The 230686-nt window shown below is 65.6% G+C and carries 203 protein-coding genes and 2 pseudogenes (2 of these 205 running past the window's edge); 139 read left to right on the top strand and 66 right to left on the bottom strand.

Annotated elements, in window-relative coordinates; all coding sequences use genetic code 11:
* Window positions 1–211 carry the 3' portion of a nuclear transport factor 2 family protein gene (locus ACEF39_RS10600; protein ID WP_500287929.1) on the top strand. Its footprint begins 173 nt before the window's first position, so 211 of the gene's 384 nt are visible here — the last part of the coding sequence; its start codon lies off the left edge, out of view; the stop codon is at window positions 209–211.
* Between the two features lie 15 nt (window positions 212–226).
* Here ACEF39_RS10600 and ACEF39_RS10595 read toward each other — a convergent pair.
* Window positions 227–974, bottom strand: a pseudogene (locus ACEF39_RS10595) (ABC transporter six-transmembrane domain-containing protein).
* Between the two features lie 430 nt (window positions 975–1404).
* On the opposite strand from ACEF39_RS10595, the gene ACEF39_RS10590 reads away from it, so the two are divergent.
* On the top strand, window positions 1405–2019 hold the full coding sequence (locus ACEF39_RS10590; RefSeq protein ID WP_500287928.1) for a hypothetical protein: 615 nt from the start codon (window positions 1405–1407) through the stop codon (window positions 2017–2019).
* Between the two features lie 308 nt (window positions 2020–2327).
* Window positions 2328–3149 (top strand): S1 family peptidase, encoded by an 822-nt coding sequence (locus tag ACEF39_RS10585; RefSeq protein ID WP_500287927.1) that lies wholly within the window; start codon window positions 2328–2330, stop codon window positions 3147–3149.
* A gap of 54 nt (window positions 3150–3203) precedes the next feature.
* Here the strand turns inward: ACEF39_RS10585 and ACEF39_RS10580 are convergent, their stop codons facing one another.
* The 3 genes from ACEF39_RS10580 to ACEF39_RS10570 form a co-directional block, all read right to left on the bottom strand.
* A complete protein-coding gene (locus tag ACEF39_RS10580) occupies window positions 3204–4205 on the bottom strand; it encodes an NADP-dependent oxidoreductase (RefSeq protein WP_500287926.1) in 1002 nt (333 codons plus the stop codon).
* On the bottom strand, window positions 4202–4984 hold the full coding sequence (locus ACEF39_RS10575) for an SDR family NAD(P)-dependent oxidoreductase (RefSeq protein WP_500287925.1): 783 nt from the start codon (window positions 4982–4984) through the stop codon (window positions 4202–4204). Before ACEF39_RS10575 ends, ACEF39_RS10580 begins: the two co-directional genes overlap by 4 nt.
* 61 nt (window positions 4985–5045) lie before the next feature.
* A complete protein-coding gene (locus ACEF39_RS10570; protein ID WP_500287924.1) occupies window positions 5046–6143 on the bottom strand; it encodes an alkene reductase in 1098 nt (365 codons plus the stop codon).
* Window positions 6144–6277: 134 nt separating this feature from the next.
* On the opposite strand from ACEF39_RS10570, the gene ACEF39_RS10565 reads away from it, so the two are divergent.
* The gene (locus ACEF39_RS10565) at window positions 6278–6859 is read left to right on the top strand and encodes a TetR/AcrR family transcriptional regulator (protein WP_500287923.1); all 582 of its coding nucleotides are present in this window, start codon (window positions 6278–6280) and stop codon (window positions 6857–6859) included.
* Window positions 6860–6920: 61 nt separating this feature from the next.
* On the opposite strand, the gene ACEF39_RS10560 is transcribed toward ACEF39_RS10565, so the two are convergent.
* Window positions 6921–7814 (bottom strand): LysR family transcriptional regulator, encoded by an 894-nt coding sequence (locus tag ACEF39_RS10560; RefSeq protein ID WP_500287922.1) that lies wholly within the window; start codon window positions 7812–7814, stop codon window positions 6921–6923.
* A 109-nt stretch (window positions 7815–7923) separates the two neighbouring features.
* On the opposite strand from ACEF39_RS10560, the gene ACEF39_RS10555 reads away from it, so the two are divergent.
* From ACEF39_RS10555 to ACEF39_RS10545, 3 genes are all read left to right on the top strand, one after another.
* Window positions 7924–8982 (top strand): alpha/beta hydrolase, encoded by a 1059-nt coding sequence (locus ACEF39_RS10555; protein WP_500287921.1) that lies wholly within the window; start codon window positions 7924–7926, stop codon window positions 8980–8982.
* Entirely contained in the window at window positions 8979–10187 is a 1209-nt protein-coding gene (locus ACEF39_RS10550; RefSeq protein WP_500287920.1) for an MFS transporter, read from the top strand. Before ACEF39_RS10555 ends, ACEF39_RS10550 begins: the two co-directional genes overlap by 4 nt.
* A gap of 137 nt (window positions 10188–10324) precedes the next feature.
* On the top strand, window positions 10325–10672 hold the full coding sequence (locus ACEF39_RS10545; RefSeq protein WP_500287919.1) for a cyclophilin-like fold protein: 348 nt from the start codon (window positions 10325–10327) through the stop codon (window positions 10670–10672).
* A 140-nt stretch (window positions 10673–10812) separates the two neighbouring features.
* Here the strand turns inward: ACEF39_RS10545 and ACEF39_RS10540 are convergent, their stop codons facing one another.
* Complete coding sequence (locus ACEF39_RS10540; protein WP_500287918.1) at window positions 10813–12132, bottom strand: outer membrane protein transport protein; 1320 nt, start codon at window positions 12130–12132, stop codon at window positions 10813–10815.
* A 260-nt stretch (window positions 12133–12392) separates the two neighbouring features.
* Between ACEF39_RS10540 and ACEF39_RS10535 the strand changes: the two genes are divergently transcribed.
* From ACEF39_RS10535 to ACEF39_RS10510, 6 genes are all read left to right on the top strand, one after another.
* Window positions 12393–13022, top strand: a complete 630-nt coding sequence (locus ACEF39_RS10535) for a TetR/AcrR family transcriptional regulator (protein WP_500287917.1) — start codon at window positions 12393–12395, stop codon at window positions 13020–13022.
* Window positions 13023–13084: 62 nt separating this feature from the next.
* Window positions 13085–14197: an efflux RND transporter periplasmic adaptor subunit gene (locus tag ACEF39_RS10530; protein WP_500287916.1), complete on the top strand. Its 1113-nt coding sequence runs from the start codon at window positions 13085–13087 to the stop codon at window positions 14195–14197.
* Window positions 14194–17259, top strand: coding sequence for an efflux RND transporter permease subunit (locus tag ACEF39_RS10525; protein WP_500287915.1), 3066 nt, complete (start codon window positions 14194–14196; stop codon window positions 17257–17259). The genes ACEF39_RS10530 and ACEF39_RS10525 overlap by 4 nt, the downstream gene beginning before the upstream one ends.
* 36 nt (window positions 17260–17295) lie before the next feature.
* The gene (gene fabF, locus ACEF39_RS10520; protein WP_500287914.1) at window positions 17296–18573 is read left to right on the top strand and encodes a beta-ketoacyl-ACP synthase II; all 1278 of its coding nucleotides are present in this window, start codon (window positions 17296–17298) and stop codon (window positions 18571–18573) included.
* A gap of 131 nt (window positions 18574–18704) precedes the next feature.
* Window positions 18705–19205, top strand: a complete 501-nt coding sequence (locus ACEF39_RS10515) for a TetR/AcrR family transcriptional regulator (protein ID WP_500287913.1) — start codon at window positions 18705–18707, stop codon at window positions 19203–19205.
* Entirely contained in the window at window positions 19202–19741 is a 540-nt protein-coding gene (locus ACEF39_RS10510) for an NADPH-dependent FMN reductase (RefSeq protein ID WP_500287912.1), read from the top strand. Before ACEF39_RS10515 ends, ACEF39_RS10510 begins: the two co-directional genes overlap by 4 nt.
* A gap of 84 nt (window positions 19742–19825) precedes the next feature.
* Here ACEF39_RS10510 and ACEF39_RS10505 read toward each other — a convergent pair whose 3' ends face one another.
* Window positions 19826–20281: a hypothetical protein gene (locus ACEF39_RS10505; RefSeq protein WP_500287911.1), complete on the bottom strand. Its 456-nt coding sequence runs from the start codon at window positions 20279–20281 to the stop codon at window positions 19826–19828.
* 58 nt (window positions 20282–20339) lie between these two features.
* On the opposite strand from ACEF39_RS10505, the gene ACEF39_RS10500 reads away from it, so the two are divergent.
* Window positions 20340–21338 (top strand): GlxA family transcriptional regulator, encoded by a 999-nt coding sequence (locus ACEF39_RS10500; protein WP_500287910.1) that lies wholly within the window; start codon window positions 20340–20342, stop codon window positions 21336–21338.
* A gap of 94 nt (window positions 21339–21432) precedes the next feature.
* Here ACEF39_RS10500 and chrA read toward each other — a convergent pair whose 3' ends face one another.
* Entirely contained in the window at window positions 21433–22671 is a 1239-nt protein-coding gene (gene chrA, locus ACEF39_RS10495; RefSeq protein ID WP_500287909.1) for a chromate efflux transporter, read from the bottom strand.
* Between the two features lie 171 nt (window positions 22672–22842).
* Between chrA and ACEF39_RS10490 the strand changes: the two genes are divergently transcribed.
* Window positions 22843–23190, top strand: a complete 348-nt coding sequence (locus tag ACEF39_RS10490) for an RcnB family protein (protein WP_500287908.1) — start codon at window positions 22843–22845, stop codon at window positions 23188–23190.
* Window positions 23191–23269: 79 nt separating this feature from the next.
* Here the strand turns inward: ACEF39_RS10490 and ACEF39_RS10485 are convergent, their stop codons facing one another.
* A complete protein-coding gene (locus tag ACEF39_RS10485; protein WP_500287907.1) occupies window positions 23270–23587 on the bottom strand; it encodes a hypothetical protein in 318 nt (105 codons plus the stop codon).
* Between the two features lie 39 nt (window positions 23588–23626).
* Here ACEF39_RS10485 and arsN2 point away from each other — a divergent pair, with 39 nt between their 5' ends.
* Entirely contained in the window at window positions 23627–24181 is a 555-nt protein-coding gene (gene arsN2 / locus ACEF39_RS10480; RefSeq protein ID WP_500287906.1) for an arsenic resistance N-acetyltransferase ArsN2, read from the top strand.
* A 25-nt stretch (window positions 24182–24206) separates the two neighbouring features.
* Here arsN2 and ACEF39_RS10475 read toward each other — a convergent pair whose 3' ends face one another.
* A complete protein-coding gene (locus ACEF39_RS10475) occupies window positions 24207–25244 on the bottom strand; it encodes a LacI family DNA-binding transcriptional regulator (RefSeq protein ID WP_500287905.1) in 1038 nt (345 codons plus the stop codon).
* A 405-nt stretch (window positions 25245–25649) separates the two neighbouring features.
* On the opposite strand from ACEF39_RS10475, the gene ACEF39_RS10470 reads away from it, so the two are divergent.
* The 8 genes from ACEF39_RS10470 (at window position 25650) to ACEF39_RS10435 (ending at window position 39129) form a co-directional block, all read left to right on the top strand.
* Window positions 25650–28781 carry a TonB-dependent receptor gene (locus ACEF39_RS10470; RefSeq protein ID WP_500287904.1) on the top strand — a complete coding sequence of 1044 codons (3132 nt, stop codon included), beginning with the start codon at window positions 25650–25652 and terminating at the stop codon, window positions 28779–28781.
* A gap of 65 nt (window positions 28782–28846) precedes the next feature.
* Window positions 28847–29605: a SapC family protein gene (locus ACEF39_RS10465; RefSeq protein WP_500287903.1), complete on the top strand. Its 759-nt coding sequence runs from the start codon at window positions 28847–28849 to the stop codon at window positions 29603–29605.
* Window positions 29606–29608: 3 nt separating this feature from the next.
* Window positions 29609–30628: a cupin-like domain-containing protein gene (locus tag ACEF39_RS10460; RefSeq protein ID WP_500287902.1), complete on the top strand. Its 1020-nt coding sequence runs from the start codon at window positions 29609–29611 to the stop codon at window positions 30626–30628.
* A 14-nt stretch (window positions 30629–30642) separates the two neighbouring features.
* The gene (locus tag ACEF39_RS10455; protein WP_500287901.1) at window positions 30643–32172 is read left to right on the top strand and encodes a tryptophan halogenase family protein; all 1530 of its coding nucleotides are present in this window, start codon (window positions 30643–30645) and stop codon (window positions 32170–32172) included.
* Between the two features lie 64 nt (window positions 32173–32236).
* The gene (gene xylB / locus ACEF39_RS10450) at window positions 32237–33730 is read left to right on the top strand and encodes a xylulokinase (RefSeq protein ID WP_500287900.1); all 1494 of its coding nucleotides are present in this window, start codon (window positions 32237–32239) and stop codon (window positions 33728–33730) included.
* A gap of 46 nt (window positions 33731–33776) precedes the next feature.
* On the top strand, window positions 33777–35111 hold the full coding sequence (xylA, locus tag ACEF39_RS10445) for a xylose isomerase (protein ID WP_500287899.1): 1335 nt from the start codon (window positions 33777–33779) through the stop codon (window positions 35109–35111).
* A 47-nt stretch (window positions 35112–35158) separates the two neighbouring features.
* Window positions 35159–36568 (top strand): sugar porter family MFS transporter, encoded by a 1410-nt coding sequence (locus tag ACEF39_RS10440; RefSeq protein WP_500287898.1) that lies wholly within the window; start codon window positions 35159–35161, stop codon window positions 36566–36568.
* Window positions 36565–39129, top strand: coding sequence for a glycoside hydrolase family 3 N-terminal domain-containing protein (locus ACEF39_RS10435; protein ID WP_500287897.1), 2565 nt, complete (start codon window positions 36565–36567; stop codon window positions 39127–39129). Before ACEF39_RS10440 ends, ACEF39_RS10435 begins: the two co-directional genes overlap by 4 nt.
* A gap of 20 nt (window positions 39130–39149) precedes the next feature.
* Here the strand turns inward: ACEF39_RS10435 and ACEF39_RS10430 are convergent, their stop codons facing one another.
* A complete protein-coding gene (locus ACEF39_RS10430; protein ID WP_500287896.1) occupies window positions 39150–40208 on the bottom strand; it encodes a LacI family DNA-binding transcriptional regulator in 1059 nt (352 codons plus the stop codon).
* 111 nt (window positions 40209–40319) lie between these two features.
* On the opposite strand from ACEF39_RS10430, the gene ACEF39_RS10425 reads away from it, so the two are divergent.
* The 8 genes and pseudogenes from ACEF39_RS10425 (at window position 40320) to ACEF39_RS10390 (ending at window position 53655) form a co-directional block, all read left to right on the top strand.
* Window positions 40320–42464, top strand: a complete 2145-nt coding sequence (locus ACEF39_RS10425) for an alpha-glucuronidase family glycosyl hydrolase (RefSeq protein ID WP_500287895.1) — start codon at window positions 40320–40322, stop codon at window positions 42462–42464.
* Window positions 42461–44443: a sialate O-acetylesterase gene (locus ACEF39_RS10420; RefSeq protein WP_500287894.1), complete on the top strand. Its 1983-nt coding sequence runs from the start codon at window positions 42461–42463 to the stop codon at window positions 44441–44443. The genes ACEF39_RS10425 and ACEF39_RS10420 overlap by 4 nt, the downstream gene beginning before the upstream one ends.
* The gene (locus ACEF39_RS10415; RefSeq protein ID WP_500287893.1) at window positions 44443–46134 is read left to right on the top strand and encodes a glycoside hydrolase family 43 protein; all 1692 of its coding nucleotides are present in this window, start codon (window positions 44443–44445) and stop codon (window positions 46132–46134) included. The genes ACEF39_RS10420 and ACEF39_RS10415 overlap by 1 nt, the downstream gene beginning before the upstream one ends.
* On the top strand, window positions 46134–48803 hold the full coding sequence (locus ACEF39_RS10410; RefSeq protein WP_500287892.1) for a glycoside hydrolase family 3 protein: 2670 nt from the start codon (window positions 46134–46136) through the stop codon (window positions 48801–48803). The genes ACEF39_RS10415 and ACEF39_RS10410 overlap by 1 nt, the downstream gene beginning before the upstream one ends.
* Window positions 48804–48813: 10 nt before the next feature.
* Window positions 48814–50301, top strand: a pseudogene (locus ACEF39_RS10405) (MFS transporter); the annotation flags it as partial.
* Window positions 50287–51276 carry a glycoside hydrolase family 43 protein gene (locus tag ACEF39_RS10400; protein WP_500288006.1) on the top strand — a complete coding sequence of 330 codons (990 nt, stop codon included), beginning with the start codon at window positions 50287–50289 and terminating at the stop codon, window positions 51274–51276. The pseudogene ACEF39_RS10405 and the gene ACEF39_RS10400, both read left to right, overlap by 15 nt.
* Complete coding sequence (locus ACEF39_RS10395) at window positions 51266–52132, top strand: aldose epimerase family protein (protein ID WP_500287891.1); 867 nt, start codon at window positions 51266–51268, stop codon at window positions 52130–52132. The genes ACEF39_RS10400 and ACEF39_RS10395 overlap by 11 nt, the downstream gene beginning before the upstream one ends.
* Before the next feature lie 173 nt (window positions 52133–52305).
* Window positions 52306–53655, top strand: a complete 1350-nt coding sequence (locus ACEF39_RS10390) for a chloride channel protein (protein ID WP_500287890.1) — start codon at window positions 52306–52308, stop codon at window positions 53653–53655.
* Window positions 53656–53679: 24 nt separating this feature from the next.
* Here the strand turns inward: ACEF39_RS10390 and ACEF39_RS10385 are convergent, their stop codons facing one another.
* The 7 genes from ACEF39_RS10385 to ACEF39_RS10355 all read right to left on the bottom strand — a co-directional run bounded on the left by ACEF39_RS10385 (window position 53680) and on the right by ACEF39_RS10355 (window position 57951).
* The gene (locus ACEF39_RS10385) at window positions 53680–54927 is read right to left on the bottom strand and encodes an arsenic transporter (protein ID WP_500287889.1); all 1248 of its coding nucleotides are present in this window, start codon (window positions 54925–54927) and stop codon (window positions 53680–53682) included.
* A 176-nt stretch (window positions 54928–55103) separates the two neighbouring features.
* The gene (locus tag ACEF39_RS10380) at window positions 55104–55418 is read right to left on the bottom strand and encodes a hypothetical protein (RefSeq protein WP_500287888.1); all 315 of its coding nucleotides are present in this window, start codon (window positions 55416–55418) and stop codon (window positions 55104–55106) included.
* Window positions 55419–55514: 96 nt separating this feature from the next.
* Entirely contained in the window at window positions 55515–55727 is a 213-nt protein-coding gene (locus ACEF39_RS10375; protein WP_500287887.1) for a hypothetical protein, read from the bottom strand.
* Window positions 55728–55809: 82 nt separating this feature from the next.
* Window positions 55810–56418, bottom strand: a complete 609-nt coding sequence (locus tag ACEF39_RS10370; RefSeq protein WP_088099949.1) for a mechanosensitive ion channel domain-containing protein — start codon at window positions 56416–56418, stop codon at window positions 55810–55812.
* 3 nt (window positions 56419–56421) lie between these two features.
* Window positions 56422–57288, bottom strand: a complete 867-nt coding sequence (locus tag ACEF39_RS10365; RefSeq protein WP_088099948.1) for a glucose 1-dehydrogenase — start codon at window positions 57286–57288, stop codon at window positions 56422–56424.
* A 103-nt stretch (window positions 57289–57391) separates the two neighbouring features.
* A complete protein-coding gene (locus tag ACEF39_RS10360; RefSeq protein WP_088099947.1) occupies window positions 57392–57775 on the bottom strand; it encodes a sensory rhodopsin transducer in 384 nt (127 codons plus the stop codon).
* Entirely contained in the window at window positions 57772–57951 is a 180-nt protein-coding gene (locus ACEF39_RS10355) for a hypothetical protein (protein WP_500288072.1), read from the bottom strand. Before ACEF39_RS10355 ends, ACEF39_RS10360 begins: the two co-directional genes overlap by 4 nt.
* On the opposite strand from ACEF39_RS10355, the gene ACEF39_RS10350 reads away from it, so the two are divergent.
* Window positions 57892–58821: a TIGR03885 family FMN-dependent LLM class oxidoreductase gene (locus ACEF39_RS10350; RefSeq protein WP_500288005.1), complete on the top strand. Its 930-nt coding sequence runs from the start codon at window positions 57892–57894 to the stop codon at window positions 58819–58821. The two genes, ACEF39_RS10355 and ACEF39_RS10350, sit on opposite strands and share 60 nt — an antisense overlap.
* Here ACEF39_RS10350 and ACEF39_RS10345 read toward each other — a convergent pair.
* Window positions 58791–60383: an alpha-amylase family glycosyl hydrolase gene (locus ACEF39_RS10345; protein ID WP_500287886.1), complete on the bottom strand. Its 1593-nt coding sequence runs from the start codon at window positions 60381–60383 to the stop codon at window positions 58791–58793. The two genes, ACEF39_RS10350 and ACEF39_RS10345, sit on opposite strands and share 31 nt — an antisense overlap.
* A 304-nt stretch (window positions 60384–60687) precedes the next feature.
* On the opposite strand from ACEF39_RS10345, the gene ACEF39_RS10340 reads away from it, so the two are divergent.
* Complete coding sequence (locus ACEF39_RS10340) at window positions 60688–61500, top strand: PIG-L deacetylase family protein (RefSeq protein ID WP_500287885.1); 813 nt, start codon at window positions 60688–60690, stop codon at window positions 61498–61500.
* Window positions 61501–61540: 40 nt separating this feature from the next.
* Here the strand turns inward: ACEF39_RS10340 and ACEF39_RS10335 are convergent, their stop codons facing one another.
* A complete protein-coding gene (locus ACEF39_RS10335) occupies window positions 61541–62179 on the bottom strand; it encodes a DUF6766 family protein (protein ID WP_088099945.1) in 639 nt (212 codons plus the stop codon).
* A 210-nt stretch (window positions 62180–62389) separates the two neighbouring features.
* On the opposite strand from ACEF39_RS10335, the gene ACEF39_RS10330 reads away from it, so the two are divergent.
* From ACEF39_RS10330 to ACEF39_RS10305, 6 genes are all read left to right on the top strand, one after another.
* Window positions 62390–63553 carry a zinc-dependent alcohol dehydrogenase gene (locus ACEF39_RS10330; RefSeq protein WP_164280155.1) on the top strand — a complete coding sequence of 388 codons (1164 nt, stop codon included), beginning with the start codon at window positions 62390–62392 and terminating at the stop codon, window positions 63551–63553.
* A gap of 8 nt (window positions 63554–63561) precedes the next feature.
* Window positions 63562–64050: a hypothetical protein gene (locus tag ACEF39_RS10325; RefSeq protein WP_500287884.1), complete on the top strand. Its 489-nt coding sequence runs from the start codon at window positions 63562–63564 to the stop codon at window positions 64048–64050.
* Window positions 64051–64865: 815 nt separating this feature from the next.
* On the top strand, window positions 64866–65393 hold the full coding sequence (locus ACEF39_RS10320; RefSeq protein WP_500287883.1) for a BLUF domain-containing protein: 528 nt from the start codon (window positions 64866–64868) through the stop codon (window positions 65391–65393).
* A gap of 186 nt (window positions 65394–65579) precedes the next feature.
* Window positions 65580–66104, top strand: a complete 525-nt coding sequence (locus ACEF39_RS10315; RefSeq protein WP_500287882.1) for a ferritin-like domain-containing protein — start codon at window positions 65580–65582, stop codon at window positions 66102–66104.
* A 37-nt stretch (window positions 66105–66141) separates the two neighbouring features.
* Window positions 66142–67044, top strand: coding sequence for a manganese catalase family protein (locus tag ACEF39_RS10310; protein ID WP_500287881.1), 903 nt, complete (start codon window positions 66142–66144; stop codon window positions 67042–67044).
* Window positions 67045–67137: 93 nt separating this feature from the next.
* Window positions 67138–68634, top strand: a complete 1497-nt coding sequence (locus tag ACEF39_RS10305) for an FAD-dependent oxidoreductase (protein WP_500287880.1) — start codon at window positions 67138–67140, stop codon at window positions 68632–68634.
* Window positions 68635–68743: 109 nt separating this feature from the next.
* Here ACEF39_RS10305 and ACEF39_RS10300 read toward each other — a convergent pair whose 3' ends face one another.
* From ACEF39_RS10300 to ACEF39_RS10285, 4 genes are all read right to left on the bottom strand, one after another.
* The gene (locus ACEF39_RS10300) at window positions 68744–69046 is read right to left on the bottom strand and encodes a KGG domain-containing protein (protein ID WP_088099940.1); all 303 of its coding nucleotides are present in this window, start codon (window positions 69044–69046) and stop codon (window positions 68744–68746) included.
* A gap of 281 nt (window positions 69047–69327) precedes the next feature.
* The gene (locus ACEF39_RS10295) at window positions 69328–69897 is read right to left on the bottom strand and encodes a cysteine hydrolase family protein (RefSeq protein ID WP_088099939.1); all 570 of its coding nucleotides are present in this window, start codon (window positions 69895–69897) and stop codon (window positions 69328–69330) included.
* 21 nt (window positions 69898–69918) lie between these two features.
* Window positions 69919–70278 carry a low affinity iron permease family protein gene (locus ACEF39_RS10290; RefSeq protein WP_500287879.1) on the bottom strand — a complete coding sequence of 120 codons (360 nt, stop codon included), beginning with the start codon at window positions 70276–70278 and terminating at the stop codon, window positions 69919–69921.
* A 132-nt stretch (window positions 70279–70410) separates the two neighbouring features.
* Window positions 70411–70989, bottom strand: a complete 579-nt coding sequence (locus tag ACEF39_RS10285) for a DUF4142 domain-containing protein (RefSeq protein ID WP_500287878.1) — start codon at window positions 70987–70989, stop codon at window positions 70411–70413.
* 166 nt (window positions 70990–71155) lie between these two features.
* On the opposite strand from ACEF39_RS10285, the gene ACEF39_RS10280 reads away from it, so the two are divergent.
* Window positions 71156–72136 (top strand): NAD(P)/FAD-dependent oxidoreductase, encoded by a 981-nt coding sequence (locus ACEF39_RS10280; protein WP_500287877.1) that lies wholly within the window; start codon window positions 71156–71158, stop codon window positions 72134–72136.
* 22 nt (window positions 72137–72158) lie between these two features.
* Here the strand turns inward: ACEF39_RS10280 and ACEF39_RS10275 are convergent, their stop codons facing one another.
* Together ACEF39_RS10275 and ACEF39_RS10270 are read right to left on the bottom strand one after the other, a co-directional pair.
* Entirely contained in the window at window positions 72159–72794 is a 636-nt protein-coding gene (locus tag ACEF39_RS10275) for a DUF2971 domain-containing protein (protein WP_500287876.1), read from the bottom strand.
* Between the two features lie 17 nt (window positions 72795–72811).
* Window positions 72812–73081: a hypothetical protein gene (locus ACEF39_RS10270; protein WP_088100324.1), complete on the bottom strand. Its 270-nt coding sequence runs from the start codon at window positions 73079–73081 to the stop codon at window positions 72812–72814.
* Between the two features lie 177 nt (window positions 73082–73258).
* On the opposite strand from ACEF39_RS10270, the gene ACEF39_RS10265 reads away from it, so the two are divergent.
* Window positions 73259–73708: a BLUF domain-containing protein gene (locus tag ACEF39_RS10265; RefSeq protein WP_500287875.1), complete on the top strand. Its 450-nt coding sequence runs from the start codon at window positions 73259–73261 to the stop codon at window positions 73706–73708.
* Window positions 73709–73845: 137 nt separating this feature from the next.
* A complete protein-coding gene (locus ACEF39_RS10260) occupies window positions 73846–74742 on the top strand; it encodes a LysR substrate-binding domain-containing protein (protein WP_500287874.1) in 897 nt (298 codons plus the stop codon).
* A 4-nt stretch (window positions 74743–74746) separates the two neighbouring features.
* Here the strand turns inward: ACEF39_RS10260 and phnX are convergent, their stop codons facing one another.
* Genes phnX through ACEF39_RS10230 form a run of 6 tightly spaced genes read right to left on the bottom strand, consistent with a single transcriptional unit; the run spans window position 74747 to window position 80434 of the window.
* Window positions 74747–75556, bottom strand: a complete 810-nt coding sequence (gene phnX, locus ACEF39_RS10255; RefSeq protein WP_500287873.1) for a phosphonoacetaldehyde hydrolase — start codon at window positions 75554–75556, stop codon at window positions 74747–74749.
* Window positions 75553–76668, bottom strand: coding sequence for a phosphonoacetaldehyde reductase (locus ACEF39_RS10250; protein WP_500287872.1), 1116 nt, complete (start codon window positions 76666–76668; stop codon window positions 75553–75555). Before ACEF39_RS10250 ends, phnX begins: the two co-directional genes overlap by 4 nt.
* Before the next feature lie 15 nt (window positions 76669–76683).
* On the bottom strand, window positions 76684–77487 hold the full coding sequence (phnE, locus tag ACEF39_RS10245; protein WP_500287871.1) for a phosphonate ABC transporter, permease protein PhnE: 804 nt from the start codon (window positions 77485–77487) through the stop codon (window positions 76684–76686).
* The gene (gene phnC / locus ACEF39_RS10240) at window positions 77484–78305 is read right to left on the bottom strand and encodes a phosphonate ABC transporter ATP-binding protein (protein WP_500287870.1); all 822 of its coding nucleotides are present in this window, start codon (window positions 78303–78305) and stop codon (window positions 77484–77486) included. The genes phnE and phnC overlap by 4 nt, the downstream gene beginning before the upstream one ends.
* 52 nt (window positions 78306–78357) lie before the next feature.
* On the bottom strand, window positions 78358–79275 hold the full coding sequence (gene phnD, locus ACEF39_RS10235; protein ID WP_500287869.1) for a phosphonate ABC transporter substrate-binding protein: 918 nt from the start codon (window positions 79273–79275) through the stop codon (window positions 78358–78360).
* Window positions 79276–79330: 55 nt separating this feature from the next.
* Window positions 79331–80434, bottom strand: coding sequence for an OprO/OprP family phosphate-selective porin (locus tag ACEF39_RS10230; RefSeq protein ID WP_500287868.1), 1104 nt, complete (start codon window positions 80432–80434; stop codon window positions 79331–79333).
* 232 nt (window positions 80435–80666) lie between these two features.
* Here ACEF39_RS10230 and ACEF39_RS10225 point away from each other — a divergent pair, with 232 nt between their 5' ends.
* The 3 genes from ACEF39_RS10225 to ACEF39_RS10215 all read left to right on the top strand — a co-directional run bounded on the left by ACEF39_RS10225 (window position 80667) and on the right by ACEF39_RS10215 (window position 87090).
* Window positions 80667–82100, top strand: coding sequence for a PAN domain-containing protein (locus tag ACEF39_RS10225; RefSeq protein WP_500287867.1), 1434 nt, complete (start codon window positions 80667–80669; stop codon window positions 82098–82100).
* Between the two features lie 335 nt (window positions 82101–82435).
* A complete protein-coding gene (locus ACEF39_RS10220; RefSeq protein WP_500287866.1) occupies window positions 82436–86161 on the top strand; it encodes an autotransporter domain-containing protein in 3726 nt (1241 codons plus the stop codon).
* A gap of 161 nt (window positions 86162–86322) precedes the next feature.
* Window positions 86323–87090, top strand: a complete 768-nt coding sequence (locus ACEF39_RS10215) for a DUF3011 domain-containing protein (RefSeq protein ID WP_500287865.1) — start codon at window positions 86323–86325, stop codon at window positions 87088–87090.
* Between the two features lie 257 nt (window positions 87091–87347).
* On the opposite strand, the gene ACEF39_RS10210 is transcribed toward ACEF39_RS10215, so the two are convergent.
* On the bottom strand, window positions 87348–87638 hold the full coding sequence (locus ACEF39_RS10210; RefSeq protein WP_318263542.1) for a winged helix-turn-helix transcriptional regulator: 291 nt from the start codon (window positions 87636–87638) through the stop codon (window positions 87348–87350).
* A gap of 165 nt (window positions 87639–87803) precedes the next feature.
* Between ACEF39_RS10210 and ACEF39_RS10205 the strand changes: the two genes are divergently transcribed.
* Window positions 87804–88787 (top strand): NADPH:quinone reductase, encoded by a 984-nt coding sequence (locus ACEF39_RS10205; RefSeq protein WP_500287864.1) that lies wholly within the window; start codon window positions 87804–87806, stop codon window positions 88785–88787.
* Window positions 88788–88954: 167 nt separating this feature from the next.
* Window positions 88955–91606: an excinuclease ABC subunit UvrA gene (locus tag ACEF39_RS10200; protein WP_500287863.1), complete on the top strand. Its 2652-nt coding sequence runs from the start codon at window positions 88955–88957 to the stop codon at window positions 91604–91606.
* Between the two features lie 27 nt (window positions 91607–91633).
* On the opposite strand, the gene ACEF39_RS10195 is transcribed toward ACEF39_RS10200, so the two are convergent.
* Both ACEF39_RS10195 and ACEF39_RS10190 read right to left on the bottom strand, forming a co-directional pair.
* Window positions 91634–92110 carry a hypothetical protein gene (locus ACEF39_RS10195; protein WP_500287862.1) on the bottom strand — a complete coding sequence of 159 codons (477 nt, stop codon included), beginning with the start codon at window positions 92108–92110 and terminating at the stop codon, window positions 91634–91636.
* Between the two features lie 24 nt (window positions 92111–92134).
* Window positions 92135–92485 carry a hypothetical protein gene (locus ACEF39_RS10190; RefSeq protein WP_500287861.1) on the bottom strand — a complete coding sequence of 117 codons (351 nt, stop codon included), beginning with the start codon at window positions 92483–92485 and terminating at the stop codon, window positions 92135–92137.
* A gap of 565 nt (window positions 92486–93050) precedes the next feature.
* On the opposite strand from ACEF39_RS10190, the gene ACEF39_RS10185 reads away from it, so the two are divergent.
* Window positions 93051–93782 carry a hypothetical protein gene (locus ACEF39_RS10185; RefSeq protein WP_500287860.1) on the top strand — a complete coding sequence of 244 codons (732 nt, stop codon included), beginning with the start codon at window positions 93051–93053 and terminating at the stop codon, window positions 93780–93782.
* Between the two features lie 547 nt (window positions 93783–94329).
* On the opposite strand, the gene ACEF39_RS10180 is transcribed toward ACEF39_RS10185, so the two are convergent.
* Window positions 94330–95574: a hypothetical protein gene (locus ACEF39_RS10180; RefSeq protein WP_500287859.1), complete on the bottom strand. Its 1245-nt coding sequence runs from the start codon at window positions 95572–95574 to the stop codon at window positions 94330–94332.
* Between the two features lie 1062 nt (window positions 95575–96636).
* Between ACEF39_RS10180 and ACEF39_RS10175 the strand changes: the two genes are divergently transcribed.
* Together ACEF39_RS10175 and ACEF39_RS10170 are read left to right on the top strand one after the other, a co-directional pair.
* Window positions 96637–97329, top strand: coding sequence for a response regulator (locus ACEF39_RS10175; protein WP_500287858.1), 693 nt, complete (start codon window positions 96637–96639; stop codon window positions 97327–97329).
* Window positions 97326–99653, top strand: coding sequence for an ATP-binding protein (locus ACEF39_RS10170; protein ID WP_500287857.1), 2328 nt, complete (start codon window positions 97326–97328; stop codon window positions 99651–99653). The genes ACEF39_RS10175 and ACEF39_RS10170 overlap by 4 nt, the downstream gene beginning before the upstream one ends.
* Before the next feature lies 1 nt (window position 99654).
* Here the strand turns inward: ACEF39_RS10170 and ACEF39_RS10165 are convergent, their stop codons facing one another.
* The 4 genes from ACEF39_RS10165 to ACEF39_RS10150 form a co-directional block, all read right to left on the bottom strand.
* Window positions 99655–100410 (bottom strand): SapC family protein, encoded by a 756-nt coding sequence (locus tag ACEF39_RS10165; RefSeq protein WP_500288004.1) that lies wholly within the window; start codon window positions 100408–100410, stop codon window positions 99655–99657.
* Window positions 100411–100521: 111 nt separating this feature from the next.
* On the bottom strand, window positions 100522–100794 hold the full coding sequence (locus ACEF39_RS10160) for a hypothetical protein (RefSeq protein ID WP_025877210.1): 273 nt from the start codon (window positions 100792–100794) through the stop codon (window positions 100522–100524).
* A 237-nt stretch (window positions 100795–101031) separates the two neighbouring features.
* Window positions 101032–103068, bottom strand: a complete 2037-nt coding sequence (gene fusA, locus ACEF39_RS10155; protein WP_500287856.1) for an elongation factor G — start codon at window positions 103066–103068, stop codon at window positions 101032–101034.
* A gap of 404 nt (window positions 103069–103472) precedes the next feature.
* Window positions 103473–103601, bottom strand: a complete 129-nt coding sequence (locus ACEF39_RS10150) for a hypothetical protein (protein ID WP_500287855.1) — start codon at window positions 103599–103601, stop codon at window positions 103473–103475.
* Between the two features lie 276 nt (window positions 103602–103877).
* Between ACEF39_RS10150 and ACEF39_RS10145 the strand changes: the two genes are divergently transcribed.
* Window positions 103878–104747 carry a lysozyme inhibitor LprI family protein gene (locus tag ACEF39_RS10145; RefSeq protein WP_500287854.1) on the top strand — a complete coding sequence of 290 codons (870 nt, stop codon included), beginning with the start codon at window positions 103878–103880 and terminating at the stop codon, window positions 104745–104747.
* Between the two features lie 187 nt (window positions 104748–104934).
* On the opposite strand, the gene ACEF39_RS10140 is transcribed toward ACEF39_RS10145, so the two are convergent.
* From ACEF39_RS10140 to ACEF39_RS10115, 6 genes are all read right to left on the bottom strand, one after another.
* The gene (locus ACEF39_RS10140; RefSeq protein ID WP_500287853.1) at window positions 104935–105684 is read right to left on the bottom strand and encodes a hypothetical protein; all 750 of its coding nucleotides are present in this window, start codon (window positions 105682–105684) and stop codon (window positions 104935–104937) included.
* 68 nt (window positions 105685–105752) lie between these two features.
* Window positions 105753–106514: a heme ABC transporter ATP-binding protein gene (locus tag ACEF39_RS10135; RefSeq protein WP_100552510.1), complete on the bottom strand. Its 762-nt coding sequence runs from the start codon at window positions 106512–106514 to the stop codon at window positions 105753–105755.
* Entirely contained in the window at window positions 106511–107554 is a 1044-nt protein-coding gene (locus ACEF39_RS10130) for a FecCD family ABC transporter permease (protein WP_500287852.1), read from the bottom strand. The genes ACEF39_RS10135 and ACEF39_RS10130 overlap by 4 nt, the downstream gene beginning before the upstream one ends.
* Entirely contained in the window at window positions 107551–108597 is a 1047-nt protein-coding gene (locus ACEF39_RS10125) for a heme/hemin ABC transporter substrate-binding protein (RefSeq protein ID WP_500287851.1), read from the bottom strand. The genes ACEF39_RS10130 and ACEF39_RS10125 overlap by 4 nt, the downstream gene beginning before the upstream one ends.
* Before the next feature lie 50 nt (window positions 108598–108647).
* The gene (locus tag ACEF39_RS10120) at window positions 108648–110027 is read right to left on the bottom strand and encodes a YncE family protein (RefSeq protein WP_500287850.1); all 1380 of its coding nucleotides are present in this window, start codon (window positions 110025–110027) and stop codon (window positions 108648–108650) included.
* Between the two features lie 121 nt (window positions 110028–110148).
* Window positions 110149–111177, bottom strand: a complete 1029-nt coding sequence (locus ACEF39_RS10115) for an alpha/beta hydrolase (RefSeq protein WP_500287849.1) — start codon at window positions 111175–111177, stop codon at window positions 110149–110151.
* Window positions 111178–111458: 281 nt separating this feature from the next.
* Between ACEF39_RS10115 and ACEF39_RS10110 the strand changes: the two genes are divergently transcribed.
* Window positions 111459–111833 carry a hypothetical protein gene (locus tag ACEF39_RS10110; RefSeq protein ID WP_500287848.1) on the top strand — a complete coding sequence of 125 codons (375 nt, stop codon included), beginning with the start codon at window positions 111459–111461 and terminating at the stop codon, window positions 111831–111833.
* Window positions 111834–111916: 83 nt separating this feature from the next.
* On the opposite strand, the gene ACEF39_RS10105 is transcribed toward ACEF39_RS10110, so the two are convergent.
* The 5 genes from ACEF39_RS10105 to ACEF39_RS10085 form a co-directional block, all read right to left on the bottom strand.
* A complete protein-coding gene (locus ACEF39_RS10105; protein WP_180167028.1) occupies window positions 111917–112318 on the bottom strand; it encodes a DUF805 domain-containing protein in 402 nt (133 codons plus the stop codon).
* An 87-nt stretch (window positions 112319–112405) separates the two neighbouring features.
* A complete protein-coding gene (locus ACEF39_RS10100; protein ID WP_500287847.1) occupies window positions 112406–113704 on the bottom strand; it encodes a replication-associated recombination protein A in 1299 nt (432 codons plus the stop codon).
* Window positions 113705–113950: 246 nt separating this feature from the next.
* Window positions 113951–114589, bottom strand: a complete 639-nt coding sequence (gene lolA, locus ACEF39_RS10095) for an outer membrane lipoprotein periplasmic chaperone LolA (protein WP_176020732.1) — start codon at window positions 114587–114589, stop codon at window positions 113951–113953.
* A gap of 110 nt (window positions 114590–114699) precedes the next feature.
* Window positions 114700–116640, bottom strand: a complete 1941-nt coding sequence (locus tag ACEF39_RS10090) for a DUF3857 domain-containing protein (RefSeq protein WP_500287846.1) — start codon at window positions 116638–116640, stop codon at window positions 114700–114702.
* 41 nt (window positions 116641–116681) lie between these two features.
* Window positions 116682–119045, bottom strand: coding sequence for a DNA translocase FtsK (locus ACEF39_RS10085; RefSeq protein ID WP_500287845.1), 2364 nt, complete (start codon window positions 119043–119045; stop codon window positions 116682–116684).
* 232 nt (window positions 119046–119277) lie between these two features.
* Between ACEF39_RS10085 and trxB the strand changes: the two genes are divergently transcribed.
* Window positions 119278–120249, top strand: a complete 972-nt coding sequence (gene trxB / locus ACEF39_RS10080) for a thioredoxin-disulfide reductase (protein WP_025877237.1) — start codon at window positions 119278–119280, stop codon at window positions 120247–120249.
* 70 nt (window positions 120250–120319) lie between these two features.
* On the opposite strand, the gene ACEF39_RS10075 is transcribed toward trxB, so the two are convergent.
* Window positions 120320–121702 carry an N-acetylmuramoyl-L-alanine amidase family protein gene (locus ACEF39_RS10075; protein WP_500287844.1) on the bottom strand — a complete coding sequence of 461 codons (1383 nt, stop codon included), beginning with the start codon at window positions 121700–121702 and terminating at the stop codon, window positions 120320–120322.
* Between the two features lie 345 nt (window positions 121703–122047).
* Here ACEF39_RS10075 and ACEF39_RS10070 point away from each other — a divergent pair, with 345 nt between their 5' ends.
* Entirely contained in the window at window positions 122048–123172 is a 1125-nt protein-coding gene (locus ACEF39_RS10070; RefSeq protein WP_500287843.1) for a GNAT family N-acetyltransferase, read from the top strand.
* A gap of 61 nt (window positions 123173–123233) precedes the next feature.
* Here ACEF39_RS10070 and ACEF39_RS10065 read toward each other — a convergent pair whose 3' ends face one another.
* Window positions 123234–124502, bottom strand: coding sequence for a hypothetical protein (locus ACEF39_RS10065; protein ID WP_500287842.1), 1269 nt, complete (start codon window positions 124500–124502; stop codon window positions 123234–123236).
* 71 nt (window positions 124503–124573) lie between these two features.
* Between ACEF39_RS10065 and aat the strand changes: the two genes are divergently transcribed.
* The 3 genes from aat to ACEF39_RS10050 all read left to right on the top strand — a co-directional run bounded on the left by aat (window position 124574) and on the right by ACEF39_RS10050 (window position 126217).
* On the top strand, window positions 124574–125314 hold the full coding sequence (gene aat / locus ACEF39_RS10060) for a leucyl/phenylalanyl-tRNA--protein transferase (protein WP_500288003.1): 741 nt from the start codon (window positions 124574–124576) through the stop codon (window positions 125312–125314).
* 86 nt (window positions 125315–125400) lie between these two features.
* Window positions 125401–125619, top strand: a complete 219-nt coding sequence (gene infA, locus ACEF39_RS10055; RefSeq protein WP_005409596.1) for a translation initiation factor IF-1 — start codon at window positions 125401–125403, stop codon at window positions 125617–125619.
* Window positions 125620–125821: 202 nt separating this feature from the next.
* A complete protein-coding gene (locus ACEF39_RS10050; RefSeq protein ID WP_500287841.1) occupies window positions 125822–126217 on the top strand; it encodes a hypothetical protein in 396 nt (131 codons plus the stop codon).
* A 79-nt stretch (window positions 126218–126296) separates the two neighbouring features.
* On the opposite strand, the gene clpA is transcribed toward ACEF39_RS10050, so the two are convergent.
* Window positions 126297–128579, bottom strand: coding sequence for an ATP-dependent Clp protease ATP-binding subunit ClpA (gene clpA / locus ACEF39_RS10045; RefSeq protein ID WP_500287840.1), 2283 nt, complete (start codon window positions 128577–128579; stop codon window positions 126297–126299).
* Window positions 128580–128717: 138 nt separating this feature from the next.
* On the opposite strand from clpA, the gene ACEF39_RS10040 reads away from it, so the two are divergent.
* Window positions 128718–129530, top strand: a complete 813-nt coding sequence (locus ACEF39_RS10040) for an APH(6) family putative aminoglycoside O-phosphotransferase (protein WP_500287839.1) — start codon at window positions 128718–128720, stop codon at window positions 129528–129530.
* A 45-nt stretch (window positions 129531–129575) separates the two neighbouring features.
* On the opposite strand, the gene clpS is transcribed toward ACEF39_RS10040, so the two are convergent.
* On the bottom strand, window positions 129576–129902 hold the full coding sequence (gene clpS, locus ACEF39_RS10035) for an ATP-dependent Clp protease adapter ClpS (protein ID WP_025879127.1): 327 nt from the start codon (window positions 129900–129902) through the stop codon (window positions 129576–129578).
* A gap of 113 nt (window positions 129903–130015) precedes the next feature.
* On the opposite strand from clpS, the gene ACEF39_RS10030 reads away from it, so the two are divergent.
* The 7 genes from ACEF39_RS10030 to ACEF39_RS10000 all read left to right on the top strand — a co-directional run bounded on the left by ACEF39_RS10030 (window position 130016) and on the right by ACEF39_RS10000 (window position 134967).
* Window positions 130016–130525, top strand: coding sequence for a hypothetical protein (locus ACEF39_RS10030; RefSeq protein ID WP_500287838.1), 510 nt, complete (start codon window positions 130016–130018; stop codon window positions 130523–130525).
* Window position 130526: 1 nt separating this feature from the next.
* The gene (locus ACEF39_RS10025; protein WP_500287837.1) at window positions 130527–130988 is read left to right on the top strand and encodes an NUDIX hydrolase; all 462 of its coding nucleotides are present in this window, start codon (window positions 130527–130529) and stop codon (window positions 130986–130988) included.
* Window positions 130985–132127, top strand: a complete 1143-nt coding sequence (mnmA, locus tag ACEF39_RS10020; protein WP_500287836.1) for a tRNA 2-thiouridine(34) synthase MnmA — start codon at window positions 130985–130987, stop codon at window positions 132125–132127. Before ACEF39_RS10025 ends, mnmA begins: the two co-directional genes overlap by 4 nt.
* On the top strand, window positions 132124–132738 hold the full coding sequence (gene hflD, locus ACEF39_RS10015) for a high frequency lysogenization protein HflD (protein WP_025879123.1): 615 nt from the start codon (window positions 132124–132126) through the stop codon (window positions 132736–132738). The genes mnmA and hflD overlap by 4 nt, the downstream gene beginning before the upstream one ends.
* 129 nt (window positions 132739–132867) lie before the next feature.
* Window positions 132868–134058, top strand: a complete 1191-nt coding sequence (locus ACEF39_RS10010; RefSeq protein WP_100552494.1) for a methyl-accepting chemotaxis protein — start codon at window positions 132868–132870, stop codon at window positions 134056–134058.
* A 98-nt stretch (window positions 134059–134156) separates the two neighbouring features.
* The gene (locus ACEF39_RS10005) at window positions 134157–134372 is read left to right on the top strand and encodes a hypothetical protein (protein WP_500287835.1); all 216 of its coding nucleotides are present in this window, start codon (window positions 134157–134159) and stop codon (window positions 134370–134372) included.
* 67 nt (window positions 134373–134439) lie between these two features.
* Window positions 134440–134967 (top strand): hypothetical protein, encoded by a 528-nt coding sequence (locus tag ACEF39_RS10000; protein ID WP_500287834.1) that lies wholly within the window; start codon window positions 134440–134442, stop codon window positions 134965–134967.
* 510 nt (window positions 134968–135477) lie between these two features.
* On the opposite strand, the gene ACEF39_RS09995 is transcribed toward ACEF39_RS10000, so the two are convergent.
* Window positions 135478–138237, bottom strand: a complete 2760-nt coding sequence (locus ACEF39_RS09995; protein ID WP_500287833.1) for a bifunctional diguanylate cyclase/phosphodiesterase — start codon at window positions 138235–138237, stop codon at window positions 135478–135480.
* A 143-nt stretch (window positions 138238–138380) separates the two neighbouring features.
* Here ACEF39_RS09995 and ACEF39_RS09990 point away from each other — a divergent pair, with 143 nt between their 5' ends.
* A complete protein-coding gene (locus tag ACEF39_RS09990) occupies window positions 138381–140483 on the top strand; it encodes a PAS domain-containing sensor histidine kinase (protein WP_500287832.1) in 2103 nt (700 codons plus the stop codon).
* Between the two features lie 4 nt (window positions 140484–140487).
* Window positions 140488–142263 carry an EAL domain-containing protein gene (locus tag ACEF39_RS09985; RefSeq protein ID WP_500287831.1) on the top strand — a complete coding sequence of 592 codons (1776 nt, stop codon included), beginning with the start codon at window positions 140488–140490 and terminating at the stop codon, window positions 142261–142263.
* Window positions 142264–142358: 95 nt separating this feature from the next.
* On the opposite strand, the gene ACEF39_RS09980 is transcribed toward ACEF39_RS09985, so the two are convergent.
* From ACEF39_RS09980 to flgA, 4 genes are all read right to left on the bottom strand, one after another.
* Window positions 142359–143576 carry an ATP-binding protein gene (locus tag ACEF39_RS09980; RefSeq protein ID WP_500287830.1) on the bottom strand — a complete coding sequence of 406 codons (1218 nt, stop codon included), beginning with the start codon at window positions 143574–143576 and terminating at the stop codon, window positions 142359–142361.
* 92 nt (window positions 143577–143668) lie between these two features.
* Window positions 143669–144007 (bottom strand): flagella protein, encoded by a 339-nt coding sequence (locus tag ACEF39_RS09975; protein ID WP_025879114.1) that lies wholly within the window; start codon window positions 144005–144007, stop codon window positions 143669–143671.
* Window positions 144004–144309 (bottom strand): flagellar biosynthesis anti-sigma factor FlgM, encoded by a 306-nt coding sequence (flgM, locus tag ACEF39_RS09970; RefSeq protein WP_025879113.1) that lies wholly within the window; start codon window positions 144307–144309, stop codon window positions 144004–144006. The genes ACEF39_RS09975 and flgM overlap by 4 nt, the downstream gene beginning before the upstream one ends.
* 75 nt (window positions 144310–144384) lie before the next feature.
* On the bottom strand, window positions 144385–145041 hold the full coding sequence (gene flgA, locus ACEF39_RS09965; RefSeq protein WP_500287829.1) for a flagellar basal body P-ring formation chaperone FlgA: 657 nt from the start codon (window positions 145039–145041) through the stop codon (window positions 144385–144387).
* A 132-nt stretch (window positions 145042–145173) separates the two neighbouring features.
* Between flgA and ACEF39_RS09960 the strand changes: the two genes are divergently transcribed.
* The 12 genes from ACEF39_RS09960 (at window position 145174) to flgL (ending at window position 156936) form a co-directional block, all read left to right on the top strand.
* Window positions 145174–146118 (top strand): chemotaxis protein, encoded by a 945-nt coding sequence (locus ACEF39_RS09960; protein WP_089241055.1) that lies wholly within the window; start codon window positions 145174–145176, stop codon window positions 146116–146118.
* Window positions 146119–146268: 150 nt separating this feature from the next.
* Window positions 146269–146664, top strand: a complete 396-nt coding sequence (flgB, locus tag ACEF39_RS09955; protein ID WP_025879110.1) for a flagellar basal body rod protein FlgB — start codon at window positions 146269–146271, stop codon at window positions 146662–146664.
* A gap of 3 nt (window positions 146665–146667) precedes the next feature.
* Window positions 146668–147075: a flagellar basal body rod protein FlgC gene (gene flgC, locus ACEF39_RS09950; RefSeq protein ID WP_025879109.1), complete on the top strand. Its 408-nt coding sequence runs from the start codon at window positions 146668–146670 to the stop codon at window positions 147073–147075.
* Window positions 147076–147098: 23 nt separating this feature from the next.
* Entirely contained in the window at window positions 147099–147782 is a 684-nt protein-coding gene (locus tag ACEF39_RS09945) for a flagellar hook assembly protein FlgD (RefSeq protein ID WP_500287828.1), read from the top strand.
* Window positions 147783–147814: 32 nt separating this feature from the next.
* Complete coding sequence (gene flgE / locus ACEF39_RS09940) at window positions 147815–149038, top strand: flagellar hook protein FlgE (protein ID WP_500287827.1); 1224 nt, start codon at window positions 147815–147817, stop codon at window positions 149036–149038.
* Between the two features lie 32 nt (window positions 149039–149070).
* Complete coding sequence (locus ACEF39_RS09935; RefSeq protein WP_025879106.1) at window positions 149071–149820, top strand: flagellar basal body rod protein FlgF; 750 nt, start codon at window positions 149071–149073, stop codon at window positions 149818–149820.
* Window positions 149821–149923: 103 nt separating this feature from the next.
* On the top strand, window positions 149924–150709 hold the full coding sequence (flgG, locus tag ACEF39_RS09930; RefSeq protein WP_025879105.1) for a flagellar basal-body rod protein FlgG: 786 nt from the start codon (window positions 149924–149926) through the stop codon (window positions 150707–150709).
* A 22-nt stretch (window positions 150710–150731) separates the two neighbouring features.
* The gene (flgH, locus tag ACEF39_RS09925) at window positions 150732–151424 is read left to right on the top strand and encodes a flagellar basal body L-ring protein FlgH (protein WP_500287826.1); all 693 of its coding nucleotides are present in this window, start codon (window positions 150732–150734) and stop codon (window positions 151422–151424) included.
* A 155-nt stretch (window positions 151425–151579) separates the two neighbouring features.
* Window positions 151580–152653: a flagellar basal body P-ring protein FlgI gene (locus ACEF39_RS09920; RefSeq protein WP_500287825.1), complete on the top strand. Its 1074-nt coding sequence runs from the start codon at window positions 151580–151582 to the stop codon at window positions 152651–152653.
* Between the two features lies 1 nt (window position 152654).
* A complete protein-coding gene (gene flgJ, locus ACEF39_RS09915; RefSeq protein ID WP_500287824.1) occupies window positions 152655–153848 on the top strand; it encodes a flagellar assembly peptidoglycan hydrolase FlgJ in 1194 nt (397 codons plus the stop codon).
* A gap of 8 nt (window positions 153849–153856) precedes the next feature.
* Window positions 153857–155737 carry a flagellar hook-associated protein FlgK gene (flgK, locus tag ACEF39_RS09910; protein WP_500287823.1) on the top strand — a complete coding sequence of 627 codons (1881 nt, stop codon included), beginning with the start codon at window positions 153857–153859 and terminating at the stop codon, window positions 155735–155737.
* Window positions 155734–156936: a flagellar hook-associated protein FlgL gene (gene flgL, locus ACEF39_RS09905; protein WP_500287822.1), complete on the top strand. Its 1203-nt coding sequence runs from the start codon at window positions 155734–155736 to the stop codon at window positions 156934–156936. Before flgK ends, flgL begins: the two co-directional genes overlap by 4 nt.
* A gap of 162 nt (window positions 156937–157098) precedes the next feature.
* Here flgL and ACEF39_RS09900 read toward each other — a convergent pair whose 3' ends face one another.
* Window positions 157099–157272 (bottom strand): hypothetical protein, encoded by a 174-nt coding sequence (locus ACEF39_RS09900; RefSeq protein ID WP_500287821.1) that lies wholly within the window; start codon window positions 157270–157272, stop codon window positions 157099–157101.
* A gap of 31 nt (window positions 157273–157303) precedes the next feature.
* On the opposite strand from ACEF39_RS09900, the gene ACEF39_RS09895 reads away from it, so the two are divergent.
* The 52 genes from ACEF39_RS09895 (at window position 157304) to ACEF39_RS09640 (ending at window position 214689) form a co-directional block, all read left to right on the top strand.
* Window positions 157304–158524: a flagellin gene (locus tag ACEF39_RS09895; protein ID WP_500287820.1), complete on the top strand. Its 1221-nt coding sequence runs from the start codon at window positions 157304–157306 to the stop codon at window positions 158522–158524.
* A gap of 72 nt (window positions 158525–158596) precedes the next feature.
* Window positions 158597–159793 (top strand): flagellin, encoded by a 1197-nt coding sequence (locus ACEF39_RS09890; protein ID WP_500287819.1) that lies wholly within the window; start codon window positions 158597–158599, stop codon window positions 159791–159793.
* 86 nt (window positions 159794–159879) lie between these two features.
* Window positions 159880–161097: a flagellin gene (locus ACEF39_RS09885; protein WP_500287818.1), complete on the top strand. Its 1218-nt coding sequence runs from the start codon at window positions 159880–159882 to the stop codon at window positions 161095–161097.
* A 441-nt stretch (window positions 161098–161538) separates the two neighbouring features.
* Window positions 161539–162957, top strand: coding sequence for a flagellar filament capping protein FliD (gene fliD, locus ACEF39_RS09880; protein WP_500287817.1), 1419 nt, complete (start codon window positions 161539–161541; stop codon window positions 162955–162957).
* Window positions 162958–163086: 129 nt separating this feature from the next.
* Window positions 163087–163503: a flagellar export chaperone FliS gene (fliS, locus tag ACEF39_RS09875; protein ID WP_500287816.1), complete on the top strand. Its 417-nt coding sequence runs from the start codon at window positions 163087–163089 to the stop codon at window positions 163501–163503.
* The gene (locus ACEF39_RS09870; RefSeq protein WP_500287815.1) at window positions 163500–163793 is read left to right on the top strand and encodes a hypothetical protein; all 294 of its coding nucleotides are present in this window, start codon (window positions 163500–163502) and stop codon (window positions 163791–163793) included. The genes fliS and ACEF39_RS09870 overlap by 4 nt, the downstream gene beginning before the upstream one ends.
* Window positions 163790–164368, top strand: a complete 579-nt coding sequence (locus tag ACEF39_RS09865; RefSeq protein ID WP_500287814.1) for a PilZ domain-containing protein — start codon at window positions 163790–163792, stop codon at window positions 164366–164368. The genes ACEF39_RS09870 and ACEF39_RS09865 overlap by 4 nt, the downstream gene beginning before the upstream one ends.
* A gap of 91 nt (window positions 164369–164459) precedes the next feature.
* On the top strand, window positions 164460–165092 hold the full coding sequence (locus ACEF39_RS09860) for a response regulator (RefSeq protein ID WP_089241023.1): 633 nt from the start codon (window positions 164460–164462) through the stop codon (window positions 165090–165092).
* Between the two features lie 300 nt (window positions 165093–165392).
* Window positions 165393–166802 carry an RNA polymerase factor sigma-54 gene (gene rpoN / locus ACEF39_RS09855; protein WP_500287813.1) on the top strand — a complete coding sequence of 470 codons (1410 nt, stop codon included), beginning with the start codon at window positions 165393–165395 and terminating at the stop codon, window positions 166800–166802.
* Between the two features lie 14 nt (window positions 166803–166816).
* Window positions 166817–167194 carry a response regulator gene (locus ACEF39_RS09850; protein ID WP_049460600.1) on the top strand — a complete coding sequence of 126 codons (378 nt, stop codon included), beginning with the start codon at window positions 166817–166819 and terminating at the stop codon, window positions 167192–167194.
* Window positions 167191–168696, top strand: coding sequence for a sigma-54 dependent transcriptional regulator (locus tag ACEF39_RS09845; protein WP_500287812.1), 1506 nt, complete (start codon window positions 167191–167193; stop codon window positions 168694–168696). Before ACEF39_RS09850 ends, ACEF39_RS09845 begins: the two co-directional genes overlap by 4 nt.
* An 809-nt stretch (window positions 168697–169505) precedes the next feature.
* Complete coding sequence (fliE, locus tag ACEF39_RS09840) at window positions 169506–169871, top strand: flagellar hook-basal body complex protein FliE (RefSeq protein ID WP_025878997.1); 366 nt, start codon at window positions 169506–169508, stop codon at window positions 169869–169871.
* 12 nt (window positions 169872–169883) lie between these two features.
* Window positions 169884–171530: a flagellar basal-body MS-ring/collar protein FliF gene (fliF, locus tag ACEF39_RS09835; protein WP_500287811.1), complete on the top strand. Its 1647-nt coding sequence runs from the start codon at window positions 169884–169886 to the stop codon at window positions 171528–171530.
* 10 nt (window positions 171531–171540) lie between these two features.
* Entirely contained in the window at window positions 171541–172527 is a 987-nt protein-coding gene (gene fliG, locus ACEF39_RS09830) for a flagellar motor switch protein FliG (RefSeq protein ID WP_099818764.1), read from the top strand.
* Entirely contained in the window at window positions 172524–173165 is a 642-nt protein-coding gene (locus ACEF39_RS09825) for a FliH/SctL family protein (protein ID WP_500287810.1), read from the top strand. Before fliG ends, ACEF39_RS09825 begins: the two co-directional genes overlap by 4 nt.
* Window positions 173162–174562 carry a flagellar protein export ATPase FliI gene (gene fliI, locus ACEF39_RS09820; protein ID WP_500287809.1) on the top strand — a complete coding sequence of 467 codons (1401 nt, stop codon included), beginning with the start codon at window positions 173162–173164 and terminating at the stop codon, window positions 174560–174562. Before ACEF39_RS09825 ends, fliI begins: the two co-directional genes overlap by 4 nt.
* Window positions 174559–175041 (top strand): flagellar export protein FliJ, encoded by a 483-nt coding sequence (gene fliJ, locus ACEF39_RS09815; protein WP_500287808.1) that lies wholly within the window; start codon window positions 174559–174561, stop codon window positions 175039–175041. Before fliI ends, fliJ begins: the two co-directional genes overlap by 4 nt.
* On the top strand, window positions 175041–176204 hold the full coding sequence (locus tag ACEF39_RS09810) for a flagellar hook-length control protein FliK (RefSeq protein ID WP_500287807.1): 1164 nt from the start codon (window positions 175041–175043) through the stop codon (window positions 176202–176204). Before fliJ ends, ACEF39_RS09810 begins: the two co-directional genes overlap by 1 nt.
* A gap of 144 nt (window positions 176205–176348) precedes the next feature.
* Complete coding sequence (locus ACEF39_RS09805; RefSeq protein ID WP_500287806.1) at window positions 176349–176864, top strand: flagellar basal body-associated FliL family protein; 516 nt, start codon at window positions 176349–176351, stop codon at window positions 176862–176864.
* A 10-nt stretch (window positions 176865–176874) separates the two neighbouring features.
* Window positions 176875–177879 (top strand): flagellar motor switch protein FliM, encoded by a 1005-nt coding sequence (fliM, locus tag ACEF39_RS09800; RefSeq protein ID WP_025878989.1) that lies wholly within the window; start codon window positions 176875–176877, stop codon window positions 177877–177879.
* Window positions 177876–178211, top strand: coding sequence for a flagellar motor switch protein FliN (fliN, locus tag ACEF39_RS09795; RefSeq protein WP_165377068.1), 336 nt, complete (start codon window positions 177876–177878; stop codon window positions 178209–178211). Before fliM ends, fliN begins: the two co-directional genes overlap by 4 nt.
* On the top strand, window positions 178208–178615 hold the full coding sequence (fliO, locus tag ACEF39_RS09790) for a flagellar biosynthetic protein FliO (protein ID WP_180167000.1): 408 nt from the start codon (window positions 178208–178210) through the stop codon (window positions 178613–178615). The genes fliN and fliO overlap by 4 nt, the downstream gene beginning before the upstream one ends.
* Window position 178616: 1 nt before the next feature.
* Window positions 178617–179396, top strand: coding sequence for a flagellar type III secretion system pore protein FliP (gene fliP, locus ACEF39_RS09785; RefSeq protein WP_500287805.1), 780 nt, complete (start codon window positions 178617–178619; stop codon window positions 179394–179396).
* 68 nt (window positions 179397–179464) lie between these two features.
* Entirely contained in the window at window positions 179465–179734 is a 270-nt protein-coding gene (locus tag ACEF39_RS09780) for a flagellar biosynthetic protein FliQ (RefSeq protein ID WP_005413254.1), read from the top strand.
* Between the two features lie 16 nt (window positions 179735–179750).
* Complete coding sequence (gene fliR, locus ACEF39_RS09775; protein ID WP_500287804.1) at window positions 179751–180542, top strand: flagellar biosynthetic protein FliR; 792 nt, start codon at window positions 179751–179753, stop codon at window positions 180540–180542.
* Window positions 180543–180704: 162 nt separating this feature from the next.
* Window positions 180705–182825 carry a putative bifunctional diguanylate cyclase/phosphodiesterase gene (locus ACEF39_RS09770; RefSeq protein ID WP_500287803.1) on the top strand — a complete coding sequence of 707 codons (2121 nt, stop codon included), beginning with the start codon at window positions 180705–180707 and terminating at the stop codon, window positions 182823–182825.
* 85 nt (window positions 182826–182910) lie between these two features.
* The gene (flhB, locus tag ACEF39_RS09765; protein ID WP_033831035.1) at window positions 182911–184041 is read left to right on the top strand and encodes a flagellar biosynthesis protein FlhB; all 1131 of its coding nucleotides are present in this window, start codon (window positions 182911–182913) and stop codon (window positions 184039–184041) included.
* Complete coding sequence (flhA, locus tag ACEF39_RS09760; RefSeq protein WP_500287802.1) at window positions 184038–186140, top strand: flagellar biosynthesis protein FlhA; 2103 nt, start codon at window positions 184038–184040, stop codon at window positions 186138–186140. Before flhB ends, flhA begins: the two co-directional genes overlap by 4 nt.
* Window positions 186141–186285: 145 nt before the next feature.
* Window positions 186286–187905, top strand: coding sequence for a flagellar biosynthesis GTPase FlhF (gene flhF, locus ACEF39_RS09755; protein ID WP_500287801.1), 1620 nt, complete (start codon window positions 186286–186288; stop codon window positions 187903–187905).
* Complete coding sequence (locus tag ACEF39_RS09750) at window positions 187892–188779, top strand: MinD/ParA family ATP-binding protein (protein WP_025878980.1); 888 nt, start codon at window positions 187892–187894, stop codon at window positions 188777–188779. Before flhF ends, ACEF39_RS09750 begins: the two co-directional genes overlap by 14 nt.
* The gene (locus tag ACEF39_RS09745) at window positions 188776–189519 is read left to right on the top strand and encodes an RNA polymerase sigma factor FliA (protein WP_025878979.1); all 744 of its coding nucleotides are present in this window, start codon (window positions 188776–188778) and stop codon (window positions 189517–189519) included. Before ACEF39_RS09750 ends, ACEF39_RS09745 begins: the two co-directional genes overlap by 4 nt.
* Before the next feature lie 19 nt (window positions 189520–189538).
* Window positions 189539–189931, top strand: coding sequence for a chemotaxis response regulator CheY (cheY, locus tag ACEF39_RS09740; protein ID WP_005413247.1), 393 nt, complete (start codon window positions 189539–189541; stop codon window positions 189929–189931).
* Entirely contained in the window at window positions 189931–190536 is a 606-nt protein-coding gene (locus ACEF39_RS09735) for a protein phosphatase CheZ (protein WP_025878978.1), read from the top strand. Before cheY ends, ACEF39_RS09735 begins: the two co-directional genes overlap by 1 nt.
* A gap of 2 nt (window positions 190537–190538) precedes the next feature.
* Window positions 190539–192371 carry a chemotaxis protein CheA gene (locus ACEF39_RS09730; protein WP_500287800.1) on the top strand — a complete coding sequence of 611 codons (1833 nt, stop codon included), beginning with the start codon at window positions 190539–190541 and terminating at the stop codon, window positions 192369–192371.
* A gap of 146 nt (window positions 192372–192517) precedes the next feature.
* The gene (locus tag ACEF39_RS09725) at window positions 192518–193258 is read left to right on the top strand and encodes a flagellar motor protein (RefSeq protein ID WP_025878976.1); all 741 of its coding nucleotides are present in this window, start codon (window positions 192518–192520) and stop codon (window positions 193256–193258) included.
* A 1-nt stretch (window position 193259) separates the two neighbouring features.
* On the top strand, window positions 193260–194273 hold the full coding sequence (gene motD, locus ACEF39_RS09720; protein WP_500287799.1) for a flagellar motor protein MotD: 1014 nt from the start codon (window positions 193260–193262) through the stop codon (window positions 194271–194273).
* 4 nt (window positions 194274–194277) lie between these two features.
* On the top strand, window positions 194278–195060 hold the full coding sequence (locus ACEF39_RS09715; RefSeq protein WP_500287798.1) for a ParA family protein: 783 nt from the start codon (window positions 194278–194280) through the stop codon (window positions 195058–195060).
* A complete protein-coding gene (locus ACEF39_RS09710) occupies window positions 195057–196286 on the top strand; it encodes a chemotaxis protein CheW (protein ID WP_500287797.1) in 1230 nt (409 codons plus the stop codon). The genes ACEF39_RS09715 and ACEF39_RS09710 overlap by 4 nt, the downstream gene beginning before the upstream one ends.
* Before the next feature lie 97 nt (window positions 196287–196383).
* Entirely contained in the window at window positions 196384–196692 is a 309-nt protein-coding gene (locus tag ACEF39_RS09705; RefSeq protein ID WP_059064119.1) for an STAS domain-containing protein, read from the top strand.
* Window positions 196689–197054, top strand: coding sequence for a response regulator (locus ACEF39_RS09700; RefSeq protein WP_025878971.1), 366 nt, complete (start codon window positions 196689–196691; stop codon window positions 197052–197054). The genes ACEF39_RS09705 and ACEF39_RS09700 overlap by 4 nt, the downstream gene beginning before the upstream one ends.
* Window positions 197055–197099: 45 nt before the next feature.
* On the top strand, window positions 197100–199076 hold the full coding sequence (locus ACEF39_RS09695; protein WP_500287796.1) for a chemotaxis protein CheA: 1977 nt from the start codon (window positions 197100–197102) through the stop codon (window positions 199074–199076).
* 383 nt (window positions 199077–199459) lie between these two features.
* Window positions 199460–201706, top strand: coding sequence for a methyl-accepting chemotaxis protein (locus ACEF39_RS09690; RefSeq protein WP_500287795.1), 2247 nt, complete (start codon window positions 199460–199462; stop codon window positions 201704–201706).
* A 212-nt stretch (window positions 201707–201918) separates the two neighbouring features.
* Window positions 201919–202692 (top strand): flagellar brake protein, encoded by a 774-nt coding sequence (locus ACEF39_RS09685; RefSeq protein WP_500287794.1) that lies wholly within the window; start codon window positions 201919–201921, stop codon window positions 202690–202692.
* Window positions 202693–202928: 236 nt separating this feature from the next.
* A complete protein-coding gene (locus ACEF39_RS09680; RefSeq protein WP_099818377.1) occupies window positions 202929–203420 on the top strand; it encodes a chemotaxis protein CheW in 492 nt (163 codons plus the stop codon).
* Between the two features lie 137 nt (window positions 203421–203557).
* Window positions 203558–203941, top strand: a complete 384-nt coding sequence (locus tag ACEF39_RS09675; RefSeq protein ID WP_025878966.1) for a hypothetical protein — start codon at window positions 203558–203560, stop codon at window positions 203939–203941.
* A 98-nt stretch (window positions 203942–204039) separates the two neighbouring features.
* On the top strand, window positions 204040–206409 hold the full coding sequence (locus ACEF39_RS09670; protein WP_500287793.1) for a methyl-accepting chemotaxis protein: 2370 nt from the start codon (window positions 204040–204042) through the stop codon (window positions 206407–206409).
* 743 nt (window positions 206410–207152) lie between these two features.
* Window positions 207153–209417, top strand: coding sequence for a methyl-accepting chemotaxis protein (locus ACEF39_RS09665; protein WP_500287792.1), 2265 nt, complete (start codon window positions 207153–207155; stop codon window positions 209415–209417).
* 32 nt (window positions 209418–209449) lie between these two features.
* Window positions 209450–210319, top strand: coding sequence for a CheR family methyltransferase (locus ACEF39_RS09660; RefSeq protein WP_032975462.1), 870 nt, complete (start codon window positions 209450–209452; stop codon window positions 210317–210319).
* Window positions 210316–210912: a chemoreceptor glutamine deamidase CheD gene (cheD, locus tag ACEF39_RS09655; RefSeq protein ID WP_025878962.1), complete on the top strand. Its 597-nt coding sequence runs from the start codon at window positions 210316–210318 to the stop codon at window positions 210910–210912. Before ACEF39_RS09660 ends, cheD begins: the two co-directional genes overlap by 4 nt.
* Entirely contained in the window at window positions 210909–211982 is a 1074-nt protein-coding gene (locus tag ACEF39_RS09650; protein ID WP_500287791.1) for a protein-glutamate methylesterase/protein-glutamine glutaminase, read from the top strand. Before cheD ends, ACEF39_RS09650 begins: the two co-directional genes overlap by 4 nt.
* A gap of 92 nt (window positions 211983–212074) precedes the next feature.
* A complete protein-coding gene (locus ACEF39_RS09645) occupies window positions 212075–213658 on the top strand; it encodes a hypothetical protein (RefSeq protein WP_500287790.1) in 1584 nt (527 codons plus the stop codon).
* A gap of 44 nt (window positions 213659–213702) precedes the next feature.
* On the top strand, window positions 213703–214689 hold the full coding sequence (locus ACEF39_RS09640; protein WP_500287789.1) for a hypothetical protein: 987 nt from the start codon (window positions 213703–213705) through the stop codon (window positions 214687–214689).
* A gap of 122 nt (window positions 214690–214811) precedes the next feature.
* On the opposite strand, the gene acnB is transcribed toward ACEF39_RS09640, so the two are convergent.
* From acnB to ACEF39_RS09625, 3 genes are read right to left on the bottom strand one after another with little or no spacing between them, the layout of a single operon-like run.
* Entirely contained in the window at window positions 214812–217403 is a 2592-nt protein-coding gene (gene acnB / locus ACEF39_RS09635) for a bifunctional aconitate hydratase 2/2-methylisocitrate dehydratase (RefSeq protein ID WP_500287788.1), read from the bottom strand.
* A 41-nt stretch (window positions 217404–217444) separates the two neighbouring features.
* Complete coding sequence (locus tag ACEF39_RS09630) at window positions 217445–217846, bottom strand: type II toxin-antitoxin system VapC family toxin (protein ID WP_089240966.1); 402 nt, start codon at window positions 217844–217846, stop codon at window positions 217445–217447.
* A 6-nt stretch (window positions 217847–217852) separates the two neighbouring features.
* A complete protein-coding gene (locus ACEF39_RS09625) occupies window positions 217853–218077 on the bottom strand; it encodes an AbrB/MazE/SpoVT family DNA-binding domain-containing protein (RefSeq protein ID WP_025878955.1) in 225 nt (74 codons plus the stop codon).
* 191 nt (window positions 218078–218268) lie between these two features.
* Between ACEF39_RS09625 and bamE the strand changes: the two genes are divergently transcribed.
* Both bamE and acnA read left to right on the top strand, forming a co-directional pair.
* Window positions 218269–218649, top strand: a complete 381-nt coding sequence (bamE, locus tag ACEF39_RS09620) for an outer membrane protein assembly factor BamE domain-containing protein (protein WP_089240964.1) — start codon at window positions 218269–218271, stop codon at window positions 218647–218649.
* 257 nt (window positions 218650–218906) lie between these two features.
* Window positions 218907–221660, top strand: coding sequence for an aconitate hydratase AcnA (gene acnA, locus ACEF39_RS09615; RefSeq protein ID WP_500287787.1), 2754 nt, complete (start codon window positions 218907–218909; stop codon window positions 221658–221660).
* Window positions 221661–221761: 101 nt separating this feature from the next.
* Here acnA and ACEF39_RS09610 read toward each other — a convergent pair whose 3' ends face one another.
* Together ACEF39_RS09610 and ACEF39_RS09605 are read right to left on the bottom strand one after the other, a co-directional pair.
* Complete coding sequence (locus tag ACEF39_RS09610) at window positions 221762–222205, bottom strand: hypothetical protein (RefSeq protein ID WP_500287786.1); 444 nt, start codon at window positions 222203–222205, stop codon at window positions 221762–221764.
* Between the two features lie 92 nt (window positions 222206–222297).
* The gene (locus ACEF39_RS09605; protein WP_500287785.1) at window positions 222298–223848 is read right to left on the bottom strand and encodes a BCCT family transporter; all 1551 of its coding nucleotides are present in this window, start codon (window positions 223846–223848) and stop codon (window positions 222298–222300) included.
* A gap of 170 nt (window positions 223849–224018) precedes the next feature.
* Here ACEF39_RS09605 and betI point away from each other — a divergent pair, with 170 nt between their 5' ends.
* From betI to ACEF39_RS09580, 5 genes are all read left to right on the top strand, one after another.
* Window positions 224019–224609, top strand: a complete 591-nt coding sequence (gene betI, locus ACEF39_RS09600; RefSeq protein ID WP_500287784.1) for a transcriptional regulator BetI — start codon at window positions 224019–224021, stop codon at window positions 224607–224609.
* Between the two features lie 41 nt (window positions 224610–224650).
* Window positions 224651–226123, top strand: coding sequence for a betaine-aldehyde dehydrogenase (betB, locus tag ACEF39_RS09595; protein ID WP_500287783.1), 1473 nt, complete (start codon window positions 224651–224653; stop codon window positions 226121–226123).
* Between the two features lie 101 nt (window positions 226124–226224).
* The gene (betA, locus tag ACEF39_RS09590; RefSeq protein ID WP_500287782.1) at window positions 226225–227907 is read left to right on the top strand and encodes a choline dehydrogenase; all 1683 of its coding nucleotides are present in this window, start codon (window positions 226225–226227) and stop codon (window positions 227905–227907) included.
* A gap of 222 nt (window positions 227908–228129) precedes the next feature.
* Complete coding sequence (locus ACEF39_RS09585) at window positions 228130–229806, top strand: long-chain fatty acid--CoA ligase (RefSeq protein ID WP_500287781.1); 1677 nt, start codon at window positions 228130–228132, stop codon at window positions 229804–229806.
* Between the two features lie 161 nt (window positions 229807–229967).
* Window positions 229968–230686: the 5' portion of a crotonase/enoyl-CoA hydratase family protein gene (locus tag ACEF39_RS09580; RefSeq protein WP_500287780.1), read on the top strand. It continues 154 nt past the right edge of the window; 719 of the gene's 873 nt are visible here — the first part of the coding sequence; the start codon lies at window positions 229968–229970; its stop codon lies beyond the right edge, outside the window.

The raw sequence follows: 230686 nt of genomic DNA, 5'->3' as shown, positions 1-230686 counted from the left end.
GAGCATGGCCGAGTGGCAATCGGTGGAAGTCGCCCTGCATGATCAGACGGCTGTTGCGCTCACCACGGCAGAACTGATCGGAACCTTCGACGGAGCAGCCTTCTCCGGCCGCTTCAGGTACTGCCGCTTCTGGGGGAAAACGGCCGGCGTCTGGCAGGTGCTGGGCGGCTCGGTTGTCGCTCTGCCCGCGGCAATGGAGGCAATCGCCTAGACAGGTGACGGCGGCTCATGGCCCAGGACAGGCGTTGTTCTCCGCATCCTCCATCCCTGGACTGACGCGGCGGCCGATGTCCTTCAGCCTGGCCAGCTGGTCGACCATCGACGGCGCATCGTCCAGGCTGCCGACGAAGGCCCACAGGTAGGTCATCACCGCGTATACATGCCCCGGGGTCACGCCACCAGCGCTGGCCAGGTGGGCAATGGTCAAGGCAAACAGCACCGCTGCCAGCCATGCCCACCACCACGAAGGCACCGGCCTCGCGATCGGACAGCAGGATGCGCAGTCGCGACAACGTGCTGTAGTGGTGGCGCAGCACCGATGGGCTGACCCGGTCCAGCAGACGGATTTCATGCTCCAGCCGGTTGTTCAAACGTCCATGCAGCTGTTCATTGCGTCGCGCGGAGGTGGCCTGGCCCAGGCGTCGCTGCGCGTGGACCACGTTCACCGCCAGATCGGCATGGATGCGGGTGAACGTGCGCGTATCCACTGCGCGATGGGCGGCACCCACAAGCCAGAACAACAGCACCACACCGGCGTAGGAGATGGCATGGCCGACGTTGCCACGGATGATCGCATCCACCGCGAAACCGGCGAACAGCGGATAGGCAAGCAGCAGCGCATTCTCCAGCGCCACCAGCGAGAAGGTGCCGGTGAGCTGCCAGGGATAGGTGCGCAGGATGGCTTTCAACGTGGCGGCCGCATTCTGCTGGCCGATGCTGCCGGCTGCAGCAACCGGATCGTGTGGGTGCTTCATGGGAACCTGGGTGGATCGAGGATGAGGCAGGGATGGATGCCTGGCATCCTCCTGGTTGCCTGCCAGTATCTGCAGCCCTGAGGAAGGGGCATGGAGGATCGATGGAGATTGCGTGGAGATGCTGGCGACGTTCAGCGACCAGAGCGCGGCAGCCAGCGGATTTCGATCACGAACCGGGTTCGGTATCCATTGGGCCCCGGTCATCGGCTATCTTAAGAACCCTTTCCCCACCTCCCTTCAAGCCCCCACGCATGCACGGGACTCTGATGGCTGTTCGAAACAGGCGATGGCTCGGCAGCTTGGTCATATCCGTGGCGTTGTTGGCGGCAGGCTGCGCCAGGGAGAAAGCTGCGACAAAGGATCTGGGTGCGGAGATCGATGATGTTGCCGCAATGCTGGTCCAGCAGCCGTTGCTTCACTGGACCTCGCAGTGTTTGCACTTGCCAGGCAGGAGCATTTCGCGTTGATCACCCGTGCGTTGAACAAGGTTCTGTTGCTCACAAGCCTGGGACTTGCCATGGCGGCCACCGCGACAGCAGCAGAATCGATACGCAGGACCGCCCCCAAACAGGAAGACATTGATCGAGCACTGGCACTTGTGGCGTGCAAGTCCGATCGCACCGCATTCCGGACCTTGGCCTATCAGCTGCGTGACATCGCAACCAGCGGGAAGCCCTCGGCTGGCTGGCGGCCAATCGCCGACAAAGGTGGGGCTTACGGCAACGCACTGGGTGGCATGCCCGGTGTTGTCGCGGAAATGCAGCTTCCAGCACCGGTGCTTGTCTTTGGGCATCCGTCCACGCGCTTGATACTGTCGCGCGGCTCTGTGCTGGCCGTCTTCGATGGTGCCCTTGCCACCGACCTCGCCAGCGCCCTGTCCCTCGACACGCCGGGGACGCAGGGCTCACCTGGAGGAATGCGGGTGGTCCAGTCAGCACCGGAAGCCCAGGGCGATGGCATCGAGGTGATGGCACTGGTGGCCCAGCGCATCGAGGCCGACCCGGCACCGATCGCCGTAGCCGGGTGCCTGTACTTCACACGGTGAGGTCCGGCACCTTTCCGGAGCCAAGCAGGTCAGGTAGCCATTCCCGACCCTGTTCCACACTGTCTGCACCAGGAATCAGCAAGACGCAGGCGTGGCCGTCCAATCCAGAAATCCTGCGCACGTACGATCTGTTGGATCCGGGGGAATGTCCGGTTCGCCGTGTGCGGCGAGCAATGGACGTTGGAGCATTTCTGGGCTTCAGGCGTCGTTTCCGTTCTTTCATCAGTCCCCACCGGCTTTGGTCGCGCATCCATCGCCGGTGTTGATGCGTTCGGCTAGGCTTGCGCGGATGACCACAAGGATGAACGATGAACCGCTGGCTCATTCTGCTGTTTGCCGCACTCCCGCTCGCCGCCGGGGCGGTCGTCATTCGTGATGATGTTGACGATGCCAGGTATCGGATCGAAGGGTCCGCGTTTCCGGCATTGGCGGACATGCCCGGCGAGGGCCATGGCGTGCTCATCGCCCCACGCTGGGTGGTGACCGCGGCGCATGCCACTCCGATGGAGGGGATGGGCGCAACGATCACCATCAATGGGAGCGCGTACGGCGTCGAGCGCGTGTTCCTGCATCCCGGCTACAGGAGCATGCCCGAGGCCTTGGGCCGGGAAGCCCTGGCGACGGGAAATCCCTCCGGAATCCATGCTTTCCTGGCTGCGTCGGATGACATCGCACTGATCAGGCTTGCGACGCCGGTGGATGGTGTCAGGCCGGTAGCGCTCTATCGCGGTGCGGCGGAGGTCACTCAGGTGGTTGCATTGATAGGGAAGGGCGCCACTGGCAATGGTGCAGCAGGGCAGTGGCCGGATGGCCCGCACCGCACATCCCTACGGCGTGCCTACAATGCAGTTACCGGCGGTAACGAGCGCTACATCTGGTACCGGTTCGATCCACCGCCGCACGGGCTGCCCCTTGAGGGTGTGCTTGGCAGTGGCGACAGCGGTGGTCCGCTTGTGGTCAACGACCATGGAACCTGGCAGCTGGTGGGGCTTGGGTCCTGGATCACGGCCGTTCCCGAGCATGCTCTTGAAGCGGGCTTTTACGGCCAGATGGTCCACAACGTACGCGTGTCCCGCTACGTCGACTGGATCGAAAGCGTCCTGGGCTCGATCGACGATACGCCACGTTGAACGTTCAGCGGTATCGAACGCCCACCCACGCCCGTTGCCTGCATCGCTCAAAGCCTACGGCAGCTCGACAACAACCTTGCCCTTGGCTCGGCCGCTCTCCACATGGGCCAGCGCACCCTGGGTGTCCTGGAACGGAAATACCCGGTCAATGACCGGACGGATTGCACCGGACTCGGCCAGCGACGTGATCTCGCTCAACTGCTTTCCGTCGGCCCGCATGAACACGAAGGTGTACGACACGCCCTTCTGCTTGGCTTTGCTGCGGATGCCATGGCTGAGCAGGCGCAGGACCTGCTTGAGCGGCCAGGCGAGCCCGCGCGCGATGGCAAACGCCGGCGTCGGTGGCCCGGAGATGGAGATGAGATGGCCGCCCGGCTTGAGGATCTGCAGCGAGCGCTCCAGTTCGTCCTTGCCCAGGCTGTTGAGCACCACATCGTAGTCACGGAGTTCCGAGGCGAAGTCCTGCTGCTTGTAATCGATGACGACATCCGCGCCCAGCTCCTTCACCCACGCGACGTTGGCCGTGCTGGTCGTGGTCGCCACGAAGGCTCCCAGATGTTTGGCCAGTTGGATGGCCACGGTGCCGACGCCGCCGGATCCGGCTTGGATGAAGACCCTCTGTCCTGGCTTCAGTTGCGCGGTTTCCACAAGCGCCTGCCATGCGGTGAGCGCGACCAGCGGCAGCGAGGCGGCCTCCACCATGGTGAGGTTGTGGGGTTTGAGTGCCACGGATGCGGCGCTGACGGCGATGAACTCGGCGAACGTGCCGATGCGATCATCGTCGGGGCGCGCATACACCTCATCGCCCGGTTTGAACCAGGAAACCCCCGCGCCTACACGCTCCACCGTACCGGCCAGGTCGTTGCCCAGAATCAGCGGCAGGCGATACGGCAGGATCACCTTGAATTCGCCACGCCGGATCTTGGGGTCCAGCGCGTTGACGCTGGCCGCGTGCACGCGGATGAGTACATCGTCATCGCGCAGCGCTGGCGTTGGCACGTCATCGATGTGGCCCGTTTCCTTCTTGCCATACCGGTCGATGAGGAAGGCTTTCATTGGCGATAGCGCTCTGCAGCCTGCGCCTGCCGGATGTCCGAGAGCAGGCCCTGGCGCGCTGCGTCCAGCGTGTCCCAGCGTTCGGCCACATGCAGCGGCGGAATGGTCACCGGTTCGCGGCGATCAAAGCCGACCAGAGCCGCATCGACCAGCTCGCCAACGTCCATCACTTCGGGCAGCGTGTTGATGTCGATGCCGGCGCGCTCCCAGATCTCGGTGCGCGTGGCCGCCGGCAGGACGGCCTGCACGTAGACACCCTTGGGCGACAGTTCCAGGCTGAGGCCCTGCGACAGGAACAGGGCGAAGGCCTTGGTAGCGCCGTAGACCGACATGCCAAGTTCCGGTGCCAGGCCGACTACCGAGCCGATGTTTACGATCGCGCCTTCGCCGGCGGTGGCCAGTCGCGGTGCGACGGCCGCGGCCAAGCGCGTCAGCGCGAGGGTGTTCAGCACCACCAGCTGTTCGATGTTGTCGGCCGATTGCGCGGTGAAGCCACCGGACTGGGCGATGCCTGCGTTGTTGATCAGGATGCCGATACGGGCATCGTCACGCAGGCGGGTTTCAATGGCGGCCAGGTCTGCACGCTGGGTAAGATCGGCGGGTACCACGTCAACCGAAACGCCGGTGTCCTGGCGCAGACGCGCGGCCAGCGTCTGCAGTCGCGCTTTGTCGCGGGCGACCAGCACCAGGTCGTGGCCGCGGCGTGCGAAGCGTTCGGCGTAAACGGTGCCGATGCCGCTGGAGGCGCCGGTGATGAGGACGGTGGGAAGCTGGCTCATGGTGTGTCTCTTGGAATTGGAAGGGGCGAACGGGGTGTGCAGCGCGGCGCTGTCGAACGGGTTACTGCGGCGCCGTATCGGTCAATTCGGGGTAGTCGGTGTAGCCCTCCGCACCGCCGCCGTACAACGTCGCCGGATTCAACGCGTTCAACGGCGCGCCGGTTTTCAGGCGCTCGACCAGATCGGGATTGCTGATGAAGGCGCGGCCAAACGCGACCAGGTCTGCCTTGCCAGCGGCAAGCTGCGCGTTGGCCAGTTCGAGGTCGTAGCCATTGTTGGCCAGGTAGGTGCCGGTGAAGCGCCGGCGCAGGCCATCGAAGTCGAAGGGCGCCACGTCACGTGGGCCGCCCGTAGCGCCTTCAACCACGTGCAGGTAAACGATGCCCAGCGCGCTGAGCTGGTCGACGATGTAGTCGTACTGCGGCTGCGGGTCGCTGACCGTGGCAATGGCATTGGCCGGCGAGACCGGCGAGATGCGCACGCCGGTGCGATCCGCGCCGATCTCTTCGGCCACGGCAGCGGTGACCTCCAGCAGCAGGCGCGCGCGGTTCTCGACCGAGCCGCCGTAGGCGTCGGTGCGCTGGTTGGCGCCGTCCTTGATGAACTGTTCCAGCAGGTAGCCGTTCGCACCGTGGATTTCGACCCCGTCGAAGCCGGCGGCGATGGCATTGGCGGCGGCCTGGCGGAAGTCGTTGACGATGGCCGGCAGCTCGTCAATTTCCAATGCGCGCGGTTCGGACACATCGACAAAGCCGTTGTGCACGAAGGTCTTGGTCTGCGCACGAATGGCCGAAGCGGAGACAGGCGCGGCGTTACCCGGCTGAAGGTCCACGTGCGAGATGCGGCCCACGTGCCACAGCTGCACGAAGATGCGCCCGCCCCGGGCATGCACGGCGTCGGTGACTTGGCGCCAGCCGTCGATCTGGTCCTGCGTGTAAAGCCCCGGCGTGTCCTGGTAGCCCTGGGCCTGGGCCGAGATCTGCGTGGCCTCGGTGATGATCAGGCCGGCCGAGGCGCGCTGGGCGTAGTAGGTGGCGGCCAGCCGGCTGGGCACCAGGCCGGCATCGGCGCGGTTGCGCGTCAGCGGCGCCATCACGATGCGGTTGGCCAGGGTCAGCGGGCCAAGGGGGTAGGGCTGGAAGAGTGTCGTGGTCGTCATCTGATGTGGGGCTGGTGGTCGTTGCCGCAATGATGATGACCGTAATCCATGATGTCAATAGTTTGATGATGAACGTAATCAATATGTGCTAGACTGCCATCCTTCCGTAGCACAGCTCCCTCGGGCATGGCGTCATGAAGGTCACCAAGGCACAAGCGCAGGCCAACCGGGCGCACATTGTCGAAACCGCATCCACGCTCTTCAGGGAGCGCGGCTACGACGGTGTGGGTGTTGCGGACCTGATGGCGGCTGCGGGATTTACTCACGGCGGCTTCTACAAGCATTTCGCTTCGAAGACCGACCTGATGGCCGAAGCCTCCATCTGCGGGCTGGCGCAATCTGCAGACGCTGCAGCGGGGATGGATCTCGCGGACTTTCTTGGCTACTACATTTCCCGGGAACATCGGGATGACCTCGGGCACGGCTGCACGATGGCCGCGTTGAGCGCGGACGCCGCGCGCCAGCCGGCCACGGTCAAGGCAGCCTTTGCCGCCGGCATTGAAGCCCAGGTGGGACGCCCTGCCGGCGAGGATGATCCGTCGGGCGAGCACGCCAACCCGGACGCGCGCGCGCGTCGGATAGCCCTGATGGCCATGGCCGTGGGCGCGGTGGTGCTGTCCAGGTCCTGTCCGGATGATTCGCCGCTGGCGGACGAAATCCTGGATGCGTGCCGGTCGGCTGTCCTGGCGCGCCTGTCGGGCGCCCCCGATCCCTGAGTCGCGCCTGCGCGCGATGCAGGCCGCCGTGCTTCGGTCCGACCTGGCGCCGCCGCCGACCTTAAGCGTCCCGCTTCAGCCAGGCCACCAGCGCCGAAAATGCCGGCGAGGGCTGCCGGCGGTTCGGGTAGTACAGGTGATAGCCGGGGAAGGGCACGCACCACTTGTCCAGCACGGCAACCAGCCGCCCCTCGGCAATGTGATCGGCCACCATCGGCTCAGGCACGTACGCCAGGCCCAGGCCGTCCAGTGCGGCATTGATCACGTGGATCATGCTGTTGAACACCAGTGGCCCGTCGCCGCGCACGGTGAACTCCTTGCCTTTCTCCTCGAACTCCCACGCGTAGATGGCGCCATTCGGGCGATGCCGGATGTGTACGCAGCGATGGTGCGTGATATCGGCGGGCTTCCTTGGCTTGGCATGCTTCTGGAAGTAGTCGGGAGATCCAACCACCACCAGGCGCCAATCCGGTCCGACCCTGACCGCGATCATGTCCTTGCTGAGCGCCTCACCCAGCCGGATACCGGCGTCGAAGCGCTGTTCCACCACATTGGTGAAGCCGTAATCGACGTAGAACTCCAGTGTGATGTCCGGATACTCGGCGAGGAACCCGGCAAGGCGAGGGCGGATGATGGTCTCCATCGAATCGTCCGTGCAGGAGATCCGCAGGGTTCCGGCCGGGCGATCGCGCAGATCCCCCAATGCCTCGACACTGGCGCTGATGGCCTCGAAGTGCGGTGCGATGGAGCGCATCAGGCGCTCGCCCGCCTCGGTCGGGGAGACGTTCCGCGTGGTCCGGGCCAGCAGGCGGATGCCCAGGCGCTCCTCCAGCAGCCGCATGGAATGGCTGAGCGCCGAGGGTGTCACCCCCAGGCGAACAGCCGCCTTGGTGAAGCTCTGCTCCTGTGCCACAACCAGGAAAGCTTGCAGGTCGTTGGTCTTCACACTGCTCATGGGGCAATTGTGAGCTCAGCTCAGTAATGCATCAACTTTCAGCCAGCTTATCGCGGTAGCAGGCGCCGCCTATCGTGGCGACCTGAGTCCCCACTGAGGCCGTCCGCACATGAAACCCACCACGCTGCTGCTGGCACTGATCGCCAGCCATTTCGTTCCGCAGTCGGCCGTGGCCGCCGAGGCACCGGTCGCCGCAAGAACCGCCGGCGCCGACAATTTCTACAGAAGCGCCAGCGTAAAAGGCGAGCGGGTCAGCTTCCGCAACCAGTACCAGATGGAGGTGGCGGGCACGCTGTACCGTCCTCAGGACCAGGTGCGGGGTGGCCGCGCGCCAGCCGTGGTGGTCGGTCATCCGATGGGCGCAGTGAAGGAGCAGAGTTCACAGCTGTACGCGCAGAAGCTGGCTGAGCAGGGCTTCGTTACGCTGGCGATCGACCTGTCCTTCTGGGGTGAAAGCGCCGGTACGCCTCGGCACCTGGTGTCGCCGGAAATCTATTCGGATGACATCAGCGCGGCGGTGGACTTCCTGAGCACGCAGTCGTTCGTGGACCCGGAACGAATTGGCGGCTTGGGTATCTGTGGCAGTGGCAGTTTCGTGATCAGCGCTGCGAAGATCGATCCACGCATCAAGGCAATCGCGACGGTCAGCATGTATGACATGGGCGCCGCTGTGCGCCAGGGGTTGAACAACACGCAGTCGCTTCAACAGCGCAGAGAGATGATCAAGGCCGCAACGGATCAGCGCCTGGTTGAGTTCAAGGGTGGGCCGGCAGTCCATGTGCCTGGCACAGTGAACACACTCGAGGCCGATACGTCCGACGTGCAGCGTGAGTTCTTCGATTTCTACCGCACGCCGCGCGGCGCTTACGCGGCCGAAGGCGAGCGGGCCGAACTGACCACCCAGCCACTGTTCAGCAGTCTGGTCAAGTTCGTCAATTTTTATCCTTTCAACGATATCGAGACCATCTCGCCACGGCCGATGTTGTTCATCTCGGGCGACCACGCACACTCGCGTGAGTTCAGCGAGGATGCGTACCGCAGGGCAGGGCATCCAAAGGAACTCTACTGGGTGAAAGATGCCGGTCATGTAGACCTGTATGACCGCACCGACCTGATTCCCTTCGCCAGGTTGGCGACGTTCTTCCAGCAAGGCCTGGCTGGGAAATGAGCAGCAACGACGCAACGGCTGACCGGGCCAACTGGGGCGGTGTGCTGGCGATGACGCTGTGCGTGTTCGCACTGATCGCCTCTGAGTTCATGCCGGTGAGCCTGCTCACGCCCTTGGCGGCTGACCTCGGTGTGTCCGAAGGGCTGGCCGGGTATGGAATTGCCATCTCTGGTGCTTTCGCAGTGCTGACCAGCCTGGCGATCTCCCGGTTGGCCGGAAGCATCAACCGGAAGACAGTGCTGCTGACGCTCACCGCATTGATGGCGATATCCGGCGTGGTGGTGGCGTTGGCTCCCAGCTACCCGGTCTACATGATGGGCCGGGCACTGATCGGCGTGGTGATCGGCGGCTTCTGGTCGTTGTCTGCGGCAACGGCCATGCGGCTGGTACCTGCAGCGCAGGTGCCGCGGGCATTGGCCATCTTCAACGGTGGCAACGCGCTGGCGACGGTAGTGGCTGCACCCTTGGGCAGTTACCTTGGCGGCGTGATCGGATGGCGTGGGGCGTTCCTGTGCCTTCTGCCTGTGGCCGCCATCGCGCTGGCATGGCAGTGGCGGTGTCTTCCTTCCATGGCCGCAGAAGGAAGGCCTTCCCACGGCGGGCTGCTGGTCCTGTTGCGGCGGCGGCTGGTGATGCTGGGCATGGCGGCGTGCGGCTTCTTCTTCATGGGGCAGTTTGCCTTGTTCACCTATGTCCGCCCGTTCCTGGAAAAGGTCACGGGTGCAGGGGAATCCGCGGTTCCGCTGGTGCTGCTGGCCATTGGTGCAAGCGGCTTTGTGGGCACGCTCGCGATCGGGGCATTCATCAGGCGTGGTCTCTATCGCACACTGGTGGCCGTCCCGACCCTGATGGCAGTGATTGCCGCAGCGCTCGTGGCGCTGGGTCCTCAGCTCTGGCCGACGGCCGCACTGTTTTCGGTATGGGGCCTGCTGGCCACGGCTGCGCCGGTGGGTTGGTGGAGCTGGCTGGCACGCACGTCCACCCACAACGCTGAAGCGGGCGGCGGGCTGATGGTAGCGGTGGTGCAGTGCTCGATCGCGCTGGGTTCCAGCCTTGGCGGCCTGCTGCTGGACAGTGTTGGTTTCGCCGGTACATTCCTGGCCGGTGCTGGCCTGCTGTTGCTCGCGGCGTTGCTTGCCCATGTCACAGCCGCCGATGCTGCGTCCGCGTCCGGCTCGGCAGTCACCGCAGAGGCGCGAGGCTGATGAGGCGCGCGACGAGGATCATTGGGCAGCTGCTTTCGCTTTGCCTTGCCTCCGCGGCGGTGTCTGCATGTTCTGCCGAACAGAATCAACACGCCGTTGCGCTCATGAAAACCGCACCCAACCCGAAGGTCCCTGCAATGAAGATCCGGCTGATCATCGGCGACCAGACGCTGTCGGCCACGTTGGAGGACAGCGTTCCCGCACGCGAGTTCGCCGCCCAGTTGCCGATTACCCTTCAGCTTGAGGACTATGCTGCTACAGAGAAGATTGCGCAGCTCCCGCACCGCCTCAGCATTGCCGGCGAACCGGACGGGATCGCGCCAGTGGCCGGCGATATCGCCTTCTACGCGCCGTGGGGGAATCTGGCGATCTTCCACAGACCGTTCGGCTACTCGAAGGGGCTGGTGCTGCTGGGACGTATCGAGGGAGGTCTGCAGGCCCTTCGTGCCGAGGGGCCGCTGGTGGTTCGCTTGGAAGTCGAGTAGCGGTTCTGCTGCCGCGCTCACTCCGAATCGTTTCTCTGTTGGCGACAGGGCCTGGCATCCGCCCGTGTGATCGGGATACCAGGGCGGCTGGCGGCCGGCGCCGCCAGCCTACGGACGCGGGAGGGGACCCGCCTGGTGCTTCAAAAGTAGTAGGCAGCTGAAAAAGCCACGATGTCTGAGCCGACGTCGTACTTGCCCTGCAGGCTGCTGCCCGTAGCCGAGGTCACCGACACTTCCGGCCTGTCCAGGAAGAGATGCGTGTAGCCGACGCTGTACTCAGCCGACTCAGAGGCTCGATACGTAGCGCCCAGGGAGAGCCACTTGCGGTTGCTGTCTGGCACGCGGACATCACGGATATCGTCTGTCACAGGGCTCTGATCGGTCGCGATACCCGCGCGGAGCGTTAGCTTCTGGTTGTAGCGATACTCCGTGCCGATGGAAGCAAACGTTGTGTCCCGGTAGCTGAAGTCCAGAGCCCGGGTGGGCTGAGCGGAGTGGAAGTCCAGCCTGATTTCGGCGAACTTGGACCACGCCGTGCGTGTTACATCGGCCATGACCGTCCAGCGGTCATTGACCTGGTGGCTGATGCTGCCGGTCAGCGTGGCGGGAAGATTGAGCGCAGTGCTTGCTTTGGTGTCGACAAACCAACCAGGACGCGCCGCTGCCAACAATGGTGCGGCGGCCGCTGGAACCCCGAAGCGTACTTCCGCGTCGTTGAGCTTGTGTTCCACCCTGGACCGATATGCGATGCCGATATTGGTTCCCTCTACAGGGGTGAAGAGCCCGCCGAGGGTGAAGCCAAGCGCGTCATCCTTGGCGTCAATGCGCGTATAGCCATCTGCGCTTCCCGGAGAAAAGCCGGGCGCCCGTGCACCGGCGAGCACAGCGCCGAAATCGACCGCATCATGAAGCTCAGCTTCCACACGCTCGACAAAGACAGAGGCGCCGAAGGAGACATAGGGGTTCACGTCGTAAGAAAGCGACAAACCAAGGTCAACCGATTTGATCTCTGTCTTGATCCCGCTGTAGCGACCGACCCAGTCGCTCTCGTACTCAGTCTTGAAGCCAAATGGCGCCGTCAATGAAAGCCCCAGGTGGGCCTTCTCACCCAATGGGGTGTGGAAATAAAGGGCAGGGATGGGGCTGGTGTCACCCGCGTCCCCACCATCACCTCCAGGGAGCGGACGTCCCAGGGCATCGCGGCCTTCGCCTTTGAAGTCCACGGTGTAGTTCACAACACTTGCATCGGCTTGAAACAGCCGCCCATCGAGGAGACGCATGGCAGCCGGATTGTCCGCTATCACCGAAGCGTCGCCTGGCGCACTGATCGACCCCGCAAAGGCGCGGCCCAGGCCCTTTGCACTTTTCTCCTTCAACTGGAATGCAGCAGCCTGCGCAGTGCCAGTCGCGCCTGCCAATGCACCAAGCAGGGCCAGCGCAAGTATCGGTTTTGTGGTCATTGCTTGCCCTCCACAGGCAACTGTCGATGCGGCGATTCGGATGGGGAGATGCTTGATTCAGAAGGCGCTCCTCACGGCGTGAGACGGCTCGGCCTTGGTGCGCAGCGCGCATCCCGGTTGCGGAGTCATCGCCCAGCTGAGCCGGTCCGAGTATTGGACATGTGACCAACGCAGTCAACGGTCACCATGGGGCCGGTAGTGGACCGATACCCGATCGGTCACCATTTGCCCGCGTTACCACGCGGCGCTACCCTTGCCCGATGTCTACTTCAACCTCTGCAGCACTCGACGCCGGGCGCGGCCCCGCCGAGCACGACGTGCGCACCCAGATCATCGAGGCTGCCACCACGCATTTCAGCCACTACGGCTATGACAAGACCACCGTGTCCGACTTGGCCAAGGCCATCGGCTTCTCGAAGGCCTACGTCTACAAGTTCTTTTCCTCCAAGCAGGCCATTGGCGAGGTGATCTGCGCCAATTGCCTCAGTCAGATCGAAAGCGAGGTACTTCAGGCCCTGCAGGGCGTGCAAGCGCCTGCCGAGAGGCTGCGGTTGTTGTTCACCGTCATTGTGGAGGCCGGTCTTCGCCTGTTTCTGCAGGATCGGCGTCTGTATGAAATTGCCGTTGCGGCCGCGACGGATCAATGGCCATCCGCGCAGGCTTATGAAGGGCGCATCAGGCAGCTTGTTGAAGACATCATCAGGGATGGACGCGCTTCCGGGGCATTTGAGAGCACGACGCCGCTCGAGGACACCAGCCGTGCGGTCTACCAGGCCCTGCTTCCTTATCTGAATCCGGTGACGCTGCCGCACGTGGCGCCCCTGCACGAAGAAGCGCCCAGCGCCTTGCAGGAGCTGGTCCTTCGGAGCCTCGAGTCACGCCCTTTGTGACTATTGACTATATTGGTCACTGGTAGCACAATTCTTCCGGATACCCCACTCCGGAAGGCCGCATGCGTCGCCGTTTTGTACTCACAGCCATCTCTTGTGTTGTTCCGTTGTTCCTTGTGGCCTGTGGAAAGTCGGATGACATCGACCCTCGGACCGCTCCGCCCATCGTCCGGGTCGCCCACGTGCAACCGGGTGCGGGAAACGCGCGCACGTTCACGGGCACCATCGCCGCACGGGTGCAGAGCGATCTGGCCTTCCGGGTGGGCGGCAAGGTCACTGAGCGCCTGGTTGAAACCGGCCAGACAGTCAAACGCGGCGATGTGCTCTACCGGATCGATCCCAACGACCTGAACCTCGCTGCGGCGTCCCAGCAGCAGGCCGTCATTGCGGCCCGTGCGCAGAGCGTGCAGGCCACCGCTGATGAAGCGCGGTATCGCGATCTGGCGGCGAAGGGGGTGGTGTCACGATCGTCTTACGACCAGATCAAAGCGGCGGCCGACGCGGCGGCTGCAACACTCAAAGCGGCCGAATCCCAAGCCCGGGTTGCACGCAATGCCAGCCACTACACGGCGCTCGTCGCCGATGCCGACGGGGTGGTCATGACCATCTCTGCTGAGCCCGGTCAGGTTGTGGCGGCCGGGCAGATCGTCGCCCGGCTTGCCCGTGCCGGCAGTCGAGAGGCAGTGGTCCAGCTGCCCGAGACGCTTCGTCCCCAGATCGGCTCCGTGGCCTCAGCGTCCCCGTTTGGGGCAAGCGGCAAGATCCCCGCACGGTTGCGCGTGCTCTCTGAATCGGCCGACCCCACCACCCGCACCTTCGAAGCCCGCTACACCCTGGAAGAGGGCAGCACGGCGCTGCCGCTGGGTTCCACAGTGACGGTCGAGCTTGCAGGCGCAGCAGCTGCCGGTGCGTCGGCAGGCGTGGAGGTTCCGTTGGGCGCCCTGTTCGATCCTGGCATCGGTCCCGGTGTATGGGTGATCGAGGGTGAGCCGCTCAAGGCCCGTTGGACGCCGGTAGTCGTCAAGCAGCTGGGCGATGACGAGGCGTTGGTCGAGGGGGCTTTCAAGGCATCGGATCGCGTGGCCGCCCTCGGTGCACATCTGCTCCGCGAAGGGCAGGTGGTTCGCCTGGCCGACACGGCCAAGCGTGCAGTGGCAACCGGAGCCCAGCGGTGAGTGGGTTCAATCTGTCGGCGCTTGCCGTGCGCGAGCGCGCCATCACCGTCTTTCTGATCTTCCTGATCTCGGTTGCCGGTATCGTGTCGTTCTTCCAGCTTGGCCGGGCAGAGGACCCCGCGTTCACCGTGAAGGTCATGACGGTGGTCACGGCCTGGCCGGGCGCCACGCCAACGGAAATGCAGGACCAGGTGGCCGAGAAGCTGGAAAAGCGTCTGCAGGAGTTGCGCTGGTACGACCGCAGCGAAACCTACACCCGGCCTGGGTTGTCCTTCACCACGCTGACATTGCAGGACGGCACGCCTCCGTCGCAGGTGCAGGAAGAGTTCTACCAGGCGCGCAAGAAGATGACGGACGAGGCGGCAAACCTGCCCGCAGGCGTGATCGGCCCGATGGTCAACGACGAATACGCCGATGTCACGTTTGCTCTCTTCGCACTGAAAGCGAAGGGTGAACCGTTCCGCCTGCTTGCGCGTGATGCCGAGACGCTGCGTCAGCGATTGCTGCACGTTCCTGGCGTGAAGAAGGTCAACATCATTGGTGAGCAATCCGAGCGCATCTATGTGGAGCTGTCGCACGAACGCCTGTCGAACCTCGGCATCACGCCGCAGGAGGTGTTCGGGGCGCTGAATGGACAGAACGCGTTGACCCCTGCAGGCTCGGTCGAGGCCAAGGGCCCGCAGATCTTCATTCGCCTGGACGGCGCGCTGGATCAGCTCGAAAAGATCCGCGATACGCCCATCGTCGCGCAGGGCAAGACCCTGAAACTGCAGGACATCGCCACCGTCAAGCGCGGCTATGAAGATCCCTCGACCTTCATGATCCGCAACGGTGGCGAGCCTGCCATGTTGTTGGGCATCGTCATGCGGGACGGCTGGAACGGCCTGGATCTTGGCGCCTCACTTGACGCGGAGGTCAAGAAGATCAACGACGGACTTCCCGTCGGGATGGCGCTGGACAAAGTCACCGACCAGGCCGTGAACATCAGTTCGTCGGTCGACGAGTTCATGATGAAATTCTTCGCCGCGCTGCTGGTGGTGATGCTGGTGTGCTTCGTCAGCATGGGCTGGCGAGTCGGCATCGTGGTGGCCGCGGCGGTGCCGCTGACGTTGGCTGCCGTGTTCATGGTGATGGCCGCAACCGGCAAGAACTTCGACCGCATCACCCTCGGCTCGCTGATCCTGGCGCTTGGCCTTCTCGTTGACGACGCCATCATCGCCATCGAAATGATGGTGGTGAAGATGGAAGAGGGGTATGGCCGGGTCAAGGCATCGGCCTACGCGTGGAGCCATACGGCAGCGCCCATGCTGGCCGGCACCCTGGTCACGGCTGTGGGCTTCATGCCCAATGGCTTTGCCCGGTCAACCGCCGGTGAATACACCAGCAACATGTTCTGGATCGTCGGTATCGCGCTGATCGTGTCATGGGTCGTCGCTGTGTTCTTCACGCCCTATCTTGGTGTGAAGCTGTTGCCTGAACTCAAAGCGGTGGAAGGCGGTCACAGTGGTCTCTACGATACGCCACGCTACAACCGGTTCCGATCGATCCTGGGGCGCGTGATTGCACGAAAGTGGCTTGCTGCAGGTTCGGTGGTCGGCCTGTTGGTGCTCTCGGTGGTGGGTATGGGAGTGGTGAAGAAACAGTTCTTCCCGATCTCCGATCGCCCGGAGGTACTGGTCGAAGTGCAGATGCCTTACGGCACGGCCATCGGACAGACCAGCCTGGCTGTCCAAAGGGTCGAGAAATGGCTTTTGGAGCAGGAAGAGTCGAAGATCGTCACGGCTTACATCGGCCAGGGTGCGCCGCGCTTCTACCTCGCCATTTCGCCGGAGTTGCCGGATCCCGCGTTTGCCAAGATCGTTGTCCGTACTGACAGCCAGGAACAGCGCGACGCCCTGAAGGCGAGGCTTCGCCAAGCCGTGGCAGAGGGTTTGGCACCCGAAGCCCGTGTGCGCGTGACGCAGTTGGTATTTGGTCCTTACTCGCCCTATCCGGTGGCGTATCGGGTCAGTGGCCCGGATCCGGATGTCATCCGTGGTATTGCCGCCAAGGTCGAGCAGACCCTGCACGCCAGCCCGATGATGCGGACCGTGAACACCGACTGGGGTGTGCGCACGCCAACGTTGCACTTCACGCTGGACCAGGACCGCCTGCAGGCGATGGGCATGACCTCCGCGTCGGTCTCGCAGCAGTTGCAGTTCTTCCTCAGCGGGGTGCCGGTCACTGCCGTGCGCGAGGACATCCGCACCGTTGAGGTTGTCGCGCGCTCAGGCGGCGAGACACGCCTGGATCCTGCGCGGATAGCGGACTTCACCCTGGTCGGTGCTGCTGGCCAGCGCGTGCCGCTGTCCCAGATCGGCTCGGTCGAGGTCCGGATGGAAGAGCCGGTACTGCGCCGGCGCGATCGCGTGCCCACCATCACCGTGCGCGGTGACATTGACGATGCGTTGCAGCCACCGGACGTATCGGCCGCGATCAGCAAGAAGCTTGAGCCACTCATTGCCTCGCTGCCGGAGGGCTACGCCATCGCCCAGGCCGGTTCCATCGAGGAATCGGGCAAGGCAATGAGCGCCATGCTGCCGCTGTTCCCGATCATGCTGGCAGTGACCCTGCTGATCATCATCCTGCAGGTGCGCTCCATCCCGGCAATGATCATGGTGTTCATGACCAGTCCGTTGGGACTGATCGGCGTGGTGCCGACCCTGCTGCTGTTCCATCAGCCATTCGGCATCAACGCACTGGTCGGGCTCATTGCGCTGTCCGGAATCCTGATGCGCAACACGCTGATCCTCATCGGTCAGATCCATGAGAACGAGAAGGCAGGCATGGAGACCTTCCACGCCATCATCGAGGCGACTGTCCAGCGAGCACGCCCGGTGATCCTGACCTCCCTGGCAGCAGTGCTGGCCTTCATTCCGCTGACCCATTCGGTGTTCTGGGGAACGCTTGCCTACACGCTGATCGGCGGCACCATCGCCGGCACCGTAATGACGCTGGTGTTCCTGCCGGCGATGTATGCCATCTGGTTCAAGGTCCAAGCGGACAAGACCCGCGTTGCCTGAAAGTGGCCTGGATCTCTTTTACATGGGAAGTGAGTCATGAGCATTGCCGACAAAGATCGCATCGTAGTGACCGGAATGGGCGTGGTGAGCCCGCTGGGGTGCGGCGTGGAAACGGTGTGGTCCCGCCTGCTGGCGGGACGTTCCGGGATCGGCCCGTTGGGCGAGGCGCTTTCTGCCGGAACGGGGTGCAACGTAGGTGGCCGCGTGCCCGACCGGGTGCAGGATCCTGAGGCGGGCTTCGATTCCAGCGACGTCATCGCGCCGAAAGATCTGAAGAAGATGGACCGGTTTGTCGAGTTTGCGCTGGTCGCCGCCCACGAAGCGCTTGCGCAGGCCGGGTGGCGTGAGGCCGATGAGCGTAGCCTGCTGCGAACGGCGACCGTGATTGCAACGGGGATCGGTGGGTTTGGATCCATCGTCAATGCGGTGCACACCACCGAAAGCCGTGGGCCTGGCCGGTTGTCGCCTTTCACTGCGCCTACTTTCCTGGCCAACATGGCGGCGGGGCAGGCGTCCATCCGCTACGGATTCAAGGGACCCCAGGGCGCGCCCGTCACCGCCTGCGCAGCGGGTGTCCAAGCGATCGGCGATGCGGCGCGCCTCATTCGATCCGGTGAGGCGGACATTGCATTGTGTGGTGGTGCAGAGGCAGCGATGCACCGGGTCAGCCTCGGCGGCTTCGCCGCTGCCAAGGCACTGAGCACCTCGTTCAACGACACGCCACAGGCATCGTCCCGCCCCTTTGATGAGCAGCGCGACGGCTTCGTCATGTCCGAAGGGGCAGGGCTGTTGGTGATCGAGCGCCTCGATCACGCGCTTTCGCGTGGTGCCACCCCGTTGGCCGAGCTGGTTGGCTACGGCACCACCTCGGATGCCTATCATTTGACCGCGGGACCCGACGACGGCAGTGGAGCACGCAGGGCGATGGAGATAGCGCTGGCGCAGGCGGGCATTTCCGCTGAGCAGGTCGATCACATCAATGCGCACGCAACCTCGACCCAAGTGGGAGATCGGGCAGAGCTGGCGGCCATGCGTGCCTTGTTCGGTGCCCGTCCAGATCTTCTGATCTCTGCCACCAAGTCCAGCACCGGGCACCTGCTTGGGGCAGCTGGCGGCATCGAAGCCATCTTTACCGTGCTTGCTTTGCGCGATCAGGTCGCGCCAGCGACGCTCAACCTCGGCCGCCCGGATCCATTGGCAGAAGGGCTTTCGATCGTCGCCGGCACGCCGCGCAAGGCAGATTTCGAATTCGCGTTGACCAATGGATTTGGCTTTGGCGGCGTGAATGCCAGTGCATTGTTCAGGCGCATGTGAGCATGGCTGCCCCCAGCGGCTTCCGGAGCAGAACCGCCTTGCGCTGGGAAGGTGCACGGGCGTTGAGCCGACGTTGGATACTGGATGCAGCCGGAACCGTGTTTGCGGAGGAGGGGTTTGAGAACGCAACGATGAAGCGCATCGCCGAGGTCTGTGGCGTTACCAAGGTCACGGTCTATGCGCACTATCGTGACAAGGCGCAGCTCTACAAGGCGGTCATGGACGGCCATCTGGCGTCGATACCGGATGCCCGGCTCGACGCGCACGAAGCATTGGTTCTTGGCGATGCGCTGATGCGCATCGCCGATGGCATCGGACGATTGGCAGCGGATCCTGCATGCCAGGCCTTCTGCCGGGCACTGTCGCGTTCCGATCATGCCCGTGACGTCTACATGGGACACTGGAGCACGGTGCTGGAGCCGTATCTCGCTCTTGCGACACAGGCGATGGCGAACGCTTCAGTCCGTTCGAGCCACCCCGGTGACGGTGAAAAGTTCCTCAGGCTCGTTCTCACAGAACATGGCTTGCCTCATGGGGCGATGCCGGTGTCCGGAAGTGATGCAACGGTCGCGCTGTTCATGCGTGCCTATGGGATGCTGTGCCCGGATGCCTGTGATAGCGTGCCGGGATGAAGATTCTTGCCATATCCGGTAGCGCGCGCCGGCTGTCAACCAACACCGCATTGCTGAGGGCGCTGGAAGAAATATCGCCGCCGGATATCGCGCTGAGCACCTACGCCGACCTCAGCGGACTGCCCGTTTTCTCTCCCGATCTTGAAGATCTGCCCTTGCCTGACAGCGTTGTGCACCTCAAACGCTGTATTGAAGCCAGCGATGGCATTCTGATTTCAAGCCCCGAGTACGCAAGAGGCATTCCAGGCGGCTTGAAGAACGCCATGGATTGGCTCGTTTCGGGTGATCTTGTGATTGCAAAGCCCATCGCCCTGGTGCACGCGTCGCATCGCGGCGATGACATGCTCGCCTCTCTCCGGCTTGTGCTGTCGACAATCAGTTCCCGCTTCAACGAAGAACTACTCCTGCGCTTCCCTTTCATGAAGATGGAGCCGGAGGCCGTTGCAGCTGCCGTGAGGCAACCGGTCAATCGCAGGCCGGCTGAGGCCTTTCTTCAGGAGTTCGCCCGCTACTGCGGGCGACCAGAGGGTGATTGAAGATGATCACTGAGGCAGCCGGCTGACAGGGGCCCTCCGGACGCGCACCGCGGGTCCGGACGCCCGAGCGATGCGCGTTCGGCGTCAGCGGTTCACAGGCGCTCGCAGATGGGAATACCCAGCGGCCTCCACGAACTGCGGCAGTGTCCACAGCTGGCCATTGGGCCCCCACGTGCCGTCGCTGACATCGCTCACCATGATCGAAGCGGCCAGCCGCTGCGTATCCGGCAAGGCCAGCGATTCCAGAATAGCCTGGTGCACAACCGCCGCGTAACGGGATCGGTGCTGTTCGTCGAGTACGCCGGCAGGTGCGAGGACGTGGACCAGGCACGGAATGAAGTGGAGGAAATCGGTACTGCCACCACAGCGCCAGTAGCCGGCCGGTATCTCCTCGGCAATCACCCAGCACAGGCTGCGTTGGCGAGGATCAGGCCCCAGGCCGCTGCATTCAGTTGCAGCAGCGTTCACGGCGGCAATCATCCGCTCACGCTGAAGGGCAGACAGTGCTTCGGCGGGTGTCTTGATGAGGATGGTGGGCATGGATAGCGCTCGTCGGTGAGGGAGCACCCATTCAACCGCGCGACGGTGCGGACCTGAAGTGGCCGATTTGCCAATAATCACGCACAATCGGCCAATGCATGATTTCGTCCTGGTGGTGCCGCAGGCCCCCTTTGCCTCCAGCGTTACCCTCACCCTCGATCTTCTGACCACTGCGGCCAAGCTGGCGTGCCGGGTCGGGGTTGCACCGCCGCGTTGGCGGGTATGCGCGGTGACGCCAGGAAGCATTCCGCTTGGCAATGGCCTGCAACTGCAGGCCGACACGTTGCCTGTGCGCTCCTCTGCGCACGAATGCTGGATCCTGCCGGGCCTGGACATAGATGACGCCGGTCAGCTCGACGTTCGCCTGAGCCAGCCGGACATTCCGCCTTTGCTGGCTGCGCTGCGTCGCCACGCCAGGGCGGGCGGCACGATTGCAGGATCATGTTCTTCCGTGTTTCTGCTCAACGCCGCCGGACTGCTCGAGGGACGCTGCGTGACCACAACGTGGTGGTTGGCATCTGCGCTGCGGCGCGTGGCGCCCGCTACCCGTGTGGAACCCGATCGCATGGTGCATGCGGATGGCCCGTTGATCACCGCCGGCGCGGCGATGGCACACATGGACCTGGTGCTTTACGTGCTGCGTCAGCGCTTCGGCGAGCGGCTCACTGCGATGCTGGGCCAGGCTTTGCTGGTCGAGCAGCGACGCCTGCAGTCGCTGTACATGTCGCCGGCGATGATGGTGCCCGAGAACAGCCTGATAGCGCTGTTGACCGCCCACATTGCAGAGGTCCTGCCGGAACCCGTCACAGTGGGCATGCTTGCAGCCCGCGCCAACATGTCCACACGCACCCTCAACCGCCAACTGAACAAGGTGCTTGGCTACGGGCCGCAGCAGCTGATCCAGTCGGTGCGCTTGAACCGTGCACGGCTACTGTTGGAAAGCGGCAGGCTTTCGGTGGAAGAAGTGACTGCGCAGGTGGGGCTGGGCGATTCTGCAACACTGAGGCGACTGCTGCGCAGGCGATTGGGCCTGAGCCCTACCCAGGTTCGGGGGTAGGAGCGCGCACGTCCCACGGTGCATGGGCCGGAGGAAATCTGTTCAGGCGTGGCGGTGGCTCTGTGCGGCCCCCGCCCGGCGGAGTCATCGTCGGCTACGTCAGCATCTGAACTATCAGCGCAGCGACGACGCACCACAACACAACCCATACGGTCGATATCCGCGCGACGGTCAACAGGCCAAAGCCCACGGCAGCGATCGCAAGATCGATCGGTGCGCGCACGCCTTCCGTCCACACCGGGTCATGGAACGCGGCAGCCAGCAGTCCGACGACGGCCGCGCCGGCCCCAGCCACCATCCTGGCAGCCCACGGTCGTCGTACCAGCCGGTTCCAGACCGGCAGTACAGACAGCAGCACCAGGAATCCCGGCAGGAAGATGGCCAGCAGCGCAACTGCTGCACCGGCCACCACCGGCAGGCCCGACGGCGTCTCTGCCCCAAGGAACGCGGCCAGTGAAAACATCGGGCCAGGCATCGCCTGGGCGGCACCGTAGCCGGCAAGGAACGTGTCCGGACTGACCCAGCCGCTGTCGACCACCGCATGCTGCAGCAGTGGCAGTACGACGTGGCCTCCGCCGAAGACCAGAGCCCCGGCCTGATAGAACGCGCCCGCAACGCCAGGTGCCGTCGGTGCGGCAGAGGAGGGCAGCATCAAGGAGGCCGCCAACCCGACCACAAAGAGCACCAGGCTGATGGCGGCACCACGAACACCGTAGCGGACCGGAAACACCGCAGCAACGCGTGCTTTCACGCGGATGCACAGCCCCGCACCGAGCAGCCCGCCCAGCCCCACCGCGATCAGCGATGCCCACCGATTGCCTGCCAACAGCGTCACTGCCAGCGCAGTGCAGGCAATCAACGCATGCCGCATATCGGGCACCAGTTGCCGCGCCATGCCCACCAGGCCGTGAGCGACCACGGCCACCGCCACCAGCTTCAAACCGTGGACGACCGCCGGGTAAACACCTTGATCCAGTCGCGAGGCTGCTACGGCAAAGCCAAGCATCAACAGTGCAGAGGGGAGTGTGAATGCAACGAATGCCGCCAACGCGCCCCGCCAGCCGCAGCGAAACAGACCAATGGCAAAGCCCATCTGGCTGCTCGCCGGTCCGGGCAGAAACTGGCAGACCGCCATCAACTGAGCGAAGCGGGCGTCATCCAGCCAGCGTCGGCGCTGCACGAATTCGCGGTGGAAATAGCCCAGATGGGCGATGGGGCCACCAAAGGATGTCAGCCCCAACCAGAGGAAAACAGAAAACACCTCCGTGGCGCTGCCGCGGACCTCCAGCGCGTCAGTGGCATCTCGTTCGGGCAGGGGCGGCGATCCGGTCACGGGCCGAGGATACACAGTCCGGATGTACCTGATTGCGGGACTGCACCGGGCTGCGGAGCGGGGCAGGCGCACGCTCCGGCGGCCCCGGCCCGACGCATGGATTCGTTCACGGACGCTGCTCTATATTCCGAACCACAGCGCCGCATACCGCGGCCGCACCGGGAGCCCCCAATGAAAACCGGATGTCTGCTTGGCATTGCCCTTGGCGCCGCAGTGACCCTGGCCGCCGCCCCTGCCTGGGCCGACCCGCCGCACCATGCGCGTGGCAACGGTCCGCCGCCGCATGCCGGTGGCCCCCACAACCGTGATGCACCACCGCCGGGCTGGCAGAAGAAGGCATGGCGCCGCGGTGACCGCCTGCCGTGGGCCGAAGTTGACCGGCGCTACTGGGTGGACGACTACGCGCATTACCGTCTGCGCGACCCTGGTCGCGGACAGCGGTGGGTGCGGCAGTCGGATACGGAATACCTGCTGGTGGAGATCGCCACCGGCGTGATCATCGACGCCTTGCGTCGTTAGGGATGCCGGCACGGCCCCCCGGGCGGCACGCAGCCGCCGCGGGGGTAATGGCGGCACGGCCGCCGATGACACCGCGCGCTCACCCGGGCAACTCGCACTGCATCTTGCCGTCCAAGTAGTACGGCTTGGGTACGTTCGGGTTGTTGCTGGTCTTCTCAAAGACCACTTCGAACGATGCCGTGTCGGGGGAGCCTTTGCGATCAGTGCAGGCGTCCTGCAACTTCTTCTTGACCGCAGCAATGCCGGCCTCGCGGTTGGCACCCTCGGCGCTGTTGGTCAGGTTTACGGTTTCAGCCAAGGCCAATGGGCTGAAGGCAGACAGGCAGCCGGCGATCATCAGGGTATGCAGCTTGGTCAAGGGGTGCACCTCGCGGACGTCCAATGAGGCGCTCAGCATAATGCGGGAGCGTTAACAGCACGTGCCCGGTTGCGGCAGTTGGCTTGGCTGACGTTGTTTGGTACAAGCCAAGCTATCGAAGACCAGAGAATGGGCGCGAGGCCCATGCCGCGCAAAGATGACGATGAGCTGCGGATCGCCGGACCGGAACGAAGAGGGCGCTGCCGCATGCGGGTGATGGAGACAGCGTTGTCTGCCGACGTGCTGGCCCTGCTGGAAGCCAGCGGCCTGCCTACGGAGGATCTGCGTGCAGGCAGGCCAATCACCTTTCTGGCAGCGTCGTTGAACGGAGAGCTGCTCGGTTGTGTGGGCTATGAATCGAGCCGCGACGTCGTGCTCCTGCGCTCGTTGGCGATCCAGTCGATGTCGCAGGGCAGGGGCCTGGGGCGGCAACTGGTGGTGGAACTGGAGCAGCATGCCAAGGCGGCGGGTGGCAGGACCGTGTTCCTTCTCACGACCACAGCAGCGCTGTTCTTCGAGCAGCTTGGCTATGAGCGCGTCGCGCGCGATGCAGCACCTGGATTCATCGCTGCGTCGACGCAGTTCAGTGGACTGTGCCCAGGCTCGGCCCAGCTGATGATGCGTCGGCTGTAGGCCGACCGGGACCGGAGTGGGTGCTTCAGCCCCCTTGTCCATCGATGTCCGGGGCTTGCCGCGTTGCGATCCGGGATGCCCGGAGTCCAGAGGACAACTGCGGTGTCGATACCGAGGCGCGCGTGATCAACTGGTGTGCAAGCACATGGTTGACGGTGGCGCGTCTGCAAGAAGCGGGGCGACGCATTTCCCGTAGCAGGATGTCTATTGCGTTGTCCGCCATCTCTGCGACCGGCTGATGGATGGTGGTCAGTTCCGGCCACACCATTGTTGCGGCGGAGGTGTCGTCGAAGCCCACCACCGAAAGATCCCCTGGCACCTGCAGGCCGCGACGGTGGGCCACTGAAACAACCGCCGATGCCATGTCATCGTTGCTGGCGAAGATCGCACTGGGTGGCGGGACCTGGGCCAGCAGCCGCTCGGCTGCCTCCAGTCCGGAACGGTAGGTGAAGCAGCCGGGTTGCACGAGCGCGTCGTCGTAGCCGATGCCGGCGTTGGCCAGTGCATCCCGGTAGCCCTGCCAGCGGTGCGCGCTGGCGGTCTGGTTCGGGTCGCCCTTGATGTAGCCGATGCGGGTATGCCCGTGGGCGATGAGGTGCGTCACCATGTCATGGCTGGCCTGGCGGTCGTCGATGCGCACGCAGGAGATCCTGTCGCTGAAGCGGCTGGACGCGATGGAGACGACGGGAATGCCCGCGTTGACGAATACCTCGACGATGTCCTTCGATTCACACAGCGGCGGCGGAAGAATCACGCCTGCCACGGTGGTGGCGAGTTGCCGTGCCGCCTCGCGACGCGCCGGGGTGCCCAGCTCATCCCAGGCAGCGATGACCAGCTGCGCCGCCGACCGGGTGGAACCGCGCAGCGCGCCGACCAGCAGTTCGCGCAGGTAGCTGGAGCTGGGGTTGGTGTAGATCAGGGCGATGCAGGTGTGCTGCGCCGCGGCCAGGGCGGAGGCAGCGGGGTTGGGCCGGTAGTCCAGTGCCAGCACGCTGCGCAGGACGCGTTCGCGGTTGCCTTCGCGTACCCCGGCATGACCGTTGATGACGCGTGACACCGTCATGGCGGACACACCTGCATGGGCAGCGACGTCATCGATGGTGATGGCGCTTGCTTTTCGACGGACCGCTTTATGGCCGTTTTTCAAGGCTGGATTCCTTTGCTGCGCTGCATGATGACAAGCGCGATTGCGGATGAGTAGTCTGCGCCGTGACGCGATGGTAGCGCTACCACTGAGCCGGTGTAAGGCCAGCGGATGCCCCCCCCTTTACCGCGCGGCTGTTCCGGCAGGTCTGAAAGCGAGTTTGAGTCGCAGTGGGTGCAAAGCGCACTGCGATGTTCGGTGTGGAAGACGGGCGTCGCCCGTACGTGCCCCCAGAAGGGGCGGTACTCCATTCGATCGTATGTCAGAGGGGAGAGTCATGAGCGCTGCTACTTTCCGTCGTACCCCAGGCTGGAGGGCTCGTCGATGAGCCGGACGCTGGCGAAGTTCACTTCCAGGGCCATGTTCACCTTTGTCGGTGGCGTCCTGGTCATCAATCCCGCATTCGCACAAGAGGCGTCAACACCGGCACCCGTCGCCGGGCAGCAGAATCCGCCCAGCCCGACACAGCTGGACACCGTGCAGGTCACCGGCATCCGCAACAGCCTCAGCCAGGCCATGGACATCAAGCGCGACTCGGCCGGTGTGGTGGATGCGATCAGTGCGGAGGACATCGGCAAGTTCCCCGACACCAACCTGGCCGAGTCCCTGCAGCGCATCACCGGCATCTCCATCGAGCGCCGTGATGGTGAGGGCGCACAGGTAACGGCGCGTGGTTTCGGCCCTCAGTTCAACATGGTGACGCTCAACGGGCGGCAGATGCCCGGCGCCGATGCGTTCGGTGCGTCGGGGCAGGTCGCCATCGGTGGTGTCGACGGCGGCACCCGTGCCTTCAACTTCGCCCAGCTGGCCGCTGAAGCCATCAATGGCATCGAGGTCTACAAGACCAGCCAGGCCAATGTCCCCAGCGGTGGCATCGGTGCCACCATCAACATCCTGACCTCGCGCCCGTTTGACCACGAGGGCATCGTCGCCAGTGCCGGGGCGAAGGCTGTCTCCGACCGCAGCCAGCCATTCGGCGACGACCTGACGCCGGAACTGTCCGGCATCTTCAGCTACAGCAACCCGGAAAAGACCTTCGGCGTTGGCGTGAGTGCGAGCTACCAGAAGCGCAAGGGTGGTTCGGTACAGGCCACCAACAACTACTGGAACATCCAGCCGTGGACCGGCACGCTGCCCGGCAATCCGAACGTGGTCAATGCACCTGCGGTGGGCGCGCTGTACGGGCGTCCGAACGACCTGCGCTATGCGTTCTCCGAGTTCGAGCGGGAGCGCGTCAATGGCCAGGCGGTGCTGCAGTTCGCACCGACCGACGCGGTGACCCTGACCCTCGACTACACCTATTCGACCAACGAGATCACTGAGAATCGTGGCGAACAGGGCATGTGGCTGCAGAACAGCAACTACACCGATGTCACGTTCGACACCAGCGGTGCGGTCGCAACGCCGATCTATATCCGCGAAGTGGCGGGGACCAAGGATTTCGGTCTCGAACAGCAGCGCAGCATGCAGAAGTACAAGCTGGGATCGCTCGGCTTCAATGCGTTGTGGAACGTCACCGACCGGTTCAAGCTGACCTTCGATGCGCACAACTCGAAGAACGAAAGCCGGCCGAACGATCCACTCACCGGGGGCGGATCGATCTTCAGCAGCATCGCCGGCACCAACAACTGCACCACCGGGCCGCATTGCGGCGGGTCATGGGTGCAGGAAATGAACTTCAACAACGGCCTGCCGGTGGGCACCCAAGTCTGGTACCCGAGCACGGCCGATGCGATCGCCAAGACCAACGGCGTGGTCAACCCGGGCTTCGCGCCGGGCGAAATCGGTTCGCAGGTGCTGCGCATCAATTCGCAGACCCAGATCAGCGAGATCAAGCAGGGGCGCGTCGACAGCGAGTGGAGCTTCGACAAGGGGCGCTTCCAGTTTGGCGTGGACTCGAGCAAGCAGACCACCCACCGCATCCAGGCCGCGGAGAACTACAACACGCTGGGCGACTGGGGCGTGGCCAATGTTGACGGGGATGTTGCCAGCGGGCTGATGGACCTGCTGCAGCCGGTCAACATTGTCGGGTTGTTCAACGACTTCAATGCCAACAGCTTCACCGCCTGGCGCGGCGATGCTGGTCGCCTCGCGCAGTGGGCGGCGGACAACTATGGCGCCAATCTCGGCGTGAGCCCGCAGCGCGCCGCCGACAACCTGGTGGAAGAGAAGACGAAGTCGGCCTACTTCCAGGTGGAGCTGGACGGTGAGCTGGGCGGCATGCGTACCAATACCCGCCTGGGTGTGCGCTATGAAACCACCGACGTTGTCTCCACCTCGAACATCGCCATCCCGGAAGCCATCGAGTGGCAATCCAACAATGACTTCCGCGTGGTGTTGTCCGACGAACAACAGCCGTTCACCGAGAAGAACAGCTACAGCTACATCCTGCCCAATCTGGATTTCAGCATTGATCTTCGTGAGGACCTGAAGGGGCGTGTCTCATTCGGCAAGAGCATCGCACGCGCGCCGATCGGCAACCTGTATGCCGGCCCGACCGCCCAGCAGCCGTTCGGCTCGGTCCTCATCGATCCGTCCTCGCGGGCCAGCGGTACCGCACAGAACCCGCAGCTGAAACCGCTGGAATCGGACAACCTGGATCTGGCGCTGGAGTGGTATTTCGCCGATGCAAGCTACGTCTCGCTGACCTACTGGAACAAATCGGTCGACAATTTCGTCGGCAACACCATTGTCCAGGAGAATCTGTACGGCCTGCGCGATCCTACTGCCGGTCCGGATGCGCAGGCGGCGCTGGCCTTCCTCACCAGCGGCGCCTGCGTCACACAGGTCGGCGCTGCCAATGCGGCGGCGTGCTCGGCCAATGACACCTCGCTGTTCACCGCCCTGGCCCTGCTGCGCAACAATCCCGCCGGGTTGGGCGCCTACAACGGTACCGACGCCCAGGTGCTGGCCACTGAAGCAGCCTACGACCTGTACGGTACGGCCGGCGATCCGCTGTACCAGTTCAACGTCAATCGTCCCATCAACCAGAACAAGGCCAAGCTCCACGGCTGGGAACTGGGGGGGCAATACTTCTTCGGCGATACCGGCTTCGGCATCCTGGCCAACTACACCCTGGTCAATGGGGATGTGGGCTTCAACAACGCAGGCGACCCGGGCATCGACCAGTTCTCGCTCACGGGACTGAGCGACACGGCCAATGCGATGCTGATGTACGAGAAGTACGGTTGGTCGGTACGACTGGCGTGGAACTGGCGTGACCAGTACCTGATCCTGGCCAACCAGGGAGCCAGCCGCAATCCGTACTATGTGGAGGCGTACGAACAGTGGGATCTCAGCGTGAACTACACCCTGGATGACCACTGGTCGTTCGGCCTGGAGGCGATCAACCTGACCGGTGAGGACGTGCGCTGGCGTTCGCGTACCTCGCAGATGATCGTGAAGCTGGCTGACCAGAGCCCGCGTTACATGCTGGGTGTGCGTTACAGGTTCTGAACCGTGGGGTGCCGCTGCCACGGCAGCGGCACCCGTTCAAGGCTGCTGACGGATTGGACAACACCATGTCGCGTTACGAAATGCTCAACAACATTGCCCATCGGGACCTGCGTGTGGCCACCGGCTTCGGCGCCGAGTTAGGCGACGCGGTGGGTATGGTGCCGGCCTATCCGAGCGAGTTCGCCGAACTGCAGCGGGAATATCCCATCTTCCTGCGCAAGGACCCCGCCACGGGCGGCTGGCAGGCGGTGGTCCTGCTGGGGTTCGAACAGCATGAAAACCTGTTCCTGCAGGACGGTCGCTGGAATGCCTCCTATCTGCCCGGGGCGGCGGCCAAAGGGCCGTTCCTGATCGGCTTCCAGGAGAGCCGCATCGATGGCGTACCTACTCGGGAAGCAGTGTTGCACGTGGATCTGGATCATCCGCGCGTGACCACCATGCAGGGTGAGCCGGTGTTCCTGCCGCAAGGGGGGAATTCGCCCTATCTCGATCACGTTGCCGGCGTACTGCGCGGCATCCACGACGGTCATGCCTTTGCCGCGGACATGTTCGCCATGTTCGATGCGAACGGGCTGATCCAACCGATCACGCTGGACGTGCGGATCGACCCGGAGCATCGAGTCGGTGTCAACGGCCTGCACGCGATCGACCGTGACCGCCTGACGCTGCTGGAGGGTGCAGCGCTGGCCGAACTCAACCGCGCCGGCTACCTGGAAGGTGCCTATCTGATGCTGGCATCGCTGCACAACATGCGCCGCCTGATCGCCGAGAAGCAGCGACGCCTGCGCGCAGCGGATACCGCCGTCGCGGCCGGCAGGAACTGACCGATGCTGGACGGCGTCGCCATGCGCACACTGGAAGGCCTGGATCCCACGGCGCTGCCGCTGCAGACGCTGGTGGCTGCCGGCGAACCGGTGGTGCTGCGCGGCATCGCGCGCGACTGGGCATTGGTGCAGGCCGGGTCGCGTTCCCTGCAGGAGGCCATGGCCTACCTGCGGGGTTTCGACGCAGGCGTGCCTGTTCCCTATTCCTTCGGTGGCCCCGAGATCGAAGGGCGTCCGTTCTACAACGCGGACTTCACCCGCTTGAACTTCGAGGTCCGGCGTGGCCTGCTGACGGAGGTGCTGGACGCAATCGCCGACCACCTCGATTCGCCGAGCCCGCCCACCTATTACGTCGCTTCGTTGCTGATCGCGCGTGCGCTGCCCGGGTTCGCGCAGCACAACGACGCCGGACTGGCCGGGCAGGGCATCGATGCTTCGGCCAGCATCTGGGTCGGCAACCGGGTGACGGCCTCCTGCCATTACGACATTCCGGACAACCTGGCGTGCTGCGCGGTGGGCCGGCGCCGCTTCACCCTGTTTCCGCCGGCGCAGATCGACAACCTCTACCCGGGGCCGATGGAGCCCACCCCGGGTGGGCAGGTGGTCAGCGTGGTGGATGTCGACCAGCCGGACTTCGACCGCCATCCGCGCTTCCGTGATGCCATGGCAAGCGCGCAGACCGCCACGCTTGAACCTGGGGATGCCATCTTCATCCCGGGCCTGTGGTGGCACCACGTGCGCAGCCTGGAACCGTTCAACGTGCTGGTGAACTACTGGTGCCGCAGTGCGCCGGGCCATCTCGGCTCACCCCTGCCGGCGCTGCAGCATGCGATGTGGGCACTGCGCGATCTACCGGCGCGCGAGAAGCAGGCCTGGGCAAGGATCTTCCAGTACTACGTGTTTGGTCCCGGCGAGCAGGCAGGGCAGCACCTGCCCGAAGCGGCCCGGGGCGAGCTGGCACCGTTCGACGAAACGCAGGCGCGGCGCATGCGCGCCCACCTGCTGGGTCGACTCAACCGCTGATGAGGAGCATCGCATTGAACGCTGCGGACACTACACAAGGGTCGATCCGGAGAGTGGTGATCGCCGGTGGCGGTACCGCCGGCTGGTTGGCCGGCTGCGCACTGGCACACCAGTTCCGCCAACAGCTGGACATCACCCTGGTGGAGTCCGAGCAGATCGGTACCGTGGGTGTGGGCGAATCCACCGTGCCGCCCATCCGGACGTTCCACCGTTTCCTGCAGATCGACGAGCAGGAGTTCCTGCGTGAGGTCGCTGGCACGTTCAAGCTGTCGATCTCATTCGAGAACTGGCGTCGCCCCGGTGAACGCTTCATCCATCCTTTCGGCACGATAGGGCAGGGCACTTGGGCCACGCCGTTCCATCACTTCTGGCTGGACAGCCTGCGCCGCGGCATGCCCTCCGAGCTGGGCGACTTCTGCCTGGAAAGCGCCGCTTCCCTGGCCGACAGGTTCTCGCTGCAGACCCAGCCCCAAGTCAACTACGCCTACCATTTCGACGCCGGGCTCTATGCCAGGTTCCTGCGCGGCAAGGCCGAAGCAAACGGCCTGCGGCGGGTGGAAGGCAAGATCCGCGAAGTCCGCCAGCATCCCCATGACGGTTCGGTTGCGTCGCTGGTGCTGGACGACGGGCAGGTCATCGAAGGCGATCTGTTCATCGACTGCACGGGCTTCCGTGGCTTGTTGACCGAGCAGACCCTGCATAGCGGCTATGAAGACTGGAACGAATGGTTGCCCAGTGATCGCGCCGTTGCCGTGCAGACCGACTCGACCGCGCCGCCGGTGCCCTACACCCGTGCCATCGCGCACGAGGCCGGGTGGCGCTGGCACATCGCGCTGCAGCACCGGGTCGGCTGCGGGCTGGTCTTCTCCAGCCGCCACATGTCCGATGACGAGGCGCAGGCCAAGCTGCTGCGTGATGTCGACGGACGACCGCTGCGCGATCCCTGGCTGGTGCCGTTCCGCAGCGGGCGCCGGTTGCAGGCCTGGAACAGGAACGTGGTCGCGCTGGGGCTGGCCAGTGGCTTCATCGAGCCACTGGAATCGACCAGCATCCACCTGACCATCAGCGCCGTGGTGCGCCTGATCCAGCTGTTCCCATCCGACGGCATTACCCCTTCGCTGGTGGCGCTGTACAACGACGTGAGCCGCCAGGAGATGGAGCACGTGCGCGATTTCATCATCCTGCATTACCACGCCAACCAGCGCGACGAGCCGATGTGGAAGGCCTGTCGCGAGATGGCGCTGCCTGAATCGCTGCAGCTCCGCCTGCGCGCGTGGCGCGAGCGTGCCCATGCCTGGCAGGACCCTGGCGAGCTGTTCCGGGTCGACTCCTGGACCAGCGTGCTGATGGGCCAAGGCATCCAGCCGGGACCGCCGCACCCGCTTGCCCGGGCCATCGGCGATGCGGACCTGCGCACGCTGTTGAATCGACTCCGCAAGCCGGTGCAGGAAGCGGTGGCGAAGATGCCCTCGCAGGCGGACTTCATCGAGCGCTACTGCAAGGCGGCGCCGGACGCATGGCAAAGGGGCAGGGCCGTGGCGTAGCCGCAATGCGCGCTGTTGCATCGAATTGGTAGCGCTACCTTCAAGCCACTACGGGGTGCAGTAAATGGAACTGGTTGCGGGAATCGACGCAGGTACGCAAAGCCTGAAGGTGGTCGTCTACGACCCTGAAGGGCGCAGTCTCCTGGCCAGCGCCAGCGCGCCATTGCAGCTGGCCAGCGCTGCAGACGGCAGCCGGGAACAGCAGCCGGCCGATTGGGTCACGGCACTGCACGCCTGCTTCGCTGCGATCGATCCGGCGCTGCGTTCGCGCATTGCCGCGCTGGCAGTCTCAGGACAGCAGCATGGCTTCGTGCCGGTCGATGCGGCAGGGGAGGTGCTGGCACCGGCCAAGCTGTGGTGCGACACCAGCACCTCGGCCGAATGCGAGCAGATCATGGACGCGGTGGGGGGCACGGCACGCACCATCGAACTGGGCGGCAACCCGGTGCTTGCCGGCTACACCGCCTCCAAGCTGCCGTGGACGAAAACGCACCGGCCCGGCGCCTACGCGCGACTGGCCACCATCCTGCTGCCGCACGACTATCTCAATTTCGTGTTGACCGGCCAACGCTTCTGCGAATATGGCGATGCGTCGGGCACCGGCTGGCTGGACGTGCGCACCCGCACCTGGTCGACCGTACTGCTCCGCGCAACCGATCCGGACCGCGACCTGGCCGCGTGCCTGCCGCGCATCGCCGCGCCCGAGGAGATCTTCGACATCGCTCCTGACGCCGCTGCAGCGTTGGGATTGCCAGCGACAGTGAAGGTGGCCGTCGGCGGTGGCGACAACATGATGGCGGCCATCGGCACCGGCTGCGTCGTGCCCGGTCGCCTGGTGATGAGCCTGGGCACTTCGGGCACGCTGTTTGCGTTCTCGGACATACCCGTGGTCGACCCGGACGGGGCCTGGGCAGCGTTCTGCTCGTCGACCGGCGGCTGGCTGCCGCTGATCTGCACGATGAACTGCACCGTGGTGACCGGGCAGGTCGCCGAGGCGTTCGGCTTCAGCAGCCGCGAGGGCGACCGACACCTGCAGGCCACGCCACCCGGTGCCGACGGCCTGGTGATGCTGCCGTTCCTCAACGGCGAGCGCACGCCGGACCTGCCGCAGGGCAAGGGGGTGCTGGCGGGCCTGGACACGACCAACATGACGCCGGCGCACATCTACCGCGCGGCCATGGAAGGGGCCACCTACGCCCTGAAGTACGGCTACGACGCATTCGTCGGCGCGGGCATGCGGTTCGACCGCATCGTGCTGACCGGTGGCGGCAGCAACAGTGCGCAGTGGCGGCAGATGGTGGCCGATGTGTTCGGCCTGCCGGTGGACGTACCGACCCAGCCCGAGGGCGCGGCGTTCGGGGCGGCATTGCAGGCGCTGTGGGCCTTGGGTCATGCCCGCGGTGACGCCGCCTCCATCGCCGGCATAGCGGACCGGCACGTGGCGGTCGACCCGCTGCAGTCCGCACAACCGGATCCAGCGCGTGCGGCCGCCTACGCCGCGGCGTATGCCCGTTTTCTGCGCCATCTCGACGCCATCACGCCGTTGTATCGCGGCTGATATCCCCTTTTTCGCGACACCTCGCACAACGACAGGAAGACGCACCATGAGCAATCAGCCCTTCATCGGCGGCAAGGAATACTTCCCCGGCATCGGCCGCATCCCCTTCGAAGGCCGGGGCTCGGACAATCCCCTTGCCTTCAAGGTCTACGACGCGAACAAGATCATCGGCGGCAGCACCATGCAGGACCACCTGCGCTTTGCGGCCTGCTACTGGCACACGTTCTGCAACGCCGGCCATGATCCGTTTGGCCCCGGAACGCGCCACTTCCCGTGGGAGACCGGCTCGCCGATGGGCACCGCCGAGGCGAAGGTGGACGCGGCGTTCGAATTCTTCACCAAGCTCGGCGTGCCGTACTGGTGCTTCCACGATATCGATCTGGCGCCGGACGCCGAGGATGTCGGCGAGTACGAAAAGAATCTGAAGCACATGGTGCGACTGGCCAAAGAGCGCCAGGACGCGACCGGAATGAAGCTGCTGTGGGGCACGGCCAACCTGTTCTCGCACCCCCGCTACATGAACGGCGCATCCACCAATCCGGATTTCGCGGTGGTCGCGCGTGCCGCCGTACAGGTGAAGGCGGCGCTGGACGCAACGGTTGAGCTGGGCGGCGAGCATTACGTGTTCTGGGGCGGCCGCGAAGGCTACGGTTCCTTGACCAACACGCTGATGAAGCGTGAGGTCGACCACTTCGCGCGGTTCCTCACCATGGCGCGCGACTATGGTCGCAGCATCGGCCTGAAGGGCAACTTCCTGATCGAACCCAAGCCGATGGAGCCGATGAAGCACCAGTACGACTTCGACAGCGCCACCGTCGTCGGTTTCCTGAAGGAGCATGGCCTGGACAAGGACTTCAAGCTCAATATCGAGGCGAACCACGCCACGCTGTCCGGGCACACCTTCGAACACGACCTGCAGGTCGCCTCGGACCACGGCCTGCTGGGCAGCATCGACGCCAACCGCGGCAATGCCCAGAACGGCTGGGATACCGACCAGTTCCCGACCGACCTGTACGACACCGTGGGCGCGATGCTGGTGGTGCTGCGCCAGGGGGGGCTGGAAGGCGGCTTGAATTTTGATGCCAAGGTGCGGCGCGAATCCACCGATCTGGATGACCTCTTCATTGCCCACATCGGTGGCATGGATGCGTTCGCCCGCGGGCTGGAAGTGGCCCATGCACTGCTGAACGATTCGCCCCTGGAGCAGTGGCGCAAGGCGCGTTACGCCAGCTTCGACAGTGGGTCCGGCGAGCAGTTCGCGCGCGGCGCGCTCAGCCTTGCCGACCTGGCCGCACTGGGTGCCAAGGGCGGTGAACCCACGCAGATCAGCGGCAAGCAGGAGCGTTACGAGAACCTGATCAACCAGTACCTGCTGCGCTGAGCGTTGCAGCTTGCATTGATGACACCGGACCGGAGAAGGGCAGGGTAATGGACCAGGCAATGAAGGGCGGCGAGAACACCCGCCTGATTGTATTGATCAGCGTGGTGGCGACGATTGGCGGATTCCTGTTCGGGTTCGACAGCGGGGTGATCAACGGCACCCAGGACGGGCTGCACCAGACCTTCAAATCCGGCGAGTGGATGCAGGGGTTCGAGATCGCATCGATGCTGTTGGGCTGCGCGGTCGGTGCCTTCAGCGCCGGCCGTCTGGCCGACCGCCTGGGGCGCCGCAACGTGCTGATCGTCTCGGCAGTGCTGTTCCTGCTGTCGGCGATCGGCGCGGGTGCAGCGTCGTCCTCGGCCATGTTCATCGTCGCGCGGGTGATGGGCGGCTTTGCGGTGGGGGCCGCCAGTGTCATCTCGCCGGCCTACATCGCCGAAGTGGCGCCGGCGCGTTACCGCGGCCGCCTGGCCACGGTGCAGCAGATCGCCATCATCAGCGGGCTCACCGTGGCGTTCCTGTCCAACTATCTGTTGGCGGCCACGGCGGGTGCGTCCACCGAAGCGCTGTGGGGCGGGTACGCAGCGTGGCGCTGGATGTTCTGGATGCAGGCGGTGCCGTCGCTGCTGTTCCTGGCGCTGTTGCTGACCATTCCGGAAAGCCCGCGCTATCTGGCAGTGAAGCGCCGCAAGGACGAGGCGCTGCAGGTGCTGACGCGGCTGTTCGGCGCTGCCGAGGCGCAGGCAAAGCTGGCCGAGATCGACGCTTCGCTGTCGACCGACCATCATCGCCCGCGGCTGTCGGACCTCCTCAACAAGGCGACCGGCCGGGTCCGCCCGATTGTCTGGGTCGGCATCGGCCTGGCCACCTTCCAGCAGCTGGTCGGCATCAACGTGGTGTTCTACTACGGCGCCGTGCTCTGGCAAGCGGTCGGCTTCTCCGAGAACGACGCGCTGATGATCAATGTGCTGTCCGGTGCACTCAGCATCGGTGCCTGCATCGTCACCGTGCTGCTGATCGATCGCATCGGCCGCAAGCCGTTGCTCTGGGCTGGCTCGGCCGGCATGGCGGTGTCCCTGGCGCTGTTGGTGGTGGCCTTCGCCAGCGGCTCCCTGGTCGATACACACCTGCAGCTGCCGCCGGGCATGGGCACGCTGGCGCTGGTGGCGGCCAATGCCTACGTGGTGTTCTTCAACATCTCCTGGGGGCCGGTGATGTGGGTGATGCTGGGCGAAATGTTCCCCAACCAGATCCGTGGCTCGGGGCTGGCCGTGGCGGGGGCGGCGCAGTGGACCGCGAATTTCGCCGTCACGGTGACCTTCCCCATTCTGCTGGCGGGGACCGGGCTGGCCGCGACGTACAGCATCTATCTGGTGGCGGCCATCATCTCGATCTTCTTCGTGCTCAGGTACGTGCACGAAACCAAGGGCAAGGAACTGGAGCAGATGGAAGGATGAACGCGATGACCCATCAAGGCGCTGCACGCGCCCCGAAGTCCGTGCTGCTGACCGCGCTGCTGCTGGTACTGGCCGCCTGCGGGAAAGGTGACAAGGCGCCCGCGTCTGCGACGGCGGCCCCCGATCCATGGCCGCAGGTCACCTGGCCGCTGGCCGAGGACGCCGCTCTGGAAAAGCGCATCACCGACCTGATGGCGACCATGACGGTAGAGGAAAAGGTCGGCCAGCTGGTGCAGGGGGATATTGCCAGCATCACCCCGGATGACCTCCGCAAGTACCGGCTCGGCTCGATCCTGGCCGGCGGCAACTCCGACCCCGGCGGCCGTTACGATGCGTCGCCGGCCGAATGGCTGGCGCTGGCCGACGCCTTCCATGCGGCATCGATGGATACCTCGCAGGGGGGCAAGGCGATTCCGGTGCTGTTCGGCATCGATGCCGTGCATGGGCAGAGCAACATCATCGGCGCGACCCTGTTCCCGCACAACATCGGCCTGGGTGCGACCCGCAACCCGGAGCTGCTGCGCCGGATCGGTGAGATCACCGCGTTGGAGACCCGCGCCACCGGGATGGAGTGGGCATTCGCACCCACCGTGGCCGTTCCGCAGGATGATCGCTGGGGGCGCACCTACGAGGGCTATTCCGAATCGCCCGAGGTGGTGGCCAGCTATGCCGGTGCGATGGTCGAGGGCCTGCAGGGCAAGGTGGGCACGCCTGCCTTCCTGGACGGTCGCCACGTGATCGCGTCGGTAAAGCACTTCCTCGGCGACGGCGGCACGGCCGATGGCAAGGACCAAGGGGGTACCCGGATCAGCGAGGCCGAGCTGGTGCGCATCCACGCGGCCGGGTATCCGCCGGCGATCGCCGCGGGCGCACAGACCGTCATGGCCTCCTTCAACAGTGTCAACGGCGAAAAGATGCACGGTCACAAGCCGTACCTGACCGATGCGTTGAAGGGCCGCATGCACTTCGGTGGTTTCGTGGTGGGCGACTGGAACGGCCACGGGCAGGTCAAGGGCTGCACGACCACCGATTGCCCGGCCACCATCAACGCGGGCCTGGACATGGCCATGGCGTCGGACAGCTGGAAGGGCTTCTATGAGACCACGCTGGCGGCAGTGAAGGCGGGCACCATCTCCCCGCAACGCTTGGACGATGCGGTGCGCCGGATCCTGCGGGTCAAGATGCGGTTGGGCCTGTTCGAGGCGGGCACGCCATCCTCGCGCGCGGTCGGTGGCCAGTTCGCGCTCATCGGCGCCCCGGCGCATCGTGAGGTCGCACGGCAGGCGGTGCGTGAATCGCTGGTGTTACTGAAGAACCAGGGCGGCGTGCTGCCGTTGTCGCCGAAGCAACGCATCCTCGTCGCCGGTGACGGTGCCAACGACGTCGGCAAGCAGGCCGGCGGCTGGACACTGAACTGGCAGGGCACCGGCACGACCCGCAAGGACTTCCCCAATGCGGACACGATCTACGAGGGCATCGCCCAGCAGGCGTCGGCCGCAGGTGGCGAGGCAGTGCTTGCGGTCGATGGGAAATACGGGACGAAACCGGATGTGGCCGTGGTGGTATTCGGCGAGAGCCCGTATGCCGAGTTCCAGGGCGATCTGCCGACGCTGGCCTACAAGCCGGGGGAAGACGCCGATCTTGCCCTGATCAAGCGACTGAAGGCGGAGGGCATTCCTGTGGTGGCCGTGTTCCTGAGCGGACGCCCGCTGTGGGTGAACCGCGAGATCAATGCCGCCGACGCGTTCGTGGCGGCCTGGCTGCCCGGCTCGGAAGGCGCCGGCATTGCCGATGTGCTGCTGCGTGGGCCGAGGGGCGACGTGCAGCACGACTTCAAGGGCAAGCTGAGCTTCAGCTGGCCGCGCACGGCAACGCAGTACGCCAACAATGTGGGGCAGAAGGATTACGACCCGCAGTTCGCCTTCGGCTTCGGCTTGTCCTACGCCGACGATGGCGATCTGGCGGCGCTGCCGGAGGTCTCCGGCGTGACTGGCAACGAAGGGGCCACCGGCGTGTTCTTCGCGCGCGGCGAAGCCGGTTCAGGCATGGCCCTGCGCCTGCAGAACGGCACGGGGCAGGGCGTGACAGTCACCAAGGTGCCGGAGGCACTGGATGGCGATCTGCTCAAGATCACCGGGGTGGATCACCTGGCGCAGGAGGACGGCCGCCGTCTTGCGTGGTCAGGGAAGGGTGAGGCGCTTGCCACGCTGCAGTCGCACACGGCGCTGGACCTGCAGCGCGAAAGCAACGGCGACCTGATGCTGCTGACCACGCTGCGGGTAGATTCTGCTCCCCAGGGAGAGGCGTGGTTGTCGGTAGGCTGCGGCCCGGGCTGCTCGGCACGTGTGGCGCTCGGACCGACGCTGACGAAGCTGCCCAAGGGTCAATGGACCCGCGTGGGCGTGCCCTTGAAGTGTCTGGCGGCGGCAGGCGCGGATGTCGGCAAGCTGGATCGCCCGTGGTCGATCGGGACGGCGGGGACGATGACACTGTCGGTGTCGCGTGTCGCACTGGGCGCGCTGAACGAGGCGGAGACCAGCATCGGGTGCGCTGGCGCGTGACCGTGACGCCGCGCCCCGCGCTATCGGGAACCAGGTGGGCGCGCGACCGAGTCGCGTACCACCAGCCGGTGCGGCACCACGTGGTCGGTCAATACGCGCAGGCCCTCGGTGCGGCGGCGGATGGTGCGCAGCAGGATCTCGATGGCGGCATCGGCCATCGAGGCGATGGGCTGATGGATGGTGGTGAGCTCGGGCCAGACCGTGGTGGCGGCCGAGCTGTCATCGAAGCCCACCACCGACAGGTCGCGGGGTACTTCCAGGCCGCGGCGGTGGGCGACGGAAACCGCCGCCGCGCCCATATCGTCGTTGCTGGCGAAGATCGCGGTGGGCGGCCGAGGCTGGCACAGCAGCTTTTCAGCTGCGGCGAGCCCAGAGCGGTAGGTGTAGTCACCCTGTTCGACCAGGGCAGGGTCGACCTCCAGCCCGGCGTCGTGCAGCGCGCTGACAAAGCCGTCGTAACGCCGCGCGCTGGCACTGAGGTCGGTACGCCCGCAGATGAAGCCGATGTGGCGATGTCCATGCTGGATCAGGTGTTCAGCCAGTTCCCTACCAGCGTGGAAGTCGTCGATGCGCACGCAGGAAATGCCGTTGCCAAGGTGACCTGGCGCAATCGCGACCACGGGGACGCCGGCTTTGACCAACTCGGTTACCACGGGCTGCGATTCGCACAGCGGCGGCGGCAGGATGACGCCGTCCACCCGCCCGGCCAGGGCACGCGCGGCCTTGCGCTGGGCGGCGGGGCCCGGCTCGTCCCAGTAGTCGATGACCAGCTGGATGGCAGCGTTGGAGGCCACACGCAGCAGGCCGACCAGCAGCTCGCGCAGGTAAGCACCGCTGGGGTCGGTGTAGATCAGTGCAATGCGCGTGTGCTGCGCGGCGGCCAGCGAACTGGCGGCCAGGTTGGGCGTGTAGCCCAGTTCACGCACCGCACGCATCACGCGCTCACGGGTGACATCGCGCACCTTGCCCTGGTTGATCGCCCGCGACACCGTCATCGGCGACACTCCGGCCAGGGCCGCCACCTCGTCGATCGTCACGCCACTGGTTTTGCGGCGGACCGATTTCTTCGGCTTGTCCAATACGCGCTCCCGTTCTTCTCTGTGACGCTGTTGCATCCAGCGCACGCGCCGAGCTTACAAGGTTTGCTGACCACCCTGCGGTCCCGTCCGGATGGCAAGCGGTGTCATTGGATGTTCGCTGCCGTGCTGGCGCTGTTGGCCTGCATGGGCAACGCGCGCGCAGAGGATGGCTACGCGCTGTGGATGCGCTACGCCCCGCTCGAGCCGACGCTCGCCGCCGACTACCGCTCCCGCTTGGGGCAGGTGGTGGCCCCTGATCAGACGGCCACGCAGCGCGCCGCGCGCGATGAGCTGGAGCGGGGACTCGGCGGACTGCTCGGCAGCGCTCGGCAGGCACCGGATGCGATGGCCACCGGCCCCACGCTGGTGCTGGGCACGCCGCAGTCGTCAGCGTTGATCGCACCGTTGCGGGCGCAGATGCAGTCACTGGGCGAGGAAGGTTACCTGCTCAAGCGCACCCGCGTGGGCGGGCGCGATGTGCTGCTGGTCGCCGCACCGCGGGATATCGGCGTGCTGTACGGGGTGTTTCATCTGCTGCGGCTGCTGCAGACCGGCGTGGCACTGGATGCCCTCGATGTGCGCCAATCGCCACGGCTCCGGCTGCGCGTGCTCAACCATTGGGACGACCTGGACGGACACGTGGAACGCGGCTATGCAGGCCGATCACTGTGGGACTGGCAGACGTTGCCGGAGTGGCGCGACCCGCGCTACACCGACTACGCACGCGCCAACGCGTCCGTAGGCATCAACGGCACCGTGCTCAACAACGTGAATGCAGATGCACAGAGTCTTGCGCCGGACTATCTCGACAAAGCGGCAGCACTGGCGGATCTGTTCCGGCCGTACGGCATCCGCGTTTACCTGAGTGCACGCTTCAGCGCACCCATCGAGCTGGGCGGGCTCGACACCGCCGATCCACTCGACCCCGCGGTACAACGCTGGTGGCGCGACAAAGCCGACCAGATCTATGCGCGCGTGCCCGATTTCGGTGGCTTCCTGGTGAAGGCCAATTCGGAAGGGCAGCCCGGCCCGCAGGACTACGGCCGCTCGCACGCCGACGGCGCCAACCTGCTGGCCGATGCGCTGGCCCCGCACGGCGGGGTGGTGATGTGGCGCGCCTTCGTCTACGCGCACGACGTTCCTGCGGACCGGGCCACGCAGGCCTACAGCGAGTTCGCTGGCCTGGATGGTGCCTTCCGCCCGAACGTGGTGCTGCAGGTAAAGAACGGGCCTATCGACTTCCAGCCGCGTGAGCCGTTCCATCCGCTGTTCGGGGCGATGCCGCGCACGCCGCTGATGATGGAAGTGCAGATCACCAAGGAGTACCTGGGCTTTGCCACGCATCTGGTTTACCTGGGGCCGTTGTACGAGGAAGTGCTGCGGGCCGACACCCGCGCGCGCGGCAAGGATTCCACCGTGGCGCAATCCTTGGCCGGCATGGCCGGCGTCGCCAACATCGGCACCGATCGCACCTGGAGTGGATCACACTTCGACCAGGCCAACTGGTACGCCTTCGGGCGCCTTGCGTGGGATCCGCGGCAATCGGCCCAGGACATCGCGGCGGACTGGGCGGCGCTGACATTCTCGGCCGATCCCGGCGTGGTGCGGCCCATCGTCGGGATGATGATGGCCTCGCGCGAGGCCGCGGTGAACTACATGACGCCGCTGGGCCTGCACCATCTGATGGCGCGGGGACACCACCATGGTCCCGGTCCGTGGGTCGATGGCGGCCCACGCGCGGACTGGACGTCGGTGTACTACCACCGTGCGGATTACAACGGCATCGGCTTCGACCGCACGGCGCGCGGCAGCAACGCCGTCGCCCAGTATTCCCCCGACGTGGCCGCGCAGTATGGCGACCTGGCGCGGGTTCCGGAGCCGCTGCTGCTGTGGTTCCACCACGTGCCGTGGGATCACCGCATGGCCTCTGGGCGGGCGCTGTGGGACGAACTGGTCGGGCGCTATTCGCAGGGCGTACGCCAGGTGCACGCCATGCAGGCCACCTGGGCAACGCTGGCTCCGACGGGGCAGGGCGCCGCCCTGGAGCGCGACAAGGTGGATGCGCAACGGCACGCGCAGGTTGCGGCCTTCCTGCGTATCCAGCTGCGCGAAGCACAGTGGTGGCGCGATGCCAGCGTGGCGTACTTCCAGTCGGTGAGCGGCAGGCCGTTGCCCGCAGGCGAAGCCGCGCCGCCGCATCCGCTGGCCTGGTACCAGGCCCTGCAGTTTCCCTCCGCGCCAGGAGATGGACGATGAAGCCGACGTCGTGGGTGGGCTGGCTGCTGGTGGTTGCCATGGGCGGCTGCGCCACGCGTGCAGCGGCACAGGAACCAGGGAGGGCGCTGCTGCATCCGCTGTTCCAGGATCACGCCGTGCTGCAGCGTGACCGGCCAATTCCGGTATGGGGCCAGGCCACGCCGGGCGCCCCGGTTTCCGTGGCGTTTGCAGGGCGCACTGTCAGCACGAACGCGGCTGCCGATGGCCGCTGGCACGCAACGCTGCCGCCTGCCGCAGCCGGCGGACCTTACGAAATGTCGGTCCGGTCCGGGCACGCCAGCCAGATCGTGCGCGACGTCCAGATCGGCGATGTCTGGTTGTGTTCCGGGCAGTCGAACATGGAGCTTCCGATGTGGCGCGCGCTTGATGCAGGCAGCGAGATCGCCTCCGTCACGGAACCGGGGATCCGCCTGTTCGCCGTGCCGAAGGCGGCGGCGGTTTCACCACAGAGTAATTTTCCCGCGTCTGTGGCATGGCGCCCTGCGTCACCGGACACGGTGCGCGACTTTTCCGCCGCGTGTTTCTACTTTGCGCGTGAACTGCGGAAGACCGTTGACGTTCCGATGGGGCTGATCCAGGCAGCGTGGGGCGGCTCGCGTATCGAAGCCTGGACCAGCAGCGATGCCCTGCGCATGCAGGGCGGCCTGGGCCCAGCCCTTGACGTGCTCGCGCTGTACGCGCGGGATCCGGCTGCGGCAAACGAGCGTTGGGGCCAGCAGTGGCAGCACTGGTGGGCCCATCGCGCCGGTGCCGTCGCCGCCGATGCACCCTGGCAGCCAGGCAGCGACAGCAGCGGATGGCAACGCGCACCCACCACGCTCGGGGCGTGGGAGCGCTGGGACGTGCCAGCGCTGGCCGGTTACAACGGCATGGTCTGGTACCGCAGCCAGGTGACCCTGAGCGCCGACCAGGCAGCCAAGCGCGCACAGCTTGAGCTCGGGCCCATTGACGAGACGGACATGACCTGGGTGAACGGCGTGGCCGTAGGTAGCCAGTACGGTGCAGGTGAGCGGCGAACCTATGCGCTGCCAGCCGGCTTGCTGAACGCCGGAGCCAACACGGTGGTGATCAATGTCCTGGATACCTACGGTGACGGTGGGCTTGCAGGGCCCGCGAGTGCGCACACCATCGGCCTGGATGACGGTACGCGCATCGAGCTGGATGTCCGCTGGCAGTACCGGGTGGCGCCCGGCGCACAGGCGCCGCCGCTGGCACCGTGGCACGCTGCCACGGGTCTATCGACGCTGTACAACGGCATGATCGCGCCGCTGGGCGCCTATGGCCTGCGTGGAGTGCTGTGGTACCAGGGTGAATCCAATACCGGCGACGCAACGGCATACCTCGCACGCCTGCGCAGCCTGCGTGACGACTGGCGGGGGCGGTTCGGCGCGCAGACGCCGCTGCTGCTGGTGCAGTTGGCCGGCTATGGCCAGCCACCCGAGGCGCCGGTTGAAAGTGGCTGGGCGCAGGTGCGCGAGGCGCAGCGGCTCGCCGCAGCGGAAGATCCGCACACCGGGCTGGCCGTGGCCATCGATATCGGCGATGCCTACGACATCCACCCGCCGAACAAGCAGGAACTGGGTCGGCGGCTGGCGCGGGTGGCGCGTCATGTGGTCTATGGCGAGCGCGGCGTAGCGCCGTCCGGCCCGATAGCGCGCCAGGCATCGGCCACGCGGGCCGGTGTACGTATTGCGTTCGACGACGTGGCCGGCGCTCTGGTCACGACCGGCGCGAACGGCCCCATCGGCTTCGAGCTGTGCGACGTCGATGCGCGCCACTGCCACTACGCCGACGCGGTGCTGGACGGGCACGACGTCGTGCTGCGCAGCCCGCCGGCTGACGCGGGCGGGCGCGTGCGCTACTGCTGGGCCGATGGCCCGGTGTGCACGCTGCGCGACAGCAGCGGCGCGCCCGCCGGCCCGTTCGAGCTTTCCATTTCTCCTGCGGAGGTTCCCTGATGCGCCTGCTGCTGGCCTCACTGCTCGTGTTGTCTTCCAGCTTGCCGCAGGCGTGGGCAGCGGCGCCCGCGCCGCCGGTCTACTTCGACTGGTTCGAGTACCGCGGTCTCGACGCGGCATTCGATGCGCCTTTGCCGGCCGGGCATTATCGCAACCCGATTCTTGCCGGGTTCCATGCCGACCCCAGTGTCGTCGCCGCAAACGGGCGCTTCTATCTGGTCAATTCCAGCTTCACCTACTTCCCGGGCATTCCGGTGTTCGAAAGCGTGGACCTGGTGCACTGGAAGCAGATCGGCAATGTGATCGACCGACCGTCGCAGCTGGACTTCGACGGACTGGGCGTGTCGCGCGGTATCTTCGCGCCGGCCATCAGTTACCACGACGGCATGTTCTACGTGGTCACCACGGCCGTCGACAGCGACGGCAACTTCATCGCTACCGCCCGTGATCCTGCCGGTCCCTGGTCCGACCCGCACTGGCTGCCTGGCATCGATGGGATCGATCCGTCATTGTTCTTCGACAACGACGGCACCGTGTATCTGCTCAACAACGATGTACCGCCTGGCCCGCCACGTTACGAGGGCCACCGTGCCATCTGGATGCAGCAGATTGATCTGGCGACCTTCGCCCCGGTAGGTCCCCGCAAGGTGTTGATCGACGGCGGGGTGGAGCCGGCCAGGAACCCGATCTGGATCGAGGGGCCGCACATCTACCAACGCGATGGCTGGTACTACCTCTCCGACGCGGAAGGCGGCACCGGGCCGCAACATTCGCAGGTGGTGCTGCGCAGCCGTGATGTGTGGGGGCCCTACGTGCCGTATGCGGGCAATCCGATTCTCACCCAGCGTGACCTGCCCGCCGACAGGCCGTTGCCGATCACCAATGCCGGACATGCGGACCTGGTGGAGGGGCCGGACGGCTCCTGGTGGGCGGTGTTCCTTGCCAGCCGCAACTACGACATCCGCCACTACAACACCGGGCGGGAGACCTATCTGCTGCCGGTGCAATGGCAGGACGGCTGGCCGGTGATCCTGCCGGCCACGCAGACTATTCCGTATGTGGCCAAAGCGCCCTCGTGGATGCAGGGCGACGCGTCGCAGGCGCCGTCCACCGGCAACTTCACCGAGCGCGACGAATTCGACGCGCCGACACTCGGCAGCGGCTGGCTGCGCGTGCGCATCCCCCAGCAGCCGTGGGCGGACCTGCGCGAGCGGCCGGGGTCGCTGGCCGTGCATCCGCTGGCGGAGAACCTGGACACGCTGCGCAACCCCGCGTTCCTCGGTCGACGCCAGCAGCACCTGCGCTTCGAGGCCAGTACCGAAATGACCCGCCCGGCAGCAGGCGTGGCCGCCGGCCTGGCAGCTTTCCAGAACGAGACGCACTGGTACTTCCTGGGCGTCCGCAGCGTCGGCGGTGACCGCGTGGCGGTCTTCCTCGAAGCGCGCGACGGCAGCGGCGCTACCCGTACACTGGCAACACGTGAGGCGATGGCAACCGCGTCGCTGCGCCTGAAGATCGCCGGCGACGAAGGCAGGTACGCGTTCGCCTTCGACAGCGGTGATGGGCGTGGCTGGCAGTCGCTGGCCGGGAACGTGGACGGAACGGTATTGAGTACGGATCGTGCAGGCGGCTTCGTCGGCGCGCTGCTGGGACCATTCGCGCGCGACGAGCGTGCCTTGAGGAGCAAATGATGACGCGCACTCCCATCTTCCACACACTTGTCCTGTGCGCTGCCATCGCGCTGGCAACGACCGGTCACGCTACCGAGCCTGCGCCTTGGCTCGACACCTCGGCCATCGTTGAAAGCCGCGCCGCCGCCCTGGTCGCACGGATGACCCTGGAAGAGAAGGCAGCGCAGATGCAGAACGCTGCGCCCGCAATCGAGCGCCTGGGCGTTCCCGCCTACGACTGGTGGAACGAGGGCCTGCATGGCGTGGCGCGGGCAGGGCAGGCCACCGTGTTCCCGCAGGCCATCGGCCTGGCGGCCACCTTCGATGTGCCGCTGATGGGGCAGGTGGCCAGCACCATCAGCGACGAGGCCCGGGCCAAGCACCACCAGTTCCTCCGCGAAGGCTCGCATGGCCGCTATCAGGGGCTGACCTACTGGTCGCCAAACATCAACATCTTCCGTGACCCGCGATGGGGCCGCGGCCAGGAAACCTACGGCGAGGACCCGTACCTCACCGCCCGCATGGGCGTAGCCTTCGTGCACGGCCTGCAGGGTGACGACCCGGTGTACCGCAAGCTCGACGCCACCGCCAAGCACCTGGCCGTGCACAGCGGTCCCGAAGCTGATCGCCACCACTTCGATGCCCGCCCCAGCAAGCGCGACCTGTATGACACCTACCTGCCGGCGTTCGAGGCGCTGGTGAAGGAGGGCCAGGTGGACGCGGTGATGGGTGCCTACAACCGGGTGTATGGCGAGTCCGCCAGCGCCAGCCGCTTCCTGCTGCGTGATGTGCTGCGTCGCGATTGGGGCTTCAAGGGCTACGTGGTTTCCGACTGCTGGGCCATCGTCGACATCTGGAAGCATCACCGGATCGTTCCCAGCCGCGAAGCAGCGGCCGCGTTGGCGGTCAGGAATGGCACCGAACTGGAGTGCGGCCAGGAATACGCCACGCTGCCAGCCGCTGTGCGGCAGGGCCTGATCAGCGAGGCGGAGATCGACGATGCGGTGACTCGTCTGTTTGCCGCGCGGATGCGGCTGGGCATGTTCGATCCACCCGAGCGCGTGCGCTGGGCGCAGATTCCCGCGTCGGTCAACCAGGCCCCGGCACACGATGCGCTGGCCCTGAAGGCCGCCCAGGAATCGCTGGTGCTGCTGAAAAACGATGGTGTGCTGCCGCTGTCCCGCAACCTCAAGCGCATCGCCGTGATAGGCCCCACCGCCGATGACACCATGGCACTGCTGGGCAACTACTTCGGCACCCCGGCCGCGCCGGTCACCGTGCTGCAGGGCATCCGCGATGCCGCCAAGGGCATCGAGGTGAGCTACGCACGGGGCGTGGACCTGGTTGAAGGGCGCGACGATCCCAGCGCCACGCCCTTGATCGAAGCAACCTACCTGCGCCCGTCGGCTGACTCGCCGGAGCGTGGCCTGCGCGGCGAGTACTTCCGTACCGCTGATCTTTCAGGCACGCCGGCATTGGTCCGCACCGATGCCCAGATCGGATTCCGCTGGGACCGGGGTTCCCCGACCGACAACCTGCTGGCCCGTGGTGAAGCCGCGCCGGGGCAGGGCATCCCCAGCGATGGTTTCAGCATCCGCTGGACTGGACAGTTGCTGCCGCCCGTTTCGGGGCGCTACCGGATCGAGGCGGCCGCCGACGATGGTTTCCGCCTCTACGTGGACGGCAAGCGGGTGCTCGACCACTGGGCCAACAGTGATCGCCTGCACGGCGATGGCCTGGACCTGGACCTGCAGGCCGGCCGCGCCTATGACCTGAGGCTTGAGTACTTCGACGCCGAGCGCGATGCCGGCGTCCGCCTGGGGTGGCGGATGCCCGGTGCCAAGCCGCCGTTCGAAGCGGCGCTGGAGGCCGCGCGCAACGCCGATGTGGTGGTGTTCGTGGGCGGACTCACCGGCGACGTCGAAGGCGAAGAAATGAAGGTCAACTACCCGGGATTCGCCGGCGGGGACCGTACCGACCTGCGCCTGCCCGCGCCACAACGCACGCTGCTGGAAGCGCTGCACACCACCGGCAAGCCGGTGGTGATGGTCCTCACGGGTGGCGCGGCCATGGCGGTGGAATGGGCGCAACAGAATCTGTCCGCCATCCTGATGAGCTGGTATCCCGGCCAACGCGGCGGCACCGCCGTCGGCCAGGCGCTGTTCGGCGAAGTCAATCCCGGCGGGCGCCTGCCGGTGACCTTCTACAGGGCGGACGACACATTGCCCGCGTTCGACGACTACACGATGGAAGGCCGCACCTACCGCTACTTCCGCGGCACGCCGCTGTATCCGTTCGGTCACGGGCTGTCGTACACCCGCTTCGACTACGGCAGGCTGCAGCTTGATTCGCCGCGCATCGCCAACGACGGCAAGCTCAAGGTGCAGGTCGAGATCACCAACACCGGCAAGCGTGCCGGCGACGAAGTGGTGCAGCTGTATGTACGACGGCCGCAGGCGGGCCCCGGCGACGCGCGCCAGACATTGCGCGGCTTCCAGCGCGTCCATCTGGCCGCCGGCGAGCGGCGCACCATAGCGTTCGATCTGCAGGCACAGCAGGACCTGCGCCAGTATGACGAAGCGCGCGGCGGCTATGCGGTGCCGGCGGGTCCGTATGAACTGAGGGTAGGAAGCTCCAGCGCCGACATCCGTGCGAAGGGCGGATTCCGCGTGGAGGCCAACCGTGACTGATGCACGTCGCATGGAAAGCACCGAGCACACGCTGTCCATCCGGGAAAAGCTCGGCTACAGCCTGGGCGACCTCGCGGCGAACCTGATCTTCCAGACGCTGATCACGTATCTCGCGTTCTTCTACACCGATGTGTTCCGGCTGCCGCCGGCCACGGCCGCAACGATCATCTTCGTGATCGGCGTGATCGGTGCGTTCGTGTTCACCCCGCTGATCGGCATCGCCGCCGATCGGACGGCCAGCCGGTGGGGCAAGTTCCGTCCGTGGATCCTGTGGACCGCACTTCCATTCGGGGCGCTGTCGCTGCTTGCCTTCAGCACTCCCGACCTGGTGCCGCGCGGCAAGATCATCTACGCCGTTACCACCTACGGCCTGCTGATGCTCGTGTATGCGGCCAACAACCTGCCGTATTCGGCGCTCAGCGGCGTGCTCACCGGCAGCATGGCCCAGCGCAACAGCCTGTCGGCCTATCGCTTCGTGGCGGTGATGGTCGCGCAGTTCATCATCCAGGTCCTCCTGTTGCCGCTGGTGTTGATCCTCGGCGACGGCGACCGCGTGCTGGGCTTCGAGCGGGTCATGACCGTGTTCGCGGTAGTGGGAACGGTGTTCTTCCTGATCACCTTCGCCACCACGCGCGAGCGCATCGTGCCGGCGAAGGAACAGACCGCTGGCGTGCTGCAGGACCTGTCCGACCTGCTGCGCAACCGACCATGGAAGGTGATGCTGGCCCTCACCATCCTGGTCTTCATCAACCTGTCCCTGAAGGGCGGCACCTACGTCTACTACTTCCAGTACTACATGAGCGAAGCCGCCTTGGCGGGTTTTCTCGACAGCTCCGGGTTCAACCGCTTCATTGCCGCCGTCAACGCGGCACTCAACGGCGTGGGCCTGTCCGGGTTCGCCTGGCCGAAGGATCCGGCAACGTCGGCATTCAGTTTGTTCAACGCCTGCGGCATCGTCTGCATGATCCTGGGCATCGGCGTATCGCGTCGCCTGGCCGACCGGTTCGGCAAGCGTGATGTATTTGGTGGTGCGTTGCTGGTGTCCACCGCATTCCTGCTGGCATTCTATTTCTTTCCGCCCACGGCGGTTGCCGTGGCTTTCGCTGCCTTCATGCTGCACGGGTTCTGCTACGGCATCACCATCCCGCTGCTGTGGGCGATGATCGCCGACGTCGCCGACTATTCCGAATGGAAGAACCACCGCCGTGCGACCGCGATCGTCTTCTCGGCGATGCTGTGTGGCCTGAAGATCGGGCTCAGCATCGGTGGTGCGCTGGTCGCCGGCATCCTCGCCCACCACGGGTACCAAGCAGGCGCACCGCAACAGCCCGAAGCCGTGGTGGACGGCATCCGCCTGACAGTAAGCGTCTACTGCGCCATTCCGTTCCTGGCCGCGGTGGCGCTGCTGTTCCTCTATGAGATCAACAAGCGCATGGAGACCCGCATCGAGCAGGACCTGCAGTCGCGGCGACAGGGCCGCAGTCTGGATCAGCTGGCAGCACACGCCATCTCGCAACCACTGGTAACGCACATCTACACCGCCGACCCTTCGGCCCACGTATTCGAGGGGCGGCTGTACCTCTATCCATCGCACGACATCGACAGCGGCGCCCCCTTCGACGATGAGGGCGGGCACTTCGGCATGCAGGACTACCACGTGCTGCGGATGGACACACCAGAGGGCGAGGCCACCGATTGCGGCGTGGCACTGCATGTGCGCGACGTGCCTTGGGCCAGCCAGCAGATGTGGGCACCGGATGCCGCCTTCCGCGATGGCCGCTACTACCTGTACTTCCCGGCCAAGGACGCCCACGGCATGTTCCGCATCGGCGTTGCAGCGGCGGATCGGCCGGAGGGGCCATTCACCGCCGAGCCAGAGCCCATCGAGGGCGCGTACTCGATCGACCCGGCCGTGTTCGAGGACGACGACGGCACGCACTACCTCTGTTTCGGTGGCATCTGGGGTGGCCAGCTGCAGAAATACCGGGACAACCGCTACGACCCGGCACATGAAGAACCTGCTGGCGACGCGCCGGCACTGGGCCCGCGTATCGCGCGACTGGACGCGAGCATGACCCGGTTGGCCGAACCCACGCGTGAGATCGTCATCCTGGACGAGCACGGACAGCCGCTGCGCGCCGATGACCACGCACGCCGATTCTTCGAGGGGCCGTGGCTGCACAGGTACCAGGGCCGGTATTACCTGTCGTACTCCACCGGCGACACACACCTGCTGTGCTATGCCACCAGCGACAGCCCGTACGGGCCGTACACCTATCGCGGCGTGATCCTCACTCCCGTAGTGGGCTGGACCACCCATCACTCCATCTGTGCGTTCCGGGGGCAGTGGTACCTGTTCTACCACGACGCGCTGTTGTCTGGCGGGGTCACCCACCTGCGTTCGGTCAAGTGCACGCCGCTGCACATGGAAGCAGACGGCAGCATCCGGACCATCGATCCCTATGGCGCCTGAGACATCTCCCCAGGATGATGCGCAGGCCGCAATGCCTGCGGGTGCGCTGCACTGGTTGCGGACGGGCAGGCTGGAGGTGGCAGTGGCGCCGGAAGCGGGTGGACGCATCGCCCGCATCCGTTTCGACCGTGTGGAGTGGCTGGTCAGCGAACATCAGGACGCGGCCACCATCGGCTGGGGGTGCTATCCGATGGTCCCCTGGGCCGGGCGCATCCGGCAGGGCCGCTTCAGCTTCGATGGCAGGCCCTATCAGCTGCCGGTGAACTTCGGCATGCATGCCATCCATGGCGTTGGCTTCTCACGGCCCTGGCGCATCGACCGCCTTGAACCGGACGGCGCCTCGCTGTCGCTGGAGCTTCCCGAGGACGGCTATTGGCCCTTCGGGGGCAGGGCGTTGCAGCGGATCCACGTGCAGCCCGACCGCCTGCAACTGCGCCTGGCGGTGCAGGCAGGCGACACGTCGATGCCGGCCGTGCTCGGCTGGCACCCGTGGTTCCGCAAGCCGGATCGGTTGCTGTTCGCGCCAGCCGCGATGTACCCCCGCGACGGGGAGGGCATCGCCGTCCTGCCCTGCGTGGATCCGGCGCAAGGCCCATGGGACGACTGCTTCATCAACCATCGCGAGGTCACGCTGGTTTCCGCCGGCCAGCGGCTGCGGCTGCGCGCCGACACCGATCACTGGGTGGTCTACGACGGGGGGCCGCACGCCACCTGCGTGGAGCCGCAGACCGGCCCACCCGATGGCTTCACGCTGGCGCCCACCCGGCTGCAGCCGGGACAGCAGCTGGAGCTGAGGTTCGAGCTGCGGTGGGAAATCGACGATGGTGATGATCCGGCTGGAGTCACTGTCACCTGATCGCCAATCCTCTGCAGGTTCTCCGGGTTGCCCGCGGCTGCTTGGCTGCACCGGCGCTACCGGCTCCGGCTCCGGCAGCAGGTAGCGATGGCGCTGCCCTTCACCGGATGCGGCAGGTTCAACCGCCACACTAGCCACTTCCCTGATGCCACGCGCGCTCGCAGAATTACCCGATGTTCGATCTTCAACGTCTCCGCGCACGTATTTCAGCGATGGTGCTGACCGAAGGATGGCGCCGGCGCGCGGCATTGTGGAGCGGCGCGGTGGCGGTGGCGCTGGTTGCCATCGTGTTCGCCAAGGCCAGTGATGCCGCCTTCCATGTCTTCCAGCGCGTCATCGCCCATTCCCCCTGGTGGGCGTTGCTGCTTACGCCGGGCATCTTCGCACTGCTGGCCTGGCTGACCGCCGGCGCGCTCAGGCCCACCCGCGGCAGCGGTATTCCGCAGGTCATCGCGTCGCTGGAACAACCGGACCCGCAATTCAGGCAAGTCAACCTCTCGCCTGCGGTTTCGGCGGGCAAACTGCTGCTGACCTCGCTGTCCCTGCTTGGAGGAGCGTCGGTGGGCCGCGAGGGCCCTACCGTGCACGTGGGTGCCAGCCTGATGTACCTGTTCGGGCGCTGGTTCGGATTCAAGGACCCCCGCGAACTGTCGCACTTCCTGCTGGCAGGTGGTGCGGCCGGCATCGCCGCGGCCTTCAATACGCCGCTGGCGGGCATCGTGTTCGCCATCGAGGAGCTGAGTGGGCGCTTCGAGCACCGCTTCTCGGGCACCCTGCTCACGGCGGTCATCGTGGGCGGCGTGGTGTCCCTGGGCCTGCTGGGCAATTACACCTACTTCGGGCACGTCTCGGCGTTGCTGCCATTGGGCCAGGCCTGGGGCGCCATTGTGCTGTGCGGCGTGGTCGCCGGCCTGCTGGGCGGACTGTTCGCCCGGGTCGTACTGCTGACCATGTCCGGTCATCCGCGCTGGCTGGGCAGGCTCAAGCGGGACCATCCGGTGCTACTGGCCGCTGCCTGTGGCTTGATCGTGGTGGTGCTGGCGCTGCTGTTCGGCGACGGCGCGTTTGGTACCGGCTACGAGCAGGCGCGCAGTCTGGTGCAGGGCCAGGCGATCGTCGGTCATGAGTTCGGCCTGATGAAGCTGCTCGCCAATCTGGCGTCCTACGTGGCGGGCATCCCAGGTGGATTGTTCTCGCCAGCGCTCGCGGTGGGGGCAGGGCTGGGACACAACCTGGCGGTGCTGATGCCGGCGGTGGATCCGAAGGCGTTCGTGCTGCTGGGCATGTGCGCCTACCTGACAGGCGTGACCCAGGCGCCACTGACCTCGGCGGTGATCTCGCTGGAACTGACCGACAGCGGCGATCTGCTGCTGCCGATCCTGGCCACCGTGCTGATTGCCCGGGGCGTGTCCGGCATGGTCTGCCGGGTGCCGATCTACCGCGGGCTGGCCGAACAGCTGCTGGCCAGCAGCGCAGTTGATGGCGGCCAGAACGTCACAGCTGCACCACGTCCTAAGGACTAGGTGCCGTTCCAGCCCGCGTGCTGATCAGAGCAGCAGCAACGCCCCGATCAGCGCGGGCGGCATCACCAGCGCGCCGACCCGCAGGAAGTCGAGCGCGCTGATATGTTCGCCTTCGCGGCGCAGCGCCACCAGCCACAGCATGGTGGCCAGCGAGCCGGTCACCGACAGGTTCGGGCCCAGATCCACGCCGATCAGCAACGCCGCGCGCGTCTGCGCCGGCAGCTCGGCCATCTGGCCCAGCGAGCCGGCAGCAAGACCCACCGGCAGGTTGTTGGCCGCATTGCTGAGCAGTGCGGCTGCGGCGCCGGCCAGCCAGCCCGCCTGGTGCGGCGAGGTCTGCGCCAGCGCCTGCAGGTTGCTGGCCGCCGTCTGGATGACACCGGTCTGCGACACCGCTTCAACCAGCACGAACAGCCCGGCCACCAGCGGCAGCACGCCCCACGACACGTGGCGCAACAGCGGCAGCGGGCCGCGCCGCTGGCGGATCGCCACCACCGCGACGCTCAGCGCGCCCGCACAGAACGTAGTCAGGCCCAATGGGCCGTTCATTGCGGAGGTCACCAGCAGCACGGTGCCGGTGAACAACACGCCCAGCGCACTCAGCCGGCCACCCTCGGTAAGTGGGCGATGCTCGGGCGATGCTGCCAACGGTTGTGCGATCTCGCGGCGATGCACCCAGCGCAGCACCAGATACGTGGCACCGATCGCGGCCAGCGAGGGCAGCGCGAACTGCGCCAGCCACTGCAGCAGCGGCGGCATGTGGTTGCCGTACACCACCAGGTTGGCCGGGTTGGAAATGGGCAGCACGAAGCTGGCCGCATTGGCGATGAACGCACAAACAAACAGATAGGGCAGGGGATTGGCGCGGGCCGCCTTGCATGCCGCATAGACGGCGGGCGTGAGCACTACTGCCGTGGCATCGTTGGACAGGAACACCGTTACCACCGTGCCGACCAGGAATACCAGGTCGAACAGGCGCCGCCCCGAGCCGCCGGCATGCCGCACCGCATACAGCGCCAGCCAGTCGAACAGGCCCTCGCGCCGCGCCAGCTCGGCCAGCACCATCATGCCGATCAGGAACAGGTAGACGTCCCGCCCCTCGGCAACCGCGTGCCAGGTCGTGCCAAGCGACACCGCCCCGAGCAGCGGAAGCAGCGCGGCAGCGCCCAGCGCCCACACGTATTCGGGAATGCGGAATGGCCGGAACAGCAGGCCGACGGTGGCAACGGCCACGGCCGCCCAGATGATGAGGGGGGAATAGGAAGCGAGCATGAAGTAAGTGGGGTCTCAGCTGCACCGGCGCGTAGCCAACAGCAACGCGCGCGTTGCATCGCGGCAAGTGCGAGAAAGTCGGCATCATACCCGGTCGATGGTTCACGCCATTCACCGTGACGCGTCACGGTAATCCGGCACAGGCGCAGGTCGCATTCGTACGGAGGGCGCTGTCACTACGGCGCCGATATGGCCTGCTGCGTCGCAACCGTTTCCTGCGTGGCGAGTATGACGAAGTGTTGAGGCTGCGCGACATCGACTGGCGTCATCCCGACGGCCATCGCATCGAGGAAGCCGACTGGCATGACCCGGAGCTGCGGGCGTTGCTGATAGTGCTTGAAGGACGCAGCCCAGACAGCGGGCTGCGCGAACCCGGTCGCCATGTCAGCCTCGCCCTGCTGTTCAACGCGGGCGAACAACCACAAGTGTTCCAAGCCTCCGGTGACGTGCTGGCATGCAGCGGCTCCGGTACTGTTGACGATGTAGAACATCGCTTCCTGAGAAATCCGGCCGGACATGGCTCCCCGACGCGGTGGGAAGCCGTGCCCGCCTGCGCGGCCCCTCAGAAGGCGAGGCGCCGGCCAATGTCAGCGCTCTTGCTGCCTACCGGTGGGATCCGGGTCGGGGCGTTCGTAGTCTTCGGGCACGGCCTTTTGCCCCTTGCCGTCGTCCGGCATGTCATGTTCCTTCCACGTCGCCCTGTCGTTGCGCCGCTGGTCAGGCGTATGGGCTTTCGAGGCGTCGTCCACATTGGCACCCGGATTGAAGGGCAGGTCGTCCCGCAACTTCTTTTCATTCATGTCAGCTCTCCGGCGCAGCGCCGCTTGGAGTGGCGTGCGGTGGGTTGATAAACCGCCTCAGCAGGATGAAGGTCGTCATACCTCAGACGGGCCCGGCCGGCGGTGCAGGGTGGTGGCTGCTGTAGTGAAGCGGGGTGATGCGCTCCTGGCTGGCGCCGCGGTGCCGGGTGATCCGCTGGAAAAAGAGCGAGTTCGGAACGCGGAGCAGGCAACCACGCGCCCCTTCGGCGCGATCGATCAGCGTGGTATAGATCAGGTTGATGTCCACGACCTGGCCGCAGAGACCGGGCTTGTCCACATTCTCCAGAACCTCGATGACATCGTTGATGCGGAATGGACGGGTGGCAACGATGAGAAACGAGCAGAACAGATTGGACAGCACACTCCATGCTGCGAAGAATGCAACTGCGCCGACCGCCATGAATCCGGTGAGCGCAGTCCACAACACCGACCGTGACACCCCAAGCCGTTCCAGCACCAGAAGACCGGCGGCCAGGTAGATCAGCAGCGCACCACCACGGCGCAGCCCGGCATGCAGTTCCGGAGCCAATCGACCGCGCTGCCTGGCCCGCTGCAGGGCCCAGGCAAGCGCCCGCACCAGCAGCCACGCCAGCCCGAGGGTCAGAAGTATCTCGGCCACGGGTACCACCACCGTGAGCCAATCCATGAACCATGGCGGCAGACCGAACATCTGTCAGAGCGTGACCGCGCCGCCGGAGACGGTCAGAAGCGCACCGGATGTGTAGCTTGCCGTATCCGAGGCGAGCATCACGTACGCCGAAGCGAGCTCTGCTGGCTGCCCGGGGCGTCCGAACGGCGTCTGCGAACCGAACTGCTCCACCTCTTCGGCGGCCATGCCCGCAGGGATGAACGGCGTCCAGATGGGGCCCGGCAACACGGCGTTGACCCGGATCTGCTGTTCTGCAAGCAGCCCCGCCAAGCCGATGGTCAGGTTGGCCACTGCCCCCTTGGTGGCCGAGTAGGGAAGGATGTTGGGCGTCGGCTTCTTGGAGTTGACCGAGGCGGTATTGATGATCGCGCCGCCGCCCTGCAGGTGCGGAACACATAGCCGGCTGAGATTGAAGACCGCGTGCACATTGGTATCGAACGTGCGCTGCCAGTCCTCCAGGGTGATGTCGTCCAGGCTCTCGTAATAGCGCTGATAGGCCGCGTTGTTGACCAGGATGTCCAGTCCATCGAGCTCGCTGGCCACCCTGTCAACCAGGCTGCGCGCCTGCGCCGGATCACTGATGTCACACGGCACCAGCACCGCCTTGCGCCCCGCCTGCTCGATCTGTTGCTGGACATGGCGTGCATCGTCCTGCTCGCCCTCAAGAAAGGCGATTGCCACGTCTGCGCCTTCGCGCGCGAAAGCAATGGCGACGGCGGCACCGATACCACTGTCTCCGCCGGTGATGAGTGCCTTGCGGCCGGTCAGCAGACCATGGCCCACGTAGCTGTCTTCTCCGTGATCCGGTTGAGGCTGCATCGGTGCGGTCTTCCCGGGGAAGCGCTGCTGCTGGCGTGGAAATGGCGGGCGTGGATAGTTGGGGGTCGGCATCGTCTGGCTCCGTGTGTGGCAGGGGCGTCCAGTCTCGCCGTGCAGTGGTAAAAAACGCGGCCCGGCGGCGTGGCTGCCATGTCGACGGCATCCATCGCAGGCTTCACAACGGGTGCGCGATGGTGGTCATGATGCTGTTGGCGGCCTGCCTTGAATCCAGCCGGGTATGCTGCACCACGACCGGGTGATCCGATTCGATGAGGCTGGCGAAACCAGTGCCACGCGGTATCGGCGCCGGGTCCTGCAGGTCATTGAACCGCAGGTGGCGCGTGCGGCGGGCGGGCACCACGAAGCCGAAGGGCCCCAGCGGCTCGCGGTCCTCGAAATACAGCGTTAGAAGCACGTGCGCATCATGGTCGCCCGCGTTGAGCACGCAGCACGTCTCATGGCTTTCCATCTCGGGTGACGGGCCATTGCTCCACGCAGGAATGTAGCCCTCGGCAATTGCCCAGCGGCGGTGGCCGATACAGGAAGAAGATGTTTTCATGACGCGGTTTTACTGTCGCCGGTGTTGCCATTGCGTCCACATTCCGCTTGGATCCAGTGATGATGATCGGCTATCACGCTTCGCACGAGCAGTTTGCGCCGGCGGCGCTTCTTGAGTTGGCGCACCGCGCCGAACACGCCGGATTCGATGCCCTGATGTGCTCCGACCATTTTCATCCCTGGACGTCGGCGCAGGGACAATCCGGACACAGTTGGGTCTGGTCCGGCGCGTTGGCGGCGCATTGTGCGCTTACCCTGGGCATGGTGACGTGCCCGATGCTGCGCCAGCATCCAGCGCTGGTGGCACAGGCGGCGGCGACCCTTGACCAGCTCGCACCCGGCCGGGTCTGGTTGGCACTGGGCACGGGCGAAGCGCTCAACGAACGCATCACCGGCAAGCCGTGGCTGTCCAAGGAGATGCGGCAACAGGCCCTGCTGGAAGCCGCCGATGTGATGCGCCGGCTCTGGCAGGGAGAGCGGGTTGATCACACGGGCGCATTCGAACTGCGTAGCGCGCGTCTCTACAGCCGGCCGCTGCTTCCACTACCGTTGCTGGGCGCGGCCGTCACCGAGGCCTCCGCACGGTGGGTAGGGAGCTGGGCCGATGGCTTGATCACCATCAGCCAACCCCTTCCGGTACTGCGCCGCGTCGTGAACGCGTTCGAGGCGGCTGGCGGCCTGGGCAAGCCAATGTACGTGCAGGCCAAGCTGTCCTATGCACGTTCAGAAGAGGCCGCACTGGCCGGCGCGCTGCAGCAGTGGAGCGCCAACGTCCTCCCACCCGAGCTGGCTGAAGGGCTGGACCAGCCCGAGCAGTTCGAAGCATGCGCAGCCAAGGTCGATGCACTGCAGCTGCGCGAGCACGTACACGTCAGCGCCGATCTGCAACGTCATCTTGCGTGGCTACAGCAACTGCAGTCGTTGGGCTTCGACCGCATCTACCTGCACAACGTCAACCTCGAGCAGGAACGCTTCATCGATGATTTCGCGGCGCATGTCCTGCCGCCGTTGCGACGTCATTCCGCGCCGCCCACCAGCCACGCATAGCCATACCCCTGCAGAAGGCAGCGGCGCCCCTGCAGCACCGCATGGCGGGCGACGATGGCGGTGAGGTGGCCTGCAAGGGGCACCTCGAACCAGACCGGCTGCGTGTTGAAGTTGACCAGGGCGAGCGCCTGCTTCGGGCCATGGCCATATCGAAGCACGAGCAGCGCAGGGGCATGCGACGGCAGCACGGTGGGACCGGCCTGCAACAATGGCTGTTCAGCGCGCTGGTGAAGAAGCTCACGGATGCGGCCAAGCAGTGAGTCTGGATCGGACTGCTGCGCGGCGACGTTGATCGTCCTGTAGCCAAAAGGTCCGGTTTCCAATGGCTTGCGCCAGGCGTGACGCGGTGCATCCGTAAATCCGCCCGCCGGGCCATCATGCCACTGCATCGGCATCCGGACCGCATTGCGCTCGGGCAGATCGAGACAGTCGCCCAGGCCGATCTCCTCTCCGTATCGAAGCACCGGCACCTGCCCCAGCGAGAGCAACGCCGCCCACGCCATCGCTTGCCAACGCACATCCCCGCCGAGCATCGGCGCAAGACGGCGCCGAATGCCTCGGCCGTAGATGCGCATTCCGGGGTCGGGGGCAAAGCGCGCCATCACTTCCTCACGTTCCTGCGCGGAGAGCTGCTCCAGGTCCAGCTCGTCATTGTTGCGCAGCCATGCGATGCGGGTGTCTGGAGGCGCATGCGGGCCATACTCGGCCATGACATCGCTCAGCACCCGGGCATCGCCCCGCGCCAGCGCCAGGAAAAAATGATTGTTGAGATGGAAGTCAAGCAGATGGGAAAGCCGCCTTCCCCCATGCAGGAAGTCGCCGTAGCGACTGGCGCTGACATCTGCTTCGCCGATGAGTGGCAGGCCGCGCTGATGGTTGTCGGCGACCTTACGCATGTCCTCAAGCAACCACAACCCATCGTCGCGAGGATCAGCGTGCCGGGCGCGCTCAACCATATAGGGCACAGCGTCCACCCTGAATCCGGCGACGCCGCGCTGCAGCCAGAACGCCATGATCCGTCGCAGCTCATCCCGCACGGGCGGATGGGCGAGTTCCAGATCCGGCTCGTGGTGGTAGAACATGTGGCGATTGAACGCCTCGGCCTCCGCATCCCATGTCCAGGTTGACGCCTCGACAGGTGGAAACATCGGCTGCAGCCCGTCATCAGGGATGCAGTCGCTCCACAGGTACCAGGGTCGCCGGTACGGATCACCCGCCCGGGCGGCCGCGAACCAGGGGTGTGCGCTGGCGGTGTGCTGCATGACCAGTTCGACCAGGATCCCGATTCCACGGTCATCGGCAGCAGACACCAGGCGCTCGAATGCCTTCTCGTCACCGAGGCGTGGATCGATGCGATAGTGGTCGGTGATGTCATAGCCGCCGTCGCGTTCGGCATTGCAATAGAAGGGCAACAGCCAGAGATGGCTCACACCCAACCATTGCAGATAATCCAGCTTCTCGGTCACCCCATCCAGCGTGCCCCAGCCAAGACCGTCGCTGTCACGGAAAAGATACGGGTCAACCTGGTAGATCGCTTTGAGTGGACGCGCAGTCACGGTCATGATCCTCGTCGGCTCATCTCGAGATGCAAGTGAGCTTGCCGGCTGCCCCTTCATGCAATCGTGAATCAAACGCATGGATCCAGTGATGTCCAGCCGCCCGGCCCGCTGCTGCCGTCAGGACTGGCATCGCTGAGGGCGCAATGAGATCCGCGCACGGTGTTCATCAGCCACCCACGCCGCCAAGACGGAAAAGCGACCGGCAGGGATTTACGTTGTATGCACTGCCGCCGCGACGCCGCGATGCGAGGCCGGTGCGCGCTGCCGAGACCGGCGTCACCGGCAGCCTGCACGCTGATGGCCCCAGGTGTTGCCGGTCGAGGCCAGGTGTGGGATCCGACGAGCGTACGACGGAGGCGCGATGGACGGTATGGGTATCTGCTACAGCGATTACAGCAATGGCTCGGATGAACGTGCGTGGCAGCAGTGTCGCTGGCTCTGGCAGCGCCCGGCGACCCCGTTGGCGTCGCTGTGCGGGTCCGCAGAGCGCATCATGCTGTTGGCCACCGATCCGGGTGACGAGGTGCTGGGTTGTGGCGGTCTTCTGAAATGCGTGGCTGAGCACACGCAGGTCCGGATACTGGCACTCACCGACGGCGAAACCTGTTATGCCGGCGAACCATGGTGGACGCCTGCCCGACTGCGCCAGGCACGCCGCGATGAGCAGTGTGAAGCGCTGGAAAGGGTCGGCATCGGCGCCGCGTCGATTGTTCGGCTTGGCATCGCCGACGGGATGCTGGCCGCGCACGAGCAGGCATTGGAGCGCTGGCTGCGGGGCACGCTGCGTCCCAATGACCTTCTGCTGGCACCTTGGCGCTTCGATGGCCGTGCAGACCATGAAGCCGCCGGACGCGCCGCATGCCGTGCCGCACGATCAGTTGGCTGTGCACGGCTGGAATACCCGGTCTGGGGATGGCACTGGATGGATCCCGGCTGCGCGCACATGGCGTGGGAATCTCCCAGGTTGCTGGATATAGAAAGCGTTATCGACTGCAAGCGCGGCGCGGTGTCCCTGCTGCGCACCCAGACTGGAGCGATCGAGTACCTGCGTGCCGAGCCGGCGTTGCCCGCGCGCGTTCTTGCGCGTTTCCAGCGCAACCATGAGGTATTCCTGGCCTAGCGTGGCGCCGCCAGGGGAACGTGCTGCACGCCCGTCGCCATCAATCCCCGGTCTGCGAGTGAGGTGCCTGGACCGCTTTCGACTGGGGAGAGTCCTTCTGGCGAAGGAAGATGGTGAGGATGACCAGTGACAGCACGGCGAGGAATTCGCTTTGCCAGTTCTGCATCGATTCGAACCAGAACGTACTGCTGGACAGATGGTCAAGGAATCCCGGGGGTGGCAAGCCCTCCAGCCGTTTCTCGACACACTCCGAACGCCAACTGCCGATGGCATGCAAGGCAAAACTCAGCAGGAACATGATCGTGAAGGCAATCGCCAGTGAGTGGCCGTACAAGGTCTCCCAGATCCCGCCCCGGCGCACGGGCCAAGGGACAGGTCCCTCATCCACCCGTTCCTGTTCCTGCGCCGGATCCAGCGGCCTCGATTCTGCCGAGCCGCGTTGCCGTAACGAAACCGTCAACAGCACGTACATGCCCATCTGCAGGAACTCGCTCTCCCAGTTCTCGAAGGTGGCACTGATGAAGTGGCCACTGACAAGGTAATGCCACAGGTCCACCGAGGTGCTGCCATGCCGCTGCAGCTCATCGTTGTAGACCTGCAGGCCCGCTGCGATCTGCCCTCCCAGAAACAGCAACATCAGTGCCAGCAGAACCAGCGAAAGACCATTTCTTCTCCACATACCTCACCTCGCGCACCCGCCTCATGGATGAGCCTGCCCGGGCACTGCGGAAACCGCCGTGAATGGGTTGCGTGGAGCCGGTGAATGGTTGAAGGCAGTGTCAACGGCCGTGTCCGGCTGGATGTACACCGCGCACACCCCGCGCTCACGGCACCGCAAATGGGGGCATGACACGCTGAACATCCTTTCCCGATCGACAGGAGACTGACGATGCAGGCGTTGACCTATCATGGCCGCAAGGATGTGCGTGTTGAAACCGTTCCAGATCCCGTACTGGCCGCGGACGATGACGTGATCCTGAGGGTGACGGCAACTGCAATCTGTGGCTCGGACCTGCATCTCTATCGCGGGAAGATCCCTGATCTGCACACCGGTGATGTGCTTGGCCACGAGTTCATGGGGGTGGTCGAAGAGGTGGGTCGCGGCGTGTCCCAGCTCCGGCCCGGCGATCGGGTCGTGGTTCCGTTCGTCATCGCCTGTGGTGAGTGCTTCCACTGCAGATTGGCCGAGTACGCTGCTTGTGAGACAACGAATACCGGGCCGGGCGCTGCACTGAATGCCAAGGGCATGCTGCCGCCGGCAGCGCTGTTCGGGTACAGCCATCTGTACGGCGGTGTTGCAGGCGGGCAGGCTGAGTTCGCCCGTGTACCCAAGGCAAATGTCGGCCCGCTGCGTATCCCGGAGGGCGTCGCAGACGAGCAGGTGCTCTTCCTGTCCGACATCCTGCCGACCGGCTATCAGGCAGCACTCAATGCCGGGGTAAAGCCAGGTTCGACCGTTGCGATCTTCGGTGCTGGCCCGGTCGGGCTCATGAGTGCAGCCAGCTGCAGGCTGCTCGGCGCGGAAACGATCTTCATCATCGACCACCTGCAGTACCGGCTTGATTTCGCGCAGCGCACCTACGGTGCAACGCCCATTGATTTCACTACGGTCGATGACCCGGCCGAGTACATCGTCAGCCAGACCGGGGGGCGGGGCGTGGACGCCTGCATTGAAGCGGTCGGATTTGAAGCGGAAGGCAGTGCGCTGGAGAGCGCTCTGACCGCGGTGAAACTGGAAGGGAGCAGTGGCGTGGCGATCCGTCAGGCCATTGCCGCTGCCCGTCGTGGCGGTGTAGTGAGCATTCCCGGCGTGTACGCCGGCTTCATCCATGGATTCCTGCTGGGAGACGCGTTCGACAAGGGTCTGACGTTCAAAATGGGGCAGACACACGTGCAGGGATTGATGCCGGAACTGTTGACAGCCATCCTGGATGGGAAGCTCGATCCGGGCAACATCATCTCTCACCGTATGCGCTTGGGCGATGCTGCAGCGGGCTACGCAATGTTCGATGCCAAGAACGACGACTGCCGCAAGATCGTGCTTACGCCATGAGTCTGGCCATGGCATGCGTGTACGGCCTGTGGCTGCTGGCAGGAACGCTCGATTTCCACTTCCATCGGCGGACCGACATCGCCCACACCTCCGGCCTGCGCGAGAGCGCGCTGCACGGTGTGCAGCTCAGCCTGATCGGCGCCGGCCTCTTGGCCTGGTTGGCGCTGGCGCACACCTGCGCACTGATCGTGCTGCTGACAGTGGCGGCCATGCTGCATGGGATCGTGGGCTATCTCGATACCGCGAGCGCAGATGGCCGCCGTCGCATCAGTCCGCTCGAGCAACACGTTCATAGCATTCTGGACATGGCGCCATGGGTCTTCCTGGCATGGGTCGCGTGGAATGCACAGACTGGTTGGGGCCTGCGATGGCAGCCGGCACCGGCGCGCCTGTGGCTGTCCACGATACTGCCGGCCCTGGCGCTTGCCGGCCTGCCATGGCTGGCCGAGCTGAGGCGCTGCATCCGAGCTGCACCACACGACGGCAGGGCAGCGTAGCGGCTGCTGCGCGCGCGACAGCCCCATCCGCACGGAAGGTGCGAGCCGGCCCGCCTTCAACTAACGCTTCTTCTTCCGCAGGGACACCAGGGATGGGGAAGGTGTGGTGGGGGACGGCTGGTTCGGCCGATGCTTCTTGTTCTTCAGCGTCGGATCGGGGCCGTTCTGAGGATTGGTAGCGTACCGGCTCTGCGTCTTGTCTGCGCTCATACGGGTTTTCCAGATGATGGGGCCGTCATCTACGCACAGTGAAGGTAGAGGCAGGATGCAATGGCTGTCTTCACTTGGTGGAAAGAGGTCAATGCTCCGCGTTGGCCGGTGCTGGCGCGCCCGCCACTGCCGTCGCCTCAGGCAGCACTTGGTGCTTCACCGTGACCAGTCAGCATCAGGCGGCATTGCAGCCGTGCGTTGCTGACGGCCTGGTGCGCCCCGCACCGCGAACACGCCAGCACGGTCCCCCCGGGTATCTGTTCCAACTGCTCACTGGTTCTGCGCGACACATGACCGCATGCGTTGCATCGCATGGTTATGGTGTTCACGTATGTGATTCGATGTTGCGCATCGGTTTCTGCGTTGAGCTCAAGGACGTGGAAGCGACCGGTGTCTGACATGGTGGTTCGAACCGTTGGTGGGTCAAGCTTATCGTTGGACTGTCGCTGCGATTACAGCGTGATGGGGATCACGATCCGCTTCGAACGAAGCTGAATCGTTGAGCATTGCGTAATGGCTTTTCACGCGACTAGATCCGCACTGAACACAACTGCCGCAGGCGATTGCTAAGGTCATCCACTGTCAGGAAGCAACCAGGAAGGATGATGCCAATCAGAGCCATAACGTATGTCAGCGAGGCCTGTCCCGCGATCTCCGGCTGCGACCCGGGGAAGGGCACAGAACTGCTCGATCGCGTTGTCGATGACGCCGCCCGGTTCAACCGCGACGCCGGAGTCAGTGGCGTCCTGTTGTTCGATGGCTGCCGATTCCTGCAGTACATGGAAGGCCCGGCGGACGGACTCCGGGTGGCGTACTCGCGCGTGATCGGCGCCAGCAGTCATGGTGAACTCATCGAACTGCAGCGGGGTCGCGTTGGTCAGCGCCGTGTGCCTTTCTGGCCGATGCGATGGCTTCCGGTAGAACCGCAGGTGCTGTCGCGGCTTGCGGGGAGCGATTGGACGGGATTCAAGCAGCGAGGCGACAGCGGAGCGCTGAATGCCACTGCGATGGATATCCTGGTGGCGTTGGTCGAACCCCACGCACAGGTAGCCTGGAGCCAGGGAACCGCCAGTAGAGAGTCGCAGCCGCTGGAGTGCGGCACCGGCGTGGCCGTTTCCAACGCAATGAAGTGAGCAATCCGCAGCGGCATGCGCGGAATGGTTGACCGGCACCGCTGCCGGTGCCGCAACAAGTGTTATGCCCACATCAGCAGCATGTGCGGCCGCGCGGCAAGCGCTTTCACACCGGCCGACACGACGATGATCGCGTGTTCGCCACGATGAGGGCGGAGGCATATCGCCCCGAAGCGGAGAACGCAGATGTCCGACCCACGCAGTGGCAAGCGCAGGGAACGTTTGTTGAAGTGGCTGCAGGATGCGTATGCCATGGAGCAGGAGGCAGAGACCATGATGAAGGCCATGGCCTCGCGCATCGAGAACTATCCGGGACTGGCCGCCCGGATCGGTCAGCATGTACAGGAAACCCGCCAGCAGTCCGAGTCGCTGCGGCAATGCATCCAATCCCTTGGCGGCAGCGTACCTACCGCCAAAGGGCTGTTTGCCAGCCTCACCGCTGCGATGCACGCGGCCGGCAACAGCATGATGGAGGATGAGGTCGTCAAGGGTATCGGTCTCTCCTTTGGCTTCGAGAATACCGAGATTGCTACTTACCGGGCTTTGGTAGTCGCCGCCGAACGTGCGGGTGCAACCGACATCGCAGCTGTCTGCGGACAGATCCTGCAGGAAGAGATCGCCATGGCGCGTTGGCTGGAGGATCACCAGGACGTCCTCGTAGGTGCGTTCCTTGATCGCGACGAGACCCCCGGCGCCGAGGCCAAGCGCTGACCGTGATGCCCGTTGTTGCACGCACAGGAGACCGACCATGTTCTTTCATCACAAGAAGCTGATGTACACCGTCCGCGTTCGTCAATCCGATCCGCAGCTCGCCACGCTGATGCTCGAGCAGTTCGGCGGTCCGCAGGGCGAACTGGCTGCCGCCATGCGCTATTTCACCCAGGGCCTTGGTGAGTGCGACGCGGGCCGCAAGGATATGTTGATGGATATCGCTACCGAGGAGATCAGCCACCTGGAGATCATCGGCACCATCATCGCAATGCTCAACCGTGGTCCTAAGGCGGTGCAGTCCGAGGCCATGCTGGAAGCCGAGGATATGCGGCAGCTGGGACGGAACAGCACCAGCCATACCGAGCAGATCCTGTATGGCGGAGGGCCGGCTCTGGTCAACTCCAGTGGGGTGCCGTGGACGGCGGCGTACGTCGACAGCATCGGCGACCCCAGTGCAGACCTGCGCTCGAACATCGCCGCCGAGGCGCGTGCGAAGCTGGTGTACGAGCGTTTGATCAATATCACCAGTGACCCGGGCATCAAGGACGCGCTGCGCTTCCTGATGACGCGTGAGATCGCGCATATGAAGTCGTTCGAGAAGGCACTGCACAGCATGCAGCCGAACTTCCCGCCTGGAAAGCTGCCGGGAGATCCGGCCTATACCGATCTGTATATGGACATGTCGCAGGGCGGGCAGGATCTGCAGGGAAGCTGGAACAGCGGCGAACTGTGGGAACGCGTCACCGACCGTGAAGCCCAGGCAGCGCTGGACGGAGGTGACGGAGACTACGGGGTCGGGCTGACGCCGCGCGAGCAGGCAGCTGAAGACGCAATGATACTGCGGACGTTGTCCGACCCAGCTCTGCGTCCGATGACCGGCGCAGAGCTGGGCGCAGGCCCCGGCTCCGGGGCGCTCGATCTGCCGCCGCGCGAACCCTGACGTCCACCGCACCGCCAGGACATGGCCCGATGACCGGGGCAGGGGCGGGGCACAGGCGGACTGATCTGCAGAACCTGCATGGAGTCGATGTTCATGAGCCAACCTTCCCTTCGCGGCAGCCTCTGGCGGCACTACGGTCAGACACGACCGTTCCCACCTCTGGCGGGGCCGGCACGCGCTGATGTGCTCATTGTTGGTGCAGGCATCACTGGCCTGCTCACCGCCGCCCGGTTGGCCGACGCAGGCTTGGATGTTCTGCTCGTCGATGCCGGCCCGGTTGGCGGCCGCAATACCGCACAATCCACCGGCAACCTCTACGCACCGGTATCGCGGATGGCCGATCTGGTGAGCCGTTGGGGCAGTGGAGTGGCGAGAAGGGTGGTGCAGTGGCGCGGACAGTCACTGCGCTCCATCGAAGCGCTGGTGCACCGTTATGATCTGGAATGCGGCTTCAGCAGGGTGCCGATGCAATACGGCATCCAGCAGCGGGATGCGGAGGCCACGCTCAGGTTTGACCGGGAACTGCAGGCCTACCAGCGCGCCGGCCTGCGCTGCGCCCACCATCCCTTCGGCCTTCCCTTCGCGCTGGGGCATTCGTTCACCATCCCCGATCAAGCGCAGCTGGACCCGCTGGCGTTCTGCCAGGGCCTGGCATCGCGACTTGCGGGACGTGTCCGCATCCACGCCGGCACCAGGGTGGCGACCATTGACGCCGGCGCCGGCGTCGCGCGCACCGGGACCGGCGATACCATCCGTGCCGCGCACTTCGTGCTTGCCACGCATTCCCCATCAGGATTCAACCTGGTGCAGGCCGAGATGGAGGTCCACCGGGAATACGCGATGGCTGCACCGGTTGCCGTGGCCCCAGCGCCAGGCATCCACTGGATCGCCGACCGGCATCGTTCGCTGCGCGGTGGCACTGGCGCAGACGGCCGCAGTTGGCTGGTACTGGTCGGGGAAACGCATCGGGCTGGAGAGACCCCGGTCGCAGACCCCGGGTGGCGTCTGGTCGAGGACGCGCGACGGTATTTCCAGCTGCAGGGTGAGCCCATCATCTGGTCTGCACAGCAGTTCCGTGCAGCCGACCGGCTTCCATACATAGGCAACAGCGCACACGACAACGTATGGGTTGCCACCGGTTTCGGTCCTGATGGGCTGGGTTGGGCGGGTGTGGCCGCCAGTGTCATCGAGCAGGGCATTCAAGGTGTCCACGAAGAGGCCGCGCGACAGCTGAGCCCAATGCGGTTCACCCCGCTTCGATCGGCCGGCGGATGGCTGCGGACAAACGCGACCGTGATGAAGCATTTTGTCGGCGATCGTCTCCCGCGGTCCAGCGAGGGAGCGGCCGAGTCGTTGCCGGCAGGCGAGGGCGCTCTGCTGGACATCGGCGGAAAGCGGACTGCGGCCTACCGGGATGATGCAGGCGATCTGCATGTGCTCTCCCCGTTGTGCCCGCATCTCAAGTGTCTTGTGCAGTGGAACGGGCATGAGCGCACCTGGGATTGCCCCTGCCACGGAAGCCGGTTCAGTGCCACCGGGCAGTTGCTGGAAGGGCCTGCCAGCGAAGGTCTGTCGCCGCTGGCGCCTTGATGGTCGAAATCACATACGGCAACACTCGTGCGCGGGCCAGCATCGTGATACCGCAAACAAAGCGGGCGGACCGAAGTCCGCCCGCCGCTGCCGTTACCCACTGCGCCGCTCAGCGCTGCTGGCCGCCGCGGTTGCCACCACCGCGCTGCTGCTGCTCCTGCTGGCCCTGGTTGCCACCACGCGACTGGCCGCCCTCGCGGCCGATGTCGGCCATGTGCTGGCGATCCTGGCTGACTGCTTCGCCGCCCTTGCGGCCGGCTTCGCGTGCTTCTTCGGAACTGAACTCATGAGCATTGCCAGACTCATGCGCGGCACGCCCGCCCTTGGCGGCGATCTCGCGCTGCTTGTCTTCGTCCATCGAGGCGAAACCGCGGTTGCTGCCCTGGTTTTGATTCTGGTTCTGGTTGGCCATAAAAAAAACTCCGTAGTTGACGCCGCCCCAGTGGCGGCATGTCCATCTTCCACATCTGCGTGTAGAAGCCGGTAGCGCGTTCGCCAAGGTGCTGTCATTGCGTGGCGGATTCATCATCATGTGGTTTCGACGTCAGCGCGTGCGTGCTTCGTTACTGCTGGTTCCATGACACAGCCATCCAGTACACATCCACAGCGACGCTGTGTTGCGAAGACGGCGCGCTGACGCGCAATGGATCACCCCGCGACGATTGCCGCGTCCTTCGTCGTCGCGCAGATGCGCTAACCGTTCGTGGTGGTCGATGGCAGCAGTGCCAACACCTGGCGATTGCTGAGCACCTCAGCCACACCGGAACGCTGCAGCGTCTGCAACGCCGGCTGCCGCCGGTCCGGGAGCGCTGCCGTCGCCTCCCACGCGACCACGGTGCGGTACTCGCGTGAGTTCGCATCCACGGCGGTGGCCAGAACGCATGAATCCAGGGCCATGCCCGCCAGTACCAGGCGGCTGATGCCAAGCTTGGCCAGCAGCACCGGCAGGGGCGTGGCCAGGAATGCGGAGTGCTTGGGCTTCAGGATGAAGTAGTGCCCCGGCCGTGGAGCCAACTGGGCGGCGATCCTGGCCGGCTCGCCACCCTTCTGCCGGCACGCCTCGACCAGCTGCGGGAAGTCCTGCTTCCAGTTACCGAAATTATCATTGGCGTAGATTACCGGCAGCCCTCGCGCGTCGAACGCCGCGCGTAGATTGGCGGTTTGAAGCGCTGCCTGCTCGGCGAGCGGAGCCAGCTGGCGCCCCTGCGGGAAATCGAAAAGGCTGAAAAGGTCGATGATGAGCAGGGCGGTCGGCTGTTGCATGGATAGCTCCGGGGCGCGCGGTCAGTTCTCGGCCACGTGCCCGCGGGCGGCGCGTGGCATGCAGCGTTCCTTCTTGGTCTTGATATCGGCAGCCGTGCGAGCCAGTGCCTCATACCGCTGCCGGATATCCTCGAGGTGGGTTGGCTCCATCGCCTCCAGATTGAGAAGCTCCTGGTTGGCATCCCTGCTGACCCGGATCAACTCGTCCAGTTTGATGTGCAACGCCGCAGTGTCTGCGTTCTGGGTGTGCTGGATCAGGAATACCATAAGGAATATCACGATCGTGGTACCGGTGTTGATCACCAGCTGCCAGGTGTCATTCAAGCTGCCTGACAGGCGTGCGGTGGCAGATGCCGCGCGGGCGAACGCACGTCGGATCACTGCTCACCTCCCTTGGCGCCCCCGTTCTTCTTTGCCGCATCGGGTGCCGGCCGCTTGCGGCCCTGCTGCGCAGGCTCATCGGGCGCGGACGCGGCGACGCTGTGTGGGTATGCACGCGTTCCAACAACCTTGTCATCGTGCCGTCTCCGGGTTCTTTACGCCCAACTGGGATAGCAGTTCCTGTGCCTGCTTCAGGTGATCGTCAACATGCAAACGAGAGACCCGCAGGAAGCCGGCGACGTCGGGGTCGTGTGCGGCCGGGATCAGGCTGGAATCCAGCGTCTGCAGCGCCCGCTGATGGTCCCGCACCATGGCCTGCAGATAGGCGCCGTCGAATGCCGGGCCCTGCGCTTGCTGCAGCATCGCCAGTGTTTTTTTTCCCTCCGCCCGTTCTGCCTGCGCCTGCAGTGCGGCCCCGTCGCTCTTCCACGTGGCCAACTGACGGTTGTTGCTGGTGTGCTCATCGATCATCCGTTGCGCATAGTCCCGTACCCGCGCATCGAGGGCGTGCATCAGAGCAAGGCGACCGGCATCGATTTCGCCAGCGTTGATGGTTGAGAGCGTGCCAAGGGCTGCCTCCTGGCCACGTCCCACCGGGGCTTCCCGGCCAAGCGGCGCGGCGCCCGCCGCCGCCTCCGGGCCGGCAACGGCAGATGCGGGAGACAGCGCAAAAGCGGCAATACAGAGGGAAATCGCATAGCGGGACTTCATCGACCACCTCCTCTCATCGGGGATATTCAGCTTGCACTGGCCCGGTTCACATCGGCGCGATGCCAAGGTCGTGGGCGGGTGGGACAGCACAGCGCGGCGCTCACGGCTCCCTAACAGCCACGCGCATGTGTGCGTTGCGCGGGCTTCACTGCGGTTTCTCACTGCCTTGAGGTACGAAGTGGGAGGGTCTTGGTCATCCGCCGCCGTCTGCCCTGGAACGCCATTGGCTTCTCTTCCATCCAGCAACGAACCGCCCCTCCCGTCCTATGACGCGGTCGTCATTGGCGGCAGCTTCGCAGGAATGTCGGCGGCGCTGCAGTTGGCGAGAGCGCGTCGCTGCGTGCTGGTCATCGATGCCGGCCATCCACGCAACAACCCTGCTGCCGTCTCGCACGGATTCCTCGGCCAGGACGGTTCGGCAACCCCTGCGCTGCTGCAGACGTCCCGGCAGCAGTTGCTGCGCTATCCCGGGCTGCATTGGTTCAACGGTACCGCGCGCCGTGCGTGGGGTCGTATCGGTGACTTCAGCGTGTTGCTCGACGGTGGCACCAGCGTGCGCGCCCGTCGGCTTGTGCTGGCCCATGGAGTGGTTGATCGCCTGCCTACCGTCAGCGGGCTTGCCGAGCGCTGGGGGAAGACCGTACTGCATTGCCCCTACTGCCATGGCTACGAGTTGCCGGACAGACCACTGGGCGTGCTGGCGCAGCACAATGCCGAGGCGGAAGCGCAGACCGAAGCCGTGCTGCTCTGCGATTGGGGGTCGGTGGTACTGTTCCGCAATGGGACATTGCCGCCAGCGCCGGATGCCAGGCTGCACGGCAGAGGGATTCGAGTAGTAGGCGACCTGATCGAGCGCATTACAGGTGAGGCAGATGTGGAACTGGCAGGTGGCCGCACAGTCAGCCTGGCGGCGCTGTTCATCGTCACGCAGACTCAACTGTCCACCCCCCTCGCTGCGCAGCTTGGCTGTGACCTGCAGAGCGAAGGGTGCATCACCACTGACTCAAGCAAGCAGACCACCATTCCAGGCGTATTTGCCTGCGGAGACTGCGCGCGCATGGCGGGCAACATTTCTCTGGCGGTGGGCGAGGGCGCCTTGGCGGGGGTGGCGTCGCACCGGTCATTGTCGGGCCTGCTGCAGGGCTGACCCATGCCGCTGCTGGCGCGCCTCATGCCGTCTGCAGCGACGGCTGTGGACGGGTTGGGCGGCCGCCCATGACAATGCACGTACCCGCCGGGTCGAGCTCGGCCATGCGGACATCGGTGTGGGGGTGCGCCACTTGGCTGATGATGTCGATCACCTCGGATGGCATGCGCATGCCGAGGATGACGCGACGCACCGCGCCGGGCACCTCGATCCTGGATTCCGGACTGAGCAACCGCCATTCCTTTTCATAGCGCCAGTGCGATGTCTTGGTGGTCAACGCACGCAGGGCGGCGTCGGGCCCGCAGGCGACATCGATGGCGGGCAGGCGGTTGGCGTAGCGCACCGGATACAGGGGGAGATGGGCCGGGTCCAGTTCGAGTTGCACGGCGACACCGGCAAAGCTCCCCGCGTACAACGACCACATGCGAACGTCGTCGCAGCAGCGGCTCAAGCTGCAGATGCGCGTGGGCACCTCCCGATCCAGCTCACCGGCGGTACCGAAATCACGACGTACAGCGCCGCGCCCGACCATGCGCTCGAACTGACCCTCGAAGGGATCGTTGAGCTCCTCATAATGATGGCAGTAGAGGCGCTCGTTGACGATGATATCGAGCAGATGGGCCAGCTGGGCCAGCGGCTTGAATTTGAACAGAACCATGGCGTTTCCGGGAAGCATCAGCGCTCGATGGCGCTCGGCGCGTCCCCGCCTCGGCCGAGGATATGGTCGCACTCCACCAATCGGGCATTGCTTACTGCCTGGCGAGCCCCACACTTGCCGCACGTCAATAATGTCCCGCCCGAAATAGGTTCCAGCCCCGCTTCGGCGCGGGAAACATGGCGGCAATGGTTGCAACGGACTGTGATCGTATTGACGTTCTTGATTCGCCCCTGTTCGTCGGCGGTATAGTCCAGCGCAAGCACATAGAAATGGCCGGTATCAGGCATGGGTGTGTATCCCCGAACGGATGGGCAGAGTTTGCAGACTCATTCACGCGAGAGAGTGTGACGAGGCCGCCAGTTCATCTTCACATTTCCCTGAATTGTTTTGTTTCCTACGTACACATCACTGTATTCGCCAGAGGGCTTTGGCTAGTCTGTAGGGCCACCTGCAAGGAGATTTCGATGCCTATCAGGGCCGTGGCTTATGCAAGCGAGGCGATCCGCGAAATCGCTGCAGACGGACTGGGCCAAACGGAAGGGAGGCTGTGCGCCATTGTTGACGATGCCGCGCGTTTCAATCGGAACGCTGGCGTGACCGGGGTCCTGCTTTTCGATGGAGAGCACTTTCTCCAATATCTTGAAGGGCCCGAAGACGGGCTGTCGGTGGCCTATTCAAGGGTCATCGGCGCGAGCAGCCATACGGGTCTGGTCGAACTGCAGCGAGGAAGGGTGGGCCATCGCAGGCTGCCGTTTTGGCCAATGCGGTGGCTGCCAGCCGAACTCCACGAACTTGGTCGGATAGCGAAAGCGGACTGGACCGACTTCGCTCAAGGAGAGCGCACCGCGGAGCAGGGCCCTTCCGGAATGGATCTGTTGCTGGGCGCCGTCAAACAACAGGTCGCCGCGATCTGAGACGCATGTTCGCCGATCAGTACTGGCCAATGCGCTGATAGTCCCTCCAGCACTGGAACCGCCTGATCAGGGGGCCCGGTCGCATAACTGCAAACTTCCACTGTCAGTATGGTTGGCTTGTCAGGCTCGATGCAGCCATGAAGCCATCCCTCACGATTGTCCAGGTCCGGGCGTTCTGCGCGCTGGCACAACACCGTAGCTTCAAGGCTGCGGCGCAGGCGCTGGGGACCAGCCAGCCATCGGTGATCAGTCATATCGGCGCGCTGGAAGAGGCCTGCGGCGCGAAGCTCTTCCAACGTCAGCGTGAAAACAACCGATTGACCGATCTGGGCGTGGCGCTGTTGCCGTCCTTTCGTGCCGTACTGGGCCATCTGAAAGATGCCGAGTTGATCCTGCTGTCACACAGCACAAGTCAGAGCGGCGAACTGAACGTGGCGGCGGTCAACCCCGCACGGGTCTCCAGTGTCTTACGCGAGCTTCGGGTGATCTATCCCAACATCAAGGTCAATGTCATCTTTGCCGCCTCGGACCGTGTGCAGGGCTTGCTGGACAGCGACGCGGTGGACATGGCCTTCTTCGTGCAGCCGCGTGCCCAGCCGGGCCAGCAAGCAATCCATTATTACCAGTATGAGCTGATGGCCATTCTGCCTCGCCACCACCCATTGGCGGCCAAGGACGCACTGACCGTCATGGACTTTGCCGGCAACGAGCTGGTGATCCGGGAAGAGGGGTCATTGACGCGCCGACTATTCCTGGACGCACTGGCGAATGCCGGCGTTCCGGCCCGCGTCGCCTATGAGCTGGGCAGTCGCGAATCGGTACGTGAGGCAGTGGCGCAGGGCCTTGGCGTGTCGGTGGTTGCCGAAGACGAGCACGTGCCGCACGAGGGCATCGTGACGCGCCGTATCATGAGCGAAGACATGAAGGCCAGCAGTAGCCTAGTGGTGCCCAACAAGCGGCTGGGCTCTTCGCTGATCAAGACCGCCATCGAGCTGGTGCGCCACCAGGCCCAGCTCGAACGGCCTGCTGTTTGACGCTTCAGGGGCGCTCGCCGCGCGCCCGCCGTGACTCGATCTCCAGCAGCACCGGCGGCAGGTCGGCGATCGTGTCGATCACGTAATGCGCCCCGGCTTCGCGCAACTGCGTGCTGGCGTGCAGGCGCGCTTTGGCCAGGGTTGCCACGTCAGCTGCTTCGAACTGGGCTTGGGTCAGGCCGGATTCATTGCCGGAAAGACTCAGCCCCACCGTCCACATACCTGCGCGCAAGCCCTCGTGAATACCAGGCGCGGAGTCATCCACCTTGACGCAGGCAGCGACATCACCGACACCCAGCGCTACAACGTTGGCCAACGCCATCCAAGGCCCCGGACGGCTGCCCGCGGCCAGGTCATCGGAGGCCACCACGTGGTCCGGCGCATAGCCCTGCGCGGCAGCGGCTGGCAGCAGCGCCTCCATGACCTGACGGGGATAGCCGGAGCACGAGCCGATACGCACGCCCTGGCTGCGCAGCCAGCGCAGTGTCTCGCCCGCGCCAGGAATCAGGCCGGCGTGCTCGGCGACCTTGGCTACCTGCAGCGGCATGAACGTCGCATAGAGGGAATTGACCTGTGCCTCGGTCATGGCACTGCCAAAATGCCTGCGCCAGCGCGTGTCGATGTCGGCGTCGCACCCGAGGGCGCGGATATGATCGCGCTTTCCCAAGCCCATCGGTCGGCGCGCCTCCTCCAGAGAGATATCAAAGTCGAACGCGCGCTTGAAGGCTTCGACGAAAACCGTCGTGGGGGCAAACGAGCCAAAGTCGACCACGGTGCCCGCCCAATCCAGAACCACTGCTTCCACGTGCCTCATCGGCTGAACTCCCGGGTGAAGTGCTGGTCATACAGCGCCTGCACGCGCGCCACATTCCCGTTGAAATTACGTCCGCGCTGGCCCTGTGCCGCCTCGGCCACCAACACGTGCCACGTACCGGCCTCGTAGCCGTAGCTGCGCGGATCGGTATCGATCCCGATCGCGGCAAAAAAGCTCTCAAGCGCATCGCCGGCGTCGGCCAGCGGCACGCCGAGGATGGCCTCGATATCCGTGGCCACCGGCTCGTCAGGGCTGATCGAGCGCACCAGCATCGGCAAGGTAATGCTGCAGGCAATTCCGTGAGGCACGCCCTTCTGCATCGTGATCGGGTAGGAGATGTTGTGCGCCAGCGAGGTCTTGGTATTGGAAAACGCCAGGCCGGCCTGCAACGCCGCCTCCTGCAGGGCTTGGCGCCAAGCCAGGTTGCAGGGCGCCGCCAGGACGCGGGGCAGGGTATCGATGATGCGGCGCGCGGCGGCTATGGCGAGTACGCTGCTGACCGGATTGCGGTTTCGGTTCCACAGGCTCTCGAAGGAGTGCGAGAGTGCGTCCAGCGCCGTGCTGATGGTCAATGCCCGTGGCAGGCTCACGGTCAGTTCCGGCTCCATGATCGCTGCGCGGGCATAGAGCAATGGGTCGGCCAGTGAGTGCTTGCGATCACTGGCGGGGTCCCACACCGTGGCCCAGCTGGTCACCTCGCTACCTGTCCCGGCAGTGGTGGGTATGGCCACATACGGAATGACTGACTCGATGGCACGTCCATCCAGTAGCGGCGCCAACGCGTTGAAGTCGCCGCGGGTGGCACTGAGCACCTTGCAGGCATCGATCACCGAGCCGCCGCCAAGTGCGACCAGGCAGGTGGGGCGCTCGGGTGCGGCACGCAGGCGCTCGCACAGCATCGAGAGGTTCTGCGGGTCGGGGTTGTCGGCCACCTCCGCGATGATGGCCAGCGGTGCATGGCCCGCCGCGCGCTCCACCTTCTGAGCGGCTTGCGCAAACACGGCTCCGGGATGGGTCAGCAATAGATAGGATTCGTTCGCCAGCAATCGGCGCAATGCCGAAAGGGAGCCTTCACCCGTGAACAGCTCCACGGGATTGCGGTAGGTCTGCATGATGCGGTGATGCCTCTATCGAAGGTAGCTGCGCAGCTTTGCCGAGACCAGGTCGCTGCCAAAAACCAGGGCCAGAATCACCAGCACGCAAGCGGCGGTGTTCTCGTACTCGAAAAGTTTCATCGTGGTGATCAATTCGAAGCCGATGCCGCCGGCACCGACCATGCCGAGGATGGTGGAGATGCGGATATTGGCTTCCAGGCGATACAACAGCGTGCCCAGCCAAGCCGGCAACACCTGCGGTAGGATCGCGAACAGGACGATGCGGGGCGTGTCGCAGCCAGCGGCGCGCATTGCCTCCACCGGACCAGGGTCGATCTCTTCGATCGCTTCGGCAAAGAACTTCCCGACCATGCCTGCACCATGCAACGCCAGCGCCAGCACCCCAGCGAACGGCCCCAGGCCTACGGCGGCCACGAAGACCAGCGCCAGGATGATCTCGTTGATGCCGCGCAGCAGGTTCAGTACCTGGCGGCTGGCGTGGTAGAGCCAGGGCCAGGGCGAGAGGTTGCGCGCGGCGGCCAAACTGAGCGGAATGGCCAGCACGACCGCCAGCACGGTCCCCAGTAGCGCGATCTGCACAGTCTGCAGGGCAGGACCGAGGAGGTTCTCACGGATGTACCCCAGGTTGGGAGGCAGCATCCGCGAGATGAAATCGCCAATCCACGGCAGGCCATCGATGAGCTGCCGCGGATCGGCGCCGGTGCCACGGATTGTCCAGGTCAACGTCACCAGGGCGGTCAGGCCAACCGGCAGCCACAGCCACCAACCCAACGGGCCGCGCGGCGGATTGGCAACGAAGCGATACTCACGGCTCATGGGGTAGCCTCGCGCAAGCCCGCCAGCCGTGTTTGCCGCAGCTCGGCGGCAGTGTGCATGACAAGGCGGGAGATGCGGTCGTCAGCCAGGCCCGGATAGATCGAGGCCACGATCGCAGGCGTCAACGCCTCGGGCGGACCATCAAAAACAATCCTGCCGCCGGAGATGCCAAGTATCCGTTGCCCGAATTCCATCGCGTACTCGATCTGATGAAGATTGCAGAGCACCGCAATACGGTTGCGCTGGCTTATCTGCCGCATGTAGGTGAGGATCGAGCGGGACGACTTCGGGTCCAGGCTCGCCACCGGTTCATCGGCAAGGATCAGCTCCGGCTCCTGCGCCAGGGCGCGTGCGATGCCCACGCGCTGCTGCTGTCCACCGCTGAGGCGGTCGGCGCGTTCGCGGGCTTTGTCTGCCAGGCCGACTTGGTCGATGGCATCCATCGCCAGCGCCAGGTCGCGGCGCGGGAACAACTGCAGCAGGCAGGCCCATAGCGGCACATGTGACATTCGCCCAACCAGCACATTCTTCAGCACCGACAGCCGGCTGGTGAGGTGATGCTGCTGGAATACCATGGCAATTCGCTGGGAAAGGCGCCTCGCTGCGCGCCGACCCTGGCCGATGCAAGGCTGTCCCTCGACCAGGACCTGCCCGCTTGTCGGTTCGGTGAGTTGCTTGATACAGCGCAGGAGTGTGGACTTGCCCGCGCCGGAAGGCCCGAGCACCACCACGAATTCACCCGGTGCAATGGAGAAGCTGATGTCCTCCAGCACCAGGTTTCCACCGTAGCGCTTGGACAGGTTGCGTACTTCAATCATGTGGATGCTCCAGATGGCGAACACGGCGCAGGACCGCGTTTGCGCATTGCAGTTATTCGCGCGCGAACTTGGCCGCGGCGCGGACGCTGTCGTAGGCCCGATCGTTGGTTTCCACATAGCGCGTCACCACGCCCTGGTCGCCGAACTGCATGCCCTGCAGCGACAGGAACGCCGCCTTGACCTTTGCTTTGTCCGCCGCCGGCAGATCCTTGCGCCACACCATCGGCGATTCGGGAATCGCCGCAGACCGCCACACCAAGCGGTAGTCGTTCGTGCTGATCTGGCCCTTTTCCACCGCGGCGGCAAGAATGCGGTCGGCGACGGTGGCGGCATCGACCCGGCGGTTCTTCACGGCCAGGATGTTGGCGTCGTGCGCTCCTGTATAGATGACATTCTTGAAGTCATCCTTGGGCACGATGCCGGCTTCCTTCAGCGCCACCATGGGAAACACATAGCCGGATGTCGAAGTCGGGTCGACAAAGGCGAAGTTGCGGCCTTTCAGGTCGGCCAGAGACCGGATGCCGCTTTGCGGCGTGGCGATGATCTGGCTGTGATAGGCGACGGTGCCATTCTTCCGCGTCTCGGCGACCGCGAAGGCTTCGCAGTTGGCGACCTGTGCAGCCTTGACGTAAGAGAATGGGCCCAGATAGGCGACGTCCACGTGCTTGGACCGCAGCGCTTCGATGACGCCGTTGTAGTCGGTGGCGACGAAGCCCTCCACCTTCACGCCGAGTTTTTTGCCCAATGCATCAAGCAGGGCCTGCGATTGCCTGATCATCGCGCGCGAGTCCTCGGAGGGAATCAGGGCGATACGCAGTTTGTCCAGGGCATGGGCCTGGGGCACCTGCAGGAGCAGGGGCAGACCCAGGGCCAGAGCGAATCTCGTCAACAGGTTCATGGCAGCCTTTGTTGGCTCGTAGAAAGGGGTGGCAGCAGCTGTCATGCTGCCGTCACGATGTGACAGCGGCATGCCATCAACGTTGGTTTTTGCGAATCAAGATTCCGGATTTCTGAATCAGCACGACTCAGAACACATACTGGAAACGGGTGCGGACCTCACTCCCCTCAAAGCGGTGCCCGGTGATGTCCTTGGCCTCGCCATGCATATAGGACAGTCCGAAGCGGGCGTTGCGGGTGGCATACCAGTTCAGGCCTGCGGTGTACTGGCGGCCGTCATAGATCTGCACAGGGGTGAGGCCGACGTCCGTATAGTTGCCATCGCCGGCCTCATAGCGTGCGACCACTTCCCAGGCCCCGACCCGTCCAGCGGGAGCGACGCGCCCGAACGCCCCGCCTGCATAGGGACGCGCTTCGCCGGTCAACGTCCAGCCGGCCTCAAGGTAGCCGCCATCCAGGTCCTGTTCGCCGCGCTCGCCAGACAGGTACTCGGCCTGCACGTGGAACGGCCCCTGGCTGTAGGCGCCTTCCAACCCGTAAACGACGAGATCCGCGAGGGCGGCGCTGCCTGGGCGATTCATGTAGCTGGCGCCGAGATGGAACACCGTAGTGCCGGCGAGATAGGGGCTCCACGTGGCGCGCCCGGTGAAGGCCAGACGTGCGAAATCGTCGCGACCATCACCCTGGCCTTCGTAAATGCCACCGCTGTAGCTCCACCGGGCTCCGCTGCCGCTGACCGATACGCCTGCCGAGCGCACCGGTGTCAGCAGTTCAGTCACGGCGCTGCGCTCCAGCGAGGCGGTGTCGTTGTCGCTTTCCACGCGCTCCAGGCCGAATGCTTCCTGCTGCTTGCCGATGGTCAGCACTGAGGCCTTGCCGAAGCCGCTGTACTGCACGTACAGATCCTCGGCGCTGCCACCTTGCGAGCCGTCGCTTTCGGCGACGTTGAACTGGATCTTGTAGCCCCAGTCGCCCGCGTTGCCCTTGACATCAAGACGGGCGCGACGCACGTCGAAATCTTGCGTGTCCACGCCATTGTCGTCGGAACGGGTCGCGTCGAAATCGTACTGAAGCCGACCGCCCACCTGGAAGTTGATGGTCTTGTCGGCATTGCTGACCTTGATGCCGCCGCCGTCGGCGGTGAGGTTGAAGATGGTATCGGCTGCCTGGGCATGCCAGGCAATGCTGCAGGCAATCATGCCCGTCAGCACGTTGATGCGGTGGAGCGTCATTGAGTGGTCCCCTTGGTTCTGAGCTGCGACGCAGCCGTGTCGTGTTGGGGCGGCAGTCTCGGCCCGCTTGGTGACTCACGGATTTCCCGGGGTTCGGGGCAACCGAAACGAGGTTATGGTTTTCTGAATTACAGGCCTCGCCGCTGTCATGGCGCACCGTTGTAATGCCACGGCCGGCGGAGGAAGTCGCACATCGTCGGCCTGATCGCCACCCCGATTCGACGAGGACTTTATGAAGACCATCTGCTTCACTGCCGGCATCGTGCTGCTGGCACTCACCAGCCCGGCCGCCTGGGCCGGCTCTCTGGATTTCTTCTCGCGCACCGCCAACGCCGCCATTTCCGGCTACAACAATGAGCACCTCACGGTGGCCACGCCGGAGCAATGCGCCAGTGCATGCATGGCCGATGCGCGCAGCGGCTGGTGTGTGTCCTTCGATTACGACAGGAACAACAACGCCTGCGACCTCAGCGACAAGCGGGCCAGCGATGTCGGGCTGAAAAACAACTACAGCGGCAATCCTTACGACCATTACAATCTGCGACCTGACCCGCTCTCAGGCTTTCAGCACGTCGCCAATGCCGCCATTCCCGGTTGGAACGACGAGTCACTCACCAGCGTCACGCCAGCGCAGTGTGCCGCTGCCTGCGGTAGTGACGAGCGCAAGGGCTGGTGCCGTTCATTCGACTACTACAAGCTCTCCAGCAAGTGCGACCTCAGCGGCAAGCGGGCCAGCGACGTGGGCGGGCTGAAGACCGACTATCCCGGCAATCCATACGACCACTACACCCTTCCTGTTGTCGCTGGCACGCCCAATCCCATTCCGGGCAATCGACACGTGTTGTTCATCGGGATCGACGGGCTCCGGGGCGACGCCCTGCGTTGCGATGGCTGTGCCAAGCCGCCGACGCTGATGGAGCTGATGGACGAAGGTGCGTTCCATACCAACGTACTGGCGGGCGGCAGCCAATCCACCTTCAGCGGCCCGGGCTGGGCCAGCGCGTTCACCGGCTTCTGGGCGAACCGGCACGGTGTGACCTCCAACGATGCCAACCTGCCGCTGCTGGAGACACACGTTTTCGACCTGATCAAGCTGAGTTACCCCGGCGCGACGACCGCGGTGGTGGGCGATTGGTACAACATCACCCACAACCTGGCGCCGGCCACGGCCGACGCAGTGCTGGCCAATGGACCGAAGTACTCACAACAGGCTACCGACCAGGTCAAGGCCTGGCTCTCCTGGACCCATGCGCCCACGGCCATCTTCTACTACCTGCACAACGTGGACATCCACGTGTGCTGCTACGACCCGCTCAGCGCCACCTACCAACGCAAGATCCTTGACGAGGACGCGCAGATCCGCCAGGTGCTGGATGCGCTGGCCGCACGACCGAACTATCTGCAGGAGAACTGGTTGATCGTCGTTGCTTCCGACCATGGTGGTACCGCTAGCGGTCACGGTGGCCAAAGCGCAGCCGAGCGCGACAGCCTGCTGATCCTGGACAACCGCTACGGGAAGCCCAATGGCACCGCGTACTGCCGCGGCGATCTCAGTGCCGCCACGCTGACCCAGATCGATGGCGCTACGCCGCACATCCTGGATTTCCTCGGCATCCCCAACCCCAGCGAGGGTCGCAAGCACCCGTTCTGTGGTGCCCCAGGCTGAGCCGCTGGATGCACCAGACGACAACCGAAAATCCGCTGTACAAGCCTGACGAGTTTCTGCAGCAGCACCGCATGCCTGCTTGATTCTCCACGCGAAGCCATTGGTGATGGCTGCAACTGCTCACCGCATGTGGCCAAGTGAGTCGGCACCGTACGGACAAGTCTGGTGCCCGCAGGCGGGGCATGCGCAGCATTCTGGACCGGGAATATTGTGATCAGCTGCGCATTGTTCAGAGATGGTGGATCTTCACGAGCACATCGGGCGCTCGCAGCGAGACTAAGCCTGTAATGATCGGTCCTGTTCCGTCACATCAGCCAAGGAAACCGGAGATGCGAATGAAGATTCAGAAGCGCTTGGTTCTGACCTGTCTGGCAGTAGCCATCGGCCAGGCGCTGCCATTGGCAGGCGGACTGGGCGTTGCCATGGCGGACGTCGTGATCGATGGCGATGTATCGCCGCCGGATATCCCACCAGAGGGCGGCATAGTCGCCGGACCCATCATCATCGGCGACTCCGGCCAGGGTTCGATCAGCCTGCAGACCGGCGACTCCGTCTTTACCGATGGCGACGTGACGTTCGGTGCGCAGGCCGGCTCAACGGGCACCGGCATCTTCGGGCCGGGTACTGCCTTCGGCAGCGATACCTCGATCTATGTCGGTTACGAGGGCAATGGTTCGTTGACCCTCACCGAGGGCGCGAACATGCTCAACAACAACTACTTCGGCATTGGCGATCAGGCCGGCTCGGTTGGCAATGTGACGCTTGACGCCTCCTCAATGCAGGTCGGTGGCGAACTACGCATCGGCAACGGGGGCAGTGGCGGCCTTTCCCTTAGCAACGGCTCGACCGTAACGGCGGGCTACATCACCATCGCAGATCAAGCGGGCTCGCAGGGAACGGTCACGCTCACCGGCGCGGGAACAACGCTGAGCACCGGCGGGCTTTATGTAGGCCTTAGCGGCGGCGGTTCACTCAACCTGGGTGATGGCGCCACCGCATCCTCCAGCGACTACATCGGCATCGGCGATCAGGCCGGGGCTGTGGGCATGATCAGCCTTTCGGGCCAGGGCACGGCGCTGACAGCCGCCGGCAACATGTACGTGGGTTACGCGGGCAATGGCACATTGGACATGGGCGCTGGGGCGACTGCGGGCACCAGTGCCGATCTGGTGATCGCAGACCAGGCCGGCAGCATCGGCCAAGTGAAACTGGATGGGCTCGGCACAGCGCTGAATGTCGATGGCACCACCTACGTTGGGAGTTCCGGCGAGGCTTCGATCCAGCTCGCCAATGGCGCCGGCTTCACGTCGAGCGAGCTGCTCATTGGCCAGAACGCTGATGGCGTCGGCCGGGTCCAGCTGGATGGGCAGAACACCACGCTGGCCACGGGTGACATTTACGTAGGGAACTCTGGCAACGGGGCCTTCGCGGTCAGTGGTGGCGCCGTAGCGACGTCCGACGGCGTGCTGCGCATCGGTTCGGATGCCGGTGCAGTCGGCACTGTTTCTGTCGCCGGTGCGGATTCTGTACTGATCACCAATGGACTTCTGGTTGGCGATTCCGGCAATGCCAGCCTGGAGCTTTCAGATGGGGCGGTCATGCAGGTTCAGGGCGGGGCCAACAATGTTGCCGAAGAGAGCGGATCGACTGGCAGGATCACGTTGCGTGGCCCATCGACCTTGCTCGACTTCACCACCACATTGGCAATCGGACGCCTGGGTGATGCCACGCTGGAAATGAGTGATGGCGCCGGCCTTCAGGTCGCCGGTGCCTTCTCTGTTGGCGGGTTCGCTGGTTCTTCGGGAACAGCCACGCTGACGGGGCAGGGGACATCGCTGACTACTGGCGGACCGGCATTCATCGGCTTCGCTGATGCGGCCACGATGAACCTCTCGGGAGGCGCCAGCTTCACGGCGGAGAATCAATTGACACTGGGCCTGCAGGCCGGCTCCCAAGGCACGCTGGTGCTGGAAGGAACGGACACGGCACTGACAACCGGCACCGGCGGATTGGTCATCGGCAATGCTGGAAAGGGCCTGCTGACCGTCGGTGACCGCGCCAGCCTGCAGAGCGATGGGCCAATCGTTTTGGCATCACAGGCCGGCTCGGAAGGCACCCTGGCGCTGGATGGAGCGGACACTACACTGACAACAGGCGCCGGCGGATTGGTCATCGGCAACGCCGGAAAAGGCCTGCTGAACGTAGGCGGCAACGCCAGCCTGCAGAGCACCGGGCCGATTGTCGTGGCCTCACAGGCGGGCTCGGTTGGCGAGCTCGTCATCGGCAGCGCGACGGGTACCGCACCTAGTGCGGCTGGCGCGGTGGAGGCACCAGCCGTCGACTTCGGTGCGGGCACCGGCAAAATAACGTTCAACCACACTGACAGCGCCTATGCGTTCGCACCCGGTTTTTCCGGTAGCGGCAGCATCGACCATCTTGCAGGCACCACCTTCTTCAATGGCGACGGCGCGGCGTTTACCGGCACCACTACTGTGCAGGGTGGTTCGCTTTATGTGAACCAGGCTTTGGGCGGCACGATCGGCGTTCAATCCGGCGCAACGCTGGGCGGCAGCGGTAGCGTGGGCGCGCTGACCGTTGCCAGTGGCGGCACGGTCAGGCCGGGCGCGGCAACGTCGCCGGGCTACCAGACACTGACCGTGATGGGCGACTATCACGCACAGGCCGGCTCGGTGCACTTGGCCGAAATCAATGCCGCGCAACCTGGGCAGTCTGATCTGCTGAAGGTCCAGGGCACTGCGACGCTGGACCCGGGCAGCGTGCTGAACATCCAGTTCGCCAATACCGCCGCCGGCTTCACGCCAGGTACGCGTTACACCCTGCTCAGTGCCGATCAGGGGGTTACCGGTACGTACACGTTGTCAAACAGCCTGCCGCAGTTGTCGGCCGTGCTGGGGCTGCAGGCCGGTTACGACGGCCAGAGCGCCTATGTCGATGTCACCCAGGTCCGTTCCCTGCCCGAAGTGGGCAGCACACCGAACGAGCAGGCCGTGCTGGTGGCTGTCCAGGAGCTGCCCGTCACCAACCCCGTCTATCTGACCGTCATCAATCAGCCTACCGATCTGGCGGTGCGTGAGCGGGCCGTGGAACTGTCCGGTGAGGCCTACGCCAGCGCACAGGCCGCATGGATCGACCACAGCCGTTACCTGCGCGAAGCAGTAACTGGCCGCTTGCGGCAGGGCGAAACCGGTCCTGGCGCATTGAGGGGCAGCGAAGACACGCCGTGGTCGTTGTGGGCACACTTCGTCGGCGCGTGGGGGCACCTGGATGGTGACAACGGGACCGCGCGCGTGAAAAGCACGGTCAGCGGCGTCATGGCCGGTGCCGACCGACAGATTGGTGAGCAGGGACGAATCGGCCTGGTGGCAGGATCGACTCACACGTCGCTGAAATCCTCGCGCATGGTGCGCAGTTCCGGCGACGACGTCACCTTCGGGCTGTACGGTGGTGCCGGGATGGGGGCGTTCAAGCTGCGGGCAGGCGTGGCCGATACGCGGCAAAAGCTGGATGTGGACCGCCAGGCCAGCCTGCTCGATGGGAGCGGGTTTGTCACCGGGCAAGCGAAGGCCCATCTGGGCCAGGCGTTCGTCGAGGTGGGCTATCCGATTGGCTCCGAGACGAAATCAATCGAGCCGTTTGCCCAGGTGGCCTACGTGCGTTTGCGCACCGACGGTTTCCAGGAACAGGGCGATACGAACGCCCTGGTAGTTGACGATGCCCGCCATAACACCACGCTGACCACGCTCGGCGCACGGGGCACCTGGAACGGCACGCTTCAGGGCGACGCGTTCTCGCTGCACGGCGCGCTGGGGTGGCGGCACGCTTCGGGCTACGTCGATCCTTCAAGCAGCCTGCGCTTCGCCGAGGGCACAACGAATTTCGTTGTGAATGGTGTCCCGCTCTCGCGCAATGCCGCCGTGGTCGATGTGGGCATGCTCTTCCAGATCCGGAAGAACCTGACGTTTGACATTGCCTACAACGGCCAGCTTGCCAGCGGGTCGTCGGACAATGCCATCAAGGCAACGGCTGTCTGGCAGTTCTAATGGCCTGACGATGACATGGGCAGCCTGTCGATGGTCCTTCGCGGCCGTCGGCGGGCCACCCAATATTTGTTGTCGGCAGCACGGCCCGACAGCGCGTCTTTCCCCTGTACAAATCTGGCGACCCAGACTGTAATTGATCCTTTCAGCGCAGGAGCGCATCCATGGTTGCACACGTTCGTAGACGCCTGATCGCCCCGGTACTTTTCTGTCTGGCTGCCTTCCCGCTCAGCGCAGCAGCCGCAGTTCCATTCTTCAATGGCAGTTGCCCAGGCGGCTTGGATGTACACGCCGATGCTGGCGGCCCGGTCTATGTTCAAGGCCGGGAAACGTCTCTCAAGCGCTTCAATGACAATTACTACGAAGCCCGCGATTCCCGCAGCGGCGTGACCCTGTCCATCAGTGCTGCGGCAGATGGCGGTGTCCAGCTTTCGTACACGGGCAAGGGCGGAGCCAACGGTGTCTGCCAGGTAGATGGCCCCGTCACTGGAGAGACAGCGCAGCCCCATCATCGCAGCCATCGGGACGATGGAAATCTCCCCTCCGAGGTGACCTGCGAATCCCGCGACAAGGAACAGACGTCGTGCGATATGGACACGTCCGGCGACGTGCGGATTCAAAGCCAGCTCAGCCACGCCCGCTGCGTCGAAGGCCAAACGTGGGGTTTGTCGCGGCACTCCGTTTGGGTGAGCGGCGGCTGCAGGGCGGTGTTCCGCAATGTCTCCAAGGCAGGACGGCTTTCCGGCGCCAGCAGCGATACCCTCCTGGGGGCCTGCAACGCACGCAAGGGCGATCAAGGTGCGCTGGTAACGAAGGTGCCGGTTGGGGAAACGTCCAGCGAGCTGATCATCGACTATCCAGACGGGCGTTTTCTCTGCATGGTGACCAACGAAGGCCAGGTTCTTAGCCAGTCGGCAATCAGGAAGCGCTGAAGCGTTGCGCAGTTGGAGGCGGCGAACTCACCTGCTTCGGCAGGGAGCTGCTGAGAGCCCTCAGACAGGGAGGTGCATTGATGAAAGCCGTCGTGCGCGCCTCATCCGTCAGAACTTTATTTGTGTGCATATCGTGTGTCTCGCCGATGTTGACAGCATCCTCAGGCAGCGACGTCGGCAGCCACTTGATTCACCCATTGCTTGTCTCGAGACGGCGTCATTGCGGTCTGCATACTCGGCGCTTGAGCTCGCAGACGCTAGCCGCTCTTGCTGGCCAGATAGTGTTCTCCCCACACCTTCATTGCTTCCAGCGTCGGCGCCAGCGTGGTGCCCAGCGGCGTCAACGTGTATTCAACACGCGGCGGAACTTCTGCAAACACTTCGCGCCGCACGATGCCGCTTGCCTCAAGCTCGCGCAGCTGCAAGGTCAACGAGCGCTGGGTCACGCCGCCGATCAGCTTTCGCAGTTCCCCAAACCGTTTGGTTCCGCTCAGCAGGTAGTGAACGATCAACGGCTTCCACTTGCCGCCGGCGATGTCGACGGTCACTTCTACGGCACATCGGTACTCAGATGGCAGGTCAGGGGGCATCACCACTCCAATAGGATACTTTGTATCCCTATATATACAAAGTGTGCCTGGTTGTAAATTAGCCGCTTGCCTCTGATAGTGCTGGCCCGGAAGGGAACCCCTTCGCAATCAGAGAGAAAACGCATGAGAGCTGCGTATTACGACCGCCAAGGCCCGGCTGATGAGGTGCTTTACGTTGCAGAGCTGCCCGCCCCACAACCGGGGCCGGGCGAAGTTCGGGTTCGGGTGCACATGTCGGGGCTCAACCCCACAGACCTCAAGGCCCGCACAGGATTCTCCGCGCCGATGCCCTTTCCACGGATCATTCCCCACCAGGACGGTGCCGGTGTCATCGATGCGGTCGGCGACCCGGAAGAGGTGGGCCGTATAGGCCAGCGCGTATGGATCTATGAGGCCCAGTACGGCAGGGCGAGCGGGACAGCTGCGGCGTTCGTGGTCGTGCCGGCTGGGCACGCCGTGCCGCTGCCCGACGATGTCTCCTTCGAGGTGGGTGCATCGCTGGGTATTCCGGCACTGACAGCCCATCGCTGCCTCTTCGCGGACGGCGACATCAACGGCCGAAGGGTGTTGGTGCAAGGCGGGGCAGGGGTGGTCGGCACCGCCGCCATCCTGCTGGCAAAGTGGGCGGGCGCCTGGGTCGCGGCCACGGTCATGAATGCCGAGCAGGCCATCATTGCCCGGGCGGCCGGAGCGGATCTGGTGCTGGACCGTCTCAATGACGATGTCGCCAGCGCGATCAACGCCCATACCCGCAACGCGGGCGTGGATCGCATCGTAGAGGTCAATGTGAAGGCAAATCTCGACCTTGATCTGGCATGTCTCGCCTCTGGCGGAGTCATCAGCGCCTATGCGACTGCGCAGGCAACCGATGAGCTTTCACTGCCACTGTTGCGTGCGATGGTGCACGGATGCGTGCTCCGCTTCGTGTACATCTATTCGGTCCCCCAGGAAGCGAAAAACAACGCGATCAGGGACATCACTGCGTGCCTTGCCAGTGGTGCCTATTCGCCCCATGTCGGCTTGAAGGTGGATCTGCAGAAGATCGCTGAAGCGCACCAGGCGCTTGAAGCCGGGTCTGTGATGGGGAAAGTTCTCATCGCCATCTGAGCGATACGTTCGCTGCCACGCGCCCCTTGCAGTCGGCAGGTGATGCGGTTTGCGGGGCCCGCAGGGCGGGGCCGCACATCCCCTCACCACATTCACCTCGCAGCAGCGAAAATGCGTCCTTGGGCGCACTCCAAGGCGCACAGCTCACTGCCTGCAGGAACGCAACGATGTCCAACAACCCTTTCGGTGAATCCTCATGCGCTGCCGCAGCCAGCGGTTGCGTGGAGGTGCGCGGCGCGCGCGAGCACAACCTCAAGAATGTCGATGTCTCCATTCCGCGCAATGCACTGGTGGTGTTCTCCGGGGTGTCGGGGTCGGGCAAGTCGTCGTTGGCCTTCGGTACCGTCTTCGCTGAGGCGCAGCGGCGCTACTTCGAATCCGTAGCGCCATACGCGCGGCGCCTGATCGACCAGGCGGGCGTACCCGATGTGGATGCCATCGACGGGCTGCCGCCAGCGGTGGCCCTGCAGCAGCAGCGCGGTGCCAGCAATGCACGTTCCTCGGTGGGCAGCGTGACCACGCTGTCCAGCTTGGTGCGCATGATGTACTCGCGCGCCGGGGCGTACCCGGCCAACCAGCCCATGCTGTACGCCGAGGACTTCTCGCCCAATACGCCGCAGGGCGCCTGCAGCACCTGCCATGGCCTGGGGCATGTGTACGAGGTGACCGAAGCGCTGATGGTTCCGGACCCGTCGCTGAGCATCCGTGAACGTGCCATCGCCTCGTGGCCGCCGGCATGGCATGGCCAGAACCTGCGCGACATCCTGGTCACGCTGGGCTACGACATCGACATACCGTGGAAGAAGCTGCCGAAGAAGGACAGGGAGTGGATCCTGTTTACCGAGGAAACGCCAACCGTGCCGGTCTATGCCGGCTTCACGCCCGCAGAGACTCGCGCCGCACTGAAGCGCAAGCTGGAACCCAGCTACATGGGTACCTATACCGGTGCGCGCCGCTACGTGCTGCACACCTTTGCCAACACCCAGAGCGCGCTGATGCGCAAGCGCGTTTCCCGCTACATGGAAGGCAAGCTGTGCCCCGCCTGCCACGGAAAGCGCCTGAAGCCGGAGGCACTTTCGGTCACCTTCGCCGGTGTGGATATCGGTGAGTTCATGCGGCTGCCGCTGGACCAGTTGGCGGATCTGCTGGGGCCCATCGCGCAGGGCGATTTCAGCGCGCACAGCCGCGGCGCGCGTACCAGCGGTAGCGCCACGAAACGCGATCGCACGCAGCGGGCTGCAAGCGGCCGCCCTGTCCATGCTGGAGCCCCCGACGTGCGGCTGACCTCGGCCCTGTCGGAAGAGAAGCGCTTGGCCGCGCAGCGGCTGGCAGGCGGGGTCATGACGCGTGTACACCAGCTGCGAGGCCTGGGCCTGGGATATCTCTCGCTGGATCGAGCCACGCCCACCCTGTCGGCCGGCGAACTGCAGCGTCTGCGGCTGGCCACGCAGCTCAGCTCGTTGTTGTTTGGCGTGCTGTACGTGCTTGATGAGCCCTCGGCCGGCCTGCACCCCGCCGACAGCCAGGCGCTGTACGACGCGCTGGACCGGTTGCGCGACGGCGGAAACTCGGTGTTCGTTGTCGAGCACGACCTGGAGCTGATGCGCCGCGCGCAGTGGCTGGTGGATGTTGGCCCGGAGGCGGGTGAGCACGGCGGGCGCGTTCTCTATAGTGGCGAGCCCGACGGCCTGCGCAAGGTCCAGGAATCGCGCACCGCCCGGTATCTGTTCGACCAGGTGCCTGCGGCCGCCAGCCGGCAGCGCAGCGCCAGCAACTGGCTGGAGCTGAAGGGCATCCACCGCCACAACCTGCAGGGCGTGGATGCGCAGGTGCCGCTGGGGTTGCTGACCGCAGTGACCGGCATTTCAGGATCGGGCAAATCCAGCCTGATGGCGCAGGCACTGCCCGAGCTGGTGCTGCTGCACCTGGGGCATGAGCCCGAGGACAACAGCGCCGAGAGTGCGCCCACCGACGCGCCGACCGTGATCGAAGCGACCCGAGGCCGGTTGGCCGGCAATGTGGATGCCATCCAGCGGGTAGTGCAGGTGGACCAGAAACCCATCGGCCGCACGCCACGCTCCAACCTGGCCACCTATACCGGGCTGTTCGACCACGTGCGCAAGCTGTTCGCCGCTACGCCCGCCGCGCGCCGTCGGCGTTTCGATGCCGGCCGTTTCTCGTTCAACGTGGCCAAGGGCCGATGCGAGACCTGCGAAGGCGAAGGTTTCGTCAGCGTCGAACTGCTGTTCATGCCCAGCGTCTATGCGCCGTGCCCCACCTGCCACGGCGCGCGTTACAACGAGGCCACGCTGGCCGTGCTGTGGAATGACCGCAACATCGCCGAGGTCCTGCAGATGACGGTTGAGCAGGCGCATGCGTTCTTCATCGAGGAGGAGGCCATTGCCCGTCCGCTGCAGTTGCTGCAGGAAATCGGCCTGGGGTACCTGCGACTGGGTCAGCCGGCCACGGAACTGTCAGGCGGTGAAGCACAACGCATCAAGCTGGCGACCGAGCTGCAGCGCAGCCAGCGTGGGCGCACGCTTTACGTGCTGGACGAACCCACCACCGGCCTGCATGCATCGGACGCGGACAGGCTGCTGGTGCAGCTGCAGCGGCTGGTGGACGCGGGCAATACGGTGGTGATGATTGAACATGACATGCGCGCGGTTATGCAGGCGGACTGGGTGATTGACGTCGGACCTGGCGCAGGCGCTGCGGGCGGCACCATCGTGGCGAAGGGAACGCCGCAGCAGGTAGCGCGCGCCAAGGGAAGCAGGACGGCGCCGTTCCTTGCGCGCGAGCTGAGGCAGGGTGGGTGAGGCGGTGGCGTCGCCGGGGTTGTACTACTACCTCCGCACGCCACACCGCGCATCCTCAGGTACATCGCCAGCAAGCGTCAGCAGCAGCCGATCCTGCAGCGTAGGTTCCTGCACGCCAGACAGGACCTGCTCCAGATAGCTCAACGGCACCAAGGACCATTGCAGCGTGGCCTGCAAGGGGAAGATCGCAGGCGCCCGATGCTCGGTGCCCAGCGCAACCCGGATCAGCAGAAGCGGCGGCTGCCTCTCTACGTGCAGCACCGGCACACCCTTGCACTGGATCTGGAAGGAAGCCGAACCGGACGTCCCATCCAGGAACTCGAAACCCTCCCGCGCCCGCGCCTCCGCGAATCGAAGCGCGTGGCGTCGCAGCGTCCAGAATGTCTCATCGGGTACATCACGGTACGCGAGCACTTCCGGCTCAACAGGCTCTGGCGAATGGATCTGTACTGCAACGACCAGCGCCAGAAAGACCGCCCACATCACGCCGTGGCGCACCTTCATTTCAGGCCCCACCGAAGTGGTCCTTCACTCTGCCGGCTTCAGCCGTTCGCTTGCGTGGGCTGCAAGCCCCAGGCCGGCCATGATCAGTCCTTCCATCACCCGATCGCCGACGTATTGCTCTGGCTCACCATTCTGGCGGGTACGTTCTGCGGCCAGTAGTACTTCCAGCACCACGCGCAGGCCTGTCAGCGAACAGTCGGCATCGGCCAGTGCCATCTGCCTGCCATGCAGCTGGTGCCGCTCTGGCCAGGGCTGGCCGTTGGCGGCCACGCCCGAGCCGATGCTGTGCAGCAGCGCGATGAAGGTGTTGGGATCCACGGTAGGCCCGGCCGAGGGCGCCTCGTGGATGGGCTGTGGGGCGGGGGAGTAGGTCATGGCGGGGCTCCTTGCGTGCAAGCAGAAGCCGCCACCGATAAAGGTGGCGGACGATGCGTGGCTCGAAAACCGGGTCTTTGTGCAAAACCGGCGGGCACAAGGCCCCCACGCACCGCCCGCCATAGCCGGCAGACGGATTGCCAGCCGGCACCACGCAACGGTGGTGCCGGCTGGCAAGCGCAATCAAGCACAAAGACACGGGTTTTCGACGCCCGGCCACCCGCTATCGGTGGCATGGCAAGGAATACGCCCGGTTGCGCGCGATGCCAATACAGTAAGGGCAATGCCGTCACCGTATCCGACGTTTTCAGAATCGTTGTATGGCGGGGAAGGGCGCTAGAGGCTTGGGCTGCAAGGGCTGTCGGCGGTATCGATTTGTGGTGATATTTGGCGCGGATGCCCGGACGGGCGCGCCGGGAGCAAGGCAAATACGTCACCAGTCGAAACCGGGTCAGGTGGATCGGCGCATCTCTCAATCCGCGTGGCTGCCACGCTCAATTCCTGATCCTAACTACCCACGGGCTAGTAGAATGTGAGCCTACTTACATACTTGGGAGGGGGGTGTATGGGTGACGGCTATTTGACTGTGGGTTGGATAGGGATCTACGTGGCGGTATTCGCCATCGCTGTCTCGATAGGCATCTACGCACTTCAGCGCAAGATCTCAGCAATTGGCTGTGGTTTGGAGCTATCTAGTCATCTGGTTTCAGTGAAGGAAGTTGCCCAAGGGGCCGTGGAAATACTGTTCCATGGGGAGAAGGTGAGGGACGTGGCGATCTATAGGTTCTTTCTCACCAATTGTGGAAGGATGCCCATACCTGGGGCGGATGTAGTTCATCCAATTGGTGTTTCCCTTACGGGCGGAGCTCGCCTGCTGAGCGCAAACGTTGGTTACTGTAGTCCACCGCAGCTGAGCGAGCACGTTGAGCTCAAGATTAATGAGCAGGGATTCTCAGTGCATACCGCAGTGCTGAACGCGGGTGATGAGATTGCGGTTGACCTGATCGTTGCAGGCTATGAGTCCCATCGAATTGAGGGGCGCGTCCAGGGCATCTCAAAGTTCAAACATCAGACAATGGAGTCCCGTTCCCGGATATCTCTATTGACCGCCATCGCCTTCATGAGTGCCGGCGCCCTGGCTGGCACGGTCGTGATAGCTATCACTGGGTCAAAACCGCCCTCGGAATTGCTTCAGAATATCCTGGCTCCCGCAGGCGCAGGCATCTTGGGCTTCTCCGCGTCTTGGCTTGCAGGCTCGTTTCTTGCGAAGAGCAGGCGCGATGCATTCGGGAAATAGGAGTTCTCATAATAGATGCGGGGAGCATCGACGGATGCATGGGAGTTTCCCGGATAAAAGGAGGCTTGCTGATGAACTTCGCCTCTTCATCGGAGACCAACCATTCTTAGCCTTTCTCCAAGATGAACTGCATAGGCACTTCATGGGACGGGAATTTAACGCTAGCGAGGAGATCAGGCTTCTGACTTCATATCCCGACTATGGGGATTCGGTTGTTTTGGCGACCACCTAGGTAGAGAGCCTCTGCTCCCTCCCATGGAAGTATCAAGTATGCATGCGCTCTTACAGACCTCGTTCGTTCGGTCATTGATAAGGGGCAGCGATTGCTTGAGGGCCGTGAGCGAGGAAAGGAAGACCAGGGGGGGGCGGCGCTTTTTGGCGCCGACAGGTGCTTGGCGCCCTAAGGCACTACGTGCGCGTGCGTAACAAAGCAGGGCACCAAGGCAAAAATCTCGATGCCACACGCACTGACTGAGGTCAGGAAACGCCCCATGAGGATGTTCCCGGAGACGCCGCCTTACCCTGCAAGCTTCTAGAGTAGGCGAGCTTAGCGATTGCCGCCCCAACGGATGCCAAACAAAAGATATGGATCTCGAATACTCAACCGGTGTTGCTCAGCATTCCAATCTAGCTTGTCGGAGTTTGAACGGTCGTTTACAAGTCTTGCCATATGGAAGCATGAATCCGAAAAGTGAGGACTATCGCTCTTGCAAAGTGCCGCAACTCTGACCTGCATGTCAGAGTAGCTAAAGTGGAGCTTCGGCGGGTCCATTGCGATGGCCCTGACCAATATCTGATAAACGTCCTCAGCCGTATCGTCCTTCAACACGTATGCTTTTCGTGGGTTGCCGCGAATGAGTGGGCCTTCCCGCATTACGTTGATCGTCGTGCTGAAGTCAACGACCTTTGATGCCGCATTGCATACCTGGGCGAGAAATCCTCTTTCGTCAGGAATTTGTATTGGCCGCTCAGCAGTCTCTGACGCGCCAATTGCATAGCACGCCTCTAAGCAGAGGGATTGCATAAGCTGCGGAGATCCGGCTGCCTCTTGTGCCATGGAAAGTGCAAAGTCGTCCGAGCAGACTACGTTCAGCGTCACGAAACCCTGCTTTGCAATAGCAACAAGCTCGTCGTCTGACCAGTACTTGAAGTTAAAGTCTACAATCCGACCTTGAAGATCGTCGTTGGCGCGTAGAACATCTTCCGATCGAAACGGAACGGCAGCCGTCGCTATCCGCACACCTGCTTCGACTGCGCGCTTGATCTGCTGTGCGAGAGCGGTTTGGACATCCGTTGGGATGTAGTGGAAATCGTCGACGAAGATGGTAAGTCCGCTATTCGCCAAATCTGCTATGACTACTTGCAACAGATCGATTGCCTTTGTCTGAGTCAGTGAGGCCTCAGAAGATTTTCCTCGACTCACCTCTCCATTCGCTTTGGCCTTGGCGACTAGGATGCTGCCTTCCACCTCGCCGGAGACTTTGTATCCCCCGGACATGACCTCAACTCTCTCGGCGGATTGCCCCGTGTCGCTCCCAATAGCATGAAGTATGCGTGTCCACAGCAAGTCGGGAGAGGTGACGCCAGCCCCGGTAACGATAACGGTGTTCTCGGTGCCTGCGGCGCTCTTAATGAAGACGGTTTTCCCCGACTTTGAGGGCCCGACGACGCGGACAAGCTTTCCGCCTTCTTCAATCGCACGATCGTACGTTGTCTTCATCCCCTTGAGATGATCCGTAACCAATGTGACTGTCGGTAGCCGCTGCGGGGTAAAAACGTCCGTTGCCTTCATCAGAAATTCCCCTTAAGAAGTGGATATGAGATCGTTGGGCTATCAAGTTCGCATCACAATTTGAATTCGGCAGGTTCTCCCAGCCACCCTCAATTCGACGGAAGAGCATTCCATTGATGCAGCGCAGATTCTGCACTTTCTGGGATGGCTGTACCAGCTGACGCTCGGGAAGTGCCGATGGCACCGAACTAACAGCCGTCGGCGCCTCAGTCCTCACCGTCGACGACTGCTAAGCGGCCTCGATGGCTCGCCGCAAACCTTCAAACCGCTCACTCCAGGCACTGTTAATGCCGCCAACCGCAAGCACTCCGATGGTTGCAAGATTCACCAGCGTCAAAATCCGGTGGTCAGCCGCGGGAAATTCCAACGCTTCCGCTCAATCGGCGGAAGGTGCTCACCACACGCGCGCTGGCGAGGCTCATGTAGAAGACCTTGAGAGCCAAGCCAGAGCCGGAGCCATTGCCAAGCAGAAGACACGAACGCTGCCGCAGCCTGAAACAGCATTTCGCATAATGTATATTATGTTCTCAGCGACTGGGCATCCGACGCGTCTTCCAACCGACCGCCCCAGGACACCCCAGCATCACCGCAGCTTCTATCTCCAGCCATCCAGCCACCGCAGCCTTGGTCGCCGGCAGCGCCCAGACTCACAACAACTCATCCTTGTAGCACCGCCAACCACGGGTCGGCACGCTCAACCCCCCATCAACCATGCGCACCTCACCGGGCGAGCGTTGAATTCTGAGCGTCACCCACGCCCTAAGTCCTGCAGAATTCACCGCCCAGCAATCCCGTCGCCGTGACGCGTCACGTTAATTGATCCCTTCAGGCCCATCGACCGCCTCGACTTTGGGCCGGCACCCTCGGTGCTGGCGTCCAGCCAGCGCTATGCATTGTCAGCGTCCGCAGCACACGCAGCTCGCGCGCGCCTGCGGACGCAACTCAGAAGTTGGTGGACGCATCAGGCTACTGCACCGCGCTCACGCCGTGTCATTGCCGACACAAGACTTCAACTTCTACCAACTCCGCTCTAGGAAAAGTCTCAAAAATCGAACGTTTTCGATGCTCGACGCGACAGCAGCGCCAGAATGGGCACCACGCCACTCGGCGCTGACAACACTGCTGCGCATGAACGGATTCCCTGCACCGCGCCGGCTTCGCCTGGCGCTGCTCGATGACCATGACGTCGTCCGCCGCGGCACGGCCTTTCATCTCGGCAACGACAGCCGCTTCGAGATCGTCGCCAGCCACAGTGACAGCCAGGCCTTCGTGCTGGCCCTGCAGCAATGCCACGCGGATGTGGCCATCATCGATATCACCCTGGCGCCGGGTGATATCAGCGGCGCCGAGCTCGTCCAGCATCTGCGACAGGCGTTGCCGCGGGTAACGCTGCTTGGCTTCGCCGGGCAGAACTCGGTGGCGATCATCAACCACCTGCTGGATGCGGGAATCAGCGGCTTTGTCGGCAAATCCGAGCCTTTGGCTGAACTCTCCGAGGCGGTTGTGCGCGTCTCGCAAGGGCTTTGCCGGATACCGCCTTCGTGCAAGTTGCTGACGCCCTGCGATGCCCTGAGCCGTAATGAGCGCGAGGTCATTCGATTGGTTCTGGACGGGCTGACCGTCTCGGAAATTGCCCTGCACCGGCATCGCAGCGTGAAGACCGTCAGCACGCAGAAGATTGCCGCGCTGCGCAAGCTGGGGCTGCGCAACGACGCGGAGATCTTCGCCATGCGGCAGCAGCTGGAGGCCCTGTGACCGCGCTGTTCAAGCGCGTCCGCAATTGCCTGCTGCTGGCGCTGCTCACGCTGCTTCCCTGCACGTCCGCCGGCGACATCCGGCACGGAGAATGGGCGGCTGGACGCGAGGTCCGGGTGGCTGCGGGCCCCACGCTGCATCCCGCCCCCGAAGATGCTGCCGACCCCGAGGTGCTGCAGACGCTGGCGCATGGCTATGCCGCGCTCGTTGCCCGCCATTCCGGCCTGACCTTCATCGAAGTTCCTTTTCCCAGCACCCTCGCCGCGATGGCCGCCGTCTGTGAGGGACGGGCCGATCTTGTGCTGGCGATGGGTGCTGACGATGGGGCGCACCTGCCCTGCCCCAGCCTGGCGCCATCGCGCAGCTTTCATGGCGGCGCGAGCGTGCTCGCCGGCCGCATCGGTGAGCGTTTGCCGCGGCGGTTTGCCGATCTCGGTACGTTGCGCATCGCTGCTGTTGAAGGAGGCCCCTACCCAGCGTGGCTGGCACAGCACCACCCTGCAGTGCCTGTACTGCCGCACCCCAGCATGCGGGCGGCATTGGCTGCCGTGGATGCCGGCATTGCCGACGCTGCGATCGGCCTGGAATCCACTGCAGGTGCGATAGCACGGCGTCACTTCTCCCACAGTCTGCGGCTACAGACAGTTGATGCCGATTTTTCGACACAGCTGCATCTGCTCGCCCGGCGCGAAGACCAGGCGCTGCTTGATCGTATCGAGGTGGCACTGGATGACATCACCATCGAAGAGCATGCCCAACTGCTGCAGCGCTGGGCCCGGCAGACGCTGCCGGCCGCGCTCGGCCAGAAGGTGCGCGAAGGCCTCGATGGCACCGCGCTCTGGCTGTTGCCAGCCGCAGCCCTGCTGCTGGCATTCCCGTTGCTGGCTGCACGCAGGCTGCGCCAGCAGCAGGGTCTTGATCAGAAGCAGGTGCAGATGACGGGCATGATCAGCCATGAGGTGCGCAATTCCGCCCAGGCCGTCATGGCGTCGATCGACCTGCTGGGCCAAGCGCCACTGCCAGCCGGGCAGCGCGAGCTGGTGGCCGCTGCGGCCACTGCCAGCCAGACATTGCGCGGATTGCTCAACCGCACGCTGGACTTCTCTCGCCTGGCCAGCGGCACTTTCCGGCCAAAGCAGGTGCCCTGCAACGTCCCTGCGATCTGTACGCAGGCGCTGCAGGCCATTACGCCCCTAGCGCAGAAGAAGGCGCTGAGCTTGCAGCTCCGCGCACCGCAGATGCCGTTCCCGATGATGGCAACGGACCCGGACTGCCTGCGCCAGCTGCTCGACAACCTGCTCGGCAATGCCGTCAAGTTCACCGACGTAGGCGGCGTTGAACTGCGCCTGCAGCTGGATGCGCCCACGAAGAACGCATCACTGTTGATAGAGGTCATCGACAGCGGCATCGGCATCGCGCCAGCGCAGATGAGCACCCTGTTCGAGCCCTTCCGGCAGGCCGATGCAGGCAGGCAGCGCGGCGGCAGCGGCTTGGGACTTTCCATCTGTCGCACGCTGGCCGAAGCCATGGCCGGCACCCTGGATGTCCATAGCGTACATGGCCGTGGCAGCCGCTTCATTCTTCGCCTGCCCATGCGGCAGGTGCAGGAAGATGCGCCTGCCACTACCACTGCGTCCGCCCTGCCCCGGCTGGCCGGTATGCGCATCCTGCTGGCGGAGGATCACGCGCTGACCCGACAGGTCATTGCCGCCCAGTTGCGGCGCTGGGGCGCGACGGTGCAGGAGGCTGCCAATGCCGAAGATGCCTTGGCAGCCCAGGGGCAGGCGCCCTGCCCGCTGGTGATGCTGGACATCGGTCTGCCGGGAATGGATGGCTACGCGCTGGCCCGGCAATTGCGGTTGCATGAGGCAGAAGGCGCGCCGCGCGCCCGGCTGATCGCGCTTTCCGCCTTCACTGGCGACGACCACACGCTGCGCTGCCAGGTTGCCGGCATCGACGCGGTGTTGCTCAAGCCGTTGCAGGCCGACGCGCTGCTGCAGGCGCTGGGCCAGCCTGTGCCCGGCCGTGCCGTCGAGAGCACTGCCCGCGAACTGGTGGCCGCCTACGAAGAAGATATCGATCGCGAGCTGCAATGCCTGCATGAAGCGATCGCTCGTTGCGATGCCGCGCAGCTGCGCCATCATGCGCATCGCCTGCAGGGCGTGCTGCAGATGCTCAACGCGGGCGGCATGGATGCACGCGCCGGCGAACTATGGGAGCTGGGCGATCGCGTGCCGCCCCTCTGGGGCGATGCGCGCCAGCTACTGGCCGAGCTGCGAACGTGGCGCGGCTCCCGGGGCTCGAGAGCCGCGCCGGCGCCCTGAATCAGGCGGCGTTGCGGCCTGCCTGGCGGCGGGTCAGGTCGTTGAAGCGACCCAGCGACATCAGGTGCTGGTGGATCAGCGCCAACCAGCCGTTGCGGTGCCATTCGATGACGGTCGCATCCGGCAGCGCAATGAACTTCTCGACATCGACGACGAAGAAGCCGTTGAGGTTGAACTCGCGACCATCGGGCAGGCGCACGGTTGCATTGCGCTCGACCAGCAGGCCGTTGTCGACCAGTGCCTTGGAGAATGCCTGGGTCTGTTCGTGCTCGCGGGTGAACTGGCCGCAGAACTCAAGCGCCTGCTGCACCATGTCGGTGGCCTTGCCATCGACAAACAGCGGCTGGCCTTCTTCGCCGCCACGGACGATGCGCGGACTCTCTTCGTCGATGCCGAGCAGGAAGTCATTGTCCGCGCCGGTGTCGATGAAGATGAAGGGGTGGCGGCGCAGGTAGGCCGGGATGTAGGTCTCGTCGTCCCACAGGCCATCGGTGATGAACAGATTGTCGGTGGTTACACCCACGGCGGCCATCGGCACCGCGCTCGGGCCTGCGAACAGGATCGGGAAGTGGTGCAGCGCCAGCGAGAACTCGCCCAGCACCAGCGGGATGGAGTTGCTGCTGGCAGCGAACTCGAGCTTGCCCGGCAGGATGCGCAGATCGGCGTGCAGGTCTGCCTGCAGCGGCACCGGACGGGTGTAGAACAGGGGCGCGCTGCTCGGCGCAGCTTCGGTGGTGGTGTCGCTGGTGGTGGTCATCGTGGAAACCATGTCGATCATGCGCGCCTGCCATCCCGGGCGCGCCAGCGGGAACAACCTGAATCCCGCATTATCAACAAGGCAGGTGACAACGGCCACCCCGCGGCCGACTTATTTCAGCTGCAACGGGTAACGCTGCCACAGTACGTGGACCAGGAAGCCGGCCAGTTCGGTGTCGCGCGCACTGACTGCCGCACGGATCTTGTCCAGCAGGACCATGTCGCTGCAGTGCCGCACATCGGCATGGTTGGCCTGCCCTGCGCGGCGCGCTCGATAGCGTGCGGCCCGCTGTGCGTCGCTCATTGCGTACCCGAACTTGGGCGGCCGACCGCGTTTGCGCGGCAGGGTCAGCTCCAGGGTTCCGGGATCATTGTCATCACGCATGGGCAGGGTGCGGGCGGCGGCAAGCAACGGGGGGTGCGCAATTTATCGTGAGGCATCACTTTAATCCAGCTTTTTCTGCAGTTTTGTTGCAATGCAGTGCCGTGCGTCGCGCACGAAGGGGACACATCCACGCATGGCGTGGATCTACTTCCCTGGGTGGATACGCGCCATGCGTGGTTACGGCCCCGCCAGCACACAAAGAAAGGGAGCCCGCGAACGGACTCCCTTGCGCTTTCTTTACGATGCACGCACCGGCTCGTAGCCATGCAGGTGCGATTCGCTGCTGGCGCGTCCCTGGCTCAGCGAACGCAGCGAGGTCGTGTAACCGACCAGCTGCGCCAGCGGCGCGAAACCACTGACTTCGGCGCGACCGTCCTGGTCGTCAATGCGGGCGACGCGGCCATGGCGACGATTCAGATCGCCCACCACGTCACCCACCGAGGCGGACGGCGAATGCACCGTCACCGCCATCACCGGCTCCAGCAACTGCGTGCCGCTGGCCGCCAGCGCGGCCTTGATGCCCTCGCTGCCCGCCCGATGGAACGCCATCTCCGACGAGTCCTTCGCGTGGGTCTGACCATCCACCAGGCTGACCTCGATGCCGACCACCGGATGACCCTGCGGGCCTTCCGACAGCGCGGCACGAACGCCCTTCTCCACCGCAGCGATGAAGTTGCGCGGCACCACGCCGCCAACGATGCGGTCATTGAACACGACCTCGCCGTCGTCGCGCGGCACCACATCCAGCACCACGTGCGCGAACTGGCCCTGACCACCGGTCTGCTTGACCAACCGGCCCACAACACCTTCAACGGCACGCTGCGGCGTCTCCTGGTAAGCCACGCGCGGCGCGCCAATGCCGATGTCCAGCTTCCATTCGCTGCGCAGGCGTTCGACCATCACTTCCAGGTGCAGCTCGCCCATGCCCCAGGCCAGGGTTTCACCCGTGTCGCGATCGGTTTCCACCCGGAACGAGGGATCTTCCTGGGCCAGGCTGGCCAGACCTTGCGCCAACCGGATCAGATCAGCCGCACGGGCCGGCTCCAACCGCCATGCCAGCACCGGGGCCTGCGCCTGGATGCTCTCCAGAAGCAACGGCTGCCCTCGCCCGCTCAGCGTTTCACCGCTGACCGCATCCTTCCAGCCCAGCACCGCCACGATGTCGCCGGCCATGGCCTGCCCGATGTCCTGGGTCTGGTCGGCCTGCACACGCACCAGCCGGCTGATGCGACGCCCTTGCGGGTGCTGCGAGCTGGCCACGTTGTCGCCCACCTTCAAGGTGCCCGAGTACAGCCGCACGAAGCTCAACGCGCCGTGCTGCTGGTGGGTGATCTTGAACAGCAGGCCCGCCAACGGGCCGTCCGGGTCCGGCGGCAGCAGGACGTCGCCGCCCTCGCCTTCAGCAGTGACCGCAGGACGATCCAGCGGCGACGGCAGGTAATCGACCACCGCATCCAGCAGCGTTTCGATGCCCTTGTCCTTGAACGCAGCGCCGGCCAGTACCGGCACGCCCGCGCCCGCCAGCGTCGCGCGACGGATCGCTGCGCGCAGCATCGCCGCGTCGATGTCACGGCCTTCCAGCCATGCCGTTGCCAGCACATCGTCATGGTCGGCCACGGCTTCGACCAGCGCATTGCGCTGCGGCTGCCATTGCGCGCGCTCGGCGTCGCTCCATGCCGTCACCGTCGCTGCGCCTCCGTCCTGCCAGTGCAGCACGCGGCCATCGACCAGGTCGACCCAGCCATGGAAGTCACCTTCGCTGCCCAAAGGTACGCCCAGCGCCCAAGGGCGCGCCCGCAGCTTCTCCTGAAGCTGCTCCAGCACGCGATCGAACGAAGCGCCGATGCGATCCATCTTGTTGACGAACGCAATCAACGGCACGCCATGCCGGCGCGCCTGGCGCCACACGGTTTCCGATTGCGGCTGTACGCCGTCCACGGCCGAGAACACGGCCACGGCACCGTCGAGCACGCGCAGCGAGCGCTCGACTTCGATGGCGAAGTCGATGTGGCCGGGTGTGTCGATCAGGGTCAGCTGATGCAGCGGCAGATCGCGCGGCGCCCATTGCGCGTGCACGGCAGCGGCGCCGATGGTGATGCCGCGCTCGCGTTCGATCGCCGAGAAGTCGGTGGTCGCGTTGCCGTCGTGCACTTCACCGACGCGGTGGATTTCGCCGGTCTTCCACAGAAGGCGTTCGGTAAGCGTGGTTTTGCCAGCGTCGATGTGGGCAATGATGCCGAGGTTGCGAAGACGCGACAGAGTATGGGTGTTCATGAGATGGGTTCCTGCTGGGCCAACTTCGGGGGCCGCACACCCCGGTTGGCTACAGGGTGTGCGGCTGGCGTTCGGTCTCGGCGATCTGGTGCATGGCACGTTCTCCTTGCGGTGGAGCGGGTTGAGGGATGGAAAGCGGAAACGAAAAGAGCGCCCCGGAGGGCGCTCTGTGGATGGTCCAGCGAAGGCCGCGATCAGCGGCCTCGTGGGGCTCCAGGCAGACACGCCCGTTCCGCGCTTGCGCGGGTCAGGGTGAAAAACTTCAGGAGCGGCATCCGGTTCATGCGGCGCATTCTAGACCTGTGGATCTGGTGCGCAAGTGAATATTGCGCGCATGGATGGAACGATGAGCCCCAAAGTAGAGCCACCCCCATGGGTGGCTGCAACCCAGGACGCCAGGCTGCTTACTTGTAGTCGTGCAGACGGCGGGCATCACCCACGGTCGCGGCATGCTGCTCTACGGTCGACACCCAGCCCTTCAGGGGCATCGCCGGGTCGGTGCGCGGCTTGCGCGGCCCGCCACGAATCAGCACTTCGGTCCAGCTGCCAGTTAATGGCAATCTCACCCCATGGCATATGGCGACTCATGCCGTTTCGCCGCCGCTTACTTGGTGAGCTCTGGCTTGGCCAGACAAGCCCTCGTCGCAAGGATGTCGCTAAAGCCCCGCCGCACAGCCTGCCTGCGGATCACTCGCTTGGACGTCGCAACAGCGCAAAGATCCGTGCAACCACGCTTTTCTCGGGCAGATGGCAGACCTGGATCTGCGCACAAGGCTACAAGCACTTGCCTGGGCGACCAGGCGCACCCAATGATTTCGTACGCCACCTGCGCAAGCACCCGAAGATCGATCCCGAGAAGCAAAAACGGCCTGACTTTGAATATCCTCGCTCTCATACTGACATCGACCAATCTCATTCACATCTTCACCACCGGACCGGAATTTGTCCGAGAGAATCCAAACAACTTCCACTGCAACCAGCCTGATGTAATCGCGAAAGCAGTGGAAAAAGTAAGATCCGAAGCCCAGGATCGCATGTATGTAGAGGGACTATCCCAACTTTCAACGCCCCGCAGATCAACCGACGACCTGGAGGAATTGGTTGATTCGATTCCAATCGATCTCAGAGTCACCCAGACCAAAGCGTCAGAAAGCGCCTTTGCGCTCATCGAGTGTGAAGCCACGATAGAGTTTGAAATTCCGGATCACACCATGAATTTGATACGCAGGGATCAACGCTCCAAGGACGTCACGACACGCGGCCACGCGCAACTCACCGACAAGGGAATTTTCTGGGGAAATTTTAGATTTGGGGTTGAATTTGACGGAAGGAGGCCAGCCATTGTCGAGCTGTCTGGCCTGCAATTTCCACAAGTCCTACTGTCAACCATTGCGATCACGATAGCGGACAGCGACATCATCCTTGAGCGTCGTCTGGCAGTGGTCGCTGCCGATTTCTACATTGTGGATAGAGACCTCAACTCCTTCTGGAGGGCGCTCTCGACACAGCAGCGCCTACGCATGCGGAGGTCGCAGCGCGAGTGGATTGTCGAGAAGATCAGAACCTGCAGCGATGTTGATGGAAAAGGTTACGAGTCCCTGCCGATCGTTGAGAAAATTGACGTTCTCACTTGCCATCGCAGAATGACAGAGGAGCGGCTGACACTGCTTTACAACTAGCCGCGCCTCGCAGAAAGGTGCGGCCACTGCCGTCAACATCATAGCCTTGGGCCCGAGCAGGTCAGCCACGCATACTGGGCATTCAGCAGTACAACATAGGTACCCCTGACGCTCCACATCGGCTTCGCCCATGAGCCTAGCCAGGATTGCGCCTCAAGACTGAATATCTTGAGTTCCCCAAACGCCCTTACTTGCAGTCGTGCAGACGGCGGGCGTCACCCACGGTCGCCGCTTGCTGCTCGACGGTCGACACCCAGCCCTTCAGGGACATCGCCGGGTCGGTGCGCGGCTTGCGCGGACCGCCATGGATCAGCACTTCGGTCCAGCTGCCGGTGGGCGCCAGTTCGGCCAGGCGCGCTGCCTGGTCTTCATCGGTACTGAAGGTGTCACCCGGCGCGGACGGCTTTGCGTTATTGACCGTCGCCTGCTTGCGCACGCGTACACGCAAGGCGCCGTCCGGCATGCGCTGGGTGGCCACCTCGTAGCGCTCCACGCCGTAGGCCCACTTGGATTCACCAAGGCGACGCGTCTCGGTGCCGTCATTGGCCACTTCGATCGACTCGCCGGTGACCGCGCCCAGCGCAGCAATGCCGCCGAAGCCGGCCATCATCGCCTCGTACGCCACCATCTGCCGCTGTTCGACCGACAGCTTGCTGGCGTCGGGCTTCATCCCAGGCAGATTGAGGTAGGCCGCTTTCTTGCACAACAGCAGCACACGCTTGTCCTCCCAGGCCATGCCGATCTCACCATTGCCGAAGTACTCGGTGGTGAACGATGAAACCGCTGCACCCTCGCCGGTCGAATGCCGTGTCTCAATCAGCGACGCCTGCTCGGATGCAGTCATCAACGAAACCTTGCTGGTTGCAGCGGCGCTTGCAGCGCCGACAACGCCGATCAAGGCGACAAACAGCGCGCAACGCGGGCGGGAGAGATTCATCAAGCCATTCCTTTGAAAAAATCGAGCCGCACATGATACGCGGCACAGCCTGGCATGCCCGCTTCGCCTCAGGTCACCACCACCAACGGCACACCGCGGCGCGGATGCTGCAGCACCACTACGTCCTGCTGGTAGACGCGCTGCAGATTGGCCTCGGTCAGCACCTCCGAAGGCGTGCCGTCAGCCGCCACCCTGCCCTGTTCCAGCAGCACGATGCGATCGGAGTACCCGGCCGCCAGGTTGAGGTCATGCAGCACCACGATCACGCACGCGCCCGCTTCGGCGCAGGCGCGCACGCTGCGCAGGGTGCGCTCCTGGTGGCGCAGATCCAGCGCAGCCGTGGGTTCATCCAGCAGCAGCAAGGGCGTGTCCTGTGCCAGCACGCGGGCGAAGGTGGTCCGTGCCGATTCACCGCCCGACAGCTGCTGCACTTCGCGCAGCCGCAGTGCCTGCAGTTCGGCAGCATCGATTGCGCTTTCCACCTGCGCATCGTCCACCTGCGGGTCCGGCGGATGCGGCAGGCGCCCCATCGCCACTACTTCTTCCACGCTGAAGGCGAAGCGCACGCCGTGTTCCTGCGGCATCACCGCACGTTCGCGTGCCAGCGGCCCGGCCTTGTAGTCGCGCAGCGGTCGTCCGTGCAGATGCACGTCGCCACCGTCGGCGCGCAGATCGCCGGCCGCCACACCCAGCAACGTCGACTTGCCGGCGCCATTGGGGCCCACCAGCGCCGTCACCGTGCCCGGCTGGAACGCAAGGGTAATGCCATGCAGAATCTCGCGCTGCTGGCGACGCACCACCACATCGCGCAATTGCAGAAAAGCGCTCATGCGGCCGCCTTGCGACGCTGCTGCAGCACCAGCCACAGGAAGAACGGTGCGCCCAGCGCGGCCGAGAACAGGCCCAGCGGAATCTCCGCAGGCGGATCCAGGGTGCGTGCAGCGGTATCGGCCACCACGATCAGCAGCGCACCCAGCAGGCCCGACAACGGCAGCAACCAGCGATGGCCGGGGCCAACCAGCAAGCGTGCCACGTGCGGTACCACCAGGCCGACGAAACTGATCGAGCCAGCGAACGCTACCGCAGCGCCGACCAGCAGCGCACTGAAGGCCACCAGCAGGCGCCGTGTACGCGCCACGTCCAGCCCCAGATGCTGTGCTTGGCGCTCGCCGAGCGCCAGCATGTCCAGCGGCGTGGCCAGGCGATGCAGTGCGAACGCGCCGATGGCGAACAGCGGCAGCACCGCCACCACATCAGCCCAGTTGGCCCGCGCCAACGAGCCCATCTGCCAGAACACCAGCGATTGCAGTTCGCTTTCGTTGGCGATGTAGGTGAGGAAACCGATCAATGCCGAGCAGAATGCGGCCATCGCAATGCCCACCAGCAACAGCGTGGCATTGCCACTGCCCTTGCCTGGTCGGGCCAAGGCGTAGGTCAGCCCGATCGCAGCAGCACCGCCAGCGAACGCCGCCACTGGCACCAGCCAACCGGCTGCACCCGCGGCACCGAGCACGATCGCCGCCACCGCGCCCAACGCAGCGCCCTGACTGACACCCACAATGCCCGGATCGGCCAGCGGATTGCCGAACAGACCCTGCAGGCTGGCGCCGGCCATCGCCAGCGCCGCCCCTACCATGGCACCCAGCAGCGCACGCGGAATGCGCAGCTGCCAGACCACGGCCAGGTCACGGCTGCTGACCGATTGCGGATCCAGCAGGCCCAGCTTCACCGCCAGCGCCTGCATCACTTCCAGCGGCGGCAGCCGCAGCGGACCCACGGCGAACGACGCCAGCACCGCGCCCAGCAGCGCGATCAGCGCAATCAACAACATCGTCCGCCCGCGACGGCGGCGCCGATCCGCAGGAGTCATGCCTTCGGCAGCGCCGCCAGCGCCTGGGCCAGGGCCAACGCGCCCGCACCGGAACCGATGCTGGCGTACTTCAACTGCGCATCCGGCATCACCCACACCCGGTTGGCCTGTCCGGCCGGGGTCTGCTTCAGCGTCGGGTAGGCCTTCCACAGGCCTTCAGCGCCACCGAACAGCTGCAGGTCGTGCTCGGTCACCAGGATCACGTCCGGCGCCGCCGCGACCACGCCTTCGTTGCTCAGCTGCGAATAGTTGGCCACGCCGGCCTCGGTGCCGATGTTGAGGCCCCCGGCCAGTGCGATCAGCTTGGCCGATGCGCTGTCGGCGCCGGCCACGGTGGGCGAACCGCCCGCTCCCGTCGCCGACACATGAATCACCCGCGGCGCATGCGCCAGACCCTTGCCGATCGCGGCGGCCTCATCCAGCTGGCGCTGCACCTGCGTGGCCAGGGTCTGCCCTGCGTCGGCCACGCCGAGCACGGCGGCGATCTTGCGCACCTTGTCCGGCGCCGGCTGCAGGTCATCGATCACCACTGCAGGCTCGCCCACTTCGCGCAGCTTCTTTGCCAGTTCGGTGTGGCGACGCAGGCTGTTGCCGATGAACAGCGAGCCCTGCAGGCTCAGCACGCCCTCCACGCCGGTCGTGCGGTTGAACAGGAACTGGTGCGGCGCAGCCAGGCCTGCGTGGGTGGTGGTGTTGGTCGGCGCGGCGAACACCTGCTTGCCCAGCCCCAGCGCCTCGATCACTGCGATGATGTCGTCACCGCCGGCAATGATCCGGCTGCTGTCACCCACTTCCACATCGGCGCCATCGTCGGACTGCACCTTGGTCGGCAGCACCGCCTGCTGCCCCGGCAGTGCCGGCACGTCGCTGCCTGCCACCCGCTGCCAACCCGCGGGAAGTACTGCCGCCTTGGCGGTGGCGGCCGCCGGTGCTGCTGCGTCTGGGTTGCCGGCAGACGGCGGCGCTTTGTCGCCACAGGCGGCCAGCACCAATGAAACGGCAATCGGGAGCGCGCACTGGCGCAGGCGGGAAGCGATGTTCATGCAGATTCTCCTTGCTGGCAGAGCGGCGGGGTGCCGCCCTGCCCTGTGGCTTACGGCTGGCGCAGGCTGATGCGGGTGATGCGGTCACCCTTCGGATCCTCAGCGCCACGCGACTTGTTCACGGCGAAGACATTGCCCTTGCCATCGGCGCGGACGTGATTCGGGAAGGTGCCGCCATCGAGGTTGCCGACCACCTTGCCATCACGATCGACGGCAGTGACCGTGCCGGCGCCGCGATTGGTGACGTAGGCCAGGCCGCTCTTCGCATCGAAGGCCACGTTCAGTGCGCCGGCGCCGACCGGCACGTCGTGCACGACCTTGCCGCTGGCCACGTCGACGACCAGCAGGTTGTCGGTACCCTGCGAGGCCACGTAAAGGCGGTTGCGCTCGGCATCGAATGCAACGCCCGAAGCGCTGATCGAATTACCCAGGTCGATGACCTTGTCGACCTTGCCGCTGGCGACATCGATCACCGCCGCTTCCGGCGTACCGATGCTGACCGTGAACAGCTTGCCGCTTGGCTCATCCAGCACCAGGCTCATCGGCACGAATTTCTCATCGTCCACGCCGGAGGCCAGGGTGATCGGCTCCAGTGCCTTCAGTGTCTTCGCATCGAACACCGACAAGTGGTCTTCGCCGGTGGCCGAGGCGAACACCTTGCCGTGCGTGCTGTCGACCACGACGTCGCGAGCGTGCGGCACGGTACCGACCGGGAACTGGTGGACCAGCGACAGATCCGCCTGGCGATAGACGGCCACGGTGTCCTGGCGGGTGTTGCTGACCCAGACGTTGCCATTGGCATCATCCACGCCCACGCCATACACCGCGAACACTGCACCGTTGGTGCTGCCCGGCACCTGCGCCGGGGTGATGGCCTTGGTCACCTTCAGCGACTTCGGGTCCAGTTTCAGCAGCTGCGACTGGGTGACCGGCGGGCGGCCGACGGCCGAGGTCACGAACACTGCGTTGCTGGCGGCGCTGTAGGCCGACTGGTACAGGCCCGGCACCAGCTTGTTGGACTGGGTGGCGAACTTCGCCTGGCCCGACAGCGGCAGCTGCGGCGACACACGCAGCTTCAGCACGGCTGCGGCGGCCGGCTGGCTGGCGCGCACCATCACCGGGTGAGTGCCCGGCACCGCGTCGGCCGGAATGGCCAGCTGGGTCTTGAAGTTGCCATCGGCATCGACCACCACCGGCTGGCTGTTGAGCACGGTATCGCCACGCAGCAGGCTGACCTGCTGGCCCGGCACGAAGCCGCGGCCGGTGACATCGGCGGTGCTGCCGGGAACCACGTTCTCACCGCGTGAGACAACCTGGCCCTTGAAGGTAGCGCTGGCCGGCTGGTCGAACACCGGCTGTGCGGTGGCTGTAACTGCCAGCAGCAGGCCGGCAGCCAGGGAAGTGAGACGGAAAGACGGACGGAACGACATGGAAGGCTCCTTGCACACGTAGGCCGCGCCTCGTGGCGCGGGATTCATCGGTTGCCTTGGCCACTGCACATCGACAGTCCGCCTGGGTAGTGGGGTCGCACGGCACTGCCGTGCGAGGGGTTCATTCGGCGGCGTTGTCACCACCGGTTGACTGGCCGTCATCGGCACTGCGATCGGTCAAGCCATACAGTTCATGCAGCGCCGCGTGGAAGGACGCCGGCAGCATCGGGCCATGGCCCAGGCCCGGGAACTCGCGGTACTGCACGCTCAGCCCCGGCACCTTGCCCAGGCGCTCGGACAGCTGCATCGCCGCATCCGGGGTGGCGCCACCAATGCGGCGCAGATGCGCGACCACGCGCGGATTGCTCATGTCGCGCTTGCCACGGTCGCCGACGCGCTCGGCACCGCCCAGCATCAGCCACACCTTTGCTGGCTGGCCATGCACGTTCTGCACGAACTGCTGCTCGATGTCACCCAGCGGCGCCCCCTGGCTCCACCACAATGACGGACTGGCACTGAGGTAGTACTGGAAGGCGGCCGGACGGGTGTACAGGCTGCTGAGCACGAACAGGCCGCCCAGCGAATGGCCCCACAGGGCCTGCTGCTGGCGATCGATGTTGGCGCGGCGTTCCACTTCGGGCTTGATGCGGCGCTCGATCATGTCCAGGAAGGCCGCTGCGCCGCCGCCGACAGCCTGCGTCCTGCCGCTTTCATCATCGGCGCGATCGATCCACGCGGTGTAGTCGCGGGTGCGCGACGCCGAATCGATGCGCAGGTCGTTGTCGTAGCCGATCAGCACCAGCACCGGCGGCGCCTTGCGTGCGGCCAGCTCGGCCAGCAGCGGCTGGTCCAGCACCATCGCCACGGCGTTGCCGTCCAGTGCGTACAGCACCGGCGATGGCGCCTTGGCGGCCTTGGCCGGAATCGCCACATTCACCCGCCAGCGGCGCTGCTGGTCGGGGCTGTCGATCACGAAACGCTCGAAGCGATAGCTGGCCGCCGGTGCATCGAGCACGGTCTGGCCCATCTTCTGCAGCGGATTGCGTTGCTGCGCGTATGCGTACGGGGTAGCCAGGAGCAGGCCCATCATCAAGGCGGCCAGGCCGGACAGCAGCGGGCCGCGGCACGGAGGCAGGACGGAAGACTTCATCAGTGACGGCGAAAGCGGCACACGGCCACCGGTTCACAAGGGACCGCAGTCTACCTTAAACGCGAATGATTATCACATCGATCAAACGTCACACTGTGTATCACGCGCGCGCCAGTACGTGCGCCAGCGCTTGCGCCAGCGCTTGCGCCGGAAGTCCGGGTTCATCTACTTTTCCTGCCAACGGGGCGCAGGAATCGCCCCGCCCTCGCGGGTGCCTGCCTGGACCCGCCCATCAGCTCCACAACCCGCATGGGATCGGATCCCATGATTGTGAGAACACCTTGAAGCACAAAGCACTGATCGCACTCTTTGCCGGCCTCCTCGCTCCGCTGGCCGGTCACGCCGCGCCAAGCCTTGCCGGGCTGTATTCGGCCTATGAAGAGGCCGGCTATTCCTCCCTTGGACTGGAACAGCTCAACCAGACCGTGCAGTTCACGGCGGTGAGCCTGGGCGCCTCCAGCAACCTGCAGGGCGAGCCGATCCTTGAGGCGGGCGACGAGGATGGCCAGGTGCTGGCCCGCCTGACCGCTTCCGATGACGAGCAGAACGCCAAGCTTGCAGCGATGGAGGAAGGCGTTTCCTTCACCGCCAGCTGCACGCTGCAGTTCAGCTCGGGATCGGACTATCTGGCGTTGGGCGACTGCGTACTGCAGTAACAGCCCGGCACCACTGACAGCAGCGCAGAAACGACGAAGCCGGCTCAGAGCCGGCTTCGTTGCATGAGGCGACGTTGGCGACCTCAGGGGCCAGTAGGCACCGGGCCGTACGGGTTGTCCTGCGGCGTGCCTGGCAGCAGCGCAAAGATCAGGATCACCAGGCCACCACCCGGCACCAGGGCCAGCAGATACAGCCAGCCGGACTGGCCGCAGTCATGCAGGCGGCGCACAGTCACTGCGATAAGCGGCACGATCGTGGCCAGCCAGAGCAGACCCACCAGCGCCAGTGCCCCGATCGTGATTCCGGCCATCCAGCTGGAATCGGCGTCCAGCACAAGACCAGCCACAAGCGCCACCGTCAGCGCGATCAAGCCCACCGCAGTTCCCGCCAGCAACAGAAACAGCTGGAACATCCAGTACTCGCGGCGATTGGCGCGACCCTCGAACTGGGCGTAGCGCTTCAACGGCAGAATCATTTCCTGCACGGCATCGTTCCTTGAAAAACGGGGCCGCGCAGTCTGCCAAATGCGTACAGGCAGGGCAATGAGAAACCTTGCATGAAGCGAACCGGGCTATGCGCCCTTGGCCGCCCTCGCCGCCTCGCGCTCAGCGCGCAGCCGGTCCAGCTTTTCCTTCAGCTTGATCTCCAGCCCGCGCGGCACCGGGTTGTAGTACACCCGCTCGCCCATCGCATCGGGGAAGCCAGTCTGGTCCAGCGCGATGCCGCCCTCGGCGTCGTGGTCGTACTGGTACTCGGCGCCGTAGCCCAGCTCTTTCATCAGCTTGGTCGGTGCGTTGCGCAGGTGCAGTGGCACTTCTTCGGTACCGCTGTCGCGCACATCGGCCTTGGCCTGGTTGAAGGCGGCATAGCCGGCATTCGACTTGGCGGTGCTGGCCAGGTACAGCACCAGCTGGGCGAAGGCGAGCTCGCCCTCCGGGCTGCCCAGCCGCTCGTAGATGTCCCACGCTTCCAGCGCCATGCTCTGTGCGCGCGGGTCGGCCAGGCCGATGTCTTCGATGGCCATGCGGGTCAGCCGGCGTGCCAGATACGACGGATCACAGCCGCCGTCGAGCATGCGCGTGAGCCAGTACAGCGCGGCATCGGGATTGGAGCTGCGCACGGATTTGTGCAGCGCAGAGATCTGGTCGTAGAACTGCTCGCCGCCCTTGTCGAAGCGGCGGGTGCGGTCGGCCAGCACCTGGGTGAGGGTCTGCGGGGTGATGCGACCGCCCTCCCCGCCCGCCAGTTCGGCGGCGATTTCCAGCAGGGTCAACGCACGACGCACGTCGCCATCGGCAGCGGTGGCGATTTCCAGCAGCAGCTCCGGCGCAACCTCGATGTGTTCCTCGCCGAGGCCACGCTCGCGATCGCCCAATGCACGCTCCAGCGCTTCAACGATGTCGGTCGGCGAGACGCCTTCCAGCACGTGCACGCGGCAACGCGACAGCAGCGCGGAGTTCAACTCGAACGACGGGTTCTCGGTGGTGGCGCCAACGAACAGGATGGTGCCGCGCTCGATATGCGGCAGGAACGCATCCTGCTGCGCCTTGTTGAAGCGATGCACTTCGTCGACGAACAGCAGCGTGCGACGGCCTTCGGCGAAGCGCTGCGCGGCCTCTGCCAGCACCTGGCGCACCTCCGGCAGGCCGGACAGCACCGCGGAAATGGCACGGAATTCGGCGTCGGAGTATTCAGCCAGCAACAACGCCAGCGTGGTCTTGCCGCAGCCGGGCGGCCCCCACAGGATCATCGAATGCACCCGCCCGGATTCGACCGCGCGACGCAGCGCACTCTCCGGCGCGAGCAGACGCTTCTGCCCGACCATTTCGTCCAGGGTGCGCGGGCGCATGCGCTCGGCCAGCGGGCGCATGTGCTCCCGATCGACACTCAGCAGATCGGGTCCGGGGAATGAAGTGGAACGATGTCTTGGCACCCGGTCATTGTACCGCGAGAGCGTGCCAACCAAGGTTGGCACCTACCAACGGCGGTAGCGCCGGGCCGTGCCCGGCGGACCATGATCGGTAGTGCCGGCCGCTGGCCGGCAGATCAGAAACGTGTCAACCAAGGTTGACACCCACCAGAGCAGTTTGCGCCGGGCCATGCCCGGCGACCGCGATCAGTTGCCGATGACGTCGGTGCCGGCCGGCGGGGTGAAGCGGAAGGTGTTGGCGGCGAAGCTGGGGTTGCGCTTCCAGCCGCTGAAGCTGATCACGGTGCGCTGGCCGACGGCGTCGGTAATCTCCATCTTCGCCAGACCCTGGGCATTGAAGCCGAGCGCGGCGTACTGGAAGCTGGCTTCGGTCTCGCGCTTCGGCGACAGCGACAGCCACTGCAGGCCGTCGCGCTGCGCGGCCTCTTCGCTGACGTCGTACTGCTGCTCCAGCAGTGCCGGGTTGATCAGCGCGGTCAGCGGGCTGTTCTGCTCTTCCTTGCCCTGCTCGCGCACGGTCGCCTGCTCCAGGTCCGGCTCGAACATCCACACCTTCTTGCCATCAGCCACGATCAGCTGCTCGTGCGGGCGCACGTATTCCCAGCGGAACAGGCGCGGTGCCGACAGGGCGACGCGGCCGCTGGTGGATTCCTTGACCTTGCCACGGCTGTCGAACACCTGCTGGCTGAACTGCCCATCCAGGCCCTTCAGGCCGGTGGTGAAAGTCTTCAGGTCATCACGGGCGCCGGCCCAGGCGCTGCCGGCAGCGGCGCAGGCCACGGCCAGGGTGGTGGTGGCGAGGAAACGGCGGAGGCGAAGGTTCATGCAGGAATCCTGTGGGCGCGCGGCCAGGAAAGTTGGGTGCCAGTGTGCCCGGCAAAAGATGAATGGGCGATCAGGACGCCATTATGACGCCCTGATCGCTGATCGGCGATTCAGCCACCAGTGCCCGGCAGCTTGCCGTACAGCACCTGGCCACGGAAGCCGCGGCGTACCTCGCGGAACAGTGCGCGGAACGCGGCATAGTCCTGCGGCTGGCACAGCGCCTCGGCGCCGCGCACCGCGTTCTGCTGCAGGCGGTGATGCACGGTCACTTCCTGGCCCTGCCGGCTCCAGTCGACCCGGTACTCGCCGGCCGCATTGGCAAACCGCTGGCTGCGCGGAACCGCGATGATCGGGGCATTGGCCGGGAACTGCAGGCGATAGGTTTCCTCGCGCAGGCTGGCATTGCAGTAGAACGGCGTCTCGTTGTCCGGCGCCGAGGCACTGGCATACAGCCCGCGCACCGATTCACCACCGGGCGGATCGGGCACGGCCATGCCGCCGGCCACATCGAAGTCCACGTAGTCCTCGGCCTGGAACGCCATGCGATAGCCGAACGGCCGGGTCAGGTCGACCGGCACACCCTGCAGCTGCAGCTGGCCGCGGCCATCGAAACCGGACGCGGCCATGATCGATTCTTCAGCGCGCGCCCGGTTCTGTGCATTGAGCTGGGCGAACTGCGCGCGCATGCCGATCTCGGCGTTGTCGCTCAGCTGCGGCACCGTCTCGCCACGCAGGTTGCCCTGCGCGTCAAAGGTGAAACGCACGTCCATCACCGTCGCGTTGCGCTGCGGGTCGTTGGCAGGTGTGCGCGCCAGAGTGGCATCGCGGGTGTGCAGCACCGGCGCGCCGAGGTCGCCATCGGGCAACTGGCCGAAGCGCGCCCAGGCACTGGTCGAATCCAGGTACAGATCGAACTCGGGCACGTAGGTGATGGCGTGGTTGAAGCGGCCCAGCAGCGGAATCTTCGGCAGCGTTGGCCCACCGCCGGCACCGATCAGCACCGGCGAACTGGTGATGCCCTTGGCCGCCAGCAGCGCCTCGAGGATCGTTACGTGGTCCTTGCAGTCGCCATAGTGGTTGTCGAGGATGCTCTGCGCGCTGTTCGGCTCCAGGCCGCCATTGCCCAGGTACACCGCCACGTAGCGGATGTTCTGCGCGACCCAGCGATACAGCGCATCCGCCTGCGCGCGACGGTCGCTGATGCCGGCGGTGACTTCATCGGCCAGCGCCTGGATCTCCGGGGTGACCTGTGCGGCCGGCCCTGCTTTCAGTTGATAGGCGCGACCCATCTGCGCCCAGTCGCGGTAGGTACTGGCCATGATGTTCGGCCCGAACTCCCACACCGCCGCCGACCAGTTCTGCGCCTGCATCGGCTCGCGGCGCTGGTAGCGCCAGCGCCACTGCGCCTGGCCGTTCTTCACCACCGGGCGATCACTGCCCTGCACGCCACGGCTGTCCACGTGCATCGGCAGGTTGGCCGGCGCGCTGAGCGTCACCTCGGCATCGTCGTACTGGGTGAACACATTGAAGGTTTCCCACAGGCCGAAGTAGCCCGGGAAGTACGGCGTCAGCTGGGTGCGCCGCACCTGATAGAACAGCCGCGTGCCCGGCGCCAGGTTGGGGAACACGATCACCCGTACCTTGCGGTCGGCATACATCGCGGCCGAGGCGCTGGAATAGCTTTCCTGAGTATAGATGCGGTCAGCCGGCACCTCGCGACGCTGGCCGTCGGCGGTCAGCGTGTAGGCGTTGACCACGTCCAGCGTTTCCATCTTCTCGCTGTAGCTCAACCGCACCTGGCTGAACTGCTCCACCGCTGCCTTGGTCTTGAGCAGGATCTCGTAGGTTTCAGTCTGTACGTTGCCGGCATCGGCACGCACCTGGTAGTCGGCGCGATAGCGGACGAAGCTGAAGTTGTTGCTGGCCTCGGCATCGCTGCCGGTGGACGGCGGCGCGACCGCAGGTGCAACCGTCGCGGCGGCATCGGCCAGCGCCGGGCCGGCTGCCAGCAGGCAGGCCAGCGCCAGCGCGCAGGAAACGGGTTGAAGCATGCGTCGGTTCCTTGGACGTCGGGAGTGCGGCAGGGCTCGACTTACTTCGGCGGCGGCGGTGCCAGCACCGTGCGGTCACCGTTGTGTTCGGGCGAACTGACCACACCGGCCGCTTCCATGGCCTCGATCAGTCGCGCCGCGCGGTTGTAGCCGATCTTCAGGCGACGCTGCACGCCGGAAATCGAAGCGCGACGGGTCTCGGTGACCACGCGCAGTGCTTCGTCGTACAGCGGGTCGGACTCATCGCCGCCACCGGAACTGGTCTCCGGCAGGCCGGTCGCACCGACCACCACGCCATCGCCCATCGTCTGCACTTCGTCCAGCACGCCGTCGACATAGTCGGCCGGCCCCATTGCCTTGAGGTGCTCGACCACGCGATGCACTTCCTCATCGGACACGAAGGCGCCGTGAACACGCTCGGGCATCGCCGTGCCGGGTGGTAGATACAGCATGTCGCCGTGACCGAGCAGCGTCTCCGCGCCGGACTGGTCGAGGATGGTGCGCGAATCGATCTTCGAGCTGACCTGGAAGGCGATGCGGGTGGGAATGTTGGCCTTGATCAGGCCGGTGATGACGTCCACAGACGGGCGCTGGGTGGCCAGGATCAGGTGGATGCCGGCCGCACGCGCCTTCTGCGCGAGGCGCGCGATCAGCTCTTCGACCTTCTTGCCGACGATCATCATCATGTCGGCGAATTCGTCGATGAAGATGACGATGAACGGCAGCGTCTCCAGCGGCCGCGGCGCCTCGCCCAGCTCCGGATTCGGCTTGAACAGCGGGTCCATCATCGGCTGGCCAGCGTCCTGCGCGTCCTTCACCTTCTTGTTGAAGCCGGCCAGGTTGCGCACGCCTACCGCGCTCATCAGCTTGTAGCGGCGCTCCATCTCGGCCACGCACCAGCGCAGGCCGTTGGCGGCCTCCTTCATGTCGGTGACCACCGGCGCCAGCAGGTGCGGGATGCCCTGGTAGACGCTCAGTTCGAGCATCTTCGGGTCGATCATCAGCATCCGCAGGTCTTTCGGCGACGCCTTGAACAGCAGGCTCAGCACCATCGCGTTGACCGCCACCGACTTGCCCGAGCCGGTGGTACCGGCGACCAGCAGGTGCGGCATGCGCGCCAGGTCGGCCACGGTCGAGCGGCCGGCGATGTCCTTGCCCAGCGCGAGGGTCAGCGAACTGGCCGACTTGTCGTACTCCTTCGAGCGCAGCAACTCGGACAGGTAGATCATCTCGCGGGTGACGTTGGGGATTTCCAGGCCGATCACCGACTTGCCCGGGATCACATCGACCACACGCACCGACTTGACCGACAGGCCGCGGGCGATGTCCTTGTCCAGCGAACTGATCTGGCTGACCTTGATGCCCGGCGCCGGCTCGATCTCGAAGCGGGTGATGACCGGGCCGGGGTTGGCGCCGACCACCTGTGCATCGATGCGGAAATCCTTGAGCTTGAATTCGATCTGCCGCGACAGCGCGTCGAGGGTGTCCTTGTCATAGCCCACGGGCTGCGGCTTGGGATCATCCAGCAGGGCCAGCGGCGGCAGGTCCGAGCCGTCGCCGTTGACGCCACGGAACATCGGGATCTGATTGTCGCGCTTGGCCCGATCACTTTTTTCGATCACCGGCTCGGGGCGCGGTTCGATCTTCACCGGTTCGCGCTTGGCGCGCACTTCGGCATCGGCCTTGCGCACTTCCTGGCGCTCCTCGCGCATCACGCGGGTCTGCTGCCACTCGGTGGCCTGCTCCTTCTTGCGCTCCAGCAACGGCGCCAGTGACATCACGCCGCGACCGATCTTCTCCATCACCACGAACCAGGACAGGCCTGTGGCCAAGGTGATCGAGGCCAGCAGCAGCACCAGCACGAACAGGTTCGCACCCAGCGCGCCGAAGCCCACACTGAGCGAATTGCCGACCAGCTTGCCGAGAATGCCGCCGGCATGGGAGACGTCGCCACTGAACAGGCGCACGTGCAGGAAACCGGTGCCGGCGATCAGGAAGCCGACCAGGCCGACCAGCCGCAATGCGGGGTCCAGATCGTTCTCGCCCTTGCTCTCGCGCTTGAGGCCGAACATCGCGATCCAGGCCAGCGCGCCCAGCACCACCGGCAGCAGGAAGGCGATGTAGCCGAACAGCTGCAGCAGCACGTCGGCAATCCACGCACCCGCGCGGCCGCCCATGTTGTGTACCGGCGCGACCACGCTGCCGGTGTGCGACCAGCCCGGATCGGTGGCTGAATAGGTGAAAAGGCTGGCAGCCAGATACAGCAGCGCCGGCGCGATGGCGATCAGACCCAGGTCGCGCCAGAGGCGCTGACGGCGTGGATTGTCGGTCGTGGCCGCCGCCGCCGAGCGACGCGATGCCTTTTTGTCGTCGGACTTGGAGCGTTCGGGGACCTGCTTCGCCACCTTAGACCATACCTTTGGAATGCGCTGTTAGTGTTTGATAATAAACGAGACGGCGTCAGTTTTCAGTTATCCGTTACCGCACAAGCGGGGACAGGGCCCGAAACCGCCCGTGGATGGCGCTGTTCTGTTCATCGGCTTGAATCGCCCTGCCCCAGCCGCCACTCTATGACCAGCCAAGGATGCTGTGCAAACATCGCCGCGCCTTGTCCCATCTACCTTTTCGCGAGTCTACATGAGCACCAGCCTGCCCTCCCGCCACCAGCGTCTTGTCATCCTCGGTTCCGGCCCGGCCGGTTGGACCGCTGCCGTCTACGCTGCCCGCGCCAACCTGAAGCCGGTCGTCATCACCGGCCTGCAGCAGGGTGGCCAGCTGATGACCACCACCGAAGTGGACAACTGGCCGGGTGACGCCCACGGCCTGATGGGCCCGGACCTGATGGCGCGCATGCAGGCCCACGCCGAGCGCTTCGAGACCGAGGTCATCTTCGACCACATCCACACGGCGGATCTGTCGCAGCGCCCGTTCAAGCTGATCGGCGACAGCCACGAGTACACCTGTGACGCCCTGATCATCTCCACCGGCGCGACCGCCAAGTACCTGGGCATCCCGACCGAAGACGAGTTCAAGGGCCGCGGCGTCTCCGCCTGCGCCACCTGCGACGGCTTCTTCTACCGTGACCAGGACGTGGTCGTGGTTGGCGGCGGCAACACCGCCGTGGAAGAAGCGCTGTACCTGTCCAACATCGCCCGCAAGGTCTACCTGGTCCACCGCCGCGACACCCTGAAGGCGGAAAAGATCATGCAGGACAAGCTGTTCGCCAAGGTTGAAGCCGGCAAGATCGAAACTGTCTGGCACCACCAGGTGGAGGAAGTGCTGGGCAACGAGGCCGGCGTGACCGGCGTGCGCGTGAAGTCGACCCTGGACGGCAGCACCCGCGACATCGACGCACACGGCTTCTTTGTGGCCATCGGCCACCACCCGAACACCCAGCTGTTCGACGGCCAGCTGACCATGAACAACGGTTACCTGGAAATCCGTTCGGGCCTGGGCGGCAACGCCACCCAGACCTCGGTGGAAGGCGTGTTCGCCGCCGGCGACGTGGCCGACCAGCACTACCGCCAGGCGATCACCTCGGCCGGCTTCGGCTGCATGGCTGCACTGGACGCAGAGCGTTACCTGGATGCACAGGGCAAGGCCAGCTGAGGCTGGCTTCTGTAGCGTCGAGGAATGGTTGACTCGAAGCGGGCGCGAAAGCGCCCGCTTCACAAAGCACTCAACCTGCCGTCGCGGGCTCCACACCGGCAGGGCTGATCGGAGCCCCATTCGATCCGCGCGACGTTCGGATGCACTGCACGACGTGGCGCACAGACGGCGATTTCACGCCATCGGCGTCCACGACCCGCGTATCCCACAGAATTGGCGCACTCCCGGCGTTCTCGCACCGCAGGGTGATCTGGCTGGGTTTGTCGTCGGGGGTAGTGATGTGAACCTTTCCGTCGCTACAGGTCCATCCGGGCGGGCAGCCCACGTTCGTGGTGACCAGTTCGATGGGGTACTGCGGATAGCCCTCGAAGGCGACATCAACCTGCTGTGAGCTTCCCTGGGGCAACTGGATTCCCTGGATGGGCTCGGCCTTCAACGGAACGCAGCCCTTGCCTTCGCGGAAGAGCCGGTAGCCCTTCTCGACTCCCTTCATGGAGGCAGTGCGGAACACTGGATCCAGCAAGGCGGCTGCGTCTTCAGCATTTGTGTGGAACGCCATCTCGATCACAACCGAGGGCATGTGTGCGAACCCGTTCTCGCCATGGCGGGCGGCCTCTGACTTTGCCGCAACTGGAAACTCTGTGTATGCGTCCTGCGCAGTAATGAGTTCATGCATATAGCACAGCGCCATATCGCCCAATTCACGATCTGCTTGCTTGTTTGCGTGGTAGTACGCTCGCGTGCCTCGGGCAGAGGGTGAGTCGCTTGCATTGGTATGAAGGCTGAGCATGCCCTCCACCGCCAGATGATTGGCGTAGTAAGGCCGCGACCTGATGTCGTCTTTTACCTCCCTATCCCTCTCCGTACTGTTGGCAAAGTGATGCCAGATGTCGGTGCGGTCAGGGAGCAGGTTCATAAGATGATAGCGTGCGGACATCTCACTCCACGGCCTCATCGAATCCGGGTGAAGATCGCCCGTATTGCGGCGAGCCCGATACACTGACGCCGAACCCCTGTCCTGAAGGAAGGTCTGCAGCTCCTCCGCGTACCCGGGAGTGATGAGATCCTCTCGAATGCCGTGACTGAGCGGACGCTGGAATTCCCACTCCCGGCCGGGATGAATGCTCACCAGGCCATGACTGGCTGACACAAGTACCGAGTTTCCTAATGGCGCCACCCCCTGCCTGAACTGTAAGTCGCGCTGAAAGTAGTGCGAGTAAGGCTTCCCCCCGTAGACGATCTCGGTCACTACTTCCCCCGCACCAGCCTGCAGTGCATAAGCTGCCAGCGCAGTCCTGATCCGCTGCTCGATATCCTCAAACGAGTGATCGTCTTCGCCATCCAGAATCCGCCGATCCAGATCAATGACCAGTACCTGCCGCACCAGATCAACCGACGCCGTCACGGCAAGGTTGGCCGACTTGGAGCGTGCCAGCTGGAAGCGGTCAAGCATGCGCTGCCCCTCCCGGGTCAACATAAGATCAAGCGCCACATCTGTGGCCTGCTCTGGCGGAACAACTTCGACGGACGCAGCAGGGCAGGAACTAGATGCTGCGAGAAGTAGCCCAAGAACTGCCGTCGGAATGATAGATCTCCGTTTCATGCTTAACTCCTGTGCGATGGACTGATGCACGCTTGCGTGCGCGCATCTGAGCGTTGCCCATCCATCCGCTAGGGATCAGCACTTCACTCCACATTGCTGCAGTTTTCGTAAAACCCTCAGGGCCAATTGCGGCGCCAGAACGCCACGAACGAGAACGTTTGGCACTGATTACCTCACCTGCCCTATCCTCTCCCCATGCCCACCGCCCGCTTCCTCGACTCCCTGCAGCCCGTTCCCGCCACCGACTGGGATAGCCTGCACGATGGCCGCAACCCGTTCGTCAGCCACGCATTCCTTGCCGGCCTGGAAACCTACGGCTGCCTGCGCGAGGACTGGGGTTGGCAGCCGCAGCACTTCACCCTGTGGGACGGCCACACCCTGGTCGGCGCCGTTCCCGGCTACCTGAAGACCAATTCCCACGGTGAGTTCGTGTTCGACCACGCCTGGGCCAATGCCTATGCGCGGCACGGACGCGACTACTACCCGAAGTGGCTCGGCGCGGTGCCGTACTCGCCGGTGACCGGCCCGCGCCTGCTGGCCCGTGACGATTCGCAGCGCACCATGCTGTTGACGGCACTGCGCGAACAGATGCCCGCACTCGGCGTGTCGTCGGCACACATCAATTTCCACACGGCAGCTGACGAGACCGCCTTCGGCGACGACTGGCTGCTGCGCGAGGACATCCAGTTCCAATGGCAGAACCCGGGCGACTGGAGCACGTTCGAGCAGTTCCTCGACGCCATGAACCACAAGCACCGCAAGAACATCCGCCAGGAGCGGGCCAAGGTCACCCGACAGGGCATCAGCTTCCGGGTGGTGCATGGCGACGAAGCGAGCCGCGCCGATCTGCAAGCCATGTACCGCTTCTACCTGCAGACCTTCCTGGAATACGGCAACGCGCCAGCGCTGACCGAAGCGTTCCTGCGCCACTTGGCGATTTCACTGGGCCGAGGGCTGGTGCTGTTCCTGGCCGAACAGGACGGCGAACCCATTGCCGGTGCGCTGTGCCTGCGTGGTGGCGACACGCTCTACGGCCGTTACTGGGGCGGCGCCACCCTGCCCGGCCTGCACTTCGAGGCCTGCTACTACCAGAGCATCGAATACTGCCTGCGCGAGCGGATAGCCCGCTTCGAGCCGGGCGCGCAGGGTGAGCACAAGCTGGCACGCGGCTTCCTGCCCACCATCGTGCGCAGCCGGCACTGGGTAGCCGACGCGGACTTCGCCGAGGCACTGCAGGACTGGTGCCGACAGGAGCGACGCGATGTGCGGCGCTACCAGCAGGAGCTGCAGGGGCATGGCCCGTTTCGTGCGGAACCGTAGCGCCGGAGAAGCCTGCCAACCAAGGTTGGCATCTACCACAGCAATGGCGGGGATGCGGCGCTCAGGTGCATTGCCAGAAGTGCCCGCTCACCCGGCACTTCGCGCACCAGAAGCTGTACAGCATGCCGCCACTACCCCACAGCACCATGCCTTCATTGGTGGTCGGCAACGTTGAGTCCAGCTGCATCACGAAAGGCATCTGCTCGCCACAATCTATGCACGCCGGGTAGTGCGCGCTCTGCACCCAGCTCGGTGCGCCACCCACCCGCGACAGGTTCTGCCGGTGATTGGACTGGCCCCAGTCCTGCTGCTGCCAGCGAGGGCTGTCCATCGCGGCAAGACCCACTTCGGCCTGCAGCAGGTCGCCGCTGTCGGTGGGATTGATCGGCACTTCGCAGTGCTGGCTGGGGTGGCAGCTCGGCAGACCTTCCGCATCGTGGCGATAGAAACGCACGGGCGGATCTTCCCAGCCGCAGCAGTCCAGGCACAGGCCCAGGGTGATCGAGCCGGCCGCGCCTTCCTCCAGCGCCGCAGCGTCGGTCTGCAGCAAGCGCTGCAGCGGTGCCTGACAGCTGCCACACACGGCATCGAGCAGGCCGCCCATATGCCCGGCATGATGCACCTGACCACCATTCCAGGTGGGATGCAGCCGCCAGATCCGCTTGCGCCAGGCAGGCTCTTCGGCCACCTGTGCGCGATGCTGTTCGCGCCCGAAACGCAGGTGCAGCGGTTGCTGGCCATGCAGGCGGCGCAGACGCGGGCCATCGGCCAGGCCCGCCCAGTGCGCCCAGACCTCGGCATCCAGGTCGCTCCAGTCGGCCAGGTAGCCACGGGCGGCGGCGTGGGTCTCCGGCTGGGTGGCCAGCAGCACTGCCTTGGCCCGCTCCAGTTCGCGATCGTCGTCTGCCTCGGTCAACCGATGCGCCCAGTCAGTCGCAACCGACGGCGGCAATGCCTGCCAGACCTGCAAGGCCAGCTGGATGTGATCCTCGATGGCGACCTCCAGCAGCGCCTCCCAATCGTCCTGCAGCGTGTGCGGCGCCTGGTAGCTGGCAAACTCCAGCACGCTGGTCAGCAGCTCGCCGCGCTCGCCGTCACGATAGCGCCGCCAGGCGTCAATACAGACCGGGGCGACAGCCTCGTCCGGCAGCAGATCCAAGGCGGTGTCGAGGAAGGTGGAGCTGGGCGAGCGGCGGTCCAGCGCCCGCAGCAGCAGCGCGCCAAGCTGGGGACGGTCTTCGCTGGCCAGGGTCAACAGCATGGCCAGGCTGTCATTGCGTGTGCGCGGCGCATCGTGCGCATCGAGGATGGCGGTGATCGGATCGCTCATGCGGGGCTCCTTGCCGGTAGTGCGTGATGGTGCCAGACATCGCGCATCGCCACGACGAATACAATGCCGGCATGACCCGTCAGCTGCCCTGGCGCCTGGCCGATGCGCCGGATGCCCCCTTCCCGCCAGCCGAGACCGCCCTGCGCCAACCCGATGGACTGCTGGCCGTGGGCGGTGACCTGCACCCGCTGCGCCTGCTCAACGCCTATGCCGGCGGCATCTTTCCGTGGTTCAGCGAGGGCGAGCCGATCCTGTGGTGGTCGCCGGACCCGCGCATGGTGTTCCGCACCGATGGCGTGCACCTGAGCAGCAGGTTCCGCCGGCAGCTGCGCGGCAGCACCTGGGAAGTGACCGCCGATACTGCCTTCAGCGAGGTGATGCGTGCCTGTGCCAGCGCGCCCCGCCCCGGCCAGGACGGCACCTGGATCAGCCCGGCGATGGTGGATGCCTACAGCCAGCTGCACGACCTGGGTTTCGCGCATTCCTTCGAAGTGTGGGACCGGCAGACGCTGGTCGGCGGCATCTATGGCGTGGCCATCGGTGCGATGTTCTTCGGCGAAAGCATGTTCAGTGGCGCCAGCGGCGGCTCCAAGGTGGCGCTGGCGGCACTGGCACGCACGCTGCACGGCTGGGGTTGGCCACTGATCGATGCGCAGGTGGAGAACCCGCACCTGCTGCGCATGGGGGCCGAGCACCTGCCGCGCGCGCCGTTTCTGGAGCAGGTCCGCAGTGCGGTGCAGGCGCCGGGCCGGGATGGTGCCTGGACCCAGCTGGTCGGGCGCGTGCCGGCGGCGGATTTTGCCGGGGAATAACGCAATCTTTGCAAGCTGGGCGTTTGACGCGTAAAATGCTGCGCCTTAGGCCCAACGTGGCCGTTTTCTGAACCGCACAGGACTACATGTCGAAAGACGATTCCATCGAGTTCGAGGGCACCGTCAGCGAGACGCTGCCGAACACCACTTTCCGCGTTCGTCTGGAAAATGGGCACGAAATCATCGCCCACATCTCCGGCCGCATGCGCAAGAACTACATCCGCATCCTCACCGGTGACCGGGTCAAGGTTGAAATGACCCCGTACGACCTGACCAAGGGTCGTATCACCTACCGAATGAAGTAAGCGGCTGGCGCCTTGCGCCACCCCGACAAGGCCAGCCCTGGACGCTGGCCTTTTGTCATGCCTGAAATCCGGCCCTGCCGGACGGCACCCTGACCGAATGCACCGTGACATCGGTCAGCCATGCTTGCGGCAGATTCGCATTCGCGGCAGTGGCGTCATCGTGGCATCCGATCCAGTCCGGATCGCCACCCCTGCCCCCGCCATGAACATGCCTTCCCTGTCCGCTGGCTTCGCTGCCCTCGCACTCATCACTGCCGCCCTGATCGCACCCGCCGCCCAGGCGGCCGACACGCCGCCAGCCACCACCGGTGACAGCTGCATTGCCTTGAGCGAAGACCAGCAGATCGTCCGCGCCGGCGCCGATCGCGATGTGCTGCTGCGCAATGGTGACCAGCACTACCGCGTGGTGTTCAAAGCCTCCTGCAGCAGCGCCGTGACCTCGCGGCGGCTGGCATTTGAAACCCAGGGTGAAAGCAACCAGCTGTGCGGTGGCTCGCGCAGCGTGCTGAAAACCGATCGCGCCAGTTGCACGATCGAGCGGGTCGAGCCCCTCGAAGCCGACACTTTCAAGCGCATGACCCGCCAGCGCAGCCGCTGAGAGCTGAGAGCTGACACGACAAGGGCGGCCTGCGCCGCCCTGTCGCTGCCTCCGCTGCCGGGCTATGCCCGGCACACCCTTACTCCACCGTGGCCGGCAACAGCCGCTCCGGCTCGGCCTGCGCCTCGACCACCAGTTCGTCGTTGCGCACGTCGATGCTGACCTTGCCGCCGTTGACCAGCTTGCCGAACAGCAGCTCGTCGGCCAGCGGGCGCTTGACCTTGTCCTGCAGCACCCGCGCCATCGGGCGGGCACCCATCAGCGGGTCGAAACCGTGGTGGGCCAGCCAGTCGCGCGCAGTCGGGGTGGCCGACAGACTGACGTGCTTCTCCTGCAGCAGCATCTCCAGCTCGATCAGGAACTTGTCGACCACGCGCAGGATGTGCTCGAAGCCCAGCGGCTGGAACTGCACCACCGCATCGAGGCGGTTGCGGAATTCCGGGGTGAACGCACGACGGATGGTCTCCATCGCATCGGTGGCGTGGTCCTGCTTGGTGAAACCGATCGAGCGCCGCGAGGCCTGCGCCGCGCCGGCATTGGTGGTCATCACCAGCACCACGTTCTTGAAGTTGGCTTCGCGACCATTGGTGTCGGTCAGCACGCCGCGGTCCATCACCTGCAACAGGATGTTGAAGATGTCCGGGTGCGCCTTCTCGATTTCATCCAGCAGCAGCACGCAGTGTGGTGTCTTGACGATCTTCTCGGTCAGCAGGCCACCCTGGTCGAAGCCGACGTAGCCCGGAGGGGCACCGATCAGGCGGCTGATCGAATGCGGCTCCATGTATTCGGACATGTCGAAACGGACCAGTTCGATGCCCAGCTGCAGCGCCAACTGCTTGGTCACCTCGGTCTTGCCGACACCAGTGGGGCCGGCGAACAGGAAGTTGCCGATCGGCTTTTCCGGATTGCCCAGGCCCGAGCGCGCCAGCTTGATGGCCGACGCCAGGGTGCCGATGGCAGGATCCTGGCCGAAGATCACCATCTTCAGATTGCGCTCCAGGTGCTGTAGCACATCCTTGTCGGTGGCGCTGACCTGCTTGGCCGGGATGCGCGCCATCTTGGCGACGATGGCCTCGACCTCTTCGACGTCGATCAGCTCCTTGCGCTGATCTTCCGGCAGCAGACGCTGGCGGGCACCGGCTTCATCGATCACGTCGATGGCCTTGTCCGGCAGGAGGCGGTCGGCGATGTGCTTGACCGACAGGTCGACCGCAGCCTGCAACGCCTCGTCGGCGTAGGTCACGCCGTGGTGGGCTTCATACTTGGACTTCAGGCCCTGCAGGATCTCGTAGGTCTCGCCCACGGTCGGCTCGACGATATCGATCTTCTGGAAGCGACGGGCCAGCGCCCGGTCCTTCTCGAAGATGCCGCGGTATTCCTGGAAGGTGGTCGAACCGATGCAGCGCAGCTCGCCCGACGCCAATGCCGGCTTGATCAGGTTGGAGGCGTCCATGGTGCCGCCCGACGCCGAACCGGCGCCGATGATGGTGTGGATCTCGTCGATGAACAGCACCGCGTTGGGCACCTTCTTCAGCGCGGTCAGCACACCCTTCAGGCGCTTCTCGAAGTCGCCACGGTATTTGGTGCCGGCCACCAGCGCGCCGAGGTCGAGCGAATAGATGACCGCATCGGCCAGCACGTCCGGCACCGAGCCTTCCACGATGCGTCGGGCCAGGCCTTCGGCAATCGCGGTCTTGCCGACGCCGGCCTCACCCACGTACAGCGGGTTGTTCTTGCGGCGACGGCACAGGACCTGGATGGTGCGTTCGATCTCGTCGGCACGGCCGACCAGCGGGTCGATGCGACCGGCACGGGCCTGCTCGTTGAGGTTGCTGGCGAACTCGGTCAGGGCATCACCCTTGGGCTCGCCCTCACCCCCTTCCATGCGGCCCTCGCCCTCGGACGACGAGGGCTGCTCGCCCTCCTCGCCCAGCTTGGCGATGCCGTGGGACAGGTAATTGACCACATCCAGCCGGGTGACATCCTGCTGGTTGAGGTAATAGACGGCGTGGGAGTCCTTTTCGCCGAAGATGGCGACCAGCACGTTGGCGCCGGTGACCTCCTTCTTGCCGGAGGACTGCACGTGGTACACGGCCCGCTGCAGCACGCGCTGGAAGCCCAGGGTCGGCTGGGTATCGCGGCCGTCATCTTCGGCCAGGCGGGACACGGAGGCCTCGATGGCCTGTTCCAGCTCCTGGCGCAGGCGGTCGGCGTCGGCGCCGCACGCCTTCAGTACGGCTTGGGCGGACGGGTTGTCGAGCAGTGCCAACAGCAGGTGTTCGACCGTCATGAACTCATGTCGGGCCTCACGGGCGCGCTTGTAGCACTGGCCGATGGTGTGTTCGAGGTCTTTGCTGAACATGGATTACTCCGGCGGCAGTTGGGGACAATATGCGGCCTGACTACGCGATTTCCATCACCCTAGCGGATTGCGACGTTCAGATGGCGTTAGCAGTGCGAACCGCTTGATCATCGTTCACTCCAGGACAGCACACTCACCATGAGCGAACCCTACCTGAGCCGCTGGCGATTGCGACGTGATGGTCCTTCGATCCGTACCCCCCATGCCCGGCTCTGGCCGGTGCTGACCGCCTCTGGCGAGGCGGCCATGTTGAAGGTGAGCACGGAGACAGAGGAACAGAACGGCCATCGCCTGCTGCGCTGGTGGAACGGCGACGGTGCCGCACGCCTGCTGGCCCACGAGGGACCGGCGATCCTGATCGAACGGGCGCACGGCGACTCGCTGCGGCAACGTTCGATCAAGGGCGAGGACGACGCCTGCACCATGATCCTGTGCCAGGTCCTGCAGCAGCTGCACCGGCCACGGAGCGCGCCGCCAGAAGATCTGGTCTGCCTGCGTAGATGGTTCGCGGATCTGCTGCAGGCAAGGGCGCCGCTGCCGCCATTGCTGGAACAGTGCAGATCGCTGGCGATGGCACTGTTGGAGGACGAGCAGGAGATACGGCCACTGCATGGCGACCTGCACCACGACAACGTGCTGGATTTCGGCGCACGGGGCTGGCTGGCCATCGACCCGAAGCGGCTGCTGGGCGACCGCGCGTTCGACTACACCACGATGTTCAGCAACCCGGACCTGTGCGGGCCGGACATCCACGTTGCGACGCGACCCGAGCGGTTCGCCGCCCGGCTGGAACAGGTCTGCCGGCTGGCCGATATCGAGCGCGAGCGCCTGCTGCGCTGGATCGCGGCCAGTGCCGGGCTGTCTGCGGTGTGGTTCCGGAATGATGGCGACCCGGCCGACATCGATGAGGCGGTGGCCGTGATGGCCCTGCAGGCGCTGGCGGAGGCGTGAATCGAACCTGATAGATGCCCACCTTGGTGGGCACGCCGCGCCAGGTCAGGCCTTTTCCATCGTGCACAGCAACGGGTGCTGGTTCATCCGCGCATACTCGTTGACCTGGGCCACCTTGGTTTCGGCCACTTCGCGGGTGAACACACCGCAGACGCCACGGCCACGGGTGTGGACGTGCAGCATCACCTGGGTGGCCTTGTCCAGGTCCATGTTGAAGAACTGCTGCAGGACGTCCACGACGAAATCCATCGGGGAGTAGTCGTCATTGAGCAGCATGACCTGATAGAACGGCGGCGGCGCCACTTCCGGGCGCGCGGGCTCCACGGCAACGCCGTGCTCGTGGTGGGAATCGGGGGCGGACTCGCGAGGCATCTGCCGATTATAAGGGGTGAGTCGGCCTTGCGCAGGCCCTGCGCGGAATGGACGGCACGGACGCCCGCCGTCACAATTGCACCTTCCCACACTCTCGGTTTCACAGGATCTTCATGAAAAGGACCCTTCTCTCCGCCCTGCTGATCGCCCTGGCTGCTGCTGCCGGCACCGCCGGCACCGCTGGCGCCGCTGGCGCCGCAACCGCCGCTGACAGTGCGAAGGCCGACAAGGCCATCGCCCGCCAGCTGGAAAAGCTGGGTTACACCTTCGAGGTGGACGAGGACGGCGATTACCAGATGGTGTTCGACGTCGAAGGCGATCGCACCCAGATCGTCTATGTGCGCTCGTCGGTGGAAGACTTCGGCACCCACAACATCCGTGAGATCTGGTCGCCGGGTTACACCTCGCAGACCAAGCAGTTCCCGGTGGCCGTGGCCAACCGCCTGCTGGAAGACTCGCAGGACGCCAAGATGGGCGGCTGGGTGAAGCAGGAATCGACCGCGATGTTCGTGGTGAAGATCGATGCCGCCGCCACCTCCGACCAGCTCAGCGACGCCATCGATGCGGCCATCCGCACCGCCGATGCGATGGAGCTGGAGCTGACCAAGAAGGACGACCTCTGAGTTGAACACCTCGCCGGACCCGCGCTGGGCACCGCATGCAACCGTCGCCACCGTGGTGGTCGACGGTGGCAGGGTGCTGCTGGTGGAAGAGACCATTGAAGGCCGGCAGGTGCTGAACCAACCGGCCGGGCACCTGGAGCCGGGCGAAAGCCTGGCTGCGGCCGCCCTGCGCGAGACCGTCGAGGAAACCGGCTGGACGGTGGAACTGACCGCCTTCATCGGCTGCTACCAGTGGACCGCCACTGACGGCACCCCGTTCCTGCGCTTCTGCTATGCCGCGCGCCCGGTCTCGCACGACCCCGCGCGGCCGCTGGATGCCGGCATCGATCGGGCGCTGTGGATGACCCCGGCCGAACTTCAGGCGGCCGCCGGACGCCAGCGCAGCCCGCTGGTCTGGCAGGTGCTGGCCGACTACCTGGCCGGCCAGCGCTACCCGCTTGCACTGGTCCGGGAGGTCGCATGAGCAGCCCACGGGTGATGGTTGGCGTGTCTGGCGGCGTGGACTCTTCCGTGGCCGCCTGGCGGCTGGTACAGCAGGGCGAGGCCGTGGCCGGTCTGTTCATGCAGAACTGGGCCGACGACGGCAGCGGTGACTGCCGCGCCGAAGATGATCGTCGCGATGCGGTGGCTGTCTGCGGGCTGCTGGGCATCCCATTCCATTTCCGCGATTTCTCCAACGAGTACTGGCAGGGGGTGTTCGAGCACTTCCTGGCCGAGTACGCCGCCGGCCGCACGCCGAACCCGGACGTGCTGTGCAACCGCGAAGTGAAGTTCAAGCACTTCCTCGATGCGGCCCGCGAGCTGGGCGCCGAGCGGATCGCCACCGGCCACTACGCGCGCATTGCCCAGCGCGGCCATCAGTGGCTGCTGCTGCGCGGCGCCGACCGTTCCAAGGACCAGAGCTACTTCCTGCACCAGCTGGGGCAGGAACAGCTGGCGGCCACGCTGTTCCCGATTGGCGACCTGGAAAAGAGCGACCTGCGCCGGATTGCGCGCGACGTGAGCCTGCCGACCCACGCCAAGAAGGACTCCACCGGCATCTGCTTCATCGGCGAGCGCGATTTCCGCGAGTTCCTTGGCCGCTACCTCCCGGCCAAAACCGGGCAGATCCTCGACCCCAGCGATGGCAGCGTGATCGCCGAACATCCTGGCGTGTTCTATTTCACCCTGGGCCAGCGCGAAGGCCTGAACATCGGCGGCGTGCGCGGCCGCCCTGCCGCTCCCTGGTATGTGGTCGGCAAGGACGTGGCCAGCAATGTGCTGTACGTGGACCAGGATCGCGACAGCCCATGGATGCTGTCCAACCGGCTGCGCTCGGAAACCGCGCACTGGATCGCCGGCGCGCCACCGGCACGGCGTTTTGAATGCACCGCGCAGACCCGCTACCGCCAGCCGGATGAGCCGTGCACGGTAAACGTGCTGGACGACGGCAGCGTGCAAGTTTCCTTCGACCGGCCGCAGCGTGCAGTCACCCCCGGGCAATCCCTGGTGCTGTATGACGGTGAGGTCTGCCTGGGTGGCGCGGTGATCGCCGCCACCGACGCGCCGCTGGAACAGCGCCTGCGCACCACCCCTTCTCCTTTTGAGGTAATCGCTGCATGAGTTTCACTGTCGACGACCGCGTTCTGGCTTTGGCCGGCATTGCCCAGGCCCTGCAGCAGGTACGCCGTATCGCCGATACCGGCCATTCCGACGCCGCTGCCGTGCGCACCGCCGTGGACAGCGTGTTCCGTATCGATGCGTCCTCGCCGCAGGCGGTTTTTGGCGATCGGCACGCGCTGAAGTCCGGCCTGCGCCTGCTGCACAATTATTTCCGCAGCCAGGGCCAGGACCCGATCCTGCCCAAGCTGGCCCTGTCGGTGTTGCAGCTGGAGCGACGCTTCGTGCAGGACGGCGCCACCGTGAACAAGGTCGCTTCGGGCATCGAGCGCGCCCAGCGCCAGGCCACCGAGCTGGGTGACAGCGGCCACCCGGATGTACTGGCCGCGCTGGGCGGCCTGTATGCAGACACCATCAGCCACCTCAAGCCGCGGGTCATGGTGCAGGGCAACCCGCATTACCTGGGCCAGGCCGGCGTGGTCGCCGAGATCCGTGCACTGCTGCTGGCCGCCGTGCGCGCCGCCGTACTGTGGCGGCAGTTGGGTGGCAGCTACTGGGACTTCCTGCTCAGCCGCAAGGCGATGGTCGAGGCCGTGGACCGGCAGCTGGCCTGAGGGCCGCGAGCCCGCCGGGCATGGCCCGGCGGACGGCGCCAGAAAATCGGCGCATTCAGAGAGCACATCGACGTTAAAGAGAAGGGGGGTACGGCCGATACATCCTCCGTGCACCTCCCGAGAACGTCCATGTACTCACGCATTTTCATCCGTCTGGCCGCCCCCCTGGCTCTGACCCTGCTGCTCCCCTTCGCCATCGGTTTCGAATGGCCGGTCGCCCTGCGTTGGGCGATCCTGACCACGATGACGCTGAGCTGGCTCGGCTTTGCGTGGTGGACCGCCCGCGCCCAGGCGCACCGTTCCCCGGAACATGCCCGTGTCCTGCGTGAGCAGGACCAGCTGCTGACCGAACTGCGCAACTTCGTCGGCAACGAGATCGACGGTTCGCGTGGCGAAGTGGAACGCGCCCGCGACCTGATCCGCCAGGCCGTCTCCAGCCTCGGCGGCAGCTTCGATGCGATGAACCGCAAGTCGCGCCAGCAGAGCCAAGCGCTGTCGCGCATCGTCGACCGCGCCGGTGACGAAGGCGGCGCCGGCCTCGACGTTGCCCGCTTCGCCCAGCACGCCAGCCACCGCATGGAACAGCTGGTGGAAGCGCTGGAACAGGTGAGCGGCCAGAGCAGCACCACCGTGCAGCACATCGACCAGATGGCGCAGCACCTGGATGGCATCTTCGCCCTGCTGGAAGACGTCAAGTCGATTGCCGACCAGACCAACCTGCTGGCCCTGAACGCCGCCATCGAAGCTGCGCGTGCCGGTGAAGCCGGTCGTGGTTTCGCCGTGGTTGCCGACGAGGTCCGCAACCTGTCCGAGCGTTCGACCACCTTCAACGAACAGATCCGCAAGCTGGCACACAGCTCCAAGGACGCCATCGCCAAGGTCCGCGAGACGGTTTCGCACATGGCCTCGCGCGATATGGACCGCTCCCGTGAAGCGCGTCAGGAAGCGGCGGCGATGCTGGACAACGTGGCGCAGATCAATGCGTCGCTGGGTGACGGCATGCGCGAAGTGTCCGACTGCGCCCGTTCGATCGACGGCAGCGTGGCCGAAGCCGTGCGCGCCCTGCAGTTCGAGGACATCGCTACCCAGGCGCTGGGCGGCGTGCATACCCACCTGGACCGCCTGACCGCGATCAATCGCGAAGCGGTGGCCCTGCAGGAACTGCTGCATCGCAACGGCGGCGTGTTCGACGAAGAAATCGCCTCTGCCCTGCAGCGCACCGGCAGCCGCCTGCGCGAACTGCGCAGCGAATGGGAGCGTCCGCCGCACAAGCCTGTTGCCCAGCAGAGCATGGGCGCCGGTACGGTCGAGCTGTTCTGATCCTGATGTCCGCTGCCCCTTCCGGCAGCGTGCGAGGCCCCGGTTCTGCCGGGGCCTTTGCGTGTGACCCGCCTTTGGATGCATCCTGCAAGCGCACCATGACCCTGATCCGCGCCCTGCCCCCGATCAACGAGAACGAGCGCCCGCGCAATGCGGGCGTCCGTGAGCAGCTGCGGCAGCTGGAAGAGGTAGCCCGGGAAGAAATGCAGGAGCTGCAGAAGCTGGCCGATGCGCGCCCTGCCCCGGTTTTGGCCGGCGACGACCTGCTGGGGTTGGCCTGGGACCTGGGACTGGATGGGGATGCGCTGAAGTAGATCCACGCCATGCGTGGATGCAACTGCACACGTGGCATGATCCCCCGGCCCCATTCATGGAAGACCGATGGCCATCGCCTTGATTACCTTGCTGCTGATCGAGGTCCTGCTGCTGGTGATGTGGGCGCCATTCTTCTTCCGTACCGGCATCACCCTGTTCAACCAGCGCATCGCTGCCACGCCTGCAGAGCTGGCCCAGCTTTCGCTCGCTGGCCTGGAGCATGACCTGCCGACCGACACCTGGTTGCGTCTGGTGTTCCATGCGCTGCCTGACGGCAGCATCGCCTTTCGCGAGAGCTTCGCACCCAGCTTCGGCGGTCGCTATTTTCCGCTGATGCGCGGTCGGGTGATGATCGACGCGCGGCGCCAGGAGGTGCGGGTGGTCGGGCTGTGCAGCTGGTTCGCGCTGGGCCTGACGCTGATGCTGGTACCGATCATTCTGGTCCGCCCGTCGGCGTCGCCGATGCTGGTGGCCCTGCTGCTGTTCTATATGGGCTTTTACATCCAGCGGCGACGCTATGCCAACGTAGTCGAAGCAGTGCGCGCACGGCTGCGGTCCGAATTTGCGCAGAGGCTGGTTGCCGCACCAAAGTAGATCCACGCCATGCGTGGATGATCGCGCGCACAGGCATCAGTGCCGACCAAGGTCGACACCCACCAGAGCCAGGCTGCGTCAGTAGATCCACGCCATGCGTGGATGATCGCGCGCACAGGCATCAGTGCCGACCAAGGTCGACACCCACCAGAGCCAGGCTCCGTCAGTAGATCCACGCCATGCGTGGATGATCGCGCGTGCAGGCATCAGTGCCGACCAACGGTCGGCACCCACCAGAGCCAGGCTGCGTCAGTAGATCCACGCCATGCGTGGATGATCGCGCGCACAGGCATCAGTGCCGACCAAGGTCGACACCCACCAGAGCCAGGCTGCGTCAGTAGATCCACGCCATGCGTGGATGATCGCGCGTGCAGGCATCAGTGCCGACCAAGGTCGGCACCCACCAGAGCCAGGCTGCGTCAGTAGATCCACGCCATGCGTGGATGATCGCGCGTGCAGGCATCAGTGCCGACCAACGGTCGGCACCCACCAGAGCAGGGTCGCGGCGCCTCAGCGCGCCAGCATCACTTCGCTGGCCGCATCGGTTCGACCTGGCGCGAGGTGCTGCTGGCGCAGCCACTGCGCCAGGTCGCGCGGGCTGAGCGGGCGCGAGTACAGGTAGCCCTGGATCTCGTCGCAGCCCTGGCGGCGCAGCATGTCTTCTTCCTGGTGCGTTTCCACGCCCTCGGCCACCACCTTCATGCCCAGCGCGTGGCCCAGGTGCACGATGGCCTGGGTGACTTCGGCGGTACCGGAATCATGCAGCATGCCCTGCACGAAACTGCGATCGATCTTCAGGCGGCCGACCGGGAAGCGGTTGAGGTAGTTGAGGTTGGAGAAGCCGGTACCGAAGTCATCCACCGCCAGCGGCACGCCGTGCCGTTCCAGCACATCGAAGCAGTGGCGCAGGATGTCGGTGTCACGGATCAACGCAGATTCGGTCAGCTCCAGCTCCAGCCGCTGCGGCGGCCAGCCGTGCGCGTGGCAGATTTCGATCACACGTTCGGCAAAACCACGATCACGCAACTGCACCGCCGACACGTTCACCGCAATGCGCTCGAAATGCAGGCCGGCACGATCCCACGCGGCCGCCTGGCGACAGGCTTCGGACAATACCCAGTCGCCGATGCGGACGATCTCGCCGCACTTTTCGGCAATCGGAATGAACTCTGCCGGGCTGCAATAGCCGATGCCTGGACGATGCCAGCGCAGCAGCGCTTCAATTGCCGGCGGCTCGCCGTGATGGGCGTGCAGCAGCGGCTGATAGGCCAGGCTGAACTCGTCGCGCTCGATGGCGCCATGCAGGCCGTGCTCGATCTCCAACCGCCGCTGGATCCGCGCCAGCGCGTCCTGGCTGTAATACTGATAGGTATTGCGACCGGCTTCCTTGGCCGCGTACATCGCCGCGTCGGCTGCACGGAGCAGCGAATCGAAGTCGGTCTGGCTCTCGCCTAGCATCGCGATGCCCACGCTGGCGCCCACCTTCAAGGTGGTATCGCCGCGGCGCAGTGGTTCGGCCAGCGAATTGATCAGCTTGCGCGCTACATGGCCGGCATCTTCCGGCTCGGCCAGGTCGCGCAGCACCACGATGAACTCGTCGCCACTGAAGCGGCCGAACAGGTCGTTGTTGCGCAGGTTCTGGTGCAGCCGGGTTGCAGCAGCCTTCAGCAGCGCATCGCCGGTGGCGTGGCCGAAGCTGTCGTTGATGTTCTTGAAGCCGTCCAGGTCGATGAACAGCATGGCCAGCGAGGTGCCGCGATCGCGCGCTTCCTCGATGGCTTCGGAGGTCTGCTCGCCCAGCAGCACCCGGTTGGGCAGTCCGGTCAGCAGATCGTAGTGGGCCAGCAGTTCAATCCGCTCGTTGGCTTCACGCTCGCGGGTGATGTCACGGAACAGAACCACGAAGCGCGGCGGCAGGCCATCGCGACGGTCCAGTTCAATCAGCACCTGTACCCAGACGCGCAGGCCGGATTGGCGGTAGAAGCACAGATCCAGCTGCTCGGGCAGGCCGCCACCGGCAATCCGCCCCAGCGCCGCTTCGAACGCCGCACGCGAATCCTCGGCGTACAGTGCCAACGCCTGGTCGAGGGTGATCGGCTCCTTGCGCAGGCCATGGATGCGATAGCACTCCTCGGTCCATTGCATGTTGCGCGTGGCAACTTCGATCTCGCAGCCGCCGATGCGGCCCAGCGCGGATACGCGGTTGAGCAGCTCGGTACGCCAGCGGATGAGGGCGTCGGTCTGATGCTGCTCGGTGATGTTCTGCACCTGGCCCAGCAGGCGCTTGGGCTGCCCGTCCATGTCCAGCAACGGTTGCATCCACAAGCGCAGATGCTGCGAGGGCTCGTTGCCGCGGGTCAGTTCCAGTTCGATGTTGGCGGCGCGGCCATCACGCCACAGGCGCCGCCAGGCGGCACGCAGTGCGCCGCGTGAGCGGGGGTGCAGCTGCTTGAGCCAGCGTCGCTGGCCCGGGATGCTGCCTTGCTGCAGCGCCAGCAGCGAGCGCAGCTCCGGCGACCACCAGAAGTAGCGGCTGTGCGGATCGAACGACCAGCTGCCCATGCTGGCGATGCGCTGGGCTTCGCGCAGATGCAGCTGCTGCTCCTGCAGCATGGCTTCAAGCTGCTTCTGCTGCTCGATGTCGGTATGGGTGCCGACCATGCGCAGCGGCTGTCCATCGGCGGTACGGGCCACCACCCGGCCGCGGTCCAGCACCCATCGCCACTGGCCATCGGCCTGGCGGAAACGGAACTGGGCGCTGTACTGCTCACTGCCACCCTGCAGGTGTTCATCCAGCGCGGCACGCACCTGGGTGATGTCGTCGGTATGCACGCGCGCCAGAATCTGGGTGGCGGTTTCCTCACCCAGCGCGGGCGTGCGAGCCACCCGGTCGCTGGGGATGTCCCAGTCCCACAGGCTGTGGCCGGCGCTGTCCAGCGCAAGCTCCCAGCGGCCACCGCCGTCGACCGGCACCGGCTCGGGCACGCTGAGGGTGAAGGCGAGCAGATTGCCACTGCCATCATGCACGGCGCGCAGGTGGCCATCGTAGTGGCCACGTGGGCCACCCGGCAGCGTGCAGGCGACGATGCCACCGTCGGCGGCCAGCAGGCGCAGGTCTTCCAGCATCGGCGCGTAGGCGGCCACCGTAGCCGGCAGGCCATGCTCGCGCGCAGCCGGATTGGCCGCGAGCGGGTGCCCGCTACGGTCGACGATGACCAGCGCCGAGGCGAGCGGATGCTGCAGCAGGCTGGCGATGATCCCTTGGTCCACGCGATCTTGCTCCGGATGAAACGCCCGACAGCGGGGCACGCAGTGGTTAACGGCGCCTGCGGCGGATAATTGAGTGGCCAGGGCACACCTGCGCGGTAAGATGGCCAGCACCCCTCTTCCCTGCCCGCCTCCCTGCCCTGTCCATGCCCGTAGAACCGACCGGCACCGCCCCTGTTCCCGACCCGCGGATGGCGCAGGCGCTGGGGCGCGACCGTCGGCGCGTGGTGCTGAGCTACCTGGCGATGGCGCTGGCGTGGATGATCGCCACCGACGGCGCGGTGACGGCGCTGGTGCCCGACCCGCAGCAGGCGGCTCTGTGGCAGAGCATGAAGGGAGCATTCTTCGCACTGGCCAGCGCGGGCCTGTTGTACCTGCTGCTGCGGCCGCTGGCCGAGCACGTGCTGCACACCCATGCCCGCCTGCAGGCTTCCGAGCTGCGCCTGCGGCAGATGTTCGAGGGCAACCCGGGCCCGATCCTGGTGTATGACCTGGACAGCCTGGCCATCCTCGATGCCAATCCGGCCGCCTGCAGCACCTTCGGCTGGGACCGCGGGGCGCTTCTGGCGCAGACCATCGACGTGCTCTGGCCACCTGGCCAGGACCAGGCGTTGCAGACCAAGCTGGAGGAGATCCGCGGCGCGCCCGAGCAGCTGTGCATCCTGCGCGCGCAGTTGCAGCTGCGTGATGGCAGCCTGCGGCAGATGGAACTGCGTTCGAACGCGATCGACTACGACGGCCACACTGCGCGCCTGCTGATCGCCATCGACCGCACGGCCGAAGACCTGGCCCAGCTGCGGCGCGACCAGGCATTGGCGCGCGTGGAAGAAGCCCATGAACTGGCGCGGATCGGCGCATGGGAACTGGACCCGTCCACGGGCCAGGGCCGTTACTCCAACCAGGTCTATCGCCTGCTGGGTCGCCGCCCGCCCGAAGCGCGACGCTGGCACCGTTTCGACGAGCTGCTGGTGGCAGCCGACCCAGCCACCGCCGCACAGACCGATCAGGTGCTGGCCGGGCTGTGCTCCGGCGAGCAGGTGCAGGTGGATGTGCTGCTGCCGGTACTGGCAATGGATGGCCGCGCGCTGATGGTGCACCTGCGCGCCGCCAGCGGTGTGGATGAGGCCGGCCGTGACCGGATACTGGGCACGCTGCAGGACGTGACCGAGCGCGAGCAGTCGCGGCGCCTGCTGCGCGAACGCGAGGAGCAGTTCCGCGAGCTGGTGCGGGTGTTGCCCGATGGCGTGGTGATCCTGTCCGACGAACATGTGCTGTATGCCAATGCGTGGGCGGCCGGCCTGTTCGGCTACGGCAGCCACACGCTGCTGGGCGAACCGCTGTCGGCCCTGGTGGCAGGCGGCGATCTGGCCCGGATGCGCGCGCAGATGCGCGCTGGGCAGCCGCAGCACAGCCCGGGCCACAGCAGCGTGGTGGCCATGCAGCGCGCCGATGGCCGCAGTTTCCAGGCTGGCATTGCAGTAGGTGACGTGCGCTACGGCGGGCGCGACTGCAAGCTGCTGATCGTGCGCGATCTGAGTGAATCCGAACAGACCCGCAGCGCGCTGGAGACCAGCAACCGTGAACTGCAGGCGATGGCCGGGCGCCTGTTCTCGCTGCAGGAGGACGAGCGCCGTGCAATCTCGCGCGACCTGCACGATGACATCGGCCAGGCAATCACCGCGATCAAGCTGTCGGCCTATGCGGCGCAGGACGAGGACGATGCGCAACGGCGCGGCGAGGACCTGGCGCAGATCGTCAGCCTGGCCGATACCACCGTTGCCAAGCTGCGCGACATATCCACCCTGCTGCGTCCGCCGCAGCTGGATGCGCTGGGCCTGGAAGCGGCATTGAGCTGGCAGGCGCGCGTGCTGTTCCGCTCGTCCACCGTCGAGCTGCAGGCCGAGATCGAATCGCTGCCCACGCGTCCGGACAACAGCATTGAACAGGCCTGTTTCCGCATCGCCCAGGAAAGCCTGACCAATGCACTGCGCCACGCGCGCGCCAGCCAGGTGGTGCTGCAGCTGCGTGACGTCGACCAGCGCGGGCTGCACCTGATGATCCGTGACGATGGCGAAGGGTTTGATCCGGATGGCCCGCGCGGCCTGGGCCTGATCGTGATGCGCGAGCGTGCGCAGAGCGTGGGCGGCCATGTGCGGATCGAGTCGGCGCACGGCGCCGGCACCCTCGTCGATGTCCACCTTCCTTACCAGGCCGCCGCTACAGCGGCCGTCGAGTCAGCGGAATACTGAGCCCATGTGGAACCCCAACCTGCCCCCGGTCAGCATCGATGATGCACCTGATCGCCTCGGCGCCGGTAATCCCGAGCTGCAGGCGATGGTCGCCGAAGCCGCTTCCGGAGGCACTGCGCTGATGCTGATGCATGTGGACATCGATCACTTCGCCTCGGTCAATGAGAACATGAGCGCGGAGGTCGGTGACCAGGCCCTGGTGCTGGTCGCCCAGCGCCTGCAGTCCTACCTGCGCGGACGCGGCAAGCTGTGGCGGCATGGCAGCGACGAGTTCCTGATCGCCGTGCCGCGCACCGCCGATCTGCCACTGGCCGAGGATTTCGCCGAAGAGATCCGCCAGCAGATGGAGCTGCCACTTTCGGTACTGCCCTACACGCTGTTCATGACCGGCAAGCTGGGCGTGAGTCTCTGCCCGGAGCACGCCAGCAGCGCCTCGCGCCTGCTCGACCATGCCGAGGACGCGCTGTACCAGGCCGCCCGCGAAGGCGGCAATGCGGTGCGCATCCATGCGGTGGACACGCCGCCGAGCGCGCACAGCGAGAGCATCATCGCGCGGCAGATCGTCGATGCGATTCCCAACGGCGAACTGAAGCTGCGCTACCAGCCGCTGGTCAGCGCCCGCGACGGCCATGTGGTGGGCATGGAGGCGCTGCTGCGCTGGCAGTCGCCCACCCTGGGCATGCTGGTGCCGGAGCGGTTCATGCGCACCGCCGAGCGCCTGGGCATCATCGTGCAGATCGGCACGTGGGTGCTGGAAGGCGCGTTGAAGCAGGCCCGGCTGTGGCGCGACCAGGGCTTCGATGACTTCACCATCGCGGTGAATGTATCCACCCTGCAGCTGCTGCGACCGAACTTCTTTGCCGAAGTGATGGGGGTGATCCAGGCGTCGGGCGTGCCGGCGCAGATGCTGACGCTGGAGATCAACGAAAGCGCCCTGACCAACAACGTCAACTTCGTCCACGAAACGCTGGCCAACCTGCGCAACGAAGGCATCAGCCTGAGCCTGGACAACTTCGGCACCGGTGATTCCAGCCTGAGTGCGCTGGTGCGCTACCCGGTGGACAAGCTGAAGATCGACCGCAGCTTCATCAAGAGCGCACCGGCCGGCAACCGCGAGGCGGCCATCGCCCGCGCGATCATTGCGATGGGCCACCAGCTGGGCATGACGGTGATCGCCAACGGCGTGGAGTCGCAGGCGCAGCTGGGCTTCCTGCGCCGCAACGACTGCGACGTTTTCCAGGGCTATCTGTTCGGCGAACCGATGTCGGCCGATGCCGCCGGCATGACCCTGCGCCGCCGCTACCTGCGTCCCGAAGCGTTCGCCGAAACCCGGCCGGACCGCACCCTGCTGCTGCTGGACGACGAGGAGAACGTGCTGCGCTCGCTGGTACGCCTGTTCCGCCGCGATGGCTACCGCATCCTGGCGGCAGGAAACGTGCGCGATGCGTTCGATCTGCTGGCCATCAACGACGTGCAGGTGATCCTGTCCGACCAGCGCATGAGCGACATGAGCGGCACCGAGTTTTTGGGCCGGGTGAAGATGCTGTACCCGGACACGATCCGCCTGGTGCTGTCCGGCTATACCGATCTGAACACGGTGACCGATGCGATCAACCGCGGTGCGATCTACCGGTTCCTGACCAAGCCGTGGAATGACGACGAGCTGCGCAAGCACATCCACCAGGCGTTCCGCACGTACGAGGAACAGCGGCGCAGCAACGGTGGGCAGGTTGCCCCGGAGCCGGCTGATGGCGGCGAGGATCGTTCACCCCTGCGCTGATCCTGCACACGGGTAGTGCCGGCCGCTGGCCGGCAGCTGCGGGGTATCCAGGTTTCATCGGGTTGCCGGCCAGCGGCCGGCACTACCACAGCTTTTTACCGCGGCTGCTTGATCGGCAGCACCAGGCGGAAGCGCGAGCCGACGCCCGGGGTGCTGTCCAGGTCGATGCGCCCGTGGTGCTTGTTGATGATGCTGTAGGAGATCGACAGGCCCAGGCCGGTACCACTGCCCACCGGCTTGGTGGTGAAGAACGGATCGAAGATGCGCTGGCGCAGTTCCGGCGAAATGCCACCGCCGGTGTCTTCGAATTCCACCCACACCGTGTCGCCGTCCACGCCGGTACGCACGGTGATCGTGCCGCGCTCGGCGATGGCGTGGCCGGCGTTGAGCAGCAGGTTCATGTACACCTGGTTCAACTCCGACGGCAGGCATTCCACCAGCGGCAGCTGCCCGAACTCGCGCACCAGGTGCACTTTGTACTTGAGCTCGTTCCAGATGATGTTGATGGTCGACTCAAGCCCGGAATGCAGGTCGACCAGCTTCCAGGACTCATCGCGGCCGGAATAGGAGAAGTCCTTCAGGTCGCGCACGATGCGGGTGACCCGCTCGATGCCTTCGCGTGATTCGGCCATCAGCTGCGGCAGGTCGCGGCTGATGAAATCGATGTCCAGGCGGTCACGGATATCGTCGATTTCCGGAATCAGCGCCTTCGGGTCCGGCGCACGCAGGGCACGCTCGTAGGCTTCGATCACCGTGAACAGACTGCGCAGGTATTCCTGCAGGCTGCCCAGGTTGGAATGCACGTAGCCGATCGGGTTGTTGATCTCATGCGCTACGCCGGCGGCAAGCTGGCCGATGGAAGCCATCTTCTCCGACTGCAGCAGCTTCTCCTGGGTGCCGTTCAAGCGCAGGTACGCCTGCCGCAGTTCAGCATGACGCTGCTGCAGTTCGCGCTCGTAGTCTTCCTGGCCTTCGATATGACGGAACAATGCCAGGTAGTGCCCCGAACCGGGTTCGCCATGGAAGTACAGATGGGCGATGACCATGCCCTCGCCCAGCGGCAGGCTGCCGTTCCAGTGACCGTGCTGGCGCGCATGTTCGAGCGCATCCGGCGGCAGTAGTTCGCGCAGGCGCTGCGGTGGCGGCAAGGCGCCTTCGTCGCCGCCCAGCAGGCTCTGTGCGGCCGGGTTGGCCAGGGCAACCTGTCCATCTTCGGTGAACAGCAGCAAGCCCTCGCGCAAGCGCTCAAGCAGGGCCTGCAGCACCGGTTGCGGCGGAAGGGGGGCGGTAACCAGAACGTTGGCGGCAGACACGGCGGCTCGGGGCGATCGAACAGGCGCCCAATATACGCGTTCATGCGGCGGCCTACAGCCGCCATCGGGCGGTCAGCCGACCGCCGGTCCTGTCAGGCGACGGCGAGCGGCCGCCGCGCGGTGACGGTATGCGACTGGCCCTTGGCATCGTATGCCGAGGACTCTTCAGTGCGGCCCATCTGGCGCAGTGCCCAGTTGACCTCGCGCCGGCGCCGCGACAGCAGCACACCGTTGGCGCGGTTACGCTCGGCCAGTTCCTGCAGCTGCTCGCCCTCGCCCACCGGTGGCGCGCCTTCCAGCGCACGCAGCGCTTCCAGCTTCGCACCGGTGGCGCGGATCAGGGCATGCACGTCGTGCTCGACCAGGGCCTGGCGTTCAACGTCCAGGGCCTGGGCAAGGCGCTGCAGCGGCTCGCTCATCGCCGCGGTCATCCTTGCAGCTGCTGGTCCAGTTCAAGCATGCGCGAAGCGATCGCGTCCGGATTGATCTTGTAGGTGCCGTTCTGCAGCGATTCGCGCACCGCTGCAACACGCTGGGCGTCGATCGCCGGAGCGGTGCTCAGCTCACGCTCGATGGCCTGCAGGTTGGTGGCTTCGCCGGTCAGGCGCAGGCTGTCGGCCGCCTCGACTGGACGTGCCGCCGAATCGGTGCTGACGCCGGGCTTGGCGGCCGGGGTGGTCACGCTGCGCAGTGCCTGGGGGACCTGCAGGTTGCCGTCGATTTTCTGGCTCATGGGGTGTCCTGGAGTTGCCGTACACAAGGGATAACGGCCGCAGGGCCGTGATCTTTAGGGGAATTCTGCATTATTTCAACGCGCCACGATTACGTCACCGGTCGCGTCCACCGTGCCCTGCACGATACGGCGCGAGGACAGGTTTTCCACCGAGACGCGCTCGTTCTGCCCGGCATCGCCCAGTGCGCGTCCGGCGATGCGGACCTCGACCGAACCACGCCGCGATACCAGCGCCACACTGTCTCCTCGCTTGATGAGACGCTGTGCAACCAGATCGTTGCTCGACAACAGTGTTCCCGCCGGCAGCGGCCGACGGGCGATGCGGCCGATCGCTGCGGCAGGATCGGCCAGCACTGCACCGGCAATCCGTGCCGCGTCACGCTGGGCAGTACTGATATCGGCGGCGGCGATGGATTCTCCAGTGCCAATGCCACGGGTCAGCACCAGCACGGTCTGGTTGCGGCGCACCTTCACCGGCACGAACAGGCGCCAGCCGCCGGTATCGGGGCAACTCACCTCCACCGTGGTGTTGGCCGTGGGCTGCACCTGCAAAGCGCCGCCACATTTGGGAAGACGCAGCGCATCGGCGACGACAGCCTCACCTTCGGTACCTGCGGCCAGGGTCGACAGTGCCGCAGCACGGATGCTGGCCACCGGCTGCCAGTCGGCTGCGGTTGCCCACGGCGTGGCCACGGCCATGGCAGTGGCAAGGAAAAGAACAATGCGGCGCATGGCGCCTCCTGTCGGTAAGACCTGGCCCAGACGCGTGCAAGCTGCGTGCCACAGGCACAGTGCGGACAGCTTCCCGGCCCCGGCGCTGCACAGGCCCTCAAGTTCCACCCTGCCCGCGCCGATACAGCAGCCATGTCCCATGACCTGCTCAACCGGATCGACCAGCGAACCCGACTGGCCGGCCACAATCGCCTGGCGCTGCTGCTGTTCCGCCTCGGCGGACGTCAGCTTTTTGGCGTCAATGTCTTCAAGGTGCAGGAAGTGCTGCGCCGCCCGGAACTGTTCCAGGTGCCTGGCCTGCCCGGCCAGTTCGCCGGCGTGGCCGATGTACGCGGCCGTTCGGTGCCGGTACTGGACCTGGGCCTGGCCATCGGCCACCCCGAGCGCGAGCCGGATGCGGACACTGCCCCGGGCTATCTGGTGGTGACCGAGTTCAACCGCTCGATCCAGGGCTTCCTGGTCAGCGGCGTGGAGCGCATCGTCAACATCGCGGTGGAAGACATCCACCCGCCGCCGGAACTGGGCGCCGAATCCAGCTACCTGACCGCAGTGACCCGCTTCCAGGGCGAGCTGATCCAGGTGATCGACGTGGAAAGCGTGCTGGCCGACATCGCCCAGGTGCGCGGTGAAGCGGTGCTCGACCCGGCCATGGCGATGCCCGCCGATGCCCCGCAGCTGCAGGTGCTGGTGGTGGATGACTCGCGGGTGGCGCGCCAGCAGATCCGCAGCGTGCTGGACCAGCTGGGGGTGGGCGCAACCCTGCTCTCGGACGGCAAGCAGGCGCTGGACCACCTGCTGCAGATCCACGCCTCGGGTGAAAATCCGGCCGATCGCTACGCCATGGTGATCTCGGACATCGAGATGCCGGCGATGGACGGCTACACGCTGACGACGGAAATCCGGCGCCACGCTGGCCTGTCCGGGCTGTACGTGCTGCTGCATACCTCCCTGTCGGGCGTATTCAACAATGCGATGGTCGAGCGCGTGGGTGCCAATGCCTTCGTCGCCAAGTATTCGCCGCACGAGCTGGCCGACTTCGTGCTGGACCGCCTGCGCAAGGTGGCGATGGCGGCCTAAGGCCGCCCGTGGGGTCGGACCCCCGAAGGGGCTCCGACCCCATACATCGCAATGCGTGACCCTCGGGGTCAGAGCCCTGCGGGGATCTGACCCCACGCCTTTGGCACACCGCTTGCAGCTTCCCGGGCAATGTTCCCGTGGGAGTGCACCGTGCGCAACCTGATTACCGACTACCTGGGCGTCCATGCCCAGGCAATGCCGTTGCGCGAACAGCGCATGAAGCTGATCGCCAGCAACCTCGGCAATGCCGACACCCCCGGCTACAAGGCCCAGGACCTGGACTTCGATTCGGCCCTGCGCCATGCGCAGGGGCTCGATGCCAACGGCCTGATGACCACCACCAACGAGCAGCACTACGAAATCGGTAGTGGCCTCAACCCGTTCCAGGTGGCCCGCGAGGGCGTACAGCCCAGCATCGACGGCAACACCGTCGACCCCGATGCCGAACGCGCCGCCTACGGCCGCGCCGCCCTGGAATACCGCGCATCGCTGAGCTTCGTCGAAAGCAAGGTGCGTTCCATGCTCACCGCGATCACGGGGCAATAAGCCATGAGCAACCTGCCGATCTTCGATATCGCCGGCTCCGCGCTGCAGGCGCAGTCGGTGCGCATGAGCACCATCGCCTCCAACCTGTCCAACGCTGACAGCATCGCCGGCTCGGCCGACGCGGTGTACAAGCCGCTGGAACCGATCTTCCAGGCGGTGACCAGCAAGACCGACCCGAACATCACCTCGGTGCAGGTCAAGGAAATCACCCAGAGCAACGCGGCGCCGATCAAGCGCTACGAGCCGGGCCATCCGCTGGCCGACGGCGATGGCTACATCTACCAGCCCGACGTCGATCCGGTGGCGCAGATGGTCAACCTGATCTCCACCTCGCGCAATTACCAGGCCGGCGTGGAGATGTTGACCACCGCCAAGGAACTGGCCCTGGCCACCCTGACCATGGGCCGCTGAGGCCCGCTGCACCGGACACCGCCATGACCACTGCCGTCAACAACCAGAGCAACCAGGACGTCTACGCCGCACTCGGCCTGAACGCCCCCAACAGCAACGCCACCAAAAAGAAGAACACGCTGGACCAGGCCGATTTCCTGCGCCTGATGACCGAGCAGCTGCAGCACCAGGATCCGCTGAAGCCGATGGACAACACGCAGATGGTCTCGCAGATGGCGCAGATGTCGACCGTGCAGGGCATCACCGATCTGAACAAGTCGGTGAAGGGCTTCCAGGAGTCGATGGCCAGCGACCAGGTGCTGCGTGGCGCAGCACTCGTCGGCCACCAGGTGCTGGTGCCGTCGGAAAAGCTGGTGCTGGAGAAGGAAGGCTCGGTGGAAGGCACGGTTGCCGCACCTGCCGCCGGCATCGTCACCGTGGACGTCACCGACGCCAACGGCGCCAAGATCACCTCGATCAGCGTTGAAGCCAAGGCTGCCGGCGAGACCGCGTTCACCTGGGACGGCAAGGATGCCAACGGCAAGCGCATGGAGCCGGGCAAGTACAACATCGTCGCCAACCACGTCGACACCACCGGCAAGAGCACCAAGCTTTCAACCTTCGTGCAGGCACCGGTGGAAAGCGTGACCGTCGGTTCCGATGGCCTCTACCTGAACCTCAAGGGCCTGGGCACGGCCCCTCTCGACTACGTGCTCCGCGTCAGCTGAGCCGCACCTACCGCATCCAACAGGAGCATTCCATGGGCTTCAACATTTCCCTGTCCGGCATCAACGCTGCCAACTCGGACCTGAGCGTCACCGCCAACAACGTGGCCAACGTCAACACCACCGGCTTCAAGCAGTCGCGTGCGGAGTTCGCCGACCTGTTCGCCGCCACCAGCTACGGCCTGTCCAAGAACGCGATCGGTTCGGGTGTGCGCGTCTCCAACGTGGCCCAGCAGTTCATCCAGGGCAACAACGAGCAGACCGGCCGCAGCCTGGACATGGCCATTTCCGGTGAGGGCTTCTTCACCATGAACATGAACGGTGCACGCGTCTATTCGCGCGCCGGCAACTTCCAGACCGACGCCGCCGGCTACGTGGTCAACCCGCAGGGCGCACGCCTGCAGGTGTTCGCACCGAACGCCGACGGCACCAACTTCGACGCCGGCCGCCTGGTCGACCTGCAGCTGCTGACCACCGACAGCCCGCCCAAGCAGACCAGCGAAGTCAAGGTTGGTTTCACCCTGCCGGGCAATGCCAAGCAGCCGACGGTGACCACCTTCGACCCCACCAATTCCAACAGCTACAGCCACTCCAGCGGTGGCATCACCGTGTATGACTCGCTGGGCGTCAGCCACACCCAGGTGTCCTACTTCGTCAAGGAAGCGGCCACCAACGCCTGGACGGTGCACAACTACGTCGATGGCCAGCCGGCCGGCACGCCGACCCCGCTGACCTTCGACAACGCCGGCAAGCTGACCGCACCGGCCAACGGCACGATCAGCCTGGGCACCTTCACCCCGACCACCGGCGCCGGCGTGTTGAACATGACGCTGGATGTGAGCGGCTCGACCCAGTACGGCGAGAAGTTCGCCCTGCGCAACACCCAGCAGGATGGCTACGCGGCCGGCAAGCTCAACGAGATCACCGTTTCCGAAACCGGCGTGGTGTTCGCCCGCTATTCCAACGGCGACGACAAGCCGCTGGGCCAGGTTGCACTGACCAGCTTCAACAATCCGCAGGGCCTGGAACAGAAGGGCAACAACCTGTGGGTGGAGACCTTCGATTCGGGCACGCCGCGCACCGGCGCCGCCGACACCTCCAACCTCGGCAAGATCCAGGCCGGTTCGCTGGAATCGTCCACCGTCGACCTGACCGAACAGCTGGTCAACATGATCACCGCGCAGCGCAACTTCCAGGCCAACGCGCAGATGATCACGACCCAGGACCAGATCACCCAGACCGTCATCAACATCCGTTGATGACCTGCTGACCCTGTCACGGAACTCCCCGCATGGATAAAGCCCTTTACGTGGCGATGACCGGTGCCCGCGCCTCCCTGCAGGCGCAGGGAACGCTCAGCCACAACCTCGCCAACTCGGACACCCCCGGCTTCAAGGAAGCGCTGGCCAATACCGAAGCCTTCCCGATCCGTGGCCCGGGCTTTGCCTCGCGGGTGGATGCACTGCACGTCGATGCGGGCTTCAACCGCACGGCCGGCGCGCAGCACATCACCGGCAAGCCGCTGGACCTGTCATTGCAGACCGGCACCTGGCTTGCCGTGCAGTCCACCGATGGCAGCGAGGCGTACACCCGTGGCGCCGCGCTGTCGGTGACCCCGAACGGCCAACTGGTGACCTCCAGCGGCCGCCCGGTGCTGGACGACAACAACAACCCGATCGCGATTCCGCCCTACCAGGCGATGGAGATCGGCAACGACGGCACGATCTCGATCATCCCGCAGGGCGAAGGCCCGCAGACGATGGCGATGATCGGCCGGATCAAGGTGGTGCAGGCGCCGGATGATCGCCTCGAACGCGGCCTGGATGGCCTGTTCCGCAATACCGATCCGCTGCAGCCGTTCGCCCAGGCGCAGGGCACGGCGGTGCACAGCGGCCAGCTGGAAGGCAGCAACGTCGATGCCGCCGGTGCGCTGGTGCAGATGATCCAGCTGCAGCGCCAGTACGAAATGCAGGTGCAGGTGATCAAGCACGGCGATGACAACGCGCGCAGCGCCAACAGCCTGTTGCGCCTGGGCAGCTGACGGAATTCCGGCACCGGCCTGTGCCGGTGCTGGCACGCCGCTTGCACCCCCTCCCCCATGGGCCGCACCGCGCGGCCGGCTTCACCCAGACAGGACTCCGAAGATGAACCAGGCATTGTGGATCGCGAAAACCGGACTGGATGCGCAGCAGATGCGCATGTCGGTGGTTTCCAACAACCTCGCCAACACCAACACCACCGGCTTCAAGCAGGACCGCGCCAGCTTCGAGGACCTGTTGTACCAGCAGGTGCGCCAGCCCGGTGGCTCCTCTTCGGCACAGACCCAGCTGCCCACCGGCCTGCAGATCGGCACCGGCGTGCGCGTGGTGGCCACCGCCAAGAACTTCGAGCAGGGCAGCCAGCAGCAGACCGGCCGCGCGCTTGACGTGATGGTCAACGGCCGCGGCTTCTTCGAAGTGCAGATGCCCGACGGCAGCTCGGCCTACACCCGCGACGGCTCGTTCAAGATCAACCAGGACAGCGAGCTGGTCACCAACAGCGGCTACCCGGTGCAGCCGGGCATCCAGATTCCCGAAGGCGCGCAGTCGGTGACCATCGGTACCGATGGCACCATCAGCGTGAAGATGGCTGACGGTGCGGCATCGGTGGAAGTGGGTGCGTTGACCCTTACCGACTTCGTCAATCCGGCGGGCCTGCAGGCACGCGGTGAAAACCTGTTCCTGGAGACCACGGCTTCTGGCCCGGCACAGAACGGCAATCCTGGCCTGAACGGCCTGGGCACCGTGGTGCAGGGTGCGCTGGAAGGCAGCAACGTCAACGTGGTGGAGGAGCTGGTGTCGATGATCGAAACCCAGCGCGCCTACGAAATGAACGCCAAGGCGATCTCGACCACCGACTCGATGCTCGGTTACCTCAGCAACAAGCTCTGACCGCCCTCACCGGGAAACTGCCATGTCGCCCCTTTCTTCCTTCGCCCGTACTGCCCTCGCCTGCGCCGTGGCTGCCCTGCTCGGTGGCTGCGTGATCGCTGGCGACGTGCGCCCCTATCCGACGATGGCGCCGTTGCAGCCGATCATGCCACCGCAGGCCGAACCGACCGCAGGCGCGATCTACGCCGCCGGCCCGACCCTGCAGCTGTATTCGGACCGCCGTGCGCGCGATGTCGGCGACCTGTTGACCATCACCCTGCTGGAAAACACCACCGCACAGACCAGCGCCAACACCGCCACCAACAAGGAATCGAACCTGAGCCTCGGCACGCCGTCGATTTTCGGTGCACCGGTCACCCTGGGCGGCAAGGACATCCTGAGTGCAACGGCCAAGGGCGCGCGTGACTTCACCGGCAAGGGCAACAGCGCGCAGAGCAACCGCCTGCAGGGCAACGTGACCGTGACGGTGGTGCAGCGCCTGCCCAACGGCAACCTGGTGGTGCAGGGGCAGAAGAACCTGCGCCTGAACCAGGGTGATGAGCTGGTGCAGGTACAGGGCATCGTGCGCCCCGGCGACATCAGCGCGGACAACACCGTGCCCTCCAGCCGCGTGGCCGAAGCGCGCATCGTCTATGGCGGCCGCGGCCCTGTTGCGCAGTCCAACGCGATGGGTTGGCTGAGCCGCTTCTTCAACTCCGGCCTGACGCCGTTCTGAGTATGGCCATGAAACTCTTCTTCTCTTCTTCCTGGCAGCGACGCAATAAATCACGCCCCGAGTCGGCGCGGCCGGTCACGGGCGCGTGGCGACGCGTTCTTCCAACCGGCGCACGTCGGTCATGGGGCGCGGCGTCGCTCTACTGTGGCGTGTTCATGATCTTCGCGGTGGTGGCCCCGGCCAGCGCCGAGCGCATCAAGGACCTGGCCCAGGTGGGTGGCGTGCGTGGCAATGCACTGGTGGGTTACGGCCTGGTGGTCGGCCTCGATGGCAGCGGTGACCGCACCAGCCAGGCGCCCTTCACCGTCCAGAGCCTGAAGAACCTGCTGGGCGAGCTCGGCGTCAACGTGCCGGCCAACGTCAACCCTCAGCTCAAGAACGTTGCAGCCGTGGCGATCCATGCCGAGCTGCCACCGTTCGCCAAGCCCGGCCAGCCGATCGACATCACCGTGTCCTCGATCGGCAACGCCGTGTCGCTGCGCGGCGGCTCGCTGCTGATGGCGCCGTTGCGCGGTGCCGATGGCCAGGTCTATGCGATCGCCCAGGGCAACCTGATCGTCGGCGGCTTCGGCGCCCAGGGCAAGGACGGTTCGCGCGTCTCGGTGAACGTGCCCAGCGTCGGCCGCATTCCCAACGGTGCGACCGTTGAACGCGCCCTGCCCGATGTGTTCGGCGCCAGCGGCGAGATCACCCTGAACCTGCACAACAGCGACTTCACCACCATCTCGCGGATGGTGGGCGCACTCAACAATGCCTTCGGCGAGGGCTCGGCCCGCGCCGTGGACGGTGGCACGGTTGCCGTGCGTGCGCCCACCGATGCCGGTGCGCGCATCGGCCTGCTGGCCCGTATCGAAAACCTGGAACTGACCCCGGGCGCCGCACCGGCCAAGGTGGTGGTCAACTCGCGTACCGGCACCGTGGTCATCGGCCAGCAGGTGCGGGTCGGGCCGGCCGCGATCTCGCATGGCTCCTTGACGGTGACCATCCAGGAAAACACCAACGTCAGCCAGCCCAACGCCTTTGCCGGTGGCCAGACCGTGGCCACCCCGCAGTCGACCATCACCGCCACCAACGATGGCAGCCGCATGTTCAAGTTCAACGGCGGCACCTCCCTGGACGAGATCGTGCATGCGGTGAACGCCGTTGGCGCGGCACCGGGTGACCTGATCGCGATCCTGGAAGCACTGAAGCAGGCCGGCGCCCTGAGCGCCGAGCTCGAGGTGATCTGACATGCGCATCACTCCCGCATTCGAACTGAGCCCGGCCCAGCAGAACGACCCGGCCAAGATCGACAAGGTCGCGCGCCAGCTTGAAGGCCAGTTCGCGCAGATGCTGGTCAAGAGCATGCGTGACGCCAGCTTCGGCGATTCGCTGTTCCCGGGTGAAAACAAGATGTTCCGGGAGATGTACGACCAGAAGATCGCCGAGGCGATGACCCGCGGCAAGGGGCTGGGCCTGTCGAGCATGATCACCCGCCAGCTGTCCGGCGCGCAGGCCGATGGCCCGGCGCTGGATACCCGGGTGGACCCGGCCAAGGCCAGCCGCGCCTACCAGTTAAACGCACCGGCCGCGCCGTCGCTGCCGCTGCAGGACGCCGGCCAGGCCGTGCGCATGCTGCAGCAGATGGCGGCCGGTGTGCAGGAGGGCGCGCAGTCCTCCGTCGCCCCGATGGAGCAGGCGCTGGACCTGATTGCAGGCCGGGAAAGCAGCGGCATGCACCGCTCGCTGGGCACCGACGACCCCTATGCCGGTGCCATCGCTGGCGCCGATTGGGCCGCTGCCAGCGACCAGTGGGCGCCGACCGCCAGCAACCGCGGCAGCAGCGGCACCCCGGCCGATGCACTGGCCACCCGCACCGCCGTCGCCCAGTTGGGCGCGCATACACCTGAAGGCTTCGTCGCCAGCATCTGGCAGCACGCGCAGAGCGCGGCCAAGGAACTGGGCGTGGACGCCCGCGCCCTGGTGGCCCAGGCCGCGCTGGAAACCGGCTGGGGCAAGCGCCAGATCAAGCATGCCGACGGCAGCACCTCGCACAACCTGTTCGGCATCAAGGCCACCGGCTGGAAGGGCCAGAGCGCCACTGCCGGCACCCATGAATATGTCGATGGCGTGCGCCGCAACGAGACCGCCAGCTTCCGCGCTTACACCTCGCCCGCAGAGAGCTTTGCCGACTACGTGCGCCTGCTGAAGACCAGCCCGCGCTACCAGCAGGCGCTGCAGGCCGGCACCGATGTACAGGGCTTCGCGCGCGGCCTGCAACGCGCCGGCTATGCCACCGATCCGCGCTACGCGGCCAAGATCGCCGCGATCGCCGGCGGCCCGACCATCGAGCGCGCCGTGGCCGCCGTGGCCGACGCCGGCTCACGCATCGGTCAGACCTTCGCCAGCACCGCAACCGCGGCGCTGGGTATCACCCGTCGTTGAGGAACCCCATGTCCAGCGTGCTTTCCACCGGTACCAGTGCCCTGCTCGCCTTCCAGCGTGCGTTGGCCACCACCAGCCACAACGTGGCCAACCTCAACACCCCCGGCTACAGCCGGCAGAAGGTCGACTTCGCCACTGCCACCCCGCAGAACTACGGCTACGGCGACGTTGGCAACGGCACGCGCATCGTCGACATCCGCCGCGCCGCCGACCAGCTGGCGATCTCGCGCCTGCTCGACAGCGGCGGCGAACTGGCACGCCTGAAGCAGCTTTCGGGCATGGCCGACCGGGTCAACGCCCTGTTCTCCGACGCGGCCACCAACGTGGCCGGGGTCTGGTCGAACTTCTTCGATACCGTCAGCGGCCTGTCCTCCAACGCGGCCGGCACTGCCGACCGGCAGAACATGCTTGATGGTGGCAAGGCGCTGGCCAACCGCTTCAGCCAGCTCAACACCCACCTGAACAACCTCAATGGCGAGGTCAACAATGGATTGATGGCCGGTGCCACCGAAGTCAACCGGCTGGCGTCGGAGATCGCGCAGATCAATGGCGCCATCGGCACCAACATCGCCAACGCCGCACCCGACCTGCTGGACCGCCGCGACCAGCTGATCTCGCAGCTGGTGGGCTACACCGGCGGCACCGCGGTGATCCAGGACGGCGGCATCATGAACGTCTACACCGCCGGCGGCCAGGCGCTGGTGGTGGGCACCACCGCATCGAAGGTCACCACGGTGGCCGACCCGTACCAGCCCGAGCGCCTGCAGCTGGCGCTGCAGACCCAGGGTGGCACCATCACCCTGGACCCGAAGGCCGTGGGCGGCCAGATCGGCGGCCTGCTCGAGTTCCGCGACACCGTGCTGACCCCGGCCCAGGCCGAACTGGGCAAGCTGGCTGTGGGCCTGGCCGAGACGTTCAACAGCACCCATCGCCAGGGCGTCGATCTGTACGGACAGATGGGCGGCGACTTCTTCAACATCGGCACGCCGCGTGTCACCGGCAATGCCGGCAACACCGGCACCGGCGCGATCACCGCCAGCTACGGCGACCTCGGCAAGCTGGAAGCGCAGAACATCGTGCTCAAGTTCGATGGCAGCAACTGGGCCGCCAGCCGCGCCGATACCGGCGCCAGCGTGCCGCTGACCGGCACCGGTACCGCTGCTGACCCGTTGCTCATCAACGGCGTGAAGCTGGTGGTCGGTGGTACCCCGGCAACCAACGATCGCTTCCTGCTGCAGCCGACGGCCGGCGTCGCCGGCAGCCTGGAGATGGCGATCACCGATCCGTCGCGCATTGCCGCGGCTGCCGCGATCAAGGGTGCGGCGGCACTGGCCAACACCGGTACCGGCAAACTGAGCGGCGTGACGGTGACCGACTCGGCCAACGCCAACCTGCGCAATCCTGCCGCCATCGTGTTCACCTCGGCCACCACCTACACCATCGATGGTGGCCCGCCGCAGACCTACACGCCCGGGCAGACCATCAGCGCCAACGGCTGGAGCTTCGTGCTCGATGGCGTGCCGAAGAATGGCGACACCTTCAACATCACCCCGACCCCGGCCGGCTCGTCGGACAACAGCAATGCCACCAAGCTGTCCAAGGTGGAATCGGCAAAGGCGTTCAACGCTGGCACGGTGACGCTGGGCGGCGCATTGGGCGGGCTGACCACCCAGGTCGGTGCGGCAGCGCGTTCGGCGGAGTATTCGCTGGGGGCGCAGCAGGTGATCGCCGACCAGGCACAGGCAGCGCGTGACGAAGTGTCTGGCGTCAACCTCGATGAGGAGGCGGCCGACATGCTGCGCCTGCAACAGGCCTACCAGGCCGCCTCGCAGCTGATCTCCACCGCCGATTCCATGTTCCAGACCATCCTGGGAGCCGTGCGCCGATGAGCAACCGCATCTCCACCGGAATGATGTACAGCCAGTCGGTGGCGCTGATGATGGCCAAGCAGGCCAAGCTCAGCCACCTGGAACAGCAGATCGCCACCGGAAGCAAGATCGTCAGCGCCAAGGACGATCCGGTCGCCGCAGGCGCTGCGGTCGGCCTGGACCGCAGCCTGGCCGCACTGGAACGCATGAAGCTCAACGGCAACAACGTGCAGAACCGCCTGGGCGTGCAGGAGAACACCCTGGCCCAGGTCAACGACCTGATGGCCCGCGTCAACGATCTGACCATCCAGGCCAGCAATCCCGCCTTGAGTGCGCCCGACAAGAAGACCCTGATCACCGAGTTGAACCAGATCCGCGAGGGCCTGCTGTCGCTGGCCAACAGCAGCGACGGCACCGGCCGCTACGTATTCGGCGGCACCAACGACAGTGATCCGCCGTTCGCCAAGATCGATGGCAAGGTGGTATATCGCGGTGACCAGACCCAGCGCCAGGTGGAGGTCGGCCCGGACACCTACGTGCGTGATGCGCTGCCCGGCAGCGAGATCTTCCTGCGCATCCCCACCGGCGATGGCTTCGTCGATGGCAGCGCAGCGACGGGCAACACCGGCAACGGCGTGCTGACCAACATCACCCGCGATGGCAGCGACAGCTGGAACGGGCAGTCGTTCAGCGTGCGCTTCACCGCGGCCGACCAGTACGAAGTGCTCGACGGTGCCGGCAACGTGACCGGCACCGGCACGTACAAAGCCGGCAGCGAACTGGAGATCAACGGCGTTCGCCTGCAGATCGCTGGCGCGCCAGCAACAGGTGACAGCTTCAACGTGCAGGCCGCCAGCAGCCGCGACATCTTCGGCACCATGGACAAGCTGATCGCCGCACTGGATGCCGATACCGGCACCCCGGCGAAGATGGCCGCGCAACAGAACGAACTGCAGAGCGCGTTGCGTGATGTCGGCCGCGCTGCGGAACGGATGATCGATTCGCGCGCCGCCGGCGGTTCACAGTTGAAAGCACTGGACAACGCGGCGGAGATGCGTGAGGCCAACGGTGTGACGCTGAAGACGACGCTGTCGCAGATGCGCGACCTGGACTACGCCGATGCATTGAGCCAGTACCAGTTGGAAAGCACTGCATTGCAGGCGGCACAGACACTGTTCTCGCAGATGCAGTCGATGTCGCTGTTCAACAAGATCCGCTGATTCCACGCGCCAGCGCTGGAGCCCAAGGCCGCGATGCCCTGCATCGCGGCCTTTTTCGTTTCCGCCGTGCATACGCCCCGCCGCCACCATTCAGCTTGCCGGGCCGACGCCGATACCCCTTCTGGCGCCGGCCAGATCCTGCCTGGCCGCCGTTTCGGAGCTTCACACCGACCGTTCCGGGTCGGCGGAAATCCCCGGAAAAACAGCTTTCAGCGACGAAATTCGGCTGCAACGAAATTCCCGGCTAAAGGTTGTTGACAAAGCGCCGTTATTCATTTGGCAACGGCGAAGCACACAGCCAAACAAAAAAATCAGGCGGCGCTTCGTTTCTTTCACCAACGGGTTCCACATAAGAGGAGACGACCCCATGGCACAGGTAATCAACACCAATACGATGTCGCTCAACGCTCAGCGCAACCTGAGCACCAGCGGCAGCTCGCTCGCTACCACCATCCAGCGCCTCTCGTCCGGCCTGCGCATCAACAGCGCGAAGGACGACGCCGCCGGTCTGGCCATCAGCGAGCGCTTCACCACCCAGATCCGCGGTCTGGACGTGGCCATCCGCAACGCCAACGATGGCATCTCGCTGGCCCAGGTGGCCGAGGGTTCGCTGAACGAAGTCGGCAACAACCTGCAGCGCATCCGTGAACTGGGCGTGCAGGCCTCCAACGCCACCAACTCGGCCAGCGACCGCAAGGCGCTGCAGGCTGAAGTGACCCAGCTGGTCAGCGAGATCGACCGCGTTGCCAAGCAGGCCGACTTCAACGGCACCAAGCTGCTGGACGGTTCGTTCACCAGCCAGCTGTTCCAGGTGGGCGCCAATGCCGGCCAGGCCATCGCCATCAACAGCGTGGTCAACGCCAAGGCCGATTCGCTGGGCGCGGCCAACTTCGCCAACGGCTACACCGGCACCAGCCTGGCTGCAGCCGACAAGGCCACCGCTGATACCACCTACTCCGGCCTGCAGATCTCGGTGACCCCGCCGGGCGGCGCCGCCACCACGGTCACCATCAGCGACTTCACCGTGAAGGCAGGCGAATCGATCACCTCGGCCACCGCGGCCGCGATCAACAACAAGCTGGGCGAAACCGGCGTGGTCGCCTCCGTCAACGCCGGCGTTGTCAGCCTGGCCTCGGTCAAGGACGGCCAGACCTTTGCCCTGGGTGTCAGCGCGGCCACCCCGCCGGCCGGCGTCACCGCCGCCACCATCGCCGGCCTGGGCCTGACCGAGACCAGCACCAACGGCGGCACGCTGACCGGCGCAACGGCCAGCTTCGTCAAGGATTTGAACGTCACCACGGCCGAGGGCGCACAGAAGGCGATGTCGATCGTCGACAAGGCCCTCGAATCGGTCAACAGCGTGCGCGCCGACCTCGGCGCGATCCAGAACCGCTTCACCTCGGTGGTCGCCAACCTGCAGACCTCCTCGGAGAACCTGTCCGCATCGCGCAGCCGCATCCGCGATACCGACTTCGCCAAGGAAACCGCCGAGCTGACCCGCACCCAGATCCTGCAGCAGGCCGGTACGGCCATGCTGGCCCAGGCCAACCAGGTACCGCAGAACGTGCTCAGCCTGTTGCAGCGCTGACATGAGCCGCCCCCGGGGCACGTCGGGGGCGTCTAACCCAACTCACGTGCAACCGCTCAAGGACCTCTCCTCATGGCACAAGTAATCAACACCAACACGATGTCGTTGAATGCTCAGCGTAACCTGAGCACCAGCGGCAGCTCGCTGGCCACCACCATCCAGCGCCTGTCCTCCGGTTCGCGCATCAACAGTGCCAAGGACGATGCGGCCGGTCTGGCCATCTCCGAGCGCTTCGGCACGCAGATCCGCGGTACCGACGTTGCCATCCGCAATGCCAACGACGGCATTTCGCTGGCGCAGGTCGCCGAAGGTTCGCTGACTGAAATCGGCAACAACCTGCAGCGCGTCCGCGAGCTGTCGGTGCAGGCCGCCAACGCCACCAACTCGGCCAGCGACCGCAAGGCGCTGCAGGCCGAAGTGACCCAGCTGGTTTCGGAAATCGACCGCGTCGCCAAGCAGTCGGACTTCAACGGCACCAAGCTGCTGGACGGTTCGTTCTCCAGCCAGCTGTTCCAGGTGGGCGCCAACGCCGGCCAGGCCATCGCCATCGACAAGACCATCGATGCCAAGGCCAATGCCCTGGGTGGCGCACAGTTCGCTACCGGCAAGCTTGAAGTCACGGTCCCGGGCGCTCCCGGCGACGATGCGAACATCACTGCGATCACCATTACTGACAGCAAGGGCAACGCCGTCAAGTTCGACGACCTGAAGGTTGCCAGCAAAGGCGTGGCCGTGGACACCCAGAAGGCAGCTGCGACCGCCTTGTCTGCACACATCAATGCCAAGATCGGTGAAACCGGCGTCTACGCTGAAGTGGGCAGCGATGGAATCAGCGTGAGTCTGAGCTCGGTCAAGGACAGTGTTGACAAGGACGGCGCTTTCAAGGGCTTTGCCGTCGCCGTCACCGGTGGCACCTACACCGCTGACCAGATCGCGCCGGCCGTAGCTGCCAAGCAGTTCGCCGACAAGATCGACGTATCCACCGTGAAGGGTGCGCAGCAGGCGATGGAAGTGGTCGACAAGGCCCTGGGTGCGATCAACAGCACCCGTGCCGACCTCGGCGCCGTGCAGAACCGCTTCACCTCGGTCGTGGCCAACCTGCAGACCTCGTCGGAAAACCTGTCGGCGTCGCGCAGCCGCATCAAGGACACCGACTTCGCCAAGGAAACCGCTGAGCTGACCCGCACCCAGATCCTGCAGCAGGCCGGTACGGCCATGCTGGCCCAGGCCAACCAGGTGCCGCAGGGCGTGCTCAGCCTGCTGCGCTGATCTGCCTTCTGATCCATCACCGGGTGCCGGCTGAGGCCGCGCCCGGTTTCTGAACCACGTTCCACCTTCGCCAAAGGAAAAGCACCATGGCACAAGTCATCAACACCAACACCATGTCCCTGAATGCTCAGCGCAACCTGAGCACCAGCGGCAGCTCGCTCGCTACCACCATCCAGCGCCTGTCCTCCGGTTCGCGCATCAACAGCGCCAAGGACGATGCGGCCGGCCTGGCGATCTCCGAGCGCTTCGGCACCCAGATCCGCGGCACCGACGTCGCGATCCGCAACGCCAACGACGGCATTTCGCTGGCCCAGGTCGCCGAAGGTTCGCTGACTGAAATCGGCAACAACCTGCAGCGCGTCCGCGAGCTGTCGGTGCAGGCTTCCAACGCCACCAACTCGGCGAGCGACCGCAAGGCGCTGCAGGCCGAAGTCACCCAGCTGGTCTCGGAAATCGACCGCGTCGCCAAGCAGTCGGACTTCAACGGCACCAAGCTGCTGGATGGTTCGTTCTCCAGCCAGCTGTTCCAGGTCGGCGCCAATGCGGGCCAGGCCATCGCCATCGACAAGACCATCGATGCCAAAGCCAACGCCCTGGGCGGCGCGCAGTTCGATGCCGTGACCTTCACCGTGGCCGCTCCGGCTGACGGTGCGACCGGCCTGAAGGTTGCCGGCATGACCATCACCAACGCCTCTGGCGCTGCGGTGGCCATCGATGGCATCGATGTCGCTGCCCAGGGCGGTGCCGACGGCACCAAGACCCAGGACGCGGCCACCAAGGCCATGGTCGCGGCCATCAACGCCAAGATCGGCGAGACCGGCGTGCTGGCCGAGATCGACACCGCCGGCGGCGGCAAGATCAACCTGAGCTCGGTCAAGGACAGCGTCGACAAGAATGGCGCCTTCCTCGGCATCGCCGTGGAAACCGGCACCTGGACCGGCGCCGCCGGACCGGCCGACATCACTGCCAGCACCACCGCAGCAGCCAAGAGCTTTGCCGACAAGATCGACGTGTCCACCGTGAAGGGTGCGCAGCAGGCAATGGAAGTGGTCGACAAGGCCCTGGGTGCGATCAATAACACCCGCGCCGACCTCGGTGCGATCCAGAACCGCTTCACCTCGGTCGTGGCGAACCTGCAGACCTCGTCGGAAAACCTGTCGGCGTCGCGCAGCCGCATCAAGGACACCGACTTCGCCAAGGAAACCGCTGAGCTGACCCGCACCCAGATCCTGCAGCAGGCCGGTACGGCCATGCTGGCCCAGGCCAACCAGGTGCCGCAGGGCGTGCTCAGCCTGCTGCGCTGATCCACGGCAAGAAGGCACCGCTACCGTCGGCTTGAACCGACGGTAGCGGCAACCCGACAGCCACGGCGTACACAGATGCGGGCCATGCCCGGCCCGGGAAGCTTCCCGAACCGGCTTGGCATCGCCCGCCCCTGCGGACCTCTCTTTCAGCGTTGTGCATGTTGACTGTACGTACCGGGCGGCTTCGTCTCCCCCCGATTGTCAGTAGCCTGATCCCTCCCCTGCATTGGGGGAGGGTTTTTTACAGACCGCCGGCAGCCCGCGGTGAACCCACCCGCACCCTGCCCCAGACCTCCTGCAACCGGCGTGCCAGAACCGTCCCCCGCCAGTGGCACGGCGCATGCATCAACGAAGTCCTCAAGACCCAGCGGCGCAGGCCGCTATTTTCGTTGACGACGGGCCACCGCACGACGGCCAGGCCCGTATACCAGGAGAAACGACGTGGCAGACTTTGGATACGGTGGCATTGGCTCAGGGCTGGACATCTCCAGCATCGTCAACCAGCTGGTCGCAGCGGACCGCAAGCCGGCCGACAATGCGCTGAACCTGCAGCAGTCCAAGACCAAGATGCAGCTGTCGTCGCTCGGCACGGTCACCTCGGCCTTCGACAAGCTGAAGACCGCCCTGACCGCATTGAAGGCCACCACCGCCTTCGACACCCGCACCGTGACCGCCTCCGGCAAGGCACAGCCAGGCAATACCGAGGATGTGCTGACGGCATCGGTGGCGCTGTACGACCTTGGCATCAGCAAGGCGGCCGCAGCCAACGGTACCCACAAGATCGAGGTGAAGAACCTGGCGTCGGCGCACAAACTGATCGCCGACACGTCGGTGCCCAAGACCGATACCTTCGGTGCCGGAACCTTGACGCTGACCGTCGGCGTGGGCGACAAGGCCAAGACGATGAACGTGCAGGTGGAGGAAGGCGACACGCTTACCACCGTCCGCAACAAGATCGACGCCGCCGGACGCAAGGAAGGCGTGCAGGCCACGCTGATCAGCTCCGGCGACAACCAGTACCTGTCCATCGCCCAGGAAAAGACCGGCGCGGCCAGCGCGATCAAGCTGGAATACGCCGGCAGCGATCCGAAGTTGGGCGCGCTGGTCGGCAGCCTGAAGGAAAACAGCCCAGCCAAGGATGCGCTGCTGACCATCGACGGCGTGGAAGTGGTAAGCGCCAGCAACACCGTGACCGACGCGGTGCCGGGCCTGACCCTGAACCTGAAGGTGCCGGGCCTGAGCACCGTCACCATCAGCACCGACACCACCGCCGCAACCAAGGTGATGCAGGAGTTCGTGACCGCCTACAACGCGGCCATCGCGGCAATCAACACCGAAACCAAGTACGACGCGAAGACCAAGGAAGCCGCCGCACTGACCGGCGATGCGCAGATGCGGGGTGCGATCGCACAGCTGCGCTCGACGATGTCCGGCGTGCTCAAGGACCTGGCGGGCGACCAGCTGGACGCCAAGGCACTGGGCCTGCAGACCCGCGGCTACCCCAACGCCGATGGCACACTGGTGCTGGACAGCACCAAGTTCGCCGCCGCCCTCGCCGCCCAGCCAGAGAAGATCCGCCAAGCGGTCACCGGCGATACCGGTGGTGCCGGCCGGCTGTATTCACTGGTGGACGGCTACGTCAGCACCACGGTTGGCAAGGAAGGCGCCTTCGTTGCGCGCACCAAGGGACTGAACACCACGCTGGACAACATCGACAAGCGCCGCAAGGACCTGGACGCGCGCATGGTCGGCGTCGAGGCCCGTTACAAGAAGCAGTTCGTGGCATTGGACAGCCTGATGGGCAAGCTGCAGCAGAGCAACACCGCGCTGCAGCAGCAGCTGGCTCAGTTGAACCGCTGAGGAAACACGCACGGCGCTCAAGTTTGGCGCCGTACGCACCGATAACGGACGCAACAGCAATCATCGCAGTGCCGGCGTCAACGGTCCCTTCGGCCGCACCCCGGCACCCCGCGCAAGGGAGAATCAGGAATGTACGGTTCCAGCCGTCAGTACGCCGAGCAATACCGCCAGGTGGGTGTGACCAGTGCGGTCGCCGATGCCGATCCGCACAAACTGGTGGCGCTGCTGCTGTCCGGCGCACTGGAGCGCGTGCGTCGTGCACAGGCCACCCTCGAACAAGGCGACCAGGCCGGCAAGGGCAAGGCGATTGGCGAAGCATGCGCGATCGTCGCCCACCTCAATGGCTCGCTGGACCATGAAGCCGGTGGCGAGATCGCCGGCAACCTCTCAGCGTTGTACGACTACCTGCTGCAGCGCCTGACCGAAGCCAACCTGCACAACGACCGCGCTGCACTGGACGAATCGCTGCAGCTGCTGGGCGAGATCGACGGTGCCTGGAATGCCATCCCGTACGAGCAGCGCCGTCCTGCGGCGGTGGCGCCATGAGCCTGCTTGAACTCAACGCGCAGCTGGATGCCTTCGAGAAGGCACTCGATGAAGAGGCCTTCGAACAGGCCGACAGCCTGCTCGATGGCCATGACAGCACTCTGCACGCACTGCTGAGCCAGCCGCTGGGCGGCGCCGACCACGCACCGTTGACCGCGTTGCTGGAACGCCAGCAGAGCCTGCTTGGCCTGCTGCGCCAGCGTCGTGATGCCGTCTCCGTGCAGATGCAGGACGGCCGCCGCTCCCTTCGCGCCGCGCATGCCTACCTGCAGGCAGAATCGCTGGCATGACCGTGCTGCCGACCACGTCCCTGCATCACCCGGCTGAAAGCGAGCTGTTCGACGAAACGCTCAGCTGCGAACTGGCCCTGCCCGCCGAGTTCCAGGCCGGCAGTGCAGTGGGCCGGACCAGCAGTGCCGAAGGCCTGCTGCGCAGCCTGGCGCTGGTCGAAGACAGCCGCATCGACGAACACGAAGAGCGCAGCGACGCAAGCCTGCAGCTGCAACGCCTGGAAGCCAAGGTGGACCTGACCATGGTCCTGCTCGGGCGCCTGATCCGCCAGCAGGGCCAGCAGCCAACGCTGCGTCCGGTGCGCTGGTCGCGCCGCGGCATCCGCCTGCAGCTGGGCCCACGCAGCGGCAGCACGCCCGGCCAGGCCGGCGTGGTACGCCTGCAACCCAGCGACTGGCTGCCCGACCATATCGACCTGCCGGTGGAAGTCATCGCCGAAGCAGCCGATGGCGGCGGTGGCCACTACCTGTGGCTGCGCTTCCATCGCCTTGGCGATGGCCTGGAGATGGCGATGGAACGGCATCTGTTCCGGTTGCATCGGCGGCAGGTGGCCGAGGCCCGCCGCGCACGCTGAAATCTGCCACCATGCAGGCGGACGGACAGCCCTTGGCGTGCCCGTTCAGCTAAGTTAAGGTGGACCTCCCTCCCCAACCTCCAGCGTGCCTGTGCGAGTTCTCATCGTCGACGATCACACCCTGGTTCGCGCCGGCTTGGCGCGGCTGCTGCAGGGGTTTGCCGACGTGCAGCTCGTCGCCGAGGCCAGCAATGCCGAACAGGCACTGCAGATGGCCCTGCTGCACGCCCCGGACGTGGTGTTGATGGACCTGTCGCTGCCCGGCCGTACCGGTCTGGAAGCGCTGAGCGACATCCGCCTGCGTGCACCCGGCACGCGCATCGTGATGATGACCATGCACGACGACGCCGCCCATGTGCGCGATGCACTCGATCGAGGTGCCGTCGGTTTCGTGGTGAAGGATGCCGCGCCGCAGGAACTGGAGCTGGCGCTGCGTGCCGCGCATGCCGGCCAGGTATTTTTGAGCCCGCAGATCTCAGCCAAGATGCTGGCGCCGATGCTCGGACGCGAAAAACCGACCGGTATTGCCGCACTGTCGCCACGCCAGCGCGAGATCCTTCGCCGCATCGGCAAGGGTGAGAGCAACAAGGAAATCGCCGCCGACCTTGGCATCAGCGTCAAGACGGTGGAAACCCATCGCGCGCGCATGATGGAGTCACTGGGCTGCCGTCGCGCCAACGATCTGTTGCTGCTGGCGGCACGCCACCAGCACGAGCTGGAATGACGTCCTCGCGACACCGCTGACACCGTGGTGCCGCCCACGGGCTTCGCGACGAAATACCGTCACCCACACGCGTCCCGACGGGATTCCGTACAACCCGCGCGAGCAGCCATCACGGCGACCGACCAAGAATCAACGATTTAGCGACCGGAATCGTCAAAATCCCGCGCTTGTGTAGAGGATTTCCTTACACGCTGTCGGGAATACCACCAGCACCCTCAGGAACCCCCCGATTCCGCGCCTGCCGGATCAAAAGCAAGATGTGTTCCACAAGGCGTCGGGGAGCGGCGCCGGGGAACCACGATGAAGGCTTCACTTTCGGCCCAGCTGGGCCAACAGCTTCACCTCACCCCGCAGTTGCTGCAGTCGATCCGGCTGCTGCAGCTCGACGGCCTGCACCTGGAGCAGGAAATCCAGCGGCTGCTGGAATCCAATCCGCTGCTGGAAATCGAAGACGCCGAAGCGCCCGCTGCTGAAGCCACCGATGCAGCCAGCACCACGCTGGATACGGCCGCCTTCGACGAACTGCCCGAATCCTCGATGTGGGAGGTGTCCGGCGCCAACTGGCAGGACGGCGACGACGATCGCATGGCGCGCATCGCCGCTGGCGAATCGAGCGACCCGCAGTTGCGCGTGCTGCAGCGCCTGGCGCTGGACCTGGACGAGCGCGAACTGGCCGTGGCCGCCTTCTGGCTGGAACACTGCGACGATGCCGGCTACCTGCAGGCACCGCTGGCGCAGCTGCACCTGCTGGCCAGCGCGCAGTTCGATATCGATGCCGACGGCGTTGAAGCCATCCGCCAGCACCTGCTGCAGGGCGAGCCGGCCGGCATGGCGGCGCAGGATCTGCGCGAATCGCTGCTCGCCCAGCTATGCAGCCTGCACGGCGTGGTGCCGGCCCGGCATCTGGCCGCGCGCATTCTGGAAGGTGCGCTCGATGCCTTGGCCGCGCACGACTACCCCGCCCTCGCCCGCCAGCACGATGCCGAGATCGAGGACGTGCGCGAGGCCGTTCGCCTGATCCTGTCGCTGCAGCCGCGCCCGGGCGACAGCCTGCTGCCCGAGCGCAATGCGGTGGTGGTACCGGACGTGGTCGCCTGGCACGCCGATGAACAATGGAAGGTGGCGCTGAACCCGGCCACCAGCCGCCGGGTGTCGATCAACAGCCAGTACGAACAGGCTCTGGCCGACAGCGGCGAGGCGGCCCCGGCACTGCGCGAGATGCTGCAGGAAGCGCGCTGGTTCAGCCGCGGCCTGTCGATGCGCTACGACACCCTGCTGCGCACCGCGCGGGTGATCGTCGAGCGCCAGGCGGCCTTCCTGGTCCGTGGCGAGGAAGCCATGGCACCGCTGACCCTGAAGGAAGTGGCCGAGGAAATCGGCATGCACGAATCCACCGTTTCGCGCATCACCACCGGCAAGTACCTGCAGACCCCGCGCGGCACCTTCGAGCTCAAGCACTTCTTCGCCGTGCGTCTGGAAGGGGCCAGCGTGTCCGGCCAGGCGGTCAAGGCCATGGTCCGCCGCCTGATCGACGCCGAGCCCGCAGGACGCCCGCTGGCGGACGAGGCCATCGCAGGCCTGCTGTCCCGCCAGGGGGTGAACATTGCCCGTCGAACCGTCGCAAAATACCGCGAACAACTGGATATCGCCCCGGCCCGCGAACGGCGCCGGGTCAACGCCAGGCAACCGCAGCTGGCCCGGGTGGGCTGAAAAGGATGTTGGACATGAACAAGCTCACAGTTCTGCTGGTCGATGACCACGAGGGCTTCATCAACGCGGCGATGCGCCACTTCCGCAAGATCGACTGGCTGCAGATCGTCGGCAGCGCCGGCAACGGCCTGGAAGCGATCGAGCGCTCGGAGAGCCTGCGCCCGCAGGTGGTGCTGATGGATCTGGCGATGCCGGAAATGGGTGGCCTGCAGGCCACGCGCCTGATCAAGTCGCAGGATGATGCACCGTACATCGTGATCGCCAGCCACTTCGATGACGTCGAGCATCGCGAGCACGCACTGCGCGCCGGTGCCGACAACTTCGTCAGCAAGCTGTCCTACATCCAGGAAGTCATGCCGATCCTGGAAGGCCTCAGGGAGGATCGGTCGTGAGCGAATCGCGCATCCTGGTACTGGACAACGACGCAGTGCGTGCCGAGCGCACCGTCGCCTTGTTGGAATTCATGGACTTCAACCCGCGCTGGGTCTCCGACGCAGCCGATTTCGACCTGGCCCGCCAGCGCCAGAACGACTGGATGGCGGTGATCGTCGGCAACCTGGACGACAGTGCCGCCAGCACCGCGCTGTACGCGTGGCTGGGTGGCAGCAGTCTGCCGCCGCCGGTGCTGCTGGCCGACGGTGACGCCACCGCGTTCGCCCAGCGGCATGGCCTGCACGAAGCCAACATCTGGCCGCTGGAAGCGCCGCTGCGTCACGCACAGATGGAAGCCCTGCTGCGCCGCGCCAGCCTCAAGCGATTGGATGCCGAACACCAGGCCGGCGCCGTGCAGGACCAGGGCCCGACCGGCAACGGTCCGGCGGTCAGTGCACTGCGCACGATGATCGAACAGGTCGCCGCGTTCGACACCACCGTGCTGGTGCTGGGCGAATCGGGTACCGGCAAGGAAGTGGTATCGCGCAGCATCCACCAGCGCTCGCCGCGCCGCGATGGTCCGTTCGTGGCGATCAACTGCGGCGCGATTCCGGCGGAACTGCTGGAAAGCGAGCTGTTCGGCCATGAGAAGGGCGCCTTCACCGGCGCGCTGACCGCGCGCAAGGGCCGTTTCGAAATGGCCGAGGGCGGCACCCTGCTGCTCGATGAGATCGGCGACATGAGCCTGCCGATGCAGGTCAAGCTGCTGCGCGTGCTGCAGGAGCGCAGCTTCGAACGTGTTGGCGGCAACCAGACCATCCGCTGCAACGTGCGGGTGATTGCCGCGACCCATCGCGACCTGGAAAGCCGCATCGCCGATGGCAAGTTCCGCGAGGACCTGTTCTATCGCCTCAACGTGTTCCCGATCGACGTGCCGGCCCTGCGCGAACGTCGCGAAGACCTGCCGGCGCTGGTGGAAACCATCGCCACCCAGCTGGCCCGCACCGGCCGCGGCGAAGTGCGCTTCACCCCGGAAGCGCTGCAGGCGCTGGCCGGTTACGAGTGGCCGGGCAACGTGCGCGAACTGACCAACCTGGTCGAACGCCTGGCGGTGCTGCACCCGGGTGGCTCGGTGCGCGTGCAGGACCTGCCGGCACGCTATCGCGGCGATGCCGCGCTGGCCGCTGTCGCTGTCGCCGCAGCGCCGCCGGTGGTCGCCAGCGAAGAGCGCCTGGACCTGCGCAGCTTCTCGTTCCACACCCCGGGCAGCGGCAACCAGCCGTCGCTCGAGCATGGCATCGCCGTCAACCGCGCCGCAGCACCGGCCGCGTTGCCGGACGACGGCCTGGACCTGCGCAACCACATGGCCAACATCGAACTGGGCCTGATCAACGAAGCACTGGAGCGCACCCAGGGCGTGGTCGCCCACGCCGCCCAGCTGCTCGGCCTGCGCCGCACCACCCTGGTGGAAAAGCTGCGCAAGTACGGCATCGAACGCGAGCCGGCCGAACTGGCCAGCTGACCCGCGTTTCCAGCATGAAGGGGGCACGGACGCCTGGGCTTGCCCGGGCGTTGGTATTTGTGGCGGTGTTGTTGCCGGGCTGCCGCCCGGCACCCGCGAGGCAACAGCTGAAGCAACGGCAACAGCTGGCTTCCTGCGCGATGCGCGGGTGGGTCAGGTTGCGGGGGACGCTGCAAGTACGTCCATGTAAGCTCGGTCGCGCCATCCATGGCGCTCACACCCCCGCAACCTGACCCACCCACGCCTCCGACGGCTTCCTTGTGACGGAGGGTTCGCGCCACGTAGCGTCGAGCCGACTCCGAAACACGCGGAGCATCTGTCGACAGATATATCTGTTGAAGGTCTGCGCCGCTCCCTGCAGCCATAGGCCAAAAAACCGACGCCGGTGAAATGACGCGTCACACGCCTCGAGAGCAGCATCCACCCATGGCGTGGATAAAGCGTCGACCAAGGTCGACACCCACCAAGAGCAGCGTGCCGACCAACGGTCAGCACCCACCAACAGCTGCGGGAAATTGTCGAAGGCGGGGTGGGTCCGGTTGCGGGGGCGTGAGCCGCATGGATGCGGCGACCGAGCCTACATGGACGTATTCACGGCGGCCCCCGCAACCGGACCCACCCCGCCATCCCACTGATAGCCAGCTTCTGCTGTTGCTCCGGCCTTTGCCGTGGCTTCGGCAGGTGCAGGGCGCAGCCCTGCCGCCCCCCCCCTCCCAACCCTCACGTCACTGAACCGATCAGCCATTTCGGCACGGCACTTGCACTAGCTCCAGTAGACACCCCCATCCCTGTTTCTGGAACCGTTGCAGATGTCCCACTCCGTCACTTCGATCCTTTCCCAGATCCGCTCCTACCAGACCCAGGTAGGACAGCCCGCGCTCAACCCGCTGGCCGAAGCGCCGCGTAGCAATGCCCTGCCGGGCACGGTGCTGGATGCGCCGCAGGTCCAGCCTGCCAGCTTCACCGAAACCCTGCGCGGCGCCATCGCCGGCGTCAACGACGCGCAACAGAAATCCGGCGCGCTGGCCAAGGCCTTCGAACTGGGTGAACCCGGTGCCGACCTGGCCAAGGTGATGGTCGCCTCGCAGCAGTCCCAGATCGCCTTCCGCGCCACCGTGGAAGTCCGTAACCGTCTCGTCCAGGCTTACCAGGACGTGATGAACATGCCGCTGTAAGGATAGAACCGCATGGCCCTGTCGCTCTCCAAGGAATCCCTGAACGCCGAAAAGGCAGGCCAGTGGTTCGACCGGCTGCAAAGCCTGCAGATCACCCGTCGGCTCGGACTGATGGCGATGATCGCCGTGGCCGTGGCGGCAGGCCTGTTCGTGTTCTTCTGGTCGCAGAAGCCGGGCATGGTGCCGCTGTACACCGGCCTGGACCAGAAGGCCACCGCTGAAGCGACCGACCTGCTGCGTGCCGCACAGATTCCGTTCCAGCTGGATCCGGCCACCGGCGGCATCACCGTACCGGAGAAGAACCTGCACGATGCCCGCCTGAAACTGGCGGGCTCGGGCCTGACCGACAGCGGCAAGCTCGGCTTCGAGCTGATGGAGCGCGACCCTGGTTTTGGTGTCAGCCAGTTCGTGGAAAACGCGCGCTACCAGCACGCACTGGAAACCGAACTGTCGCGCACCATCAACACGCTGCGCCCGGTGCGCGATTCGCGCGTGCACCTGGCCATTCCCAAGCCCAGTGCGTTCACCCGCCAGCGTGATGTGGCCAGTGCCTCGGTCACCCTTGAACTGCGCGGCGGCCAGCAGCTGGAACGCAGCCAGGTTGATGCGATCGTGCACATGGTGGCTGCCGCCATTCCCGATCTGGCGCCGGAACGGGTCACCGTGGTCGACCAGAGCGGGCGCATGCTCAGCGTCAGTGACCCGAACAGCGAAGCGGCGGTCAACGCTGCCCAGTTCGAACAGGTGCGCCGCCAGGAAACCTCGTTCAACCAGCGCATCCGCGAACTGCTGGAACCGATGACCGGTCCCGGCCGGGTCAATCCGGAAGTCAGCGTGGACATGGACTTCTCGGTGACCGAAGAAGCGCGCGAGCTCTACAACGGCGAGCCGCAGAAGCTGCGCAGCGAGCAGATGAGCGAGAACAGCAGCAGCACGCCGGGCCCGCAGGGCGTACCGGGTGCCACCAGCAACAGCCCGCCGGGCCAGGCCGCTGCACCGGCCACCGCGCAGGCACCGACCGAAAGCAGCAAGAACGCGACGCGCAACTACGAGCTGGACCGGACCCTGCAGCACACCCGGCAGCCGGCCGGCCGCATCAAGCGCGTGTCGGTGGCGGTGCTGGTGGACAACGTGCCGCGCGCTGGCGCCAACGGCAAGGTTGCGCCGCAGCCGCTGTCGGCGGCCGAACTGACCAGGGTCGAGGCACTGGTCAAGCAGGCCGTCGGTTTCAGTGCCGAGCGCGGCGACACCGTGTCGGTGATGAATGCCCCGTTCGTGCGTGACACCACGCCGGTGGAGGGCCCAGCCTGGTGGGAACTGCCGTGGGTGCACGATGCGGGCCGCATGCTGCTGGGTGCGCTGGTGGTGATGGCGTTGCTGTTCGGCGTGCTGCGCCCGGCACTGCGCGGTATCACCGGGCAGAACCGCAAGAACGAAGAACTGGCGCTGGAGCCGCACACCGCGGACGTGCAGCTGGTCGATGACGATGGCACCCCGCTGCCGGCGCTCGGCGCCGACCGGGCAAGCCTGGGCGGGCCGGAAGCGCTTGCCCTGCCGGTGGATTCTTATGAGGAACGATTGCGGATGGCCCGTGAAGCCGTGAAGACCGACTCCAAGCGCGTGGCCCAGGTGGTCAAGGGCTGGGTGGCCAATGACTGAGGTCGCGCCCCTGACCGGCGTGCAGCGCGCCGCCGTCCTGCTGCTGTCGCTGGGTGAACTGGACGCGGCCGAAGTGCTGCGCCACATGGAGCCGAAGGAGGTGCAGAAGATCGGCATCGCCATGGCCACCATGTCCGATATCACCCGCGAACAGGTGGAACGGGTGATGGACCAGTTCAGCCAGGAACTGGGCTCGAAGACCTCGCTGGGCGTGGGCTCGGACGACTACATCCGCAACATGCTGGTGCAGGCGCTGGGCAGCGAGAAGGCCGGCAACCTGATCGACCGCATCCTGCTGGGCCGCAACACCACCGGCCTGGACGCCCTGAAGTGGATGGACCCGCGTGCGGTGGCCGACCTGGTGCGCAACGAGCATCCGCAGATCATCGCCATCGTGATGGCGCACCTGGAAACCGACCAGGCCGCCGACGCGCTGAAGCTGCTGCCCGACCGCACCCGCGTTGACGTGCTGCTGCGCATCGCCACCCTCGACGGCATTCCGCCCAATGCGTTGAACGAACTCAACGAGATCATGGAGCGCCAGTTCGCCGGCAACCAGAACCTGAAGTCGTCCAACATCGGCGGCGTGCAGTGCGCGGCCAACATCCTGAACTTCATGGACAGCGGCCAGGACCAGGCGATCCTGGGCGAGATCGCACGCATCGACGCGCCGCTGAGTGGCCGCATCCAGGACCTGATGTTCGTGTTCGACGACCTGGTGGACCTGGACGACCGCGAGATGCAGCTGGTGCTGCGCGAAGTCAGCGGCGAGCGCCTGGGCCTGGCCCTGCGTGGCGCCGACATCAAGGTGCGCGACAAGATCACCCGCAACATGTCCCAGCGTGCCGCCGAGATCCTGCTGGAAGACATGGAAGCGCGCGGCCCGGTACGCCTGTCCGACGTGGAAGTGGCGCAGCGCGAGATCCTGGCCATCGTCAAGCGCATGGCCGATGAGGGCACTGTCACCATCGGCGGCAGCGCGGAGGCGATGTTGTGAGCAACGTCGTGCGCTGGCTTGCCCCGGACCTGCTGGCCCAGCCCGAACCGGTGCTGGACCACGACGAGGCGTTCGAACTCACCGAGCCGGACCCGGAGCATGAGCCCGAGCCGCCGCTGCAGCTGCCGACCCTGGAGGAAATCCAGGCGATCCAGGACAGCGCCGAGAAGGAAGGTTTCGAGCAGGGCCATGCCGATGGCTTCAGCCAGGGCCAGGCCGAGGTGCGCCGCTTGGTCGCGCAGATCGAAGGCATCCTCGACAACTTCGGCCGGCCGCTGGCGCGTCTGGAAAATGAGGTGGTCGGCGCCCTCGGCGAACTCGCAGTACGCATCGCCGGTGCGCTGGTAGGCCGGGCCTACGAGGCCGACCCGGCGCTGCTGGGGCAGCTGGTCGGCGAGGCGATAGACGCCGTCGGCGGCAGCAACCGCGAGGTGGAAGTACGCCTGCACCCCGATGACATCACCGCCCTCGCCCCGTTGCTGACCCTGTCGCCGCAGCAGCGCCTGGTGCCTGACACCAGCCTGAGCCGTGGCGACCTGCGCGTGCATGCCGAGGCCGTACGCATCGACGGCACCCTGGAAGCCCGCCTGCGCGGCGCGTTGGATGCCGTGATCCGCCAGACCGGAGCCATCGCATGAACACCGACACCGCTGCGCCGCCGTCGCCGCCCGCCGACTGGGCCGTTGCCCGCAATCTGCGCCTGGGCAATCGCCTCGACGGTCTGAAAGTCGACACCGCGCATGGCCGTGGGCTGATCCGCGAAGGCGTGCTGCGCCGGGCGGTCGGCCTGACTCTGGAAGCCGTTGGCTGCGAGGCGCCGCTCGGCGCCAGCTGCAAGGTGGAAGTGGTCGACGGCGGCTGGGTCGATGCCGAAGTGGTCGGCTTCGCCGGTGAACGCACCTACCTGATGCCCAGCGCCGAGCTGCATGGCCTGCTGCCGAATGCGCGGGTGGTGCCGTCGGCCCGTCGTGGCGGCGTGGAAGTGGGCGAAGGCCTGCTCGGACGTGTCATCGACAGCGATGGCGTGCCGCTGGATGGAAAGGGTCCGATCCGCGCTGAAGCTCACGTCGGCATGGCCGGCGTCTCGATCAATCCGCTCGCACGCGAACCGATCACCCAACCACTGGACGTGGGCGTGCGCGCGATCAACGCGCTGCTGCCAATCGGCCGTGGCCAGCGTGTCGGCCTGTTCGCCGGCTCCGGCGTCGGCAAATCGACGCTGCTGGGCATGATGACCCGCTACACCGCCGCCGACGTGATCGTGGTAGGCCTGATCGGTGAGCGTGGCCGCGAAGTACGCGATTTCGTTGAAAGCACCCTGGGCGAAGAAGGCCTGCGCCGCGCGGTGGTGGTGGCGAGCCCCGCTGACCGACCGCCGCTGGCCCGTCTGCATGGCGCCTACCGTGCCACCGCCATCGCCGAGTGGTTCCGCGACCAGGGCCTGAACGTCCTGCTGCTGATGGATTCGCTGACCCGCTTTGCGCAGGCGCAGCGCGAAATCGGCCTGTCAGTGGGCGAGCCACCCACCACGCGCGGCTATCCGCCATCGGTGTTCGCCAAGCTGCCGGCACTGGTGGAACGTGCAGGCAACGGCGCCAAGGGGCGCGGTTCGATCACCGCCTTCTACACCGTACTGACCGAAGGCGACGATCCGCAGGATCCGATCGCCGATGCCGCCCGCGCGATTCTCGACGGCCACATCCTGCTGTCGCGTCGCGTGGCCGACAGCGGCCTGTATCCGGCCATCGACGTGGAATCGTCGGTCAGTCGCGTGGTCACGGAAATTGCCGACGAGCCGTGGCGCCTGCGCATCCGCAAGCTGAAACGGCTGGTCTCGGCCTATTCGGCCAACCGCGACCTGATCGCCATCGGCGCCTATCAGCGCGGCAACGACGCCGCGACCGATGAAGCCCTTGAGCGTTGGCCGGAAATCATGGAATTCCTCGGCCAGGATGTAGCCAAGGCCGCAGATCTACCGCACAGCCAGGCGGCGTTGCAGCGCCTGGTGGAACAAGAGAACGAGAGGCTGACATGATCCAGTCCAAGCGCATCGATCCGCTGCTGAAGCGGGCCCAGGAACACGAGGATGCGGTCGCCCGCGACCTGGCCGAGCGCCAGAACGTGCTCGACACCCATCTGTCGCGCCTGGACGAACTGCGTCGCTACGCCGAGGAGTATGCCTCGCAACAAATGGCCGACGCGCAGATGGCCGCGACCAGCCCGGCGCAGCTGTTGAACCGGCGCGCCTTCCTGGACCGGCTGGACAGCGCGGTGGAACAGCAGCAGCAGACCGTGAACGGCAACCGCGAAAAAGTGGAGGCCGAACGCGCGCGCCTGATCCTGGCCAGCCGTGACAAGGCGGTGCTGGAACAGCTGGCCGCCAGCTACCGCGCGCAGGAAAAAGTGGTGACCGACCGCCGCGACCAGCGCGAGATGGATGACATCGGCGCGCGCCGCGCGCGCCTGGCGCAGACCGAAGACCAGGATGATGGCGAACACGGAGGCCGCTCGTGATGCCGTCCCCGTTGAGCAGCAACGCCAGCGCACCGACGCCCGGCGGCAGTGGCAATGCCAGCAGCGCGCGCGCCTCGGGCAACGACTCCGGCAAGGATTTCGGCCAGATGCTGCAGGGCAGCAACGCGTCGACCGGCACTGCCGGCACCACGACAACCGCCAGCAATCCGGCAACACCGGCCAACGCTGCATCAACGCCCGACGGCAACCCGGGCAAGGCTTCGCCGCGGCCGACCGACGGCGAAGCAGCCGCCACGGACGCCAGCACATCGACACCTGCTGTACCGGCAACGTCGGCAGCCAGCGACGACAAGGACACCCCGGCCAACGCGGACGACGCGCCCTGGCCGCCACTCGGCTTGGCCGGTCTGATGCTGGCCGTGCCCACCGGCGTCGATCCGGCGCCGGTGCTGCCACCGCCAGCGGCCAGCGGTGCCGACGGCAGCGCGCTGCCCTCCGCTGCACTGGCACCTGCGTCCGCCGCGCTGCCCGCCAACGCGAGCCAAGGCGCGGCAGCGCCGGCCGCAAGCGCGTCGGCATCTGCTGCCGGCGACGGTGAGGTCAGCGGCCTGCCGCTGCCCGAGCTGGTGGTGGGTGGCAAGGCATTGGATCGTGCCGATGACGGTGACAGTCTGCAGATCGGCGACCGTGCACCTCCGGCACCGCTGCAGCCTCCCCTGCCCGCCGCCCTGCAGGACCTGAAGGCCGCACTGGCCAGCAATGCCGTCTTCAACGGCGAACCCACACCGAAGCCGGTGCTGGGCGATGATGGTTTCGACCAGGCCATTGGTGCGCGCATCGGCTGGCTGGCCGACCAGAAGATCGGCCATGCCCACATCCGCCTCAACCCGGAAGACCTGGGGCCGGTGGACGTGCGCCTGCAGATGAACGGTGACAAGGTGCATGCCAGCTTCAGCAGCCCGCACGTCGATGTACGCCAGGCGCTGGAAAGCAGCCTGCCGCGCCTGCGTGAACTGCTCGGCGAGCAGGGCTTCCAGCTGGCCCATGCCGATGTCGGCCAGCAGCACAGTGGCGACGGCACTCCGGGCAGCCCGGCGGGCAGCGGCGGTCGCGCTGGTGACGGAGAACCGTCACTGGGCGACACCACGGTGTCGGCATCGCAGCTGATCCGCCAGCGCGGGTTGTTGGACGCGTACGCCTGACAGTGCGTGCCGACCAAGGTCGGCACCTGGCAGTATCTGCACCGCCCCACCGGCACCCCGACAGAATTCCGTCACCCCCCTCCCCGGCCACTCCGGCACACCCCTTGCATATCCCGGTGAAGCAACCCTCAGGAGCTTCACCCCGTGGCCGCAGCCGCTGACAAAACCAAGAAGACCGCCGACAAGGACAAGACCGCCAAGCCGCGCAGTCCGATCCTGATCACCGCCCTGGTCGCCGTACTGGCCGCCGGTGCTGCCGGTGGCGGCGTCTGGTTCTTCACCCAGTCCAAGCACGAAGACAAGACCGCGCAGGCGCCGAAGAAGACCACCACCCCGGCCCCGGCCCAGTACTTCGCACTGGAACCGGCGTTCGTGGTCAACCTCAACGGTTCGATCGACGGCCCGCGCTACCTGCAGGTGGAAGTGCAGCTGATGACCCGCGATCCGGCCGCGCTGGAAGCGATCAAGACCCATTCCCCGGCCATCCGCGCACGCCTGCTGATGCTGTTCTCGCAGGTCAGCCCGCAGCAGATCGCCGACATCGCCGGCAAGCAGAAGCTGCAGGCCGATTCGTTGGCCGAAGTGCAGAAGGTGCTGAAGGCCGAGACCGGCAGCAACGGTGCCGACGACCTGCTGTTCACCAGCTTCGTGACCCAGTAAGGGCTCCCCGATGAATGACCTGCTGTCCCAGGATGAGATCGATGCCCTGTTGCATGGCGTGGACAGTGGCGCGGTCGAAACTGAGCCGGACGCCCCCAGTGGCGAAGCACGCTCCTACGATTTCGCCAGCCAGGACCGCATCATCCGCGGTCGCATGCCGACCCTGGAAATGGTCCACGAGCGCTTCGCGCGCCTGTGGCGGATCGGCCTGTTCAATCTGATCCGGCGCTCGGCCGAACTGTCCGTGCGTGGCATCGAGCTGATCAAGTTCAACGACTACATGCACTCGCTGTATGTGCCGACCAACCTGAACCTGATCCGCTTCAAGCCACTGCGCGGCACCGGCCTGATCGTGTTCGAGCCGACTCTGGTGTTCGCCATCGTCGACAACTTCTTCGGCGGTGACGGGCGTTACCCGACGCGCATCGAAGGCCGCGAGTTCACCGCCACCGAAATGCGGGTGATCCACCTGCTGTTGAAGCAGACCTTCGCCGACCTGCGTGAAGCGTGGGCACCGGTGATGGACGTGGAGTTCGAGTACATCAACTCGGAAATCAACCCGCACTTCGCCAACATCGTGACGCCGCGCGAATACGTAGTGGTGTGCCGCCTGCATGTTGAACTCGACGGCGGTGGCGGCGACATCCACGTGACCCTGCCCTACTCGATGCTGGAGCCGATCCGCGAGCTGCTCGACGCCGGCATCCAGAGCGACCGCAATGACCGCGACGAGAGCTGGGGCCGCACCCTGCGCGAGCAGCTCAACGTGGCCGAAGTCACCCTCTCCAGCGTGCTGGCCAGCAAGCGCATGACCCTGCGCGACCTGACCCGGCTGAAGGTCGGCGACATCCTGCCGATCGACCTCAGCCCGCAGGTGCCGCTGTGCGTGGAGAACATCCCGGTGTTCACCGGGGAGTTCGGCGTCGCCAACGGCATGAACGCCGTAAAGATCACCGCTACCCATCCGCCGGGCACCCGTCCGCGCGTACCCGTCATCCAGGAAGACCCGCAATGAACGATATCGACGCCCTCGAACCGACCCCGGCACAGTTCACCAGCCTGCAGGCCGATGAGGCGACCGGCCCGGATTTGAACCTGGACGTGATCCTCGATGTGCCGGTGACGTTGTCGCTGGAAGTCGGTCGCGCCCGCCTGCCGATCCGCAACCTGTTGCAGCTCAACCAGGGTTCGGTGGTGGAGCTGGAGCGTGGTGCCGGCGAATCGCTGGACGTGTTCGTCAACGGCACGCTGATCGCACATGGCGAAGTGGTGGTGATCAACGACCGCTTCGGCGTGCGCCTGACCGATGTGGTCAGCCCCAGCGAGCGGATCCGGAGACTGCGTTGAGCCTGCTCGCCGCCACCGCGCTGGCCGTCGCCAAGACGGCCCCGCAGATCGGCCAGCATGCGCCGGCCGCACCGAGCCTGTTCGGTGCAGTTCTGGCCCTGTTGGCGGTGCTGGCCCTGGTCATCGGCCTGGGCTGGCTGCTCAAGCGCCTGCCCGGCAGCGGCTTCCGCCCGGCCGAGGGCATGAAGCTGGTGGCGAGCCTGAATGTTGGCGCCAAGGAGCGCGTGGTGGTGGTCGAGGTCAACGGCCAGCAGCTGCTGCTGGGCGTGACCGCCGGTGGCATCAATGCCCTGCACACCCTGCCCGAACCGCTGCCGCCGCCCGCGCCGGTGCGCGTACCCGACCTGAAGAACCTGCCGAATTTCGCCCAGCTGCTGCAACAGCGGCTGCGCAAGGACCCCTGACATGCGTGTGACCCGTTCCCGTCTTGCCACCCTGCTGCCGTGGCTGACCCTGCTCGCCCTGTGCCTGCTGCCTGCGTTGGCGTTCGCCGCCCCGGGCGCGCCGACCACGCCGCTGCCGGACATCAATGTCGGCAAAATCGGCGGTGCGCCGGTCAGCCTGCCGCTGCAGACGCTGTTGCTGATGACGGCGATCACCCTGATCCCGTCGATGCTGCTGGTGCTGACCTCCTTCACCCGCATCATCATCGTGCTGGGCCTGCTGCGGCAGGCACTGGGCACCGGCCAGACGCCGTCCAACCAGGTGCTGCTGGGCCTGGCCCTGTTCCTCACCGCGATGATCATGCTGCCGACCTGGGACAAGGCCTGGAGCACCGGCATGGCGCCCTACCTCAATGGCGAGATCGACTTCCAGACCGCCTGGACGCTGACCACCACGCCGCTGCGCGCCTTCATGCTGGCGCAGATCCGCGAGACCGATCTGATGACTTTCGCCGGCATCGCCGGGCACGGCACCTACGCCAGCCCCGATGCGATTCCGTTCCCGGTGCTGGTCGCATCGTTCGTCACCAGTGAACTGAAGACCGCCTTCGAGATCGGCTTCCTGATCTTCATCCCGTTCGTGATCATCGACCTGGTCGTGGCCAGCGTGCTGATGTCGATGGGCATGATGATGCTGTCGCCGATGCTGGTCTCCGCACCGTTCAAGATCCTGCTGTTCGTGCTGGTCGATGGTTGGGTGCTGACCGTCGGCACGCTGGCGGCCAGCTTCAATCCGGCCTGATTCAATCCGGCCTGATCCGAAGGTCGGCCGAGCATGGCCCGGCTCTACATACACATAACGGAACGACGATGTCCCCCGAACTTGCCTTGACCGAACTGCGTGGTGGCCTGATTACCGTGCTGTGGGTAGCCGGCCCGCTGCTGCTGACCGTACTGGTGGTCGGCGTGGTGGTGGGCGTAGTGCAGGCGGCGACCCAGCTCAACGAGCCCACCATCGCCTTCGTTGCCAAGGCTGCGGCCCTCACTGCGGTGTTGTTCGCACTGGGCAGCCTGTTGATCGGCCACCTGGTCGAATTCACCACGCTGCTGTTCCAGCGCATTCCGCACCTGATCGGCTAGACGGACGCGCACGCAGATGGACGCCGCCACCCAGATGGCTGCCGACGGCCTGAATGCCTTCGGCATGATCGGCACCGTGCTGTGGACCATGCTACGCATCGGCGCGGTGGCCATGGCGATGCCGATGATCGGCACCCGCGCGGTGCCCGGCCGGGTGCGGGTGATGCTGGCCGGCACCCTGGCCATCGCGTTGGCGCCGCTGCTGCCGCCGGTACCGGACTGGACCGGCTTCGACGCCGCCACCGTGCTGACCATCGCCCGCGAGCTGGCGATTGGCGTAGCCATCGGTTTCATGCTGCGGCTGGTGTTCGAGGCTGGCGCCATGGCCGGCGAACTGGTCGCCCAGGGCACCGGCCTGGCGTTTGCGCAGATGAGCGACCCGCTGCGCGGCGGCACCTCCGGTGTCATCGGCCAGTGGTTCTATCTGTTGTTCGGCCTGCTGTTCTTCACCGCCAACGGCCACCTGGCGCTGATCTCGCTGCTGGTGGACAGCTACCGCGCTCTGCCCATCGGCGCGCCCCTGCCGGACCCGCACGCCTTCTTCAGCATCGCCCCGACCTTCCTGCTGACCGTGCTGCGCGGCGCGCTGACCTTGGCCATCCCGCTGACCGTAGCGATGCTGGCGGTCAACCTGGCCTTCGGCGTGCTGGCCCGCGCCGCGCCGGCGCTGAATCCGATCCAGCTGGGCCTGCCGGTTTCACTGCTGCTGGGCCTGTTCCTGCTGACCCTGCTGGTCGGTGAAATGGGCCCGCCGGTGCAGCGCCTGTTCGATGCCGCCTTCGAGGCTGCCGGTGCCGTGACCCGCTGACGCGGTCGTCACGTTTTGCTGCTTGCCGTCCCCCCCGGTGCCCGCGTTAGAGTGAATGCGCAGCGACCGGGGGGACGCTGCAACCGGCGGCCGCAGGTCGCCTGCCTTGCGCATGCCCCACCGTAGTTTTTCCGTTGACAGGCAGGTCCGGGAGACTGACGAATGCTGGTAGGCACGTACAACCCGTGGCTGGTGGCGACCTCATTGCTGGTTGCAGTGATGGCGTCCTATACCGCACTGGCGATGGCTGGGCGCACCGTCACTGCGCCCGGCAAGGGCGCGACCTGGTGGTGGCGCCTCGGCGGCGGCTTTGCGATGGGGCTGGGCATCTGGTCGATGCACTTCATCGGCATGCTCGCCTTCGACCTGCCCATTCCGTTGGGCTACGACCTGCCCATCACCCTGCTGTCGCTGGCACTGGCGATCGGCTCGTCGGTGTTCGCGCTGTGGCTGGTATCGCTGCGCACCCTGCCCCATCCACGCCTGGCCAGTGGTGCCGTGCTGATGGGCAGCGGCATCGCCAGCATGCATTACGTGGGCATGGCCGCGATGCGCATGCAGCCAGGCATCGACTACCAGCCGGTGTGGCTGCTGCTGTCACTGCTGGTTGCGGTGGCCGCGTCGTGGACCGCGCTGTACGTGGCCTTCCGCCTGCGCGCGCAGCACACCCGCATCGGCGACCGCCTGGCGGCCGCCGGACTGCTCGGCCTGGCCATCGTCGGCATGCATTACACGGGCATGGCCGCCGCCCGTTTCCCCGAAGGCAGCGTCTGCGGCGCCGCGGTGGGCGATGGCCTGCAGAACAACTGGCTGGCGATGCTGGTGGTGGTGCTGACCGTGGCGATCCTGGCAGTCGTGCTGGTGGTGTCCTGGCTGGACCAGCGGGTGGAGGCACAGCTGTTGCGCCTGCGCAATTCGCTGCTCAGCACCTCCTTGACCGATGCCCAGCAGGAACTGACCCAAGCCGCGCTGCACGACCCGCTCACCCGCCTGCCGAACCGGCTGCTGCTGCAGCGGCGCATCCTGCAGGCGCTGGCCGAGGCCGAACAGGGCGGCAGCCGCTTCGCGGTGATGTTCATGGACCTGGATGGCTTCAAGCAGGTCAATGATGCCTATGGCCACCAGGCCGGCGATGCGCTGCTGGTGGCCGTGGCAGAGCGCACCCGCCAGCTGCTGCGGCCGCACGACATGCTGGCACGGCTGGGCGGCGACGAATTCGTGCTGGTGGTGCGCATCGAACAGGACGAGGACCTGCCGACCCTGGCCCGGCGCATTCTGCAGGCGGTGGGCAGCGGCCCGCTGCTGCCTGACCACGAGCTGCAGGTGAGCGCCAGCATCGGCATCGCGATCTGCCCCGACCATGCCGCCAGCGAACGCCAGCTGATGGCCTTCGCCGATGCGGCGATGTACCAGGCCAAGGAGTCGGGCCGCAATGCGTTCGTGCTGTTCGCCGACTGGATGAACGACAGCGCCGAGCAGCAGTTCCGCCTGCTGGCCGACCTGCGCCGGGCGATCGGCAGCGAGCAGCTGTTCCTGCACTATCAGCCGAAGATCCGCGTGGCTACGCAGAAGGTGGCTGGCGCCGAAGCACTGATCCGCTGGCGCCACCCGGAACAGGGCCTGATTCCGCCGGACCGCTTCATCCGCCTGGCCGAGCGCAGTGGTGCGATCAACGAGATCGGCCGCTGGGCGCTGGACCAGGCCTGCCAGCAGTTGCGGCACTGGCACGATGCCGGCCACGACGGCTGGACGATGTCGGTGAACCTGTCACCGGTGCAGTTCAGTTCGCCACATCTGCTGCAGGACGTACGCGAGGTGATCGAGCGCTACGCGATCGCCCCGCGCAACCTGGTGCTGGAGATCACCGAAAGCACCGTGATGCGCGACACCGATACCAGCCTGCGCCTGCTGCAGAGCTTCTCCGCCCTGGGCGTGGGCATTTCGATCGATGATTTCGGCACCGGCTACTCCAGCCTGCTGTACCTGAAGCGCCTGCCGGCCACCGAGATCAAGATCGACCATGCATTCGTGCGCGACCTGGAACACAGCGCCGAAGACGTGGTGATCGTGTCGGCCATCGTGGCGCTGGGCCACGCGCTGGACATGGATATCGTCGCCGAAGGCGTGGAGACCGCAGCGCAGCGCGCCTACCTGGAACGCCTGGGCTGCGACTACCTGCAGGGCTTCCTGCTGGGCCGGCCGGTGGACGCGGCCCGCTTCATGCAGCTGCACGACCTGCCGCGGCCACGGGTGGAACTGGCCAACCCCCGTAATCCCCAGTAGATCCACGCCATGCGTGGATGGCCCGCGCCGCCGTAACGGAACGATTCTTGCACGCACCCCGGCATCCCCTGCTGCAGTGCCTGTGATGTCCGAGAACGAATCCGCCGGCGAAAAAACCGAACAACCGACAGAAAAGCGCCTGCGCGACGCCCGCGAGCAGGGCAACCTGCCGCGCTCGCGTGAACTGGGCACGGCCGCCGTGTTCGGCGCCGGGGTGATCGCGGTGATGGCCATGAGCGGCTCGATGGCCAGCGGCGCCAGCGCCTGGATGCGCCATGCGCTCAGCCCCGAACAGAGCCTGCGCCAGCACCCGAAGGCGCTGTTCGGCCACTTCGGCGACCTGTTGCTGCAGTTGATGTGGGTGATCGCCCCGCTAGTGCTGGTCTGCCTGCTGGCCAGTTTCCTGGCGCCGGTGGTGATGGGCGGCCTGCGCTGGTCGGCCAAGGCGATGATGCCCGACATCAACCGCATGAACCCGATGAGCGGGCTCAAACGCCTGTACGGCCCCGAAGCCATCGCCGAGTTCATCAAGTCGCTGCTGCGGGTGGCCTTCGTCGGCGTCGCCGCCGGCATGGTCGTGTGGACCAGCTTCAACACCCTGCGCGGGCTGATCCACCAGCCGCTGGAAACCGCCATCGGCGACGGCCTGGGTTTCACCCTGCGGCTGCTGCTGGCCACCGCCGGCGCAATGCTGGTACTGGCCGCCATCGATGCGCCGTACCAGCGCTGGAACTGGATGCGCAAGCTGAAGATGACCCGCGAAGAACTGCGCCGGGAAATGAAGGAAAGCGAGGGCAGCCCGGAAGTGAAGGGCCGCATCCGCCAGCTGCAGCAGCAGATGGCCAACCGCCGGATGATGGAGGCGGTACCCACCGCCGACGTGGTGGTGGTCAACCCGACCCACTATGCGGTGGCGCTGAAGTACGAAGGTGGGGCCATGAATGCGCCCACCGTGGTCGCCCTGGGCGTGGATGAAACCGCCCTGCGCATCCGTGAAGTGGCCGACGGCAACAAGGTTGCCATCGTCTCTGCCCCGCCTTTGGCACGCGCCTTGTATCGGGAAGGCCAACTCGGCAAGGAAATCCCCGTGAGACTGTATTCAGCCGTCGCCCAGGTCCTCTCTTACGTCTACCAGCTGCGCAGCTGGCGGACCGGCCCGATGCCGTCCACGCCGCACATCCAGGTTGATGAGTTCGGCAACGGGGGCCGCCCATGAGCGCGCAGGCATCCAGCTTCAATACCCGCCGCGCGCTGGAGATGGTCCGCCAGGGTCTGGGCGCGCCGCTGATCGTGCTGGCCCTGCTGGCCATGGTCGTGGTGCCGCTGGCCGCGCCGGTGCTCGATGCGCTGTTCACCTTCAACATCGCCATCTCGCTGATGGTGCTGCTGGCAGTGGTGTACGTGAAGCGCCCGCTGGACTTCACCATCTTCCCGATCGTGCTGCTGATCACCACCATGCTGCGGCTGGCGCTGAACGTGGCCTCCACCCGCGTGATCCTGCTCAACGGCCAGAACGGCCACGAAGCGGCCGGCAAGGTGATCGCCGCGTTCGGTGAGTTCGTGATCGGCGGCAACTACGCGGTCGGCATCGTGGTGTTCGCCATCCTGACCATCATCAACTTCGTGGTCATCACCAAGGGCGCCGGGCGCGTCTCGGAAGTGACCGCGCGCTTCATCCTCGACGCCATGCCCGGCAAGCAGATGGCGATCGACGCCGATCTCAACGCCGGTTTGCTGACGCGCGAGGAAGCCAAGCTGCGCCGCGAGGAGGTCCGCGAGGAAGCCGACTTCTACGGCGCGATGGACGGTGCCAGCAAGTTCATCCGCGGCGATGCGATCGCCGGCATCCTGATCCTGTTCATCAACATGCTGGGCGGCCTGGCCGTGGGCGTGCTGCAGCATGGCATGCCGTTCGGCGATGCCGCGGCCACCTATACCCTGCTGTCGATCGGTGACGGTCTGGTGGCGCAGCTGCCGGCGCTGCTGGTCTCCAGTGCGGTGGCGATGCTGGTTACCCGTGCCTCGCGCTCGCAGGACATGGCGCAGGCGATGACCGGCCAGGTGTTCGGCCAGTACCGCGCGCTGGCCATCACTGCCGGCATCCTCGGCGTGGTCGGCCTGGTGCCGGGCATGCCCAACGTCGCTTTCCTGACGCTGGCGGCAATCCTCGGCTTCATCGCCTGGAAGGTGTACCGGAAAGGCCAGGCCCCGGCCCAGGCCGACGCAGCTGCGGGCGAAACCAACGCACTGAACGCGCTGGGCCGCCCCGCCGCCCCCGCACCCACCGCGGAACTGAGCTGGGACGAGCTGCGCCCGGTCGATCCGCTGGGCCTGGAAGTCGGCTATCGATTGATTTCGCTGGTGGACAGCAACCAGGGCGGCGAACTGATGCCGCGCATCAAGGGCGTGCGCCGCAAGCTGACCCAGGATGTCGGTTTCCTGATTCCGTCGGTGCACATCCGCGACAACCTGGAATTGCCGGCCAACGGTTATCGGGTACTGGTGCATGGCGTGCCGGTGGCTACCGCCGAAATCCATCCCGACCGCGAACTGGCGCTGGACCCGGGCAGTGCTCTCGGTCCGCTGGAAGGCATCGCCGGCAAGGACCCTGCCTTCGGCCTGGATGCGACCTGGATCCAGCCACACCAGCGCGCCCAGGCCGAAACCCTGGGCTACACCGTGGTCGACCCGGCCACGGTGGTGGCCACCCACCTTTCGCACCTGATCCGCGAGCACGCACCGGAACTGCTCGGCCACGAGGAAGTGCAGCACCTGCTGGCCAACCTGGCCAAGAGCGCGCCCAAGCTCGTCGAAGATCTGACGCCGAAGGCGCTGCCGCTGTCGGCGGTGGTGCGCGTGCTGCAGAACCTGCTGATCGAGCGCATTCCGATCCGCCAGCTGCGCAAGATCGCCGAAGCACTGGTCGAACACGCCCCGCACAGCCAGGACCCGGCCACGCTGACCGCCGCCGTGCGAACCGCACTGGGCCGCTTCATCGTGCAGGAGATCGCCGGAATGTCGGCGGAGCTGCCGGTGTTCACCCTCAACCCGCAATTGGAACGTGTCTTGCAGGAGTCCACGCAGGGCAACGGCGCCGCGCTGGAACCCGGACTCGCTGAGCGACTGCACCAGAGCCTGGCCGAATGTGTCAGCAAGCAGGAAGCCCGCAACGAGCCCGCGGTGGTGCTGGTACCTGGCCCGGTGCGTGCCGCGCTGGCCCGCCTGGTCCGCCACAGCGTTCCGTCGCTGTCGGTCCTGGCGTACAGCGAGGTGCCGGAGGACAAGCGCCTGAAGCTGGTCGGAACGATCAGCTGACGCCGCCCTGCAACGCGCCAGAAAACAGACACCACTTTCAAACACCCGCAACAGACAGATTCCAAGGGGAACCCGAACCGTGCAGACCACCGACCATCCGCGTTCTCCGACCGCCACTCCGCCGACTTCGTCCCGTGACCACAGCATGAAAATCAAACGATTCGTCGCCGCCGACATGCGCTCGGCCATGAACCTGGTGCGCAAGGAACATGGTCCTGATGCCGTGATCCTGTCCAACCGCCGGATCGAGGAAGGCATCGAGATCGTGGCCGCCGCCAACTACGATGAGAGCGCCGTGCAGCGCGCCCTGGAAGCATCGCGCCGCGACGTGGCACCGCCGCCTGCGCCGAAGCCGCGTAGCGCCGCCGACGCAGTGATCGCCGCGGTCACCCGCCGTCGCAGCAGCACCCCGGCACCGGAGCCGGTGGCGGCTACCACCTCGGCCGTTGCCGCCCTCGCCCGCGCCGCCGTCGGTGCTACTGGCCGCACCCTGGACAGCGCCGACGAAATCGTACCGACGCGCGGCAGCACCGGCTTCGCCGCTACGCTGGCGCGTGCCGCCGTCAATGAATCGACGCTGCCGGAACAGATCTTCGCCCCGTTCGCCGGCGCCATCGTGGCGCCCTCGCCGGCCGCAGCTGCCGCGGTGAACCGCGCCCGCTTCCAGATCGATCCGCCGCTGGAAGACAGCGCGCAGCTGCCGGCAGTCTCGCCGCCGCCGCTGCCGGTTGCCAGCCAGGCCGCCGCAGCGCCCGAAGACGAAGCACCCCATGCGCCGGTTGCCGTGCAGCCGACGGAAGTTGCGCCGGCACCGCTGCCGACCCTGGCCCCGGCACCTGCTCTCACTCTGGTTGCCGACGACGCCGAGATCCGCCACCTGCGCCAGGAAGTGGCCGGCATGCGCCAGGTGATCGAGCGCGAAATGAACCGCTTCACCGATGAGCGCCTGCGCGGCTGCCCGGTGCGCGCCACCGCGCTGGACCTGATGGACGAGTACGGCTTCGACGCCGGCATCGCCCGCGACGTGGCCATGCAGATCCCGCTGGAAACCGAAGCGCATCGCGGCCGCGGCCTGATGCTGGGGCTGATCTCGCGCAAGCTGCCGATCGCCCCGGTCGATCCGATGGAGGAAGGCGGTGTGATCGCCCTGGTCGGTCCGACCGGCGCCGGCAAGACCACCACCATCGCCAAGCTGGCCTCGCGCTTCGCCGAAGCCCATGCCGCCCGCGACGTCGCCCTGGTCACCACCGATACGATGCGCATCGGCGCCCGCGAACAGCTGTACGGCTACGGCCGCCAGCTCGGCATCGCGGTGCACGAGGCCAACAGCGGCACCGACCTGGACCAGCTGCTGGAACGCCTGAAGGACTACAAGCTGGTGCTGATCGACACCGCCGGCCTGGGCCCGCGCGACCGTGCGCTGGCCGCCCAGCTGCAGTGGCTGCGCGCCGCCCGCCAGGTCCGCACCCTGCTGGTACTGCCGGCCAACACCAGCTTCGGCGACATGGACGAGGTGGTCCGCCGCTTCGGCGCGGCCAACCTGCAGGGCTTGGTGCTGAGCAAGCTGGACGAGACCGGCCGCTTCGGCAACGCCCTGTCGGTGGCGGTGGACCATAAGCTGCCGATCACCTGGGTGACCGATGGCCAGGACGTCCCGGACGACCTGCACCGGGCCAGTGCAGCCAATCTTGTACTTCGCCTTGAAGATTTGCGCCGCGCGGCCGATATGCCCTGCAACCCGGAGTTGAACCATGCCGTCGCGTGAGTACGCCAAGCTGACCACCACCTTCCCGCTGACGGCGACCCGCAGCGAGCCGCTCGGCCCTGTGCGCACGATTGCCGTGACCGGCGGCAAGGGCGGCGTCGGCAAGACCAACGTATCGGCCAACCTGGCCGTGGCGCTTGCGGGAATGGGCAAACGCACCCTGTTGCTGGACGCCGACCTGGGCTTGGCGAACATCGACGTGATCCTCGGCCTGAGCCCCACCAACACCCTGGCCGACCTGGTCGCTGGCCGCTGCAGCCTGGATGACGTGATCATCGAAGGCCCGAACGGCGTGCTGGTGGTACCGGCCGCGTCCGGCCGCCGGCACATGGCCGAGCTGGCCCCGGCCGAGCATGTCGGCCTGGTCAACGTGTTCTCCGAACTGGAGCGCGAGCTGGACATCATGGTGGTGGACACCGCCGCCGGCATCACCGATGGCGTGCTGACCTTCTGCCAGGCCGCGCAGGACACCGTGGTGGTGGTCTGCGATGAACCGGCCTCGATCACCGACGCCTATGCCCTTATCAAGGTGCTGTCGCGCGAACGTGGCGTGGACCGCATCCAGGTGGTGGCCAACATGGTGCGCGACCCCAACGAAGGCCGCGTGCTGTACGAGAAACTGACCCGCGTCTGCGAGAAATTCCTCGCCGATGTCTCGCTGAACTACCTCGGCTGCGTGCCGCAGGACGACTGGCTGCGCCTGTCGGTGCAGCGCCAGCAGCCGGTGGTGAAGGCCTATCCGTCCAGCCCGTCGGCGCTGGCGATCACCGAGATCGCCCGCCGCACCGCCCGCTGGCAGGCACCGACCGAACCGCGCGGTGGCGTCGAGTTCTTCCTCGAACGCATCATCAAGCAACGTGGGGTGGCCGCATGAAAGGCGCCGCCCAGTACAGAGAGGTCCAGCGCACGGCAGCCAACGAGGTCATCGCCCAGCACTCGGACCTGGTGCGGCGCATCGCCCACCATCTGGCCGCACGCCTGCCGGCCAGCGTTGAAGTGGACGACCTGATCCAGGCCGGCATGATGGGCCTGATCGAAGCCTCGCGCAGCTATGACGCCGACCAGGGTGCCTCGTTCGAGACCTACGCCTCGATCCGCATCCGCGGCTCGATGATCGATGAGATCCGTCGTGGCGACTGGGTACCGCGTTCGGTGCACCGCCGTGCACGTGACGCTGCGGCCACCATCCGCCGCCTGGAGCAGAGCACCGGCCGCGCCGCCAGCGCCACCGAAGTGGCCGCTGCGATGGAGATGCCGCTGCCCGAGTACCTGCGCCTGATGGAAGACGCCTCGCGCGGGCAGGTGCTGAGCCTGGAATCACGCATTGAAGACCAGGGCGAGCTGGACACCGTCGCCCAGGGCGGCCCGACCCCGCAGCAGGTACTGGAACGTGGCGAGTTCGGCCGCGAGCTGGGCAATGCCATCGGCCACCTGCCCGAGCGCGAACAGCTGGTGCTGTCGCTCTACTACGAGCAGGAACTGAACCTGAAAGAGATCGGCGCAGTGCTCGGCGTGAGCGAGTCGCGGGTCTGCCAGATCCACGGCCAGGCGGTCCTGCGCCTGCGTGGCCGACTGAAGATTTTCGAGGCGGCCGACGCCGGCCTCGAGAGCTGATCAACAAAGGAACTCTGCTTTGAACAAGAACATGCGCATCCTGATCGTCGACGACTTCTCGACCATGCGTCGTATCGTCAAGAACCTGCTGGGCGATCTGGGCTTCACCAATACCGCCGAAGCCGAGGACGGGCATGCCGCGCTGTCGTTGCTGCAGAGCCAGCCGTTCGACTTCGTGGTCACCGACTGGAACATGCCGGTGATGACCGGCATCGAACTGCTCAAGGCGATCCGTGCCGATGCCAAACTGAAGACCCTGCCGGTGCTGATGGTGACTGCAGAAGCCAAGCGCGAGCAGATCATCGAAGCGGCGCAGAACGGCGTGAACGGTTACATCATCAAGCCGTTCACCGCACAGACGTTGGAAGAGAAGCTCGGCAAGATCTTCGAACGCCTGGCGGCCAGCGCTTGATGGATACCACGGTCGACAAGAGCGCCCTCGCCCTGCGCCTGCAGGAAGCCCTGGATGCACTGGAATCCGGCGACGAAGCGGCGTGGCGCCAGCGCATCGACGGCTTGGTCGCACTACGCACCCAGCCGATGATGAGCGGCCTTTCGCGGCTGGCCCGCGAACTGGGCCAGGCGCTGGGCGAACTGCCGACCGTGCCCGATGAAGCCGGTGAGCTGGACGATGCCTGCGCGCGCCTGGACCATGTGGTTGCGATGACCGAACAGGCCACCCACCGCACCCTGGACCTGGCTGAAGAGTGCCGCAGCCTGACCGAACAGCTGCGCGCCGATGGCCTGCAGCCGGGCCAGGATGTACAGCTCGACCGCATCCGCCACAACCTTACCGAGATCGCCCTGACCCAGAGCTACCAGGACCTGACCGGGCAGATCATACGGCGCGTGGTCGGCATCGTCCGCCGCGTGCACGAAGGCTTCGGCGCGCTTGGCCTGCCGCCGGAACAACATCGCACCGATCCGGAACTGGCTGGGCCGGCACTGAAGGGGCTGGACCGCCATGCGGTCTCGCAGAACGACGCCGACGACCTCTTGTCGGATCTGGGGCTGTAACCATGGGCGCAGTAGCAGACGACATCACTGCCGATTTCATCATCGAGGCCCAGGAAATCCTGGATCGCCTCGGCGAACAGCTGGTGTCGCTGGAACAGGCACCGCAGGACAATGAACAGCTCAACGCGGTGTTCCGTGGCTACCACACGCTGAAAGGCGGCGCAGGTTTCCTCGGCATCACCGCGATGGTCGAACTGTGCCACGCCGCCGAAGAAGCGCTGGGCGCCGTGCGTGCCGGCCAGGCCGTATTGCAGGCACATCACTTCGATGCCGCCCAGCAATCACTGGACTACCTGCAGTCGATGCTTGACGCGGTGTCATCGGGTACCGAGCCCGGCTTTGCCCCGCCCGAACTGGTCGCCCAGTTCGATGTGCATGGCGGTGGCGTGGCTGCACCTTCGGCCGCGACGCCGAATGCGGGCGGCGGAGACCTGATCACCGACGACGAATTCGAGGCCCTGCTCGACCAGCTGCACGGCGGCAAGGCACCTACGACCGTGGCGCCGGCGGCGAAGAAAGCCGACGACATGATCAGCGAAGACGAGTTCGAAGCACTGCTCGACCAGCTGCATGGTGGCGCCGCCCCGGGCAGCAACGCCACCGCAGCGGTTGTCGCCGCACCAGCACCGCGACCGGCGCCCTCGCCGGCCCCGCCCGCTGCCAGCAAGCCGGCGCCCAACAAGCCCGTCGCCGAAGCCGAACACACCGTGCGCGTGGATACCAAGCGCCTGGATGCCATCGTCAACCTGATCGGCGAACTGGTGCTGTCACGAAACCGGTTGAAGACGCTGCGCACGCGCCTGCGTGATGAAGAGCTGGACCGCGCCGTGTCCACGCTGGATATCGCCACCGCACGCCTGCAGTCGGCGGTGATGCGCACCCGCATGCAGCCGGTCGGCAAGGTGTTCTCGCGCTTCCCGAAGGTGGCGCGCGACGTTGCGCGTTCGCTGAAGAAGGAAGTGGACCTGGAACTGATCGGCGCCGAAACCGAACTCGACCGCAACCTGGTCGAGGCGCTGGCCGATCCGCTGGTGCACCTGGTCCGCAACGCCATCGACCATGGCGTGGAAACGCCGGAACTGCGCGAAGCTCAGGGCAAGCCACGGATGGGCCACGTGCGCCTGTCGGCGCAGCAGGAAGGCGACTACGTCAGCATTGAAGTGCAGGACGATGGCGCCGGCATTGATCCGGAAAAGCTGCGCGCCAAGGCGCGCGAGAAGGGCCTGATCGATCCGGAAGCCGCCGCCCGCCTGAGCAGCGAGGAATGCCTGCACCTGGTGTTCCTGCCCGGCTTCTCGACCAAGCAGCAGGTCACCGACATTTCCGGCCGCGGCGTCGGCATGGACGTGGTGCAGTCGCGCATCCGCGAGCTGAGCGGGCAGATCCAGATCCAGTCGGAACTGGGCCGCGGCAGCCGCTTCATGATCCGCGTACCACTGACCCTGGCGATCCTGCCGACCCTGCTGGTGCAGGCCGGCGAAGACGTCTACGCGCTGCCGCTGGCCCGTGTGATGGAAGTGCTGCATGCACCGCGCACCTCGCTGGGCTGGTTCGACGGCCGCGCCGTGCTTGACCGCCGCTCGCACACGCTGGCGCTGGTTGACCTGCGGCAATGGCTGGATGTGACGCCGGCTGCCTCGCCGCTGCTGACCATCGTCGTGCTGCAGGCCGGTGAAGCACGCTTCGGGCTGGTGGTGGACCAGGTGCGCGGGCGCGAGGAAGTGGTCATCAAGCCACTGCCCAAGGCCCTGCGCGGCCTGCGCGGTTACGCCGGTGCAACCTTGATCGGCGATGGTCGCATGGCCCTGATCCTGGACGTGGACGGGCTGCGCTGAAGCCCGCCGGGCATGGCCCGGCGCTACCGGAAACGGCCCCGCAGGGTAGCGCCGGGCCATGCCCGGCGACCCGAAAACTGTGACTACCGTCTGTACACGACCTACCGGTGTCTCAAGTCCCATTCATACAAGCCGATACCGGACCCATGGATAGACTCAGCCTCATTGGACTTTTCCTCGCCCTGGCCTCGCTGGTCGGTGGCAGCATCCTCAAGGGCGCCGGCCTGGCGTCGTTGTGGTCGCCTGCCGCCTTTGTGATCGTCATCGTCGGCACCATCGCCGCCATCCTGCTGCACACCTCGCCGGCGGTGTTCAAGCACGCCTTCAAGATCGTGCGCTGGGTCGTGCGGCCGCCGCACAGCGACCGTCGCGAACTGATCCAGCAGATCGTGGAATGGAGCAACATCGCCCGCCGCCAGGGCCTGCTCGGCCTGGAATCGCAGGTGGAAGCGCAGCAGGACCCGTTCCTGCGCAAGGGCCTGCAGCTGCTGGTGGACGGCGTTGAACCCGAATCGATCCGGCACATGCTGGAGATCGAACTGGGTAGCCAGGAGCACCAGGACCAGGCCGCCGCGAAGGTGTTCGAAAGCATGGGCATCTACGCGCCTACGCTGGGCATCATCGGCGCCGTGCTCGGCCTGATCGCGGTGATGAAGAACCTCGCCGACCCGAGCAAGCTCGGCCACGGCATCGCCGCCGCGTTCACCGCCACCATCTATGGCATCGCCTCGGCCAACCTGCTGTTCCTGCCCATCGCCGCCAAGCTGAAGGGCGTCATCGCCCATTCCAGCCGCGACCGCGAAATGGTCATCGAAGGCCTGATCTCGATCGCCCAGGGTGAGAACCCACGCAACATCGAAACCAACCTCTCCGGCTTCCTGCACTGACATGGCCCGTCGCAAGCACCACGAAGAGCACGCCAATCACGAGGCATGGGCCATCCCCTATGCCGACCTGATGACGCTGCTGCTCGCCTTCTTCGTGGTCATGTACGCGATCTCCTCGGTCAACGAGGGCAAGTACCGGATCATGGCCGACGCCCTCACCGATGCCTTCGGTGGTGCGCCGCGCACCATCAATCCCGTGCAGGTCGGCAACAAGCAGGTGCAGGGCGGCGGCTGGGACAGTCCGTCGGTGATCAAGTCCGGCACCAGGATCGGGCCATCCGCTCCAGCGCCCTCGCACGACCCCACCCTGCTGCCGGCGATGGCCTCGCAGATGCGCATGCCGGTGTCGGTGCACAACCAGGAACAAATCGCGCGTGCCGAGCGCCAGCTCAACAGCATCGCCGACCGCCTGACCGCCGCGCTGGCGCCACTGATCGACCGCGGCATGATCAGCGTGCGCCGTACCGAACTGTGGATTGAAGTCGAGATCAACAGCGACATCCTGTTCCCGACCGGCTCGGCGGCGCTGGACGTGCATGCGCGCGACACCCTGGCCAGCCTGGCCGGCGTGCTGCGCGACGTGCCCAACAGCGTGCGCGTGGAAGGCCACACCGACAACGTGCCGATTGCCACCGCCACCTTCCCGTCCAACTGGGAACTGTCGGCCGGGCGCGCGGCCAGCGTCGTGCATCTGTTTGCCGACCAGGGCGTGCAGCCGTCGCGGCTGGCGATGGTCGGCTACGGTCAGTTCCGTCCGCGCGAAGAGAATGACAGTGCGCAGGGCCGCAACCGCAACCGGCGGGTGATGGTCATCATCCTGGCCGACACCAGTCATTCGGTGGACCCGCTGGGCGAACGTCTGAATGCCGCGACCGGGACCACCCGCAACGCCAGCGAACAGGCCGCCGCAGCACCGGCCACCACCCCCAGTTCCCCCATCGCACCGGTGCAGTTGCCACCGGTGCCGGCTGGCAGCCGTGTCGGCGCCGCCGTTCCCCCGGCAATGAAGGAGTAATCCGATGCGCATCTGGGCAGTCGCCAACCAGAAGGGCGGAGTCGGCAAGACCACCACCACCCTCGCCCTCGGTCGCGGCCTGGCCGCGCTCGGCCACCGCGTGCTGCTGATCGATCTCGATCCGCATGCCTCGCTGACCCGCGCTTTCGGTGTACCGATCGAACCGGCACCGACCGGCGTGCTGGAACTGTTCGGCGCACCGCCGGCCGACCTGTCCGCGCTCAGCCATGCCAGCAACATCGGCGGACTCGATTACGTGTGCGCGCAGGCCTCGCTGGCCACGCTGGAACGACGCAGCGCCAACCAGCCCGGCCTCGGCCTGGCCCTGCAGAACGCGCTCGCCCGCCACCAGGGCCAGCACGACTACATCCTGCTGGACTGCGCACCGACCCTGGGCCTGCTGATGATCAACGCACTGGCCGCGGCCGATCGGCTGATCATTCCCACCCAGGCCGAGCCATTGGCCCTGCACGGCCTGGATGGCATGGTCCGCACCGGTGAGATGGTCGAACGTTCGCGCCGCCGGTCGCTGCCGATCTCGATCCTGCCGACGCTGTTCGACCGCCGCACCCGCACCGGCAACGAATCGCTGCGCGCCATGCAGGACCGCCACGCAAGCCGCGTCTGGGAAGATGCGATTCCGATCGACACCCGCATCAGCAATGCGGCCGGTCTGACCCTGCCGAGCATCGGCGAGGACTACCCGGGCCGTGGCCTGGCGGCCTATCGGCGTGCGTTGAACTGGATCCTCGGTGAGGACGCACGTGCCCTGGAGCAGGCAGCATGAACACCACCGGCATGCTGGACGACTATCTGGACGAACTGCTCGGCGACATTGCCGTGGCACCGGTCGCCGCTGACGCCGCGCCCCGCCCGACGAGCGCAGCAGCAGACGCCGAGCGCGAACCGACCTGGGACGATCTGCCGGCCGAAGTGATCTACGAAACCGACACCGTCGCAGTGGCCCCGGCCAACGATGATGCTTCGCTCGAAGCCGCCTTCAACGCTGCTGCCACGCCTGCGGCCGACACCGGACGCGAGCCCACCTGGGACGATCTGCCGGCTGAGGTGATCTACGAAACCGACACTGTCGTAGCCACCCCGGCCAACGACGATGCTTCCCTCGAGGCCGCCTTCGACGCTGCTGCCACGCCTGCGGCCAACACCGGACGCGAGCCCACCTGGGACGATCTGCCGGCTGAAGTGATCCATGAAACCGCGCCCGTGGCCATTGCCGCTGTCGCACCGCTCGCGCCGGAACCCACCTGGGATGACCTGCCGGACGAAGTGATCTACGAAACCGACGCCGCCGACAGCCTGGCGCATACCGACAGCCCCGGATTGCAGGCCGCTTTCGAAGCCGCCGCCGACGGCGAGGAGGTTCCTGCCATCGCCGCGCCGGTCGTTGCCAAGGCCGCCGCGCGCCCCGCACCGTCACCGATGCCATCGATGACCCGCGCCGCCGTCGCACCCCCGCCACGAATCGCGGTCGACACCCCGTCCAGCAACCGCCCCGGCACCTGGCAGGAGCTGCAGGCCCAGGCGCATCAGCCCGCCAGCAGCCCGCATCCGCAGAACCGCCGCGCCGGCGAACGCACATCGCGCTGGCTGCGCCTGCGCTGCGGTACCCAGGCTTACGCCCTGGAGCTGCTGAAGGTGCAGGAAGTGGTGCTGCCGGTGCCGTTGCTGCCATTGCGCGGCACCGCCCCGGAAATGCTCGGCATCATGAACCTGCGTGGCCAGGTGGTGCCGGTGATGGATCTCGGCCTGCACTTGGGCGCAGTTTCCGCCGAGGATGACGCGCAGACCCGCATTGTCGTGCTCGAAGAGAACGGCGAGACCCTGGGCCTGCGTGTGTCGGCCGTGGAGGACGTTGCCAACCTGACCGACTCGCAGATCGAACCACCTGATACCGCCCGAATCTGCCAGATCTCCAATGAACTGTTCCGCGGCGTGGCCCGCATCAGCCAGCGGCCGATGATCCTGCTCGACGCCACGCAGCTGCTGGGGTGAATCCGTGCTGGGAATCGGCGCTCCGCACCGATACCCACCCTAAAGAACTGCCCCGCGGTGCCGTTATGAATGCTGGAACCGTTTGTCCGGAGCAACGATGAGCACTGTCGAACTGGGTGAGGATCTCGGCATCGAGAGCAGCACCGAGCTCAAGAACCGCCTTTCGCCCTTGGTGGCGGAAGCAGGCGAGCTGACCCTGGATGCAAGCCAGGTCGGTCGCATCCACACCGCCAGCGTGCAGGTGCTGTGTGCCTTCGTACAGGCCCGCCGCGAGGCAGGCCTGGGCACTGGCTTCCACGGTTGCACTGCAACCTTCCGTGACGCTGCACGCCTGTTGGGCGTCACCCAGGCCCTGGGCCTGGACGTACCCCATGACAACCTGAAATCTGTGGAGAACGCTGCATGAGCGCACGTATCTTGGTGGTGGATGATTCGGCGTCGATGCGCCAGATGGTTTCCTTCGCCCTCACCTCGGCCGGTTTTGCCGTCGAAGAAGCTGAAGACGGCGCGGTCGCGCTCGGACGTGCCAAGGGCCAGCGCTTCAATGCGGTGGTCACCGACGTCAACATGCCGAACATGGACGGCATCGCGCTGATCCGCGAACTGCGCCAGCTGCCGGACTACAAGTTCACGCCGATGCTGATGCTGACCACCGAGTCGGCAGCGGACAAGAAGTCCGAAGGCAAGGCCGCCGGTGCCACCGGCTGGCTGGTCAAGCCGTTCAATCCCGAACAGCTGGTCGCCACCGTGCAGAAAGTGCTGGGCTGATCGCCCCGCACTGCTCCCCCTCTTCGCTTCCGGATCGCCACTGCCATGAGCATGGACCTGCAACGCTTCCACGCCACCTTCTTCGAGGAGAGCCGCGAAGGCCTCGACGCCATGGAGGCTGGTCTGCTGGCCCTGGAATCGGGACAACAGGACCCGGAGATCATCAACTCGGTGTTCCGTGCCGCCCACTCCATCAAGGGCGGTGCAGGCACGTTCGGCTTCGATGCCATCGCCGGGCTGACCCACGTGCTGGAGACACTGCTGGATGAGCTGCGGGCCGGCAAGCGTGCACTGGAAGGCAATGCCGTCGATGCGATGCTGTCTTCGGTGGACGTCCTGCGCGCCCTGTTGCGCGAGGCCGAACACGGCCAGCCCGCCGATTCCGCAGCGGTTGCCGCGGTGAAGGTGCGCCTGGAAGCGGTGCTGTCCGGCCAGGCGCCCGCCGCCGCACCTGCTGCCGCCAGCAAGGTGGACGACACGCCGGAAGCCTGGCAGATCGGCTTCACCCCGGCGCCGTCACTGTTCATGAGTGGCAACGACCCGCTACGCATCATCCGCGAACTGGAACACCTGGGTTCGCTGCAGGTGGCCGCGCGCATGGACCGCCTGCCCGGCTTTGCCCAACTCGACCCGCTCGAAGCCCACCTTGCGTGGGATCTGGGCCTGGTCGGCAAGGTGCCGCGCAGCAAGATCGAAGATACCTTCGCCTGGGTGCTGGACGACTGCGAACTGGACATCCGTCCCGCCGCACCGCCCAGCCTGGCCACGCAGGCACCGACTGCCCCGCCGATGGCCGCTGCCGCGCCTGCCGCTGCCGCACCGACAGCCAGTGCTGGCGCCAGCCAGGAAGCGGAAACTTCCATCCGCGTCAGCGTCGACAAGGTCGATGCACTGATCAACCTGGTCGGCGAACTGGTCATCACCCAGGCCATGCTCAAGCAGGTCTCGCACGCCCTGGATCCTGTGCATGCCGAGAGCCTGTTTGCCGGCCTGGACCTGCTTGAACGCAATACCCGCGACCTGCAGGAAGCGGTGATCGGCGTGCGCATGCTGCCGGTCGATGCGGTGTTCCGCCGCTTCCCGCGCCTGGTCCGCGACCTGTCCGGCCGCCTCGGCAAGCACGTGCGTCTGCGCACGATCGGCGAAGGCACCGAACTGGACAAGGGCCTGATCGAGAAGATCGCCGATCCGCTGGTGCATCTGGTCCGCAACTCCATCGACCACGGCCTGGAAATGCCGGACGTGCGTCGCGATGCCGGCAAGGACGAGACCGGCACGATCACCCTGGCCGCCTCGCACCAGGGCGGCCACATCGTCATCGAAGTCAGCGACGACGGCCGCGGCCTGAACCGCGAGAAGATCCTGGCCAAGGCGCACGAACGCGGCCTGGCCGTGCCGGACAACCCGACCGATTCGCAGGTCTGGGACCTGATCTTCCAGCCCGGCTTCTCCACTGCCGATGCGGTGACCGACCTGTCCGGCCGCGGCGTGGGCATGGACGTGGTCCGCCGCAACATCCAGGCGCTCGGTGGCGAGGTGCAGATTGAAAGTGGCCTCGGCATCGGCACCCGTACGCTGATCCGGCTGCCACTGACCCTGGCCATCCTCGACGGCATGACCGTAGCGGTGGCCGGCGAAACCCTGATCCTGCCACTGGCCTACGTGCTTGAAGCACTGCAGCCGCAGCCCGACGACATCCGCAGCATGGCCGGCGAAGGCCGCGTGCTGCGCGTGCGTGGTGAATACCTGCCGATCCTGTCGCTGAGCGAATACTACGGCTATGGGCAGCGCGCACCCGGCAGTGAATCGCTGGTGGTGGTGGTGGAAGGCGATGGCCAGAAGATCGCGCTGGAAGTGGACGAACTGGTGGGCCAGCAGCAGGTCGTGGTGAAGAACATCGAGAACAACTACCGCCGCATCGGCGGGGTCTCCGGTGCCACCATCCTCGGCGATGGCCGCGTCGCCCTGATCGTCGACATCGGCGGCCTGGTGCGTTCGCTACGGGTGCCGCAGGCGGCCTGAACTGCTCTACACGTTGTACCTGACCGCCGCCCTCCGGGGCGGCGGTTTTTGTTTGCGCGCGTGCGCGGCAGCAATCGTACCTACGCGCGACGCGGCGGCGCCCACAACTGTGAACTCCGTCGTCCTGCGTCGTGAACCTGATCGGGCGCATGGTTTCGCCTGAAACCACGCCGTCACTGCGAAAGCCCCGCCACTGCTTGCTTTCCGTTGGTTTCCCTACGCCAGCGAATGTGACATCGGTCCATAAAGTACGGCGCAGCTGCGCCGCTATCTCGGGTTGACGGCAGTCACCGATCCTTCACCCGGCACCACCGTTCCCTCCTGCAATGACCTTTTGCCCGCGGCGCCGCCGCCGGTATTCTGCCCACCTTGGAGCACCCTGCATGAAGTGGTTCCACGATCTGCCCATCGCCCGCAAGCTGGCTGTGGGATTCACCCTGACCACCCTGATGACCGTCGTGCTGGGTGCGTTCGCCCTGGTCCGCCTGTCCGAAGCCAACGCCAAGCTGACCTCGATGGCGACCAACGACATTCCATCGGTGCAGTACCTCGGGGAAGTGCGCTCGCAGCTGGGTGAGTTCCGCACCTATGAACTGGCCCAGATCAGCATGCTGGACCAGCCGGAGAAAGTGGCCGACTACAACAAGCGCATGAACGACACCGCTGCAGTGGTACGCGAGCAGCTGACGGCCTATGCCAAGCTGCCGGCCGGCGACAAGGAGCGCGCGCTGTACCAGGCCGTGCAGGCCGACGTCGATGGCTACTTCGCCGCCAATACCAAGTTGCGCGAAGCGGCCACCGCCGGTGATGGCGAAGCGGCCCGGCAGATTTCCGATGAGCAGTCGCGCCCACTGCGCCGCAAAGCCTTCGAAGACCTGAAGGCACTGGGTGCGCTGCTGGGAACCCAGATGCAGGGCAAGATCGACGACGCCAACGCGACCCACCGCAACAGCATGCTGGCCATCATCGCCGCCATCGTGCTGCTGGTCGTGGTCGCCGCCACCCTGGCCGTGATCATCTCGCGCGCCGTGGTCGGCCCGCTGGGCAAGGCCGTGCATGCCATCCAGGCCGTCGCCCGCGGCGATCTCAGCGTCACCACCCAGGCCACCGGCAAGGATGAGGCGGGTCGCATGCTGGCGGCCACCGCGGAGATGACCGCGATGCTGCGTCGCTTCTCCGAGCAGACCCAGCTGATGGCACAGATGCATGCCGGCCCCGATATCAGCCACCGCATTCCGGAAGACTTCCCGGGCGTCTATGGCCAGCTCGCCGGCGGCATCAACACGGTGATCTTCGAACATCTCGATGCGATCCGTGATGCCATCGATGTGCTCAACCAGTACGCCACCGGCAACCTCACCCCCGATGCGCGCCGGTTGCCGGGCAGCCGCGCGATCCTGCACGAATCGATGGATGCGGCCAAGGCCAGCCTGCTGGCGATCAACACGCAGATCCAGCAGCTGGCATCGGCCGCTGCCGCCGGCGACTTCAGCCAGCGCGGCAATGCACAGCGCTTCGATCACGACTTCCGCGTGATGATCGAGCAGCTCAACAGCATGATGGAGGTCGCCGACGGCAATCTTGGCCAGCTGTCGCAGCTGCTGCAGTCCATCGCCGCGGGCGACCTGACCGCACGCATGGACGGCCAGTTCCACGGCGTGTTCGCCCGCATGCGTGACGATGCCAACACCACCGTCGCCCAGTTGACCCAGATCGTCAGCCAGATCCAGGCCAGCACCTCGAGCATCACCCTGGCCTCGGGCGAAATCGCCTCGGGCAACAGCGATCTGTCGCGCCGTACCGAGCAGCAGGCCGCGAATCTGGAAGAAACCGCCGCCTCGATGGAGGAACTGACCTCCACCGTGCGCCAGAACGCCGAACATGCGCGCCAGGCCAACCAGCTCGCCATCGGTGCACACGGCGTGGCCTCGCAGGGCGGCGAAGTGGTTGGCCAGGTGGTCACCACCATGTCGGCCATCGAAGCCTCCTCGAAGAAGATCGCCGAGATCATCTCGGTCATCGATGGCATCGCCTTCCAGACCAACATCCTGGCGCTGAATGCCGCAGTGGAAGCCGCCCGCGCCGGCGAACAGGGCCGTGGCTTCGCCGTGGTCGCCAGCGAGGTGCGTACCCTCGCCCAGCGCTCGGCCGCCGCCGCCAAGGAGATCAAGGGCCTGATCGACGAATCGGTCGGCAAGGTCGCCGAGGGTTCCAGCCTGGTCCACCAGGCCGGCAGCACCATGGGCGAGATCGTCGCGTCGGTGCAGCGCGTGACCGACATCATGGCCGAGATTTCTGCCGCCTCGCAGGAACAGTCTGCAGGCATCGAGCAGGTCAACCAGACCGTGGTGCAGATGGACGAAACCACCCAGCAGAACGCCGCGCTGGTGGAAGAAGCCACAGCTGCCGCGCGGGCGATGGAAGACCAGGCCGCGCAGCTGGGCGAGGCCGTTGCACGCTTCCGCCTGGCCGCACCAAGCGTGGGCAATGCGATGCCGCGTGCAGCGACGGCCATGGCCAGCAGTGCTCCGCGCAAGGCGATGCCCGCACCCGTCGCAGCACCTTCGCGCGTGCGCAAGCCCGTTGCGCAGCCGGCGCTGGCCGGCGACGGCGACTGGCAGGAGTTCTGATCGCAGCATCGGGGTGGCCCGCGCCACCCCGTCAGCGGACAGGCAACGCCGGGCCATGCCCGGCTCCAGCGTCCAGCTTGCCCTAAGGCGTCCGGCATGGCACAACGAAGCAGTCGAACACGTTCGGCGCTACATAAATCCGCAACGCAGCCGATACTTCCTTCGAGCCACGCGCGCACACGCGTCGGCGCCCGCCCCTGACCACAGACTCCATGTCCGACGGCCACGACACTGCACCGCTCGAAGTCCATGCGGCTGACACCGCAGACGATCGCTTCCTGGTCCGCAATCCCCGCCAGGTGCGGCAGCTGCTGCGCTCCCTGATCGACCAGCGATCACTGATCAACGCCCATATCGACGGCCGCGATCGCTCCTTCCCGACCGCCCTGCTCGAACTGGACGACGACGAGGACATCCTGCTGCTTGATGGCAGCCCGCAGGAAGCCTCCAACCGCGCCGCCGAACAGGCCGACCACCTCCTCTGCTTCGCCCAGCTGGAACGGGTGATGGTGCGTTTCCGCCTGCATGACCTGCAACGCGTGGACAACGAGGGCCATGTGGCGTTCCGTGCACCGCTGCCCGATGAACTGGTGCACCTGCAGCGGCGTGAACTGTACCGGCTGGAGACCCCCATCACCGATTCACCGCAGCTGCTGCTGCCACCGGGCGAGGCCCGCGCCGACGCCTTGTCGATGCGGGTGGTGGACATCAGTGGCGGCGGCCTGGCGGTGACCGTGCCCGTCGATTGCGCGATCTTCAGCCTGCAGCAGCGCTACCGGGCTCAATTGTCGATGCCCGATGGCCCGGACCTGCAGATCGAACTTGTGGTCTGCAACCTGCTGCCGCAACGCCTGCCCAACGGCACCGAGGTCAAGCGCGTCGGCATGCGCTTCGACGAACTGCCCCGTGGCGGCGACAGCGCCATCCAGCGCTACATCTTCCGCATCGACCGCCAGCGCAAGGCACGCAGGAACGGCGAGCTCTGACATCCCCACAACGGGATCTGCCGGCCAGCGGCCGGCACTACCCATCCCCGGTGGTAGTGCCGGCCGCTGGCCGGCAACCCCGAAGCCGCGCGGATGCAGGCCCCAGTAGATCCACGCCATGCGTGGATGCAGGAACTGCCGGCCAGCGGCCGGCACTACCAGATGCCTAAAGTCCCCCACCACGGGGCCGATATCGAGCCTGACACCGGCACTTCCGGCAGAACCAGGACCCCTCGATGAACGACAAGAACAGCTCCGCCGCCGGCGCCGATGGCGAATTCCTCAGCTTCACCCTCGGTGCCGAGCACTACGGCGTGGACATCCTCAAGGTGCAGGAAATCCGTGGCTACGACGCCGTCACCCGCGTCCCCGATGCCCCGGATTACATCAAGGGTGTCATCAACCTGCGCGGCACCATCGTGCCGGTGATCGACCTGCGCCTGAAGCTGCGCCTGGAAGATGCCCGCTACGACGCCTTCACCGTGATGATCGTGCTCAACGTGGAAGACCGCGTGGTCGGCATCGTGGTCGACAGCGTCTCCGACGTGATCCCGCTGTCGGCCGAGCAGATCCGCCCGACCCCGGAATTCGGTGCAGCCGTGGATACCCGCTTCATCTCCGGCATCGGCACCCACGACGACCGCATGCTGATCCTGCTGGACATCGAAACCTTGCTCGACAGCGCCGACATGGGCCAGACCCACGTCGTCGAAGACGCTGCCGCCTGATCAAACGGACCTTCTTCACGTTTCTGTTACGCAGCCCTTCAGTTCCCCTCATCCACGCCGATAGGGGGACAGAAGCCGGTCGCGCAGGAACGCGCCAAGGCCGGATCCACCATCACCATCCCCGGAGAATCACCCCGATGAAGTCCCTGCTTGCGTTCGTTTCGGCTGCCGTCCTGGCCACCACCGCTTCCTCCGCCTTCGCGCAGTCGGCCGAGATGATTCCGCCGGAGATGGCACCGCGCGCCGTCGGCAAGGACGGCATGGTCTGCGGCAAGGTCGAAAAGGCCCGCTTCGCAGAAGGTTCCGAAGGCCAGCCGACCTTCCTGTACATGGGCGGCGCCTTCCCGCGCCACACCTTCTCGGCACGCATCGCCGGCGAGAACCGCGGCAAGTTCTCCTTCCCGCTGGAAACCCTGGAAGGCAAGACCGTGTGCGTGATCGGCAAGATCCAGCGCGATGCCTCGCGTGCGGAAATCGAAGTCAGCTCGCCGTCCAGCCTGAAGCTGGCCAACATCAAGTAATCCGCTGTCCGTCAGACCGCGCCGGCCAGCGTGCCGGCGTGGCTGTTGCAACCGGGCCCCGTGCCCGGCCGCGTCTGCCTTAGGAGATCGCAACGCCCATGCCGTGGATCAACAACCTGAAACTGATGCCGAAGCTCATGCTGACCTTCGGTGTCCTCTTGCTGGTGATGCTGCTGCAGGGCATCGTCGCCTACCGTGGCCTGCATTCGCTGAACAACGTGACCACCGAGCTGGCCGGTTCACGCATGGAAAGCATCCGCATGGCCGGCGAGATGCGCGGCATGCTCGGTGAGTACCGCAACAGCGCCTACCAGCAGCTGATCCGCGCCAGCGACGACGTCAAGGCCGACGCCCGCAAGCAGGCCGCCGAACTGCGCACCAGCATGGACACGTCGATCAAGGACTATCCGAAGCTGGTCGACAACGCACAGCAGAAGAAGCTGTTCGACACCTTTGCCAAGGACTGGAAGGACGCGCTGGCCTCCTATGACAGCGTCACCGAAATGCTGGAGCTGGACCTGCCCGACGATGCGATCGACACCTTCGTCGGCGAGACCCGCACCAAACACCGCAAGGCCGGCGCCGCGCTTGAAGCGCTGATCGCCGAAGACAACCGCCTCGCCCGCGCCTCGCGCGACGAAGCCGCCTCCACCTACTCCGCCTCGGCCGTGCTGACCGTCATCGCCCTGCTCGGCGGCGCCGCGCTCGGCCTGGTGCTGGTGTGGCTGTTCGCCCGCGCCCTGGTCGGCAGCGTGCGTGGCGCCGTCTCGGTGGCCAACGACGTCGCCGGTGGCAAGCTTGATGGTCACATCGACGTCAGCCGCCAGGACGAAGTGGGCGAACTGATGCAGGCCATGCAGCGCATGCAGCGCGACCTGCGCGAGCGCACCGAAACCGACCAGGCCATCGCCCGCGAGAACCTGCGCATCCGCACCGCGCTGGATTACAGCTCGACCGGCGTCTACCTGACCGACCCCAACAACACCATCGTCTACAGCAACCGCGCCCTGCAGCAGACCCTGGCCCAGTACCAGGACGAGCTGCGCCGCGACCTGCCCGACTTCGACGTCCACGCCTCGCTGGTCGGCAAGCCGGTCACCGTGCTCGAGCACCGTGGCGAGATGGACAACACCCTGCTGGCCAACCTCAAGCAGCATGGTGTTGCCCGCCGCCCGATGCAGTACGGCGATGCGCAGTTCGCCCAGGTCGTGTCGACCATCCGCAACGAAGACGGCGACACCGTCGGCTACGTGGTGGAATGGCGCGACCGCACCCAGGAAGCGCAGGTCGAGGCCGAAGTGGCACGGGTGATCGCCCAGGCCGCTGCCGGCGACCTGTCCGGCCGCATCGATGCCAACGACAAGGAAGGCTTCTTCCTGCAGCTGGCCCAGCAGATCAACGGCCTGCTGGACGCCAACTCCGGCAGCATCGAACAGATCTCTGGCCTGCTGGCTGCGCTGTCGCAAGGTGACCTGACCGTGCGCATGCATGGCGACTACCAGGGCGTGTTCGCCCGCATGCGCGACGATGCCAACGCCACCGCCGCACAGCTGAGCGAGATCGTCACCCGCATCAAGCAGTCCAGCCGCGCGATCAGCTCGGCCGCCGGCGAAATCGCCTCCGGCAACAGCGACCTGTCGCGCCGTACCGAGCAGCAGGCCGCGAACCTGGAAGAAACCGCCGCCTCGATGGAGGAACTGACCTCCACCGTGCGCCAGAACGCCGAACACGCCCGCCAGGCCAACCAGCTCGCCATCGGCGCGCACGGTGTGGCCTCGCAGGGTGGCGAAGTGGTCGGCCAGGTGGTCACCACCATGTCGGCCATCCAGGCCTCGTCGAAGAAGATCGCCGAAATCATCTCGGTCATCGACGGCATCGCCTTCCAGACCAACATCCTGGCGCTGAACGCCGCAGTGGAAGCCGCCCGTGCCGGCGAACAGGGCCGCGGTTTCGCCGTGGTCGCCAGCGAAGTGCGCACCCTCGCCCAGCGTTCGGCTGCAGCGGCCAAGGAAATCAAGGGCCTGATCGACGACTCGGTCGGCAAGGTCAACGACGGCTCGGCACTGGTGCACAAGGCCGGCGCCACCATGGGCGAGATCGTCGCCTCGGTGCAGCGCGTGACCGACATCATGTCCGAGATCTCTGCTGCCTCGCAGGAGCAGAGCGCCGGCATCGAACAGGTCAACCAGACCGTGGTGCAGATGGACGAGACTACCCAGCAGAACGCCGCGCTGGTGGAAGAAGCCACTGCCGCCGCACGTGCGATGGAAGAACAGGCGGGCCATCTCAGCGAGGCGGTATCGATCTTCGTGGTCGACGAAGCCGAAGTCGTGGTCGCCGCGCGCACGCCTGCACCACGTGCTGCTGCACCGGCCGCCCCGGCCGCGGCCGCCCCGCCGGCCCGTCGCACGGCTGGCGGCCGCCCGATGGCCACCGAACTGGCCGATGGAGACTGGCAGGAGTTCTGATTCCTGCCTGACCTGACGTACGAAAACGCCCCGGCCCTGTGCTGGGGCGTTTTTGTTTACGGAGTATCTGATTATCCAGCCAACGGCGAAGCCTCTCGGGGTGGTCGCTCGAAGCCCTAGGCTGCTGAGGGTTGGCCGGGAGGGTGGGCTGCGCAGGGGCCGCTGCAAGTACGTCCATGTAAGCTCGGTCGCCGCATCCATGCGGCTCACGCCCCTGCGCAACCCACCCTCCCGGCCACGGACGGTTTCCGTGCGCGGTCCACCACGGATTGAAGAAAGAAAAGCAAAGAGCAAAGCCACAGCTGCACCGCTTCCGGGGTCAGATCCGTTTTCCGCAGGAAAACGGATCTGACCCCTCTTCCCACTTGGAAACCCAACGCTCTTGCCGTCCGCCATTGGAATGCCGGATGAGTCGTGCGGGGATGGGCTGGCGGGACCGTTGGCGCCATGGATGGCGCCATCGAGCCCCCAGGGACGGGTTTACGGCGTGTCCCGCCAGCCCATCCCCGCACGGCTCCCTCTCAACATCGCAGAGCCGACCAACCGCCGTTGCTGTTGCTGTTGCTGTCGCTGTTGCCTCAAAAGCCTGCCGCAGGCAGCGCCGCAGCCGCCGCTGCAAGAAAACCTGAATACGTTCGAACACCCCACCTCAATCCCCCGCCCCCGCGGCCGATAACGGTCATGTCACCGCTGCTCCCGACCAGCACCGGCGCCTCCACCCACCACGACCCGGGTACTGCTCGATGAATCTCCTGCATCGCTGGCAACACTACTTCAGCAATCTCTCCGTCCGACGCAAGCTCAACCTGCTCACGCTGCTGATCGCGCTGGGCGTGATCGCGCTCTCGGTGATCGCTGCCCGCATGCAGTACCTGGACCTGACCGATACCCGCAAGTCTTCGCTGAAGACCCAGGTCGAACTGAGCTACGGCATCCTCGACCACTACCATCGCCTGGCCGGAACCGGAGAGCTCAGCGAAGACGCCGCCAAGGCCGCCGCGCTGCAGGCGCTGGAGGTCATGCGCGCGCATAACGATACCTACTACTACAACATCTACGACACCGGCTATCACGTGCTCATGCACCCGTTCCGCAAGGATCTGGTAGGCAAGGACATGAAGGATTTCCGCACCGGCGATGGCATCCGCATCTACTACGACCAGATCGAAGCAGCCAAGGCTGGCGGCGGCTTCGTCGCCTATCGCTGGGCCAAGCCCGGCGAGAAGGGCGAGGTCGAAAAGGTCGCCTACGCCGGCCTGTTCAAGCCCTGGAACTGGGTGGTCAGCAGCGGGGTATACATGGACGACGTGCAGCAGCAGGCACTGGTCTTCACCGCCATCATGACCCTGTCCGGCGGCGTGCTGGTGCTGATCGTGCTGGCATTGAGCTGGGTCATCGGCAACCGCATCGCACGCCCGCTGAAGCAGGCCACCGCCGTGGCCGAAGGCATTGCCAGCGGCAAGCTGGACAGCCACATCGGCCCGCAGCCGCATGACGAACCCGGTCGCCTGCTCGAAGCGATGTCACGCATGCAGCAGCAGCTGCACGCGGTCATCAGTGGCCAGCGCGAGATGGCGCGCCGCCACGATGGCGGTGAACTCAGCTACCGCATCGACGCCAGCAGCTTCCCCGGCGAATACGGACTGATGGTGCAGGAAACCAACGTCCTGGTCGGCAGCCACGTGCAGACCCTGCACGATGTACTGAACGTCGTGCAGCAGTACGCCGTGGGCGACCTCAGCAGCGACATCGCCCGCTACCCGGGCGAAAAAGCGGCGATGACCACCACCGTCGACACGGTCAAGGCCAACCTCGGCCGCATCAATGCCGAGATCAAGCAGCTGGCCAGCGCCGCAGCCGCCGGTGACTTCAGCCAGCGCGGCGATGCGCAGCGCTTCGATCACGATTTCCGCACCATGCTGGAAAACCTCAACGCCATGATGGCAGTCAGCGATGACAACCTCGGCAAGCTCTCGCAGCTGCTGTCGTCCATTGCCGACGGCGACCTGACGGCACGCATGCACGGTGACTACCAGGGCGTGTTCGCCCGCATGCGCGACGACGCCAACGCCACGGTCAGCCAGTTGACCCAGATCGTCGGCCAGATCCAGGCCAGTGCCTCCAGCATCACCCTGTCGGCCGGCGAAATCGCGTCGGGCAACAGCGATCTGTCGCGCCGTACCGAGCAGCAGGCCGCCAATCTGGAAGAAACCGCCGCATCGATGGAGGAACTGACCTCCACCGTGCGGCAGAACGCCGAGCACGCGCGCCAGGCCAACCAGCTCGCCATCGGCGCGCACGGCGTGGCCTCGCAAGGCGGCAGCGTGGTGGGCCAGGTGGTCACCACCATGTCGGCCATCGAAGCCTCCTCGAAGAAGATCGCCGAGATCATTTCGGTCATCGATGGCATCGCCTTCCAGACCAACATCCTGGCGCTGAACGCTGCGGTGGAAGCTGCCCGTGCCGGTGAACAGGGCCGCGGTTTCGCCGTGGTCGCCAGCGAAGTGCGTACCCTCGCCCAGCGCTCGGCCGCCGCCGCCAAGGAAATCAAGGGCCTGATCGACGACTCGGTCGGCAAGGTCGCCGAGGGTTCCAGCCTGGTCCACCAGGCCGGCAGCACCATGGGCGAGATCGTCGCGTCGGTGCAGCGCGTGACCGACATCATGGCCGAGATTTCTGCCGCCTCGCAGGAACAATCGGCCGGCATCGAGCAGGTCAACCAGACCGTGGTGCAGATGGACGAAACCACCCAGCAGAACGCCGCGCTGGTGGAAGAAGCCACCGCCGCAGCGCGGGCGATGGAAGAGCAGGCCGCACAGCTGGCCGACGCCGTGGCGATCTTCCGCCTCGACAACCAGGTTGCCGTCGCAGTGAAGGCGGTGACCGCCAAGGTCGCGCCGAAGGCTGCCAGCCCTGCGCCTTCGCGACCGTTGTCGACGCCCGCACCGATCCGCCGTACCCACTCCAGCACCGTCGTCTCCAACGACGGCGACTGGCAGGAATTCTGATCTTCGCGGCGGCTGCGGCCGCCGCCCCGCCGATGGACACGTCACCCGTGCAGAGCCCTACCCCCATCGTCAGCGGTACGCGCGAATTCGAATTCGCCGACCGTGATTTCCGCCGCGTCTGCGACCTGATCTACCAGCGCGTGGGCATCGCCCTCGCCCCGGCCAAGCGCGACATGGTGTACGGACGCCTGTCGCGCCGGCTGCGCACGCTGGGCATGCGCAGCTTCCAGCAGTACCTGGACCACCTGGAACAGGGTGATGGTGACGAGTGGCAGGCATTCACCAATGCGCTGACCACCAACCTCACCGCGTTCTTCCGCGAGCCGCACCATTTCGACAAGCTGCGCGAGGAGCTGCAGCAGCGCAACGGCCGCGGTCCGCTGCTGTTGTGGTCGTGCGCCGCCTCCACCGGCGAAGAGCCCTACTCGATGGCGATCACCGCCTGCGAAGCGTTCGGCACCCTGAAGCCGCCGGTGCGCATCGTCGCCACCGACGTCGATACCCAGGTGCTGGCAACCGCCGGGCGCGGTGTCTACAACATCGACCGTGTCGCCGGCCTCGATCCGGACCTGCGCCGCCGCTACTTCCAGCGCGGCAGCGGCCCCAACGAAGGCCAGTGCCGCGTGCTGCCGGCGCTGCGCGAACTGATCGAATTCCGCCCGTTGAACCTGCTGGCACCGCGTTACGACGTCGGCGGCCCGTTCGATGCGCTGTTCTGCCGCAACGTGATGATCTACTTCGACAAACCGACCCAGCGTGCGATCCTTGGCCGCCTGGTCAACCACCTGGCCGACGACGGCCTGCTCTATACCGGCCACTCGGAGAACTACCTGCACGCGGCCGATCTGATCCAGCCCTGCGGCCGTACCCTGTACCGTCGTGCGGCAAAGGCCGGCGCATGAACGCATCACTGCGTACCGATGATGTGATGCGCTACCAGGACGCACGCTTCAAGACCATCGCCGCCAAGCTGCTGCCAACCCAGTACCTGGTGGTGGATGACACCACCGCGCTGACCACGACGCTGGGTTCGTGCGTCGCGGCGTGCCTGCGCGACCCGGTACTGAAGATCGGCGGCATGAACCACTTCCTGCTGCCCGAAGGCAACGCCGGCGACGGCGCGCCCGCACGTTATGGCAGCTATGCGATGGAACTGCTGATCAACGACATGCTCAAGCGCGGCGCCCACCGCAAGCGCATCGAGGCGAAGGTGTTCGGCGGCGCCAACGTGCTGAAGGGCTTCACCAGCAATCCGGTGGGCACGCGCAACGCCGAGTTCGTGCGTCAGTACCTGCAGGCCGAACACATCCCGATCCTCGCTGAGGACCTGTGCGGCATCCACCCGCGCAAGATCTGGTTCTTCGCCGATACCGGCCGCGTCGTCGTGCAGCGCCTGCCGCACGCCCACGAAGCCGAAGTGGCCGCGACCGAATCGGCCGTGCGCGCACGCCTGTCGAAGGCCCCGGTTACCGGTGGCGTGGAGCTGTTCGAATGACCCTGACCGGCAACGCCCCCTGCCGGGTCCTGATCGTCGACGACTCCGCCGTCGTGCGGCAGATGCTCACCGAGATCCTGTCCAGCGATCCGGCCATCGACGTGGTCGGCACCGCAGCCGACCCGCTGCTGGCCCGCGAGAAGATCAAGCGCCTGGCCCCGGACGTGATCACCCTGGACGTGGAAATGCCACGCATGGATGGCCTGGCGTTCCTGGAAAACCTGATGCGCCTGCACCCGCTGCCGGTGGTGATGATCTCTTCGCTGACCGAACGGGGCGCCGATACCACCCTGCAGGCACTTGGCCTGGGCGCGGTGGACTTCATGTCCAAGCCCAAGCTCGACGTGGCCCGCGGCCTGCAGGCCTATGCCGATGAAATCATCGCCAAGGTGAAGATGGCTGCGCGTTCCCGGGTACGCCCGCTGGTGCGCGTGGCTGCACCGAAACTCACCTTGGACGCCGCCTCTGCCGTGCGTCCGGCAGCAACGCAGTTCCGCACCACCGACCGCCTGATCGCCATCGGCTCGTCGGCCGGTGGCACCGAAGCACTGCGCGTAGTGCTGGAAGGCATGCCCGCCGACGGCCCCGCGGTGGTGATGACCCAGCACCTGCCTGGCAGTTTCAGCACTGCCTTCGCCGAGCGCCTGGACCGTCATTCGGCGATGGCCGTACGCGAAGCCAGCGATGGCGAAGCGGTGCTGCCCGGCCACGCTTACCTGCCGCCCGGCGGCAAGCACCTGCGGATCATCCGCGACGGTGCGCGCTGGCGCTGTCGTGTCGATGACGGCCCCGCGGTGAACCGGCACAAGCCGGCGGTGGACGTGTTGTTCCGTTCGGTGGCGCAGGCCGCCGGCGGCAATGCCATCGGCGCCATCCTCACCGGCATGGGCGATGACGGCGCACGCGGCCTGCTGGAAATGCGCCAGGCCGGCGCCCCAACGCTGGTGCAGGACGAAGCGACCAGCGTGGTCTGGGGCATGCCCGGCGCGGCCTTCAAGCTCGGCGCTGCCGAAGAACAGGTGCCGCTGGAGCGCATTGCCGAACGGTTGCTGGCGCTGGCCCGCGGCTGACCGTCCACCGCATCGCACCGCCTCACCCTGTCTTCCACACGCCGGCCCCGGAAGGGTCGGCATGGCTGTTTTGATTTCCAAGGAGCTTGACCATGGCCCAGCGTATCCTCCGTTTTCAATCATCCCTGCTGGCGACCGCACTGCTGGCCCCGCTGATGGCTGCCGCTGACGGGCTGCCGTCATCGCCGCAGGCGGCACCGGCCGCTGCCGCCGTCACCGACGGTGCCGCGCCTTGGACCGAGCGCGTCCAGATCCAGAGCGGTCCGGATACCGGATCGCAGCGTGTCCACGCCCCGGATGTAGCACTGCGCATCGTTACCCCCGATGACAGCGAGGCGCTCACCCCCAAGGGGCTGGCACTGCTCTTCAGCGGCAATGAGCCGGACTACTTCCGGCGCAACACCCTGCCTGGCAGCATCGTCGAGAGCCAGGCCAGCCCCGCCATCACCCTCATGCCGTCGGTGGCCAAGGCACTGGTGGGCGGCTACTTCAGGCACGCCCCCGATGCTGTGCCCAACCAAGCCAGCACCCTGCGCTTCAGTGCAGACAGATGGGCCCTGGTGCACCAGGGCAACACGCGGAAGGATCCCCTCTACCGCCTCAATCACTCCAGCACCATCCAGCAGCGCCGTGCCGACGGCACGCTGGCGGAAATCATCAGCTGCAATGACAGCGACAACCGGGCGACTCTGGACGCATGGCAAGCCAATGATTACGCGCGGCTCAAGGCGGCCGCGCAGATCATCACGATGAAATGCCTCGAGAAGCTGGTCAAGAGAATCCCCGCGATGTATCCGCGCCCGTTGGCCGCTGAAGATGTCAGCGCCTACGCTGACGGCGCCGCGCCCCCGGCACGGGTGCGCGTCTACGCCGCCCTGGGGCGGACCACCACCCTGTACGCCGATGCCGCCTGCCGCGAAGACTACCGCGACAGGATCGACGTCAAGTACAACAACGCCGGCGACAAGGGCGTGCTCGGCATCCCCGTCACGGAAACCCTGCGCAGCAAGGAGAACGAGCGGTTTTCCACGCTCAGCTACCAGGAATACGAAGTACCCGGTGGCAAGCCGCTGATCTTCGAGGCACGCTTCGACGCAAGCAGTCGCCTGTACTGCGACGGCAAGCTGTCGGGCCAGTTCGTGGCCAGGCCGGGCCAGGATTACGAAGTGGAATTTGAAGTGGCCGACAAGATCTGTCGGCTGCATATCCGCCAGGTGCATGCCGACGGCAGCATGACACCGCAGCAGGCACGGGCGACCCCGACCATCTGTGAGGGCACCCGCGCGCCGGTCCGCATCGAGCCGCGCCCGGACATGCAGGTGCTGCTGTTCAGCCCCGGCCAGCTGCAGATCCAGGATGCCAACCAGAGCAGCGCGCCGAAGCAGCTGAGCGACGATGCGGGCAGCAGCGAGGCACTGCAGCAGGTGCTGCAGCAGGCCAGCGGCAATCCCGGCACGCGCCTGTGCGTGGTGGTACCGGCCACGGACTACAGCAGCGTCCTGCACGATGCCGTTCGCCAACGCGTGCTGGATGCACCGCAGGTGTTGCCCAGCCTGTGGGAGGAAGCGGCATCAGTGAACCAGCGCCGCAATGCCACCGCCGATGCTCCGGTCGACATCGCCGCTGCGGTCACCCGCTGCAAGGCGTTCCCGATCAAGGAATTCGTGGCGCAGTGAGTCGCAGCGCGCGCCTCCATCATTTTTCCCCAAGGAGTACCACCGTGGCATTACGCCCGACCTGCCTCACCGCCGCGATCGCGGCCAGCCTGCTGCTGGCTCCCTCGGCCCACGCCTTCGACGAAGCGCCCGCACCCACGCCTGTCGCCGCCGCCGTAGCCGCGACCGAGGCAACGCCCGGTCCGGCGGCGAATGCCGCGCCGGCGCCAGAGGCATCGGATGCTGCGTCCACGGCTGCTGTATCGGTTGATGAAGCAGCGGCAACCGTGGCCGTGGCCGCACCCGCCGCCGAAAATGTTGCAGCGGCTCCGGCACCCGCCACCGACCTCAGCAGCCTGCAACGGGTGAAGGTCACCTCCGGCTTGGGTCTTGGGCCGAACGGCAATCGCGTGGGCGACCATGTCCTGCGCCTGGTGATGCGCGCCGACACCGCTGCCGTCACCGCTGCCAAGGTCGGGCTGTCCGCCCTGGCGTTCCTCAGCGGCGTGGGTGACATCGGCACCAGCAACAGCTTCAGCAAGAACAACGTGCGTGGCGACGACATTCAGTCCGTGCCCAGCCCGGCCTTCGGCGCATTGCCGGGCATGATCCGTGAGCAGCTGGCGCTCTATTTCGCAGCGCATCCCGGCGCCATTCCCAGCGACGAGCGTACCGTGGAGGCCAGCGCCGGTCAGTGGTCGCTGGTGTACCAGAAGCTCAGCGACGCAGAGACACCCTACGAGCTGCGCCACGATGTAACCATCGGCTTCCCGGTGGTGCGCAAGCTGTTCCGCAGCGCCAGTGGCGGCCAGGGCGTGCACTGCCAGGATGAAGCACGGGTTGCCCCGCTGCAGGAATGGCAGGCCGACGACTATGCAAAGGCGAAAGCCGCATCGCGTGAGTTCGCCGAAGCCTGCATCGTCCGCTTCGTCGCCGAACTGCCGCGCCTGTTCCCCGACCACGGCGTGTTGCCGGAAACGGCCGCGGAACCGGAGCTGCCGACGGACACGCCAGCCGTGACCGAGGAAGCGGCCGCCGTCACCCAGGTCTGACGCCCCGGCAGCGCCGGCCGCTGGCCGGCACTGCCGGGCATCATCCGCACAACAAAAAACCCCCGGCTTTCACCGGGGGTTCTTCGTTTCAGCTGGATGCCGGCCCGCGGCCGGCACTACCCTCAGGCAGCGACCGTGTTGGCCACGTCCTGGTATTCCTCGATCTGGTCGAAGTTCATGTAGCGGTAGATCTCCGCGCCGCTGGCGGCGATCACGCCCACATCGGCCATGTACTCTTCCTTGGTCGGGATGCGGCCCAGGCGCGAGCAGATTGCCGCCAGTTCCGCCGAACCCAGGTACACGTTGGTGTTGCGGCCCAGACGGTTCGGGAAGTTGCGGGTCGAGGTCGACATCGCGGTGGAGCCTTCGCGGATCTGCGCCTGGTTGCCCATGCACAGCGAGCAGCCCGGCATTTCCATGCGTGCGCCGGTGGCGCCGAAGGTGCCGTACACGCCTTCCTTGGTCAGCTCGGACGCGTCCATCTTGGTCGGCGGGGCCACCCACAGGCGGGTCGGCAGGTCACGCTTGCCTTCCAGCAGCTTCGCAGCGGCACGGAAGTGACCGATGTTGGTCATGCACGAACCGATGAACACTTCGTCGATCTTCGCACCAGCGACTTCGGACAGGGTCTTCACGTCGTCCGGGTCGTTCGGGCAGGCCACGATCGGCTCGTGGATATCGGCCAGGTCGATCTCGATGACGGCCGCGTACTCGGCGTCGGCATCCGGCTCCAGCAGCTCCGGGTTGGCCAGCCACGCTTCCATCTTCTCGATACGGCGCTGCAGCGAACGCGGATCCTGGTAACCCTCGGCAATCATCCACTTCAGCAGCGTGATGTTGCTGGTGAGGTACTCGATGATCGGTTCCTTGTTCAGGCGCACCGAGCAACCGGCAGCCGAACGCTCGGCCGACGCATCGGACAGTTCGAATGCCTGTTCGACCTTCAGTTCCGGCAGGCCTTCGATTTCCAGGATACGGCCGGAGAAGATGTTCTTCTTGCCAGCCTTGGCCACGGTCAGCAGACCCGACTTGATGGCGTACAGCGGGATCGCGTTGACCAGGTCACGCAGGGTCACGCCCGGCTGCATCTTGCCCTTGAAGCGCACCAGCACCGACTCCGGCATGTCCAGCGGCATGACGCCGGTGGCAGCGGCGAAGGCGACCAGGCCAGAACCGGCCGGGAACGAAATGCCCACCGGGAAACGGGTATGCGAGTCGCCACCGGTGCCGACGGTGTCCGGCAGCAGCATGCGGTTGAGCCAGCTGTGGATCACGCCGTCGCCCGGACGCAGCGAAATGCCGCCACGGGTGGAGATGAATTCCGGCAGGGTGTGGTGGGTCTTGACGTCCACCGGCTTCGGGTAGGCCGCGGTGTGGCAGAACGACTGCATCACCAGGTCGGCCGAGAAGCCCAGGCAGGCCAGGTCCTTCAGCTCGTCGCGGGTCATCGGGCCGGTGGTGTCCTGCGAGCCCACCGAGGTCATCTTCGGTTCGCAGTAGGTGCCCGGGCGCATGCCCTGCCCTTCGGCCAGGCCACAGGCGCGGCCGACCATCTTCTGTGCCAGCGAGAAGCCCTTGCCGGTATCGGCCGGCTGCACCGGCAGGCGGAACAGATCGGTCGGGGCCAGGCCCAGCGCTTCACGCGCCTTGCCGGTCAGGCCACGGCCGATGATCAGCGGAATGCGGCCACCGGCACGCACTTCGTCGAACAGCACTTCGGACTTGACCTGGAACTCGGCGATCACTTCGCCGTTCTTCAGCGCCTTGCCGTCGTACGGACGCAGCTCGACGACATCGCCGTGCTCCATCTTCGACACGTCCAGCTCGATCGGCAGCGCGCCGGCATCTTCCATGGTGTTGTAGAAGATCGGGGCGATCTTCGAACCCAGGCAGACGCCACCGGCGCGCTTGTTCGGGATGTACGGAATGTCATCGCCGGTCCACCACAGCACGCTGTTGGTGGCCGACTTGCGCGAGGAACCGGTGCCGACCACGTCGCCGACATAGGCCACCAGGTGGCCCTTGTCCTTCAGCGACAGGATCTGCTGGATCGGGCCGCGCTTGCCGTCTTCTTCCGGGGTGAACGGCGCATCGTCGCGCTTGTTCTTCAGCATCGCCAGGGCGTGCATCGGAATGTCAGGGCGGGTGGTCGCGTCCGGTGCCGGCGACAGGTCGTCGGTGTTGGTCTCACCCGGTACCTTGAACACGGTGACGGTCAGGCTCTGCGGCACTTCCGGGTTGCTGGTGAACCACTCGGCATCGGCCCAGCTCTGCATCACGGACTGGGCGTTGGCGTTGCCGGCCTTGGCCTTTTCCTGCACGTCGTGGAAGGCGTCGAACACCAGCAGGGTCTTCTTCAGCGCGTCGGCAGCGATGGCGCCGACGCTGGCGTCGTCCAGCAGCTGCACCAGCGGCGCGACGTTGTAACCGCCCAGCATGGTGCCCAGCAATTCAGTGGCGCGCTCGCGGCTGATCAGCGGGTTCTGCTCGCTGCCCAGTGCGATCGCGGCCAGGTACGACGCCTTGACCTTGGCAGCGTCATCGACGCCGGCCGGCACGCGGTGGGTCAGCAGGTCGAGCAGGAACTCGGCCTCGCCCTGCGGCGGGTTCTTCAGCAGTTCGATGACATCGGCCGTCTGCTGCGCGGTCAGCGGCAGGGGCGGGATGCCAAGCGCAGCGCGCTCGGCGACGTGGTGGCGGTAGGCTTCCAACATGACAACTCCCGGGTAATGCGTGAGGTGAATAAAAAATGGGCTCAGGCTTGCGGCACGATCAGCTTCAGGCCCTTGAAGTAGTCGCGGTAAAACGTGTCGTTCCAGGTGATCAGGCCATCGCACTGCAGCAGTGCGTGGGCACCAATCATGAATTCGTCCAGGCCACGGCGCTGACCGCTGCCGCGCTGGCGATGGCGGCGATGCATTTCACCGGCGCGCAGGGCCGATTTGGCCTCCAGCGCGTTGAAGTGCACGCCCATTTCCTCCAGCGCTTCCAGTACCTCGGCACCGCCGCGCAGGGCAGCGCAGATCTCGGCCAGGGTGGCGCCGCAGACCACCACGCGGCCGCCGACCAGGCTCTGCCGCAGGCAGGCTTCCACCGCATCGGCCTGCGGGCCGTTGCTGAGCAGTTCGACCAGCACCGGTGAATCGACGGCGATCATCACCGCTTACTCCTCGTCGCGCAGGTCGCGCACGGCCGCGTCGGCCGATTCGAAGCCGTCCAGCGAGAACTTGCCGCGGGCGCGGGAGATCGCATCGTCCACGCTCTTGCGCAGGATGATCCGGCTGCCTTCCAGCTCTACCTTCAACAAGGTGCCCTTGGTCAGGCCCAGCGCATCACGCACTGCCTTGGGCAGGGTGATCTGTCCGCGTTCAGCAACGGTGGCTTCCATGGGGTACGCCTCAAAAAGTATGTATGAATTATACATACCCGTCCCATCCGGGACAAACCCAGCCGATATGTGACCTTCATCGCGCGTCAGTCGCATCCGGGGGTTAGACTCCTTCGGCAGCCCAGCTGCGCCCCGGCTGGACGCCCCGGCGTTCCTACCGCACCTATCCGCCCCATAAATAAGGAAGTTTCATGCGCGCTCTCACCCTTGCCCTGATGCTGGCTGCCCCGTTGACCCTGTCGGTTCCGGCGGCCCACGCCTTCAATCCGTTCGGTGCCTACGTCACCGGCACCGAGATCACCCCGGCGCAGATGGACGCGGCGGAGATCGGCAAGACCACCCAGAAGCAGGTCAGCGAGGCCTTTGGAGCACCCAACCGCCGCGAGCAGCTGGGCGACACCCAGGTCTGGTACTACGACTTCACCAAGATCAAGAGCTTCGGCAAGAACATCAATGAATCGACCGTCTTCGAATTCAACAAGGCCGGCGTGCTGACCGCCAAGTCCAAGAGCAACGGCACCGGTGGCGCCAAGACCGGCAACCCGCTGCTCGATGCCGCCAACGGCAAGTAACTGCTGCAGCCGATGCATTCCTGGACGGGGCGCCCATGAGCGCCCCGTCTGCGTGCGGGCCGGCGCAAAAACGATGGGTACGCTGACACGAAGGCTACACACATCGCTGTAACCTTGCGTTCCAAGCCTGCCGGGTCATTGCCGGGCGCCGGATCGCCGATACTGGGCAGGATCCGGGGCCGGAGTGCCACCGGCAAACGCAAGCAGGCCCGCCCATGCGGGCCACTGCAAGCCATCCGCAAGAGGAGTCATCCCGCATGAGCGATTCGTTCTCCACCCGCAGCCAGCTGGACGTCGGCGGCAAGACCTACGACTACTTCAGCCTGCCCAAGCTGGGCCAGCGCTTCGACATCTCCCACCTGCCCTACTCGATGAAGATCCTGCTGGAGAATCTGCTCCGGCACGAGGATGGCGGCGTCACCGTCGGCAAGGATCACATCGAGGCCGTCGCCCGCTGGCAGCCCAGCGCAGAGCCCGACACCGAAATCGCCTTCATGCCCGCACGCGTGGTCCTGCAGGACTTCACCGGCGTGCCCTGCGTGGTCGACCTGGCCGCGATGCGCGATGCCGTGGTCAAGCTGGGCGGTCGCCCCGAACAGATCAATCCGCTGATCCCCTCCGAACTGGTCATCGACCACTCGGTGCAGGTGGATGTGTTCGGCAAGGCCGACGCACTGGACCTCAACGGCAAGATCGAATTCCAGCGCAACCAGGAACGCTACGGCTTCCTGCGCTGGGGCCAGAAGGCCTTCGACAACTTCAAGGTGGTGCCGCCCAACACCGGCATCGTCCACCAGGTGAACCTGGAAAACCTCGCCCGCGTGGTGATGACCGCGGACAAGGATGGCAAGGCGATCGCCTACCCCGATACCGTGTTCGGCACCGACAGCCACACCACGATGATCAACGGCATCGGCGTGCTCGGCTGGGGCGTGGGCGGCATCGAGGCAGAAGCAGCCATGCTCGGCCAGCCCTCGTCGATGCTGATTCCGCAGGTGGTCGGCTTCAAGCTGACCGGCAAGCTGCCCGAAGGCGCCACCGCCACCGACCTGGTGCTGACCGTCACCCAGATGCTGCGCAAGCTCGGCGTAGTCGGCAAGTTCGTCGAGTTCTATGGCGACGGCCTGCAGCACCTGCCACTGGCCGACCGCGCGACCATCGGCAACATGGCCCCGGAATACGGCGCCACCTGCGGCATCTTCCCGATCGACAACGAATCGCTGACCTACCTGCGCCTGTCCGGCCGCAGCGAAGAGCAGATCGCCCTGGTCGAAGCCTATGCCAAGGCGCAGGGCCTGTGGCACGACGCCAACAGCCCGCATGCGCAGTACAGCACCACGCTGGAACTGGACATGGGCACGGTGAAGCCCTCGCTGGCCGGCCCCAAGCGTCCGCAGGACCGCGTGCTGCTGGAAGACGTGCAGAAGAACTACCGCGACGCCCTGGTCGGCATGACCGCCAACCGTGACAAGCGCAGCGAGGATGTCTCCACCTTCGTCAATGAAGGTGGCGGCGCCGCCGTGGGCAACGAGCAGTTGGCCAGGGGCTACGCCGACATCGAGATGGACGGCAGGAAGGTGCGGCTGAAGGATGGCGCGGTGGTCATCGCCGCCATCACCTCGTGTACCAACACCTCCAACCCGGCGGTGATGATCGGCGCCGGCCTGCTGGCCCGCAACGCGGCCGCCAAGGGCCTGGACCGCAAGCCGTGGGTCAAGACCTCGCTCGGCCCAGGCTCGCGTGTGGTCACCGACTATCTGGAAAAGGCCGGTGTACTCACCGAGCTGGAAAAGATCGGCTTCTATGTGGTCGGCTATGGCTGCACCACCTGCATCGGCAACTCCGGCCCGCTGCCGACCGAAGTCAGCGCCGGCATCGCCAGTGGCGACCTGGTGGTGACCTCGGTGCTGTCGGGCAACCGCAACTTCGAGGGCCGCGTGCACCCCGAAGTGAAGATGAACTACCTGGCCAGCCCGCCGCTGGTAGTGGCCTATGCCATTGCCGGCACCACCGACATCGACCTGACCACCGAGCCGCTGGGCACCGGCAGCGATGGCCAGCCGGTGTACCTGCGCGACATCTGGCCGAGCAACAAGGAAATCGGCGACGTCATCGCCGCTACCGTCGGCCCGGAGATGTTCAAGCAGAACTACGCCGACGTGTTCAAGGGCGATACCCGCTGGAACACCATCGCCTCGCCGGACGGTGACCTGTACGCGTGGAGCGATGCATCCACCTACATCAAGAACCCACCGTACTTCGATGGCATGACCATGCAGGTCGGCACCATCGACGACGTGCACGGCGCGCGCGTGATGGGCCTGTTCGGTGATTCGATCACCACCGACCACATCTCCCCGGCCGGCAACATCAAGAAGGATTCGCCGGCGGGCCGCTTCCTGCAGGAGCGTGGTGTGCAGCCGGCCGACTTCAACAGCTACGGCAGCCGCCGCGGCAACGATGACGTGATGGTCCGCGGCACCTTCGCCAACATCCGCATCAAGAACCTGATGTTCGGTGGCGAAGAAGGCGGCAACACCCTGTACTACCCGACCAACGGCGGCCAGCCGGAAAAGCTGGCGATCTATGATGCGGCGATGAAGTACAAGGCCGACAAGGTGCCGCTGGTGGTGCTGGCCGGCAAGGAATACGGCACCGGCTCCTCGCGCGACTGGGCAGCCAAGGGCACCCTGCTGCTGGGTGTGAAGGCGGTCATCGCCGAGAGCTTCGAACGCATCCATCGTTCGAACCTGGTCGGCATGGGCGTGCTGCCGCTGCAGTTCCGCAACGGCGAAAACGCACAGTCGCTGGGCCTGGATGGTTCGGAAGTGATCGATGTCACCGGCCTGCAGGATGGCGCCAGCAAGCGCGCCACGGTCACCGCGACCAAGGCTGATGGCACGAAGAAGACCTTCGAAGTGTCGGTGATGCTGCTGACCCCGAAGGAAGTGGAGTACTTCCGTCATGGTGGCCTGCTGCAGTACGTGCTGCGCCAGTTGGCTGCGCGTTGATCGATCGCACTGCATAGGTGGAGCCAGGCCATGCCTGGCTGCTGTCAGCGCAAAGACAAAAGGGCCGGATCCTCACGGATCCGGCCCTTTGCGTTACACGTTCATGGGCGCACACCAAACAGATGCCACGCGGTCCGCTGCGGTGGCCCATGCGCATCCATAAAGCCCAGCCCCTCTTCCCACAGCGTGTGCCCGTCGGTCGCATCGACATTGATGACCTGCACCACCATCACACCTCCCGCATGTGGGGTGTCCTCCACGCGGTAGCAGACCGCCCCCTGGCCATTGCGATACAGGTTGAACTGGAATCCCGATGGGCACTGCACGCCGGTCACCTGATAGCCGCTGACCACTCCACTGTCCATGGTATTCATGTGGATCGAGTAGAGCGCCAGCCCGCCCGCATGCGGAGCCAGCTGCAGGCGCACCGGTGCGGTTTCGCCCAGCACCAGCACCGGGAAATCCAGTTGCACGGGAGGGGCGGCCACCGCCGCCGGCAAGCAGGAAAAAGAGAAAATCAGGGAGACAACCAGGGTACGGACCATCGCTCGACTCCTTCAGAAGCATGTCGAGCGATGATTGCAGTCGGCAGGTACGGCTGTCTTTCAGAGAACGACGAAATCCCCATCACCAGCCCTTACCGCCGCGGTGCATCCGGGTCGGTACGCAGCGCCTTCAACAGACCCCACATGTAGAACGCCAGGATGAACGAGAACGGCAGGCCGCACAGCACCACCGCCGTCTGCATCGCGCTGAAGTTGCCGGCCAGCAGCAGGCCGACGCTGGCCACGGTGATGCCCGCCGCCCAGAACACGCGCAGCCAGATCGGCGCGTCATGCCCATCCTCCACGCCATCATCGACACGCCGGGTGCACAGGTTGGCGATCATCAGCGTTCCCGAATCGACCGGGGTCAGGAACAACACGAAACCAATCACCACCGCCGCACCAGCGATGTACGGCGCAGCGGGCAGATACTCCAGCAGCTTGAACAGGGTCATCGCCGCGTCATGCTGGGCCACTTCACCCAGCACCGCCTGGCCATGGTTCAGCACAAGATCGATGGCGGTGTTGCCGAAGATCGACAGCCACGCCAGGGTGAAGCCGAGCGGGATCAGCAGCACGCCCATGATCACTTCACGAATGGTGCGGCCACGCGAGATACGCGCCACGAACAGGCCCACGAACGGCGCCCAGGCAATCCACCACGCCCAGTAGAACAGCGTCCACGAGCCCATCCACTCACGCCCCTTCGGGTCATTGAGGTACATGTCGAAGCTCTTGCGCACGAACGCGCCCAGATAGTCGCCGGTGTTCTGCACCAGGCCGTCGAACAGGTGCAGGGTCGGCCCGGCTATCAGCACGAACAGCAGCAGCAGGCACAGCAGGCGCACGTTGAGGTTGGACAGCCAGGCGATGCCCTTCTCCACACCGGCAACGACGCCGATGGTGGCCACGGCCATCATCACCAACACGATCGCCACCAGCACCTGCGGCGTATCCGGGATGTGGAACAGGTAGACCAGGCCGGACTGCACCACCAGCGCACCAATGCCGAGGTTGGTGACCATCGAGATCAGCGTCGCCAGGATGCCGAAGCCATCGACCATGTCACCGATGCGGCCATGGATGCGCTCGCCGAAGATCGGGTACAGCGCCGAACGCAGCGCCAGCGGCAGGTTGCGGCGATAGGCGAAGTAGCCCAGCGCCACGCCGACCAGCGCGTACAACGCCCAGCCGTGCAGGCCCCAGTGCAGGAAGGTCAGCACCATGGCTTCGCGTCCGGCCGCGACGGTGCCGCCGGGCTGCCCGGGCGGGTTGAGGAAATGGTCCAGCGGCTCGTAGGCACCGTAGTACAGCAGCGCGATGCCGATGCCAGCCGAGAACAGCATCGACACCCAGGCCACGTAGCCGAAGGCGGGCGATTCCTCGTTATGGCCCAGGCGGATGCGGCCATACGGCGAGAACGCCAGCCACAGCACGAAACCCAGGCAGGCCACGATCAACAGCATGTACCACCAGCCGAACGCCGCCGAGACCCCGGCCTGCGCCCATTGCAGCCAGTGCTCGCTGGCCTGCGGGAAGAACACGGTCAACGCACCGAGGATGCCGATGGAGACCGACGAACTGAAGAACACGAAACGGTTCAAGCGCAGGGGCGAGCGCTTGGGATGAGCCAGGGAAGACATGGGGTCGTCTCATCAGTCCAGGGGGGCACATGGGCGGGGCCGGACCGGAAACCGGGCCCATGGCGTGGGGGCGCGACCGGCATCGTAGGGTTTATTGATTGAACGTTCAATCAATAAAAAGTATGATCTTCACCAGCCCGGCAGTCCGGGTCGCAATCCGTGGAGAGACAATGCCGAAGAAAGGCGTGGAACCGGTCCGCCGCGAGCAGCTGATCCGGGCCACTTTCCAGACCATCGACGAGATCGGCATGGCCGATGCCACCGTCGCCACCATCGCAAGGAAGGCCGGCCTGTCCAGCGGCATCGTCGCCCATTACTTCGGCGACAAGGACGGCCTGCTCAATGCGGCGATGCGGCAGATCCTGCGCGAGCTGAAGGCCGCCGTTGCCCGCTATCGCGACGCCGCCGCCGGCGACGCACGTTCACAGCTTCGCGCCATCGTCGATGGCAACTTCGACGACAGCCAGACCAACGGGACCGCCATGCGCGTATGGCTGACCTTCTGGGCCGCGAGCATGCATCAGCCGGAACTTGCGCGGCTGCAGCGCGCCAACGACCAGCGACTGTTCTCCAACCTCTGCCATCAGTTCAACCGCCAGTTGCCGCATGCACAGGCACGCCTGTCCGCACGCGGGCTGGCCGCGATGATCGACGGCCTGTGGCTGCGCGGCAGCCTGGTCGGTGGTGACTTCAACGCCGACAAGGCCCGCCGCATCGCCTACGGCTACATCGATTTCCAATTGCAGGCCAACGCGCGCTGAGCGCGCCACGACCCCGCCCCAACCCTTCCAGGAGCAAGCCGATGACCACCCTGCCCGTGCAACAGCTCTACATCCACGGCCGCCGCGTCGACGCCACCAGTGGCAAGACCTTCCAGACCGTCAACCCTGCCAATGGCCAGGTGCTGGCTGAAGTGCAGATCGCCAGCCAGGCCGATGTCGAGCGCGCGGTCGAAAGCGCCAGCGAAGGCCAGAAGGTGTGGGCAGCGATGACCGCAATGGAGCGCTCGCGCATCCTGCGCCGCGCCGTTGAGATCCTGCGCGAGCGCAATGACGAGCTGGCCCATCTGGAAACCCTGGATACCGGCAAGGCGCTGGCCGAAACCACCACCGTGGACATCGTCACCGGCGCCGACGTGCTGGAGTACTACGCCGGCCTGGCCACCGCCATCGAAGGCATCCAGCTGCCGCTGCGCGAATCGAGCTTCTTCTATACCCGCCGCGAGCCGCTGGGCGTGGTCGCCGGCATCGGCGCCTGGAACTACCCGATCCAGATCGCCATGTGGAAGTCGGCCCCGGCCCTGGCTGCCGGCAATGCAATGGTGTTCAAGCCGTCCGAAGTGACCCCGCTGACCGCGATCAAGCTCGCCGAGATCTACACCGAGGCCGGCGTGCCGGACGGCGTGTTCAACGTCGTGCAGGGCCCGGGCCGCGAGATCGGCAACTGGCTGACCGAGCACCCGGTGATCGAGAAGATCTCCTTCACCGGCGGCGTGGCCACCGGCAAGAAGGTGATGGCCAGCGCTGCGTCGTCGTCGCTGAAGGAAGTGACGATGGAGCTGGGCGGCAAGTCGCCGCTGGTGATCTGTGATGACGCCGATCTGGACCGTGCCGCCGACATCGCGGTGATGGCCAACTTCTTCAGCTCCGGCCAGGTCTGCACCAACGGCACCCGCGTGTTCGTGCCGCGCAGCATGCTGGCCGCGTTCGAAGCCGCCGTGGTCGAGCGGGTCAAGCGCATCCGCATCGGCGACCCGATGGCCGCCGAGACCAACTTCGGCCCGCTGACCAGCTTCCCGCACATGGAAAACGTGCTGCGCTTCATCGAAAGCGGCAAGAGCGAAGGCGCGCGCCTGCTGATCGGCGGCGGTCGTGCCACCGATGCTGCCCTGGCCGACGGCGCCTATGTGCTGCCGACTGTGTTCTCCGACTGCCGCGACGACATGACGATTGTCCGCGAAGAAATCTTCGGGCCGGTGATGAGCATCCTCGCCTACGACGATGAGGATGAAGTGGTGCGTCGCGCCAACGACACCACCTTCGGCCTGGCCGCAGGTGTGGTCAGCAAGGACATCAGCCGCGCACATCGCATCATCCATCGCCTGGAAGCCGGCATCTGCTGGATCAACACCTGGGGCGAGTCGCCGGCGGAAATGCCGGTCGGTGGCTACAAGCAGTCCGGCGTTGGCCGCGAGAACGGCATCTCCACCCTCGGCCACTACACCCGCATCAAGTCGGTGCAGGTCGAACTGGGCGACTACGCCAGCGTGTTCTGACCGGCGCGTCCTGAGTACCGCCCATCGTCCGGCCACCGCGCCGATCCGACATTCCGCCGGGACGCCTGCATGCAGCGCGCCCGGCCTGCAGGAGAGCAACCATGAGCACCCATAACGAGTACGACTACATCATCATCGGCGCCGGTTCGGCCGGCAATGTGCTGGCCACCCGCCTCACCGAAGATGCCGATGTCAGCGTGCTGCTGCTGGAAGCCGGTGGCCCGGACTACCGGCTCGACTTCCGTACCCAGATGCCTGCCGCACTGGCCTTCCCGCTGCAGGGCCGCCGCTACAACTGGGCTTACAAGACCGATCCCGAGCCCTTCATGAACAACCGCCGGATGGATTGCGGTCGTGGCAAGGGCCTGGGCGGTTCGTCGCTGATCAACGGCATGTGCTACATCCGCGGCAACGCGATGGACTACGACAACTGGGCCGGCATGCCAGGCCTGGAAGACTGGACCTACCTGGACTGCCTGCCGTACTTCCGCAAGGCCGAAACCCGTGACATCGGCGCCAACGACTACCACGGCGGTGACGGCCCGCTGCGCGTCACCACGCCCAAGGCCGGCAACAACGAACTGTTCGCGGCGATGGTCGAGGCCGGCGTGCAGGCCGGTTACCCGCGCACCGACGACCTCAACGGCTACCAGCAGGAAGGCTTCGGCCCGATGGACCGCACCGTCACGCCGAAGGGCCGCCGCTCCAGCACCGCGCGTGGCTACCTGGACCTGGCCAAGCCGCGCCCGAACCTGACCATCGTCACCCACGCGCTGACCGACCGCATCCTGTTCTCGGGCAAGCGCGCAGTGGGCGTGCAGTGGCTGCACAACGACCAGCCGCAGCGCGCCACCGCACGCCGCGAAGTGCTGCTCTGCGGCGGTGCCATCGCCTCGCCGCAGATCCTGCAGCGCTCCGGCGTTGGTCCGGCCGACCTGCTGCGCAGCCTGGACATCGACCTGGTGCACCACCTGCCCGGCGTCGGCGCCAACCTGCAGGACCATCTGGAAATGTACCTGCAGTACGAGTGCAAGAAGCCGGTCTCGCTGGCCCCGGCACTGAAGCTGTACAACCAGCCGGCAATCGGCGCCGAATGGCTGTTCCTGGGCAGCGGCATCGGCGCCAGCAACCAGTTCGAAGCTGGCGGTTTCATCCGCAGCGATGCCGAATTCGACTGGCCCAACCTGCAGTATCACTTCCTGCCGGTGGCGATCAATTACAACGGCTCCAATCCGATCAAGGCGCACAGCTTCCAGATGCATGTCGGCTCGATGCGCTCGCCCAGCCGTGGCCGCATCCACGTGCGCTCGAAGGATCCGCGCGAAGATCCCAGCATCCTGTTCAACTACATGTCGCACGACCAGGACTGGCGCGAATTCCGTTCGGCAATCCGGATCACCCGCGAGATCTTCGCGCAGCCGGCGCTGGCACCGTACAGCGGCCGCGAGATCTCGCCAGGCAGCGCGCTGCAGACCGATGCGCAGATCGATGCGTTCGTGCGCGAGCATGCCGAGACCGCCTACCACCCATCGTGCTCGAACAAGATGGGCCACGCCGATGATCCGATGGCGGTGGTCGACGCCCAGGGTCGCGTGCATGGCCTGGAAGGCCTGCGCATCGTCGATGCCTCGATCATGCCGCAGGTGGTCACCGGCAACCTCAACGCACCAACCATCATGATCGCCGAGAAGCTGGCCGATGTGATCCGTGGACGCGCCCCGCTGCCGCGCAGCACTGCGCCGTACTACAAGGCCAACGGCGCGCCGGTGCGCTCGCAGGGCTGACGCAAGCGGCCTGCCCATGACGCGGGTAGTGCCGGCCGCTGGCCGGCACTGTCCACGCCGCCGATCACCGTGATTGCCGGCCAGCGGCCGGCACTACCCGAAATGCAGAGGCTCCTTGCGGGGCCTCTTCGCGTTTTCCCTACGGGACGGTATGCTGCGGAGAGCGGTTCTGGCGGATACTGTCCGCGCCGCACCCATCATTACGATTCCTGGAGGGGGAATATGAGTCTGGATCGTCCCTGGCTGCAGAGCTATCCGAAAGGCGTTCCCGCCGAAATCGACGTCAACGAGTTCCATTCGGTGGTTTCGGTCTTCGACGCCTCCGTCGCGAAGTACCGCGACCGACCGGCCTACTCCAGTTTCGGCAAGACCCTCACCTACGGTGAGACCGACGCCCTGGTCGAACAGTTCGCCGCTTACCTGCTGGGCGAGTTGAAGCTCAAGAAGGGCGACCGCGTCGCCCTGATGATGCCCAACTGCCTGCAATACCCGGTGGCGACCTTCGGCGTGCTGCGTGCCGGCTTGACCGTGGTCAACGTCAACCCGCTGTACACCGCGCGCGAGCTGAAGCATCAGCTGGTCGATGCCGGGGTGGCCGCGATCGTGGTGGTGGACAACTTCGGCGACACCGTCGAACAGGTCATCGCCGATACGCCGGTCAAGCATGTGGTCACCACCGGCCTGGGTGACCTGCTCGGCACCAAGGGCGCGATCGTCAACTTCGTGCTCAAGTACATCAAGAAGATGGTGCCCAACTACCATCTGAAGGGCGCGATCCGCTTCAAGCAGGCGCTCAAGCTGGGCAGCCGCCACACCCTGCCGAAGGTCGAGATCGACCACGACGACGTGGCGTTCCTGCAGTACACCGGCGGCACCACCGGTGTGGCCAAGGGCGCGATGCTGACCAACCGCAACCTGATTGCCAACATGCAGCAGGCCTCGGCCTGGATCAGCGCATCGGGCATCGAGATGGGCAAGGAATGGATCATCACCGCCCTGCCGCTGTACCACATCTTCGCGTTGACGGCGAACGGCCTGGTCTTCATGAAGTTCGGTGGCTGCAACCACCTCATCACCAACCCGCGTGACATGAAGGGCTTCGTCAAGGAGCTCAAATCGGTGCGCTTCACCGCGATCACCGGCGTCAACACGCTGTTCAACGGCCTGCTCAACACCCCCGGCTTCGACACCGTCGATTTCTCCTCGCTGAAGGTGACCCTGGGCGGCGGCATGGCCGTGCAGCGCGCGGTCGCCGAGCGCTGGAAGAAGACCACCGGCGTCACCCTGGTCGAGGCCTACGGCCTGACCGAGACCTCACCGGCGGCCTGCATCAACCCGCTTACCCTGGCCGAGTACAACGGCTCGATCGGCCTGCCGATTCCGTCCACCGATGCCTGCATCAAGGACGACAACGGCAACATCCTTGCGCTGGGTGAAGTGGGCGAACTGTGCATCCGCGGCCCGCAGGTGATGAAGGGCTACTGGCAGCGCCCGGATGAAACCGCCAAGGCCATCGACGCCGACGACTGGCTGCACACCGGTGACATGGCGAAGATGGACGAGCACGGCTTCTTCTACATCGTCGACCGCAAGAAGGACATGATCCTGGTGTCCGGCTTCAACGTGTACCCCAATGAAGTCGAAGACGTGATCGCGATGATGCCGGGCGTGCTGGAAGTGGCCGCAGTGGGCGTACCGGACGAGAAGTCCGGCGAGGTGGTCAAGGTGGTCATCGTCAAGAAGGACCCGAACCTGACCGCCGAGATGGTCAAGGAACACGCCCGGGCCAACCTGACCGGCTACAAGCACCCCAGAATCGTTGAATTCCGAAAAGAGCTGCCGAAGACCAACGTCGGCAAGATCCTGCGTCGCGAACTCCGCGATACGCCCGCCCCGTAAGGGTTTCCGGAAAGTTGAACGCACTCAGGCCCGGGTCGGCAGCGACCCGGGCCTTTTCGCGTGCGCTGGCCCGGGGCCGGTGTAGCATCGCCGCGTGAGTGGACCGTTCGGCCCGCCGGCCACCACCTTGATCTGCGGGCCGCACCGCCGAGGACCCTTCCATGAGTACCATCGAAAAGCTGCCCAGCAGCGGTTCGCCCTATGCCACCATCCGCACCCAGGACAGCGCCGACGGCGCCGCCCACTGGCTGTTCATGCACGCCGACGCCTCCACCGGCGTGCGTCCCTGCTGCCGCAAGGACATGCTGGACGAGATGTGGAGCTACATGAGCGCCATCACCCGCGGCCCGGCGCAACGCCACAGCGGCCAGCTGCGCCATTTCGTGCTGGCCTCCGACGCCGCCGCCTACAACCTCGGCGGCGACCTGGACCTGTTCACCCGCCTGATCCGGGAGGGCAACCGCGATCTGCTGCTGACCTACGCCCAACGCTGCGTGGAAGGCGTGCACCACCTGCACACCGGCTTCGGCGGCGACGTCCGCTCGATCGCCCTGATCCAGGGCGATGCACTGGGTGGCGGCCTGGAAATGGCCCTGGCCTGCCACACCATCGTGGCCGAGGAAGGTTGCGGCATGGGCCTGCCCGAAGTGCTGTTCGGCCTGTTCCCGGGCATGGGCGCCTACTCGTTCCTGTGCCGCCGGGTGTCGCCGCAGCTGGCCGAGAAGATCATCCTCGACGGCCGTGTCTACAGCGCCGAGGAGATGCACGCGATGGGCGTGGTCGACGTGCTGGTCAGGAAAGGTGAGGGTCGCAGTGCAGTGGAAGAGATGATCCGCCAGCAGCAGCGCCTGCCGCAGTCGTACCTGGCGATGAATGCCGC

The organism is Stenotrophomonas indicatrix (assembly GCA_041545745.1).
GTDB lineage: Bacteria > Pseudomonadota > Gammaproteobacteria > Xanthomonadales > Xanthomonadaceae > Stenotrophomonas > Stenotrophomonas indicatrix_A.
This window is presented reverse-complemented; position numbering and strand designations above follow the sequence as displayed.

Bases quoted from the DNA above. Each gene is read 5' to 3' on its own strand.
- ACEF39_RS10585 (WP_500287927.1), top strand. From the start codon at position 2,328: ATGAACCGCTGGCTCATTCTGCTGTTTGCCGCACTCCCGCTCGCCGCC.
- ACEF39_RS10580 (WP_500287926.1), bottom strand. From the start codon at position 4,205: ATGAAAGCCTTCCTCATCGACCGGTATGGCAAGAAGGAAACGGGCCAC.
- ACEF39_RS10575 (WP_500287925.1), bottom strand. From the start codon at position 4,984: ATGAGCCAGCTTCCCACCGTCCTCATCACCGGCGCCTCCAGCGGCATC.
- ACEF39_RS10570 (WP_500287924.1), bottom strand. From the start codon at position 6,143: ATGACGACCACGACACTCTTCCAGCCCTACCCCCTTGGCCCGCTGACC.
- ACEF39_RS10565 (WP_500287923.1), top strand. From the start codon at position 6,278: ATGAAGGTCACCAAGGCACAAGCGCAGGCCAACCGGGCGCACATTGTC.
- ACEF39_RS10560 (WP_500287922.1), bottom strand. From the start codon at position 7,814: ATGAGCAGTGTGAAGACCAACGACCTGCAAGCTTTCCTGGTTGTGGCA.
- ACEF39_RS10555 (WP_500287921.1), top strand. From the start codon at position 7,924: ATGAAACCCACCACGCTGCTGCTGGCACTGATCGCCAGCCATTTCGTT.
- ACEF39_RS10550 (WP_500287920.1), top strand. From the start codon at position 8,979: ATGAGCAGCAACGACGCAACGGCTGACCGGGCCAACTGGGGCGGTGTG.
- ACEF39_RS10545 (WP_500287919.1), top strand. From the start codon at position 10,325: ATGAAGATCCGGCTGATCATCGGCGACCAGACGCTGTCGGCCACGTTG.
- ACEF39_RS10540 (WP_500287918.1), bottom strand. From the start codon at position 12,132: ATGACCACAAAACCGATACTTGCGCTGGCCCTGCTTGGTGCATTGGCA.
- ACEF39_RS10535 (WP_500287917.1), top strand. From the start codon at position 12,393: ATGTCTACTTCAACCTCTGCAGCACTCGACGCCGGGCGCGGCCCCGCC.
- ACEF39_RS10530 (WP_500287916.1), top strand. From the start codon at position 13,085: ATGCGTCGCCGTTTTGTACTCACAGCCATCTCTTGTGTTGTTCCGTTG.
- fabF (WP_500287914.1), top strand. From the start codon at position 17,296: ATGAGCATTGCCGACAAAGATCGCATCGTAGTGACCGGAATGGGCGTG.
- ACEF39_RS10515 (WP_500287913.1), top strand. From the start codon at position 18,705: ATGAAGCGCATCGCCGAGGTCTGTGGCGTTACCAAGGTCACGGTCTAT.
- ACEF39_RS10510 (WP_500287912.1), top strand. From the start codon at position 19,202: ATGAAGATTCTTGCCATATCCGGTAGCGCGCGCCGGCTGTCAACCAAC.
- ACEF39_RS10505 (WP_500287911.1), bottom strand. From the start codon at position 20,281: ATGCCCACCATCCTCATCAAGACACCCGCCGAAGCACTGTCTGCCCTT.
- ACEF39_RS10490 (WP_500287908.1), top strand. From the start codon at position 22,843: ATGAAAACCGGATGTCTGCTTGGCATTGCCCTTGGCGCCGCAGTGACC.
- ACEF39_RS10485 (WP_500287907.1), bottom strand. From the start codon at position 23,587: ATGCTGAGCGCCTCATTGGACGTCCGCGAGGTGCACCCCTTGACCAAG.
- ACEF39_RS10475 (WP_500287905.1), bottom strand. From the start codon at position 25,244: ATGACGGTGTCACGCGTCATCAACGGTCATGCCGGGGTACGCGAAGGC.
- ACEF39_RS10470 (WP_500287904.1), top strand. From the start codon at position 25,650: ATGAGCCGGACGCTGGCGAAGTTCACTTCCAGGGCCATGTTCACCTTT.
- ACEF39_RS10465 (WP_500287903.1), top strand. From the start codon at position 28,847: ATGTCGCGTTACGAAATGCTCAACAACATTGCCCATCGGGACCTGCGT.
- ACEF39_RS10460 (WP_500287902.1), top strand. From the start codon at position 29,609: ATGCTGGACGGCGTCGCCATGCGCACACTGGAAGGCCTGGATCCCACG.
- xylB (WP_500287900.1), top strand. From the start codon at position 32,237: ATGGAACTGGTTGCGGGAATCGACGCAGGTACGCAAAGCCTGAAGGTG.
- xylA (WP_500287899.1), top strand. From the start codon at position 33,777: ATGAGCAATCAGCCCTTCATCGGCGGCAAGGAATACTTCCCCGGCATC.
- ACEF39_RS10440 (WP_500287898.1), top strand. From the start codon at position 35,159: ATGGACCAGGCAATGAAGGGCGGCGAGAACACCCGCCTGATTGTATTG.
- ACEF39_RS10435 (WP_500287897.1), top strand. From the start codon at position 36,565: ATGAACGCGATGACCCATCAAGGCGCTGCACGCGCCCCGAAGTCCGTG.
- ACEF39_RS10425 (WP_500287895.1), top strand. From the start codon at position 40,320: ATGTTCGCTGCCGTGCTGGCGCTGTTGGCCTGCATGGGCAACGCGCGC.
- ACEF39_RS10420 (WP_500287894.1), top strand. From the start codon at position 42,461: ATGAAGCCGACGTCGTGGGTGGGCTGGCTGCTGGTGGTTGCCATGGGC.
- ACEF39_RS10415 (WP_500287893.1), top strand. From the start codon at position 44,443: ATGCGCCTGCTGCTGGCCTCACTGCTCGTGTTGTCTTCCAGCTTGCCG.
- ACEF39_RS10410 (WP_500287892.1), top strand. From the start codon at position 46,134: ATGACGCGCACTCCCATCTTCCACACACTTGTCCTGTGCGCTGCCATC.
- ACEF39_RS10395 (WP_500287891.1), top strand. From the start codon at position 51,266: ATGGCGCCTGAGACATCTCCCCAGGATGATGCGCAGGCCGCAATGCCT.
- ACEF39_RS10390 (WP_500287890.1), top strand. From the start codon at position 52,306: ATGTTCGATCTTCAACGTCTCCGCGCACGTATTTCAGCGATGGTGCTG.
- ACEF39_RS10385 (WP_500287889.1), bottom strand. From the start codon at position 54,927: ATGCTCGCTTCCTATTCCCCCCTCATCATCTGGGCGGCCGTGGCCGTT.
- ACEF39_RS10380 (WP_500287888.1), bottom strand. From the start codon at position 55,418: ATGTTCTACATCGTCAACAGTACCGGAGCCGCTGCATGCCAGCACGTC.
- ACEF39_RS10375 (WP_500287887.1), bottom strand. From the start codon at position 55,727: ATGAATGAAAAGAAGTTGCGGGACGACCTGCCCTTCAATCCGGGTGCC.
- ACEF39_RS10370 (WP_088099949.1), bottom strand. From the start codon at position 56,418: ATGTTCGGTCTGCCGCCATGGTTCATGGATTGGCTCACGGTGGTGGTA.
- ACEF39_RS10365 (WP_088099948.1), bottom strand. From the start codon at position 57,288: ATGCCGACCCCCAACTATCCACGCCCGCCATTTCCACGCCAGCAGCAG.
- ACEF39_RS10360 (WP_088099947.1), bottom strand. From the start codon at position 57,775: ATGAAAACATCTTCTTCCTGTATCGGCCACCGCCGCTGGGCAATTGCC.
- ACEF39_RS10355 (WP_500288072.1), bottom strand. From the start codon at position 57,951: ATGAAAATGGTCGGAGCACATCAGGGCATCGAATCCGGCGTGTTCGGC.
- ACEF39_RS10345 (WP_500287886.1), bottom strand. From the start codon at position 60,383: ATGACCGTGACTGCGCGTCCACTCAAAGCGATCTACCAGGTTGACCCG.
- ACEF39_RS10335 (WP_088099945.1), bottom strand. From the start codon at position 62,179: ATGTGGAGAAGAAATGGTCTTTCGCTGGTTCTGCTGGCACTGATGTTG.
- ACEF39_RS10330 (WP_164280155.1), top strand. From the start codon at position 62,390: ATGCAGGCGTTGACCTATCATGGCCGCAAGGATGTGCGTGTTGAAACC.
- ACEF39_RS10325 (WP_500287884.1), top strand. From the start codon at position 63,562: ATGGCATGCGTGTACGGCCTGTGGCTGCTGGCAGGAACGCTCGATTTC.
- ACEF39_RS10320 (WP_500287883.1), top strand. From the start codon at position 64,866: ATGCCAATCAGAGCCATAACGTATGTCAGCGAGGCCTGTCCCGCGATC.
- ACEF39_RS10315 (WP_500287882.1), top strand. From the start codon at position 65,580: ATGTCCGACCCACGCAGTGGCAAGCGCAGGGAACGTTTGTTGAAGTGG.
- ACEF39_RS10310 (WP_500287881.1), top strand. From the start codon at position 66,142: ATGTTCTTTCATCACAAGAAGCTGATGTACACCGTCCGCGTTCGTCAA.
- ACEF39_RS10305 (WP_500287880.1), top strand. From the start codon at position 67,138: ATGAGCCAACCTTCCCTTCGCGGCAGCCTCTGGCGGCACTACGGTCAG.
- ACEF39_RS10300 (WP_088099940.1), bottom strand. From the start codon at position 69,046: ATGGCCAACCAGAACCAGAATCAAAACCAGGGCAGCAACCGCGGTTTC.
- ACEF39_RS10295 (WP_088099939.1), bottom strand. From the start codon at position 69,897: ATGCAACAGCCGACCGCCCTGCTCATCATCGACCTTTTCAGCCTTTTC.
- ACEF39_RS10285 (WP_500287878.1), bottom strand. From the start codon at position 70,989: ATGAAGTCCCGCTATGCGATTTCCCTCTGTATTGCCGCTTTTGCGCTG.
- ACEF39_RS10275 (WP_500287876.1), bottom strand. From the start codon at position 72,794: ATGGTTCTGTTCAAATTCAAGCCGCTGGCCCAGCTGGCCCATCTGCTC.
- ACEF39_RS10270 (WP_088100324.1), bottom strand. From the start codon at position 73,081: ATGCCTGATACCGGCCATTTCTATGTGCTTGCGCTGGACTATACCGCC.
- ACEF39_RS10265 (WP_500287875.1), top strand. From the start codon at position 73,259: ATGCCTATCAGGGCCGTGGCTTATGCAAGCGAGGCGATCCGCGAAATC.
- ACEF39_RS10260 (WP_500287874.1), top strand. From the start codon at position 73,846: ATGAAGCCATCCCTCACGATTGTCCAGGTCCGGGCGTTCTGCGCGCTG.
- phnX (WP_500287873.1), bottom strand. From the start codon at position 75,556: ATGAGGCACGTGGAAGCAGTGGTTCTGGATTGGGCGGGCACCGTGGTC.
- ACEF39_RS10250 (WP_500287872.1), bottom strand. From the start codon at position 76,668: ATGCAGACCTACCGCAATCCCGTGGAGCTGTTCACGGGTGAAGGCTCC.
- phnE (WP_500287871.1), bottom strand. From the start codon at position 77,487: ATGAGCCGTGAGTATCGCTTCGTTGCCAATCCGCCGCGCGGCCCGTTG.
- phnC (WP_500287870.1), bottom strand. From the start codon at position 78,305: ATGATTGAAGTACGCAACCTGTCCAAGCGCTACGGTGGAAACCTGGTG.
- phnD (WP_500287869.1), bottom strand. From the start codon at position 79,275: ATGCCGCTGTCACATCGTGACGGCAGCATGACAGCTGCTGCCACCCCT.
- ACEF39_RS10230 (WP_500287868.1), bottom strand. From the start codon at position 80,434: ATGACGCTCCACCGCATCAACGTGCTGACGGGCATGATTGCCTGCAGC.
- ACEF39_RS10225 (WP_500287867.1), top strand. From the start codon at position 80,667: ATGAAGACCATCTGCTTCACTGCCGGCATCGTGCTGCTGGCACTCACC.
- ACEF39_RS10220 (WP_500287866.1), top strand. From the start codon at position 82,436: ATGAAGATTCAGAAGCGCTTGGTTCTGACCTGTCTGGCAGTAGCCATC.
- ACEF39_RS10215 (WP_500287865.1), top strand. From the start codon at position 86,323: ATGGTTGCACACGTTCGTAGACGCCTGATCGCCCCGGTACTTTTCTGT.
- ACEF39_RS10205 (WP_500287864.1), top strand. From the start codon at position 87,804: ATGAGAGCTGCGTATTACGACCGCCAAGGCCCGGCTGATGAGGTGCTT.
- ACEF39_RS10200 (WP_500287863.1), top strand. From the start codon at position 88,955: ATGTCCAACAACCCTTTCGGTGAATCCTCATGCGCTGCCGCAGCCAGC.
- ACEF39_RS10195 (WP_500287862.1), bottom strand. From the start codon at position 92,110: ATGAAGGTGCGCCACGGCGTGATGTGGGCGGTCTTTCTGGCGCTGGTC.
- ACEF39_RS10190 (WP_500287861.1), bottom strand. From the start codon at position 92,485: ATGACCTACTCCCCCGCCCCACAGCCCATCCACGAGGCGCCCTCGGCC.
- ACEF39_RS10185 (WP_500287860.1), top strand. From the start codon at position 93,051: ATGGGTGACGGCTATTTGACTGTGGGTTGGATAGGGATCTACGTGGCG.
- ACEF39_RS10180 (WP_500287859.1), bottom strand. From the start codon at position 95,574: ATGAAGGCAACGGACGTTTTTACCCCGCAGCGGCTACCGACAGTCACA.
- ACEF39_RS10175 (WP_500287858.1), top strand. From the start codon at position 96,637: ATGCTCGACGCGACAGCAGCGCCAGAATGGGCACCACGCCACTCGGCG.
- ACEF39_RS10165 (WP_500288004.1), bottom strand. From the start codon at position 100,410: ATGACCACCACCAGCGACACCACCACCGAAGCTGCGCCGAGCAGCGCG.
- ACEF39_RS10160 (WP_025877210.1), bottom strand. From the start codon at position 100,794: ATGCGTGATGACAATGATCCCGGAACCCTGGAGCTGACCCTGCCGCGC.
- fusA (WP_500287856.1), bottom strand. From the start codon at position 103,068: ATGAACACCCATACTCTGTCGCGTCTTCGCAACCTCGGCATCATTGCC.
- ACEF39_RS10145 (WP_500287854.1), top strand. From the start codon at position 103,878: ATGATTTCGTACGCCACCTGCGCAAGCACCCGAAGATCGATCCCGAGA.
- ACEF39_RS10140 (WP_500287853.1), bottom strand. From the start codon at position 105,684: ATGAATCTCTCCCGCCCGCGTTGCGCGCTGTTTGTCGCCTTGATCGGC.
- ACEF39_RS10135 (WP_100552510.1), bottom strand. From the start codon at position 106,514: ATGAGCGCTTTTCTGCAATTGCGCGATGTGGTGGTGCGTCGCCAGCAG.
- ACEF39_RS10130 (WP_500287852.1), bottom strand. From the start codon at position 107,554: ATGACTCCTGCGGATCGGCGCCGCCGTCGCGGGCGGACGATGTTGTTG.
- ACEF39_RS10125 (WP_500287851.1), bottom strand. From the start codon at position 108,597: ATGAACATCGCTTCCCGCCTGCGCCAGTGCGCGCTCCCGATTGCCGTT.
- ACEF39_RS10120 (WP_500287850.1), bottom strand. From the start codon at position 110,027: ATGTCGTTCCGTCCGTCTTTCCGTCTCACTTCCCTGGCTGCCGGCCTG.
- ACEF39_RS10115 (WP_500287849.1), bottom strand. From the start codon at position 111,177: ATGAAGTCTTCCGTCCTGCCTCCGTGCCGCGGCCCGCTGCTGTCCGGC.
- ACEF39_RS10100 (WP_500287847.1), bottom strand. From the start codon at position 113,704: ATGCGCCCGCTGGCCGAGCGCATGCGCCCGCGCACCCTGGACGAAATG.
- lolA (WP_176020732.1), bottom strand. From the start codon at position 114,589: ATGAACCTTCGCCTCCGCCGTTTCCTCGCCACCACCACCCTGGCCGTG.
- ACEF39_RS10090 (WP_500287846.1), bottom strand. From the start codon at position 116,640: ATGCTTCAACCCGTTTCCTGCGCGCTGGCGCTGGCCTGCCTGCTGGCA.
- trxB (WP_025877237.1), top strand. From the start codon at position 119,278: ATGAGCACCAGCCTGCCCTCCCGCCACCAGCGTCTTGTCATCCTCGGT.
- ACEF39_RS10075 (WP_500287844.1), bottom strand. From the start codon at position 121,702: ATGCTTGACCGCTTCCAGCTGGCACGCTCCAAGTCGGCCAACCTTGCC.
- ACEF39_RS10070 (WP_500287843.1), top strand. From the start codon at position 122,048: ATGCCCACCGCCCGCTTCCTCGACTCCCTGCAGCCCGTTCCCGCCACC.
- ACEF39_RS10065 (WP_500287842.1), bottom strand. From the start codon at position 124,502: ATGAGCGATCCGATCACCGCCATCCTCGATGCGCACGATGCGCCGCGC.
- aat (WP_500288003.1), top strand. From the start codon at position 124,574: ATGACCCGTCAGCTGCCCTGGCGCCTGGCCGATGCGCCGGATGCCCCC.
- infA (WP_005409596.1), top strand. From the start codon at position 125,401: ATGTCGAAAGACGATTCCATCGAGTTCGAGGGCACCGTCAGCGAGACG.
- ACEF39_RS10050 (WP_500287841.1), top strand. From the start codon at position 125,822: ATGAACATGCCTTCCCTGTCCGCTGGCTTCGCTGCCCTCGCACTCATC.
- clpA (WP_500287840.1), bottom strand. From the start codon at position 128,579: ATGTTCAGCAAAGACCTCGAACACACCATCGGCCAGTGCTACAAGCGC.
- ACEF39_RS10040 (WP_500287839.1), top strand. From the start codon at position 128,718: ATGAGCGAACCCTACCTGAGCCGCTGGCGATTGCGACGTGATGGTCCT.
- clpS (WP_025879127.1), bottom strand. From the start codon at position 129,902: ATGCCTCGCGAGTCCGCCCCCGATTCCCACCACGAGCACGGCGTTGCC.
- ACEF39_RS10030 (WP_500287838.1), top strand. From the start codon at position 130,016: ATGAAAAGGACCCTTCTCTCCGCCCTGCTGATCGCCCTGGCTGCTGCT.
- mnmA (WP_500287836.1), top strand. From the start codon at position 130,985: ATGAGCAGCCCACGGGTGATGGTTGGCGTGTCTGGCGGCGTGGACTCT.
- hflD (WP_025879123.1), top strand. From the start codon at position 132,124: ATGAGTTTCACTGTCGACGACCGCGTTCTGGCTTTGGCCGGCATTGCC.
- ACEF39_RS10010 (WP_100552494.1), top strand. From the start codon at position 132,868: ATGTACTCACGCATTTTCATCCGTCTGGCCGCCCCCCTGGCTCTGACC.
- ACEF39_RS10005 (WP_500287835.1), top strand. From the start codon at position 134,157: ATGACCCTGATCCGCGCCCTGCCCCCGATCAACGAGAACGAGCGCCCG.
- ACEF39_RS10000 (WP_500287834.1), top strand. From the start codon at position 134,440: ATGGCCATCGCCTTGATTACCTTGCTGCTGATCGAGGTCCTGCTGCTG.
- ACEF39_RS09990 (WP_500287832.1), top strand. From the start codon at position 138,381: ATGCCCGTAGAACCGACCGGCACCGCCCCTGTTCCCGACCCGCGGATG.
- ACEF39_RS09985 (WP_500287831.1), top strand. From the start codon at position 140,488: ATGTGGAACCCCAACCTGCCCCCGGTCAGCATCGATGATGCACCTGAT.
- ACEF39_RS09975 (WP_025879114.1), bottom strand. From the start codon at position 144,007: ATGACCGCGGCGATGAGCGAGCCGCTGCAGCGCCTTGCCCAGGCCCTG.
- flgM (WP_025879113.1), bottom strand. From the start codon at position 144,309: ATGAGCCAGAAAATCGACGGCAACCTGCAGGTCCCCCAGGCACTGCGC.
- flgA (WP_500287829.1), bottom strand. From the start codon at position 145,041: ATGCGCCGCATTGTTCTTTTCCTTGCCACTGCCATGGCCGTGGCCACG.
- ACEF39_RS09960 (WP_089241055.1), top strand. From the start codon at position 145,174: ATGTCCCATGACCTGCTCAACCGGATCGACCAGCGAACCCGACTGGCC.
- flgC (WP_025879109.1), top strand. From the start codon at position 146,668: ATGAGCAACCTGCCGATCTTCGATATCGCCGGCTCCGCGCTGCAGGCG.
- ACEF39_RS09945 (WP_500287828.1), top strand. From the start codon at position 147,099: ATGACCACTGCCGTCAACAACCAGAGCAACCAGGACGTCTACGCCGCA.
- flgE (WP_500287827.1), top strand. From the start codon at position 147,815: ATGGGCTTCAACATTTCCCTGTCCGGCATCAACGCTGCCAACTCGGAC.
- ACEF39_RS09935 (WP_025879106.1), top strand. From the start codon at position 149,071: ATGGATAAAGCCCTTTACGTGGCGATGACCGGTGCCCGCGCCTCCCTG.
- flgG (WP_025879105.1), top strand. From the start codon at position 149,924: ATGAACCAGGCATTGTGGATCGCGAAAACCGGACTGGATGCGCAGCAG.
- flgH (WP_500287826.1), top strand. From the start codon at position 150,732: ATGTCGCCCCTTTCTTCCTTCGCCCGTACTGCCCTCGCCTGCGCCGTG.
- ACEF39_RS09920 (WP_500287825.1), top strand. From the start codon at position 151,580: ATGATCTTCGCGGTGGTGGCCCCGGCCAGCGCCGAGCGCATCAAGGAC.
- flgJ (WP_500287824.1), top strand. From the start codon at position 152,655: ATGCGCATCACTCCCGCATTCGAACTGAGCCCGGCCCAGCAGAACGAC.
- flgK (WP_500287823.1), top strand. From the start codon at position 153,857: ATGTCCAGCGTGCTTTCCACCGGTACCAGTGCCCTGCTCGCCTTCCAG.
- flgL (WP_500287822.1), top strand. From the start codon at position 155,734: ATGAGCAACCGCATCTCCACCGGAATGATGTACAGCCAGTCGGTGGCG.
- ACEF39_RS09895 (WP_500287820.1), top strand. From the start codon at position 157,304: ATGGCACAGGTAATCAACACCAATACGATGTCGCTCAACGCTCAGCGC.
- ACEF39_RS09890 (WP_500287819.1), top strand. From the start codon at position 158,597: ATGGCACAAGTAATCAACACCAACACGATGTCGTTGAATGCTCAGCGT.
- ACEF39_RS09885 (WP_500287818.1), top strand. From the start codon at position 159,880: ATGGCACAAGTCATCAACACCAACACCATGTCCCTGAATGCTCAGCGC.
- fliS (WP_500287816.1), top strand. From the start codon at position 163,087: ATGTACGGTTCCAGCCGTCAGTACGCCGAGCAATACCGCCAGGTGGGT.
- ACEF39_RS09870 (WP_500287815.1), top strand. From the start codon at position 163,500: ATGAGCCTGCTTGAACTCAACGCGCAGCTGGATGCCTTCGAGAAGGCA.
- ACEF39_RS09865 (WP_500287814.1), top strand. From the start codon at position 163,790: ATGACCGTGCTGCCGACCACGTCCCTGCATCACCCGGCTGAAAGCGAG.
- rpoN (WP_500287813.1), top strand. From the start codon at position 165,393: ATGAAGGCTTCACTTTCGGCCCAGCTGGGCCAACAGCTTCACCTCACC.
- ACEF39_RS09850 (WP_049460600.1), top strand. From the start codon at position 166,817: ATGAACAAGCTCACAGTTCTGCTGGTCGATGACCACGAGGGCTTCATC.
- fliE (WP_025878997.1), top strand. From the start codon at position 169,506: ATGTCCCACTCCGTCACTTCGATCCTTTCCCAGATCCGCTCCTACCAG.
- fliF (WP_500287811.1), top strand. From the start codon at position 169,884: ATGGCCCTGTCGCTCTCCAAGGAATCCCTGAACGCCGAAAAGGCAGGC.
- fliI (WP_500287809.1), top strand. From the start codon at position 173,162: ATGAACACCGACACCGCTGCGCCGCCGTCGCCGCCCGCCGACTGGGCC.
- fliJ (WP_500287808.1), top strand. From the start codon at position 174,559: ATGATCCAGTCCAAGCGCATCGATCCGCTGCTGAAGCGGGCCCAGGAA.
- ACEF39_RS09810 (WP_500287807.1), top strand. From the start codon at position 175,041: ATGCCGTCCCCGTTGAGCAGCAACGCCAGCGCACCGACGCCCGGCGGC.
- fliM (WP_025878989.1), top strand. From the start codon at position 176,875: ATGAATGACCTGCTGTCCCAGGATGAGATCGATGCCCTGTTGCATGGC.
- fliN (WP_165377068.1), top strand. From the start codon at position 177,876: ATGAACGATATCGACGCCCTCGAACCGACCCCGGCACAGTTCACCAGC.
- fliP (WP_500287805.1), top strand. From the start codon at position 178,617: ATGCGTGTGACCCGTTCCCGTCTTGCCACCCTGCTGCCGTGGCTGACC.
- ACEF39_RS09780 (WP_005413254.1), top strand. From the start codon at position 179,465: ATGTCCCCCGAACTTGCCTTGACCGAACTGCGTGGTGGCCTGATTACC.
- fliR (WP_500287804.1), top strand. From the start codon at position 179,751: ATGGACGCCGCCACCCAGATGGCTGCCGACGGCCTGAATGCCTTCGGC.
- ACEF39_RS09770 (WP_500287803.1), top strand. From the start codon at position 180,705: ATGCTGGTAGGCACGTACAACCCGTGGCTGGTGGCGACCTCATTGCTG.
- flhB (WP_033831035.1), top strand. From the start codon at position 182,911: ATGTCCGAGAACGAATCCGCCGGCGAAAAAACCGAACAACCGACAGAA.
- flhA (WP_500287802.1), top strand. From the start codon at position 184,038: ATGAGCGCGCAGGCATCCAGCTTCAATACCCGCCGCGCGCTGGAGATG.
- flhF (WP_500287801.1), top strand. From the start codon at position 186,286: ATGAAAATCAAACGATTCGTCGCCGCCGACATGCGCTCGGCCATGAAC.
- ACEF39_RS09750 (WP_025878980.1), top strand. From the start codon at position 187,892: ATGCCGTCGCGTGAGTACGCCAAGCTGACCACCACCTTCCCGCTGACG.
- ACEF39_RS09745 (WP_025878979.1), top strand. From the start codon at position 188,776: ATGAAAGGCGCCGCCCAGTACAGAGAGGTCCAGCGCACGGCAGCCAAC.
- ACEF39_RS09735 (WP_025878978.1), top strand. From the start codon at position 189,931: ATGGATACCACGGTCGACAAGAGCGCCCTCGCCCTGCGCCTGCAGGAA.
- ACEF39_RS09730 (WP_500287800.1), top strand. From the start codon at position 190,539: ATGGGCGCAGTAGCAGACGACATCACTGCCGATTTCATCATCGAGGCC.
- ACEF39_RS09725 (WP_025878976.1), top strand. From the start codon at position 192,518: ATGGATAGACTCAGCCTCATTGGACTTTTCCTCGCCCTGGCCTCGCTG.
- motD (WP_500287799.1), top strand. From the start codon at position 193,260: ATGGCCCGTCGCAAGCACCACGAAGAGCACGCCAATCACGAGGCATGG.
- ACEF39_RS09715 (WP_500287798.1), top strand. From the start codon at position 194,278: ATGCGCATCTGGGCAGTCGCCAACCAGAAGGGCGGAGTCGGCAAGACC.
- ACEF39_RS09710 (WP_500287797.1), top strand. From the start codon at position 195,057: ATGAACACCACCGGCATGCTGGACGACTATCTGGACGAACTGCTCGGC.
- ACEF39_RS09705 (WP_059064119.1), top strand. From the start codon at position 196,384: ATGAGCACTGTCGAACTGGGTGAGGATCTCGGCATCGAGAGCAGCACC.
- ACEF39_RS09700 (WP_025878971.1), top strand. From the start codon at position 196,689: ATGAGCGCACGTATCTTGGTGGTGGATGATTCGGCGTCGATGCGCCAG.
- ACEF39_RS09695 (WP_500287796.1), top strand. From the start codon at position 197,100: ATGAGCATGGACCTGCAACGCTTCCACGCCACCTTCTTCGAGGAGAGC.
- ACEF39_RS09690 (WP_500287795.1), top strand. From the start codon at position 199,460: ATGAAGTGGTTCCACGATCTGCCCATCGCCCGCAAGCTGGCTGTGGGA.
- ACEF39_RS09685 (WP_500287794.1), top strand. From the start codon at position 201,919: ATGTCCGACGGCCACGACACTGCACCGCTCGAAGTCCATGCGGCTGAC.
- ACEF39_RS09680 (WP_099818377.1), top strand. From the start codon at position 202,929: ATGAACGACAAGAACAGCTCCGCCGCCGGCGCCGATGGCGAATTCCTC.
- ACEF39_RS09675 (WP_025878966.1), top strand. From the start codon at position 203,558: ATGAAGTCCCTGCTTGCGTTCGTTTCGGCTGCCGTCCTGGCCACCACC.
- ACEF39_RS09670 (WP_500287793.1), top strand. From the start codon at position 204,040: ATGCCGTGGATCAACAACCTGAAACTGATGCCGAAGCTCATGCTGACC.
- ACEF39_RS09665 (WP_500287792.1), top strand. From the start codon at position 207,153: ATGAATCTCCTGCATCGCTGGCAACACTACTTCAGCAATCTCTCCGTC.
- ACEF39_RS09660 (WP_032975462.1), top strand. From the start codon at position 209,450: ATGGACACGTCACCCGTGCAGAGCCCTACCCCCATCGTCAGCGGTACG.
- cheD (WP_025878962.1), top strand. From the start codon at position 210,316: ATGAACGCATCACTGCGTACCGATGATGTGATGCGCTACCAGGACGCA.
- ACEF39_RS09650 (WP_500287791.1), top strand. From the start codon at position 210,909: ATGACCCTGACCGGCAACGCCCCCTGCCGGGTCCTGATCGTCGACGAC.
- ACEF39_RS09645 (WP_500287790.1), top strand. From the start codon at position 212,075: ATGGCCCAGCGTATCCTCCGTTTTCAATCATCCCTGCTGGCGACCGCA.
- acnB (WP_500287788.1), bottom strand. From the start codon at position 217,403: ATGTTGGAAGCCTACCGCCACCACGTCGCCGAGCGCGCTGCGCTTGGC.
- ACEF39_RS09630 (WP_089240966.1), bottom strand. From the start codon at position 217,846: ATGATCGCCGTCGATTCACCGGTGCTGGTCGAACTGCTCAGCAACGGC.
- ACEF39_RS09625 (WP_025878955.1), bottom strand. From the start codon at position 218,077: ATGGAAGCCACCGTTGCTGAACGCGGACAGATCACCCTGCCCAAGGCA.
- bamE (WP_089240964.1), top strand. From the start codon at position 218,269: ATGCGCGCTCTCACCCTTGCCCTGATGCTGGCTGCCCCGTTGACCCTG.
- acnA (WP_500287787.1), top strand. From the start codon at position 218,907: ATGAGCGATTCGTTCTCCACCCGCAGCCAGCTGGACGTCGGCGGCAAG.
- ACEF39_RS09610 (WP_500287786.1), bottom strand. From the start codon at position 222,205: ATGGTCCGTACCCTGGTTGTCTCCCTGATTTTCTCTTTTTCCTGCTTG.
- ACEF39_RS09605 (WP_500287785.1), bottom strand. From the start codon at position 223,848: ATGTCTTCCCTGGCTCATCCCAAGCGCTCGCCCCTGCGCTTGAACCGT.
- betI (WP_500287784.1), top strand. From the start codon at position 224,019: ATGCCGAAGAAAGGCGTGGAACCGGTCCGCCGCGAGCAGCTGATCCGG.
- betB (WP_500287783.1), top strand. From the start codon at position 224,651: ATGACCACCCTGCCCGTGCAACAGCTCTACATCCACGGCCGCCGCGTC.
- betA (WP_500287782.1), top strand. From the start codon at position 226,225: ATGAGCACCCATAACGAGTACGACTACATCATCATCGGCGCCGGTTCG.
- ACEF39_RS09585 (WP_500287781.1), top strand. From the start codon at position 228,130: ATGAGTCTGGATCGTCCCTGGCTGCAGAGCTATCCGAAAGGCGTTCCC.